Origin of the sequence: Klebsiella pneumoniae (assembly GCF_000742135.1) — a bacterium.
GTDB lineage: Bacteria > Pseudomonadota > Gammaproteobacteria > Enterobacterales > Enterobacteriaceae > Klebsiella > Klebsiella pneumoniae.
The window spans coordinates 4,762,763-4,991,406 of sequence record NZ_KN046818.1; the positions used below are offsets into that span (position 1 = coordinate 4,762,763).

Here is a 228,644-nt window from a genome sequence, read left to right on the forward strand (position 1 = left end):
GATCCTGAAAGTTGAGGTTTTGCGTCCGCGTTTTTTCTTGAAAGCGCTGCAGATCATCATAATGGTTCATTGATAACCTCATGATTTTAAAAATTTCATATTAAGTTTGTTGTTATTTTCTGGGTATATTAAAAATATCGTGACGCTTCTGGGATGGCAGATAACGCGCCGATGGTGACGTACCAATACACACGATTGACAGGGTTATAATAGTTTAGAATTTGATTTTCGGGATGATTCCACGGCAGAAGTATCGCTACACTAACATTTCCCTTGCAGAAGGGTAGCCCCATTTTTTAGGTATGCGTACATCCTTACTTCCCGCAATCACCACGCTTCCCAGTCGTTTTTATATAAAAGTATTAGGTCATGATGAAATCATAGCGTCAGATCAGCGAAAGAATAAACCTGAACCATTTTAATTTCTCTTTAATTCTATAAAAATGGACTGAAAGGCTTATTTTTTCGGATAATCTACGAAGAATGCTCTGAGAGCGTGACATAAACTGCGGCAATATGCGTAAGCGCCAGGTTTTATCCACGGCGGGAGAGAAGCTCCCGGCCATGGGACCGGGAGCGCGCCATCAGGCGTGGGACTTTTGCGGATTCTCATCCTGGTCGACGGCAAAGCAGGCCACCAGCTGGCCGCCGTAATCCTTCAGCTGCGGCTGGAGCTGAGTGCAGGGGCCAAAGCGACGGCGACAGCGCGCGTTAAAGGCGCAGCCCGGTGGCGGATTTAGCGGGCTCGGCAGTTCGCCGGTCAGCTTGATCCGCTCGCGCCGGTCGTCTGGGTTCAGACGCGGCGTCGCCGACAGCAGCGCCTGGGTGTACGGATGACGCGGATTGTTGAAGATCTGGTCTTTGGTGCCCTTCTCCACGCAGCGGCCGAGATACATCACCATCACTTCATCGGCGATGTGCTCGACGACCGACAGGTCGTGGGAGATAAACACGTAGGACAGCCCTAAATCCTGCTGCAAATCCATCATCAGGTTCAGCACCTGGGCGCGTACCGAAACGTCCAGCGCGGAGACCGGCTCATCGGCAATCACCACATCTGGATCCAGCATCAGCCCGCGAGCAATAGCGATACGCTGACGCTGACCGCCGGAGAACATATGCGGGTAGCGATCGTAATGCTCGGTTTTCAGGCCCACTTTCGCCATCATCGCCAGCGCTTTTTCACGCCGCTGCTCTTTGCTCAGGCTGCTGTTAATCAGCAGCGGCTCCTCCAGAATCTGCCCCACTTTTTTACGCGGGTTCAGCGAACCATACGGGTTCTGGAACACAATCTGGATTTTTTGCCGCCGCAGCTTCTGCGCCTGCGGGTCGTGCTTAAGCAGATCCTGCCCCTGATAATAGAGCTCGCCGCCGGTGGGGATCTCAATCATCGTCAGCAGACGACCGAGGGTCGATTTGCCGCAGCCCGACTCCCCCACTACCGCCAGCGTTTTACCGCGCTCAAGGGTAAAGGAGACGCCGTCCAGCGCCTTCACCAGCCGTTCCGGGGCGAATAACCCCTTCTTCACCGGATAGTGTTTTTTCAGATCAATGGCCTGCAACAGTGGTTGTGGCGTGGCGGCCTTTTGCGTACTCATAATCCAGGCCTCCCGGCATCATCGAGTGGGTAGTGACATTTAGACTGGCGGCCGCCGGTCAGATCCGCGAGCGCCGGCTCTTCGCTACGGCATTTATCCGTGGCATAGGGGCAGCGCGGATTAAGCAGGCAGCCGTTGGGACGGTCATATTTCCCCGGCACCACGCCCGGCAGCGAGGCCAGACGCGCTTTATCCTGGGCGAATTCCGGCAGCGCGCGCAGCAGCGCCTGGGTATAAGGATGGCGCGGCGCGCGGAAGATATCTTTCGCGTCACCGGTCTCCACCACCTGACCCGCGTACATAACGATAATTTTATGCGCGGCTTCCGCCACCAGCGCCAGGTCGTGGGTGATCAGCACCAGCGCCATATTCTCCTGCTGCTGCAGATCCAGCAGTAGCTCAATGATTTGCGCCTGAATGGTCACGTCCAGCGCGGTGGTCGGTTCATCGGCAATTAGTAGTTTTGGCCGACAGGCAATCGCCATCGCGATCATCACGCGCTGGCTCATGCCGCCGGAAAGCTGATGCGGATAGACGTCCAGCCGCGAGGCCGGATCGGGAATGCCCACCAGGTTCAGCAGGTCGATGGCCCGCTGGCGGCGGGTTTGCTTATTACCGCCCTGATGGACCTTAATCGCTTCCATAATCTGGTAGCCGACGGTGAAGCACGGGTTGAGGCTGGTCATTGGATCCTGGAAGATCATCGCCACTTCCGCCCCCACCAGCTGGCGCCGCTCTTTTTCAGAGATGCGCTGCAGATCGCGGCCGTTAAATTCCAGTTTGTCCGCCATCACCCGGCCGGGATAGTCAATCAGCCCCATAATCGCCAGCGAGCTGACGGATTTACCGGAGCCGGACTCCCCGACGATACCGACCACTTCACCCTGCTTCACGCTATAGCTGATGCGGTCTACGGCGCGGAACGGCGCGTTTTCATCGCCGAAATGCACCGATAATTTATCTACATTCAATAACGCCATCTCGAACCTCTTACTGCTTCAGTTTGGGATCGAGCGCGTCACGCAGACCGTCACCCATCAGGTTAAATGCCAGCACCGTCAGCAGGATCGCCACGCCCGGGAAGGTGACTACCCACCAGGCGCTTTGCGCGAACTGCAACACGTCGGAAAGCATGGTGCCCCACTCAGGCGTCGGCGGCTGCGCGCCCATGCCGAGGAACCCCAGCGCTGCCATGTCGAGAATGGCGTTGGAAAAGCCCAGCGACGCCTGAACGATCAGCGGCGCGAGACAGTTAGGGAGAATATTAACGAACATCTGGCGCATCGCGCCGGCGCCCGCTACGCGGGAGGCGGTCACGTAGTCACGGTTGACCTCCACCAGCACCGCGGCGCGCGTCAGACGCACATAGTGCGGGAGCGCCACGAAGGTTAGCGCCAGCGAGGCGTTGACGATGGAGGGCCCGAAGATAGCCACCAGCACCAGCGCCAGCAGCAGACTCGGCAGCGCCAGCATAATATCGACGACGCGCATGATGATTGAGTCCACCACTCCGCCGAAATAGCCCGCCACCAGGCCGAGCACCACGCCGAGGATCAGCGACAGAACCACCACCAGGCAGCCCACCAGCAGCGACAGGCGGGCGCCGTACATCAGGCGCGACAGAATATCGCGGCCCACGTCGTCGGTGCCGAGCAGATGCGCCATGCTGCCGCCGTCCTGCCAGAACGGCGGCGCCAGCAGCGAATCACGGAACTGATCCGCCGGGTTATAGGGGGCGAGGAAGTTGGCGAATACCGCGATGACGATCATCACCACCACGTATACCAGCCCGACGACCGCCCCTTTGTTGCGTTTGAAATAGTGCCAGAACTCCTGCAGCGGAGTCATGGGTACCGGCGCAGCGATAACTTTATTTTCAGTAACTTGTGACATGATGGCCCCTTACTTCTTATGCCGGATACGCGGGTTCACCACGCCGTACAGCAGGTCGACCAGCAGGTTGACGAGGATAATCATCGTCGCCACCAGCAGCACCCCGCCCTGCACCACCGGATAATCGCGACGCTGCAGCGCGTCGATCAGCCAGCGACCTAAACCAGGCCATGAGAAAATGGTTTCCGTCAGGATGGCGCCCGCCAGCAGGGTGCCCACCTGCAGACCAATCACCGTGACCACCGGCAGCATCGCGTTACGCAGCGCGTGGATCACGATCACCCGCATCCGGGTCAGGCCTTTGGCGCGCGCGGTACGGATATAGTCTTCGCCAAGCACTTCCAGCATCGACGAACGGGTCATACGCACGATCACCGCCAGCGGGATGGTGCCCAGCACGATAGCGGGCAGGATCATATGCATTAAGGCGTCAATAAAGTCGCCCTGCTCGCCCCAGATGGCGGTGTCGATCAGCATAAAGCCGGTCAGCGGCAGGGTATCGTCAAGGAACACCGTATCGCTGATGCGCCCGGAGACCGGCGTCAGGTTTAGCTGCACCGAAACCAGCATAATCAGCATCATGCCCCACCAGAAGATAGGCATTGAGTAGCCGGTCAGCGCCAGGCCCACCGCGGTGTGGTCAAAGATGGAGCCGCGTTTTACCGCAGCCAGCACGCCCACCGGAATGCCGACGGCGACGGCGAAGATCATCGCGCAGACGCCCAGCTCAAGGGTGGCTTTAAAGCGTGGGACAAACTCCTGCCACACGGGAATGCGGCTTTTCAGCGAGATGCCTAAATCGCCGTGCAGCACGCCCCAGATATAGTGGGCATATTGCTGCCACAGCGGCTTATCAAGGCCCATTTCGGCCAGCAGCTGCGCGTGACGTTCGGGGGAAATACCACGTTCGCCCGCCATAATCATCACCGGATCGCCGGGGATCATATGGACGAAAGCAAAGGTGAGAAGGGTGATACCGATAAATGTCGGGATGACTAATCCCAGACGTCGGAGAATAAACTGCAACATAACCCGGATTCTCTCTAGTGACGCCCCGCCTGGCGACAGGGCGTCTGTATTGCTCACAAAAGCATTCCCCGGAATAGCGGGAATACGCCCCCCGCCTCTCCCACGCGGGGAGAGGGGGTCAGGCATCGTGCTTATTATTCGACAGAGACGTTATCGAAGTGGTGTTTGCCCAGCGGGTCCACCACATAGCCTTTGACTTCTTTACGCACCGGCTCATAGACGGTGGAGTGAGCAATGATCAGCGCCGGAGCCTGGTCATGCATCACTACCTGAGCCTGTTTGTACAGTTCAATACGCTTGTTGTGGTCGTCGGTAGCGCGGGCCGGCTGAATAAGATCTTCAAACGGCTTATAGCACCAGCGCGAGTAGTTGGAGCCGTCTTTCGCCGCGGCGCAGCTGAACAGGGTCGCGAAGAAGTTATCCGGATCCCCGTTGTCGCCGGTCCAGCCCATCATCACGCTCTGGTGCTCGCCCGCTTTCGCCCGCTTCAGATACTCGCCCCACTCGTAGGTGACGATCTTGGCCTGGACGCCAATCTTGGCCCAGTCAGCCTGAATCATCTCCGCCATGCGGCGGGCGTTCGGGTTGTACGGACGCTGTACCGGCATCGCCCACAGATCGATGGTGAAGCCTTTTTCCAGGCCCGCTTCTTTCAGCAGCTGCTTCGCCTTCTCCGGATCGTAGGTGTAGTCCTTAACGTCGTCGTTATAGCCCCACATGGTCGGCGGGATCAGGTTCTTCGCCGCCTGGCCTGCGCCCTGGTAAACCGCTTTGATGATCGCTTCTTTGTTGACCGCGTAGGTCAGCGCCTGACGTACTTTGACGTCGTCCAGCGGTTTCTTCTCGGTGTTAAAGGAGAGATAACCAACGTTCAGACCCGGCTGTTCCAGCAGGGTAATGTTCTTATCTTCCTTCATGCGCGCGATGTCCGCCGGGTTCGGGTACGGCATCACCTGGCACTCATTTTTCTGCAGCTTGGCATAGCGCACGGAAGCGTCCGGGGTGATGGAGAAGACCAGACGATCGATCTTCGGCTTGGTACCCCAGTAGCCTGGGAAGGCTTTATACAGAATGCGGGAATCTTTCTGGTATTGCAGCAGCTGGAATGGGCCGGTACCGATAGGATTGAGATCCACTTTTTCCGGCGTGCCGGCTTTCAGCATGTTGTCAGCATACTCTTTCGAAAGAATGGAGGCGAAGTCCATGGCCAGATCAGCGAGGAACGGCGCTTCCGGACGGGTCAGGACGAACTGGACGGTATTATCGTCCACTTTCTTCACTTCGCTAATCAGGTCCGGTAAGCCCATCCCTTCAAAGTATTCATAGCTGCCGCCAGAAACTTTATGGTACGGGTTATTAGTATTCTTCTGGCGATCGAAGGAGAACACCACGTCATCGGCGTTCAGGTCACGGGTTGGTTTAAAGTCTTTATTATCCTGCCACTTCACACCCTGACGGAGGTGGAAAGTATAGGTTTTGCCATCCGCACTGACTTCCCATTTCTCAGCAAGTCCTGGAATAACTTCCGTCGTACCGGTTTTAAATTCGACCAGGCGGTTATAGATCGGTACGGAGCTGGCATCATAGGTGGTGCCAGAGGTGAAGAGCTGTGGGTTAAATCCTTCCGGCGAGCCTTCAGAACAATAAACCAGGGTTTTCGCTTGCACGCTGGCGGCGACGGTCATGGCGACCAGGCTCAGACCAAGCTTCAGCATCCCTGATTTCTTCAAGGAAATACTCATTATTCTGCTCCAAAATTGTGATGTTGTTTGCATATATCCGCCGGACCTTTATTTATTTTTTACCCGGTCCGGTCGGTGGTGCCCGAAGGCGTAGAGAGAGATGGGGATTCCTTTCGCAAAAACGACTGAGTTGCAGTACGGATTCTCCATGAAATGCCCCTCATGCCCTACAATCTGTCAACAGAATGGGGAAACGTCAATACAGCCAGCCGGGTTTTACATCCAGCGTGAGAAACGGCAGGCAAAGATTAAAAAAACTTCAGGACGCTATTTTCAGCAGAGAAATTTATGCTACTGGCAATTCAGCAGAATAAAGACCTTATTAATTTGCAACACCCAGTGGGAAACAATGCCAGCAAATGAGAAAAATTTCTTGCTGTGTGACCAATATGTGAGCGATTAATAGCGTGAACGTTAAAACGCACAGCGGAAAATGCTGCATTCAGCCATAAGCTTCGCGAAAAAAGATCTGTTCATCGATAAAAAAATGCAATGGAAGATGTCACAAAATAGCGAATAGCCGGCTGAAAACGTGAGTAAAGACGTTTATTGTGATTTTGGTGGTATTTTTGGCCAGTTGTGCACTAATGATGCCCGGCGGCGCTGCGCTTGCGCGGGCCTACGAAACGCGAGTCGAACCTCCTGCCCCCGGAGGTTCTCATCCTCACAGGCCCCAGATGCAAAAAAGCCTGCTCATTGAGCAGGCTTTTCGAATTTGGTCGGTGATAGAGGATGACTCACCACTTCGTGGCTCGCCCTGCGGGCCGTTGCTGACGCAACGTTCTCTCGCTTCGCTCGAGTCGAACCTCCTGCCCCCGGAGGTTCTCATCCTCACTGGCCTCAGATGCAAAAAAGCCTGCTCATTGAGCAGGCTTTTCGAATTTGGTCGGTGATAGAGGATTCGAACCTCCGACCCCTTCGTCCCGAACGAAGTGCGCTACCAGGCTGCGCCAATCACCGAATGCGGGGCGCATCTTACTGCTGGGATGCCTACCCGTCAATGCCTTATTTTCAAAAAATCGCTCAACCGGCGAGAAACTCAGCAGCCTGAGCAGCGAATCGCCGGTTGCTCAACGTTTTTAGCGGCAGTTGACCTCAAACGTTTTGCGATACTCGGATACCTTACATGTCACCGGCTCGCCGAGATAGGTCGCGCCCGCCGGGGTGAATGTAAACTCTCCCAGTAGCATCGTCAGCTCCCCCAGCTCCGGGCAGGATTGCTGATGACGCATAATATCCGGGCGGGTATCGTTATTCACCGCCCGGGCGATGTCGCTGTATGCCAGCTTGTCAGCAAAGGCATTAGCACAAAACTGCAGTTCGCTTTGCGCCATATGCGCGGCCTGCCCCTTCAGCTCGGCATGCTGTGCCAGCAGCAGCTGGCGAACCTCGCCGGCCCGGCTGTAGCCAATCGCCGTATAGCCGGCCTTATTGCTGAGGTTGACGCTGGCGCCAGCCGCAAGCAGCGCCTCGACATTGGCTTTATTATTCATTTTGACCGCCAGCATCAGCGGGCTGAGATCGTTGGCGGAAAGCTGGTCCACCTTTGCGCCGCGCTGCGCCAGCGCCGCGATCACCGCGGGCGCCCCCTGACCCGCCGCCACCTGCAGCGCCGTGAGTCCTTCACGGTTCGGCTTATCCACTTCCACCCCGGAGGCCGACAGCGCCAGCACCAGATCGGGATCATCCCCCGCCGCCGCCAGCATCAGCGGTGTGGTGCCGGATTTATCCGCCAGGCTGGTGTCCGCCCCGGCGTTGGCCAACGTCGTGATGGTTTCCGCCGATCGCGCGTGATCGACAGCGAGGAAAAAGGCCGATTCCCCGGACGCGTTGACGGCCTTCACGTCCGCGCCGTGCTTGAGGAGCAGCGCCACTATCTCGTCGACGTTCTTCTTAAACGCGCCGGGCGCCAGTTGTAACGCCATGTCTTCGGTCATCAGCGCGCGATTGCCCGTCGCCAGCGATTTCGCCGCCGTTGCGCCAACTATCTTGTCCAGCGTACTCTCCTCTTCGACAGGCGCATCGGGCTTTTTCATCGCCAGAATATGCTGATAGTCGTTTCTGACGTCCCCGCCGTCGGAGATGGCGGACATCAATGCCGTACTCTTGTCGATGGAGGTCTGATTCACCGACGCTCCCGCCTGGAGAAGATCGCCGATAATCGCGGTATCGCTGCCACGCGCCGCCGCCAGCATCAGCGCCGTGACGCCCTGGCGCGTCTGGAGGTTCGGCTTCGCCCGACGCTTAAGCAGCAATTCCACCACATCGCGACGATTTTCCGCAGCAGCGACCATCAGGCCGCTTAAGCCGGTTTTATCCTGACCATCCACATCAATGCCGTTATCCAGCATGGCTGCGATCGTCGCTGGCGCATCGTATTTACAGGCCAGCAGGAACTGGCTGGTCTCTTCCTCAGACTGGCAGCCCGCGAGCATCATCAGGCACAGTAGGACCAACCCCTTTATCACCTTCATCCTTTCTCTCCATGAAAAGTTCATGCACAGGGGAAGCGAGGAAACAGGGGTAATCAAAGAAGAAGAGGTCACCTGCCAGACACGTCCACTGTGCGAAAAAAATCCCTCGCGCGGCGTCGGCCGGCGAGGGATTAGCTTATCCTGGGCTCAGGAAAGGAAAACAGACCCGAGAATCTGAAAACTATCGGGCCTTACTTTTTCCACCGGCACCAGTTGTTGTTCTCATTGATCCCGCCATCCGGCGAGGTATAGCCGAGGCAGCCCATAATGGTGTCGTACAGCTCGACGTGACGGCGCGGCACCTTCATCGCAGCCTGCTGCTGCAGATGGGCAAACGCGGCGGCGTGATCGGGATTTTCCAGGTACTTATCCGACATCCACACCATCATCGGCACGCGGAACTGCTCCGGCGGCGCCATCTTGCGCGGCGTACCGTGCAGGTGTTCACGCTCGTTAATCGACTCCCCGTGGTCGGCGGCATAGAACACAATCGCTTTCTTATCCCGCAGCTGGTCGAGGACGCTGACGATAAAGTGATCGACATAGGTCACGCTATTGTCGTAGGAATTGATCAGTTCCGCTTTCGAGCACTTGTTGTCGACGCCGACGCACTCCGGTTTCCACTGGGCGAAGCTGCGCGGGTAGCGTTGGGTGTAGTTAAAGTGGGAGCCTTTGGTGTGGAGAATGATCAGATGCTTACCGGAGGCGTTGCCCTGCGCCATACCGCGCTTCATCTCATCCACCAGCAGCATATCGTCAACGCTCTTACCGCGGTTGCGCGGCTCGGCGCCAATCTGCTCGCGGTAGGCGATATTGTTGGCCATCGTGTTGCTGTAGAACCACATCTCGCTCTGCATGGCGTACAGATTGCCGCTGAAGCCCAGCTGATGCAGCACGGCAAAGACATTCTGCTCTTTGAGCGTCCGCTGGGGGTTATCTTCCGCCCCGCCCTCGCGCACAAACATGCAGCGTAACGACAGTTTGGTAGCGGTATCGCACGAGTAACCGCGGAAGGCGACGAGATTCTTCTCTTTCTCCAGCTCTGGCGTGGTATTGCGGCTATAGCCGAGGATGCCCATATGGTCCCAGCGGGTCGTTTCGCCAATGATAAACACCACGTAGGTATCATCCAGACCTTCCGGCGCGACGTAGGTGAACTTCTTCGCCGGGTTAATCAGCGATTTGTTGTCTGAGGATTCATCCACCTGCGCCCAGGCGTACAGACCCAGCGCCGACAACCAGTTCGACGGCAGGTAAGAGTTGGCGATCACCCCGCCATAGCTCGGCATATCCACTTCCGAATGGCGCTCCACATCATGCTGGCGCAGCTCTAGCAGGCGGATGGGTCCCCAGACAATCAGTCCGGCCAGCACCACGATCAGCACGTTTTTAACCCGCTGGCCCGGGGTGCGCAGCTGGCGCAGCAGCGTATGGCGGCAGCGGTTGCTCCAGATGAACAGCAACGGCGGCGCGCTCACCGCCACCAGCCAGAGGATCAGGTGCCAGCCGATGACCTCTTTCGACAGGTCGATATCGGTGGTCATCACCGAAGCGATAATCCCGTAGCCAATCACCACATTGAGGAACGTCATGTAGTAACTCGCCGCGGCGGAAAACAGGACAATCAGCGTCGCCAGAATGCGCCAGATACGGCGGCCGAACAGCGACAGAAGACGTAACAGGAAGAAGGTGACAAATACCGTGGCAACCAGTTCAACAACACCGGAAAGCCCTTTCCAGAAAGTGAACTCTTGAGCATAACCATCGAAACGCCGGAAAAAAACGGCGACGTTCATAAACCAGCCGATGTACAGCGCCAGCCAAAAACTAAGCTTCTGCTGCGTCATCGTTCTAATATATTTCATGCAAGCAAACCTGGAAAAAGAAGAATAAAACACCGCCTGACGCTGTGGCACGAGTCAGTAGGCTAATAGGGTGCGTTAGGGTTGGTTATCAGAAACCTCTACAAACCGCGATAAGTAGACCACAGGGAACGAGAAAAGTATCAGGAGGGAATGTGATCCAGCCAAACATTTACAAAACATTTGGCTGGATTGGCACTATTTGCTTAGGGAAATAACCAGGGGCACGTTTCACGCTGCAGGTTTCAGGCGTGCGCCTCGTTATATACCGTGCTTTTCGGCTGACGGATGGTGGTGGATAGCGCCAGCGAGAGGATCAGCAGGGCGAAGATCACGCAGAAGGTCACGTAGAAACCGCCGAACAGCGAAGCGATGAGAGAGCCGCAGATGCTGCCGATACCGAAGCCCAGATAAATCACGCCATAGTTTTTCGCCAGATTGTTCAGACCAAAGAACTCACTCACCAGCGACGGGAAGACGGTAATGGTGCCGCCGAAGTTAAAGGCGACGCAGGCGATGGCGGCGAAGAAGGTCAAGGCATTCAGCGGGGCGAACAGCAGCGCGGCCATCCCCACCAGCGACACGACCTGACCGATGGTAATCACGCGAATGCGGGAGATTTTATCAGACAGGATACCTAACACCAGGCGACCGCTGAGGTTCGCAATCGAGATAACCGTTACCGCGTTTGCCGCCGTGGCGACATCCAGGTGGACCATTCCCTGGGCAATATCTTTCGCTACGCCAATTACGTACAGACCGCTCATGCAGGCCGTCAGGAACATCACCGCCAGCATCCAGTACTGCGGTTTACGCATCGATTCGGCGAGGGTGAAGTCGTTTTCCACGACGCCGTTGGCCGCGGTGGCTGCCGGGTGATTTGGCGCATCTTTCATCAGGGTCGCGCCAAAGACGATCATCACCAGCACGATAGCGCCCCAGATAACGAAGGTTTTTTCCAGGCCAACGGTGGCCAGCAGGTGGGAATCAATGAATTTGAACCCCAGGCTGCCGAGACCATAGGAGCCAATGGAGAAGGCGGAGATCAACCCTTTACGCTCCGGGAACCATTTCACGCAGTTCGACAGGGTCAGCAGGTAACCGGCGCCGTCCGCCAGCCCCACCAGCACGCCCGCGCTCAGCCACAGCATCATCAGGCTGCTGGAGTGCGCGGTCAGGAAGAAGCCCAGGCCGAGCAGGATCCCGGAGGCCATGGTGACGCGCTTCACGCCAAAGCGCTCCTGCAGCTTGCCGGCGACCGACGAAGAGAGCGCCAGCCCGAGGCTCAGCAGACCAAAGGAAAAAGCCACCTGACTGACCGGCTCGCCCAGTTTGTCAGACAGCGAACTGTTAAACAGGCTCCAGGTATAAACCGAACCGAGAGCGAATTGGGTGATGATGGTGCCGATCAGTGTCAGCCAGCGGGTCGATTGACGGTTTGCAGCGTTCATAGCAGTTGTCCTGATAAATTAACTGCCGCCACAATAGCGAAGGCCCCTCATCCAGTGGGGGAAAAAGGCATGAACTGCCATCAGCGGGGAATGAAATGCATTAATGTTGGAATGAATGGCATAGCATAACATTCATTCCGTAAATTACAGGCAAAAAGTTAGTGTGCGCTATCTCACAGAAATGCGCCATTGCTGAGATTTAACAATAACCACATCGTTTCAAATGCGTAACAATTCCCGATTAAAAATTGGCGCTGACCCCCATCAAATAGAGCGTATTTTCCCCTGACGGCAGGTTATCCGCCTGCGACAGCGTTGCCCATGCCGCCACGTGGGATCCCAACCGCATATCAGCGCCCAGGGTGACATCGCTCCAGCCTCCCTCCCTGGCACGGGTCATCGGCGCCCAGACATCGCTGGCGAGCGACTGGTTATAGCTCACCTGCGCCCAGGGATGCACGCCCCACAGCGCCTGATAATCCATACGCCAGCCGAGCGTGTTAACGTAGCCCGCCTCGCCTGCGCTTCTCACCGTCGGCGCGGTGACGTCGCTGCGCAGGCTGGCCACCGGCCCGGAGGTTACGCCGTTTGCCAGCGGATAATTCCAGCCAACGCTCAGGCCGCGGCCGCTGTCCGGCGGCGCCAGCCCCTGGTTTAACGCCAGCCCGCCGGGCGTCTCAGAGGACTTCATCCGCTCGGCGAGAATATCTTCATAACGTGGTTGGTGATCGCTATCCCATGTATAGCGTTCCGACGTATTACTTTTTGTATCGATAGCGATATATTCCTGTTGCCAGGCATTCGCTCCAGAGACACATGACACCCAGACGGATACGCTCGCCGGGATCAAGAACCCCCGGAGGCCATTGCATTTCTTTATTATCATTAATGCGACTCCAGAAAAGAGCCGAATCGGCAATATTGCTGTGTTTTTAGTGGGGATACGATTTCCCTGTATTAACTATTATCTTTATCTTTCAGCCGTCAAGGCGGGCGTCCACTTTTTTAGCGCAGAGGGAGAAACAGCTATGCAGCGTTGCGGATGGGTGAGTCAGGATCCGTTATACATCGAGTATCACGATACCGAATGGGGTGTGGCGCAAAAAGAGGGTCGCCAGCTGTTTGAAATGATCTGCCTTGAGGGCCAGCAGGCCGGTTTATCGTGGATCACGGTGTTAAAAAAACGGCAGAACTACCGCCAGGCTTTTCACCAGTTCGATCCGGTGCGCGTGGCGGCGATGGGTGATGACGATATCGAGCGACTCCTGCAGGATACCGGCATCATTCGCCATCGGGGAAAAATCCAGGCCATTATCGGCAACGCCCGCGCCTATCTGGCGATGGAAGAAAATGGCGAGTCGTTCACTGATTTTGTCTGGTCCTTCGTCGACAATGCGCCACAGGTGACCCGCGCTGCGACGCTGGCGGAAATTCCCACCACGACGCCGGCCTCCGATGCGCTGTCGAAGGCATTGAAAAAACGCGGCTTTAAGTTTGTCGGCTCGACAATCTGTTATTCCTTTATGCAGGCCTGTGGGCTGGTCAACGACCATGTCACCGGCTGCTTCTGTCACCCTGGAGGTCAGGATGATCCGCAAGTGGGACACTGAAGATACCGCGCCGCTGCTGGCGCTGTGGCTGGACAGCACGATTCATGCCCATCCTTTTATCAGCGAAAGCTACTGGCGCGACAGCGTCGCGGTAGTACGGGATGTCTATCTTCCCGCCGCCAGCACCTGGGTCTGGGAGCAGGATGGCGAGTTAAAAGGCTTTGTCAGCGTGCTGGACTCCCGTTTCGTCGGCGCGCTGTTTGTCGCGCCGGGCGCCACCCGCCAGGGTATTGGTCGGGCGCTGCTGGATGAAGTCAAACGGCACTACGCCTGGCTGAGCCTTGAGGTTTATCAGAAGAACGAATCGGCGGTCAGTTTCTACCATGCGCAGGGCTTCCGGATTGAAGACTGCGCATGGCAGGACGATACTCAGCACCCGACGTGGATTATGCGTTGGCCGGCGGATCAAATGCCGTAAGCGGCAGCGCCGGGCCGGTATATTTCTCCAGCCACGCCAGGGCGGTGTTCCCGGCACAGCCGTTGCCCAGCCGGGATGTCGGAATATCTTTGGTTAAGACGTTCACCGCCCCGTTTTTGCAGATGCCGACCTGCGGATCCAGGTCGGGCCACGCTCCTTCATGCAGGCAAATCACCCCCGGGCGGATCCCCTCCGTCACCACGGCGCCGGCCAGCACCTGACCGCGGGCGTTCCATACCCGCACCAAATCGCCATCGACAATCCCGCGCGCCTGCGCATCCTGCGGATGAATAGTCACCGGTTCGCGCCCGGCGACGGCATAGCGCTCGCGCAGCGCGGTGTGGTTCAGTTGACTGTGCAGACGGTGGGCCGGATGGGCCGACAGCAGCTGCAGCTGCCCCGCCTCTGCGTTGCCATGCCACTCGTCGGGCTCCAGCCACATCGGATGCGGCGGACAGTCGGCGTAACCAAAAGCGGCGATGGTCGGCGAGTGGATCTCTATTTTACCGCTCGCCGTTTTCAGCGGGTTGGCCTGGGGATCGGCGCGGAAGGCGGCGAAACGCGCAAAACGGGCATTCTCCGACTCCTCCGGCATCTCAATCAGCTGGTTAGCCTGCCAGAATTCGGCAAATGGCGGCAGCGTCACCTGCTGCTGGGCGCCGCGCCGGGCGGCCATCTGATAGAAAGTCTCCAGCCACTGCAAATCACTCTTCCCTTCGGTGAAGCGTTCGCGGCCACCCGCCTCCCAGCGTTCGCTGAGGTCGGCAAAGACCGCGAAATCGTCGCGCGCTTCATCTCGCGGGGCAACCACCTGCTTCATCGGCACCAGATGCTGGTTACTGTAGTCCCCGGTCATGGTCAGATCGTTGCGCTCAAACGAGGTGGTCGCCGGCAAGACGATATCGGCATGGCGCGCGGCGGCGGTCCAGAAGCATTCGGAAATGACGATAAGCTCCGGTTTCTGCCACGCCTGAATCAGTCGGTTGGTGTCCTGATGATGAGTAAAGTTGGCTCCGCCGGCCCACCAGATAAAGCGAATATCGGGAAAGCGCCGCGCCATGCCGTTGTGCTGATACTCCGCCCCCGGATTCTCCAGCGCCTCGACAATTCGTGCGACCGGGATCTTCTCCACCGCGTCCACGCCTCCGGCCACGCTCCCCTGCATCGAGCCCAGCACCGCCGCGCGGCGGGTCGGGTTGCCGCCGTTGGCAAAATGATAGGAAAGACCAAACCCGCCACCGGGGGTACCGATCTGTCCCAGCATGGCGGCCAGAGTGACCAGCATCCAGTGTTTCTGCTCGCCATACTGCTGACGCTGCATGCCCCAGCCGGCCATCAGCATAGTGGTATTTTCGTGGAAAATTTGCGCCAGTTCGCGGATTTTATCTGCTTTAACGCCGCAGAGCGCTGCTGCCCAGTCAGCGGTTTTCGCTACGCCGTCGCTTTCGCCGGTCAGATAGCGGGCAAAAATATCGTAGCCGCTGGTGCAGCGGGTAAGAAACGCATCATCCTGCCAGTCATTTTCCACCAGCGTATGGGCGATCCCCAGCATCAGCGCGACGTCGGTGCCCATATGCGGCGCGATCCACTCCATCGAATCGCCAAAGAAATCGACGGTTTCCGATCGCATCGGATCGATACAGATCAGCCGCTTACCGCTCTGGCGCAGCCGATCAAACCACGGGATCCCTTGCTCGTCGGAGGCATTCCAGGCAATTTTCAGCGTGTTCAGCGGGTTGGCGCTCCACAGCACCACCACTTCGCTGTGCTCGAGCACCAGCGGCCAACTGGTCTGCTGCTGATACACCTCATTGCCGCCAACGACATAAGGCATGATCGCCTGCGCCGCGCCGGTGGAGTAATCGCCAAGATGGCCGGTATAGCCGCCCGCCAGGCTCATATAGCGCTGCAGCAGCGTCGCCGCCTTATGCAATACGCCGTTAGAGCGCCAGCCGTAGGAGCCGGCAAAAATGGAGGCCGGACCGTAGCTGTCGCGGATCCGCCGATGCTGGGCATCGATCAGATCCAGCGCCTGCTCCCAGCTCACCCGCACGAATTCATCCTGACCGCGGACCCCCTGGGGCTTGTCCGGTGAAGCAAGGAAGCCTTTACGCACCATTGGATAGCGCACGCGGGTTTTGCTGTGCACCTGATCGCGCACTGCCGTTTGCAGCGAGTTGGCAAACGGTGTCGCCAGCGCGCCGCGGGAAGAGAGGACGTTTTCCCCGTCCGTTTCCACCAGCATCGGTCCCCAGTGGGCGGCGGTTAAGATGGTTTTGGTTGCAGATGAGGTTGGCAAGGGCGGCTCCTGGTCAGCGAATGCAGGTGTCATGACGGCGTGATGGGCAACCGTTCAATGTTATTTACAAAAAGAGATGGTATCCGGGGAATTTTCTCCGTAATCGCGCGTCATAATCAACCGTCACGTTCGCTGTGACAAAGAATAAAAAGGATTAAGGACATTAAATGAAAAAACGCGTACTTATGATTGCGGCGCTGGTCAGCGGCACTCTGGCCATTTCTGGCTGCACCACCAACCCCTATACCGGTGAACGTGAAGCAGGCAAATCCGGTATTGGCGCAGGTATTGGCTCCTTAGTGGGCGCTGGCGTCGGCGCGCTCTCCTCTTCCAAACATGACCGCGGCAAAGGCGCGCTGATTGGCGCAGCGGCAGGCGCGGCGCTCGGCGGCGGCATTGGTTACTACATGGACGTGCAGGAAGCGAAGCTGCGCGACAAAATGCAGGGAACCGGGGTCAGCGTGACGCGAAATGGCGACAATATCGTGCTGAACATGCCGAATAACGTCACCTTCGACAGCAATAGCGCCAACCTGAAGCCGGCCGGCGCCAACACCCTGACCGGCGTGGCCATGGTGCTGAAAGAGTATGAGAAAACCGCCGTTAACGTGGTCGGCTACACCGACAGCACCGGCAGCAAGGATCTGAATATGCGTCTGTCGCAACAGCGTGCGGACAGCGTCGCCAGCGCGCTCATCACCCAGGGCGTGGCGGCCAATCGCATTCGCACCACCGGCATGGGCCCGGCGAACCCGATCGCCAGCAACAGCACGGCGGAAGGCAAAGCGCAGAACCGTCGCGTAGAAATTACCCTCAGCCCGCTGCAGTAAGCGCAACCTCATGTCGCCCGGCAACCGCTCTGCCGGGCAAAATGCTTGATATCGCTATTTTTCGCGCTAAGGTGTTGGCAGATTTTCAGCAAAGGAAGCCACCATGGCGAAAGCGGCGCGTGCAACTATCAGCGATGTGGCGAAAGCCGCAAAGACCGGCAAAACCAGCATTTCACGTTATCTTAACGGCGAGAAGCATCTGCTTTCCGACGACCTGTTATCACGTATTGAAAAAGCCATTGCCGAACTCGACTACCGCCCCAGCCTGATGGCCCGCGGCCTCAAGCACGGCCGAACCCGCCTCATCGGCCTGATCATCGCCGATATCACCAATCCCTACTCGGTCAACGTCATGAGCGGCATTGAAGCAGCCTGCCGGGAAAAGGGCTTCACCCTGCTGGTGTGTAATACCAATAACGAGCTCGATCAGGAGCTGCACTACCTGGACCTGCTGCGCAGCTACCAGGTGGAAGGCATCGTGGTCAACGCAGTCGGTATGCGGGAGGATGGCCTGAACCGCCTGCAGCAGTCGGCCCTGCCGATGGTGCTGATCGACCGTAAAATCCCCGACTTCGCCTGCGATGTGGTCGGGCTTGATAACGCCCAGGCCGCCACCACCGCCACCGAACATCTGGTGGAAAAAGGATTCGAGGCCATCCTGTTTCTCAGCGAACCGCTGGGCTCGGTGAATACCCGTCGCGAGCGCCTGAGCGCCTTTCGCGCCACGCTTGCCCGCCACCACGGCGTGGTGGCCGAAAACGCCGAGGTGCAGCTTAACGACGGCGCGATGCTGGACAACGTCCTGCGTCAGTTCCATGCCCGCCACCGCGGGATGCGCAAAGCGGTCATCTCCGCCAACGGCGCGCTGACGCTGCAGGTAGCCCGCGCCCTGAAGCGCGTCGGCCTGATCTGGGGGAGCGATATCGGCCTGCTGGGCTTCGACGAACTGGAGTGGGCGGAGCTGGCCGGCGTCGGTATTACCACCCTCAAACAGCCGACGTGGCAGATCGGCTACGCGGCGGTCGAACAGGTTATTCGGCGCATTGCCGGCACTAACGACCCCATCCGCGAACGGGTATTTTCCGGCGAGCTTATCGTCCGCGGATCAACCTCCCGTTAACGATCCTTCGTGATGCCGATCATAAATTAAACATCTCGCCCTTTCTTATGGAACCGATACCATCTAGCGTATTAAGGAGATTAAGCAACAAACGCCGGGAGTAAGAGCGCGATGGCCAGAAAAATTATTGTCGTTACCGCTGCGTATGGTAATGACCATGTTAAATCCTTAGGCGGGCAGGCCGCCGTCCTGCCGTTTATCGCCAACGCCGGCGCGGACGGCGTCGAAATCCGCCGCGAGCTGTGCAGCGCGGAAGAACTCAACGCTCTGCCCTCGCTAGCGGCCACTATTGAGCGCCACGGCCTGCTGGCCTGCTACTCCGCGCCGCAGGCGCTGTTCACCGACAACGGCGAGCTTAACCCGGATCTCCCGACGCTGCTCGCGGAAGCGCAAACCCTGAACGCTCTGTGGCTGAAGCTCTCCCTTGGCCATTTCCTCCACAATCAGCAATTGGATGAGCTGCGCGATATCCTCAGCGACAGCGGCATGGCGTTGGTGGTAGAGAATGACCAGACCGACTGCGGCCAGCTGGCGCCGATGCAGCGCTTCAAAGCCGCCTGCCGAGTCCATCAGCTGCCGATCACCTTAACGTTTGATATGGGCAACTGGCTGTGGGTTGGCGATTCGCCGGAAGAGGCGGCACGTCATCTTGCGCCGGCAGTCAGCTATATTCATGTTAAAGCGGCGGAGCCTCATCATGAGAAATTCCGCGCTGTACCGCCGGATCAGGCCGCCGAACGCTGGCTGGCCCTGCTCGATAATCTTCCCGCCGACGCGCCGCGTGGAATCGAGTTTCCGCTGACTGGCCATGACCTGACGGCCGTGACCCGCCGCTACGTCAACCTGTTACGCGAGGATTAAGTCGTGGAAAATTTAGATGTCATCACCATCGGCGAAGCTATGGCCATGTTTGTCGCCACCGAAACCGGGGATCTGGCCGAGGTGGAGCATTTCATGAAACGTGTCGCCGGCGCCGAGCTGAACGTCGCCACCGGCCTGGCGCGCCTGGGTCTGAAAGTCGGCTGGGTGAGCCGCGTCGGCAACGACAGCTTTGGCCGCTTCGTACTGCAATCGCTGGCGAAAGAGGGGATCGATAGCCACGCTGTGGCCATCGACAACCGCTTCGCTACCGGTTTCCAGATGAAATCGAAAGTCGAAAATGGAACCGATCCCATTGTGGAGTATTTCCGCAAAGGATCCGCAGCCAGCCATCTTTCGCCGGACGATTTTCGCGCCGACTACTTCACCAGCGCCCGCCATCTGCACCTGAGCGGCGTCGCGGCGGCCCTTTCTGAGAGCTCTTACGCGTTGCTGGAGCATGCGGCGAAGGTAATGAAAGCCGAAGGAAAAACCCTCTCTTTCGACCCCAATCTGCGCCCGGTGCTGTGGAAAAGCGAAGCCGAGATGGTGGAGAAACTCAACCGTCTCGCCTTCCAGGCTGACTGGGTTTTGCCAGGCTTAAAAGAGGGCGTGATTCTTACCGGCCAGCAGACCCCGGAAGGGATTGCCGATTTCTATCTCTCCCGCGGCGTCAAGGCGGTAGTCATTAAAACCGGCTGCGACGGCGCCTGGTTCAAGAGCGCCAGCGGCGAACAGGGAACGGTCGATGCCATTAAAGTCGATAACGTCGTCGATACCGTCGGCGCCGGCGACGGCTTTGCCGTCGGGGTGATTAGCGCCCTGCTGGAAGGCAAAACCCTGCTTCAGGCGGTGAACCGCGGCAATAAAATCGGTTCGCTGGCGATTCAGGTCCAGGGCGACAGCGAGGGGCTGCCCACTCGCGACGCGCTGGGCGAGTAACTTTTCTACGCAACGATAACAGCCGTCCTGTACCCTACCTGCAGCGCGGCACAGCAGCGTCCGTTTCGACGGACGTATGTCTCCTCATTGACAGAGGCAAGCCTATGAATAGCTCAACAAATGCAACGAAACGCTGGTGGTACATCATGCCTATCGTGTTTATCACGTATAGCCTGGCGTACCTCGACCGCGCCAACTTCAGCTTCGCCTCCGCGGCAGGCATTACCGAAGACCTGGGCATCACCAAGGGGATCTCCTCCCTGCTGGGGGCGCTGTTCTTCCTCGGCTACTTCTTCTTCCAGATCCCCGGCGCTATCTATGCGGAGCGCCGCAGCGTTCGCAAACTGATCTTTATCTGCCTGATCCTGTGGGGCGGTTGCGCCTCCCTGACCGGTATTGTGCATAATATCCCGGCGCTGGCGGCGATCCGCTTTATCCTCGGCGTCGTCGAAGCCGCGGTGATGCCGGCGATGCTTATCTATATCAGCAACTGGTTCACCAAATCAGAGCGCTCTCGCGCCAACACCTTCCTGATCCTCGGTAACCCGGTGACGGTCCTGTGGATGTCGGTAGTCTCCGGCTACCTGATTCAGGCCTTCGGCTGGCGGGAAATGTTCATCATCGAAGGGGTGCCGGCGGTGATCTGGGCCTTCTGCTGGTGGGTGCTGGTGAAAGATAAGCCGTCGCAGGTGTCCTGGCTGGCGGAGAGTGAAAAAGCGGCGCTGCAGGAACAACTGGATCGTGAACAGCAAGGCATCAAAGCGGTGCGTAACTATGGCGAAGCCTTCCGCTCCCGCAACGTGATCCTGCTCTGCGCGCAGTATTTTGCCTGGAGTATCGGCGTATACGGCTTTGTACTGTGGCTGCCGTCGATTATCCGCAGCGGCGGTGAAAATATGGGGATGGTGGAAGTGGGCTGGCTCTCTTCTGTCCCGTACCTGGCGGCCACCATCGCCATGATCGTCGTCTCCTGGGCCTCGGATAAACTGCAAAACCGTAAGTTGTTCGTCTGGCCGCTGCTGCTGATTGGCGGACTGGCCTTCATCGGTTCCTGGGCGGTCGGCGCCAACCACTTCTGGGTCTCCTACACCCTGCTGGTGGTGGCCGGGGCGGCAATGTATGCGCCATACGGCCCCTTCTTCGCCATTATTCCGGAAATGCTGCCGCGCAACGTCGCCGGGGGCGCCATGGCGCTGATCAACAGCATGGGCGCCCTGGGCTCCTTCTGCGGCTCGTGGTTTGTCGGCTACCTGAACGGCGCCACCGGCAGCCCCGCAGCGTCCTATATTTTTATGGGGGTAGCGCTTTTCGCCTCAGTATGGCTGACTTTGATTGTTAAGCCTGCTAATAATCAAAACCTTCCACTTGGCGCTCATCACGCCTGAACGACTCATACTACGGAGATTCGCATGAAGCCGTCTGTCATTCTCTATAAAACGCTTCCCGACGACCTGCTACAGCGTCTGGAGGAGCACTTTTCCGTCACTCAGGTGAAAAACCTGCGGCCGGAGACCGTTTCGCAGCACGCTGAAGCCTTCGCCCAGGCTGAAGGCCTGCTGGGCTCCAGCGAAAAGGTTGACGCCGCGCTGCTGGAGAAGATGCCGAAGCTGCGTGCGACCTCCACCGTTTCCGTTGGCTATGACAACTTCGACGTCGAGGCGCTGAACGCCCGCCGGGTGCTGCTGATGCATACCCCGACCGTGCTGACCGAGACCGTCGCCGATACGGTCATGGCGCTGGTGCTGAGTACCGCGCGTCGGGTAGTGGAAGTGGCGGAGCGCGTCAAAGCGGGTGAATGGACGAAGAGCATTGGTCCGGACTGGTTCGGCACGGATGTTCACCATAAAACCTTAGGCATCGTCGGCATGGGCCGCATCGGTATGGCGCTGGCGCAGCGCGCCCACTTCGGGTTCGGCATGCCGATCCTGTATAACGCGCGTCGCCAGCATCCGCAGGCGGAAGAACGCTTCAATGCCCGCTATTGCGATCTCGATACCCTGCTGCAGGAGGCTGACTTTGTCTGCCTGATCCTGCCCCTGAGCGAAGAGACTCACCATCTGTTCGGTCAGGCGCAGTTTGCCAAAATGAAATCTTCCGCCATCTTCATTAACGCCGGGCGTGGCCCGGTAGTGGACGAGCAGGCGCTGATCGCCGCCCTGCAGAACGGTGAGATCCACGCTGCCGGTCTCGATGTGTTCGAACACGAACCGCTGGCCAAGGACTCACCGCTGCTGAGCCTGCCGAACGTCGTCGCGCTGCCGCATATCGGCTCCGCCACCCATGAGACGCGCTACAATATGGCGGCCTGTGCGGTGGACAACCTGATCGACGCCCTGAACGGCAACGTAGAGAAAAACTGCGTCAATCCGCAGGTAAAATAAGCCATAAAAAAACCCGGGTAACGGCGGCAACCGCCCTCCCCGGGTTCTTTTTGCATCCTGTCCATCATCCTGCCCGTTCGCCGCAGCCAACGTCAGCCAGATGAAGCATTAACGGGTGGCGTTCACCGCCGCCGTCCATGCCTGATTAAACGCCTGATGCTGCGCCGCCAGCGGCCCAATCAGCGCATTGTACTGGCTGGCCTGCTGGGAGGTCGGGAACTGAATGCCGTTGGCCACAAAGCTCACCTGCGTCCCCTGCTGAGCGACAAAATCCCCCACCTGAACCAGCTGCTGGGTAAAGATCTGCGCGGCCGGGATCAGCGGCTGCAGCGCGTCGGCTGGCGCCGTCACCACCTTGGCGTAAACCTGATCGAAGACCGGCTTGAGATCGTCAGCCTGCTTCAGCGCGCCATGCGCGGCATCGGCCTGCATTTTCGCATTCTGCAGCTGCTGGCTTAGCACGCCCAGCGCGCCGTTCGCCTGACGCAGCGGCTCACGCTGGGTCATATAATCCTGCGGGACGCGGATCGCATTGACGCTGTCCACTACCGGGCGCAGACCAGCGTCCATCGCCTGGCTCACCTGCTGCGAGTAACCGTAGATCACCGCGTAGTCAGAGACAAAAGGCCCAAACTGTTTTTTCTGATCGGCGGTCAGCGTCGGCAGACGTTCACCGCTACGCATCGCCGTATTCTGCAGGAAGTCGATAAACGCTTTGCGCTGATCGCCCTCTTTATCAAAACACCCACTCAGGCTAACCACCATCAATAAGGCCGCCATAGCCGCAAACCAGCGAGAGCAGGACTTTCCTGTCGCCATTTTTTTACTCCTTTCAGCCAAAAAAAGCGCACAACGGCACACACGTGCCAGACGCTGACAAGGATAGTCCAGCTCGGCCTCGCAGGATACCCTTTCCTGCTAATCTTACGCGGGAAAAACACCATTTTGCACGCCATCGTCGCGCTGTAGAACGTCTGTTATGCGCATCACAAATATGGTCTTAAGAACAGGTGGGCCAGAATCTCATAAGCCATTGATATTAATATAAATAAAAAGCCACAACCCGGCACTGCGCCTTAAAGCGGACGATAATCGCACGCTTTGGCACGCGTCTGGATTGCCTGCCTCGCACTTCAATGATTTGATGAATGAGCGATTAACGGCGACATGTTCGATTATCGCACAAATCAAACTCAACGACGCGAAGGCGACGATAATAATAAACCTCTGTCCCTCGCTCAGTCTGCCAGGAAAGCCGTATGACTAAGACAACCATCGACATTCAGGCCTTTATCAACGAGCACCCCTTCACCCGCTACCAGTGGATGATCCTTGCGCTCTGCTTTATCACCGTCGCGATGGACGGGTTCGATACCGCAATTATCGGGTTCATCGCCTCCGACCTGGTGCAAGAGTGGGGCGTGGAAAAATCGGCCCTCGGCCCGGTGATGAGCGCCGCGCTGGTGGGCCTGGCGGTCGGCGCCTTAACCGCAGGGCCGCTGGCTGACCGCATCGGCCGCAAAAAAGTGCTGATCATGTCGATCGTGGTGTTCGGCGGATTCAGCCTGCTCACCGCCTTCGCCACCAGCCTTAATCAGCTGACGCTGCTGCGCTTCCTGACCGGTCTGGGCCTTGGCGCGGCGATGCCGAATGCCGCGACGCTAATGAGTGAATATGCGCCGGAGCGCCGTCGGGCGCTGCTGGTGAACCTGATGTTTGTCGGCTTTCCGATGGGATCTTCGCTGGGCGGCTTTTTATCCGCCTGGATGATCCCGCACTATGGCTGGCAGAGCGTGCTGGTGCTGGGCGGCGTGATGCCCCTCCTGCTGGCGGTGGCATTAATATTCCTGCTGCCAGAGTCCGTCCGCTATCTGGTAGTGAAGCAGCACCCGGCGCAGCGCATTGCTGCTATCCTGCGCCATATCGCGCCGCTGCCGAAGACAGTGGAATTTGTACTACGCGAAGCGGGCCAGGTGAAAGAGAAATCCGCGATCGGCGTCATTTTCTCTCCTCGCTACGCGGTGGGTACCGTGATGCTGTGCCTGACCTACTTTATGGGCCTGCTGATTTTCTATCTGCTGACCAGCTGGCTGCCGCTGCTCATCCGTGAAACCGGCGCCTCGATGAGTCAGGCCTCAATTATCACCGCCCTGTTCCCGCTCGGCGGCGGGATTGGCGTGCTGATCCTCGGCGCCCTGATGGACAAGATCAACCCCAATAAAGTGGTGGCCGTCGGCTGGCTGCTGACCGGCGTTTTTGTCTGCCTGGTGGGCTTCTCCACCAGCAGCCTGGCGCTAATGGGAGTGATGGTCTTTATCGCCGGCAGCATTATGAACGGCGCGCAGTCGTCGATGCCGGCGCTGGCGGCTGGCTTCTATCCGACGCAGGGGCGCGCCACCGGCGTCGCCTGGATGCTGGGTATCGGCCGCTTCGGCGGCATCCTCGGCGCGTTCAGCGGCGCCTTCCTGATGCAGGCTCAGCTCTCCTTTGAGACCATTTTCACCCTGCTGGCCATCCCGGCGTTCCTGTCAGCCATTGCGCTGCTGATCAAGTACCGGGTCAGTCAATCCGTGCCGGCGACGACAGATGAGGCGAGAAGCCTGCAGAAAGCCTAACCCTATAAGCCGGCGCCCCGCGCCGGCTTTGCCGCTTTTTTCTTATCCGTTTACAAAAATTTTCGAAGCCACCTCATCGCGTTAATAATCATTCTTTTAGGCTACGCTGCCGTTTGGCTGTCGGGGCAGATTCGATAGCCTGTTGGCAAATAATCACCGACGTTACCATCCCTTGCGCCATTTTCTGACTATTCTTAATGAGCTATAGAAAAATCTTTTCCGCTGTGTGATAAAAGGAGTTCTCAATGGAATATAAAGATCCCGTGTTTGAACTGCTGAGCAGCCTGGAACACATCGTTTTTAAGGATGATAATCAGAAACTTACCTCAAACCGTAAGTCCACTGTGTTTAGTGAATTTGAGCAACTGCGTAAAGGCACTGGACTTAAGATTGACGACTTTGCCAACGTCATGGGCGTGAGCGTCGCCATGGTAAGAGAGTGGGAGTCGAGACGGGTCAGACCGTCTCCCACCGAGCTGAAATTGATGCGCCTGATTCAGGCCAATCCACAGCTTTCACGACAATTACTCGATTAATCTCGCGCGCAGCGGCAAAGGCCAGTAAGGGAGCTTTTGCCGCTGCACCGTAAAAAAAAGTTTGCTATCAGGTGCTGAACGTGCGTTAATGCTCGCAGGTTTGATGTACAGACCACAGAGCAGTCGAATAGAGCAGTCCTTCTAAGGTTATCCAAAGATACCCCCGTAGTGAACTTTCCCTTTATCGCTTTAAATCTGTAGTCCAGACCCCTACGCCGCAAGGCTCACTTATTTTTTTAAAGGTAATTCACTATGTCCGGTAAAATGACTGGTATCGTAAAATGGTTCAACGCTGACAAAGGCTTCGGCTTCATCACTCCTGACGATGGCTCTAAAGACGTGTTCGTACACTTCTCTGCTATCCAGAACGATGGCTACAAATCCCTGGACGAAGGTCAGAAAGTATCCTTCACCATCGAAAGCGGCGCTAAAGGCCCGGCAGCTGGCAACGTAACTTCTCTGTAAGTTCAAGCCGCTAAGAATCGAGAATCCCTGCCTGATGGCGGGGATTTTTTTTATCTGTCGCCAGTAGCCGCCAGCATAAGATGGCGGCTACTGGGCATTCAGAGCAGGGAAAAGTGCCAGCTCGTCTCCCGCCACGCCAGACTATGGGTCAGCTTCAGACCTTGTAAAAACGCCTCATCATGCGACACCACCAGCATCGCGCCGGGAAAGGCCGCCAGCGCGCTTTCAATAGCCTGCGTCGATGCTAAATCGAGATGGTTGGTTGGCTCATCCAACAAAAGCAGCTGGGCAGGCTCGCGTCGCCAGAGCACGCACGCCAGCGCCGCTTTCAGGCGCTCGCCGCCGCTGAGCGCCGACAGCGGCAGAGTGACCTTATCCGCGCCCAGCTGGAGCTGCGCCAGGCGGGTGCGCAGGAGGCCCTCATCCAGTGGGGTATCTTCCAGGCTCAGGTGCGCCATTACCGACAGGGATAAATCCAGCTGCGTCAGATGTTGATCGAGGTAAGCGGCGCTCACCGAAAGCCGAACATCGCCTGACGCGGCCTGCTCCAGCCCCAACAGCGTTTTCAGCAAAGTGGTTTTGCCACAGCCGTTTGGCCCCTTTAGCGCGATGCGCATCGGACCATCGATACGCCAGTTCAGCGGCGCAGCCGGCGCATGGTCGAGCTGCAATGCTTCCACCACCAGCACCTGCTTGCCGGCGGCCACTTCGCTACCCGGCAGGGTGAACATCACCGGATTGTCGTCTTCTATCCGCTCCCGCGCCTGCTGCACGGCGGCATTCAGACTGCTGTTCTGTTCACGATGCTGACGGCGCAGCGCTCCCGGGCGCTCTTTTGCCGCGCCTTTGTACTTCACGCGTTCGAAGGAGGCGATATTTAGCGTATCAACGGTACGCAGCGTCTGAGCCGAGCGCCGCTGGGCGGCGTCATGCTCCTTTTGCATTCGCGCGCGGGTGCGCCGTCGGTCGGTCACGGCATGCTCCAGCGCCGCGCGCGCGGCCTGCTGCTCCGCCATACGCTGGCGCTGATATTCATCATAGTTGCCGCCGTAGCTGCGCAGCGCCGTCGGCGTCAGCTCAATAATCCTCGGCATCCGCGTCAGCAGCTCGCGGTCGTGGCTGGCGATCAGAGCCCCGCCCTGCCAGCTTTCCAGTTGGTGATAGAGCCACTCCCGCCCCTGGCGGTCCAGATGGTTGGTAGGCTCATCCAGCAGCAGATAATCGGCGCCCGAGACGAAGGCGCCGCACAGCAGAGCCTTCATCCGCTCGCCGCCGCTGAGTGAAAACGCGGGGCGATCGGCAGAGAACGGCGGGAGATCGGCTTCACGGAACGCTAAACTCAGGCGATCGGTGAGATCCCAGTGACCATCTAACAGATCGAAATCGTCGGCCAGCCCTTGGCCCTGTTCAAGGCGAGACAAGGCGGCAAAAACCGACGCATAGCCCAGCAGCGTAGCGAGGGTGGTCTCCGGCGTGAGCGTCGGCTGCTGCGCTACCCAGGCAACGGCGGCGGCGCGCTCAATATGGCCGCCGGCAGGAGAATCAAGGCCCGCCAGCAGACGCAGCAGACGCGTCTTGCCGACGCCGTTCCGGCCGACCAGGCCGCAAAGGGACGGTTCCAGCGAGACGCTGAGCGGACCAAACAGGGTCTGTCCCGTCGCAAACTGACAGGTGACCTGATGTAAAACAAAAGCGGGGATGTGGGCGCAATGAGCCATAAGCACTCCTGAATGAAATCAATACTCCCCTACCCGCAACGTCTGCGAGGTAAGGCGTGAAATTCATCAGTCGTGTTTGTTCATTTGTGGGGCGCGCTCCGGTGAGACGAGGGATTCGTCGGGACATAGGATAGCCACACTCCGGTATGCGTTGCAAGCCTGTTTTATTCAACGATCTTGTAAAAATAAAAAGGCCTCCTGATATCAGGAGGCAAATGATTTATTTGGTGAACAATGAAAGGGTGCATTGAGAATGCCTGACACCGCAAGCATGGTGGGGATAGATCCCCACCAGATGCTCTTACTGTTTAATATCACAGGCTAAGAATGCCACCAGCTCAATATTTCCCTGCCTGCGCTGTAATTCACATAGCGAATCACGAACCATCCAGGTCAATAATAAAATAGTGAAGCAAATCACTACTAAGCCAAACAACAGATACTTTTGCGGCATTCCTCGCCTCCAGTGTTGATTTTCAACAAGTAAGAGGCTACTCTTATGGTGTTCATGCATAGGGGAGCCTCACTTTGATTACTATCAGGTGGGGCTTTTCTCTGTCTGTCTCCCGCTGAATACCTGAGACACACAGTCACAAGCACCCGCCGCCATTCTAGCGTAAATACCTCTCGGAATTATGTTTATATATTCCTAAAACATTTCTCATCGATGAATGCAAATAATGAAGATATCAATGGCAGAATTATTAACGGTTCACCTATTTATATTTCACGTATAAAAAAACCTGCCCTGAGGCAGGTCTTTATTATTACCGATACGCTTACTGCAGCAGAGAAATATCCGCCACCTGCAGGAACAGTTCACGCAGTTTGGACAGCAGCGTCAGACGGTTGATGCGAACATCTTTGTCTTCAGCGTTAACCATCACGTTCTCGAAGAACTCATCCACCGGCTCGCGCAGCGCGGCCAGCTCGATCAGCGCATCCTGATAACGGCCTGCGGCGAAATACGGCTGCAGCTTGTCGCGCAGCACCACCAGATTACCCGCCAGCTTAATTTCCGCCGCTTCTTTCAGCACCGAAGCGTGAACGATGTCGTTCAGCGTCTCATCGGATTTCGCGAGGATGTTAGAGACACGTTTGTTTGCCGCCGCCAGCGCGGAGGACTCTTCCAGAGTACGGAAGTGCGATACCGCCTTCATACGCGCATCGAAATCCGCCGGGCGGGTTGGACGACGCGCCAGTACCGCCTGGATCGTGTCGACGCCGTAGCCTTCGTCCTGATACCAGGCACGGAAGCGGCCCAGCATAAAGTCGATCACATCATCAACCACGTTGGCGTTGGTCAGCTTCTCACCGTACAGACGAACCGCTTCTTCGGTCAGCGTCTGCAGATCGAGATCCAGGTTCTTCTCAACGATGATACGCAGCACGCCCAGCGCGGCGCGACGCAGCGCAAACGGGTCTTTATCGCCTTTCGGATGCTGACCGATACCAAAGATACCCGCCAGGGTGTCCATCTTATCGGCAATCGCTACCGCGCAGGCCACCGGATTAGACGGCAGCGCGTCGCCAGCAAATCGCGGCTGATACTGCTCGTTCAGCGCCACGGCCACGTCTTCCGCTTCGCCGTCATGGCGCGCGTAGTGCATCCCCATCACGCCCTGGGTGTCGGTGAACTCGAAGACCATGTTGGTCATCAGGTCGCACTTGGACAGCAGGCCCGCGCGGGTTGCGTGGTTCACGTCAGCGCCAATCTGTTCGGCAATCCAGCCCGCCAGCGCCTGGATGCGATCGGTCTTGTCGCGCAGGGTGCCCAGCTGCTGCTGGAACAGCACGGTTTCCAGACGCGGCAGGTTATCTTCCAGACGTTTTTTACGGTCGGTATTGAAGAAGAACTCGGCATCGGCCAGACGCGGACGGACCACCTTCTCGTTACCGGAGATGATCTGCTGCGGATCTTTGGACTCGATGTTGGCCACGAAGATAAAGTTCGGCAGCAGTTTGCCGGCGTTGTCGTAGACCGGGAAGTACTTCTGGTCGCCCTTCATGGTGTAAACCAGCGCTTCAGACGGCACCGCGAGGAATTTTTCTTCGAACTTCGCCGTCAGCACCACCGGCCATTCCACCAGCGAGGTGACCTCTTCCAGCAGGCTTTCGCTCAGATCGGCTTGACCGCCAATCTTACGCGCCGCCTCTTGCGCATCAGCTTTGATTTTGGCTTTACGCTGTTCGTAATCGGCGATGACTTTACCGCGCTCCAGCAGGATCTGCGGGTACTGGTCGGCATGGTCGATGGTGAACTCCGGCTCGCCCATAAAGCGATGCCCGCGAATCACGCGATCGGACGGAATACCGAGGATAGTGGCCGGGATCACTTTGTCACCCAGCAGCAAAGTCACCGTGTGTACCGGACGCACGAAGTGGACGTCAGACGCGCCCCAGCGCATCAGTTTCGGGATCGGTAGCTTCGCCAGCGAGCTGGCAATCATGTTCGGCAGCAGCGCTTCGGTGCTTTCACCCTTCACATGGGCGCGATACAGCAGCCACTCGCCTTTGTCCGTGGTCAGACGTTCGGCCTGATCGACGGTGATACCGCAGCCGCGCGCCCAGCCTTCGGCCGCTTTGCTTGGCTTGCCTTCGGCATCGAACGCCTGGGCAACAGCCGGGCCGCGTTTTTCCACTTCGCGATCGGCTTGCGCCGCCGCCAGGTTGGCCACCTTCAGCGCCAGACGACGCGGGGCGGCAAACCATTCCACTTTACCGTGCGCAAGGCCAGCGTTATCCAGCTCCGCGGTCACATTCGCAGCAAAAGATTCCGCCAGGCTGCGCAGCGCTTTTGGTGGCAGCTCTTCAGTGCCGATTTCCACCAGAAAAGTATTCTCAGACATGGCCGCCTCTTATTTATTCTTGTTGCACATCGGGAAGCCGAGCGCTTCACGGGAAGCGTAGTACGCTTCCGCCACTGCTTTAGTCAGGGTGCGAATGCGCAGGATATAGCGCTGACGCTCGGTGACGGAGATGGCTTTACGCGCATCCAGCAGGTTGAAGCTGTGAGCCGCTTTCAGAATACGCTCGTAGGCCGGCAGCGGCAGCGGGGTCTCCAGCGCCAGCAGCTGCTGGGCCTCTTTCTCATACTGTTCGAAGCAGGTGAACAGGAAGTCGACGTCGGCATATTCGAAGTTATAGGTGGACTGCTCCACTTCGTTCTGGTGGAACACGTCGCCGTAGGTGGTTTTCCCCAGCGGGCCATCGCTCCAGACCAGGTCATAGACGCTGTCCACACCCTGGATGTACATCGCCAGACGCTCCAGACCGTAGGTGATCTCGCCGGTCACCGGCTTACACTCGAGGCCGCCGACCTGCTGGAAGTAGGTGAACTGCGTCACTTCCATGCCGTTGAGCCACACTTCCCAGCCCAGACCCCAGGCGCCCAGCGTCGGGTTTTCCCAGTTGTCTTCGACAAAGCGAATGTCGTGGATAGTCGGGTCCATACCCAGCTCTTTCAGCGACCCGAGGTACAGCTCCTGGATGTTGTCCGGAGAGGGTTTAATCACCACCTGGAACTGATAGTAGTGCTGTAAACGGTTCGGGTTTTCGCCATAGCGGCCATCGGTTGGACGACGGGAAGGCTGTACGTAGGCGGTCGCCATCGGCTCCGGTCCTAACGCGCGCAGGCAGGTCATCGGGTGAGAGGTGCCGGCGCCGACTTCCATGTCCAGTGGTTGAACAATGGTGCAGCCCTGACGAGCCCAGTAATCCTGTAAGGTCAGGATCAGGCCCTGGAAGGTCCTGGTATCAAACTTTTGCATATGATTTCGTGCTGGATACGTGTGGATTTAAAGGAAGGAGTCAGTATACCCGCTGGCTGCGAGATATACAGTACGAAACGGCGTTGTTTCAGGAAAACGGACGAAATTTACGCCAGGCGGGGTCGATTCAGCGCATCGAAAGATGCATAAACTGGCCGTCCGGGTCAAAGGAACAGATGAAACGCTCATTCTTGCCGGTACGGCCAGAAAGCTCATAGCTCGCCTGGAATTGTTCAAAGTGGTTCACGTCAACGAGCTGCGTTTGCGTGTTATAGCGGATAGCCGCCTGATCCTTGCAAAGCTGCGCCATATTGAGCGTGGTTTGCGGCGTAATACGAGCGCGCTGCGCTTTTTGCGTCGGCGGGGAGACGGTCTCGCTGCAGCCCGCGAGGAGCAGCACCAGCATGACGGAAACAACACCTTTCACTACGTTCTCCTCCACCGCCTTGTTAGCAAGTTGTTATCTTAAAGATTCAGTATTACAGGTATTTTGCGAATATCATGAAACTGCGACAAGTCTGTGACCGAAAACTCAGACTAATCTATTGCGACACCGGGAAACCGGGCAGGTCATATCTTATTTCGCCAGCAGACATTGAGGGACTGATGCAAGAAAAGATACACTGGATCACCAACCTGCGCGGCATCGCCTGCATGATGGTGGTGATGATCCACAGCACCAGCTGGTATATCACTCACCCCCATGCGATTACCCTGCTGCAATGGGATATCGCCAATCTGCTCAATTCCGCCTCCCGCGTCAGCGTGCCGCTGTTTTTTATGATCTCGGGCTACCTCTTTTTTGGGGAACGCAGCGCCCAGCCGCGCCATTTCTGGCGGATTGGCCTGTGCATTGCGTTCTATAGCGCGCTATCTCTGCTGTATATCACGCTGTTTACCCATATCAACGTCGAGCTGTCGTTAAAGAATTTGCTGCAGAAGCCTGTCTTCTACCACCTGTGGTTTTTCTTTGCTATCGCCGTCATCTACCTGCTCTCGCCGCTGATTCAGGTTAAGTCCACCAGTAGCACAATGCTGCTGGCGCTGATGGCGATCCTCGGCATTCTGGCCAACCCCAATATGGTCAGCGTTAAAGCCGCCGGGATTGAGTGGCTGCCAGTCAACCTCTATATCAACGGCGACACCTTCTACTACGTGCTCTACGGCGTGCTGGGCAGAGCCATTGGCACCCTGGACACCGATAAAAAATGGCTAACACCGCTCTGCGCCGCGCTGTTCATCGCCGCCGTGTGGGTCATTTCCCGCGGCACGCTGCATGAGCTGCGCTGGCGCGGAGACTTCGGCGACACCTGGTATCTCTACTGCGGACCGGCGGTGTTTGTTTGCGCGGTCACCCTGCTGACGCTGGCCAAAAACTGGCTTAACGCGCGTCCCCTGCCCGGTATCGCCTGCATTGCGCGACATTCGCTGGGGATCTACGGCTTTCATGCCCTGATAGTGCATGCGCTGCGCGCCAGCCATCTGGAGCTATCCCGCTGGCCGCTGCTGGATATTGTGTGGATATTTAGCGCCGCCCTGCTCGGCAGCCTGCTGCTGTCAGGCCTGGTGCAGCGGATTGATAGCCGCCGGCTGGTCAGCTAACGGTCCGCCGCCCGGAGGGGCCCGACTTACGTCTCAGGCCCCTCTTCCGTCACGCTGAGAGGTTCCCGTAAGCGCGTCGGGTCCCAGACATCACGCACGTTTTTCTGTACCGCAACAGCGCCAAACAGGCTCAAAAAATACGCCAGCCCATAGAACCCTTTCTCGCTGAGCAGCAGAGTGGCATTCCACAGTCCGATAACCAGCAGACCTACAGCGATAACGAAGACCACCAGACAGGTGGTGTAGTACAGCGCGGTGGTCGGAATGGCTTCATACTTATCGCGCACCGTCTTTTGATAAGATGCCGCGGCAAACAGCCCCAGTACCAGGACGGCAAAATAATAGCCTTTCTCATTCAACTGCATATCGGCATTCCACAGCCCCACCAGATAGGTGACAATGCCGCCGATCAGGGCAATCCAGGAGATCAAATGAAACGCAGGAGAATACGTCGCGTGCTTGTTTTCCATCACTTTTTACCTTTTACGCGCCTCGGGGCGGCGCTTATTCCGTTTTTTGCATCGCGCGGGCGATGCGGGTCCGTTCGGGGGTTGCCGATGCGCCATATAAGCAGACAAACCATGCCGCGATATAGACGGCTTTTTCATGCCAGTCTGCCGGTACATACCAGGCGCCGACCAGCAGCAGGCCGACCGATAGCAGCAGCACCAGCCGGCATAAGGCAATAAAACCGTCGTCCTGTTCCTGCCACTGACTGGCGCGCTGATGGGCGAGAACAGCAAACATCCCCATCACCAGCACGCCGAGAAAATACCCTTTGCCGCTGAACAGCGGGCAGGTCCGCCAGATACCGAGCAGATAAACCAGCGATCCTGTCGCCATCATCCCCCTGGCAATATTGCGTTTTGTGATCATCTCACCTCCCTGGTCGACAGGGGCTGATTATGACCGACTCCCTCGGCGATGCCTCAGATTACGTACGACAAAGCGGAGATTTCGGAATAAATAAATACGCATTTATGGATGGATGTAGCCGGGACATTCAGGAAGGGAATCCGCCCGGCGCTGCCGGACGGACTGAGGCTAAGACATCAGCGGTTTCAGTTGCTGATAAATCTGGCGGAAGGTTTCCCGCTGCGGCGCATAGTGGGCCACACGGCGATCGTCTGGGCGATGGGCTTGTTCAAGCGGCAGCGGCTTCAGCAGCCCGGGGCGGTCTGCCTCGTCGTGAACCGCCAGCTGCGCCAGCCTGGCCGCCCCCAGCGCCGGGCCAACATCGCCCCCGGTACGGTAATCGAGCTGCAGGCCGCTGATATCCGCCAGCATTTGCCGCCAGTAAGCGCTGCGCGCCCCGCCGCCGATAAGCGTGATGCTCTGCGGCTTGATGCCGCAGGCGTGCACCACGTCCATACCATCCGCCAGCGCATAGCCCACCCCTTCCAGCACCGCCCGCGCCAGCTCTGCCGGCCCATGCTGATGCGTCAGGCCAAAAAAGACGCCCTTGGCCTGCGGGTTGTTGTGCGGCGTGCGTTCGCCCGACAGATAGGGCAGGAACCACACCGGACCGGCGCTTTCATCCGCCGTCTGCGCCGCCGCGATCAGCGCCGGCACGCTGGCGAGACCGGTTAATTTTGCCGCCCAGTCCAGACAGGAGGCCGCGCTGAGCATCACCGACATCAAATGCCAGCGGCCCGGCAGGGCATGGCAGAAGCTGTGCACCGCGCTTTCGGGTTTGCTAAGGAACCCTTCACTGACGGCGAAGTAGACGCCTGAGGTGCCCAGCGACAGCATCGCCTGACCGGCATCGGCCATGCCGACCCCGACCGCGCCCGCGGCGTTGTCGCCCCCGCCGCCCACCACCAGCGCCGGCGGCATATTCCACGCCTGCGCCACCTCAGGTCGCAGTTGCCCGGTGACGTCGCTGCCTTCGAACAGCGCTGGCATCGCATCCCGACTGAGATCGCAGGCGGCGAGCATCTCGTCGCTCCAGTCGCGCCGGGCGACGTCCAGCCACATCGTGCCGGCGGCGTCAGACATATCGCTGGCGAGCTCGCCGGTCATGCGCAGGCGCAGATAATCCTTGGGCAGCAGCACTTTATCGACCTGGCTGAACACTGCCGCCTCGTGCCGCTGTACCCATAAGAGCTTCGGCGCCGTAAAGCCCGGCATCATCAGGTTGCCGGTGATCTGCCTGGAAGCGCTGACTTTGTCTTCCAGCAGCTGGCACTCTTCGGCGCAGCGGCCGTCATTCCATAAAATGGCCGGACGCAGCACCTGTAACGATTTATCCAGTAGGGTGGCGCCGTGCATCTGCCCGGCAATGCCCAGCGCCTTCACGTCGCGCAGGCTATGCTGCGCGCCCAGGGCTTTCATCGCCGTGTCCGTCGCCAGCCACCACTGTTCGGGATCTTGCTCCGACCACAGCGGATGCGGACGCGAGACGGTGAGTTTTTCGGTATGCGATGCCACTACCTCACCCTGCTCATTGAGCAGGATGGCTTTGACGCCCGACGTCCCCAGATCGATGCCGATATACATACTCCCTCTCCTTAAACGCGCGCCACGGCTGAGCGTGGCGCGAACAGAGCATCCTGGTTGCGGCGCCGGTCACCCCGGGCGCCGCCGCATGATTACTTGTCAAACAGATAATGGTTGACCAGGTTTTCCAGTTGTTCCTGCTGGCCGCTGCGATGCTGCGGCGCCAGCTGATGCTGAGCGGCATACTGGGCAATATCGCTCAGGGTCATCTGCCCGTTAAGGATCTGCTGCCCCAGCTCACCGTTCCAGCCGGCGTAGCGTCTGGCCACGCGCTTATCCAGTTCGCCGTCCTCGATCATCCGCGCCGCGACCTTCAGCGATAGCGCCATGGTATCCATCGCGCCAATATGACCATAGAACAGATCGTATTTGTCGGTGCTCTGCCGGCGCACTTTCGCATCAAAGTTGAGCCCGCCGGTGGTGAAGCCGCCCGCTTTGAGGATTTCATACATCACCAGCGCGTTCTCTTCGACGCTGTTCGGGAACTGGTCGGTATCCCAGCCCAGCTGCGGATCGCCGCGGTTGGCGTCAACGGAGCCGAACAGCCCCAGCGCAATGGCCGTCGCAATTTCATGATGGAACGAATGGCCGGCGAGCGTGGCATGGTTAGCTTCAATATTCAGTTTAATCTCTTTTTCCAGACCAAACTGTTTGAGGAAGCCGTAAACGGTAGAGGCATCATAGTCATACTGATGCTTGGTCGGCTCCTGCGGTTTGGGCTCAATCAGCAGCGTGCCTTTAAAGCCGATTTTATGCTTATGCTCCACCACCAGCTGCATAAAGCGGCCAATCTGCTCACGCTCCTGGCGCAGGTCGGTATTCAGCAGGGTTTCATAGCCCTCGCGACCGCCCCACAGCACATAGTTTTCACCGCCCAGTTGATGGGTGGCATTCATGGCGGTGACCACCTGGGTGGCCGCCCAGCTAAATACTTCCGGATCCGGGTTGGTGGCCGCGCCGGCGCCGTAGCGCGGGTTGGTAAAGCAGTTTGCGGTCCCCCACAGAAGCTTCACGCCGCTCTGCTGCTGTTTCTCAGCCAGCACCTCGACCATCCGGGCGAAGTTATTGCTGTACTCCTTGAGCGAAGCGCCTTCCGGCGAGACGTCAACGTCGTGGAAGCAGTAGTAAGGCACGTTGAGTTTATGGAAGAATTCGAACGCCACATCGGCTTTGCGTTTGGCCATCTCCAGGGCGTCGCCAGGCTGCTGCCAGGGACGATCAAAGGAGCCCACGCCAAACATATCGGCGCCATTCCAGCAGAAGGTGTGCCAGTAACAGGCCGCAAAACGCAGATGATCTTCCATCCGTTTGCCCAGCACCAGTTCATCCGGGTTGTAATGACGGAAAGCCAGCGGGTTAGTGGATTTCGGGCCTTCGTAACGAACGCGATCGAGTTGATCGAAATAGGTCTGCATAGAGAACTCCATATTCAGAGATGCGGCGAATAACCAATCAGATACCCTAAATAATTCGAGTTGCAGGAAGGCGGCAGGAGCGCGAGTCCCCGGTAACCGGGGGCGGAGCAACGAATGTCACCAACCCACCTACAACTTGAAGTATGACGGGTTTAAGCCAATATAGAATTTCGCTTTCATTTTCCTCAATTACGTTATTTCACACCGCCATTGAGAGAATCCACAAACGTGCGCCAGCTCGCAAAAATAATATCCAGTCACCGTTGCGCCGCTTTGTCAGAGACAGTCCAGTGCAATAATAAGAGCGTGCATGAATAAAATACGATCGCCGTCATAATTTGCACATTAAACGAAATTTCATAACGGCAAAATAAGAACCGGTAATTGCCAGCCCTGCTTTCCGCGTTAAGAATCTGTAACGTATCCGCAACCTCATGTATCAAACATTATTTTCCGTTCGTCTTACCTACCCTTACAAAAAAGGTATCGTTATTATGAAGATAAAGAACCTTTGCCTTACGCTTTGCGCCAGCTCCCTCCTGCTCGCCAGCATGGCGGGGATGGCGAAAGAAGTGAAGATTGGCATGGCCATCGACGATCTGCGTCTGGAGCGCTGGCAGAAAGACCGTGATATTTTCGTCAATAAAGCGGAATCCTTAGGCGCCAAAGTTTTTGTCCAGTCCGCTAATGGCAATGAAGAAACGCAGATGTCGCAAATTGAAAACATGATCAACCGCGGCGTCGATGTGTTAGTCATTATTCCTTATAACGGCCAGGTACTCAGTAACGTTATTAAAGAAGCCAAGCAGGAAGGTATTAAAGTCCTGGCCTATGACCGTATGATTAATAATGCCGACATTGATTTCTATATATCTTTCGATAATGAAAAAGTTGGTGAAATGCAGGCGCAAAGTCTGGTCGACAAAGTGCCGCAGGGTAATTATTTCCTGATGGGCGGTTCGCCGGTGGATAATAACGCTAAACTGTTCCGCGCCGGACAGATGAAGGTTCTCAAGCCGTATGTCGATGATGGCAAAATTAAGATTGTCGGCGATCAGTGGGTTGACGGCTGGCTGCCGGAGAACGCGCTGAAAATAATGGAAAACGCGCTAACGGCGAATAATAACAAGATCGATGCCGTGGTCGCCTCCAATGACGCCACCGCCGGCGGCGCCATCCAGGCCTTAACCGCCCAGGGGCTGGCCGGCAAAGTGGCGATCTCCGGTCAGGATGCCGACCTGGCGGGCGTGAAGCGCATTATTTCCGGTACCCAGACGATGACCGTCTATAAACCGATTACCACCCTGGCCACCAACGCCGCTGAAATCGCCGTTGAGCTGGGTAACGATAAGCAGCCGAAGGCCGATACCACGCTGAATAACGGCTTAAAAGACGTCCCTTCGCGCCTGTTAACGCCAATTGAGGTAAATAAAGAGAATATCGACGCCACGGTGATTAAAGACGGTTTCCATAAAAAGAGTGAACTGTAATGGCTGACGCCCCGCTGCGGGGCGTCATTTTCATCCCGCCGGATATCACTGTTGCGGAGTCTTTATGACCTGGCTACTCGAAATGAAGAACATCACCAAAACCTTCGGCGCTGTTAAAGCCGTGGATAACGTCAGCCTGCGCCTGAACGCAGGCGAGGTGGTCTCGTTATGCGGTGAAAATGGGTCGGGGAAATCGACGCTGATGAAGGTGCTGTGCGGTATCTATCCGCACGGAAGCTATGAGGGCGAGATTATTTTTGCCGGCGAAACGCTGCAGGCAAACCATATTCGCGATACCGAACGCAAAGGCATCGCCATTATTCATCAGGAGCTGGCGCTGGTGAAACATCTCACCGTGCTGGAGAATATTTTCCTCGGCGCCGAGATATCCCGCCATGGTCTGCTGGATTATGAAACCATGACGCTGCGCTGTCAGAAGCTGTTGGCGCAGGTCAATCTGCCCATTTCCCCCGATACCCGCGTCGGCGACCTCGGCCTTGGTCAGCAGCAGTTGGTGGAGATCGCCAAGGCGCTGAATAAACAGGTTCGCCTGCTGATCCTCGACGAACCGACCGCCTCCTTAACCGAACAAGAAACCGCGACGCTGCTGGCGATCGTTCGCGATCTGCAAAACCACGATATCGCCTGCATCTATATCTCGCATAAGCTCAATGAGGTCAAAGCGATCTCCGATACGATCTGCGTGATCCGCGACGGCCAGCACATCGGCACCCGCGATGCCAGCGGCATGAGCGAAGACGATATCATCACCATGATGGTCGGCCGCGAGCTCACCGCGCTCTATCCCAGCGAGCCGCACGCCCACGGCGAGGAGATCCTGCGGGTTGAACATTTAACCGCCTGGCACCCGGTAAACCGCCATATTAAACGGGTCAATGACGTCTCATTTTCCCTGCGTCGCGGAGAAATCCTCGGCATCGCCGGGCTGGTCGGCGCCGGACGTACCGAGGCGGTACAGTGCCTGTTCGGCGTCTGGCCGGGGCGCTGGCAAGGGGAGATCTTTATTGATGGCCAGCCGGTGAGCATCTCTAACTGCCAGCAGGCCATTGCCCACGGCATCGCCATGGTGCCGGAAGACCGCAAAAAAGACGGCATCGTGCCGGTGATGGCGGTGGGCAAAAACATTACCCTCGCGGCGCTCAACCAGTTCACCGGCGCAATGAGTAGCCTGGACGACGCCGCCGAGCAGCACTGCATTCAGCAGTCCATTCAGCGTTTGAAAATTAAAACCTCCTCGCCGGAGTTGGCGATTGGCCGTCTGAGCGGCGGCAACCAGCAAAAGGCGATTCTGGCGCGCTGTCTGCTGCTCAATCCGCGCATTCTGATCCTCGACGAACCCACCCGTGGCATCGATATCGGGGCGAAGTATGAAATTTATAAACTGATTAACCAGCTGGTGCAGCAGGGCATCGCGGTCATTGTCATTTCATCCGAACTGCCCGAGGTGCTCGGTCTCAGCGATCGGGTGCTGGTCATGCACGAAGGCAGACTAAAAGCCAATTTGGTTAATCAACATCTGACCCAGGAACAGGTGATGGAAGCCGCGCTGAGGAGCGAACGCCATGTCGAAGAACACGTCGTCTGAAATCAAACTCACCCCAACCGCCCCCGCGGCCCTGCCGGCGCTGAAGGGGCTGAATCTCCAGGTCTTCGTGATGATCGCCGCCATCGTCGTCATTATGCTGTTTTTCACCTGGGTTACCGATGGCGCCTACCTGAGCGCACGCAATATCTCCAACCTGCTGCGGCAGACGGCCATCACCGGCATCCTCGCCGTCGGCATGGTGTTTGTGATTATTTCGGCAGAAATCGACCTCTCCGTTGGCTCGATGATGGGGCTGCTGGGCGGCGCTGCGGCGATCTTTGACGTCTGGCTCGGCTGGCCGCTGCCGCTCACCATTCTGGTGACGCTGGTGATGGGCCTGCTGCTCGGGGCGTGGAACGGATGGTGGGTAGCCTATCGCAAAGTGCCCTCGTTTATCGTCACCCTTGCCGGGATGCTGGCGTTTCGCGGCATTCTGATCGGCATCACCAACGGGACCACCGTCTCGCCCACCAGTCCGGCGATGTCGCAGATCGGCCAAAGCTACCTGCCAGACGGCATCGGCTTCGGCATCGGCGTTGTCGGCATGGCGGTGTTTATCGTCTGGCAGTGGCGCGGGCGGATGCGCCGGCAGGCGTTAGGTCTGGCGACCTCGTCCTCCACCGCCGCCGTCGGCCGCCAGGCCATTACCGCGGTGATTGTGCTGGGCGCAATCTGGCTGCTCAATGACTATCGCGGCGTACCAACCCCGGTGCTGATCCTCGCCGCCCTGCTGCTGGCGGGCCTGTTTATGGCCACCCGCACCGCCTTTGGTCGCCGCATCTACGCCATCGGCGGCAACCTGGAGGCGGCCCGTCTGTCCGGGATTAACGTCGAGCGTACCAAGCTGGCGGTGTTTGCCATTAACGGCCTGATGGTCGCCATTGCCGGGCTAATCCTCAGCTCACGGCTCGGCGCGGGGTCGCCTTCGGCGGGCAATATCGCCGAACTGGACGCCATCGCCGCCTGCGTCATCGGCGGCACCAGCCTGGCGGGCGGCATCGGCAGCGTCGCCGGGGCGGTAATGGGGGCGTTTATTATGTCGGCCCTGGATAACGGTATGAGCATGATGGACGTCGCCACCTTCTGGCAATATATCGTTAAAGGCGCCATTTTGCTGCTGGCGGTGTGGATGGACTCTGCCACCAAGCGGCGCGCATAAGGAGAGACTCTCTGAAGAATGTCTGAATTCTTTGCGCTACCGCCAAACTTCGCCATAAGGCGCTTGAAATATCTCGGGCATTAGCCGGTAGTGTATACCCAACATCATTCGGGTTGCAGACGGCGCCCCCGGCCGCGTACCGGCGTACGTGGCCGGGATGAGTGGTAAGTCAGGCCATCGGCAACATCTTGAATGAAGGGGTATGACCGGGGTTAGAGCAGGAACATTATCTATGTTTGAAAAGCGTCACCGTATTACGCTGTTATTTAACGCCAACAAAGCTTATGACCGCCAGGTAGTTGAAGGTGTCGGCGAGTATCTGCAGGCCTCCCAGTTGGAATGGGATATCTTTATTGAAGAGGACTTTCGGGCACGCATCGAAAACATCAAAGAGTGGTTGGGCGATGGCGTTATCGCCGACTATGACGATCCCGAAATCGAAAAGCTGCTGGCCGATGTCCACGTGCCCATCGTCGGCGTCGGCGGATCTTATCATCAGCCAGAGCAGTACCCGCCGGTCCACTATATCGCCACCGACAACGCCGCGCTGGTGGAAAGCGCTTTTCTCCATTTGAAGGAAAAAGGGGTGCACCGCTTCGCGTTTTACGGACTCCCCGCCTCCAGCGGTAAACGCTGGGCGGTAGAGCGCGAGTATGCCTTCTGCCAGCTGGTCGCGAAGGAGAAGTATCGCGGCGTGGTCTACCAGGGGCTGGAGACAGCGCCGGAGAACTGGCAGCACGCGCAAAACCGGCTCGCCGACTGGCTGCAAACCCTGCCGCCGCAAACCGGCATCATCGCCGTCACCGACGCCCGTGCCCGCCACGTCCTGCAGGCCTGCGAGCTGCTGCATATCCCGGTGCCAGAGAAACTGTGCGTTATCGGCATCGATAACGAGGAGCTAACCCGCTATCTCTCTCGCGTCGCCCTCTCCTCTGTCGCCCAGGGCACCCGCCAGATGGGTTATCAGGCGGCAAAATTACTCCACCGGCTGTTGAATAACGAGGCCCTCCCGCTGCAACGCCAGCTGATCCCGCCGATGCGCGTCGTTGAGCGACGCTCCACCGACTACCGGTCGTTAAACGATCCCTCCGTGATACAGGCGATGCATTACATTCGCAACAATGCCTGCAAAGGCATCAAGGTGGAACAGGTGCTCGACGCCGTGGGCATCTCTCGCTCTAATCTGGAAAAACGCTTCAAAGAGGAGGTCGGGGAGACCATCCACACGGTGATCCACAGCGAAAAACTGGAAAAGGCGCGCAGCCTGCTGGTGTCCACTAGTCTGTCGATCAATGAGATTTCGCAGATGTGCGGCTATCCGTCGCTGCAATATTTCTATTCGGTGTTTAAGAAGGAGTACGACGTGACGCCGAAGGAGTACCGCGATCGGCACAGCGAGGTGATGCTGTAGGGTAAAAAAATGCCCGGCGACAAGGCCGGGCATCCGGATTACAGATGGGCGGCGATGAGCCGCTGATTGTCCTGATACATCGCGAAGAGATAGTTGTTGTAGCTCGACCCTTTGGTCGAATACCCCTTCAGCTTATGGATCATGGTGCTGGCAGTTACTTCCTGATCCGCCTTGCGCAGCTGCAGGCGCGACTTGCGGAAAGAAGAATAGGCCGGGTGGGTGTTCAGGTTTGTTACGTAAGCCTGCACCGACTGCTCTACCGACTCAAACTGCGAGTAACCTTTCATCGCGCCGCGGCAGCGACCGGCGCCGCACTTCATGCCGAACAGGTTGTTATTCTCGCGCGCCAGCCTGGAGGTACCCCAGCCACTTTCCGCCGCCGCCATGGTCGCCACCATGCTGTTCGGAATAATGTCGACACGCTCAAGCAGCGCGTTCCAGGGCACATGACGCGTATTGCCTGACCACTTCACCTTATAACGGGAAGCGATATCCTTCAGGCGCGCCTTCTCAGTCGGCGACCAGCGAGCATCGTACTGCTTGGAAATAAGCCAGTTACGATCCGCAGTAATCGCCTGATTCTGCTTGGTAATATAAGGCATGACCGTCCGGAGAAACGCTTTTTTCCTTGGTGTTCCGGAAGGGTATTTTCGCAAGTCAGGAAGTGAACTGCTCTTTACACTATTGCGAGAATACTCTTGTTTACTGCTTACCTTAGTACTACTTATCTTCTTTACCGTTGGGGCTTTATGACTCTTTGTCGCTGTGTGCGTTGTCGCCAACACACTACCTGAAAAGATGCAGGTTAGTAACATAAGTATGGCGGCCCCATATCGTCGTATGGGATTCGATATCATCAGGTCTCCTGGTCGGATATATGCATTCCAACACCTTGTTTTTCACAAAAAAACGATAGCTGAATCGCTAATAGTATCAAAAATACGCACTGAGGGCATCAACAGAAATAGTCCAATTCCGAATTGCTGTCATCTGAAATCGGTTTCTGCGGCGCATCGCCAGCGCGAAAATGCTAGCTTCGTCTCATTTTTAGCCTATTTTTTGAGCGGTGTCACTCACCCCTTTTCATCCTCCTGGTAAAACGCGCGTCAGGAGGAGTTCACCCGCGCGGCGACAAGGCACACTAGATAAAAACCGCTCACAGGATCTCGCAATGAAACTCGCTGCGCTTGCCACGTTATTCGTGCCTGGGATGGCCTTTGCCGCCTGGACTACCACCGACTTTCCTGCTTTTACCGAAGAAGGGACCGGCCGATTCATCAGCCAGAAAGTGGTTGAGAAGGGTACACGTCCCCTGCAGCTAAATTTTGACCAGCAGTGCTGGCAGCCTTCCGGCGGCATTAAGCTCAACCAGATGCTGTCCATGGAGCCCTGTCGCGGCACACCGCCGCAATGGCGCATCTTCCGCCAGGGTCTGTATACCCTGGAGGTGGATACCCGTTCCGGCACGCCAACGATGATGATTTCGCTGGAGGAAAAAGAGACCAGCGCCGCGGCGCCGCAGATCCGCCAGTGTCCGAAGTGGGACGGAAAACCGCTGACCATCGACGTCAGCAAAACCTTCGCCGAGGGCAGCAAGGTCCGCGATTTCTACAGCGGCAATGTCGCGACCGTCAGCGGCGGCAAAATCACCCTGCAGCCCGCCTTCGGCAGCAATGGACTGCTGCTGCTTGAGCGCGCCGAGACCGCCGCCCCGGCGCCGTTTGACTGGCACAATGCCACCGTCTACTTCGTCCTGACCGATCGCTTCGTAAACGGTAACCCGGCCAACGACAACAGCTATGGTCGCCATAAAGACGGCATGCAGGAGATCGGCACCTTCCACGGCGGGGACCTGCAGGGATTAACCAGCAAGCTGGATTATCTGCAGCAGATGGGAGTTAACGCCCTGTGGATCAGCTCCCCGCTCGAGCAGATCCACGGCTGGGTCGGCGGCGGCACGAAGGGCGATTTCCCTCACTACGCCTACCACGGCTATTACACCCAGGACTGGTCGAAACTGGACGCCAACATGGGGACCGAAGCGGATCTCCGCCGACTGGTGGATGAAGCGCATAAGCGCGGAATACGTATTCTGTTCGACGTGGTGATGAACCATGCCGGCTACGCCACCCTGGCCGATATGCAGGAGTTCCAGTTCGGCTCCCTGTATCTGCAAGGAGATGAGCTGAAAAAAACTCTCGGCGAGCGCTGGACGGACTGGAAGCCGGGCGCGGGACAGACCTGGCACAGCTTTAACGACTATATCAACTTCAGCGACAAAGCCGGGTGGGAGAAATGGTGGGGTAAGAAGTGGATCCGCACCGATATCGGCGATTACGACAATCCGGGCTATGACGATCTCACCATGTCGCTGGCCTTCCTGCCGGACCTGAAAACCGAATCGAAGGAGGTCTCAGGCCTGCCGAACTTCTATAACCATAAACCAGACACCGCAGCGAAAGCGATCCCGGGCTATACGCCGCGCGACTATCTGACACACTGGCTGAGCCAGTGGGTACGTGACTACGGCATCGATGGCTTCCGCGTCGATACCGCCAAACATGTGGAGATGGACGCCTGGCAGCAGTTAAAAACCCAGGCCACCGCCGCGCTGGCGGAGTGGAAGAAAGCCAATCCGGATAAAGCGCTGGATGCGGCGCCGTTCTGGATGACCGGCGAAGCGTGGGGACATGGAGTGATGCAGAGCGATTATTATCGCCACGGTTTTGATGCGATGATCAATTTCGACTACCAGGACCAGGCGGCGAAAGCGGCGACCTGTATGGCCAATATTGACCTCACCTGGCAGCAAATGGCGGACAAGCTGCAGAGCTTTAACGTCCTGAGCTACCTCTCCTCGCACGATACGCGGCTGTTCCGCGAAGGCGGCACCACCGCGGCGGAGCTACTGCTGCTGGCCCCTGGCGCCGTGCAGATTTTCTATGGCGACGAATCATCGCGCCCGTTCGGCCCCACCGGCTCGGACCCGCTGCAGGGCACCCGCTCGGAGATGAACTGGCAGGATGTCAACGGCAAGGCGGCCCGCAGCGTTACCCACTGGCAGAAGATCGGCCAGTTCCGCGCTCGCCATCCGGCAATCGGCATGGGCAAACAGACAACGCTGTCGATGCCGCGTGGTTACGGGTTCGTGCGTGAGAGCGGTGAAGACAAAGTGATGGTCATCTGGGCCGGGCAGCAGCAGTAATCCACATGTGGCTCTCCGCCCTGCGGGGAGCCACCATTTAGAACAAAATGCTAACAAAATAGCAATATACAGGATAAAGATAAAAACCCGCCTCCTCCCGCCGATTTGCACCACGCCAGCGCTGGCGTTATGGTTAGCCACTTTCCAGAACCACCGATAGACTATTCGCGATGACATTTTCCCTTTTCGGCGACAAATTCACCCGTCATTCAGGCATCACCCGCTTGATGGAAGACCTTAATGACGGTCTGCGCACGCCGGGCGCTATTATGCTGGGCGGCGGCAACCCCGCTCAGATCCCGGAAATGAATGACTACTTCCAGCAGCTGCTGGCCGACATGCTGGATAATGGCAAAGCCCTTGATGCGCTTTGTAATTATGATGGTCCACAGGGCAAAAGCGAGCTGCTGGCTCTGCTGGCGAACATGCTGCGCGACGAGCTGGGCTGGGAGATCGAACCACAGAATATTGCGCTAACAAACGGCAGTCAGAGCGCATTTTTCTACTTATTTAATCTGTTTGCAGGCCGTCGGGCAGATGGCACCACGCGTAAGGTACTGTTCCCACTGACGCCGGAATATATCGGCTACGCCGATGCCGGTCTGGAAGAGGATCTGTTCGTTGCCACCCGGCCGAACATCGAACTGCTGCCGGAAGGCCAGTTTAAGTACCATGTTGATTTTGAGCATCTGCAGGTGACGGAAGAGACCGGGATGATCTGCGTCTCGCGCCCCACCAACCCGACCGGCAACGTCATCACTGATGAAGAGCTGATCAAACTGGATGCGCTGGCGAATCAGCACGGGGTCCCGCTGGTGATTGATAACGCCTACGGCGTGCCGTTCCCGGGCATTATCTTTAGCGACGCCCGACCGCTGTGGAATCCGAACATCGTGCTGTGTATGAGCCTGTCCAAGCTGGGCCTGCCGGGCAGCCGCTGCGGGATTATCATCGCCAACGAAAAAATCATCACCGCCATCAGCAACATGAACGGCATTATCAGCCTCGCCCCTGGCGGCATCGGGCCGGCAATGATGTGCGAAATGATTAAACGACAGGATCTGCTGCGCCTGTCAGAGACGGTGATCAAGCCCTTCTATTACCAGCGGGTGCAGGAAACCATCGCCATTATTCGCCGCTATCTGCCGGAGGAGCGCTGCCTTATTCACAAACCGGAGGGGGCAATCTTCCTCTGGCTGTGGTTTAAGGATCTGCCGATCTCCACCGAGCTGCTGTATCAGCGGCTGAAAAAGCGCGGCGTGCTGATGGTGCCGGGGGATTACTTCTTCCCTGGTCTGGATAAACCGTGGCCGCACACCCACCAGTGTATGCGCATGAACTATGTACCGGACCCGCAAAAAATCGAAGCCGGAGTGAAAATCCTCGCCGAAGAGGTTGAATTTGCCTGGCGCGAACAGGAAGCATAGTCTCGGACGCCGCGGGCGGGTAACGTTCGTCAGCGACCCCATTCACGCCAGCGCCAGCCGCTGGCGTTTTTGCGCGCATAGCGCTTCCAGCTCTGCGGGAACCATCACCCGCAGCGCCTGCGTCGGGCAGGCGGCCACGCAGGCCGGTCCTTCGGCGCGGTGATGGCATAGATCGCATTTCAGCGCCTGCGCCTGCTGGTTCATTACCGTAACGGTCATCGCGCCGTACGGGCAGGCCACCATGCAGCTTTTGCAGCCGATGCAGCGCCGCTGGTCGACCCACCAGACGTCATTGTCGCGCTGAATCGCCCCCTGTGGGCAAACGCTGGCGCAGGGCGCATCCTCGCACTGCCGACAGGCCATCGCCGTCGATATGTCACCGCTTTTCACCACCCGGATACGCGGCGCGAAATGGTTCGTCGACAGGGCGGCGACATCCTGCGCCTGCTGGTGCGCCACCGCGCAGGCCACTTCGCAGGTACGACAGCCGATGCACCGCTGGGCATTGGCAATAAGAAACTGGTTCATCCTCTGCTCCCTGGGGATAAAACCGCAGGGTGCCAGAATATCCCCTGCCCGCGCTTTGATCCTGAATGGAATCAGCGCTGTTTTTTGTCAGATGGCCGGCAGGATGTGGTCATTTGCCTGACGCTTCACGCACCGTGAAACCCAGCTCACGCGAAATTGCTTCGGCGGTCTCACGTAGTGGTTTTAACAAGTTCTTTTCGCCTATCTGCTTGAGGCGCGACGTCGACAGAGAAATAGAAATGGCGTAGGGCACGCGCTGGTGAATATCGAAAACCGGCACCGCCAGACAGGACACCCCCAGCTCATTCTCTTCCCGGTCCATGGCCATGTTCCGTTCACGGATCTGCGCCAGCTCATCATGCATGGCTGGCAAGCCGGTGATGGTGTTGCGGGTCAGCGGCTGAATAATATCCTGGTGAGTGTTCCAGTAATGCTCCACATAGTCAGGATGGCCGAACGCCATGTAAATCTTCCCCATCGCGGAGCAATAGAGCGGCATATGCTGGCCAATATAAGCGCGGGTACGCAGCATGCCGGTGGTCGGCTCAAGCTTGTAAATCAGGATCGCATGATCGTCTTCCCGGCTGGAAAAGTTCACCGTTTCGCCCGTCGCCAGGTTAAGCGCTTCAAGATGGGGAGCCGCCACATGGATGATATTCAGCGAGGAGAGCGCTTTCTGGCCAACGGCGATGAACTTGGTGGTGAGCCGATAGCTACCCGCCGCCGGCGCTGGTGTGACATACCCACAGGACTGCAAACCCTGCAGCAATCGATGGACGGTACTTTTATTGAGCCCCGCCAGCTCTGACAGATGCGCCAGCGGGCAACCGTTTGGATAGTTGCTCAGGATTTCAATCAACATCAGTCCACGGAACAGGCTCTGACTTCCCGCCGGCCTCTCTTTGTCTTGCCCTGTCTCGCTCTCTTTCATCACCATCGCTTCCGCTCCCCTTTCGTTGCGCTCTGATGGTAGCGCAAAGTGTGTGTCAGTTCACGATCTGAGATCAAAAAACATAATTCATTGATTTTTATTGTTTTTAAAAAATAGCCCTCCCGTTGATCTGGCCAATTTAGATCGTTATATTTGAAATCAGATTTCGCATTGTGAAATTTAACGATAAAAAAGCGATCAGAACTCACCAGGAAAACACGTATGAAAGTAACTTTTTCGCAGTTAAAAGAGGCCTTCAATCAGGTACTGCTTAAACGCGGCGTGGCGGCAGAAACCGCCGAGGCCTGCGCGGACATGTTCGCCCGCACCACGGAATCCGGCGTCTATTCACACGGCGTGAACCGCTTTCCCCGCTTTATTCAGCAACTGGACAATGGCGATATCATCCCTGAAGCCAAACCACAGCGGATTACCAGCCTCGGCGCGATTGAGCAGTGGGACGCCCAGCGCTCCATCGGCAATCTGACGGCGAAAAAGATGATGGACCGGGCCATTGAGCTGGCATCCGATCACGGCATTGGGCTGGTGGCGCTGCGTAACGCCAACCACTGGATGCGCGGGGGCAGCTACGGCTGGCAGGCAGCGGAAAAAGGCTACATTGGCATCTGCTGGACCAACTCCATCGCGGTGATGCCGCCGTGGGGCGCCAAAGAGTGCCGCATCGGCACCAACCCGCTGATCGTCGCCATCCCGTCCACGCCGATCACCATGGTGGATATGTCGATGTCGATGTTCTCCTACGGCATGCTGGAGGTGAACCGCCTGGCGGGTCGGCAGCTCCCCGTCGACGGGGGATTCGACGATGAAGGCAATCTGACCAAAGAACCGGGCGTGATTGAGAAAAATCGCCGCATTTTACCTATGGGCTACTGGAAAGGATCCGGCCTGTCGATCGTGCTGGATATGATTGCCACCCTGCTTTCCAATGGATCTTCTGTGGCCGAAGTGACCCAGGAAAACAGCGATGAATATGGTGTTTCGCAGATTTTCGTCGCCATTGAGGTCGATAAGCTCATCGACGGTGCGACCCGCGATGCCAAGCTGCAGCGGATTATGGATTTCATCACCAGCGCCGAACGGGCCGATGAAAACGTGGCCATCCGTTTACCGGGACATGAATTTACCCGCCTGCTGGAAGAGAATCGTCGCAACGGCATCACCGTTGATGACAGCGTCTGGGCGAAAATTCAGGCGCTGTAAGGAGATATATCATGATCTTTGGCCATATCGCGCAGCCCAATCCGTGTCGGTTGCCTGCGGCAATTGAGCGAGCGCTCGACTTCCTGCGCAGCACCGATTTCAGCAAACTGGCCCCCGGCGTAGTGGAGATCGACGGCAAAAACATCTTCGCGCAGATTATCGACTTAACCACTCGCGAAGTTGCCGAAAATCGCCCGGAAGTACATCGCCGCTATCTGGATATTCAGTTTCTGGCCTGGGGTGAGGAGAAAATAGGTTTCGCTATTGATAACGGTAATAACACCATCAGCGAATCGCTATTAGCGCAGCGCGATATTATTTTCTATCACGGATGCGAAAATGAATCTTTTCTTGAAATGATCCCGGGAAGCTATGTCATATTTTTCCCGCAGGATGTTCATCGCCCGGGATGCCATAAATCGGTCGCCACGCCGATCAGGAAAATCGTGGTTAAAGTGGCGATTGACGCTTTATAAAAGCATTATTTTCAGGAGCACATTATGAAAAATAATACCGGTTATATTATCGGTGCGTATCCCTGTGCACCCTCTTTTCACCAAAAAAGTGAAGACGAAGAAAAAGCATTCTGGCGACAACTGGCTGATACCCCGGATATTCGCGGGCTGGAGCAACCCTGCCTTGAACATCTCCATCCACTGGGCGACGAGTGGTTAATGCGCCATACCCCAGCAGACTGGCAGATTGTCGTCACGGCAATTATGGAAACCATGCGCCGCCGCGGGGGTAACGGCGGCTTTGGCCTGGCATCGAGCGATGAGGAACAGCGTAAAGCCTGCGTGGCCTACTACCGCCACCTTTACCAGAAAATTAATGCGATCAATGCGGCAAATGCCGGAAAAATCGTGGCGCTGGAACTCCATGCCGCGCCCTGCGCCAGCAACCCTAACGTCGCCCAGGCTACCGATGCCTTTGCCCGTTCACTGAAGGAGGTGGCCAGCTGGGACTGGTCGTGCAGTCTGGTGCTGGAACATTGCGATGCCATGACCGGCCCCGCGCCGCGCAAAGGATTTCTGCCTTTAGAGAATGTGCTGGAAACGCTTGCCGGTTATGAGATCAGCGTTGCCATAAACTGGGCCCGCTCCGCGATTGAAGGCCAGGACACCACTCTGCCGTTGACCCATACCCGGCAGGCCAGCCAGGCCGGTAAGCTTGGCGCGTTAATGTTTTCCGGCACCACGCTCAATGGCGAATATGGCGAATGGCAGGATTTACACGCGCCCTTCTCTCCGTTCTGTGCGCAAAGTTTAATGACCCACACGCATGTGCGGGAATTATTAGCCTGCGCGGGCAGCGACGCCCTGCAATTTCTGGGTATTAAATTACTGGAAATTAACCCGGATGCGGACGTCAATCACCGCATAGCGATATTACGCGACGGCATCGCTGCCTTAAATAAAGCACAACAATAATAAAAAAAGAACACTTACTCTACGAGACTATAAATATGAATATGACCTCTAGACCAGGACTAAATGAAGTCCCACGTCAGCGTTGGCTGCGAATTATTCCACCCATTCTGATCGCCTGTATTATCTCTTATATGGACCGCGTCAATATTGCTTTTGCAATGCCGGGCGGTATGGATGCTGAACTCGGTATTTCCGCCACCATGGCGGGACTGGCCGGCGGCATTTTCTTTATTGGTTATCTGTTCTTACAGGTTCCCGGCGGCAAGATTGCCGTTCACGGTAGCGGCAAGATGTTTATTGGCTGGTCGCTGGTCGCCTGGGCGGTGATCTCCGTCCTGACGGGATTAATCACCAACCAGTATCAGCTGCTGGTGCTGCGCTTCCTGCTGGGGGTGGCGGAAGGTGGGATGCTCCCGGTAGTGCTAACCATGATCAGCAACTGGTTCCCGGACGCCGAACGCGGGCGCGCTAACGCCATTGTCATTATGTTTGTCCCTATCGCCGGGATCATCACGGCTCCGCTTTCCGGCTGGATCATCACCGTTCTCGACTGGCGCTGGCTGTTTATTATTGAAGGGTTACTCTCGGTGGTTGTCCTGCTGCTGTGGACCTATGCCGTTTATGACCGCCCACAGGAAGCGCGCTGGATCTCCGATGCCGAAAAGAATTATCTGGTGGAAACGCTGGCCGCCGAGCAAAGGGCCATTGCCGGCACCGAGGTGAAAAACGCCTCTCTCGGCGCGGTGCTTTCCGATAAAACCATGTGGCAGCTTATCGCACTGAACTTCTTCTATCAGACCGGGATTTACGGTTACACCCTGTGGCTGCCCACCATCCTCAAAGAACTGACTCACAGCAGCATGGGCCAGGTTGGGGTGCTCGCCATTCTGCCCTACGTTGGCGCCATTGCCGGCATGTTCCTGTTCTCTTCTCTCTCGGATCGTACCGGCAAACGCAAGCTGTTTTTCTGCCTGCCACTGATTGGTTTTGCCCTGTGCATGTTCCTGTCGGTGGCTCTGAAGAGCCAGATCTGGCTGGCCTACGCCGCGCTGGTCGGCTGCGGATTCTTCCTGCAATCGGCGGCGGGCGTGTTCTGGACCATTCCGGCACGGCTGTTCAGCGCCGAAATGGCCGGCGGCGCGCGCGGGGTCATCAACGCCCTCGGCAATCTTGGCGGTTTCTGCGGCCCCTATGCGGTGGGCGTCCTGATCACCCTCTACAGCAAAGACGCGGGGGTGTATTGCCTGGCTATCTCCCTGGCGCTGGCCGCGCTGATGGCCCTGCTGCTGCCGGCGAAATGCGATGCCGGCGCCACGCCCGTCAATACGATGAATCCGCGGAAGCACGCCGCGTAATACCGCGCCTGGCCTGTGGGGCATTCTCCCACAGGCCAGATAAGCGCAGCGCCATCCGGCAACATTGAGAGATGAAAAATGAGTGAGAAAGCACGCTTCTGGCTGGGCATTGATTGCGGCGGAACGTATCTGAAAGCGGGATTATATGACGCGCAAGGCCGTGAACATGGCATTAACCGGCAATCGCTGCAGACGCTATCGCCCTTGCCGGGTTACGCCGAACGCGACATGGACCAGCTCTGGCAACAATGCGCCGCCACCATCGCCGGCCTGTTACAACGTACCGGTATCCACGGCGAACAAATTAAAGGCGTGGGCATCTCCGCGCAGGGTAAGGGGCTGTTCCTGCTAGATAAACAGGATCGCCCGCTGGGCCATGCCATGCTCTCTTCCGACCGTCGGGCGCTGGCGATCGTCCAGCGCTGGCAACAGGACGGGATCCCGGAAAAACTCTATCCCGTCACCCGCCAGACCCTGTGGACCGGTCACCCGGCTTCACTGCTGCGCTGGGTGAAAGAAAATGAACCGCAGCGCTACGCGCAAATTGGCTGCGTGATGATGGGCCATGACTATCTGCGCTGGTGTTTGACCGGCGTGAAAGGGTGCGAAGAGAGCAACATCTCTGAATCCAATCTCTACAACATGACTAGCGGCCAGTACGATCCACGCCTGACGCAATGGCTGGGGATCGGCGAAATTGACAGTGCGCTGCCGCCTGTCGTCGGTTCAGCAGAAAAAGGCGGGGAGATCACCCCTCAGGCAGCCGCCATCACCGGTCTGGCGGCGGGTACCCCCGTCGTCGGCGGCTTGTTTGATGTGGTCTCCACCGCACTCTGCGCCGGTATTGAAGATGAATTCACACTCAACGCGGTGATGGGCACCTGGGCCGTCACCAGCGGGATCACCCATGGCCTGCGCGACCATGAAGCGCACCCTTACGTCTACGGCCGTTACGTTAACGACGGGCAGTACATCGTTCACGAAGCCAGCCCCACCTCGTCGGGCAACCTCGAATGGTTCACTGCCCAGTGGGGTGAACTCTCTTTTGACGAGATCAATCAGGCCGTCGCCAGCCTGCCGAAGGCCGGTAGCGGCCTCTTTTTTCTGCCATTTCTCTACGGCAGCAACGCCGGACTGGAGATGACCTGCGGCTTCTACGGTATGCAGGCGCTCCACACTCGCGCGCACCTGCTGCAGGCGATTTATGAGGGCGTCGTTTTCAGCCACATGACCCACCTCAACCGCATGCGCGAACGCTTTACCCGCGTGCAGGCCCTGCGCGTCACCGGCGGCCCGGCGCACTCTGACGTCTGGATGCAGATGCTGGCGGACGTCAGCGGCCTGCGCGTCGAGCTGCCGCAGGTTGAAGAGACCGGCTGCTTTGGCGCCGCGCTCGCCGCCCGGGTCGGCACTGGCGTCTATTGCGATTTCAACGACGCCTGCCGCCACCTTCAGCATCCGGTGCGCACGCTGCTGCCCGACATGGCCGCCCACGCGCGCTACCAGCACAAATATCACCATTACCAGAATCTGATTGAAGCACTACAGGGCTACCACGCCCGCATTAAGGAGCATGCATTATGAGCCGACCATTACTGCAACTGGCGCTCGACCACACCAGCCTGGAAGCCGCCAGCCGCGATGTCGCCCTGCTACAGGACCACGTCGATATCGTTGAAGCCGGTACCATCCTCTGCTTAACCGAAGGCCTGAGCGCGGTGAAAGCTCTGCGCGCCCAGTGCCCGGATAAACTCATCGTCGCCGACTGGAAGGTTGCCGATGCGGGGGAAACGCTGGCCCAGCAGGCCTTTGCCGCCGGCGCTAACTGGATGACCATCATCTGCGCCGCGCCGCTCGCCACCGTTGAGAAGGGCCACGCCGTCGCGCAGGCCTGCGGCGGCGAAATTCAGATCGAGCTGTTCGGTAACTGGACGCTGGATGACGCCCGCGCCTGGTACCGCACCGGCGTCCGTCAGGCGATTTACCATCGCGGCCGCGACGCTCAGGCCAGCGGACAACAGTGGAGTGACGCCGATCTGGCGCGGATGAAAGCGCTCTCTGATATCGGCCTTCAGCTGTCGATTACCGGCGGCATCACCCCGGCCGATCTGCCCTTGTTCAAAGATATTCAGGTGAAAGCGTTTATTGCCGGACGCGCGCTGGCCGGAGCACCGCAACCGGCGCAGGTCGCTGCGGCTTTCCATGCGCAGATCGATGCTATCTGGGGAGATAAGCATGCGTAACCATCCGTTAGGGATCTATGAGAAGGCGCTGGCGAAAGATCTCAGCTGGCCGGAGCGGCTGGTGCTGGCGAAAAGCTGCGGCTTTGATTTCGTCGAGATGTCGGTGGATGAGACCGACGAGCGGCTGTCGCGTCTCGACTGGAGCCCGGCGCAGCGCGCCTCGCTGGTCACCGCCATGCTGGAAACCGGGGTGGCGATCCCGTCGATGTGCCTCTCTGCCCATCGCCGTTTCCCGTTTGGCAGCCGCGATGCGGCCGTGCGCCAGCGGGCGCGGGAGATCATGAGCAAAGCTATCCATCTGGCGCGCGATCTCGGCATCCGCACCATCCAGCTGGCAGGGTACGACGTCTATTATGAAGCGCATGATGAAGGTACCCAACAGCGCTTCGCCGAAGGGCTGGCATGGGCGGTGGAACAGGCCGCGGCGGCGCAGGTGATGCTGGCGGTGGAGATCATGGATACCGCTTTTATGAACTCCATCAGCAAATGGAAAAAGTGGGATGAGATGCTCGCCTCGCCGTGGTTCTCGGTCTACCCGGACGTGGGCAACCTTAGCGCCTGGGGGAACGACGTCACCGCCGAGCTGAAGCTGGGTATCGATCGCATCGCCGCCATTCATTTAAAAGATACCCAGCCGGTCACCGCGCAAAGCCCAGGTCAGTTCCGCGACGTACCGTTTGGCGAAGGCTGTGTGGATTTTGTCGGCATCTTCAAAACGCTGCATGAGCTGAACTATCGCGGCGCATTCCTGATTGAGATGTGGACGGAAAAAGCCAAAGAGCCGGTACTGGAAATTATCGAGGCCCGACGCTGGATAGAAGCGCGGATGCAGGAAGGAGGATTTGCATGTTAGAACAGTTAAAAGCCGAGGTGCTGGCGGCCAACCTGGCGCTCCCGGCGCACCAGCTGGTGACGTTTACCTGGGGCAACGTCAGCGCGGTTGATGAAACGCGCACGCTGATGGTGATTAAACCTTCCGGCGTGGAATACGACGTGATGACCGCCGAGGATATGGTCGTGGTCGAGATCGCCAGCGGCAAGGTGGTGGCCGGCGGCAAAAAACCGTCATCAGATACCCCGACCCATCTGGCGCTTTACCGCCGCTATCCGCAGATCGGCGGGATCGTGCATACCCACTCCCGCCACGCCACGATCTGGTCGCAGGCGGGTCTCGATCTGCCCGCCTGGGGCACCACCCACGCCGACTACTTCTATGGCGCGATCCCCTGTACCCGCCTGATGACCGAAGAGGAAATTAACGGGGAATATGAGTATCAGACTGGCGAAGTGATTATTCAGACCTTTGAAGAACGGCGCCTCGATCCGGCGCAAATCCCGGCGGTACTTGTCCATTCACACGGTCCGTTCGCCTGGGGAAAAGACGCCGCCGACGCCGTACATAACGCCGTGGTGCTGGAGGAGTGCGCGTATATGGGGCTGTTCTCACGCCAGCTCTCGCCTCAGCTGCCGGAGATGCAGTCGGTATTGCTGGATAAACACTATCTGCGCAAGCACGGCGCCAACGCCTATTACGGACAAGGCTGACATTCTGTTCCCCGGCAGGCCGCCATGCGCTGCCCGCCGGGGAACAGGCGATCATGATTACCGGAACAATGCCTTATCGCGCAGGATATGATCGTTACCGCGACGGCGGGTGAAGCCAATCCGATCGAAATACTCCAGGATCTGGATCGCCAGCTTCCGCCCTACGTTTAAGGTATCGCGGAAATCCGCCGCGCAGGTTGAACCGCGCAGCCGATCCAGCTCGCGCACCCGCTGGGCGAACTGCACAATGCGATCGTTGCGGTAGTAACGATCCTTGACGATCGCGGTAATCATCCCCTGCTGCGCCGCCTGGCGCAGCACCGCGCGCATCAGTGACTCTTCAACATGGACTTCGCGCGCAAGATCGCGCACCCACCACGGATCGTCGCCGAACAGAGTCTCCACCTTATGCCAGACCGCCTGCTGCTCGTCGGTAAACCCGGCTTTATGCTCCGGCAAATGCAGCCAGCCGTGATGGCTGTGGACTAAGCCGCTCTCGCGCATCTGCTCAATCAGCAGCAGCACCAGCGCTTCATCTTCCATCGGCAGCGCGATGCGGCGCAGGCGCTCCCGGCCAGGGCCCGGCTCGTCTCGATGCTGCTCATGGTAGCGCGCAAGGGCATCCAGCAATTTTCGCTGCCAGCGGGCGGCAAGCGGCGCGCTAAGCAGGCGCTGTCCGGCCTGCAGATAGTCCGGTCGCTGGATCAGGGCCGCCATTCCGGCTTCGCTGAGCTGCCGCGCCCAGGCGAAGTGCTCAAGCCGGACGGCATCCCGCTGCAGATGTAACTCCAGCGCCTGCGCATCGTCAGCGCCGACCGCTGCCAGGGCGTGCAGCCACTGCAGATATTCCGGTTTACGTTTGCCGCGACGCGGAGGATCCAGCGTCACCACCCGTGCGCCCGCCAGCGTCAAGCGAGCAGAGATATCGCGGAGCACCAGCCGGTCGTTATCCGCCAGCCACAGCGGAGTATCCAGCACCAGCTCCGCCAGGTTGCCCTCAAGAAGCGACACCCGGCCGGTAATGTGGCTGGCAGCATGGTGAATATGCAGCGGCTGCCACTGGCTGAGCGGCGTATGGCACTGCAGCTCGACAATCACCCGTTCTGCTGGCTCCGGCGGTGGTGAGGAGAGCAGCCAGTCGCCGCGGTGCACTGCCTCTTTTTGCGCATCGCCGACAATATTCAGCGCAATGCGCTGCCCGGCGTGCGCCTGCTCAACCGCTTGATTCTGGGCATGCAGGCCGCGGACGCGCATCGGCGTGTTGACGCCGGTAAGCCATAGGGTATCCCCGACCCGTACTTCGCCGGAGAGCGCCGTCCCGGTGACCACCAGCCCCGCGCCTTTGACGGTAAAAGCGCGATCCAGCGCCAGGCGAAACCGCTGCTGCTGCGGGCGGGGGCGCTCCGCAAGCTGCAGCAGATGGCTGCGCAGTTCCGCAATACCGATGTTTTCCGCCGCCGCGGTGGGAAAGAAAGCGACGGCGTCAAAGCCCAGCTCGCCCAGGGTCTGCTCGACCTCAGCCTGAACCTCCGCCACCCTGGCGGCCGCCACGCGGTCCGTTTTGGTCAGCGCCACGGTCAGCGTCGGCTTTCCGGTCAACTGCAGGATCGCCAGGTGTTCGCGGGTTTGCGCCATCACCCCGTCATCGCAGGCCACCACCAGCAGCGCATGGTCAATACCCCCCACCCCCGCCAGCATGTTGGACAAAAACTTTTCGTGCCCGGGAACGTCAATAAATCCCAGCACCCGCCCGTCCGGCTGCGGCCAGTAGGCATAGCCGAGATCGATCGTCATTCCCCGCGCTTTCTCTTCCGGCAAACGATCGGCATTCACGCCGGTTATCGCCTGCAGCAGCGTCGTTTTGCCGTGGTCAACATGTCCAGCGGTGGCAATAATCATCGTAACAACATCTCCATAAAGCGGGTTTCATCTTCCAGACAGCGCAGGTCCAGCCAGAGCCGACCGTCATAAATGCGGCCAATCACCGGACACGGCAGCGCGCGCCAGCGGGCCGCCAGCGCCTCCAGCCGGCTACCGCGGCCGTCATGCGGGGTAAAGGTCAACGCCGCGCTGGGCAGGCGGTCGACGGGTAACGAGCCGCTGCCAATCTGCGACTGGCAGGCTGCCACGCTGACGGCAAAATCAGCATAGTGTGCCGCCAGGTCAGGCTGCAGGCGTTCAGCCAGCCGGCGGATCTCCTCCGCCGGACGGGTGAGCAGGCGCAGCGTCGGCAATTTCTCCCTCAGCGCCTCCGGGTGCTGATAGAGGCGCAGCGTAGCCTCCAGCGCCGCGAGGGTCATTTTATCGGCGCGCAGGGCCCGCTTCAGCGGATGGCTTTGCAGCTGGGCAATCAGCGCGCGTTTGCCGACGATAATCCCGGCCTGCGGGCCACCGAGCAGCTTGTCGCCGGAGAAACTGACCAGGCTCACCCCGGCGGCGATCATCTCCTGCGGCATCGGCTCCTTCGGCAGGCCATACTGGCTGAGATCCACCAGCGACCCGCTGCCCAGGTCGGCCACCACCGGGACGTCCAGTTCGCGGCCAATGGCCGCCAGCTCCGCTTCGTCGACGGCTTTGGTAAAGCCTTCAATGCTGTAGTTGCTGGTGTGAACCTTCATCAGCAGCGCGGTATTGTCATTCACCGCCTGGCGATAATCTTTGGCATGGGTGCGGTTGGTGGTACCCACTTCGTGCAGCTGGCAACCCGCCTGGCGCATCACGTCGGGGATGCGAAATGCCCCGCCGATCTCCACCAGTTCGCCGCGAGAGACCACCACTTCGCGACCGCTGGCGGTGGCCGCCAGCATCAGCAGAACGGCCGCCGCGTTGTTGTTCACGATACAGGCGTCTTCCGCGCCGGTGATCTGGCACAGCAGATCGGCAATGGCGCGATCGCGATGGCCGCGCCCGGCGTCGTCGAGATCATATTCGAGCGTCACCGGCGCGCGCATCGCGCTGGCGACCGCCTCCACGGCCGACTCCGCCTGAATGGCGCGCCCCAGATTGGTATGCAATACCGTACCGGTGAGATTAAACACCGGACGCAGGGCGCTCCGCTGGCCGGCGGTGAGCCGCTGCTCACAGGCGTGCTGCCAGTCATGGCTCCAGTCAGGGAGCGTCTGCCGTTGGCTAATCTGTTCCCGCGCCTCATCCAGCATCTGGCGCAGCTGCGCCACCACCTGCGAATGGCCGTGCTGCGCCAGCAGGGGAGAAAAAGCGGGGTCGCGTAGTAAGCGGTCAATGGCCGGAAGCCGGGTATAAAGCGCACGAATTTCGGTAGTCATGAATGGGCCTGGCGGTAAGTTATTTTCCCCCCTCCCGACGGGAGAGGGAGTCAACAATCAGCGGCGATTGTAACGCCTCCTTGCGCAAACTGTTACCTGCCTGGGTCAAGTCCGCGGCGGTTCAGTGCGCGCAAAGCTGGCGCGCTGGAACAACGCATCCACCAGCTTCACCAGCTGCGGCCGGGTGGCGCACCAGCCCGGCGCTACGCGGCGAAAGTTCAGATAAGCAATGGCGCAGGCCGTGGAAATGGTCGCCAGATTAACCTCGTCGCCGCGCAGCGTTCCGTCTGCCGCGCAGGCTTCCAGCCTGTCGAGACCGCGAGCCACTTTCTCCCGCTGGCGGAGCAGTTCGTGTTCTGACTGTTGCGCGCCCGGGCGAGCCTTTTCACGCACCAGCGACTGGGCGGCCTCCATCACGCCATCCGCCAGCGCCTCTAGCTGGCGCATCCTGAGAGCGGCTCTGGGGTCGGCGGGGATCATCGGCGGCGCTACGCCCAGCAGCTCCAGATACTGGGCGATGACCGGGGAGTCAAACCAGCACTCACCGTCGTCCGTCACCAGCGCCGGTACCTTGCCCAGCGGGTTATAGCGCGCCACACCGTTGCTTTCGCTGTAGGGGGATTCGTTGACAAACTCAAAAGGGATGCGCTTTTCCAGCAGGATCACGGAGATTTTGCGCACAAAGGGACTGGTGTAGCTGCCGATCAGTTTCATAGCCTGCTCCTTATCGCCAACAAATTATCGCCAACAAAGATATGAGTATGGCTCAGGGCAGGACAAAAGGCAGGTGAGCGTCCGGCTCAACCTGCCGCCGATCGCATTAATGATCGAGATAGAGGTAGTGCATCCAGCTGGTCATCCGCAGCAGCACTTTACGCATCACCGAGACGTGGGTGAAATGGTCGGAGTAGAGCGCCACCTGCGCGTAGATACCATCGGGTAATGCTGATAGCCCTTGTTCAAGCGATCGCGTTCCGTCGACACGCGGGTGGTATTGGCCTGGCCTCAGAGAGCTGCGGCTTGGGGACGTTAATACAGTACAGCGTCGTTACCAGGTTGGCCTGCAGGCGGTCGACTCGCGCCTGATAGGGCGCCGGGTCAATCGTAAATAGCGCCTCGCCTTTCTCGACGCGCTGAGTGGCTCTATCGGTTCGGCTTTACGGGAATTATTTATCTGATTTTATTCACAATATACTGATATTCGCCCCGCTATTTTGAGGATAATTCACGCCTTTCATTTATGCCATCCGGCGTAAAAAAGTTATTCGGCAATTAAGGTTGCTTAGTTACAGGGTCATCCCGGCGTGGAAGCAAAACCGGGCCGAGATCACAGCGGCGTAAACCCCTCGCGAAATTCTTTGTGATCAAAATCACAAACAAACAACAAAAACACGAAACAAAAATGTGACAAATATCACACAAAAAGGCAGATCAGCGGCTAAAAAGGCGCTGTGTTGTTTTTTTACACAGTAATTTTGTGATCATCATCACTACAAAACCCTCTTAGCCCCCTATATTCATGTGATCCAAATCACATAAAAGGGCGCTGGCTGGACAGCTAAACGATTCAGTGCCAGATTTCGCACTATCAATCAGGGCCCGGCTACCTCTGCCGCCACATTAACAACAAACCTCGGGCTTTAAGCCTGCGCGCTACGCAAAACAGAAGAAGGGGTGTTTTATGTCATCCGATATCAAGATCAAAGTGCAAAGCTTTGGTCGTTTCCTCAGCAATATGGTGATGCCGAATATCGGCGCGTTTATCGCGTGGGGTATCATCACCGCGCTTTTCATTCCGACAGGGTGGTTGCCAAACGAAACGCTGGCGAAGCTGGTCGGTCCGATGATCACCTACCTGCTGCCGCTGCTGATCGGTTACACCGGCGGTAAATTAGTCGGCGGCGAACGTGGCGGCGTGGTCGGGGCGATCACCACCATGGGCGTTATCGTCGGCGCGGATATGCCGATGTTCCTCGGCTCCATGATTGCCGGCCCGCTGGGCGGCTACTGCATCAAGAAATTCGATAACTGGGTAGACGGTAAGATCAAATCCGGTTTTGAAATGCTGGTGAATAACTTCTCCGCCGGCATCATCGGGATGATCCTCGCCATTCTGGCCTTCCTCGGCATCGGCCCGGCGGTCGAAGTTCTGTCGAAAATTCTGGCGGCTGGCGTTAACTTTATGGTGGCGCACGACATGCTGCCGCTGGCGTCTATCTTCGTCGAACCGGCAAAAATCCTGTTCCTTAACAACGCCATCAACCACGGTATCTTCTCGCCGCTGGGTATTCAGCAGTCCCACGAGCTGGGTAAATCCATCTTCTTCCTGATTGAAGCTAACCCGGGTCCAGGGATGGGCGTTCTGCTGGCGTACATGTTCTTTGGCCGCGGCAGCGCAAAACAGTCTGCAGGCGGGGCGGCTATCATCCACTTCCTGGGTGGTATCCATGAAATCTACTTCCCGTACGTGCTGATGAACCCGCGCCTGATCCTGGCCGTTATCCTCGGCGGGATGACCGGTGTCTTCACCCTGACTATCCTTAATGGCGGTCTGGTTTCCCCGGCTTCCCCAGGCTCTATCCTGGCGGTACTGGCGATGACGCCGAAAGGCGCCTACTTCGCTAACATCGCCGCGATTATCGCAGCGATGGCGGTCTCCTTCGTGGTCTCTGCGGTTCTGCTCAAGACCAGCAAAGTCAAAGAAGAAGACGATATCGAAGCCGCAACGCGTCGTATGCATGACATGAAAGCGGAATCCAAAGGCGCCAGCCCGCTGGCGGCCGGCAATGTCACCAACGACCTGAGCCATGTGCGTAAAATCATCGTCGCCTGCGACGCCGGGATGGGTTCCAGCGCCATGGGCGCCGGGGTACTGCGCAAGAAAGTGCAGGATGCCGGGCTGAGCAACATCTCGGTCACCAACAGCGCAATCAATAACCTGCCGCCGGATGTTGACCTGGTCATCACCCACCGCGACCTTACCGAGCGCGCCATGCGCCAAGTACCGCAGGCGCAGCATATTTCGCTGACCAACTTCCTCGACAGCGGTCTGTACACCAGCCTGACCGAGCGCCTGGTCGCGGCCCAGCGCCACATCGACAACGAAGTCAAAGTCACCGATAGCCTGAAAGACAGCTTTGACGATACTAACAACAACCTGTTCCAGCTGGGCGCGGATAACATCTTCCTCGGTCGCAAAGCAGCCACCAAAGAAGAAGCCATTCGCTTCGCCGGTGAGCAGCTGGTGAAAGGCGGCTACGTCGAGCCGGAATATGTGCAGGCGATGCTGGATCGCGAAAAACTGACCTCGACCTATCTCGGCGAGTCCATCGCGGTACCGCACGGCACCATCGAAGCGAAGGACCGCGTGCTGAAAACCGGCGTCGTCTTCTGCCAGTACCCGGAAGGCGTGCGCTTCGGTGAAGAAGAAGATGAAGTCGCGCGTCTGGTCATCGGCATCGCCGCTCGTAATAACGAGCACATTCAGGTTATCACCAGTCTGACTAACGCCCTGGATGACGAAACCGTGATTGAGCGCCTGGCGAAAACCACCAGCGTCGACGAAGTTCTGGCACTGTTAAATAAATAATCAGCGCTATCCAACCCTCTCCTTTGGGAGAGGGTTGGGGTGAGGGGAAAGGCCTCACCCCAGCCCTCTCAGGTGAAAACATTAATTGAAGGTTAATACTATGAAAGCATTACATTTTGGCGCAGGTAATATCGGACGTGGCTTTATCGGTAAATTGCTGGCCGACGCGGGCATCGAACTGACGTTTGCCGATGTCAATCAGACCGTACTTGATGCCCTGAATGCCCGTCATAGCTATCAGGTTCACGTCGTCGGTGAGAATGAGCAGGTGGACACCGTCTCCGGCGTCAATGCCGTCAGCAGCATCGGCGATGAGGTTGTGGACCTGATCGCTGGGGTGGATCTGGTCACCACCGCCGTCGGTCCCGTCGTGCTCGAGCGCATCGCGCCAGCGATCGCCAAAGGGCTGGCGCAGCGCAAAGCGCAGGGCACCGAACGCCCCCTGAACATCATCGCCTGCGAAAATATGGTGCGCGGCACCACGCAGTTAAAAGGCCACGTGTTTAACGCGCTGGCGGAAGAAGATAAAGCGTGGGTGGAAGCGCATATCGGCTTTGTCGACTCTGCCGTAGACCGTATTGTTCCGCCATCGGCTTCCGCCACTCATGACCCGCTGGAAGTCACCGTGGAAACCTTTAGCGAATGGATTGTCGATAAGACTCAGTTCAAGGGCGCGCTGCCGACTATCCCGGGAATGGAATTAACTGATAACCTGATGGCATTTGTCGAACGCAAGCTCTTCACCTTGAACACCGGGCATGCTATAACCGCCTACCTCGGAAAACTGGCGGGCCATCAGACGATTCGCGACGCGATCCTCGACGAGAAAATTCGTGCCGTCGTGCAGGGCGCGATGGAAGAGAGCGGCGCGGTGCTGATCAAACGTTACGCCTTTGACCCGCAGAAGCACGCGGCTTATATCCAGAAAATACTTGGCCGTTTCGAGAACCCGTACCTGAAAGACGATGTTGAGCGCGTTGGCCGTCAGCCGCTGCGCAAACTGAGCGCTGGAGACCGTTTAATTAAGCCGCTGCTGGGTACACTGGAATACGGGCTGCCGCACCGCAACCTGGTGAAAGGGATTGCGGCGGCGATGCATTTCCGTAGCGAAGACGATCCGCAGGCGCAGGAGCTAGCGGCACTGATCGCCGACAAGGGGCCGCAGGCCGCGCTGGCGCAGATTTCCGGCCTGGATGCCGCAAGTGATGTCGTCGCGGAGGCCGTTAACGACTACAACGCGGAAAAATGATGCACAACCTGGCGCGGCCGACGTCGCGCCCATTACGACTCCTGTCAGATATGCAGGCAATGATGGAAGAAACACAAGCATTTGAAAACCGTGTGCTTGAGCGTCTGAATGCTGGCAAAACCGTACGAAGCTTCCTGATCGCCACCGTCGAGCTGTTAACGGAAGCGGTCAATATTCTGGTGCTTCAGGTGTTCCGTAAAGACGACTACGCGGTGAAATACGCCGTCGAGCCCTTGCTGGAGGGCAGCGGGCCGCTCGGCGATCTCTCTGTACGCCTGAAGCTGATTTATGGCCTTGGGGTGATAAGTCGTGCCGAATATGAAGACGCCGAGCTGCTGATGGCCCTGCGCGAAGAGCTTAACCACGACGGCAATGAGTACAGCTTTACCGACGACGAAATTATCGGTCCGTTCGGCGAGCTGCACTGCGTCGCCGCCCTGCCGCCAACGCCACAATTTGATGACAGCGATGCCGAACTGCTGGCAATGCAGAAACTGCGTTACCAGCAGATGGTGCGCTCAACGATGGTGCTGTCCCTGACTGAGCTGATTTCACGAATCAGCTTAAAAAAAGCCTTTCAGAAATCAACGCTCTGATTCCGGTTCCGTCTGGTCGCAGGTCGGCCGGTAAAGCTGACGATAATATTCCAGACGCTGCAGGAACAACGCTTCCTTATCCTGAGGAATGTCTCGCGGTACATGCTGCAGACGCGGAGACTTTTTCAAATACTCCATAAACGCCTGACTGGAAGCCATAAAATCAACCGCTTTGTCGATTAAACGTGGTACGCCGTCGCCGATCTTTGCCATCACGTCCTCCTTTTGGGAATAATCTGATTAAGCATTAGCCAATTCACCAGCGTGGGTTAAGGAAAACGTGCTTATCTGCCGACAGGCTTCACAGAAATGAAATTAGAACGGGTATTAGGCGGAATATTAATAAAATTCAAATTATTAGCGATAAATGATATTGCATTCCGCGGGCGACAAACGGCGAATTTTTGATAAATAGCTATCAACAATAGCGGTCACGGCACATACTATAGGCGAATGAAGCCCCTTTATTAACAGATCAAATCACCATGAAAGAAGTCGAAAAGAATGAAATCAAGCGTCTGAGCGATCGTCTCGACGCCATCCGCCACCAGCAGGCCGAGCTGTCGCTGGTGGAAGCCGCCGATAAATACGCTGAACTGGAAAAAGAAAAAGCCACTCTGGAAACGGAGATTGAACGTCTGCGTTCCGTCCAGAGCCAGAAGCTGAGCAAAGAGGCGCAGAAGCTGATGAGCCTGCCGTTCCGCCGCGCGATTACCAAAAAAGAGCAGGCCGATATGGGCAAGCTGAAGAAAAGCGTTCGCGGCCTGGTGGTTGTCCATCCGATGACCGCCCTGGGCCGGGAAATGGGTCTGAAAGAGATGACCGGTTTCGCCCGCAGCGAATTTTGATCCCCAGCCCTCTCCGTACGGAGAGGGCTATTCTGTCTTCACTTCCCCACATTTTTACCTTCAGCCGAGTCGATTGGTCCAACCAATAATTTCATCCACCCCCTGGTAGTTCACAAATCCATCAAATCCCATCACAAACACGTTGCTTAAGAGCAACATCTGATTAACCATTCGTTGTCATCAACCCTGATACCCTTAATTGGCCGGGCCAATTTTACCTTCGGTGGGATCGGCAATGAGCGCAGACTCAGCCCTCCCCTCCTGGCGGCCCGATGGAGACCCTGCATGAATCTCTGGCAACAAAACTACGATCCCGCCGGTAATATCTGGTTATCCAGTCTTATCGCATCGCTACCGATTCTGTTTTTCTTTTTTGCGCTGATTAAGCTCAAACTGAAAGGCTACATCGCTGCCACCTGGACCGTCGCAATCGCGCTGGTCGTTGCCTTGCTGTTCTATAAAATGCCGGTGGACCGCGCCTTAGCCTCGGTGGTCTACGGCTTCTTCTACGGCCTGTGGCCTATCGCGTGGATTATTATCGCCGCGGTCTTCGTCTATAAAATCTCGGTGAAGACCGGACAGTTCGACATCATCCGCTCATCGATTCTGTCGATTACGCCGGACCAGCGCCTGCAGATGCTGATCGTCGGCTTCTCGTTCGGCGCCTTTCTCGAAGGGGCGGCGGGTTTCGGCGCACCGGTCGCGATTACCGCCGCGCTGCTGGTTGGTCTCGGGTTTAACCCGCTGTATGCGGCTGGCCTGTGCCTGATCGTCAACACCGCGCCGGTGGCCTTCGGCGCGATGGGCATCCCGATTCTGGTCGCCGGCCAGGTGACCGGTATCGATAGCTTCGCCATCGGCCAGATGGTGGGCCGCCAGCTGCCGTTCCTGACCATTATCGTGCTGTTCTGGATCATGGCGATTATGGACGGCTGGCGCGGCATTAAAGAGACCTGGCCGGCGGTGATAGTCGCAGGCGGTTCGTTCGCTATTGCCCAGTACCTCAGCTCGAACTTCCTTGGCCCGGAGCTGCCGGATATCATCTCGTCGCTGGTCTCCCTGGTCTGTCTGACCCTGTTCCTCAAACGCTGGCAGCCGGTACGCATCTTCCGCTTCGGCGATCTCGGCGCCTCGCAGGTGGATATGACGCTGGCCCGCACACGCTACACGGCGGGACAAGTGATCCGCGCCTGGTCGCCGTTCCTGTTCCTGACAGCCACCGTGACCCTGTGGAGCGTGCCGCCATTCAAAGCGCTGTTCGCTCCTGGCGGCGCGATGTATGACTTCGTTATCAATATTTCGGTACCGTTCCTCGACAAAATGGTTGCCCGTATGCCGCCGGTGGTTAGCGCCGCGACGCCCTACGCCGCGGTGTATAAATTCGACTGGCTGTCGGCAACCGGCACCGCCATTCTGTTCGCCGCCCTGCTGTCCATCGTCTGGCTGCGCATGAAGCCGAAAGATGCGCTGACCACCTTCGCCGGGACGCTGAAGGATCTGGCGCTGCCGATCTACTCTATCGGCATGGTGCTGGCGTTCGCCTTTATCTCTAACTATTCCGGGCTGTCGTCGACCCTGGCCCTGGCGCTGGCCCATACCGGCCACGCGTTTACCTTCTTCTCGCCGTTCCTTGGCTGGCTGGGGGTATTCCTGACCGGTTCGGACACCTCGTCTAACGCCCTGTTCGCCGCGCTGCAGGCAACGGCGGCGCAGCAGATTGGCGTCTCCGATATTCTGCTGGTCGCGGCTAATACCACCGGCGGCGTTACCGGCAAGATGATTTCCCCGCAGTCGATCGCCATCGCCTGCGCCGCGGTAGGCCTGGTGGGCAAAGAGTCGGATCTGTTCCGCTTTACCGTCAAACATAGCCTGATCTTCACCTGCATGGTGGGGCTGATCACCACGCTGCAGGCCTACGTTTTAACCTGGATGATCCCGTGATAGTGATGCCTAAACGCCTGGCCGACGACGTGGCGCGTCGCGTCCGGGCGCTGATTGAAGAACAACAGCTGGAGGCGGGCATGCGACTGCCCGCCGAGCGCCAGCTCGCCGCCCAGCTCGGCGTCTCACGCAATTCCCTACGCGAAGCGCTGGCGATGCTGGTCAATGAAGGGGTGCTGTTGAGCCGTCGCGGCGGCGGCACCTTCGTCCGCTTTCAGCATGAGCCGTGGTCAGAGCAAAACATCGTCCAGCCGCTGAAGACGCTGCTGGCCGATGACCCGGACTACAGCTTCGATATCCTCGAAGCTCGCCACGCCATCGAAGCCAGCACCGCGTGGCACGCGGCGATGCGCGCCACCGACGCCGATAAAGAAATAATTCGTCTGTGCTTTGAAGCGACCCAGAGTGAAGACCCGGATATCGCCTCGCAGGCGGATGTCCGCTTTCACCTGGCGATCGCCGAAGCCTCGCATAACGTGGTGCTCCTGCAAACCATGCGCGGCTTTTTCGACCTGCTGCACTCCTCCGTTAAGCAGAGCCGCCAGCGCATGTATCAGGTGCCGCCGGTGTTTGCCCGCCTGACCGAACAGCACCAGGCCGTCATGGAGGCGATTGTCGCCGGCGACGCCGAGGCGGCGCGCCAGGCGATGATGGGCCACTTAGGCTTTGTCCACGCCACCATCAAACGTTTTGATGAAGACCAGGCCCGCCAGGCGCGAATTACCCGCCTGCCCGGTGACCACAATGAAAATTCCAGGGAGAACTCGTGATGATTATTTCCGCCGCCAGCGACTATCGCGCCGCCGCACAGCGTATCCTGCCGCCGTTTCTGTTCCACTATATTGACGGCGGCGCCTACGCCGAACATACCCTGCGCCGCAACGTCGAGGACCTTTCCGATGTAGCCTTGCGCCAGCGTATTTTGCGCAATATGTCGGACCTGAGTCTGGAAACGACATTATTCAACGAGAAGCTGGCGATGCCGACGGCGTTGGCGCCGGTCGGGCTGTGCGGGATGTACGCCCGCCGCGGCGAAGTGCAGGCCGCCGGCGCGGCGGACGACAAAGGCATTCCGTTCACCCTCTCTACCGTTTCCGTCTGCCCGATCGAAGAGGTCGCCCCGACCATCAAGCGCCCGATGTGGTTCCAGCTGTATGTCCTGCGCGACCGCGGCTTTATGCGCAATGCGCTGGAGCGCGCCAAAGCCGCCGGCTGCTCGACGCTGGTCTTTACCGTCGATATGCCGACTCCCGGCGCCCGCTACCGCGACGCCCATTCAGGCATGAGCGGCCCGAACGCCGCCCTGCGCCGCTACTGGCAGGCCGTCACCCATCCGCAGTGGGCGTGGGACGTCGGCCTTAACGGTCGCCCGCACGATCTGGGCAATATCTCCGCCTATCTCGGCAAACCGACCGGGCTTGAGGATTACATTGGCTGGCTGGCGAATAACTTCGATCCGTCGATTTCATGGAAAGACCTGGAGTGGATCCGCGATTTCTGGGACGGTCCGATGGTGATCAAAGGGATCCTCGATCCGGAGGACGCCCGCGACGCGGTGCGTTTCGGCGCTGACGGCATTGTCGTCTCCAACCACGGCGGCCGCCAGCTCGATGGCGTGCTCTCCTCGGCCCGCGCCCTGCCGGCAATTGCCGACGCGGTGAAAGGCGACATCACTATTCTCGCAGACAGCGGCATCCGCAACGGGCTCGACGTGGTGCGGATGATCGCCCTGGGCGCCGACAGCGTGCTACTGGGCCGCGCTTACCTGTACGCCCTGGCGACCCACGGTAAGCAGGGCGTGGCGAATCTGCTGAACCTCATCGAGAAAGAGATGAAAGTGGCGATGACCCTCACCGGGGCGAAAAGCATCCGTGAAATCAGCCGTGATTCGCTGGTGCAGAACGCGGAAGCGCTGCAGACCTTCGATGCGCTGAAGCAGAATAACGCCGCGTAATTCTCCACGTTTTCCCTTACGCCGCCCCTCTCCCTCAGGGTGAGGGTTCGCCAAATATCTGCTATTCTGCCCCCCGCAATTAAGGGGGCAGTATGCTGAACATCGTGTTATTCGAACCAGAGATCCCGCCGAACACCGGGAATATTATCCGCCTGTGCGCCAACACGGGCTTCAGTCTGCATATCATTGAGCCGATGGGCTTCACCTGGGACGATAAACGCCTGAGACGCGCCGGACTGGACTATCACGAGTTCACTGCCGTGCAGCGCCATGCGGATTACGCGGCGTTTGTCGCCAGCGCGCAGCCGCAGCGTCTGTTCGCCCTGACCACCAAAGGCACGCCTGCGCACAGCGCAGTGAGCTATCAGGACGGCGATTTCTTGATGTTTGGCCCGGAAACCCGCGGTCTGCCGGCCAGCATCCTCGATGCCCTGCCGCCGGAGCAGAAAATCCGTATTCCGATGATGCCGGACAGCCGCAGTATGAACCTGTCAAACGCGGTGTCGGTGGTGGTGTATGAAGCCTGGCGCCAGCTGGGGTATCCTGGCGCGGTCTTGCGCAGCTAACCTGAGCGGTTCCCGGATTACGGCGCGTTGCGCCTTATCCGGGCTACATTTCTGTGCTTAGCAGCGGCAAATGGCAATACATCAAATCCCGTCGCCGTACTCGAAGGTGTGGTGGATGCCGTTGAAATGCTGATCCATATCCATCGCCGGCTTGTCGCTCTCCGGCTTGCCGACGATACGCGCCGGTACGCCCGCCGCGGTGGTGTGCGGCGGAACCGGCTGCAATACCACCGAACCGGCGCCAATCTTCGCGCCACGCCCGACTTCAATATTGCCGAGGATCTTCGCCCCGGCGCCAATCATTACGCCTTCGCGAATTTTCGGATGACGGTCGCCGCTGGTTTTACCGGTCCCGCCGAGGGTGACCGACTGCAGAATAGAGACGTCATCTTCAATCACCGCCGTTTCGCCGACCACAATGCCGGTGGCATGGTCCAGCATGATCCCGCGGCCGATTTTCGCCGCCGGGTGGATATCCACCTGGAAAGAGACGGAGACCTGATTTTGCAGGAAAATCGCCAGCGCGCGTCGCCCCTGAGTCCACAGCCAGTGGCCGATACGATAGGCCTGCAGGGCATGGAAACCCTTCAGATAGAGCAACGGCGTGGAGTATTTATCCACCGCCGGGTCGCGCGTGCGCACCGCCTGAATATCGCAGGCGGCGGAGGCGATCATTTCCGGATCGGCGGCGTAGGCCTCTTCCACCACTTCGCGAATGGCGATCGCCGGCATAATCGGGGAAGCCAGCTTGTTGGCCAGCATATAGCTCAGCGCGCTGCCGAGATTTTCATGCTTGAGTAGCGTTGCGTGGTAAAAACTGGCGAGCATCGGCTCACAGTCAGCCAAAGCCCGGGCTTCGGCTTTAATATTATTCCAGACGATATCCAGTTCTTCACACGGCATTGCATACTCCAGGCGATATAGTAATGACCTGCCAGTTCTGCGCTGGCAGGGTCATTCAGGTGACAAAGGAAAGCTAATTGCTGCTGCGCTCGTCCTTGCGGGCGCGACCCAATAAGGTCAATGCTGCCTCGCGCGCAATTTTTCCGCAATACAATACCTGATAAATTTCCTCGGTTATTGGCATTTCGACACCTAAACGCTGTGCCAGAACGCGAACTTCCTTGGTATTGCGGTAGCCTTCAACCACCTGGCCAATCTTGTCCTGGGCGCTCTGCACGTCCATACCCTGGCCGAGCATCATGCCGAAGCGACGGTTACGGGACTGGTTGTCGGTGCAGGTGAGCACCAGGTCACCGAGGCCGGCCATGCCCATAAAGGTTTCCGGATCGGCGCCCAGCGCCGCGCCGAGGCGGGACATTTCCACCAGCCCACGGGTAATCAGCGCCGTACGCGCATTGGCGCCGAAGCCGATGCCATCCGACATACCTGCCCCGATGGCAATGACGTTTTTCACCGCGCCGCCGAGCTGCACGCCGATAAAGTCCGGGTTGATGTAGACGCGGAAGCTTTTGCCGCAGTGCAGTAGACGCTGAAGGTCTTCCGCAAACTGCGGATCCGTGGCCGCCAGCGAAATCGCCGTCGGCAGGCCGGCGGCCAGCTCTTTGGCGAAGGTTGGCCCCGAGATCACCGCCAGCGGAATATCATCGCCCAGCGCTTCACGCGCCACGTCCTGCAGCAGACGGCCGGTTTCGGCCTCCAGGCCTTTGGTGGCCCACACCAGCCGCGCGTCGGAACGCATCAACGGTTTAATCTGGCGTAACACCTGACCGAATACATGGCTCGGCACCACGACAAGGATGTCGCGGCTGGCGGCCAGCGCGGTGGCCAGGTCGCTCTCAAGATGCAGCGTATCCGGGAAAGGCACATCGGGAAGGAACGCGGCGTTGCAGCGATCGTGTTGCAGCGTCGCGATATGTTTCGGGTCATGGCCCCACAGCACAACGTGGTGGCCATTTCTTGCCAGGGTGATGGCAAGAGCGGTGCCGTAAGAGCCGGCACCGATCACAGTCATTGCAGCATTAAGTGCGTTCATCAGGCATCCTGATGTTGTTCAGCACCTTCGCCAGCCTGCTGCTGCAGATAGTTCATGAACAGCGCGTCGAAGTTCACTGGCGCAAGGTTAAGTTGCGGGAAGGTACCGCGGGAAACCAGGCTGGTGATGCACTCGCGCGCGTACGGGAACAGAATGTTCGGGCAGTATGCGCCGAGGCAGTGCGCCATCTGGGTGCCTTCGATGCCGTCGATGGAGAAAATACCGCCCTGCTGTACTTCACAGAGGAACGCGGTTTCTTCGCCCAGCGCAGCGGTCACGGTCACACGCAGCACCACTTCATAAACGCCTTCAGCCAGCTGGGTGGAGGCGGTATCCAGATCAAGTTTAACTTCCGGCTGCCAGTCTTTCTGGAAAACTTGCGGCGCGTTCGGCGCTTCAAAAGAGATATCTTTGGTATAGATACGCTGGATCTGGAAGGTCATTTCGGTGCTGTTTTGTTCTGACATAGTAAAACCCTTTCGTGTTGTCCTTAAATACGCGCTTCCGCCAGGGAAAGCGCGCAAAAATTAGCGCAAGAGGGGATCAAGTCCACCACGTGAATCAAGCGCATACAAGTCGTCACAGCCGCCAATGTGCTGCGCATCAATAAAAATCTGCGGAACCGTCGTCCGTCCGCTGCGCTGGATCATCTCCTCACGCTTCGCGGCATCGCCATCGATCGGCAACTCATGGAACGTTACGCCTTTACTGTTCAGCAGCGCTTTCGCGCGGATGCAGAACGGGCAGGTCGCTTTGGTGTAGATCTCAATATTGGCCATGACTTCACTCCTGTTGTTACCCTGAGGGTTTTACGCCGCAGCCTGTGTTCCCTTCACGTCAGGCGTGAAGGAGAAAACGCGGCGGCATCACCACGCGAGGTAAGTTATTTGCCGCGTACCAGAGGGAGGTTTTCGCCGCTCCAGCCAGCAATGCCCTCTTTCAGTACAAAGACTTTTTCAAACCCGGCTTTGTTCAGCGCGCTGGCGGGCTCTTGCGCCTGCATGCCGGAACCGTCTACCACAATAATGGGTTGCGATTTGTGTTTTTCCAACTCGCCGACGTTATTGGCTTTGATATCGCTGGGCAGCAGGTTAATAGCGCCGGCAATATGGCCTTTACGGAAATCGTCACGCTGACGCAGGTCGACCACCACCGCATCTTCTTTATTGATAAGACGCGTCGCTTCACCACGGGTGATGACTTTAACTTTCGACATCAGCCCCTTGAAGGTGGTGAACACTACCGCACCCAGCAGCGCGATCCACGCGATGCTCAGGACCGGATGACGGCCGATGAATTGCATAATTTCTTGCATGGGGGGTTACAACTCCCGACTAAGTGAGAAAAAAACCAGGAAAGGAGTATACCTGTGCCTTGCGGCAATTACAGCCAGTGAGCGCGATGTAATGTATTTTCTGCGGGCGGTGGCGAAAAAAAGCCGCTCTCGCTGACCCGGCGCGGCCCGGCCGCTCCCTTTCTTTGATCTTTCACGGGGATTTAAACGATTCAGCTGTAGTAAAATTACGCAAAATTTCTGTCTTTGAGCATGAGGTTGTCGCAATGTCGGTTTCTAAAAAACCTATGGTACTGGTGATTCTGGATGGCTACGGCTATCGCGAAGACCAACAGGATAACGCCATTTATAGCGCTAAAACGCCGGTAATGGACGCGCTGTGGGCCAAACGTCCACATACCCTGATCGATGCATCCGGCCTCGAAGTCGGCCTGCCGGACCGTCAGATGGGGAACTCCGAAGTAGGCCACGTCAACCTGGGCGCCGGTCGTATCGTCTATCAGGACCTGACCCGTCTCGATGTGGAAATTAAAGAACGCACCTTCTTCGCCAACCCGGTACTGACCGCCGCGGTCGATAAAGCGGTTGCCGCCGGCAAAGCAGTACATATCATGGGCCTGATGTCGCCAGGCGGCGTCCACAGCCACGAAGATCACATCATGGCGATGGTGGAGCTGGCGGCAGAGCGCGGCGCTGAGAAGATCTACCTGCACGCCTTCCTCGATGGCCGTGATACGCCGCCGCGCAGTGCGGAAAAAACGCTGGCGACATTCGAAGCCAAATTTGCCGCGCTGGGCAAAGGTCGCATCGCATCGCTCATCGGCCGCTATTACGCCATGGACCGCGACAACCGCTGGGATCGCGTAGAACAAGCTTATGATCTGCTGACCCTGGCCAAAGGCGAATTCCAGGCCGATACCGCCGTCGCGGGTCTGCAGGCCGCCTACGCCCGTGACGAAAACGACGAATTCGTGAAAGCGACCGTTATCCGCGCCGCCGGCCAGGCCGATGCCGCAATGGAAGACGGCGACGCGCTGATCTTCATGAACTTCCGTGCCGACCGCGCGCGTGAAATCACCCGCGCCTTCGTCAACGCCGACTTCGACGGCTTTGCGCGTAAGAAAGTGGTTAATCTCGATTTCGTGATGCTCACCGAATACGCCGCCGACATCAAAATCGCCTGCGCCTATCCGCCCGCCTCGCTGGCCAATACCTTCGGCGAGTGGATGGCGAAGCACGATAAAACCCAGCTGCGCATCTCCGAAACTGAAAAATACGCTCACGTCACCTTCTTCTTCAACGGCGGCGTAGAAGAGCCGTTTAAAGGCGAAGAGCGGATCCTGATTAACTCGCCGAAAGTGGCGACCTACGATCTGCAGCCGGAAATGAGCTCCGCCGAGCTGACCGAGAAACTGGTCGCCGCCATCAAAGGCGGAAAATACGATACCATCATCTGTAACTACCCGAACGGCGATATGGTTGGCCATACCGGGGTGATGGAAGCAGCCGTAAAAGCGGTTGAAGCGCTGGATCGCTGCATCGACCAGGTGGCTCAGGCGGTGGAATCCGTTGGCGGCCAGCTGCTGATCACCGCCGACCACGGCAACGCCGAGCAGATGCGCGACCCGGCCACCGGCCAGGCGCACACCGCCCATACCAATCTGCCGGTTCCGCTGATCTACGTCGGTAATAAAGCGGTCAAAGCGGTCAACGGCGGCAAACTTTCCGACATCGCCCCGACCATGCTGTCGCTGATGGGAATGGAAATCCCGCAAGAGATGACTGGCAAGCCGCTGTTCATCGTGGAATAATCCTTCCCCATGAGGGGAAAGGCGATGTATTCAACTACATGGATCGCAGCGGCAGTTCGATCCGTCCTTTACGCCAGCGCGCTCAGCGCTGGCGTATTGCTGTGCGCGTCATCTGCGCATGCCGACGATCGCGATCAGCTAAAGTCCATCCAGGCCGACATCGCCGCCAGACAGCGGGCGATTAAGCAACAGCAGCAGCAGCGCGCAAGCCTGCTCGCCCAGCTCAAAGCGCAGGAAGAGGCGATCGCCGCCGCGGCCCGCAAACTGCGCGAAACCCAGGATAGCCTGAACCAGCTCAATAAGCAGATTGACGAGATGAACGCCGCTCTCGCGAAGCTGGAGCGCCAGCGCGCGTCTCAGGAGCGGAACCTCGCCGCGCAGCTCGATGCCGCTTTCCGCCAGGGGCCGCATACCGGCATCCAGATGGTGCTCAGCGGTGAAGAGGGCCAGCGCAATCAGCGGATGCAGGTCTATTTCAGCTATTTCAACCAGGCCCGCCAGGAGACTATCGCGGAGTTGAAGAAAACGCGCGAAGAGATGGCGGTGCAAAAGTCGATGCTCGAAGAAAAACAGAGCCAGCAGCAAACGCTGGTCTACGAGCAAAAGGCCCAGCAGGCGAAGCTGGAGCAGGCGCGTAACGAACGGAAAAAGACCCTTTCCGGCCTGGAGTCTTCCATTCAGCAGGGTCAGCAACAATTAAGTGAATTACGGGCTAACGAATCGCGCCTACGCGGTCGTATCGCCCAGGCGGAAGCTGCCGCCAAAGCCCGCGCCGATCGGGAAGCACGCGACGCGCAGGCGGTGCGCGACCGCCAGCAGGAAGCATCGCGCAAAGGCACCACCTATAAACCAACGGAAAGTGAGCGTTCGCTGATGTCACGCACCGGCGGGCTGGGCTCGCCGCGCGGTCAGGCGTTCTGGCCGGTTCGCGGTCCGCTCCTTCATCGATATGGCGAACAGCTGCAAGGTGAACTACGTTGGAAAGGGATGGTTATCGCCGCGTCTGAAGGCACCGAAGTCAGAGCCATTGCCGATGGTCGGGTCATTCTGGCCGACTGGCTGCAGGGCTATGGTCTGGTGGTGGTGGTCGAACATGGCAAAGGCGACATGAGCCTGTATGGCTATAACCAAAGCGCGCTGGTCAGCGTTGGTACCCAGGTGCGTGCCGGCCAGCCTATCGCGCTCGTAGGCAGCAGCGGCGGTCAGGGCCGTCCGTCGCTCTATTTCGAAATTCGCCGCCAGGGTCAGGCGGTCAATCCACAGCCGTGGTTGGGAAGATAAGTTTTGCTTCAATTTCGCGCAATTGCTCTTGCCGTAGCCGGTTCGCTGGCTCTGGCGGCGCCAGCGTTCGCTGGCAAACTCTCCATCGTTATTGACGATTTTGGCTACCGCCCGCAGACCGAGAATCAGGTGCTGGCGCTGCCGGCAACTATCTCCGTCGCCGTGCTGCCGAACGCGCCGCACGCCCGGGAAATGGCCACTAAAGCGCATAATCAGGGCCATGAAGTGCTCATCCACCTGCCAATGGCGCCGCTCAGCAAACAGCCGCTGGAAAAAGACACCCTGCGTCCCGAAATGAGCAGCGAGGAGATCGAGCGCATTATTCGCGAGGCTTACGGCAAAGTCCCTTACGCCGTCGGGCTGAATAACCATATGGGCAGCGCGATGACCTCCAACCTGTTTGGCATGCAGAAGGTGATGCAGGCCCTGGAGCGCTACAATCTCTATTTTCTCGACAGCGTCACCATCGGCAACACCCAGGCCATGCGCGCCGCGCAGGGTACCGGCGTGAAGGTGATTAAGCGCAAAGTGTTTCTCGACGATACGCAGAATGAAGCCGATATCCGCAACCAGTTCAATCGCGCCATCGCCCTGGCGCGGCGCAACGGTTCGGCGATAGCCATTGGCCATCCGCATCCGACGACGGTGCGGGTGCTGCAGCAGATGGTCTATAATCTGCCGCCGGATATCACGCTGGTGCGCCCGAGCAGCCTGCTCAACGAGCCGCAGGTCGACAATTCGACGCCAAACTACGCTCAGCCGCCCGCGCAACAAACGGCGCCGCAGCAGCAGAAGCCGCGTAATCCGTTCCACGGCGTGAAGTATTGCAAGCCGAAGCGCCCGCTGGAGCCTGTGAACGCCAGCCGCTTCTTCACTATCCTCAGCGATAGCATCAGCCAGAGCGCGCTGGTCCAGTACTATCGCCTCAAATGGCAGGGCTGGGACAATCCCGGCAACTAGACCACTCAGGGGTCCGTTCGCTTTTGCGCGACGGGCGCCTGGTTATCTTCGTGGGCGTACCACGCCTTAAAATATTTCAGAAAGCTGTAAAACGTCGCGTACAGGCCGGTCACCACGCCGACCTTGCCATAGCGCCACGCCCCGCTAAACAGATACCACTTAAAGAAAGCGCCAATGGCGCTGACGATCCCCCGCGTCAGCGAAGGTTTGATCTGCTGGTACTTCACCAGCCGGGTGGTATAGCTGTTCAGCTTATTAAACACTTCATGCAGCGAATAAAAGGTATCGTGGCGAACGAAGCCCGGCAGCCTAACGGAGCTCGCGTGTCCGACCACCTGGTCATCCACCGGCCGATCGTTAAACCGCGCCTGCTGGCGGTTAAAGAGGCGCACCGGATAATCCGGTGAGGAAATGGGGTAGATAGTCCGTACCTGTTTGCCTAGCACAAACCAGTAGCGCGGCAGACGCCAGGCGCAGGTCGGCTCAGGCTCCTCCCCCGCTTTTAGCGCCTGAATGGCCGCCACCACGTCATTATCAAGAATTTCGTCGCTGTCCATGCACAGCACCCAGTCATGGCTGGCCAGTCCGATGGCATAGTTCATCTGCGCGCCGTGGGCTTTATAGGCATGGTGATGGACGGTGAGACCAAACTGCTGGCAAATAGCGACGGTTTCGTCGGTACTGCCGGAGTCGACGACGATACATTCATCGGCCACCTTCAGCAGAGGCGGCAGCACCTCCATCAGCAGGCGCGCAGAGTTACAGGTCAGTAAGCATACGGAGAGTTTAAGCATGATAGTTACAAAGTTAAACTGCGACTAAACACACTGTATAAGCGAATAACCGTAAAATCGATGTAGAAATTGTGCGCTTAATATTAAGCAGGCTAAAAATGTTATCCAAATCTAAATTAAGGCGCCCGCAGGCGCCTTTTTTGCTGATTTTTACGCCAGCATGGGGGATTAGTCCCAGCTCAAAACCACTTTACCGGACTGGCCGGAGCGCATCGCGTCAAAACCTTTCTGGAAGTCATCAATGCCGAAGCGGTGGGTGATGATCGGTGAGAGATCCAGACCAGACTGGATCAGCGCCGCCATCTTGTACCAGGTTTCGAACATTTCGCGACCATAGATACCTTTGATAAACAGCCCTTTGAAGATGACCTTGGTCCAGTCGATGGACATATCCGACGGCGGGATACCCAGCATCGCGATACGGCCGCCGTGGTTCATGGTATCCAGCATGCTGCGAAACGCCGGCGGCGCGCCGGACATCTCCAGACCCACATCGAAACCTTCGGTCATCCCCAGCTCGGCCATCACGTCATTAAGGTTCTCTTTGGCCACGTTCACCGCGCGGGTAACGCCCATTTTGCGCGCCAGCTCAAGACGGTACTCGTTGACGTCGGTGATCACCACGTTACGCGCGCCGACGTGTTTCGCTACCGCCGCCGCCATCACGCCGATCGGACCGGCGCCGGAAACCAGCACGTCTTCCCCGACCAGATCGAAGGAGAGCGCGGTGTGCACCGCGTTGCCGAACGGGTCGAAGATAGACGCCAGGTCATCAGAGATATTGTCGGGGATTTTAAAGGCGTTAAAGGCCGGGATCACCAGATACTCAGCAAAGCAGCCCGGGCGGTTGACGCCCACGCCGATGGTGTTGCGGCACAGATGGGTGCGGCCCGCGCGGCAGTTACGGCAGTGGCCGCAGGTGATATGCCCCTCGCCGGAGACGCGGTCGCCAATCTTAAAGCCGCGCACTTCCTGACCAATCCCCACCACTTCGCCGACATATTCGTGACCGACCACCATCGGCACCGGAATGGTCTTCTGCGACCACTCATCCCAGTTGTAGATGTGCACGTCGGTCCCGCAAATGGCGGTCTTGCGGATTTTAATCAGCAGATCGTTATGGCCGACTTCCGGTTCCGGTACGTCGGTCATCCAGATGCCTTCTTCCGCTTTCAGTTTGGATAACGCTTTCATCTCATACCCTTATTAGGCGATGACGCCCAGTTGTTTGCCGATGCGGGTAAAGGCTTCCACCGCACGCTCAATTTGTTCAGGGGTATGCGCCGCCGACATCTGGGTGCGAATACGCGCCTGGCCTTTCGGTACCACCGGATAGAAGAAGCCGGTGACATAGATCCCTTCTTTCTGCAGCTCGCGGGCAAAGTTCTGCGCCACCACCGCCTCGCCCAGCATCACCGGAATGATGGCGTGGTCGGCGCCGGCCAGCGTGAAGCCTGCCGCGGTCATTTTTTCGCGGAACAGACGCGCGTTAGCCCACAGGCGATCGCGCAGGTCTGCCCCCTCTTCAACCATCTCCAGCACTTTGATGGAGGCGGCCACGATGGCCGGCGCCAGAGAGTTGGAGAACAGATACGGACGGGAGCGCTGGCGCAGCCACTCAACCACCTCTTTGCGCGCGGCGGTGTAGCCGCCGGAGGCGCCGCCCAGCGCTTTACCCAGCGTGCCGGTGATGATATCGACGCGCCCCATCACATCACAGTATTCGTGGGAGCCGCGGCCGTTTTCGCCGACGAAGCCGACGGCGTGGGAGTCATCGACCATCACCAGCGCATCGTATTTATCCGCCAGGTCGCAAACGCCTTGCAGGTTGGCGATCACGCCATCCATCGAGAACACGCCGTCGGTGGCGATCAGCACGTGACGCGCGCCGGCCTCGCGAGCTTCTTTCAGACGCGCCTCCAGCTCTTGCATATCGTTGTTGGCATAGCGGAAGCGCTTCGCTTTACACAGACGCACGCCGTCGATGATCGAGGCATGGTTCAGGGCGTCGGAGATAATGGCGTCTTCCGGGCCGAGCAGCGTTTCAAACAGGCCGCCGTTGGCGTCGAAACAGGAGGAGTAGAGGATCGCGTCTTCCATACCGAGGAAATCGGCCAGCTTCTTCTCCAGCTGCTTATGCGTATCCTGGGTGCCGCAGATGAAGCGTACCGAGGCCATCCCGAAACCGTGGCTGTCCATGCCGGATTTCGCCGCGGCAATCAGTTCCGGGTGGTTCGCCAGACCCAGATAGTTATTGGCGCAGAAGTTAATCACGTGGCTGTCGCCGACGGTAATGTCCGCCTGCTGCGCCGAGGTGATGATGCGCTCTTCTTTGAACAACCCTTCGGCCCGAGCGGTCTCCAGATTGCTAGTTAACTGTTTGTAGAAATCACCACGCATTGCAACTCTCCAGATTCGGCAAAATTTGGCACATATTACCCAAAGCTATACGCTGATACGAGATGATGCAGGCCTGAATGAATTATTTGCAGCATAAATCACGTCAGCCCAGCACCTTATTCTGCGAATGGCTGTAGGCTTGCTCATGTGGTGATATGATAAGAGCATTCATGTCCGGATTGTCTCCGGGCTCTCAACTTCAAAGGTACAGTTATGATCATCGTTACCGGCGGCGCAGGCTTTATCGGCAGCAACATCGTTAAAGCGCTGAATGACAAAGGCATCACCGACATTCTGGTTGTCGACAATCTGAAAGACGGCACCAAGTTTGTAAACCTGGTTGACCTGAACATCGCTGACTACATGGATAAAGAAGACTTTCTGATCCAGATTATGGCGGGTGAAGAGTTCGGTGAAATCGAAGCAATCTTCCACGAAGGCGCGTGCTCTTCCACTACCGAGTGGGATGGTAAGTACATGATGGACAACAACTATCAGTACTCCAAAGAGCTGCTGCACTACTGCCTGGAGCGCGAAATCCCGTTCCTGTACGCCTCCTCCGCGGCCACCTATGGCGGACGCACCAGCGACTTCATCGAGTCCCGCGAGTACGAACAGCCGCTGAACGTTTACGGCTACTCCAAATTCCTGTTCGACGAATACGTCCGCCAGATCCTGCCGGAAGCCAATTCGCAGATCGTCGGCTTCCGCTACTTCAACGTCTACGGGCCGCGCGAAGGCCACAAAGGCAGCATGGCAAGCGTCGCTTTCCACCTCAATACCCAGCTGAATAATGGCGAAAGCCCGAAACTGTTCGAAGGCAGCGACGGCTTCAAGCGCGACTTCGTCTACGTGGGCGACGTGGCTGACGTCAACCTGTGGTTCTGGGAAAACGGCGTTTCCGGCATCTTTAACCTCGGCACCGGCCGTGCGGAATCCTTCCAGGCCGTCGCCGATGCGACCCTGGCATACCACAAAAAAGGCAGCATCGAGTACATCCCGTTCCCGGACAAACTGAAAGGCCGCTACCAGGCGTTCACTCAGGCGGATCTGACTAACCTGCGCAAAGCGGGCTATGACAAACCGTTCAAAACCGTTGCCGAAGGCGTAACGGAATATATGGCCTGGCTAAACCGCGACGCGTAAGAAACAAGCATGAAAATATTGGTGGTAGGCCCGTCTTGGGTGGGCGACATGATGATGTCGCAAAGTCTTTATCGTACGCTCAGGGCGCGCTATCCCCAGGCGATTATCGACGTGATGGCGCCAGCCTGGTGCCGTCCGTTGCTTTCGCGCATGCCGGAAGTGAACGAAGCGATCCCGATGCCGCTGGGTCACGGCGCGCTGGCTATCGGCGAACGCCGTAAGCTCGGCCACAGCCTGCGCGAACGTCGCTACGATCGCGCTTACGTGCAGCCGAACTCGTTTAAATCGGCATTAGTCCCTTTCTTTGCCAATATCCCGCTGCGCACCGGCTGGCGCGGCGAGATGCGCTACGGACTGCTCAACGACGCCCGGGTGCTGGACAAAGACGCCTGGCCGCTGATGGTGGAACGCTACGTGGCGCTGGCCTACGACAACGGCGTGATGCGCTGCGCCAAAGATCTGCCGCAGCCGCTGCTGTGGCCGCAGCTGCAGGTCAACGAAGGGGAAAAGTCGCAGGCCTGCAGCGCTTTTAACCTGTCCTACGATCGGCCGATCGTCGGCTTCTGCCCCGGCGCGGAGTTCGGCCCGGCCAAACGCTGGCCGCACTATCACTATGCTGCGCTGGCGAAAAAGCTTATCGACGATGGCTATCAGATTGCGCTTTTCGGCTCGGCGAAAGATAACGAGGCCGGCAAAGAGATCATCGCCGCCCTCAGCAGCGAGCAGCAGGCCTGGTGCCGTAATCTGGCGGGTGAAACCCAGCTGGAGCAGGCGGTCATTCTGATCGCCGCCTGTAAAGCTGTAGTGACTAACGATTCGGGGCTGATGCACGTCGCCGCAGCGCTGGACCGCCCGCTGGTGGCGCTGTATGGCCCGAGCAGTCCGGACTTTACCCCGCCGCTGTCGCATAAAGCGCGGGTTATCCGTCTGATTACCGGCTACCACAAGGTGCGCAAAGGCGATGCCGCCGAAGGCTATCATCAGAGCCTGATCGACATCACCCCAGAACGCGTCCTGCAAGAGCTGAACGAACTATTAGCGGAAAAAACCGAGCACGAGGAAGCGTAACGGATGCGGGTATTGATCGTTAAAACCTCCTCCATGGGCGACGTGCTGCACACGCTGCCCGCGCTAACCGACGCCGCGCAGGCTATCCCCGGCATCCGCTTCGACTGGGTGGTTGAAGAGGGTTTCGCGCAGATCCCCTCTTGGCATGAAAGCGTCGAGCGGGTGATCCCGGTGGCGATCCGCCGCTGGCGCAAAGCCTGGTTTTCCGCGCCGATCAAAGCCGAGCGTCAAGCCTTTCGCGAGGCCGTTCAGGCGGTAAAGTATGACGCCATCATCGACGCCCAAGGGCTGGTAAAAAGCGCCGCGCTGGTTACTCGCCTGGCGCACGGCGTCAAGCACGGTATGGACTGGCAAACGGCCCGCGAGCCGCTGGCGAGCCTGTTTTACAACCGCCGCCACCATATCGCGAAACAGCAGCACGCGGTGGAGCGTACCCGTGAGCTGTTCGCCAAAAGCCTTGGCTACGCGAAACCCCAGACCCAGGGGGATTACTCCATTGCGCGCCATTTCCTGCAGCACGAGGCTAGCGCTGCCGCGCCCTATCTGGTGTTTCTGCACGCCACCACCCGCGACGATAAGCACTGGCCGGAAACCCGCTGGCAGGAGCTTCTCGATCTGCTGGCCGACAGCGGCGTCCACATTAAGCTGCCGTGGGGGGCCCCGCACGAAGAGGCGCGGGCGAAGCGGCTGGCGGAAGGCCGGGAGTATGTCGAAGTGCTGCCGCGCATGAGCCTTGAGCAGGTGGCGCAGGTTCTGGCCGGCGCCCGGGCCGTCGTCTCGGTCGATACCGGGCTGAGCCATCTGACCGCCGCGCTGGATAAACCGAACTTTACGCTCTACGGCCCGACCGACCCGGGGCTGATTGGCGGATACGGTAAAAACCAGCATATCGTGCGGCCGGAAAACAGCGCCAGCACCGGCGATATTGCGGCCAGCCGGATTCATCTTCTCCTGCAAAATCAGGGGCTGCTCTGATGGGATCCCTGTTTAAGCAGATCTACCGCTATACGCGCCCTCGCGCGTATCGCCACAATGAAAATCTGTGGCCTTTTACCCGTATTACGCGCGCGCCAAGCGGCGAAATCAGCGCGTTACGCTATAAAGGGAAAACGGTGCCGCTGGTCAGCCTGAGCGCGCTGAAAAACAGTATGCAGGGCGAAGTCCTGCTGACCGCCACCGGCCCCTCAACCCGCAATATCGATTTTTCTCTGTTGTCGAAAACGATCCCGGTGATGGGCGTCAATGGCGCCTGGCATCTTGCCGACCGGCTGCACTTTTCACTCTATACCATCGTCGACATGGAATTTTTCGATAAGAAGCCGGACATTATCCGCGCCATTGTCAGCCAGCCGGATATTTTGCTGTTCACCACCATGCACGGGATCGCCAAAATCGTCGATCGCTATGGGGACGCGCTGCGCTGCCGTTTGGCGTTGATTGAGGACGGTTGCTATAAGATTTACCAGCCGAAAGTCGCCAGCGAAGCGATAAAGCGCACTTACCAGCAGAATGCGGCGATGTGCTTTCATCCTCAGCGCCCGGATATCTGTTTTAGCACCGATATTCGCCAGGGCATCTTTGATGCCGGCACGGTGGTCTACTGGGCGCTGCAAATTCTCGCCTGGCTGGGCTTCAATACTATCCTGGTGAGCGGCCTGGATATGACCAACTTTAACCAGCCGCGATTCTACGAAACACAACAAGAAAAATTGCCTTCTTACCTGGCAACAAAAGTGGATACCCTCGTCATGCCCTCCTTTGCGCATGCCGCGCAGGTACTGCAGCAACGCCAGATTCGGGTGATTAATTTTTCCCCAGAAAGCGCTGTGCCGGATACTATCTTCGAAAAGGTTGCGTTTAATGAGTACTTTAAAAGTGAGTAACTTCGCCAGACAGGGTTACTCGATTGTCTTTCCTTTGTTTTTATTTTTCAGCGCGATTTTTTGCATGTCCACCCGGACCAATAATCTGCTGCATTTATCGATCCTGCTGCTATTGCTGTCGCTGGTACGCCAGGAAAACCGCCAGGCGCTGGCCGGGGTGTTACGCGAGCAGTGGCAGACCTGGACGCTGCTGGCGGCTTTCTTTATCTATTACGCCCTCAGTAATGTGTGGGGCCATACGCCGCAGCATATTGACTCGCCGATCACCCACGGCGTGTATCTGACCGGGTATCTGTTGCTGATGACGATGCTGCTCAGGGACGGACGAACCCGCCGACTGGCGATGCTGGCGGTGGTCGGCGGGATCACCGTGCTCTCCCTGTGGACGCTGATTATCGACCATACGCTGGTTCTCACCGAACGAGCGGTCTCCCCCGAGAACCCCGGACCAACGAACGTTATCGACCTTGCCGGTTACTGCGGCATCGGCATTTTAATCTGCGGCATGCTACTGAAAGAAAAAGCCAGCCACTGGCTCTATCTGCCGGTGGTCATCATGCTGGTGATGCTGCTGCTCACCCAAAGCCGCGGGCCGATCATCGCCCTGGTGCTGGCGGTCGGCTGTACGCTGCACCTGCACGTCTTCACCCGCCGCAACCTGCTGATCGCCGCGGCGCTGGCCGTGCTGGTAGCGCTGCTTTTGGTCATGACGCCGGTGGGCGACATGCTGCTCGCCCGTTTCGAGGAGCTGGGCACCCAAAGCGGGCTGCGCCTGAGCATCTGGCACCATACGCTGTCGGAGATGGCCAGCCAGCCGTGGCTGGGGCGCGGTTTCAGCTATGAACTGGATTTCATCAACTACAGCGGCGAGCACATCACCACCACCCACAGTGTGTATATGGGCGCCCTGCTGAAAGGCGGCATCGTGGGGTTACTGCTGCTGTTGGCGATCATTGCCTGCGGGCTATGGCAGGCGTGGCGCAAGCGCCATACCGACAGCCGCTACAGTCTGGCGATCCTGTTTTACGCGCTGGTGTTTATGGCCTCGCAGGGGATGTTTATCATCAGCAATCCCCGGGAAACCTGGGTGCTGTTCTGGCTGCCGCTGGGCATTGCGCTCAGCAAAGGGTTGGCGGAAAAACGCTAACAAAAAGGGCCGTCAGCGGCCCTTTTTATATTAACTTTTTAAATCAACTGCGGGCGGCGACCAGCCGGTCGGCCTGCTCTTTAATCACGGGCCACACCGACTCAATCGCCACATCGGCGACATTCGCTTCTTCACAGACTATCTGCTTCGCCTTGTCATAGCCCGGCGCCCAGATGTGATAGCCGGGCAGCCCAGTATTCTTGAGTTTGCGTTTGTTATAGACCGCCACCATCGGCTTATCGAAAGCCCGGGCAATATGCACGATCGAGGTGTCCGGCGTAATGACTAAATCACAGCTGCGGATCACTTCTACGGCGGAGTTGATGGTGCTGTCGGCGATGTACAGCGCCATATCCAGCCCCAGCTGGCGGATTTTTTCACTGCGCCCCACCATCACGATACAGACCCGGTAAGGCAGAGCATGTAGCCGCTCGACCAGGGTCGCCACCTGGTGACGACAGAAGTCTTTATCCTCGGAGGCGGTAAAAGGGTTAATGGCGATACGCAGTTCGACCTCTCCGGCCTGAGAAAGCAAGCGGGCCACTTTCTCCCGCTCATGGCGGCAGCCGGGGAGATGATAGTGATACGGGCGGTCGTCAACGATGCCAAACAGCTTCACCACCTGCTTATAGCGCAGGGAAATATGGCTGTTGCCGTCAAAAAAAGCGATTGAGTGATCGTAAAGTTTATAGGGCTCTTTATTAAAACCAATCACGCTGGTCGCCCGTAAATCGGCGAGTAATTTAAAGCGTTCATAGCTGGTCACGTCATCAAAATCGATAACCGCATCAAAACCCGCCGCCCGCAACGTATTTAAGGACATGCGGGGCCGATATAAATATACTTGCTGAATGAATTCTGAGCCTGCTAATATTTCGCTGCATATTGGTCCGGTTAACACCGAAACCTGATATCCCCGTTCGGCCAGTATTCTGGCGCAACCGGTCGTGACCACCATATCACCGACTTTATCATCCAGACGCAATAGCAGTACGCGGCGCACAGCCGCTGGGTCGAAGGCTTTACGCGCCGGCTTATTTCTGTATCGATAGTTAATTAAATTAAATTTAATGCCGCGGAAAAAGGCATTCTTTTTCCGCGTTAATTGTTTAAGGATACGCATACGGTACCTTGAGCTGTGTTAGCGCTGTGTAATTTTCCGCTGGTAATATTCTGCCAACGTCATGCCCTTCACCTGCGGCGCCAGCCAGCTAAAAAAGGCTTCGAGGTCAGCGTATAAACGCTCAATATCCCGTTCATTCTGGAACGTGGGGCTGCCGCCGGGCATATACTCTGAAGAGTGGAGCATATATTCCACGTAGTCATTGCCCTGCGTCAACGTTTGTTCGACGACTTTTTTCATCGTTTCCACATTGCCGCCCATCGGTCGCAGCCAGTGTACGGAGGGGGATCGCACTTTGCCGCGCAGGCGGTCGTAGCCCTGCTTCACGCTGTTCATCCACGCTGAGTGCTTGTACTGGATGCTCATCGGCACTTCCAGCAGCGGCGAGTGGCCCTCGCGGCTGATGTCATTTTCATCGAGGAAATAGGCATGCTGCGGAAAGCGGCGATAATCGGTCCCGCCATCGCCCTGCGGCGCCCCCTTGGCGGTCTTCCAGTTCACCCGCGGGGTCACCGAGCAATCCACCTGATACCCGTACTCCACCAGCAGACGCGCATAGCGCTCGTCAAAAGCCCAGCGCCCGGCGCGATGGCTAACCATTTTGGTCTGGAAGGTATCCTCCAGCAGACGCGTCATATAGTCGACCTTCTCACGCATCATAGCGTCGCTGTATTCAATAAGATAAGGCTTATGGCGCCAGTCATCTGCGGTCAGCGGCTCGGTCGGCGGGCTGTTCCACGCATGCAGATGCATGCCGACTTCCGCGGTGCCGCGGGCAATCACGTCTCTGGCGAATTCGATATAAAAGGGGTCGATGGCCATTTCATAGTTGGTCAAATAGACCGGTTTAAAGCCATACTTTTCACAAAGCTGCTGAAAACGCGGAAGATAACGCGCATTCTCGGTGGTGATGCTGTCATGTTTTTGCCAGAGGTTATCGCCCTCTGTATCAATCGTGATGAGAAATGCGGGATTGTGCACGAAAACGTCCTCAGGCCATACGTATCGGGTCATGGTAGAGCAATACAACGCTTCTCTCAATCTGTCTGATCCCCTAGAATCGGAACCCTTATCCTGGATGAAGAACAGAGTATGACGCCTGAAACCCTCTCCCGCGGCCCGTTGAACCCGGCGCGGATCCTGGTCATTAAGCTGCGCCATCATGGCGACATGCTGCTGATCACCCCGCTTATTCACGCGCTGAAACAGCAGTACCCCGCCGCCAGCGTGGATGTCCTGTTGTATGAAGAGACCCGGGATATGCTCGCAGCCAACCCCGATATCCACCATATTTATGGTCTCGATCGCCGCTGGAAAAAGCAGGGAAAAAGGTATCAGCTGAAGATGCAATGGCAGCTCATTCAGACGCTGCGCCAGCAGCGGTACGATATGGTGCTTAACCTGGCCGACCAGTGGCCGAGCGCGGTTATCAGCAAACTGACCGGCGCCGCGACGCGGATTGGTTTTGATTTTCCGAAGCGCCGCCACCCGGTCTGGCGCTATTGCCACACCGCGCTGGCCTCCACCCAACAGCACAACCAGCTGCATACGGTACAGCAGAATCTCTCTATTCTCGCTCCGCTCGGTCTCCAGTTGAACGATGCGCCGGCGCGGATGGGCTACAGCGAAGCAGACTGGGCCGCCAGCCGCGCCCTGCTGCCAGAGGAGTTCCGGGAAAACTACATCGTCATCCAGCCGACATCGCGCTGGTTCTTTAAATGCTGGCGCGAAGATCGGATGAGCGCCCTGATCAACGCGCTGTCCGCCGAAGGATACGCGGTGGTGCTCACCTCCGGCCCCGATGCTAGAGAGAAGAAGATGGTGGATACCATCATCGCCGGCTGCCCGCAGGCGCGACTACACTCTTTAGCCGGCCAGTTAACGCTGCGCCAGCTGGCGGCGGTGATCGATCATGCCCGGTTGTTTATCGGCGTCGACTCGGTGCCGATGCATATGGCTGCGGCTCTTGGCACTCCGCTGGTCGCCCTGTTCGGCCCCTCGAAGCTGACCTTCTGGCGTCCGTGGCAGGCGAAAGGCGAGGTGATCTGGGCCGGCGACTTCGGTCCGCTGCCCGATCCGGACGCTATCAACACCAACACCGACGAACGTTATCTTGATTTAATTCCTACCGACGCCGTGATCGCGGCGGCGAAAAAGGTACTGGCATGAGTAAATTCAGGCTGGCTCTGGTGCGGCAGAAGTACCGCCCGGACGGCGGCGCAGAACGGTTTGTCTCCCGCGCGCTGGAAGCCCTCGACAGCAGTCATCTGCAGCTGAACGTCATCACCCGCGAATGGCAGGGGCCGGTGAAACCGGACTGGCAGATCCATATCTGTAACCCCCGCAAATGGGGGCGCATCAGCCGCGAGCGCGGCTTTGCCAACGCCGCGCGCGCGCTCTGGCAGCGCGAGTCCTTCGACCTGGTGCAGAGCCATGAACGTATTCCCGGCTGCGATCTCTACCGCGCTGGCGATGGCGTTCATCGCCGCTGGCTGCAGCAGCGCTCGCGCATTTTACCGGCCTGGAAAAGCCGCCTGCTGTTCGCCGACCGTTACCACCGCTACGTCATGCAGGCGGAGCGCGAGATGTATGAAGACTCACACCTGCGCGGGGTGATCTGCAACGCCGAGATGATCAAGCGCGAGATTATCGAAGACTTTGGCCTGCCGGCGGAGAAGATCCACGTTATTTACAACGCCATTGACAACCAGCGCTTCCTGCCGCCAGACGAAGAGACCTTTGCCGCCTTACGCGCCAAATGGCAGCTGCCGCTGCAGGCGACCTGCCTGATCTACGTCGGCTCCGGCTTTGAACGTAAAGGGCTGGCGGCGGCGATCCGCGCCATCGCCCCTACCGCTCGCTACCTGCTGGTGGTCGGCAAAGATAAGGATCAGCCTCGCTATCAGGCGCTGGCGAAGAGCCTGAACTGTGAAGCGCGGGTGCGCTTCTTCGGCATGCAGTCGGAGACATTGCCCTTCTATCAAATGGCCGATGGTCTGCTGCTGCCGACCCTCTACGATCCGTTCCCCAACGTCATCCTCGAGGCAATGGCCTGCGGTCTGCCGGTGATCACCACTACCGGCTGCGGCGGGGCGGAGTTTATCGTCGACGGCCACAATGGTTACGTCTGCGACGCTCTGGATATCCCGGCGCTACAGCAGGCGGTAATGGCCCTGCCCGCGCGCGCGCTGGGCTCCGCGGAAGGCGGTCACGCCCGCGAGCGCATTATGGCCTGCACCAGCGAGCGACTCTCAACCCAGCTGCTTTCTCTTTATCAGGATCTGGTGAAATAACGATGCGCATCTTATTTGTGATTGACGGTTTACCCGGCGGCGGCGCGGAAAAAGTGGTCCTGACCCTGGCGGCACAGTTCCTGCGCGACGGCGATCGGGTGTCGCTCATTTCGCTGCGCGATGTCTGCGAGTACCCATTGCCCGAGGGGCTCGACTACCAGGTAGTTGCCGATCGCTGCCGTAAACCGTGGCGCAAGCTGACCGAGCTGTCCCGCCGCGCCCGCCAGCTGGATGCCGCAGTCGTGCGGGCCGAACAGCAGGGGCAATTTGACCTTGTGCTCTCCAACCTGCACAAAACCGACCGCATCGTCGCCCGCAGCCGGGCGCTGCGCGAGCGTAACGTCTGGTTCTGTCTGCACGGCGTATTCTCTGCCTCCTATCTCGGGCACCGCACCGGCTTTGACCGCTGGATGAAGCAGCAGAAAATTAAGCGAATTTATCAGGGTCGCAACGTGGTGACGGTTTCCGACGCGGTGGGGCGAGATCTGGTGGAAGAGTTTGCCCTGCGCCCGGCACAGCTGAAAACCATCTACAATCCCTTCGATATCACTGCCCTGCGCGCCGAGGCGGAAGCCGATAGCGAGCGCCCGGACGGTGACTACCTGATTCACGTCGGTCGCTTCCATCCGGGCAAACGCCATGACCGCCTGCTTGAAGCCTATGCGCAGAGCGGCATCGACGCACCGCTGGTGCTGCTAGGCCAGGGAAAACCGGAGCAAGAGCAGCGCCTGCGCCAGCTGGCAAAAACGCTGCACATTGACGATCGGGTGTGGTTCAAAGGTTTTCAGAAAAATCCCTTACCGTGGATCAAAGGCGCACGGATGCTGGTTTTGAGCTCCGATAGCGAAGGATTCGGCAATGTGGTGGTGGAGGCGCTGCTGTTACATACCCCTGTCGCCAGCACCCGCTGCCCCGGCGGCGTCACCGAGATCCTCACCGGCGAACTTGCCCGCGGTCTGGCGGATCTGACCAGTCCGGCGCTGGCTCAGACGATGCAAAGCATTTACCATAACCCGCCGGCCATCGACGATGCCGCGCTGGAAAAATTCAGCGTCATATCCATTTGTCAGCAGTACCGTCAGCTGCAGCGCACCTGACGCCGTTAGTTAACCAGGATCGAAGATTTATGAGTCAAACGCCTTTATTGAGCATCGTGGCTGCCGTCTACAACGGTGAGAAATTTCTAGCGCAATTCTTTGAGTGCATTGAACAGCAGCAGCTGGACAGCTATGAACTGATCCTGGTGAACGATGGTTCGACAGACAACAGCCTGGCGGTGATCGCCGAATGGCAGGAGCGGCTGCAGAACGTCCAGGTGCTGGAGCAGGAAAACCAGGGCGTCTCGGTCGCGCGCAATACCGGCCTCGCCGCCGCCAGCGGCAAATATCTCGCGTTTCCGGATATCGACGACAAACTCTATCCGGGCATGTATCGCACGCTGCTGGAGATGGCCGAGAAAGAACATCTCGATATCGCTACCTGCAACGGCACCTATGTGTACGAAAAGCGCCGCGAGAGCCACCCGATCTTCCCACTGGATCGCCTGCCCTCGACGGATGTGCTGCCGGGCCATGTCTGGCTTAAGCAGGCCCTGGACTCGCGGAAGTTTCTGCACGTCACCTGGCTTAATATTTATCGTCACGACTTTATCCGCCAGCATCACTTCCATTTCGAGCCTGGCCTGCGCCATCAGGATATCCCATGGACCACAGAAGCCCTGCTGGCCGCGGAGCGCGTGCAGTACACCAGTCAGCAGTTCTATGATTACTACATTCACTCTGAGTCGGTGTCGCATAAGCCGGACAACGACGACACGCTGATGCGTTCGGCGCGCCACTATATGAAGATTCTGGAGATGCTGGAGGCGATTAACCAGCGCTACCCGGATAAAGTACGCCATATCGCCGCCTGTCGCTGGCAGATCGCCAAAGAAGGCCTGGGGATCATCCATACCTTCGATAGCATGAAAGATGAGTCCAAAAAGCATGTTATTATTAACGAATTCTTCGACCGCGGTATCTGGCGGTTAATCTGGAAAAACGCCTGTACTTTCCGTTTACGCTGGCGCCTGGGACGCCGTTATCTGCGTATTAAGCGTTATCGCCACGCGGGATAGACCAAAAACCCGCTGTTTCCGCCAAAGAGATAGCTTTACGCGGGCTAAATGCTTAGAATTTGCCCGCCAAAACAGAGAACGGATAAATAGTTTGGAATTGCTTTATACCACCCTACTTTACCTTATTCAGCCGCTGGTGTGGCTGCGGCTGCTGCTGCGCAGTCGTAAGGCTCCTGCCTATCGCAAACGCTGGGCGGAACGCTATGGCTTCTGTCAGAACAAGGTAGAGCCGGATGGCATTCTGCTGCACTCCGTTTCCGTCGGCGAGACCTTAGCCGCCATTCCGCTGGTCCGCGCCCTGCGCCACCGCTACCCTTCTCTGCCGATCACTGTCACCACCATGACGCCGACCGGCTCCGAGCGCGCCATGTCGGCGTTTGGCAAAGATGTTCATCACGTCTATCTGCCCTACGATCTGCCCGGCGCCATGAACCGCTTCCTGAACACCGTTCAGCCGAAGCTGGTGATCGTTATGGAGACCGAGCTGTGGCCGAATATGGTGGCCGCGCTGCATAAGCGTAAGATCCCGCTGGTGATCGCCAACGCGCGCCTGTCCGAACGTTCCGCCAAAGGCTATGCCAAACTGGGCGGCTTTATGCGCCGCCTGTTGAGCCGCATTACGCTTATCGCCGCGCAGAATGAAGAAGATGGTAACCGCTTCCTCTCTCTGGGGCTGAAGCGCAACCAGCTGGCGGTCACCGGCAGCCTGAAATTCGATATCTCCGTAACGCCAGAGCTGGCGGCCCGGGCGGTGACGCTGCGTCGGCAATGGGCACCGCACCGCAAGGTCTGGATTGCCACCAGCACCCACGACGGTGAAGAACAAATCATCCTCCAGGCGCATAAAAAACTGCTGGAGACTTTCCCGAACCTGCTGCTGATCCTTGTTCCCCGCCATCCGGAGCGCTTCCCTGACGCCCGTGAGATGGTACAAAAGGCTGGGATGAGCTTTACTCTGCGCAGCACCGGCGAGATCCCCTCCTCCAGTACCCAGGTAGTCATTGGCGATACCATGGGCGAGCTGATGCTGCTCTACGGCATTGCCGACCTCGCCTTCGTCGGCGGCAGCCTGGTGGAGCGCGGCGGCCATAACCCGCTAGAGCCGGCGGCGCACGCCATTCCGGTGCTGATGGGTCCGCATACCTTCAACTTCAAAGATATCTGCGCCAAGCTGCAGCAGGACGATGGCCTGATCACCGTTACCGATGCCGATTCGCTGGTCAGGGAGGTGTCCACGCTCCTGACCGATGAAGATTACCGTCTGTGGTATGGCCGTCACGCGGTGGAAGTGCTGCATCAGAACCAGGGCGCGCTGTCGCGTCTGCTACAGTTACTGCAACCTTACCTGCCGCAGCGGAGTCATTAATGTCGAACCGGCTTTCCGTGGTGATGATCGCTAAAAACGCCGCCGACCTGCTGCCGGATTGTCTGGGCTCCGTTAGCTGGGCGGATGAAATTATCGTCCTCGACTCCGGCAGCACCGACAACACCGTTGAGCTGGCCCGCGGCCTCGGCGCCCAGGTCTATACCCATACCGACTGGCGAGGCTATGGCATTCAGCGCCAGCGCGCGCAGGATTACGCCACCGGCGACTGGGTGTTGATGATCGATACCGATGAGCGCGTCACGCCAGAACTCAGGCAGGCTATTCTTAAGGTACTGGACGCCCCCCAGCGCGGCGCCATCTACAGTATCGCCCGCCGTAACTATTTTCTCGGACGCTTTATGCGCCACAGCGGTTGGTATCCCGATCGCGTCCTGCGCCTGTACGAACGCGCCCGTTACCGCTATAACGATAATCTGGTCCATGAATCGCTGGATAGCCTGGGCGCCGAGGTTATTCCGCTGACCGGCGATCTCCTGCACCTGACCTGCCGCGACTTCGCTGGCTTCCAGCAAAAACAGCTGGCGTATGCCGCCGCATGGGCGCTTGAGCGTCACCAGAAAGGCAAGAAGACCTCGATGGCAGGGATTTTCAGCCATACGCTGGGCGCGTTCCTCAAGACGTTGCTATTGCGCGGTGGGGTGCTGGACGGTAAACAGGGATGGTTACTGGCGATGGTCAACGCGCAGTATACGTTTACGAAATATACCGAGCTGTGGGCGCTGAGCCACGGCTACTCGGAGAAAGAGTCATCATGAGCACAAAAGCGATCTATCCGGGTACCTTCGACCCCATCACCAACGGTCATATCGATATTGTCACCCGCGCGGCAAGTATGTTCGATAAAGTGGTGCTGGCTATCGCCGCCAGCCCGAGTAAAAAGCCGATGTTCAGCCTTGATGAGCGCATTGCGCTGGCAGAGCAGGCGACGGCCCACCTGGTGAACGTGGAGGTTATCGGCTTCAGTGATTTGATGGCCAATTTCGCGCGCGCGCAGCAGGCCAATATCCTGATCCGCGGCCTGCGGGCGGTGGCGGATTTCGAGTATGAGATGCAGCTGGCTCATATGAACCGCCACCTGATGCCCACCCTTGAGAGCGTGTTTCTGATGCCGTGCAAAGAGTGGTCGTTTATCTCTTCCTCACTGGTGAAGGAAGTGGCGCGCCACCAGGGCGACGTTTCTCACTTTCTGCCAGCTAATGTGCATCAGGCGCTGTTGAATAAGCTGAAGTAACGCATCTGCCGGGACATGAGCCATATTGGCTGGCGCAGCACTGCGCCGCTGGGTCATTCACACCGGCTCTGTCCCGGTCTTTGTGCCAGATGGCGCTACGCTGACCTAGACTACAAACGCCCCCGGCCCACCAGATGCGCACCCGCAGGCCCGCTGACCTGGCCGACAAACATTCCTGTTCCTGAGAACTACTTCTGGCACTGACGGCAATAAAAGGTCGCCCGCTGGGCATGTTTGGTCCCGACGACCGGCATGCCGCAGATCCGGCAGGGTTCGCCCTTGCGGCCATAGACCTGTAGCTCCTGGGCGAAGTAGCCCGGCTTGCCATCGCTTTGCAGGAAATCCTTTAACGTGGTGCCGCCCTGCTCTATCGAACGCAGCAGGGCCAGCTTAATCACCTTCACCAGCTGCTCACACTCTTCCCGCGACAGCGAGGACGCCAGCCGGTCAGGATGGATCCCGGCGGAGAACAGCGATTCACTGGCGTAGATATTCCCCACGCCCACCACCAGCTTGTTATCCATCAGCCAGGGTTTGATCGCGGTTTTCTTCTTCGCGCATTTTTGCTGGAGATAGTCGGCGTTGAACGCGTCGCTGAGCGGCTCCGGGCCAAGATGCGCCAGTACCGGATGGCCTTCCAGCGTTCTGGTCCACAACCAGGCGCCAAAGCGGCGTGGATCGGTGTAGCGCAACACCTTGCCGTTACTCATGACCAGGTCAACGTGATCGTGTTTTTCAGCAGGCAGCTCTTCGCTCAGGATGCGCAGGCTCCCCGACATCCCAAGATGGACGATGATCCAGCCGTCCGGCAGCTCCAGAAGCAGGTATTTGGCGCGGCGACGCACGCTGAGAACCGGAACGTCGCTCAGGCGATAGATCTCTTCGGAAACCGGCCAGCGCAGCCGTCCGTTGCGCACGACGGCGTGCAGAATGGTTGCGCCAACCAGGTGCGGCTCGATGCCGCGACGGCTGGTTTCAACCTCTGGTAATTCAGGCATGATTTTCCTCCGTTTACCCGACGTATTGTGCTTCACGGACAGGTGACTGAAAAGGGAGTATGTGAAAGCAATATGGGGGAGTTTTAAAAACAAAAAACCCCGCCGAAGCGGGGTTTTTATACAAGGAGGCTAAAATTATTTAATTTTAGCTTCTTTGTAGATAACGTGCTGACGTACAACCGGATCGTACTTTTTCAGTTCCATTTTTTCCGGTTTGGTACGTTTGTTCTTCGTGGTGGTGTAGAAGTGACCAGTACCAGCGGAAGAAACCAGCTTGATTTTCTCACGAATACCTTTAGCCATGATTTATTTCCTCTAAGTACTTAGTACTTTTCGCCACGGGCACGCAGTTCAGCCAGAACTGTATCGATGCCTTTCTTATCGATTACACGCATACCTTTAGCAGATACGCGCAGGGTGACAAAACGCTTCTCGCTCTCAACCCAGAAACGGTGAGAGTGCAGGTTCGGCAGGAAACGGCGTTTAGTCGCGTTCAGTGCGTGGGAACGGTTGTTACCGGTCACCGGACGCTTGCCAGTAACTTGGCAGACTCGGGACATGTCTATTCTCCAAAAATCAAATTAGCTCGAGCTTCGTATGGGGTATTGGCGCCTCGTCAGGCTTTACAGCCTGGTCATCGCAGTTCAATGTGAACTCTCGACTGCCAGGCCCAAATGCCAAACCCGAGATTCTCAAAGGTGGCGTAGTATACGCTGACTCGGCGATGTGCTCAAGTCCCGAACAGACAAAGATCCCGAAGGATCGCCAGTTCGGGGCTAAATCCAGCCACGTTCGGCAAAAGATACATACGCACCGCGGCCGATAACCAGATGATCAAGCACGCGTATCTCCATGAATCTACAACATTTTATCACCCTTTCGGTAATCAGTCTGTCGGCCTGACTTGGCTCCGGGCTACCGGAGGGATGATTATGCGCAAGGATCACGGCGGCGGCGTTCACTTTGATGGCTTCGCGTACAATTTCTCGCGGATGCACCTCAACGTGGCTAAGAGTACCAGAAAAAAGACGACTATGTTTCAACACCCGGTTCTGATTATCTAAAAAGATCACCATAAAGATCTCGCGCTCCTCTTCCGTCAGCTGGCTTTGTAAAAACTCGCGCGTCATCGAGGGGGTGACCAGCGCGGCCTCCTCGACCAGCTGCGAGCTAAAATAGCGTCGCGCCAGCTCGGCAATGCCCTTCAGTTGCGCATATTTCGCCAGCCCCAGTCCGTCCACAGCAATCAGTTGCGCTTTATCAGCGGAAAGCAGAGCGTAGAGTGAGCCAAAACGCTGTAGTAACGCCTGGGCATAGCTGAGCACATCCTGACGACGCGTGCCGACGCGCAGAAAAAGCGCCAGCAGCTCAACATCCGTTAGCGTTTCGATGCCGTATTGCAGCATCTTCTCCCGTGGCATCAGATTTTCCATTCCGTCCATGCGCCCTCCTGGGTGAATCAGCCTATCCTGGCACAGCCTGACGGCGCTGCCGACCCGTCGATTTTCACCCTGCGTAGCCGCTCGCAAAGTGAATGCCCGGCAGAGACACGACGGCGGCAGGATTGTGATAAGATGCGCGGATTCTGGTCTACGGCAACAGGAAGACATCATGATGACTCTGGCGGGTAAAAAAATCGTCCTGGGCGTCAGCGGCGGCATCGCGGCGTATAAAACCCCGGAACTGGTGCGCCGGCTGCGTGAACGCGGCGCGGAAGTGCGTGTCGCGATGACGGAGGCGGCAAAAGCGTTTATCACCCCACTCAGCCTGCAGGCGGTATCCGGCTATCCGGTTTCCGACAGCCTGCTCGATCCGGCGGCGGAAGCGGCAATGGGCCATATTGAGCTCGGTAAATGGGCCGACCTGGTGATCCTCGCCCCAGCGACCGCCGATTTAATCGCTCGCGTGGCGGCCGGCATGGCCAACGATCTGGTGTCGACGATCTGTCTTGCCACCCCATCCCCGGTTGCCGTGGTGCCCGCCATGAACCAGCAGATGTATCGCGCGCAGGCCACCCAGCATAATCTGCAGACGCTCGCTACCCGCGGGCTGCTGCTATGGGGACCAGACAGCGGTAGCCAGGCCTGCGGCGACGTCGGCCCGGGGAGAATGCTCGATCCGTTAACTATCGTAGACATGGCCGCGCAGCATTTCGCCTCCCCTGTCAAAGATTTGCAACATCTCAACCTCATGATTACCGCGGGCCCGACCCGTGAGCCATTGGATCCGGTGCGTTATATCACCAACCACAGCTCTGGCAAGATGGGCTTCGCGATTGCCGCCGCCGCAGCGCAGCGGGGCGCGAACGTGACCTTGATCAGCGGGCCGGTATCGCTACCGACCCCGCCGTTTGTGCAGCGCATTGATGTCACTACCGCGCTGGAGATGGAAGCGGCCGTCCAGGCTGGCGCCCAGCAGCAGCACATTTTTATTGGCTGCGCCGCAGTAGCGGATTACCGCGCCGCCGTCATCGCCGAAGATAAAATAAAAAAACAAGGTGATGAATTAACAATAAAAATGGTTAAAAACCCGGATATCGTGGCCGGGGTCGCGGCGCTAAAATCACATCGCCCCTACGTCGTTGGGTTTGCCGCCGAAACGAATAATGTGGAAGAATATGCGCGGCAAAAACGTGCCCGCAAGAACCTCGACCTGATTTGCGCCAACGATGTTTCCCAGCCTAATCAGGGCTTTAACAGCGACAGCAACGCACTACACCTTTTCTGGCAGGATGGGGAAAAGCGCTTACCACTTGAGCGCAAGGAACTCCTGGGCCAATTATTACTCGACGAGATCGTGACCCGTTATGATGAAAAAAATCGACGTTAAGATTCTGGACCCGCGTGTCGGCCAGCAATTTCCGCTGCCGACCTATGCCACCTCCGGCTCCGCCGGACTTGACCTGCGAGCCTGTCTCGACGACGCCGTAGAGCTGGCGCCGGGCGCAACCACGCTGTTGCCGACCGGCCTTGCGATTCATATCGCCGATCCCTCTCTGGCGGCGGTGATCCTGCCGCGCTCCGGCCTGGGTCATAAGCATGGCGTAGTCCTGGGCAACCTGGTGGGCCTTATCGACTCCGATTACCAGGGGCAGCTGATGGTGTCCGTCTGGAACCGCGGTCAGCAGAGCTTTATTATCGAGCCGGGCGAACGTATCGCACAGATGGTCTTTGTGCCGGTCGTTCAGGCGGAATTTAACCTGGTGGAATCCTTCGATGCCACCGACCGCGGCGAAGGCGGCTTCGGTCACTCAGGGCGTAAATAAGCCCAGCAACACGGAATCTGCATCCCAACGCGCATAACGCAATAACATTACCGCAAGCCCTGGTTTGCGGTCGCGTTGTGGATGTCTGCCTGACAAGTGCTTATTTTCAGGGGTATTTTAAAACATGGCAGAAAAGCAAACTGCGAAACGGAATCGTCGCGAAGAAATACTTCAATCTCTGGCGCTGATGCTGGAATCCAGCGATGGTAGTCAGCGTATTACCACCGCGAAACTGGCGGCTTCCGTCGGCGTCTCTGAAGCCGCGCTGTATCGCCATTTTCCCAGCAAAACCCGCATGTTTGACAGCCTGATCGAGTTCATTGAAGACAGTCTGATTACGCGCATCAATTTGATTTTGAAAGATGAAAAGGACACCACCGCGCGCCTGCGCCTGATCGTTCTGTTGATTCTTGGCTTTGGCGAGCGTAATCCTGGGCTGACGCGTATCCTCACCGGGCACGCGCTGATGTTCGAACAGGACCGGCTTCAGGGTCGCATCAACCAGCTTTTTGAGCGCATCGAAGCGCAGCTACGCCAGGTGATGCGCGAGAAAAAAATGCGCGAAGGCGAAGGCTACACCCTCGACGAAACCCTGCTGGCCAGCCAGCTGCTGGCTTTCTGCGAGGGCATGCTGTCGCGCTTTGTGCGCAGCGAGTTCAAATATCGTCCGACGGATGATTTCGACGCCCGCTGGCCGCTGGTCGCCGCACAGCTGCAGTAAATCCTCACATGCAGCCGCCAGGCTGCATGATTCTCCTCGCAATCTGCGTGAGTTTGTCGCAAATCCCAGGGCCATTGGTTGAATTGCCCAATGCGCGTTTCCGCTTTCCTTTCCTACTATCCAGCTTGCTGAACATTTCACCCTCCCCCAACACCACCCGACAAGGAGAGATTTGATGGCGACGTCACGGCGGGATTTACTGAAGATAGGCGGGTTGGCAACCGCATCGCTACTGGTCAGTCAAAAAAGCTTCGCAGCATGGGCCCCCTCTGAACGCTATCCAGACCCACGCATCGTGGCCGTCGATGATAGCTTTCGTCGCTATATGCTTGCCAGCGCAAAGGTCGAACGCATCGCCAGCGGCTTCCGCTGGGCGGAAGGCCCGGTCTGGTTCGGCGACATGCGAATGCTGCTGTGGAGCGACATTCCGAATAACGCCATCATGCGCTGGGATGAAGTCAGCGGAGAAACCAGCGTCTTTCGCTACCCGGCCAATTATAGCAATGGTCACGCCCGCGACAGACAGGGGCGCTTAATCAGTTGCGAGCACGACACCCGCCGCATTACGCGTACCGAATACGATGGGTCTGTTACCGTACTGGCCGATAGCTACCAGGGTCATCGCCTCAATTCTCCAAACGATATCGTTGTGAAGTCAGACGGCACCATCTGGTTTACCGATCCGCCATTTGGCATCAGTGGTTTTTACGAAGGCCACAAAGCAACATCAGAATTGCCGCAAAACGTCTATTGTCTGGAGCCGGAAAGCCGCAAACTGAGCGTGGTACTGGGCGACGTAAAAGGGCCAAATGGTTTGTGTTTCTCGCCGGACGAAAAGACCTTATACGTGGTGGAAAGCCGGGCGACACCGAACCGCTTAATTCTGGCGTGGGATGTGGAAGGCAATACGCTGAAAAATAAACGGGTATATCTCGACTGTGGGAACGGTACCGCCGATGGGATCGCCTGCGACGCAGACGGCAATCTGTGGTGCGGATGGGGAAGCGGAAACGAAGAACTCGACGGCGTGCGGATCTTCAACCCACAGGGTAAGCATATCGGCACCATTAAACTGCCAGAGCGCTGCGCGAACTTGTGCTTTGGCGGCGAACAGCGCAATCGTCTGTTTATGGCGTCCAGCACGTCAATCTATTCGCTGTACGTCAATGCGCAGGGCGCTAAGCTGATATAGCGGAAATCCGGCAGCCGAGGCTGCCGGGCGCATCATCAGACGCCGTAGGCTTCACGATAGGCGCGAACTGACGCCAGGTGTTCCGCCATCTCCGGCTTTTCTTCCAGGTAAGCGATCAGCTCTTTCAGAGTGATGATTGAGATAACCTGGCAGCCGTAATCCCGCTCCACTTCCTGAATGGCGGAGATCTCGCCGCGGCCGCGTTCCTGACGATCCAGGGAGATCAGAACGCCCGCCAGCTGCGCGCCCTGGGCCTGGATAATCTCCATGGATTCGCGAATCGCCGTACCGGCGGTGATCACGTCATCCACCAGCATTACCCGGCCCTGCAGCGGGCTACCGACCAGATTGCCGCCTTCGCCATGGGTTTTTGCCTCTTTGCGGTTAAAGCAGTAAGGCAGATCGCGGTCATGATGCTCGGCTAACGCCACCGCGGTGGTGGTGGCGATTGGGATTCCTTTGTAGGCCGGGCCAAACAGCAGGTCAAACTCAATTCCGGAATCCACCAGCGCCTCGGCATAAAAACGGCCTAGCAGAGCCAGATCGCGCCCGGTGTTAAACAGGCCGGCGTTGAAGAAATAGGGGCTCTTGCGCCCGGATTTCAGCGTGAATTCGCCAAACTTAAGAACCTGCTTGCTAAGCGCAAACTCAATAAACTGGCGCTGATACGGCTTCATGGATTCGCTCCTTTGGTACTTTTCATCATTGTCAGACTGCGCGCTCCCCTTCGCAGGTGTGATGAAGGATAAAGCGCAAAAAAAAGGCGACTTCTCAGTCGCCTTAATCATTAATTTTCTAACGCCGCCTTCTGCGTCGTGATAATGGACTCGATCCCCCCTCGGGCTAACGCCAGGAGAGTGAGGAGTTCTTCATGGGTAAACGGCTCACCTTCCGCAGTGCCCTGCACCTCAATAATACGGCCATCTTCGGTCATCACCACGTTCATGTCGGTCTCCGCGGCGGAGTCTTCGATGTACTCCAGATCGCAGATGGCTTCGCCATTTACGATACCGACGGAGACCGCGGCCACCATCCCTTTCATCGGATTGGTTTTCAGCTTGCCGGCGGCGACCAGCTTATTCAGCGCATCGGCCAGCGCCACGCAGGCACCGGTAATGGAGGCAGTGCGGGTGCCGCCGTCGGCCTGCAGTACATCGCAGTCGAGAGTAATCGTGAATTCGCCCAGCGCTTTCAGGTCAACCGCTGCGCGCAGCGCACGGGCAATCAGGCGCTGAATTTCCATCGTCCGGCCGCCCTGCTTGCCTTTTGCCGCTTCACGCGCGTTACGCGTGTGCGTAGAACGCGGCAGCATGCCGTATTCAGCGGTGATCCAGCCCTGGCCCTGGCCTTTCAGGAAACGCGGAACGCCTTCGTCAATAGAGGCAGTGCACAGCACTTTGGTATCACCGAATTCGACCAGCACGGAGCCTTCAGCGTGTTTTGTGTAATTACGGGTCAGGGTGACGGGACGCACCTGATTAGCGCTACGGCCTGCTGGACGCATGATAGAAATCTCCGGCTTGAAACGAATGTGAGGGCGCATTATACGAATTTCATGGCAAAAAGCCTATGCCCACTCCAGCCGGACGCGCCGATAATGTCAGTCCAGCGTTTTACGATAAGATTTCAACCCCACGCCAATGACAATCACCGCCAGGCCTATCAGCGGCAAGAGGTCAGGCAACAATGCCGTTGCTGAATAGCCTTTCAGCATAATGCCCTTAACCAGGCGGATGAAGTAGGTCAGCGGTAAACAGGAGCCAATGGCTTTCGCCCAGTCAGGCATACTAATAAAGGGGCTAATAAAGCCGGACAGCATAATGGAAGGGATAAAGTAAAAAGAGGACATTTGCAGCGCCTGCAGCTGGTTTTGTGCTAAGCCAGAAATACCGATACCAATTGACAGACAAAGAAAGACATAAATTAACAGCACAAAAAATAGTAGGAAGACGCTACCGTGAAGGGGGATATCGAACAACAAAACGGCGGCAATCAGGATTAACGTCGCCTGAAACAGACCAATGATAACAAAAGGCGTTATTTTCCCAATAATGACCTCAAGCCCGGACAACGGAGAGACCAGTAAATTTTCTAACGCCCCGTTTTCTCGCTCGCGGGTAATTGACAGGGCGGTCATCAGGATTAACGTTGTACTGAGTATAGACCCCATAATACCGGGAATAGTATTAAACTGGGTTATCCCCTCAGGGTTAAACATGCGATGAATGATAAGCTCGAAATCATCCTCTTTTTGCACCACACGCATGTCGCCCGGCAAATCGTGCTGAAACATCGACTTCGCCACCTGCACAAGGGCGCTGAGCGCATTCCCCGTGGTGATCGGATCGATGGCATCCCCCTGAATTAATAGTTGTGGCTTTTCTCCACGCAGTAACTTGCGCGTAAACCCTTCAGGGATCGTCACGATAAAAGTGACATCCCCCCGCACAAAGGCTTTCTGCGCCGCCTCTTCTGAATCGACAGGAATCATCGAAAAATACCCGGTATTTTGCGCTTCCGTCACAAAGATTTGACTCATGCGTTCGGTATCATAATTTAGTAAGGCGGTCGGAAGATTATGCGGATCCATATTGATGGCATAGCCAAGAATGATCAGCTGAAAAAGAGGTGTCAGGAGCACCATACTGATGCTGACTTTATCACGGCGTAGCTCGTGAATTTCCTTAATAACCACGCCAATCCACCGCGTAACGGAGAAGCTAAAATTAATTTTTTTCACAATTATTTTTCATCAAGTAGGTAAATGCATCTTCCAGATTGGTATCCACCTTACAGAACTCATAACCCTGTTGCGTAAAGGCAAAAAGCGCGGATTTTAACTTCGCTTCATCTCTGGATGTAATATAAAGCTGATTGCCAAAAATGACCGTTTGCTCAATATCCGGCAAGCGCTGTAGCTGGCTTTCAAGCAGCGTCAGACCGGCGCCGCTGGTTCGCATGGTAATCAAATTCTGGGAGGCGATAATCGACGCAATAGTGCCATTCGCCAGCAGCCGACCATAAGAGAGATAGGCAACCTTATGGCAGCGCTCAGCCTCATCCATATAATGCGTGCTCACCAGTATCGAGATCCCCCGGTCAGAAAGCTGGTGCAGCATTTGCCAGAACTCTCGCCGCGCCTTGGGATCCACGCCAGCAGTCGGCTCATCCAGAAATAGCAAAACAGGTTCATGCAACATACAGGCGGCGAGGGCCATTCTTTGCTTCCAGCCCCCAGAAAGCTCCTTAGCCAGCTGGTGCTGTCGGGCAGTGAGGCCTAACTCAGAAAGCGCACGTTCAACCCGATCTCTACGCTGATCGAGGCTATATAACCGCGCAATAAAAAGTAAGTTTTCCCGAATAGTTAAATTTCCCCACATTGAGAAATACTGGGTCATGTAGCCTATCTTTTTTTTTATTTTTTCCCGCTTCGTAAAGATATCCATACCCAGACAAGTACCTTCACCGGAATCCGGCGTAATCAAACCACACATCATTCGAATCGATGTCGTTTTTCCGCTACCGTTCGGACCGAGAAAACCATAGATCTCGCCTTTTGCTACCTGTAAAGAGAAATCCTTTACGACGTGATGCTCGCCAAAATGTTTATTGAGATTTTTTACATCAATACAAAGATTATTCATCGCCAATAATCTCCACATCAAACGGTTGGCCGATTTTCATCCGCCCTGCCTGCTGCAGCGCAGGGATAGCCTCCGCCATAAAAATGAGCTTCTCACGACGTTTCGTACTATAAATAACTGGAGGCGTAAACTCGGCCTCAGGGCTGATATAGTTAATAACGCCAGCAATGGGCTCAGCGCAACCATCGCATATAAGTTTTACCTTAGATCCGATTTTAAATTTACCGAGCTTCGCTTCGGGTATAAAGAAGCGTACTTTTATATTCTCAGGAGGTAACAGACTGATTATTGGTTTACCAGCAGAAGGGCGCTCCCCGGCACGATAAATAATATCGAAGACTTTAGCATTGACCGGAGAAACAATCGTCGTTTGCTGGACATCCCACAGCGCCTTATCCCGTTCGAGTTTTGCCGCGGCCACCATTGAGCGCTGCTTGCTAATCTCATCCTGCCGGGCAGGGAGTTGCCGTGCTTTGAGTTGATTAATTAACTCTTCAACCTGTGCGCCTTTTTGAGTTAATTCATCCCGGATATCCTCCCATTCCGCAAGCGATATGGCATGATTGGCGTAAAGATTACGATATCGCCCAAGCTGCCGCTTTACCTGGGATTCTGCCGATTGTGCTTTTTTAATCTGCGAACGTATAATATCCAGCTCTTCAGGCCGTTCGCCAGATTCCAGATTTCGTAATAGAGCGCTCTCTGCTGATAGCTTTTCCTCAGCGCGCAGGAAAATATTTTGCGCATCGAAGGACTCAATCTTCACTAACTCCTGTCCTGCGGCGACGTTATCTCCTTTACTGATCAAGATCCGTTCTATTTTTTCATTACCAGAATATGAAAGGTATACAAATTCTCCATGTGAATAACCGGATAACATGTTATCTGGTTTGTTATCACACCCGGTGTGTATCAGCACCGATATCAATATAATAAATACATTTATTGGCTTTCGCATTAAAACGCATCCATACGCATATCATTTCCCTTATCACTACGGTCTGGATTGAGGCACGCTCGCTCCAGGACCGGACAATCATCGTCAGTTTAATCTCTTAAATAATGCTTAACGTAGCTTTCATTCAATTTATCTATAGAGCTCAGATTTAACCCAGCTATCGAATTAAAAGAATCATCTTTTGTGAATGCAAGAATCGACGATCCGCCCGGGGAGAACCATTTAGCACTCTGTTTAAAAGGCCAGGGAAGTTCATAACCTTCTTCTCTCAGCAGGTGATTAAGCATGCTCCAGTCTGCTCTAAAATCTTCGCCACAAAATGGAGTATCATCCTGTACATTTTCGGCAGTGAACAATGCTATCGGCGTACAAAAATCAGCTGTCGAGGGAAAATATATATTATAGAAACTGATGATGAGTTTCTGTACTTTTTCAGGAAAAGCTCCAGGAATGGTCAGCACACCCAGCAAGTATTTATAGTCCGGATATCTTTTTATAAAGTCAAATATCCCTTGCCATAAATAATCAAGCACCTTACTTTTTTGATAAGGTTTCTGAATAAAACCGCGGCCAATTTCCACACACTTCTCTAAACAGGAATAGGCATTATCATGGTATTTAAACAAGCTGTTGCTATAGAGGCCTGTTACACCATGTTGGGCCAGCTGCTCGCCAACGGGCATAACACGATATGCTCCCAGGATTTCCACATCAGAAGGATCCCACAAAATGATATGATAATAACTTTCATCAAAAACATCGTTATCTCGGTCGTTACCAGTTCCGGCACCAATATCGCGATAACAGCGTTCGCGTAAGCGCCCTAACTCATCAATAATGGGTGAGGTTCGGTTAGTATTACAGCGATATATCACTAGTTTTCTACCGTCTTCAAACTGCCTTAATATTTCGCACTCCTCTATTGCGCTAATTAGCTCCTCTTTACCTGGTTCTAATTCTTGCGGCGCAATCGTATCTAACAGAGCCGGGCCATTCTTCGCTATACTCTGGAGGTGCGTCAAACATACATTTGCCGCGGCAGAAAGATCTTTATTGTATTCTTTAAACGAGGATAAGGCTATTTGCTGTCCTATATTGATTTTCATGGTCTTGCCATGATGGCGGAGAGCTTCACGAATAACCATCATGTTCGACAGTTGCCGCCAGAATGTTGCAGTAAGATAATAAATCTTACTGTTTGCTCCCGTAATATGAATTGGTACCAATGCTGCATTATTTCTCATAGCAAGCTGTAAAAAACCGGGGTTCCACTTATGCTCCTGTAACCCGGAAAGAGACCAGTTAGCTAGCTTACCCGCAGGACATATAATCAATACGCCTCCTTTTCGCAGGTGATCGTTCATCTCGCGGAATTTTTTATGGCTCATCTTACCGGCCATATTCTCAATTCCAATGGTAAGTTCCGATACCTGGGGGAATATAATTGGCAAAACGTGATTAGCTATTATTTTTATATCACTCCTGACTCGGGAGACCGTATGTATTAAGCTAAGTCCATCGATAACCGTCGGATGATTTGAAATAACAACCGTAGCCCCATGCTCAGGTATGTTGTTAAATTGGTGGCGTTCGCTTTCACATTTCAACTCAAGGAGTTCAACAACTGCATTAACCCACTCGACCCCATTTTTATTAACGAGTCGCTCGTTATATATTAAGCGAGAAAATACCTTATTGCCAAATGCCGTCCTGAACAGCCATTTTTTCCAAAAAGGTATGGTTGTATTTGGAAAAAATTCCCTTACGACTCTGTCAAAGATAGCGTCCATATTAAAATCCTTTTTATAGAACTCATCTTAAACGACTATACTAGCGTTCTTTCAGTCGGACAATACCGCATAAAACTTAAAAAGGCCAAAACAAAACAATTAGATATAATTAATACAACAGTATTCTCACCATAAATACAATCACCAAAGTTTTAATAAATTTATAGTAATCAATGCAAAAAAAACATACATAATGCTTAAAGGTAATACCCTATCTCATTTCTGGTGGTTATACTTCCTAAAACTCACAGAATAGCTTGTCTGGTGGTATATGCATTTGTACAAAGGCATCCGAATTCCATGCCCGTATCTAATATCAGAAAATATTAACTACGGATTCCCATAATATATAACCCCACCTACAGCCCCTGGTGAAAATAACTTTGCGGCGATATCCCTTAAAACAATCGTCCTTGAAGTATTTCATCACTATTCCTGTTAAGTCACCGCCCGCACGGCTATAATCCTTGCATTCATTATTACGAAAACAGGAACGCCTATGATCCGCAGTATGACCGCCTATGCCCGCCGTGAAATCAAGGGTGACTGGGGTAGCGCCGCATGGGAGCTGCGCTCGGTAAACCAGCGCTATCTGGAAACGTACTTCCGCCTGCCGGAGCAGTTCCGTAGTCTGGAGCCCGTGGTACGCGAGCGCATTCGCGCCCGCCTGACTCGCGGTAAAGTCGAATGCACCTTGCGTTTTGAACAAGATCCCAGCGCTCAGGGTGAACTCATCCTCAACGAAAAGCTGGCTAAACAGCTGGTAAACGCTGCCAACTGGGTGAAAATGCAGAGCGATGAAGGGGAAATCAACCCGGTTGATATCCTGCGCTGGCCGGGCGTGATGGCCGCCAAAGAGCAGGATCTCGACGCCATCGCCGCCGACATTCTGGCCGCTCTTGACGGCGCGCTGGACGACTTCATCGTCGCCCGCGAAACGGAAGGCCAGGCCCTGAAAGCGCTTATCGAGCAGCGGCTTGAAGGCGTGAGCGGCGAAGTGGCGAAAGTTCGCGCTCATATGCCGGAAATTCTCCAGTGGCAGCGCGAGCGTCTGGTCGCCAAGCTGGAAGATGCGGAAGTGCAGCTGGAAAATAACCGCCTTGAGCAAGAGCTGGTGCTGATGGCGCAGCGTATCGACGTTGCCGAAGAACTGGACCGTCTCGAAGCGCACGTTAAAGAGACCTATAACATTCTGAAGAAGAAAGAAGCTGTGGGTCGCCGTCTCGACTTTATGATGCAGGAGTTCAACCGTGAATCGAACACCCTGGCGTCAAAATCGATTAACGCCGAGGTGACCAACTCCGCGATTGAGCTGAAGGTACTCATCGAGCAAATGCGCGAGCAAATCCAGAATATCGAGTAACGCTTTCTCGTTTGTTAATGTATTTCGGTATCCAGGGCCATGATAAATCATGGCCTTTTTATTTATCTCTCTCACGGGCGAATGATAAGAATCTACTTATAAAAAATAGTCGTCCAGTTTTCGGTTGTGGCAAATAAGCACAACGCGGCACAGTCAGGAAAACACTACCGCGAGAGAAAAGAATGGACTTTAATGCGCTTCACCAGCAACACCAACCTTTGTTGCTTGCCAATGTCTGGGATGCCAGCAGCGCTCAGGCTGCTCAGCAGGCTGGTTATCAGGCGCTGGGATCCTCCAGCGCTGCTATCGCCGCAATGTTAGGGTATGAAGATGGCGAAGAGATGAGTTTTGACGAGCTGTTTTATGTCGCCTCACGCATCAAAACCGTTAGCGAACTGCCGTTAAGCGTCGATTTAGAGGCGGGCTACGGCGCGACAACCAGCCACATCATTGATAATATCCGGCGTCTGGCGCATCTCGGCGTGAGTGGAATAAATCTCGAGGATAGCCATGTGGTGGATGGTACGCGTCGTCTTGACGATGCGGAGCGCTTTGCCGTCAAACTGCAGGAAATCACCCGCGCCTGTCCCGGTCTGTTTGTTAATGTCCGCACCGATACCTTTCTTCTCAACGTACAAGATGCGCTGGTTCAGACGCTCTATCGCGGTCAACTCTACGCCAAACACGGCGCATGCGGTTTTTTTGTGCCTTGCGTCACCCGCGCGGAGGATATTACCGCCATCGTTCACCACGTGCCTTTACCCTTAAACGTAATGTGTATGCCTGAGCTGGCTGACTTCAGCACCTTATCGACACTGGGCGTAAAACGAATTTCGATGGGCAATTTTATTTATGCTGCGACGCAGGCCAGACTGAAAGACTTATTATGTCAGGTGCAAACCCAACACTCTTTCTCAGGTGTTTTTTGACCATGAAAATTACCGACAGCATGCAGTGCGATATCTGGTATCAGGCGCTGCTTGAACACGCGGTGGAATTCACCGGCGTTTTTTTCGTCGGCGTGAAAACCACCGGCGTATTTTGTATCTCGGTCTGTCGGGCGCGAAAACCCCGGCGGGAAAACGTCGAATTTTATAATGACTTTAAATCCGCGCTGGATGCCGGCTTCCGGCCATGCAAAGTCTGTCGCCCGACGGAGAATGCCCGGACGGCCCCCGCCTTTGTTGAACAAGCGCTCCGCCTGCTGCGAGAAGCTCCAAAGGTCCGCCTCAGCGATAGCGAGCTACGTCAGCACGATATTAGCCCGGAACGCGTTCGCCGCTGGTTCCTGCAAAACCACGGGATCACCTTTCAGGCTTTTCAACGGATGCAGCGTTTGAATATGGCGCTTCAGGAATTAAAAGCAGGCCGCTCAACTACCGATGTCGCTTTCGATAGCGGTTACGAGTCCTTAAGCGGCTTCGGCTATACCTGCAAAAAATTGACCGGTTTCGCACCCAGCGCGCAACGCCAGGTTGTTTTAATTCATCGTTTTACCACCCCGTTAGGGCCAATGTTTGTTTGTGCAACGCAACGGGGAATTTGTCTGCTGGAGTTTGTCGACAGACGAGCGCTGGAGTCAGAATTCAGCGACCTGCAGCGGCGGTTCAACGCCAGCATCATCGCAGGTGAAAATGCCCACACCAGGCAGGCGCAACAGGAAATAACGGAGTATTTCGCCGGACAGCGTCAATCGTTCGAGGTGGCGCTTGATACCCCAGGCAGCGAATTCCAGCGAGCGGTCTGGCGCCGTTTACAGCACGTTAGCTTCGGTGAGACGACGCATTATCAATCGATTGCGATGGAGATAGGTAAACCAACGGCCACGCGCGCGGTGGCTGCTGCAAACGGCGCTAACCGCGTCGCGATTATCATCCCGTGCCATCGAATTATCGGCAAAGATGGTTCGATGACCGGTTACGGCGGCGGCATTGCACGAAAAATATGGCTTATTAACCATGAGGCAACCATCAGGGAAAAACGCGGCTGATTTTACTTTCAGGATCAACGGCCCCCTCCCTGACTTTCACCGCGGCTCGGTAAGCCTATTTTTTATCCAGCACCCGGCAGGTTAAAAACGCCCCTGCCGCGCACAGCAGCGCTGGAGCCAGATAGCTGTGATCCATGTGGGTAAACTCCATCACCAGCGCCACTGCGGTCAGCGGCATCTGCATGGAGGCGGCGAGAAACGCGGCCGCCCCCACCACAGCGAAGCTGCTTTTATCACCGCCAGGGAAGCCGAGCTGCCAGAGCGCGCAGAGCAGCAGGCTGACCAATCCGCCCACCGCCAGCCCTGGGGTTAACAATCCACCCTCCGCGCCGCCGCGCAGCACCGCCAGAATCACCACCATCTTCAATACTAACAGGACAGCGACCATGGAAAGAGGCAGCCCGTCGCTGAGCGCCAGCTGCATTGGACCCTTGCCATTGCCCGGAAGCTCGGGGAAATAAAGACTCAGGATGGCAAGAAGAGAAAACCCCAGCAGACAGAACACCGGCATCTGCCAGTTACTTCGCGCGCGTGAACGCGCCGCGCTGGTCGCTTTGCGAAAGAGCCAGGCGCCGGTGCCAAGAATCGGGCCCGCCAGAATCGCCCACCAGAGAAAGGTGTGCGGAAGTGCGCTGGAAACAAAATGGTATTGCGATTCATCCCCTAACCCCAGGGTGGCCGTCCAGGCGGCAATCGCCGAGGTCATTATCGCCGCCAGTGTTTTTTCCCAGCTAAACGACAGCAGCATGACCTCAAGGCTGAACAACGCCCCGGCCAGCGGGACGTTATAGACCGCCGCCAGACCTGCGCCCGCCCCACAGGCAATCAGCGTGCGGGTTTCATCTTCCAGCAGGCGCAGCTTACGCGCCACCATCCCCGCCCCCAGCGCGCCCATTTCCCGGGGCGCCACCTCGCGGCCAAGCGGGGAGCCCAGCGCTACGGTGACGATCTGCAGCAGCGCGTGGATCGTCGTGGTGCCCGCGGGCATGGGTACGCAGGGGTTGGCCACCGCCGCCGCAATGGAAACCCGCCTCTGCCCATAGCGACCAAGCAGCCACCAGCCAAATCCGGCGACGGCGCCGCCGGCCACGATTGCCACGATGCGGCGTGGCCAGGACGACTCCGTGACGCCCTGTAAAAATGACACCGAACCGACGATCTGCCCGTAACTGTAACCAAAAGCCAGGTGCTGAATCGCGTGTAAAATTAGTGCCAAAACCATGCCGGACAGACCGGCCAGAATCCCGGTTAATACCACGGCTATCAGGCGGATCAGATGATTTTTATTCCCGGCGGCGACGCTCATTTTCTCAGGCCTTGAAAAGGAAAAATAAAAGAATAAAGGACGAGACTTAAACATTGCGTAATCAAAGTGTTTTCGATAGTGATACCCATCGCTTCACTTAGCATTACTTTTTCTAATCAATAAAAATCCCTAAAAAACCAATAAACCTTTAAATCAAGCCATCACAGATACTATTTCCATTAATTTTTCCTGGCGTAAATGATTCGCTTTAGAAAATCTCAATCGTGATCCTGCGCACAAATCGTTAACCTGCCCGCCATTACCTGGGGGGATCTATGCTGCTTCATGTTCTGTATTTAATCGGTATCACCGCGGAAGCCATGACCGGCGCACTGGCTGCCGGGCGCCGGCGGATGGATACGTTTGGCGTCATTATTATCGCCACAGCGACCGCGCTGGGCGGGGGTTCCGTTCGCGATATCCTGCTGGGGCACTATCCTCTTGGTTGGGTGAAGCATCCCGAATATGTCATCATTGTCGCCGTCGCCGCCGTTCTCACGACCATTGCCGCTCCGGTGATGCCGCACCTTCGTCGGCTGTTTCTGGTGCTGGACGCGCTGGGGCTGATCGTGTTTTCCATCATCGGCGCGCAGATCGCCCTGGACATGGGCGAAGGCCCGGTTATCGCCTCTATTGCCGCCGTGATCACCGGTGTCTTCGGCGGCGTACTGCGCGATATGTTCTGCAAACGCATTCCGCTGGTCTTCCAGAAAGAGCTGTATGCCGGGATCTCCTTTGCCGCAGCCGTACTCTATATTGCTCTGCAACATTACGTCAGCAGCCACGATGTGGTGGTGCTGGCTACACTGCTGTTCGGCTTTACCGCCCGCATGCTGGCGCTGCGCTGGAAACTGGGGCTACCGGTCTTCCACTACACCCATGACGCCCACTAACCGCCTTAAAATCCGGGGATGCGCTGCCCGCTAAGCCATTGCGCCAGCGCCACCACGTCCGGATGGTGCAGGAAAGCCACCAGCTGGCGGGCTCTGATCTCCCCCACGCCAGGCAGCGTGCGCCATTGCGCTTCACTTTTTGCCGCCAGCAGATGCCAGTTCTCGCTTTCGAGCTGCGCCAGCGCCCCCTGCGGCACCGGGATCCCCATCGCCAGCACCCAGCGGATAAAAGGTCGTTTGCGAACGAGATCAAACTGATGCCAGAGGTGCTGCCCGCGGGCGGCGGAAATCCCTGGCACCGCCTGCAGCTGCTCAACGGTAAGCGCCAGCCAGGAAAAGATATGCGTCATCGGGTTTTGCTGTTGAATGACGCGCCATAAATTTTCCCCCACGCCATCGACATTCAGGGCGGACTTTGATGACAACCAGATCAGCCTGGAAAGAAACTGTTCGCTGCACTCAGGGGTGGCGAAATAGCAGGTTAGCGCATTAAATTTCGCCGGCGGCGGCGTCGGTTTATGGCGCTCGGCCGTCCGCCAGACGACGGCGTCGACCCGAGGAATACCCTGCCCTGCCAGACTGATCTGCAGCTGATCGCCAACCCCAATATCCAGCATCTGCCAGCGGGACACAGAGCCAACGTTAACCCGCTGCACGCGTTTATCATCCAGCCGCTGGGGCTCAAGCTCGGCCACCACGTTGAGTCTGCCGCTGCGGCCGGTACTGAAACGGATCGCCCGTACCTGCATCACCCGCGATGCCGGAGGATATTTCCAGGCTGCCAGCCACTCGCCCTTTCCGGGCGACCAGACTCGCCCCGGCGGCTCGCGTCCTTCGCGCACAATCACACCGTCGCTGACGAAGGGCAGCGGCGAGCGATACCAGCGCTGGCGCCACTGCGCCACCTGCTCGATGCGCGACACCGGATGGGTATATTGTCCGCTGTACTTAAACCCCGCCTGCGCCAGCAGCTTCTGACGACGGCGCATATCCGACGGGCCGTCTGGCCAGGCCCAGATAAAAACGTCCAGTTGACTGAGCGCAGCCGCCGCGTCGGCTCGCATCATCAACCCGGCGACTTTCGCCCGCGCATTCATCCCCCCGGCCTGCTGCTGGACATGGCCGTCCCGGCGCAGAAACAGTTCCCCCTGCAGTACGCTGTCGGCCAGTTCACCGGTCATCACTTTCGCCAGCGCCGGGATCTGCCGCGCTCGGGCGGTCCATGCCTCACCGCGTAGACCATCGCCGCGGCTAATGGCCTGAACCAGACGCCCCTGGCGATAAACGAGAGTCACCGCCACGCCGTCCACTTTAGGCTGTATCCACAGGTCGGATTTATTTTTCATCCAGCGGGCAACGCTGTCCTCATCCGCCAGCTTGCGCACGCCGGTATGGGCCACCGGATGACGCGCATCGCCGGTGGGCGGAGGCAGATCGTCATCCTCAGGCGTCGCGCCCGGAAAGCATTGTCGCCACTGCGCCAGGCGCAGAGTGAGCTGGTCGTAAACGTCATCGCTCACTCCGCTGGCGCCCTGCCGCCAGTAAGCCTCTTTCCAGGCGACAATTTGCTGATGAAGGCGTGATGTCTCCTGCCTTCCTCTGGCCGGCGGCCAGTCCGGACACGTCGCCAGCGCGCTGGCAGAGAACATCCCTAACGCCAGCCACCACCCTCCTTTACGCATTGCAGTCCCCTCCTCCATCACCTCGCGGAGAGTCTGCTGCAGAATGCCGCGAGCCGCGACGGAAGCTTTTTCGCCTTGCGAAGCGCCTTCCAGGATTTACGCCTCATTGCAGCAACGGCTGGCGAATTCAGGAAAACGGCAGGCAAAATGAAAGAAACAGCGGCAAAAAGTGTGACAATGACTGCGTCACGCCGCGGCGACGTGTATAATAGGCTCGTATGTAGGACCTCTTTCGATAACCACATACAAAAGACACTCATGGCTCAAGGCACGCTTTATATTGTTTCCGCCCCTAGCGGCGCGGGTAAATCCAGCCTGATTCAGGCTTTATTAAAAACCCAACCGTTGTATGACACCCAGGTATCGGTCTCCCATACCACGCGGGCGCCGCGTCCGGGTGAAGTGCACGGCGAACACTATTTCTTCGTGAATCACGACGAATTCCGCTCGATGATTGGCGAAAACGCGTTTCTGGAACATGCAGAGGTCTTTGGCAACTATTACGGCACGTCGCGTAAAGCGATCGAGCAGGTGCTGGCGACCGGCGTCGATGTCTTCCTCGATATCGACTGGCAAGGCGCGCAGCAGATCCGTAAAAGCATGCCCGGCGCGCGCAGTATTTTTATTCTGCCGCCGTCAAAAGATGAACTGGACCGTCGCCTGCGCGGCCGCGGCCAGGACAGCGAAGAGGTGATCGCGAAACGGATGGCCCAGGCCGTTGCGGAAATGAGCCATTACGCGGAATATGATTACCTGATTGTGAACGATGATTTTGACACCGCCCTGAGCGACCTGAAAAATATCATCCGCGCTGAACGTCTGCGCATGAGCCGCCAAAAGCAGCGACATGGCGCTTTAATCACCAAACTATTGGCAGACTGAACCCACATTCAGTATCATGCCCAGTCATTTCTTCACCTGTGGAGCATTTTAAGTATGGCACGCGTAACTGTTCAGGACGCTGTAGAGAAAATTGGTAACCGTTTTGACCTGGTACTGGTCGCCGCGCGTCGCGCTCGTCAGATGCAGGTTGGCGGAAAGGATCCGCTGGTACCGGAAGAAAACGATAAAACCACCGTTATCGCACTGCGCGAAATCGAAGAAGGTCTGATCAACAACCAGATCCTCGACGTACGTGAGCGCCAGGAACAGCAAGAGCAGGAAGCCGCTGAATTACAAGCCGTTACCGCGATTGCTGAAGGTCGTCGTTAATCACACAGCGGGTCGCCCTTGTATCTGTTTGAAAGCCTGAATCAGCTGATTCAAAACTACCTGCCGGAAGACCAGATTAAGCGTCTGCGGCAGGCGTATCTCGTTGCACGTGACGCTCACGAGGGTCAGACACGTTCAAGCGGTGAACCCTATATCACGCACCCGGTCGCGGTAGCCTGCATTCTGGCCGAGATGAAGCTCGACTATGAAACGCTGATGGCCGCGCTGCTGCATGATGTGATTGAAGATACCCCCGCCACCTACCAGGACATGGAACAGCTTTTTGGTAAAAGCGTCGCCGAGCTGGTAGAGGGGGTGTCGAAACTTGATAAGCTCAAGTTCCGCGATAAGAAAGAGGCGCAGGCCGAAAACTTTCGCAAAATGATCATGGCGATGGTGCAGGACATCCGCGTCATCCTCATCAAGCTTGCCGACCGCACCCACAACATGCGTACTCTGGGCTCGCTGCGCCCGGATAAACGCCGACGCATCGCCCGCGAAACCCTGGAAATTTACAGCCCGCTGGCGCACCGTTTAGGCATCCATCACATCAAAACCGAGCTCGAAGAGCTGGGCTTTGAAGCGCTGTACCCTAATCGCTACCGCGTCATTAAAGAGGTGGTCAAAGCGGCGCGCGGCAACCGTAAGGAGATGATTCAAAAGATCCTCTCCGAAATCGAAGGGCGTTTGCAGGAAGCGGGGATCCCCTGCCGCGTCAGCGGTCGCGAGAAGCATCTATACTCCATCTACTGTAAAATGGTGCTCAAAGAGCAACGTTTTCACTCGATCATGGATATCTACGCCTTCCGCGTTATCGTCCATGATGCCGATATCTGCTATCGCGTGCTCGGCCAGATGCACAGCCTCTACAAACCGCGTCCGGGTCGTTTTAAAGACTACATCGCCATTCCGAAAGCTAACGGCTATCAGTCTTTGCACACCTCGATGATCGGCCCCCACGGCGTCCCGGTCGAGGTACAAATTCGTACCGAAGACATGGACCAGATGGCGGAGATGGGGGTAGCGGCGCACTGGGCTTATAAAGAGCACGGCGGCGAAAGCAGCACCACCGCGCAAATCCGCGCTCAGCGCTGGATGCAAAGCCTGCTGGAGCTGCAGCAGAGCGCCGGTAGCTCGTTTGAATTTATCGAGAGCGTAAAATCCGATCTGTTCCCCGATGAGATTTACGTTTTCACCCCGGAAGGGCGCATTGTCGAACTGCCTGCCGGCGCCACGCCGGTGGACTTCGCCTACGCGGTGCATACCGATATCGGTCATGCCTGCGTCGGCGCGCGCGTCGACCGTCAGCCCTATCCGCTGTCGCAGCCGCTCTCCAGCGGTCAGACTGTCGAAATTATCACCGCGCCGGGCGCTCGCCCGAACGCCGCCTGGCTGAACTTTGTCGTCAGCTCGAAAGCGCGCGCCAAGATCCGTCAGCTGCTGAAAAACCTTAAGCGCGACGATTCGGTCAGCCTTGGCCGTCGTCTGCTCAATCACGCGCTGGGCGGAAGCCGCAAACTCGCCGAGATCCCACCGGAGAATATCCAGCGCGAACTCGATCGCATGAAGCTGGCCTCGCTTGACGATCTGCTGGCGGAAATCGGTCTGGGCAACGCCATGAGCGTCGTGGTGGCAAAAAACCTGCAGCAGGGCGAAGCCGCTGCGGCGCCGGTGCCGGCCAACGCGTCGAACCACGGTCATCTGCCAATCAAAGGCGCCGATGGCGTGTTGATCACCTTCGCCAAGTGCTGTCGTCCAATTCCAGGTGACCCGATTATCGCCCACGTCAGCCCGGGTAAAGGGTTGGTTATCCACCATGAATCCTGTCGTAACATTCGCGGCTACCAGAAAGAGCCGGAGAAATTTATGGCGGTTGAGTGGGATAAAGAGACCGCTCAGGAGTTCATCACCGAAATCAAGGTGGACATGTTTAACCACCAGGGCGCGCTGGCTAACCTGACGGCGGCGATCAACACCGCGTCTTCCAATATCCAGAGCCTGAATACGGAAGAGAAAGATGGCCGCGTATACAGCGCCTTTATCCGCCTGACCGCGCGCGACCGCGTGCATCTGGCGAATATCATGCGCAAAATCCGCGTCATGCCGGACGTGATTAAAGTCACCCGTAACCGAAACTAGCTTTATGAACTCAAAGCGCTACGAGCGTATCTGCGAGATGCTCGCCAGGCGTCAGCCTGACCTGACGGTCTGCATGGAGCAGGTCCATAAGCCTCATAACGTCTCTGCGGTCATCCGGACCGCAGATGCCGTTGGCGTACACGAAGTGCATGCCGTCTGGCCGAGCAGCCGGATGCGTACCATGGCCTCCGCCGCCGCGGGCAGCAACAGCTGGGTGCAGGTTAAAACCCACCGCACTATCGCAGATGCCGTCGGCCACCTGAAAGGCCAGGGCATGCAAATTCTCGCCACTCACCTTTCCGACAAAGCCATCGATTTTCGTGAAATCGACTATACGCGTCCAACCTGCATCCTGATGGGTCAGGAAAAAACCGGCATCACCCAGGAAGCGCTGGCGCTGGCCGATCAGGACATCATTATCCCGATGATCGGCATGGTGCAGTCGCTGAACGTCTCCGTCGCCTCGGCGCTGATCCTCTACGAGGCGCAGCGCCAGCGGCAGAATGCCGGGATGTACCAACGCGCCAACAGCATGCTGCCGCCGCAAGAGCAGCAGCGCCTGCTGTTCGAAGGCGGCTATCCGGTGCTGGCCCGCGTCGCCCGACAAAAAGGTCTGCCTTACCCCCACGTTAACGAGCAGGGCGAAGTGGAAGCCGATGCCGCGTGGTGGGCTACCATGCAGGCTGCGAGGTAAACCCAATGTCAGGCCGCCTGTTAGATGCCGTTCCGCTCAGTTCACTCACCGGTGTGGGCGCTGCGCAGAGCAGCAAACTGGCGAAGATTGGCCTGCATACGGTACAGGATCTGCTGCTGCACCTGCCTTTACGCTACGAAGATCGCACCCATCTTTACCCGATAGCCGAGCTACTTCCCGGAGTTTATGCCACCGTGGAAGGTGAAGTGCTCAACAGCAATATCACCTTCGGCGGCCGGCGGATGATGACCTGCCAGATCAGCGATGGCACCGGCATCCTCACCATGCGCTTTTTCAACTTCAACGCGGCGATGAAAAACAGCCTCGCGACCGGTCGTCGGGTGCTGGCCTACGGTGAAGCCAAACGCGGTAAGTACGGCGCCGAGATGATCCACCCGGAATATCGCGTCCAGGGCGATATGAGTACTCCGGAGCTGCAGGAAACGTTAACCCCAGTCTATCCGACCACCGAAGGCATCAAGCAGGCGACCCTGCGCAAGCTCACCGATCAGGCGCTTGAGCTCCTGGAAACCTGCGCGATTAGCGAACTCCTGCCGCCGGAGCTGGCGCAGGGGATGATGAGCCTGCCGGAGGCGCTGCGTACGCTGCACCGCCCGCCTCCCTCCTTGCAACTTAGCGAGCTGGAAAGCGGCAAGCACCCGGCGCAGCAGCGTCTGATTCTGGAAGAGCTGCTGGCGCATAACCTCAGCATGCTGGCGCTACGGGCAGGCGCCCAGCGCTATCACGCCCTGCCGCTCGGCGCCAACGATACCCTGAAAAACCAACTGCTGGCCTCCCTGCCCTTTAAGCCCACCGGCGCGCAGGCGCGGGTTACCGCCGAGATTGAACACGATATGGCGCTGGACGTGCCGATGATGCGCCTGGTGCAGGGCGACGTTGGCTCCGGTAAAACGCTGGTCGCTGCCCTGGCCGCCTTGCGCGCTATCGTCCACGGCAAACAGGTGGCGCTGATGGCGCCCACCGAACTGCTTGCCGAGCAGCATGCCAATAACTTCCGCAGCTGGTTCGAACCGCTGGGTATTGAAGTCGGCTGGCTGGCGGGCAAACAGAAAGGCAAAGCCCGTCAGGCGCAGCAGGAGGCTATCGCCAGCGGCGAAGTGCAGATGATTGTCGGCACCCACGCCATCTTCCAGGAGCAGGTGCAGTTTAACGGCCTGGCGCTGGTGATTATTGACGAACAGCACCGCTTCGGCGTGCATCAGCGGCTGGCGCTGTGGGAGAAAGGTCAGCAGCAGGGATTCCACCCGCATCAGCTGATCATGACCGCCACCCCGATCCCCCGCACCCTGGCGATGACCGCCTACGCCGATCTGGACACCTCGATTATCGACGAGCTGCCGCCAGGCCGAACTCCGGTGACCACTGTCGCCATCCCCGACACCCGGCGCAGCGATATTATCGACCGCGTGCGCAACGCCTGTACCCATGAAGGTCGCCAGGCCTATTGGGTCTGTACGCTGATTGAAGAGTCCGATCTGCTGGAAGCCCAGGCGGCGGAAGCCACCTGGGAAGAGCTCAAACTGGCGCTGCCGGAGCTCAATATCGGCCTCGTCCACGGGCGGATGAAACCGGCGGAGAAGCAGGCGGTGATGCAGGCCTTCAAGCAGGGCGAGATGCATCTGCTGGTAGCCACCACGGTGATTGAAGTCGGCGTCGACGTGCCTAACTCAAGCCTGATGATTATCGAAAACCCGGAACGTCTGGGTCTGGCGCAGCTGCACCAGCTCAGAGGGCGCGTTGGTCGCGGCGCGGTCGCTTCCCACTGCGTGCTACTCTATAAATCGCCGCTCTCCAAAACGGCGCAGAAACGTCTGCAGGTCCTGCGCGACAGCAACGATGGTTTCGTCATTGCCCAGAAAGACCTCGAAATTCGCGGTCCCGGCGAGCTGCTCGGCACCCGCCAGACCGGCAACGCCGAATTTAAAGTGGCGGACTTACTGCGCGATCAGGCGATGATCCCCGATGTTCAACGCATTGCTCGCCACATTCATGAACGCTATCCGCTGCAGGCCCAGGCGCTTATCGAGCGCTGGATGCCGGAAACCGAACGCTATTCCAACGCGTAGCGCGCTTTTGCCGCGCTGCGGGCAATTTTTCTACACAACGAGTGGATTATGAAACGAGAACTGGCCATCGAATTTTCGCGTGTCACCGAAGCCGCCGCGCTGGCGGGCTATAAATGGCTGGGCCGCGGCGATAAGAATACCGCCGACGGCGCAGCGGTTAACGCCATGCGCATTATGCTTAACCTCGTCAATATCGACGGCACCATCGTCATCGGCGAGGGCGAAATCGATGAAGCGCCGATGCTCTATATCGGCGAAAAAGTGGGTACCGGCAAGGGCGATGCGGTAGATATCGCCGTCGATCCCATCGAAGGCACCCGCATGACGGCGATGGGCCAGGCCAACGCCCTGGCGGTGATGGCGGTCGGCGATAAGGGCTGCTTCCTCAACGCGCCGGATATGTATATGGAAAAGCTGATCGTCGGCCCGGGCGCTAAAGGCGCTATCGACCTTAATCTGCCGCTGGAAGAGAACCTGCACAATATCGCCCGCGCCCTGAACAAGCCGCTGGGCGAGCTGACCGTCACCGTGCTGGCGAAACCGCGCCACGACGCGGTCATTGCCCAGCTGCAGCAGCTGGGCGTGCGCGTGTTCGCTATTCCCGATGGCGACGTCGCGGCCTCTATTCTCACCTGCATGCCGGATAGCGAAGTCGACGTACTGTACGGCATCGGCGGCGCGCCGGAAGGGGTGGTTTCCGCCGCGGTGATCCGCGCCCTCGACGGGGATATGCAGGGGCGCCTGCTGGCTCGCCACCACGTGAAGGGCGATAACGAAGAGAACCGCCGCATCGGTGAAAATGAGCTGGCGCGCTGCAAAACCATGGGCATTGAAGCGGGCAAAGTGCTGCGTCTGGATGAAATGGCGCGCAGCGATAACGTCGTCTTCTCCGCCACCGGGATCACCAAAGGCGATCTGCTGGACGGCATCACCCGCAAGGGCAATATGGCCACCACCGAGACGCTGCTGATCCGCGGCAAGTCGCGCACTATCCGTCGTATCCAGTCGATTCATTACCTCGACCGTAAAGATCCGGACATTCAGCAGCACATCCTGTAATACCGCTTTTTCTCTCCCAGGCAACCGTCCGCAGGCGGTTGCCCTGTTCTTCGTTTATATTTGATCAATAGAGCTTTCTTGCGCCTTCGGGGTGGAAATCTGGCTCGTCTGGACCGAAGATAAGGCATCGCTTGGCAACAGGAGAAGACGATGGCGGACTGGGTTAGCGGCAAAGTGACAAAAGTGGAGTACTGGACGGACGCCTTGTTCAGTTTATACGTGCGGGCGCCTGTTCATCCGTTTACCGCCGGGCAATTTACCAAGCTCGGGCTGGAAATCGACGGCGAACGCGTGCAGCGCGCCTACTCCTACGTCAACGCCCCCGGCAATCCCGACCTCGAGTTCTATTTGGTCACCGTCCCGGAAGGCAAGCTGAGCCCGCGTCTGGCGGCGCTGAAGCCGGGCGATGAAGTCCTGGTGGTGAGTGAAGCGGCAGGTTTCTTCGTCCTCGAGGAAGTACCGGATTGCGATACCCTGTGGATGCTGGCGACCGGCACTGCGCTGGGGCCGTACCTGTCAATTTTGCAGGAAGGCAAGGACCTTGAGCGCTTTAATAACCTGGTGCTGGTCCACGCCGTCCGCTACGCCGCGGACCTGAGCTATCTGCCGCTAATGCGCGAACTGGAGCAGCGCTACGCCGGTAAATTACGCATCCAGACGGTGGTCAGCCGCGAAACCGTGGAAGGCTCGCTGACCGGCCGGGTGCCGTTTCTGATTGAAACCGGCGCGCTGGAAGAGGCCGTCGGCCTGCCGATGACCACTGACACCAGCCATGTGATGCTGTGCGGCAACCCGCAAATGGTGCGCGATACCCAACAGCTGTTAAAAGAGACCCGGCAGATGACCAAACATCTGCGTCGCCGGCCAGGCCACATGACGGCTGAGCACTACTGGTAATCAGGCGTCCGCTTTCCAGCGCACGTCCTGGGTCTCCTTGCCGAACTTATTCTCGCCCTGGGTGCCGACAAACGCCCCCAGGTCGATCAACATCATGACGATAATCAACGTCGGCACAAAGCGCCCGACGCCCCACTGCCAGACCTGCGGCAACATCGCCCAGTTCCCCGCCAGCAGCATCCACGCCAGAATCATCAGCAGCGCCCAAAGTCCGGATTTGCCGCGATCGTGCAGCCGCTTGACCACCACCGCCGCCGTCGGCCACAGCAGGCAGACGATAATAAACGCCGCCGTCTGCAGGTTGAGCAGATTGCTGCCTGCCAGGGTAAACAGGGCGCTCATGGTCACCAGCCAGATGGCAATCCAGATCCAGAAATCGCGGCGGCCAATGCGCCCTTTAATTGAGAATAACCACTGCTGTAGGGTCATGCGTTTTTCCTTATCATCATCGTCTGCGTAGTTTACCCTGGCGTCGTGACTTTTTGACAAGCGCCGCGCTTCCCGATTTAATCGTCAGCAGGCAAAAAAAGGAACGACGGGCATGAAGAAGTGGACAATTTTGTGGTTAAGTGGGCTGATGGGCCTTGCCGTCGGCCCGCACGCGTTGTCCGCAGAGAGCGAATCGACGACCGCGGCAGCGCCCTACCTGCTCGCCGGCGCGCCGAGCTTTGACCAGTCGATCAGTCAGTTCCGCGAGAAATTCAACGCCGATAACCCAAAGCTGCCTCTGAACGAATTCCGTTCCATCGCCACCAGTCGCGATCGGGCTAACCTGACCCGCGCCGCCAGCAAAATTAACGAAAATCTCTATGCCTCCACCGCGCTGGAGCGCGGCACGCTGAAGATCAAATCCATGCAGATCACCTGGCTGCCGATCCAGGGGCCGGAGCAAAAGGCGGCCAGGACCAAAGCGCTGGAGTATATGAGCGCCATGATCCGCGCCTTCGTGCCGACTTTTAGCCAGGCGCAAAGCCAGCAAAAACTGCAGAAACTGCTGGCCGCCGGCAAGGGCAAGCGCTACTTCGCCGATACCGAAGGCGCCGTGCGCTATGTGGTGGCAGATCATGGGGAAAAGGGCCTGACCTTCGCCATTGAACCGATTAAGCTGGCGCTATCTGAAACGCTGGAAGGTAACAATAAATGACAAAAAGCAAAGCCTTTCCAGTGACGAGTCTCTATACTGTTTCACAGACCATGCTGCCCTCTGGGGCGGCTATATTCCTTAATTCGCTTAAGTAGCGTGGAGAATTAAAATGCGACATCCTTTAGTGATGGGTAACTGGAAACTGAACGGCAGCCGCCACATGGTAAACGAACTGGTTGCGAACCTGCGTACCGAGCTGGCTGGCGTAAGCGGCTGTGCAGTTGCCATCGCCCCGCCGGAAATGTATCTGGACCTGGCTAAGCGCGCGGCAGAAGGCAGCCACATTCACCTGGGCGCGCAGAACGTTGACGTGAACCTGTCCGGCGCATTCACCGGTGAAACCTCCGCCGAAATGCTGAAAGATATCGGCGCGCAGTACATCATCATCGGCCACTCCGAGCGTCGTACCTACCACAAAGAATCCGACGAGCTGATCGCGAAGAAATTCGCGGTGCTGAAAGAGCAGGGTCTGACCCCGGTTCTGTGCATCGGTGAAACCGAAGCCGAAAACGAAGCGGGCAAAACGGAAGAAGTTTGCGCGCGTCAGATCGACGCAGTGCTGAAAACCCAGGGCGCTGCCGCTTTCGAAGGCGTGGTTATCGCTTACGAACCAGTATGGGCTATCGGTACCGGCAAATCAGCGACCCCGGCTCAGGCGCAGGCGGTGCACAAATTCATCCGTGACCACATTGCTAAAGCTGACGCCAAAATCGCTGAGCAAGTGATCATCCAGTACGGCGGTTCCGTTAACGCTGGCAACGCCGCAGAGCTGTTCACCCAGCCGGACATCGACGGCGCGCTGGTTGGCGGCGCCTCCCTGAAAGCTGACGCTTTCGCGGAGATCGTTAAAGCAGCAGAAGCAGCGAAAAAAGCGTAATTCGCTTTTCCCGGTGGCGACACGCGACCGGGTTGACTGACAAAACGTGGGAGCCCGGCCTAGCACAGCGCAAGCCGGGCTTTCTTTTGCCGTTACAGTTTCCCCAACAGCTGATACCAGGCGTAGTCCAGCGGCAGTAAAACCAGATAACTCACCGCCGCCAGCGCCAGACACAGTTGCATCCCCGCCCTCGCCGGGACCTTGCCTAACCCCATCGCCACCACGATCGGCGACGCCTGATAGGGCAGCAGCGGCGTGGAATAGCCCAGCACCTGAATCATAATCACGCTTAGCAGCGGGAAGCCGGTGGCGTCGGCAAAGCTCTGGGCAAAGGTGGTGTAGAGCGCCGGCACGCCGTTGGCGGTCATAATAAAGTTCAGCGCGCTGGTTATCCCGGTCAGGGCGAGAAAGCTGGTGAAAGGATTGTCTTTATCCAGGGGCATCACCTGCAGCAGCGCATTGCCCACCGCGCCGCCAATCCCGGTTTGGGTGACGGCGATCGCTAGCCCCAGAATCCCGGCGACGTAAATGCAGGTGCGCATATTCACCCCGCTGGCAAACTCCTCGCCGTTGATAAAGCCCACCCGCGGCAGCAGCGTGATCACAGCCGCCGCCAGGCCGGTCCACGCCGGGCCGACGCCGTGCCAGCTCTCGGTCACCCATAGCGAGAGGACCACCGCCAGCAGCCACGCCAGACGTTTCTCGTCGCGGCTCATCGGCGGCAGCGGCGTCAGGTCGCGCGGTGGATGCGGCTTGCCGGGAAACAGCCAGCAAATCAGCGCCACCAGCACCGCCCCTTTCAGCCAGCCAAGCACCGGCGTATGCAGCAGTAAATAGGGAACATAATTCAGATGGATACCGTACGAGCCTTCCGCCGCGCCACTCATCACCAGATTCGGCACGTTGGCGGGCAAAATCGTCGCCGACAGCTGAAAGGTGCCGAACCCCACCGCCAGCGCCAGGCCGAACCAGCCGCGGCTACCGTCGGCAATGCCCGCGCGGCGGGCCATCGCCGCCACGATCGGCATCAGCAGCGCGATGCGCCCCATGTTGGAGGGCATCACGAACGCCAGGGCGTAGCTCAGGAGTACCACGCTGGCGACCATCCGCGGCCAGGAGTCGGTGAGCCTGGCCGACAGCGCCTGCGCCGCCCGGTCCGCCAGTCCGGTTTTACGGATGGCGATGCCGAGCACAAAGCCGCTGAACACCAGCCAGAACGCCGAAGAGGCAAAGCCGCCGAAGATCACCTCCGGCGGAGCGATTTTCGCCATCATTGCCGCTGCGAAGAACAGCAGCGCGGTGATAAATTCCGGCAGCAGCGACGTCGCCCAGAGCACGATGGTGACGCCGACAATCAATGAAGGAAGGAACAGCGGGTGGGTAAGCCAGAGCGACATGCCTGTCTCCTGTCGTTTTTTTCAGCAAGAATACGACGACAGGTAAGACAGGTAAACGCCAGAACTAGTGGTTTGCGTTAAGGATGGCGCAGCGATGATCCTGAATTTCTTCCGCTGAAGCCCGGTTCAGGGTCAGCAGGTTACGCTCCGTCGCCAGCAGCACCAGCGAGCCGTCGCTCTGTTGCGCCATTGCCAGCGCGAAGCGTCCCATATGTTCACGCGCCTCCGGCACCTCTTCCGCCAGCATCAGGAACGGGCTACGCTGGGCCAGCTCCGCCTCCGTCACCCGGCGCGCCAGGTATTCGTGGCCCTGAAGCCCGCCCGGTAGCGGCAGCCAGCGGCTGCTGATCGCTGCGGCATCCTTATCTAACTGCGCGCGCACATCGGGGCGCAGGCAGGAGATATGAATATGGAAATGGTTTTGCGTACGTCCACTGCGCGAGTTGATCGCCAGCGATACCGCGTTATCAGGAACCGGCGCGCCGTGGCGCTGGCTCATGATTTCACGCCCCTGCCAGGCCTGCCAGAAAAAGTTCGGCGTCAACGGATCCAGCAGCAGCGGGCTTTCGGTGCCGTTGATGCGGTAGGTCGGCATCAGCAAATATTGCAGCGGGCCGTTACGGTCTTTAAACAGCACATAGCCGCCCTTGAGGTTCACTTCCGCGCACGGCGACGGGTTTTGCTGCTGTTGCTGATGGGGTACGCACTGCTGCAGGACAATCTTGCGTAATGCGTCCGGGTTGCCAGAGTGCAGCCAGTAGTAGCCGCCCGCCAGCGCCGCGAGGATCGCCACCAGCAGCGCCAGCAAAAAGTATCTTACTCTTCTCATTTTCATTCCCTGTTAAGCCTGAAGCGGAAGAGTAGCGTAATTTGATGACTAAATGAAAACAGATGGTGGACGGGGCGTTATCCCGGGTAGCGGCTGACGCCTTACCCGGGCTACGCACCGCGCAAAACTGTAGCCCTGCTAAGCGTAGCGCAAGCAGGGACAAGAGAATTAACGCTGGCTAATCTGGTCGAAGGTGCCGCCGTTGGAGAAGTGCTCTTTCTGCGCTTTCGTCCAGCCGCCGAACTCCTGATCGATGGTAAACAGCTTCAGTTTCGGGAATTCGTTAGCATATTTCTTCGCCACATTCGGATCGCGCGGGCGGTAGAAGTTCTTCGCCGCAATCTCCTGGCCTTCCGGCGAGTAGAGATACTTCAGGTACGCTTCCGCCACCTGACGCGTGCCTTTCTTATCCACCACTTTGTCGACCACCGAGACGGTCGGCTCAGCCAGAATCGACTCACTCGGGGTCACGATTTCAAACTTGTCTTTGCCCAGTTCGTTGGTCGCCAGCAGCGCTTCATTTTCCCAGGCGATCAGCACATCGCCGATGCCGCGTTCTACGAAGGTATTGGTCGAACCGCGCGCGCCGGAGTCCAGCACTTCCACGTTTTTATACAGCGCCTTGACGAATTCCTGGGCTTTCGCCTGGTCGCCGTGATTCTGATGCAGAGCATAGCCCCAGGCCGCCAGGTAGTTCCAGCGGGCGCCGCCGGAGCTTTTCGGGTTCGGGGTAATGACCGACACACCCGGTTTGATCAGATCGTTCCAGTCATGGATCTGTTTCGGATTGCCCTTGCGGACGAGGAACACGATGGTGGAGGTATACGGCGCGGAGTTATCCGGCAGGCGTTTCAGCCAGTTTTTATCGATGCGGCCGCGTTCGGCAATAGCGTCGACATCGTAGGCCAGCGCCAGCGTGACCACATCCGCTTCAATACCGTTAATCACCGAGGTCGCCTGTTTGCCAGAGCCACCATGCGACTGGCGGATCACCACGTTGTCGCTGGTCTCCTGCTTCCAGTGTGCGCTAAACGCTTTGTTGTACTGTTCGTACAGCTCGCGCGTTGGATCATAAGATACGTTTAATAGCTGAATGTCTTTTGCCAGAACGCTGGCGGATGCCAGCAACAGAGTTAACCCTACGCCCCACTTATTCATCGCACCGCTCTCTTTATGTGTGTTGTGATGGGTTAAGCGTGCCAGAAAGCGATTCAATGATTAAAGAATAAAAAAAGATTGGCTATAACTTGCGGATATAAAGACGCGAGTAAGGATGACCCCCTCCCGGGCGGGAGAGGGCGCGAAGCGATTAGACTTCTTCCATGCGACCCAGCAGCGCCTGCAGACGTTCCTGCCAGCCCTGCTGCTGCTCTTTCAGCTGGCTGTTTTCGCGCTCCAGCTCTTCACGACCATGCTGCGCGCTCTGAACTTCCTGCACCAGGGTGTTGTTCTTTTCTTTCAGCTCTTCGATTTCCATCTGCAACAGAGTGATGGTATCAATCGCCTGCTGAACCTTAGATTCTAATTTCTCAAACACTTCTAATGACATCGTCATACCTCTCCTGAACTTGCAAGGCGTTGATAGAAACTCGTGTTTCGTATACGCGGTCCCGCCTTAACGAAAATTAGCGCACATAGCGGTGTTATCGTCGATTGTATGAATCCCCGCCGCCCCTGTCCAGCGGCAAGCCGCGTAGATTGCGGTTTGCAACACTTTTCAGTCTTTACCTGGTGCTTTCAGCGCAGTTCGCTCGTAGTTCATGGGTCAATGTTAATTTTATGGTTAACAAAATGCGTGGTGAAACGCTCCGGCAGCGCACTCGATGCGCGCAAATGGCGCGAAAACGCTCATTTTCTTGACGAGGCACACACATTTGAAGTTCGATATTTCTCGTTTTTGCTCGTTAACGATAAATTAACACTATGCCTACATGGCAATATGGTCGTCTGTGACCACCCTACATACAATAATCATCACCACGCTTCAGGATTCGATTATGAGCCAAACATCAACCTTAAAAGGCCAGTGCATCGCAGAGTTCCTCGGTACCGGGTTGTTGATCTTTTTCGGCGTTGGGTGCGTGGCTGCGCTCAAGGTCGCGGGAGCCAGCTTCGGACAATGGGAAATCAGCATCATCTGGGGTCTGGGCGTCGCCATGGCGATCTACCTGACCGCCGGGGTCTCCGGTGCGCACCTTAACCCAGCGGTGACTATCGCGCTGTGGCTGTTCGCCTGCTTCGAAGGCCGCAAAGTGGTTCCTTTTATTATTTCGCAATTCGCTGGCGCCTTTTGCGCTGCGGCATTAGTTTACGGGCTTTACTACAATCTTTTCCTCGATTATGAAACCACCCACCATATGATTCGCGGCAGCGTGGAAAGCCTCGATCTGGCCGGCATTTTCTCCACTTACCCGAACCCGCACATCAATTTTGTGCAGGCCTTCGCGGTAGAGATGGTGATTACCGCTATCCTGATGGGCGTCATCCTGGCGCTGACCGACGATGGCAACGGCATACCGCGCGGCCCGCTGGCCCCTCTGCTGATTGGCCTGCTGATTGCGGTGATTGGCGCCTCCATGGGACCGCTGACCGGCTTCGCCATGAACCCGGCGCGTGACATCGGCCCGAAAGCCTTCGCCTGGCTGGCGGGGTGGGGTGACGTCGCCTTCACCGGCGGCAAAGATATTCCTTATTTCCTGGTGCCGCTGTGCGCACCGGTGGTCGGCGCGGCGCTGGGCGCATTCAGCTATCGTAAGCTGATTGGCCGTCACCTGCCTTGCGACACCTGCGTGGAGGAAGAGCAACAGAGCCCCTCCTCTTCCACCGCTCAACATAAAGCTTCGCTGTAATCTGACTACGGGACACCGACTATGACCGACAAAAAATATATCGTTGCGCTTGACCAGGGCACTACCAGCTCCCGGGCCGTTGTGATGGATCATGATGCCAATATCGTCAGCGTCTCCCAGCGAGAATTTGAACAAATTTATCCTAAGCCAGGCTGGGTCGAACACGACCCGATGGAAATCTGGGCTTCCCAAAGCTCGACGCTGGTCGAAGCGCTGGCCAAAGCGGATATCAACTCCGATCAGATCGCGGCCATCGGCATCACCAATCAGCGTGAGACCGTGGTGGTGTGGGAGCGAGAGACCGGTAAACCCATCTACAACGCTATCGTCTGGCAGTGCCGCCGTACCGCGGAGATCTGCGAGCAGCTCAAGCGTGACGGGATGGAAGAGTATATCCGCAAGGCCACAGGCCTGGTGGTGGACCCGTACTTCTCCGGCACCAAGGTGAAATGGATCCTCGACCATGTCGAAGGTTCCCGTGAGCGTGCGAAGCGCGGCGAGCTGCTGTTCGGCACCGTTGACACCTGGCTTATCTGGAAGATGACCCAGGGCCGCGTGCACGTCACCGACTACACCAACGCCTCACGTACCATGCTGTTCAACATTCACGACCTCGACTGGGACGACAAGATGCTCGACGCGCTGGACATTCCGCGCGCCATGCTGCCGGAAGTGCGCAAGTCTTCCGAAGTGTACGGCCAGACCAACATCGGTGGTAAAGGCGGGACCCGTATTCCTATCGCCGGGATCGCCGGTGACCAGCAGGCGGCCCTGTTCGGCCAGCTGTGCGTCAAGGAAGGGATGGCGAAAAACACCTACGGCACCGGCTGCTTTATGCTGATGAATACCGGCGAAAAAGCGGTCACCTCCACCCACGGTCTGCTGACCACCATCGCCTGCGGCCCGCGCGGCGAGGTGAACTACGCTCTGGAAGGGGCGGTGTTTATGGCCGGCGCGTCTATTCAGTGGCTGCGCGACGAGATGAAGCTCATCAGCGATGCCTTCGACTCCGAGTATTTCGCCACCAAAGTGAAGGATACCAACGGCGTATACGTGGTACCCGCGTTCACCGGTCTTGGCGCACCGTACTGGGACCCGTATGCCCGCGGCGCGATTTTCGGCCTCACCCGCGGCGTGAACTCCAACCACATTATCCGTGCGACGCTGGAGTCCATCGCCTTTCAGACCCGCGACGTGCTGGAAGCGATGCAGGCTGACTCCGGCATTCGTCTGCACGCCCTGCGCGTAGACGGCGGCGCGGTGGCTAACAACTTCCTGATGCAGTTCCAGTCCGATATCCTCGGCACCCGTGTCGAGCGTCCGGAAGTACGCGAAGTGACGGCGCTGGGCGCGGCCTATCTGGCCGGTCTGGCGGTCGGTTTCTGGCAGAATCTGGATGAACTGCAGGAGAAAGCGGTGATTGAGCGCGAATTCCGCCCGGGTATTGAAACTACTGAGCGTAACTATCGTTACAGCGGCTGGAAGAAAGCGGTGAAACGCGCGTTAGCGTGGGAAGAGCACGACGAAGCGTAAGATTGTGAAGTTATTCCCGGCTTGCGGCGTAAACGCCTTAGCCGGGCTACAAAACCCCAAACAGCACGATCTTGTAGCCCGGACAGGTGCGCAGCACCGCCTCCGGGTTTTTTATCAGCCAAATATCGGCAGCAGCAGGTACAGCTTAATCACCAGCGCGTTGACGATATCGATAAAGAACGCCCCCACCATCGGCACGACCAGGAAGGCCATATGCGATGGCCCGAAACGGTCGGTAATCGCCTGCATATTGGCGATCGCCGTCGGCGTTGCCCCCAGGCCAAACCCGCAATGCCCGGCTGCCAGCACCGCGGCATCGTAGTTTTTGCCCATCATCCGATAGGTGACGAACACCGCATACAGCGCCATCGCCAGCGCCTGCACCGCCAGGATAATAATCATCGGCAGCGCCAGCGAGGCCAACTCCCACAGCTTGAGGCTCATCAGCGCCATGGCGAGGAACAGCGACAGGCTGACGTTGCCCAACACCGATACCGCGCGATCGAACACCCGATACAACCCCGCCAGCGCCAGGCTGTTGCTGAGGATCACGCCGATAAACAGCACGCAGACGAAGATCGGCAGCTCGAAGACGCTCCCCGCCAGCAGTTGCGCAACCACCTTGCCCAGCGTCAGACAGATGGCGATCAGGGCGATACTTTCGATCAGCACCAGCGAGGTGATCACCCGCCCCACGTCTGGCTTTTCAAAGGCGGTTGGCGCCACCTGATCGTCCGGTGTCCCGTCCGGTGAGGAAGAGTGCTTCACCAGATAACGCGCCACCGGGCCGCCGATCAGGCCGCCCAGCACCAGGCCGAAAGTCGCGCAGGCCATCGCCACCTCGGTGGCGTTGGCAAAACCGTAGCGCTCAACGAACAGCTTACTCCACGCCGCCCCGGTGCCGTGGCCGCCGGATAAGGTAATCGACCCGGCCAGCAGACCCATTAGCGGATCCAGCCCCAGCAGCGTCGCCATGCCGATACCGAGGGCGTTCTGCAGCAGCAGCAGGCCAACCACCACGATCAGGAAAGTGCCCAAGCACCTTGCCGCCGGCCCGCAGGCTGGCGAGGTTGGCGTTAAGACCGATGGTGGCGAAGAACGCCAGCATCAGCGGATCTTTCAGACTCATATCGAAATCAATTTCGATATCCATGCTTTTTTTCAGCGCCAGCAGCGCCAGCGCCACCAGCAGACCGCCGGCAACGGGTTCAGGAATAGTGTATTTCTTAAGGAAGGGAACGGTTTGTACGAGTTTTCTGCCGAGTAACAGCACGAGCGTTGCGGCAACGAGCGTCGATAAGGTATCGAGATGAAACATAAAAAGCTCCTTATGGGCGCATGATCCATTCACACGCGACGATATTCCTGGTGTCTTTAGCTTCTCATCATGAGGAGTCAGAGGGGGATTTTACGCAGAACGGCGGAAAAATTGACAGAAAAAGATATTTTGTATCCTTAATGATGCGATTTAGCATACAAAATGTTAATTACCTCGTTGCGCATATTCACGGTATAAATTTTTATGAGCAAACGCTGGCAAACGTTTGCTTTTGGTCTACAGTCCGATAAAATTCCCGCTTTGCCACCTTGGGATTGCTTGTGATGTCCGTTAACACCGCAGAGTCAGAAAATGCGCAACCGGTTGCGCATAAACCAGCCAGCGAATTAATCTACCGCCTCGAAGATCGCCCGCCGCTACCGCAAACCCTGTTCGCCGCCTTCCAGCACCTGCTGGCGATGTTTGTCGCGGTGATCACCCCGGCGCTGTTAATCTGCCAGGCTCTCGGTCTCCCGGCGCAAGATACCCAACATATCATCAGCATGTCGCTGTTCGCCTCCGGCGTCGCCTCTATTATTCAGATCAAAGCCTGGGGCCCGGTCGGCTCCGGACTGCTCTCCATCCAGGGCACCAGCTTCAACTTTGTCGCCCCGCTGATCATGGGCGGTACCGCCTTGAAAACCGGCGGCGCCGACGTCCCCACCATGATGGCCGCCCTCTTCGGCACCCTGATGCTGGCCAGCTGCACCGAAATGGTCCTCTCCCGGGTCCTGCACCTGGCGCGCCGTATCATTACCCCGCTGGTTTCCGGCGTGGTGGTGATGATTATCGGCCTGTCGCTGATTCAGGTCGGACTGACTTCCATCGGCGGCGGCTACGCGGCGATGGCCGACCACACCTTTGGTGCGCCGAAAAATCTGCTGCTGGCGGGTATCGTGCTGGCGCTGATTATTATCCTCAACCGCCAGCGCAACCCGTACCTGCGCATCGCCTCGCTAGTGATTGCCATGGCTGCCGGTTATCTGGCGGCGTGGTTCCTCGATATGCTGCCAGCCAACACCGCCCCGACCAACAGCAGCCTCATCACCGTCCCGACGCCGCTCTATTATGGCCTCGGCATCGACTGGAGTCTGCTGCTGCCCCTGATGCTGGTGTTTATGATCACCTCCCTGGAAACCATCGGCGATATCACCGCCACCTCCGACGTCTCCGAACAGCCGGTCTCGGGTCCGCTGTATATGAAGCGCCTGAAAGGCGGCGTGCTGGCTAACGGCCTGAACTCCTTCGTTTCCGCGGTCTTCAACACCTTCCCGAACTCCTGCTTCGGCCAGAACAACGGCGTGATCCAGCTGACCGGGGTCGCCAGCCGCTACGTCGGCTTTGTGGTTGCCCTGATGCTGATCGTCCTCGGCCTGTTCCCGGCGGTGAGCGGCTTTGTCCAGCATATCCCTGAGCCAGTGCTCGGCGGCGCCACGCTGGTGATGTTCGGCACCATCGCCGCGTCCGGCGTGCGCATCGTCTCCCGTGAACCGCTGAACCGTCGGGCGATCCTGATTATCGCTCTGTCGCTGGCGGTAGGCCTCGGCGTGTCGCAGCAGCCGCTGATCCTGCAGTTCGCCCCGGACTGGCTGAAAAACCTGCTTTCCTCCGGGATTGCCGCCGGCGGTATCACGGCGATTGTTCTGAATTTAATTTTCCCGCCAGAAAAGGCGTGATCTCATGCGTTCCCGGTCGCGCATCGGCCGGGACGTCCTCCAACCACCTGCCCCATCACGGAAATAAACCACGCCTGCCTTGAGAAGTGCGCCTAAATCGGGCATAACACGGTGATGTGCATCTCACAGAATGGAAGACCATGAAATTTCTTGGAAAGCTGATTCTCTGGCTGCTAGTCGCTCTGCTGCTCGTCATTATTGGCGCGTGGTTCCTGCTGCAAACCCACTGGGGCGCCCGCCAGGCCAGCGCCTGGCTCAGCAATGGCACCGGCTGGCAGGTCTCCTTCGATGAGATGGAGCACGATTTCTCCTCCCCCCTTCATGTGCAGTTGCGAAACGTCACCTTTGGTCGGGAAGGCAAGCCTGCCACTTTGGTGGCAAAAACGGTCGATATTGGCTTCAGCACCCGCCAGTTTAGCGATCCGCTGCATGCGGATGAGATAGTCCTTAACGACGGCACTCTGAATCTGTCACCCCACTCTGCAGACCTGCCGTTCGCTGCCGACCGGCTGATGTTGCGCAATATGGCTTTCAACAGCCCGGAAACCGGCTGGGCGCTCAGCGCGCAGCGCGTCACCGGCGGCGTCAGCCCATGGACGCCGGAGGCGGGCAATGTGCTGGGGAAAACGGCGCAGATCCAGATGAGCGCGGGCTCGATGACGCTCAATGGCGTCGAAGCCAGCAACGTTCTGATTCAGGGTAAGATTGATCAGGGCGAGGTCACCCTCTCCACCCTCGGCGCCGATGTCGCCCGCGGCACCTTAACCGGCAATGCCAAACGCAGCGCCGATGGCAGCTGGCGGGTGGATAACCTCCAGCTCAACGAGATTCGACTGCAGAGCCCCGCCTCGCTGGCCGAGTTTTTCGCGCCGTTAACCACGGTCCCCTCTCTGCAGATTGGCCGCCTGGACATCACCGACGCCCGCCTGCAGGGACCGGACTGGGCGGTAACCGACCTCGACCTGAGCCTGCGCAACCTGACCCTTAGCCACGGCGGCTGGCAGAGCGAGGACGGCACGCTGTCGATGAACGCCAGCGAATTTATCTACGGTTCGCTGCACTTCTTCGACCCGATCCTCAATGCTGAATTCTCTCCCCAGGGCATTGCGCTGCGCCAGTTCACTTCGCGCTGGGAGGGCGGCATGGTGCGCACCTCCGGCAACTGGCTGCGCGCCGGGAACGCCCTGGTGCTCGACGACACCGCTTTCGCCGGACTGGAGTACACGCTGCCGGCGAACTGGAAACAGCTGTGGATGACGCCGCTGCCAGCCTGGCTGCAAAGCCTGACGCTGAAAAAATTCAGCGCCAGCCGCAATCTGATCATCGATGTGGACCCTGCTTTCCCGTGGCAAATTACCGCCCTCGATGGCTATGGCGGCGAGCTACAGCTGGTGAAAAACGGCAGCTGGGGAGTATGGAACGGCAGCGCGACGCTGAACGCCGCGGCGGCGACTTTCAACCGGATCGACGTGCGCCGCCCATCACTCAAACTGAACGCCACAGCCTCGACGGTCAATATCACTGAGCTTAGCGCCTTCACCGAGCGCGGCATTTTGCAGGCCACCGCCGCGGTATCCCAGCTGCCGCAGCGCCAGGTCAATCTGAGCTTCAGCGGCCGCGGCGTGCCGCTGAATATTCTGCAGGCCTGGGGCTGGCCGTCGCTACCTATAAGCGGGGATGGCAATCTCCAGCTGACCGCCAGCGGCAGCGTGCAGGCCGATGCCCCGCTCAAACCGACGGTCAACGGGCAGCTCAGCGCCGTGAATATGGAGAAACAGCAGGTGGCGCAAATCATGCGCAACGGCGAGGTCAGCCCCGCCCCCGCCGCGCCAGCGCCCACTCCCGTCACCCCATAGCGATGCCCATTCCCTCTCCTCTATGGGGAGAGGGATTGCTTCCCGGCAAAACTCCACTCTGACAACTCTCTCCCTTTCAGGGAGAGAGTTGGGGTGCGAGTCCTGAAACCTGTGTGCAATACGCGGCTATCTGTACCTATTTAGCGCAACAGGTTCCTTTCAAATATCAGAGTTGCTATAACCAAATCACTGGAAGTCGATAAAAAACCGCTCCCTGTACCTACAAAAATATAAAAGGATCAATCATGCCTGAAATACGTCAGCGTATTCTGGAGAATATGCAAAAATTCTCCCGGGCCATGATCGGCGCCGTATTGTTCTTGCCGGTCATTGGCTTAATTCTGGCCCTCAGTTCAGTATTAACTAATCCGACATTAATTGCTGAAACCAGTTTCTTACATCAGCTTGGGCAAATGCTCGGCGACACCTTTTGGCCTTTATTTGGCAACCTCGGCTTATTATTTTGCGTCGGCATCAGCTATGGCCTGGCAAAGGATAAAAAAACCGAAGTCGCACTGGTTTCAGTGATGTGCTTTATTATGTTTCTTGGCGCCAACCACTCCTGGCTGGAACACACCCATGGACTCGCCGAAAAAATTAACGGTGAATATTATGGCACCGGGCAAACCCAGCTGCTGGGCTTTGTGGTGGTGGATATGGGCGTTTTCCTGGGCATTATTCTCGGCTGCACGATTGCGTGGGTGCACAATAAAGTCTCTGCCATTGAGCTGCCTGGCGCGCTGTCGATGTACGGCGGCGCCAAGCTGACGCTGGTGGCGATGACGCCGGTGGTTATCTTCTACGCCATCGCCTTTACCTGGATTTGGCCCTTTATGACCCACGGCATCTCCGCCCTCACCGGTTTTATGAAAAATGCCGGGGTCGCCGGGGTCTTCGTCTATGGTTTCTTTGAAAAATTCCTTATCCCCACCGGCCTGCACCATTTCGTCTGGTCCCCCTTCCAGCTCACCCAGATTGGCGGCACGCTGAACGTGGATGGTCAGGTGGTCTCCGGCACCCAGGCCATTTTCCTCGCCTATATGCGCCATCCCGACCTGACGCCGGTCATGAACGACGCATTACGTTTTTCGCAGCAAGGGATGACCACTATCTTTGGCCTGGCGGGCGCCTCGCTGGCGTTCTACCACACCGCGAAACCGGAGAAGAAAGCGATGGCGAAGGCGATTCTGCTGCCGGCGATTATCACCTCGATGCTGACCGGCATCACCGAGCCGATTGAGTTCACCTTCTTATTTGTCTCACCGCTGCTGTGGGTGATCCACGCGACGTTAACCGCCGCCTCGCAGGCCATTTGCGACATCTTCACCGTACGTCCCTGGGGAGCATCGGGCCTGATCGAGTTTCTGATCTATAACCTGCCGCTGCCGGTCTCCTTAACGCGCTGGCCGGGCTATGTCCTTATCGGTATCGGCCAGTTCGCCGTCTACTACGTGATTTTCCGCACCCTGGTGGTGAAGCTGAACCTGAAAACGCCGGGCCGGGAAGATGACGAGAACGTGAAGCTTTACAGCAAAGCAGAGTACCGCCAGAAAGTCGCGCAACCGCAGTCGGTCACCGATGACATTATCCGCGGCCTCGGGGGCAAGGAGAATATTCTCTCCGTCGATAATTGTTTTACTCGCCTGCGCGTGGCCGTGCGCGATATGGCGCGGGTTGATGACACGCAATTAAAAAATACCGGCGCCAACGGCGTCGTACGCAATCGAAATGAAGTTCAGGTTATTTATGGCGTCAAAGTGGGACAGGTACGTTCCCGGGTTGATAACTGGTTAGCAGAAAATTAATGAGGAGTATTTATGAAATTAACCGTATTAGGCGGGGGCGGCGTTCGCTCTGCATTTTTAGCGAAATCTCTGGCCTATAACGCTCACCGCATTGGTTTAACAGAAGTCGTTTTTCTCGATAACTCTGCTGATAATCTGGCGATATTTGGCGAAATTGCCCGCTATGTATTTAATACCATTCGCCCGGATATTCAGTTTAGTACCACCACCGACCCGGTCGCAGCGCTGCAGGACGCCAACTATATCATTACCACCCTGCGGGTTGGCGGCGATGAAAGCCGCATTCGCGACGAACGTATTGCGCTTGAGCATAACACTCTCGGCCAGGAGACCACCGGCGCCGGCGGTTTCGCGATGGCCATGCGCTCGATCCCGGCGATCCTTCGCTATTGCCGGCTGATCGAAGAACATGCCGCCGAAGACGCCATTCTGTTTAACTTTACCAACCCGTCAGGTCTGGTGACGGAAGCGATTATTAAGTCCGGCTTTAAGCGCCGGGTCTATGGGATCTGCGATGCCCCCTCCGAGCTGATTCGTGAACTGCCGGCGATCCTTGGCTGTGAGGAGCGCGACCTCAGCGTGGAATGCTATGGGCTGAACCATTTCTCCTGGTTTACCCACTTCACCGTCCGTGGGGAAGAGGTGACCGAACGGCTGATCGCCAGCCCGGAACTGTACCAGAAGACGGCGATGCAGTACTTCTCCCCGGAGCTGGTACGGCTTTGTGATAATCAGCTCCTCAATGAATATCTCTATTATTACTACTATCGCGACGAGGCGCTGAAGGCGATTCAGGGGGCCGGCGAGACGCGCGGAGAGCAGATCGCCCGCATCAATCAGGAGATGCGCGAGGCACTGCGCACCGTGGATGCCAGAACGCAACCGGAGGCCGCCTTCACCATCTGGATGCAGCATTACCTACGCCGGGAAAACAGCTATATGCAGAACGAATCCCGGCAGGAGAAATTCCACACCCGCGAACCGCTGACGCTGCGCCAGTTTATCGAAGAGCCGGACACCGGCGGCTATGCCGGAGTGGCGCTGGATATCCTGGAAGCGGTGAACAGCACCACCACCAAGCGGATCGTGGTGTCGATCCAGAATAATGGCACGCTCGATTTTTTACGCCCGGACGACGTGATCGAGATCAGCTGCGACCTGAGCCGGGATGGCCTCAAGCCGGTGACGCCGGTGAAGGTGCCGACAGCGCAGAAGAATATGATTGCCTGCGTGAAGGAGTATGAGCGGCTGGCGGTGGCGGCGATCCTGCAGCAGGATAAATCGCTGGCGGTGCGGGCGCTGATGGCGCACCCGCTGATCGGTTCCTATTCGCTGGCGAAAACCCTGGTCGAAGCCTACCTCGACGATGAGCAGTTCGCCGCCTGGCGGTAATCCGCTGCCGATGGGATTCCCCCGCTCGCACCGCGCTTAGCGGGGGCTAACTATTGCTACGTAGACTGGTAAACCACATCTTCAATAGTCGCTCAAAGCCTAAGATGCAGTAGCCGAAAAACGGGTTGCTCCAGTAAATATCATCATCGAACTTCTGCGGGTCGTGAATAATAAACGCCGTATCCGCGGCCTGCGCCAGCGGGCTTTGGTAGTCGCCGGTAAAGCAGACCAGATTAATCTCCTTCCCCTCCAGGGCCTTAACCCAGTTGAGCGCCGAGCTGCTGCGCCCGGATTTAGAAATGATCCAGATGGAGTCGAAGCAGGCGGCGTTTTTCTGTTCGAGGATTTCGTAATCGGGCCACAGCGCCAGGCTGGCATTCACGCCGGTGACGAGAAACTTGTTGTAAATATACTGGGCGATCAGCTGTGAAAAGCCGCTGCCGTGGATCAGGATGCGCTGCTGTTTAAGGCTTGCCAGCAGCGGCGTCAGCGCTTCTTCCGGCTGAACGCTCATGTAGTCGATATCGTTGGTGACATCGAGCTTCGGCATGGTGATATTGAACTTGATGAAATAGACCAGCTCCAGCCAGCCGCTGAACTTCAGTTTCTTTGCCAGCCGGACCAGGGAAGAGGGGTTGCTGTAGCACTGTTCGGCCACAGCGCGAACTCCCTGGCGGATACACTGCTCCGGGTCGTTCTGAATAAAGCGCAGCACGGTCATTTCCGTTTTGCTTAGCTTCACGTCACGAAAGATATTTTCTACGTCCATGGCGGGCTCCTCTCAGCGGCAGAATACGCTAACACCGTTCGACAACCGCGTCTGCGGCCTGAGTCACCACTATGAAATGAACGTTACTTTTTGTACAAAAATGGAATAAAAAAACCCTCTCCGCCTGGCGAAGAGGGCTGCTGCTGTTAACCTATTTACAACGTAATCGTCAGCGTATTGCCCTCGGCGCTCACCACCACCCCCCATTCGCTACCGGTCTGCGTACCGCCCTGCACGCCCGCGACCTGCGGGATATTGCGCAGGCACAGCGTCCAGCCGCGGGCCTCGCCTTCGCCGCTCACAGCGATGGCGTTGCCCTGGCGCCTGGCCTTCAGGGTGAAGATCGTCGAGCCGTCTGCCGCCGGAACGTCACAGCGTGCCTCGCGTCCATCCTCAAGGTGGAACAGCTGGAAGGCGGTGCCCTCATGCCAGGCGTAATCCGGCTTCTGGTCATTGTTGCCCAGCGCCAGCAGGGTGTTGTCGCGAACGTAGACCGGCAGGCTCAGCGCATCGTGATGCTGCTTATGCCAGCGGCTACCCGGCAATTCATCGTTATGCCACAGATGCGTCCAGTGCCCTTCCGGCAGATAAAACTGCACTTCGCCGGCCTCGGAGAACACCGGCGCCACCAGGACCGAATCGCCCAGCATATACTGGCGGTCGAGATAGTCGCAGGCCGGATCGTCCGGAAACTCGAGCATCATCGCGCGCAGCATTGGCGTGCCGCACTCGTTGGCCAGCGCCGCCTGACGATAGAGATACGGCATCATGCGGCATTTCAGCTGCGTGAAGTGGCGCACCACGTCGCAGGACTCGTCATCGTAGGCCCATGGCACCCGATAGGATTTGCTGCCGTGCAGCCGGCTGTGGCTGGAGAGCAGGCCGAAGGCGCACCAGCGCTTGTAGACGTGGGCCGGTGCGGTGTTTTCGAAACCGCCGATATCGTGACTCCAGAAACCAAAGCCGGACATGCCGATCGACAGCCCGCCGCGCAGGCTTTCCGCCATCGATTCGTAGTTGGCGTAGCAGTCGCCGCCCCAGTGCACCGGGAACTGCTGCGCGCCCACCGAGGCGGAGCGGGCGAACAGCACCGCCTCCTGCTCGCCGACGGTCTCTTTCAGCACCTTCCACACCAGCTCGTTATAGATGAAGGCGTAGTGGTTGTGCATTTTCTGCGGATCGGAACCATCAAACCACTGGACGTCGGTCGGGATACGCTCGCCAAAGTCGGTCTTGAAGCAATCGACCCCCATCGCCACCAGGCCTTTTAGTTTGTCAGCGTACCACTGGCGGGCTTCCGGATTGGTGAAGTCATAAATCGCCAGCCCCGGCTGCCACTTATCCCACTGCCACAGCGAACCGTCCGGACGCTTCAGCAGATAACCCTTCTCTTTCAGCTCTTTGAACACCGGCGAGCGCTGACCGATGTACGGGTTGATCCACACGCAGACCTTCAGCCCTTTCGCCTTCAGGCGCTTGATCATCCCTTCCGGGTCCGGGAAAGTTAGCGGATCCCATTCAAAATCGCACCACTGGAAGGCCTTCATCCAGAAGCAGTCGAAGTGGAAGACGTGCAGCGGCAGATGGCGCTCAGCCATGCCGTCGATAAAGCTATTCACCGTCGCTTCGTCATAGTTAGTGGTGAACGAGGTCGTCAGCCACAGACCAAACGACCATGCCGGCGGCAGCGCCGGGCGGCCGGTGAACTGCGTATAGCGGTTAAGCACCGCTTTCGGCGTCGGGCCGTCGATGACGAAGTACTCGAGGTATTCGCCTTCAACGCTGAACTGGACTTTAGAGACTTTCTCCGAGCCCACCTCGAAGGAGACGCGCTGCGGATGGTTGACCAGCACGCCGTAGCCGCGGTTGGTCAGATAGAACGGGATATTTTTGTAGGATTGCTCGGTGCTGGTGCCGCCGTCCTCGTTCCAGGTTTCTACCGTCTGGCCGTTGCGCACCAGGGCGGTAAAGCGCTCGCCGAGGCCGTAGACGGTTTCGCCGACGCCGAGGTCGAGGCGCTCAAACATGTAGTTGCGCTGGGTCTTACTATCCTGCACGTAGCCGTTGTTTTTTAGCTGGCTACCGGTGATACGCAGGCCGTCGCGCAGAAAATCCAGCCCCCAGAATTCGCCTTTAGTCACCCGCACGCTGAGGCTGCCGCTTTTCAGCTCGGCGAACCCGGCCGTATTTTCTATTTCGACATGGACGTCTTTCTGCACGTTCAGCGGATAGTGCGGGCCGTTATCCAGCGCGCCCTGGAAGTGCTCCATACGCACGCCGATTATCCCTTCCTGCGGCGAGAAAAAGCGCAGGGTGAACAATGGCGTATCCAGCTGCCAGGCGCGTTCGCGGACATCGCGCGGCGCGGCATAGACCACCATTTCACTCCCCTGCTGCTCCACCTCGTAAACCTGTACGGGTTGGATCAGGTTGAGCCCTGGTTGAATGAGCCAGTTTCCATCACTGATTTTCATTAAAACGTCCTCTTAGTTTTGCCATTCTTTGTCGATCGGGGCGGCGGTGAAATCTTGTTCGTTGCGACGCGCGCCCTCGGCCAGCTCGGCCATCATTTTTTTCAGGAACGGCGTTTTCAGCGTGTAGTAGCGTTTGGCGATCACCGCGCTCAGCAGGTAGCACACCGCCGGAACGAGGGTGAACAAGGCGATAATGATGGTGAGGGTGGCGCTGTTCTGGGTTTTAGCGGCGGCGTCATAGCCGCCGCCGGCCAGCATCCAGCCGATCAGCGCGCCGCCCAGCGCCAGCCCTAACTTGAGCACAAACAGGGTACCGGCGAAGCTGATGCCGGTCAGGCGTTTGCCGTTACACCATTCGCCGTAGTCGACGGTGTCGGACATCATTACCCACTGGATTGGCGTCACCAGCTGGTGCAGTACGCCAATGATGAAGATAAAGACAAACATGGTGATTTCGGCGTCCATCGGTACGAAGAACATCGCCACGCTGAGCACCGCCAGGAGGGCGTTGGTCCACCAGAAGACGCTGACTTTGCATTTCCAGTCGGTCAGCGGTTTCGCCAGCGCCGAGCCAATCAGGTTGCCGACGCAGTAGGTCGTGAGGAAGGCGGTGAACAGCGCCGCCGAGCCCATGATCCAGGTGGTGTAATACATCATCGCGCCGCCGCGAACGCAGACCGCGAGGATATTGAGGATGGTGAGCACGCCGACCACCCGCCACTGGTCATTGCGCCAGATATCGCGCAGGTCTTCACGCATCGAGGTACTGCTCGGCGGCGCTTCAACACGCTCTTTGGTGGTAAAGAAGCAGAAGGCCAGCATCAGGAAGGCGATCACCGACAGCACCGCGATGCCCCCCTGGAAGCCGAGCGCTTTGTCTTCGCCGCCGATAAAGTTGACCAGCGGCATCATCAGCACGGTGGAGAGCATGCCCCCCGCCGTCGCCAGCACGAAGCGCCAGGACTGCAGCGAAATGCGCTGCGTCGGGTTGTCGGTGATCACGCCGCCCAGCGCGCAGTAAGGGATATTCACCACGGTGTAGAGCAGGGTCAGCAGCGTGTAGGTCACGGCGGCGTAGATCAGCTTGCCGTTGTGGCTTAAATCCGGCGAGCTGTAGGCCAGCACGCAGACGAGGCCGAACGGGATAGCGCCGAAGAGGATCCATGGGCGGAACTTACCCCAGCGGCTGCGGGTACGGTCGGCAAGCAGACCCATACACGGGTCGGAAATCGCGTCCAGCGCGCGCGCCAGCAGGAACATGGTGCCGACAAAGCCGGCGGGGATACCAAAAATATCGGTGTAAAAAAACATCATGTACAACATGACGTTATCAAAAATAATGTGGCTGGCGGCATCACCCATGCCATAACCAATTTTCTCTTTGACGGACAAAATGTGATCTTTCATATGCGCACTATTCCCTTAGCGGCACCGAGGGTTGGTACCGGTTACGGTTTTTGTAAACCTTTGCCGCACTAAGATGAATTGCGATATCTCGTTATCAGATTACGTTTCTTGTTTTCTGTGATCGTGGTAGGGAATCAGGGAGTGAAAAAGTGTAACTCACGGATTTTGTGAGGATTTGTCCAGGACTGTTCTGTAAAGTCCAGTTTTAACAGTAAAAAAGTGCGTTTAGGTATGTGGTAAACGGCTGAAAGTAGCTATAATGCGCCCCGCCTCCATGTAGCAATCGAGGCGCGGAAGATCGTCATCTCCGGTGAGGTGGCTGGACTTCAAATCCAGTTGGGGCCGCCAGCGGTCCCGGGCAGGTTCAACTCCTGTGATCTTCCGCCAGTTTGCCCCTGCTCCCCCACAGCCACTCCCTACCAACCTGAGCCCCCCAAACTCATCATCCCAGCCAATCATTTTCATCCAAACCCTGCGTTATTTTGTCTCTCGCAAACCCGTTACACTGGCGCGGTGGCCGCGTGCCGTTACCAACCGAAACAGGAGAGCCATAATGACCCCCGAACTCAGACACTGTTTTTCCATTACCATCCAGGTTGATAAACCGATAATCGTCTCCCGCAGCCCGCAGACCGGTAAGCGCCAGCTGATCCCGATTGTCGGCGGCAGCGTCTCGGGTCAACTTCGCGGTCACGTATTACCCGGCGGCGTCGACAGCCAGATAATCGAACCCGACGGCACCTGCAGGCTGTCCGCCCGCTATGCCCTGCAGGTGGCGGAAGGCACGGTCTATGTGGAAAACAATGGCATCCGCCGGGTGCCGGCCCAGTATCATGACCAGCTTTTCGCCGACGATATGCGCTTTTTTAGCGATATTCCGCCTGAAGCCATCTATTTTCGCACCGTGCCCACCTTTGAGGTGGATGCTCCCGCGCTCAGCTGGCTAACCACCTCGCTGTTTATCTGCGCCGGTGGCCGGACCCAGGATGGGGTGATGCTCGACTTCTATCAGGTGGGCTGATTTTCACTTTCTGCATATAACTGTTATTGCCGTTAGCCCGTTTTTCCCCTCCCGGCAGCGGTCTACGATGGCTCCATCTTTTCATTCACCCGAATCACAGACCGGAGCAGTTATGAAAGCTATCGCCATTACTCAAGCCGCCGCTGACGGCAACAACATCCCTTCTTTAACCGAGATCGACCTGCCGATCCCCACCGCCCACGGGCGTGATCTGCTGGTCGCTGTGAAGGCTATCTCGGTCAATCCGGTAGACACCAAAGTGCGCGCCGGCTTTCAGGGCGACACGCCGCGGGTGCTGGGCTGGGACGCCGTTGGCGTGGTGCAGTCCGTCGGTGAGGAAGTGACGCTGTTCGCGCCCGGGGACGAGGTCTGGTACGCCGGCGCGCTGGGCCGGGCCGGCAGCAACAGTGAATATCAGCTGGTGGATGAGCGCCTGGTGGCGCACAAACCGCGCACCCTCGATAATGCCTCCGCCGCCGCGCTGCCGCTGACGGCGATCACCGCCTGGGAGCTGCTGTTTCACCGTCTCGGCGTTGAGGAAGGCGGCAATGCGGGCGACACGCTGCTAATCGTCGGCGCGGCGGGCGGCGTGGGGTCTATCCTGACCCAGCTGGCCAGTAAACTGACCGCCATGACGGTGATCGGCACCGCCTCGCGTCCCGAGAGCCAGCAGTGGGTCCGCGAGGCGGGCGCGCACCATGTGATCGATCACAGCAAGCCGCTCGCCGACGAGCTGGCGCGCATTGGTATCACGTCGGTAACCCATGTCGCCAGCCTGACCAATACCGAGCAGCACTTCAACGCGCTGATCGACGCCCTCGCCCCGCAGGGCAAGCTGGCGCTGATTGATGACCCGGAGACCCTGGACGTGGTGCCGCTGAAGGCCAAAAGCCTGTCCCTGCACTGGGAATTTATGTTCACCCGTTCAATGTTTGAGACGGATGATATGATCGCCCAGCATCAGCTGCTCACCCGCGTGGCGGCGCTGATCGACAACCACACTATCAAAACCACCCTTGGCGAACACTACGGCGCCATCACCGCCGCCAATCTGCAGAAAGCGCATCGCCAGCTGGAAACCGGACGCGCCGTCGGCAAGATCGTGCTGGAGGGGTTTTAAGATGATATCGCTTATCGCCGTGCTCAAGGCGAAACCGGGCCAAACGGACGCCCTGCGTCAGGCCCTGCAGGCGCTGCTCCTGCCGACGAGACAGGAGCCGGGCAACCTCGACTATGCCCTGTTTCAGCTGCGCGACGCGCCGGACACCTTCTATATGCGCGAGGCGTGGCAGGGACAGGACGCCCTCGATGCCCATGTCGCGATGCCCTATTTTCAGGCGTTTATGACGCAGATGGAGTCTCTGCTGGCTGAGCCGCTGCGGCTGGACTTTCTGACGCCGGTTGAGCCTTAGCCCACCGGCTGACGAGGGGTGGGAAAATCACGCCCCTCCGCCGCGCGGGTTTAAAAGTGGGCGGGAAGCGTGCGGGTTATCTTTTCCAGCACCCCGCGATGGACCGTAATGTAACCACCTTTGCGCAGCTCTGCCAGAATCGACATAACACGGCTGCGCGACAGGTTGGTGCGGCGCTGTATGGCGCTGTATAAAGCTTAACGCATTAATTTGGCGACGATACTCCTCCGGGTAGTCCGCCAGCTCTGTTAGCAGGGTTCGCACCATCAGATAAGAATCCACCCCCATCATCTCCTGCGAACGCATGCTCAACACCATCAGCCGCTGCGCCAGAACATGGGCCATCTCCTGCCACAGGTTTTGCGCATTGAGGATCTCGACCGCGGCCTGGTGTCCTATCCAGCGTCCGCGCAAATCTGTCTCAGCAAACAGAGAGCAGTGGTGTTTTTCCGGAATACCGTTAAAGACGCCGTAACCATCGATTAATCCCAATAGCGAAGGGGCAAATATCGTTGATATCACCATGTTGTTTTCCGCATGGCATAGCGAGGCAATCCCCTCTTCGAGCAGAATTAATCCGGATTCAGCCTGGGTCGGCGGAAAACGATAATAGGTCGATCGCGGCAGCGCAAAGGGTGAGCTGGCGGGCAGGAACGCAGATAACAGGGATTCCACCGCGAATAACGGCTTTGTCTGTCTTCCGTAGTAAAAAGACGGTAACGCCTGGTCAGTAGAGAGGCTGGCTGCAGGGATCGACATGGTTTTTATGCCATCAGGTCAGGTTGAAAAAGTGATTCGTTGAGAATAATAGTATCAACAGGTGAAATAACGAATAAAAGACAAGACGTTACGGGGATAAAAAGAGTGTAAGCATCATTATCTGCAATAACTATTTATCTCTATTCTACAGGAATAAATAATACTATATGCCGTAAATACCTATAAGGCTTAGCGGCGATAAAGATAAGGCCATCTTATTATTTACTGCGCTGGTTAAGGCCGCGCCTGAGGGTTTCTCTACCGCTTTCCCCCTCGCATCTCGGCCAGTCCAGGCTACGCTTATCGATGCCACTGACCACCCGCATTCCCCTCCCGTTCTATTGAGTCCATTCATCAAGAAGAGGTTTCGCTATGCTGATCAACGCTATTGGTACCTACTCCGCCAGCCAGCCGCTGGAATCAATGGCCATCACCCGCCGCGACCCGGGGCCGCAGGATGTACAGATCGCCATCGCTTACTGCGGCGTCTGCCACTCCGATCTCCACCAGGCGCGATCGGAATGGGCGGGAACGCTGTATCCCTGCGTGCCGGGGCATGAAATTGTGGGTCGGGTGACCGCGGTCGGCAACGCCGTCTCGCGCTACGCCGTCGGCGATCTGGTGGGCGTCGGCTGTATGGTCGATAGCTGTCAACAGTGCGAAGAGTGCGCTGAGGGACTGGAGAACTACTGCGACCATATGGTGCTGACCTATAACGGCCCGACCCAGGACGCGCCGGGACACACGCTTGGCGGTTATTCACAGCAGATCGTGGTCAATGAACGCTACGTGCTGCGGATAACCCATCCCGAAGAGCAGCTGGCCGCCGTCGCGCCGCTGCTGTGCGCCGGGATCACGACATACTCGCCGCTGCGCCACTGGCACGTCGGGCCGGGTAAAAAAGTCGGCGTGGTCGGCATCGGCGGCCTCGGGCATATGGGGATCAAGTTGGCCCACGCCATGGGGGCCCACGTGGTGGCCTTTACCACCTCCGAATCCAAGCGTAATGCGGCCAGAGCGCTGGGCGCCGATGACGTAGTGGTGTCGCGCAATGAAGACGAAATGGCGGCCCACGTCAAAAGCTTCGATTTCATCCTCAACACCGTGGCGGCGCCGCACAATCTCGATGCCTTCACCACGCTGCTGAAACGTGATGGCACCATGACGCTGGTTGGCGCCCCGGCCACGCCGCATCCGTCGCCGGAAGTGTTCAATCTGATCTTCCGCCGCCGGTCGATTGCCGGCTCGATGATCGGCGGTATTCCGGAAACTCAGGAGATGCTCGACTTCTGCGCCGAACACGGCATCGTCGCCGATATCGAACTGATCCGCGGCGATGAGATCAACGAAGCCTGGGAAAGAATGGTCAAGGGTGACGTGAAATACCGCTTCGTGATCGACAGTGCGACCCTCGCCGGCTAAGCGCCGCGACGAAAGGTACGCCGCCATTCCGTCGGGCTGACGCCAAAGCGCGCTTTAAACTGCTGGCGCCAGGTGACCGCTGAAAGATAGCCCACCGCCTCCGCCACCTGCTCGACCGGCAGATCGCCCGCCTCAAGCAGAGTCTGGCTGCGGCGCAGACGTTCGGCGGTCAGCCAGTCGGTAATGCTCATCCCGGTTGCCCGGGCGAAGTGGCGGGTCAGGGTACGGCGGCTCATCGCCACCACCCGGGCCAGCGAATCGAGACTGTGCGGCTCGGCAATATGCTGCTGCAGATAATCCAGCAGGCAGTTGATTCGCGCATCGCGGGTGTTTTTCGGCACCGGCTGGGCGATAAACTGCGCCTGGCCGCCCTCGCGGTGCGGCGAAACAATCATCCGCCGGGCGATCTGGTTGGCCGCGAGGCTGCCGAAACGCTGGCGGATGATGTAGAGGCAACAGTCCAGCGCCGCCGCGGTGCCCGCCGAAGTAATGATCCGCTGGTCGTCGACGTACAGGGCGTTGATATCCAGCTGCACCTGCGGAAACCGGCGCTGGAAATCCTGCTCGAACTCCCAGTGAGTCGCCGCTCGCCTGCCGTCCAGCAGCCCGGCGTAGCCGAGGACGAACGCGCCGAGGCACAGGCCGACAATCTCCGCGCCGTTATCCCGGGCCCGCACCAGGCTATCAAGCAGCGCCTGCGGCGGACGTCGATCGACCTCGCCCCAGTAAGGCACCACCACGATATCCGCCTGTTCCAGCGCGGCATAATCGCCGGTGGCGTACAGCGCAAAACCATCGCGGGCGCGCAGCAGCCCCGGCCGCTCGGCGCAAATGTGCAGATTAAAGCGTTTGATTTCCGAAACCGAATCGCCAAACAGCATGCAGGGGACGGCGTAGTGAAACGGGCTAAAGCCCTCTACAGCGACAATCGCCACGTCGGTGAGTTTCATCGTCCCTTCCCCTTACGCATGTTAATAAACGACGGTTTCTCCATCCTGCGGGATAGAAACCACATCGGCAATCTGATTATCCAGCGCATACTGGCGCATCTCTTCCCGGCTCACCAGGCAGTGGTTGACCGCCTCGAGGTGGATAGCCATGATTTTTGCTTCCGGCAGGGTGAAGTGCACGTTCAGGAGATCTTCCTTGCCCATGATAATCGGGCCAAAGCCGATGACGTGGGCGTAGCCGGCGTTGAGGACCACCACGTCCGGGCGCAGCGTCAGCAGGTCGGCTGCAATGTCATCGCGCCAGATAGTATCCCCCACCAGCCACAGCGTCTTCTCCTGCGGATGGCGAAACACCACGCCGCAGGCCTCGCCCAGGCGTTCAGCCATCGCCGGCACCGCGTAGGTCCGGTCGCTGCCGTGTTGGCCGGAGGTGGTTTTCTGCAGGCGCACGCCGGCAAATTCGCTGTCTGCCGACAGCAGGCGCAGATCCTGAAATCCCTGGCTGCGCAGCAGCGCGGCGTCGGCCTCATGCTGGACGAACACCGGCAGGGTTTTCGGGATCGCGGCGATCGCTGCCGCGTCCCAGTGATCGTCATGGGTATGGGTGACGATCACCGCATCAACGTCGATAATTTTATCGCGGGAAAACGGCAGCTCAACCAGCGGATTGCGCAATTCGCTGCGCGCGGTGCCCGGAAAACCCGGCCAGGCGCCTTTGTCCGCCAGCATCGGATCGATGAGAAATCTTTTCCCGGCGTAGTGAATAATCTGGGTCGCATTACGGATGTGGGTGATGTTCATGTTGGCGTTCCTCTGGGGTCATCTGACGAACATCGTACTGAGTCCCCGCCTGGCTCAACAGGGGCGTTTGGGCAATGATCGATGAAATCGGGCCAACCTGCGGCGGTTGCCATCCGCCTCCGGCTATGTTGTTCTTAAGGCTCAATTTTTGACAGGAGTGGCAGGATGAAAAAGAAACTGACCGCCGCCGATATGCACGACCCGCAGGTCATCGCCGAGACGCCGTGGTTCAGCATGCGTAAGGTGGGTATTGATGTCGCCCCCGGCGAGCGCCGCGACTTTTATTCCATTCATTACCCGCGCCCGGCGGTGGGGATTGTGGCCATCCAGGATGAGAAAGTGCTGCTGATTCGCCACTACCGCTATCTGATCGATAAGGTGGTGTGGGCGATCCCCTCTGGCGGCGTCGATGAAGGGGAAGACCCGGCGGTCGCCGCGCTGCGCGAGCTGCGGGAAGAGACCGGCTGGCAGGCGCAACGCGTTGAGGAGATCATTCGCTTTAACCCCTCCTACGGCAGCAGCGATCAGCTGTTTATCACCTGGCTGGCCACCGGTTTACGCTGGGTGGGGATGGATGCAGATCAGGATGAGGTGATGGAGACCGGCTGGTTTACCTTCGACGAGATAAACCAGCTGATCGCCCGCGGCGAGATGCCGGACGGGCTGTCGCTGGTGCCGCTGCTGCAGCTGATGGCGCAGCGGCGAAGCGGCTCGCTTACGGCTTAAGCATCCGCCAGCGGAACCACAGCTGGGCCACGAGGATCAGCACGCCGCCGATAATCTTCTGCAGCGGCAGCTGTTCGCCGTACCACAGCGCGGCGGCAATGACCGTCAGCAGCGGTTCGAGCACCATGATGATCGCCGCGCTGGCCACCGCCGCGTACTTCTGCCCCTTCATCTGCAGACCGAAGCGCAGGCTGGTAGCGATGACAATGCTGGCCACCAACCAGCCGAGAGTCGGCAGGGTCATCGGCTGGTCCCAGCGTTCAACGGCAGCGGAGATGGTCAACCCGACGATACCGGTGATCGCCAGCTGCACGGTGGTCAGGGGGATCAGCGGTACTTCACGCGCGCAGCGGCTGGTGTAACAGAACCAGATCGACTGCACCAGCGCCGTCAGCAAAAACCAGCCCTGGCTGGGGTGGAAGGCTATCGGCATATGCAGACTGAGCAGCCCCAGGCCAACCACCGCGATCGGCAGGCACTCCCACCAGGCGCGCGGCGGGCGCACCTTCATCATCACCCATGCGGTCAGCGGGACGAACATCATCGACAGGCTCATGATAAACGCCCCTTCGCCGAGCGACGCCGTCGTGGAGACCGAATAGATCCACAGGCAGAGGTTGAGCGCAAACCAGAGTCCGCTGAAGATGAGTTTTGGCCAGTGCTGCTTTTGCGGGCGAAAACCGCGGCAGAACGGCAGCAGAAGCAGCGCGGCGAAGAAAAAACGCAGCCCAAGAAACGCGAACACCGGCATGCCGGCGATCGCCTCGCGGGAAAATATCCAGCCGCAGGCGGCAATCACCGTCGCGGCAATCAGCAGCAGGTCAGCCTGCCGTTGGCGTACCATACGCACCTCTCCCTGTGTGTTGGCTTACCAGCCAGGCACCGCGCCGCCGTTGAAGATAGTCTCTGCCGCCTTCGCCACCTCCGGCGACTGGTACGACTGCATAAACTCCTTCACGTTTTGCGCGTCTTTATTGTCTTCCCGGGTCACGATGATGTTCACGTAGGGCGAGTTTTTATCTTCGATAAAGATGCCGTCACGAACCGGCGACAGCCCGGTTTGCTGCAGGTAGGTGGTGCTGATGATAGCCACGTCGACTTTGGGATCGTCGAGTACGCGCGGCAGTTGCGCCCCTTCCAGCTCCATGATCTTCAGGTTATGCGGGTTGTCGGTGATATCCACCGCCGTCGGCAGCAGGCCGGTCCCGGCTTTGAGGGTAATCAGCTTCTCTTTTTGCAGCAGCAGTAGCGCCCGCCCGAGGTTGGTCGGATCGTTGGGGATAGCGATCGTCGCGCCGTCTTTCAGTTCGGCGACTGACTTGATCTTGCGCGAATAGCCGGCCATCGGGAAGACGAAGGTATTCCCGACCGCCACCAGATGATAATTATGCGCTTTGTTGTCCTGCTCAAGGAAAGGCCGATGCTGGAAGACGTTGGCGTCCAGATCCCCGGCGTTGGTCGACTCGTTGGGCAGCAGTGAGCCGCTGAACCCCACCAGCTCGACCTCCAGACCGTACTTCTCTTTGGCCACCTTCTTCGCCACTTCCGCCACATCCTGCTCGGCGCCGTTAATCACACCGACCTTAATGTGCTTCGCTTCATTACCCTTTTGGTCGCAGCCGACCAGCGCCAGACCCGCCAGCATCACTGCGGCGGCGGCCCGTAAACGTAATCTCATCCTCTTCACCCTGTCTGTCCTGACTGTCATTGTTTTTTTCGTGCAAAACTATAGCGACTTTCGGGTCGGGTAATAAACAGCAAACCACGCAACTGGAAATAAAATCATCTTCGCGAAACGCGAGGCGCTAGCCCCGTCGCCACTCGCCCGGCGTCACGCCATAGCGCATTTTGAAGCGCTTCGAGAAGGACGCCAGCGACTGAAAGCCGCAGCGTTCGGCAATGACCTCGAGGTTGGTCTGACGCTCCAGGCGCAGCAGCCGGGCGGCCAGCGCCATTCGCAACTGCGACAGCCACGCCTGCGGCGTCAGGTGATAGACGCGGGCAAAATGACGGGCAAAGGTGGCCCGTGATAAAAACGCGCGGGCGGCCATACTCTCCAGCGTCCACGGCTGCTCCGGGGTCGCCATCACCGCCAGCACCGCCGGCATCAGGCGTTCATCGCTCATCAGGCGCAGCAGCCCGCCGGGCGGCTGCTGCTCGCCAAGCAGCATGCGCAGCAGGAGCACCAGCAGCGTATCGCCGAGGCTGCGCACGATAGCGCTGCCGCCGGGACGCTGCGCCAGGCTCTCGCGCACCAGTATATTAAGCAGCGCGTCAAGCTCCGGGCAGTCTTCACGCGCATCGGTATGGAGATGGATCAGCGTCGATGCTTCACTGAACAGCCAGCTGACGTGCGGACCAAAATAGAATTCGCCGCACAGCATCTCCAGCGCCCCCTCCGCCGGGCCGGCGCGCATTTCCGTCACCGTGCCGTTAAACCGGTGCGCCACCGGCAGCACCTGGCCCCACTCCACCAGACTCTCCATCAGATGCGGCGAACCGTGCGGCAGGAGGACGACATCTCCCGCGCGCAGGTGATGAGTCTGGCCGCCGACGTTGAGCCGCCCCTCGCCGCGCAGCACCACGTGCCAGGGCACCACGCCGCTGCGCATTTGCTGGTGCCCGGCCTGCCAGCGGCCGCCGAAGCGACAGTGCAGGTTCACTTCGCAGCGCGGCGCCAGCAGCGCCAGCAGATGACTGAGACTGTCCATGCTTCTCCTGAGACGATAAGACAAAAAGGTGAGACGAAGACCGCCAGTCTAGCATGCGGCAAGCGCCTAAGATGACCCCATTGCCAACACACCCTCGATAACAACAGGAGTTAACCATGAGCCGTTTAGCAGATATCCGTGAACAAGACGCCACCGGCAAAGCCGCCGATATTTTCGCCGGGATCAAAAAAGCGATGGGCAAAGTGCCGAACGCCTACCTGACCATCGGCGGCCACTCGCCGGCGGCGCTGCAGCAGGCGCTGGCGCACAATGCGATGCTCCATAAAGGCAGCCTCAGCGCCCAGCAGCTGGAAGCGATTAATCTGTCGGTCAGCGAAGCCACCGGCTGTGACTACTGCCTGGCCGCGCACACCCTGATGGCGAAAAAAGCCGGCTTCAGCAGCGAGCAGATCCACGCCCTGCGCCGCGGGGAGTATGCGGAAGAGATGCAGCTTGATGCGCTGGTGAAATTCGCGCAGACCTTGGTGACCACCACCGGTACGCTGCCGGAAGCCGACGTCGCCGCGCTGCGCAACGCCGGTTTTAGCGACCAGCAGGTGATTGAGATTATCAGCGCCATCAGCGCCATCCTGTTCACCAACATGGTGAACCGGGTTAACGACACGGTGGTCGACTTCCCGAAAGCCGATTAATCCGTCGCGCAGCGCCGGTTTTACAGCCCCAGATCGCTGAGCCCCGGATGATCGTCCGGGCGGCGCCCCTGCGGCCAGTGGAACAGGCGCTCGCTTTCGCTAATTGGCAGATCGTTGATGCAGGCGTAGCGCGTCTGCATCAGTCCATGCTTATCAAACTCCCAGTTCTCATTGCCATACGAGCGAAACCAGTTGCCGCTGTCGTCGCACCACTCATAGGCGAAGCGCACGGCAATGCGATTCTCCTGCCATGCCCACAGCTCCTTAATCAGCCGGTATTGCTGCTCCTTGCGCCATTTTCGCTGCAGGAACTCAACAATTTGCCCCCGACCGTGGACAAATTCGCTGCGGTTACGCCATTCGCTATCCACGGTGTAGGCCAGGGCGACTTTTTCCGCATCGCGGCTGTTCCAGCCATCTTCCGCGGCGCGGACCTTCTGGATAGCGCTGTCGCGGGTAAACGGCGGTAACGGGGAACGTTGTTCGGTCATGCTTACTCTCCTCTGCGGGCTAATTGCTGCTGCAGGCGCTGATTCTCCTGCTCCAGGTCATGAATACGTTGCTGCAGGTTCTGGCTGTACTCCGCCACCTGCTGCGCGCTGTAGCGCGGCGTAATGTGCTGCGGGCAGTTCCAGTCAAACGCCTGCAAATGAAAAAGAAACAGACGTTCAATGCGGGCGCGATAGTTGGCCGGCGCCACCTGCGCCAGCAGCTGCGGGTGGTCCTCTGCCGCCAGGACCTCGACGGTGGCGTAGATTTTCAGCCTGGCACGGCGCGGATAATCCATCAAAAACAGGCAGGCCCGGTCGCTGCCGCGCAGATTGCCGGTAGTAATGTATTGGCGGTTACCGCCGAAATCGGCCATCGCCAGGGTGGTGTCATCCAGCAGATGCAGAAACCCCGGCGGGCCGCCGCGATGCTGAATGTAGGGCCAGCCGCTCTGCGACACCGTCGCCAGATAAAAGCTGTCGCGGGTGGCGATCATCCCCGCTTCGCTGTCGCCGAAGCGGTCGGCCTGGCGGCGACTGCGCGGCGTTTGCCACAGCGAGTCGCTGCCCATTTCATGCTGCACATCCATCACGTCCGGGGTGATAGCGATATCGAGAAAGGTTGCTGCCATAGCGCCTCCTGTTGTCTGGCGCCATCATGGACTGTACTGTGAAGAATGATAATACGGGTAAAGTGGCAATCATCTTTCCGCAAAACGGGAGAATAATGGATCGATTAAGCGCGATGGCGCTGCTGGTGAAAGTGACCGAGCTGGGGAGCATGTCGGCGGCAGCGCGGGCGCTGAATATGCCGTTGACCACCGTCAGCCGCCATATTGGCGAACTGGAGAGCGCGCTGGGCGTACGCCTGCTGGCGCGAACCACCCGCAAACTGACGCTCACCGACGCCGGGGTCGATTATGTTGCCGCCGCGCGGCGGATCCTTGAGGAGGTGGAAAACGCCGAACGCCAGGCGACGGGCGAATATCAGGAACCGAAGGGCGAGCTGGTGATCTCCGCGCCGACGATGTTTGGACGCCAGCACGTTCTTCCGGTAATCAGTGAATTTATCGCCCGCTACCCGCTAATTCGCGTCCGTTTGCTGCTCAGCGATCGCAATGCCGACCTGGTGAGCGACCATGTCGATCTGGCGGTGCGGATTGGCGACCTGGCGGACAGCAGCATGGTGGCCACCCGCCTCGGCACCATGCGGATTGTGGCCTGCGCCCATCCGGCGCTGCTGGCGAAATACGGCGAGCCGCAGCGGCCGCGCGATCTGGCGGCGCTGCCGATCATCCGCATTGAATCGCCGATGCCCTATCGCGGCTGGCGCTTTCGCGCCGCTGAGCGCGAGGACCAGCTGATTAACCTGCCGCCGGTGCTATCCGTTACCACGCCGGAGAGCGCCGCCGATGCCGCGCGGCTGGGGGTGGGGGTGGCCCGCTTACTGCATTATCAGGCGCTGGATGGCCTGCGCCACGGGGAGCTCCGTCTGCTGCTGGAAAACGTCGAGCCGGATCCGGCGCCGGTCCATTTGCTGTATACCGCTCGGGATCTGGCGCCGCTTAAGCTGCGCAAATTTATCGATTTTGCCGCACCGGCGCTGCGTCAGGCACTGCTGCGCATCGCCGGGGCCGCTTAATGCGTCGCGGTCTTCAGCGGCGCCTCCTTTAACAGCCATGAGAGGACAAACGCCACCGCCATAATGCCGGCCGCCATCAGAAACGCCGCGTGGATCGCCGCGCCGAAGGCGTCGAGGTAGTCGAGGCGGATATCCGCGGGCAGGTGCTGGACCGCCACCGGATTCATTCCCGGCGGCAGCACCGCGCCTTCCGGCAGCAGTTGTTGCAGGTTGCTCTGCAGCACGTGCGTGAACACCGCGCCAAACAGCGCCACGCCGATGGAGCCGCCAATCGAGCGGAACAGGGTCACGCCGGAGGTGGCGACGCCGTACATCTGCGCCGGCATCGCATTCTGCACCGCCAGGACCAGCACCTGCATCACCAGCCCCAGACCCGCTCCCAGCACGCCGGTAAACAGGTACAGCTGCCACAGCGGCGAGTGAATGGTGATGCGGGTCAGCAGTACCATGCCGGTCACGCCGAGCAGGGTGCCGAGGATCGGAAACAGGCGATATTTACCGGTACGGCTGATAATCCGCCCGCTGATAATCGAGGTCAGCAGCAGGCCTCCCATCAGCGGGATTAACTGTAACCCGGCCTCGGTGGGCGTCGCCTCCTTCACCACCTGCAGATAGAGCGGCAGGAAGGTGACTGACCCGAACAGCGACATGCCGATGACGAAGCCGATCAGGCTGCACAGCAGGAAGCTGCGGTTGCGGAACAGCGCCAGCGGAATAATCGGCTCGGCGGCCATCCGTTCTTCGTAAATAAAGCCGATGATCCCCACGATGCCGAAGGCCAGAATGCACCACAGCTGCGGGTCATTCCACGCATGGACGCTGCCCCCTTCCGAGGTAAACAGGATGATGCACAGCAGCGCCATGCTGAGATAAATCGCCCCCAGCCAGTCAATCTGATGCTGGCTGCGTTTATTGCTGCTGTGGAATACCGCGCCGATCACCAGCAGCGCGAACAGGCCGAGCGGCAGGTTGATATAGAAGATCCAGCGCCAGGAGGCGTGCTGCACCAGAAAACCGCCGATCAGCGGGCCGATCACCGTCGCCAGGCCGAAAACGCCGCCGAACAGCCCCTGATAGCGGCCGCGGTTGGCGGGCGGGATGACGTCGGCGACCGCCGCCATGCTGATCACCATCAGGCCGCCGCCGCCGAGCCCCTGCAGGCCGCGCATCAGCACCAGTTGGGTCATATTCTGCGCCAGCCCGCAGAGCGCGGAGCCGACGAGAAACAGCCCAATCGCCACCTGCAGCACAATTTTGCGGCCGAACAGATCGCCAAATTTACCGTACAGCGGCACCGCGATGGTGGAGCTGAGGATATAGGCGGTGACCACCCAGGAAAGCTTGTCCAGCCCGCCCAGTTCGCCGACAATCGTCGGCAGCGCGGTGGAGACAATGGTCTGATCCAGCGCTGAAAGCAGCATCACCAGCAGCAATGCGCTGAACAGCAGGCGTATCGACTGCACCGGTGGGTTAGCGACTTGAGAAGTCATTACAACGCTCGCTTGAAATTAATTAAATGCATAATTAATATTTAGTGAAAGAATGAGTCGGGTCAAGAGATCGCCATATCATGACAGCACAAAAGGATCAGGATGCTCCCCGCCGCCCGGGTCGGCCGCGCGGTAAAAAACCGGGTACCGCCAACCGCGAACAGTTGATGGACATCGCCCTGACGCTGTTTGCCCGCGACGGGGCGGGCCGCGTATCGTTGAACGCCATCGCCAAAGAGGCCGGGGTGACGCCGGCGATGCTGCATTACTACTTCAGCTCGCGGGATGCGCTGGTGACTCAGCTGATTGAGGAGCGCTTTATGCCGCTGCGCAATCACATCAGCCGCATCTTTGTCGATCATCCACAGGACCCGGTACTGGCGCTGACGATGATGGTCGAGACGCTAGCGCATATGGCGGAGAAAAACGCCTGGTTCGCGCCGCTGTGGATGCAGGAGATCATCGGCGAAATGCCGATTCTGCGCCAGCATATGGATGCCCGCTTCGGCGAGGAGCGTTTTCAGGTGATGCTGGGGACGGTGCGTCGCTGGCAGCAGGAAGGCAAGATCAATCCGGCGCTGGCGCCGGAGCTGCTGTTTACCACGGTAATTAGCCTGGTGCTGGTGCCATTTTCACGCATCCACAGCGATCCGCGTTTACAGGCGGTCAACCGTCAGACCATCGTCAGCCACGCGCTGGCGTTAATGGGCCACGGCGTTGGAGGTTAAGGCGTGGTTTTGACGCTTTTGTAGTCCGGATAAGACACCACGCGCCGCCATCCGGGATTTTCCCTGCTCGCGCTACGCTTAGCAGGGCTACAACTTCTATGTTAATTCCCGGCAGATTGCGCTCCCGGTTGATCTTCTGCGTTATGTCTCTTATGCCGCAGGGAGCGCACAGCACGAACCGTAGGCCGGGTAAGGCGACAGCCGCCACCCGGCAAGAATACAGGTGCCGTGCCTGATATCCTGCCCGGCGGCGCTGCGCTTGCCGGTCCTGGGTGGGGCGAAACTACGGGAGGACTGTGTAGGCCGGATAAGGCCTTTATGCCGCCATCCGGCACAACCACAGGTACGGTACCTGACCGCCCGGGGATACCAGGATCGTTACAGCGCCTTCGACAAATAGTGGCGCTGCATGCCTGCGTGCGGGAAGTCGGGCAGCGACATCTGCAGCTGATAGCCTAATTTCTGATAAAACGGCAGCGCCTGGAAGCTAAAGGTATCCACCAGCAGATGGCTGCAGCCTTGCGCCTGCGCCTGCTGTTCCGCCTCCTGCATCAGCTCGCTCCCCAGCCCGCGCCCGCGCGTCGTCTCGCTAACCCACAGATACTCAATGCACAGCCAGTTGCCCTTGCGTTTAGCAATCAGCCCGCCCTGCATTACCCCTTGCGCATCGCGCGAGTAAATCCCCAGATCGCCAAACTGCGCCGCATCGAGATACTGCTGATTATACTGCCGCAGACCGGCAAACAGTTCTTGTTGATCGTCGGGATTAATGCTTTTTGTAATGATTAGTGTCATTAACTATCTCCAGTATCGCGCTGCCGAATGGTTATTTTCCCTCTCCACTTTCACAAAATATTCTTATTTTCTCCATGATTATTTGCCTTAATTTTTTGCGTTCTAAAAGTAAGCAAAAAAACCTTTCCATTATCGCGACGGATCGTATAATGGGGAAAAATGAGAATGATCATTCTCACCACAAAACCAGAGGAGATGCGCTTTTCACCTCCTGAAGACCGAAGAGGTTGGCTTCAGCGGAGACACAATAACAATCACGTTCAGGAACATCTGTGTTCCTTTTTTGTCATTTTCGCTCACCCGAAAATGCCTCAGCGCCCAACCTATTCCCTCGTTTTTAAATAAACGGGGCGGACGTCTTATATCTTGAGAAAATATAATGAAATACATCATAGCTCCCATCGCGACAGCATTATTTCTCCTTAGCGGATGCGATAATGCGCAGACATCTGCTCCGCAGCAACCCACGCCGGAAGTGGGCGTGGTCACCCTGCAAAGCCAGCCGGTGCCGGTAGTCAGCCAGCTCACCGGCCGCACCACCGCCTCGCTCAGCGCCGAAGTTCGCCCGCAGGTGGGCGGCATCATCCAGAAACGCCTGTTTACCGAAGGCGATATGGTGAAGGCCGGGCAGGCCCTTTACCAGATCGATCCCTCCAGCTATCGCGCGACCTGGAACGAAGCGGCGGCGGCGCTGAAACAGGCCCAGGCGCTGGTGGTCTCCGATTGCCAGAAGGCCCAGCGCTACGCGTCGCTGGTCAGGGATAACGGCGTTTCCCGCCAGGATGCTGACGACGCCGCCTCCACCTGCGCCCAGGACAAAGCCAGCGTGGAATCGAAGAAAGCGGCGCTGGAGAGCGCGCGCATTAACCTGAACTGGACCACCGTCACCGCGCCGATTGCCGGGCGCATCGGCATCTCGTCGGTTACGCCGGGGGCGCTGGTCTCCGCCGATCAGGATACCGCGCTGGCGACGATCCGCGGGCTCGACACCATGTATGTTGATCTGACGCGATCCAGCGTCGATCTCCTGCGTTTACGCAAGCAAAGCCTGGCCAGCAACAGCGACACCCTCAGCGTGACGTTAACCCTGGAAGATGGCAGTACCTATCCCGAAAAAGGGCGTCTGGCGCTCACCGAAGTCGCCGTCGATGAATCTACCGGCTCGGTAACCCTGCGCGCTATCTTCCCCAACCCGCAGCACGTCCTGCTGCCGGGGATGTTCGTCCGCGCGCGCATCGATGAAGGCATCATGAACGACGCGATCCTCGCCCCACAGCAGGGGATCACCCGCGATGCCAAAGGCGACGCCACGGCGCTGGTGGTCGATGCCGCCAACAAAGTTGAGCAGCGTACCGTGGAAACCGGCGACACCTACGGCGATAAATGGCTGGTGCTGAGCGGCCTGAAAGCGGGCGACAAGCTGATTGTCGAAGGCACCGGTAAAGTGGCCCCCGGACAGACAGTGAAGGCCGTCGCCGTCAACAATAACGGAGGCAACGCCTGATGTTCTCCCGTTTCTTCGTGCGTCGCCCGGTCTTTGCCTGGGTGATCGCCATTCTGATTATGCTCGCCGGGGTGCTGGCGATCCGCACGCTGCCGGTAGGCCAGTACCCGGATGTCGCCCCGCCGGCGGTGAAAATCTCCGCCACCTATACCGGGGCGTCCGCCGAAACCCTGGAGAACAGCGTCACCCAGGTGATCGAGCAGCAGCTCACCGGCCTCGACCATCTGCTCTACTTCAGCTCCACCAGCAGCTCCGACGGCTCGGTCAGCATCACCGTCACCTTTGAGCAGGGGACCGACCCGGACACCGCCCAGGTGCAGGTGCAAAACAAAGTGCAGCAGGCGGAATCGCGGCTGCCGAGCGAAGTCCAGCAGTCCGGCGTAACGGTGGAAAAATCGCAGAGCAGCTTTCTGCTGATCCTTGCGGTGTATGACAAAACCAACCGCGCCACCAGCTCCGATATCTCCGACTGGCTGGTCAGCAATATGCAGGACCCGCTGGCGCGCGTGGAGGGCGTCGGCAGCCTGCAGGTATTCGGCGCCGAATACGCGATGCGCGTCTGGATGGACCCGACCAAACTCGCCTCCTACTCGCTGATGCCTTCCGACGTCCAGTCGGCGATTGAGGCGCAGAACGTGCAGGTTTCCGCCGGTAAAATCGGCGCGCTACCGTCGTCCAATGCCCAGCAATTAACCGCCACCGTGCGCGCGCAGTCCCGGCTGCAAACCCCTGACCAGTTCAAAGCGATCATCGTGAAAAGCCAGGCCGACGGCTCGGTAGTACGCCTGAGCGATGTCGCGCGGGTGGAGATGGGTAGCGAGGATTACACCGCCACCGCCAATCTGAACGGCCACCCGGCCGCCGGGATCGCGGTGATGATGGCCCCCGGCGCCAACGCGCTGGACACCGCGACGCTGGTGAAAAGCAAAATCGCCGAATTCCAGCGTCAGATGCCGCAGGGTTACGATATTGCCTATCCGAAGGACAGCACCGAGTTCATCAAAATCTCGGTCGAGGACGTGATTCAGACCCTGTTCGAAGCGATTATCCTCGTAGTCTGCGTGATGTATCTGTTCCTGCAGAACTTCCGCGCGACGCTCATTCCGGCGGTGGCGGTGCCGGTGGTGCTGCTTGGCACCTTCGGGATGCTGGCCCTGTTCGGCTACTCGATTAACACCCTGACGCTGTTCGCCATGGTGCTGGCGATCGGCCTGCTGGTGGATGACGCCATCGTGGTGGTGGAGAACGTGGAGCGCATTATGCGCGACGAAGGGCTCCCCGCTCGCGAAGCCACCGAAAAATCGATGGGCGAAATCTCCGGCGCGCTGGTGGCGATTGCCCTGGTGCTGTCGGCGGTGTTCCTGCCGATGGCCTTCTTCGGCGGTTCGACTGGGGTCATCTATCGCCAGTTCTCGGTAACCATTATCTCGGCGATGATGCTGTCGGTAGTGGTAGCGCTGACCCTCACCCCGGCGCTGTGCGGCGCGCTGCTCAGCCACTCCAAACCGCACACCAAAGGGTTCTTCGGCGCCTTTAACCGCCTGTGGGGACGTACGGAGGCGGGCTACCAGCGCCGGGTGCTCGGCGGCCTGCGCCGGGGCGCAGTGATGATGGGCGCTTACGCGCTGATTTGCGGGGCGATGGCGCTGGCGATGTGGAAGCTGCCGGGCAGCTTCCTGCCGGTGGAGGACCAGGGGGAGATCATGGTCCAGTACACCCTGCCCGCCGGGGCGACGGCGGTGCGTACCGCCGAGGTGCGCCGCCAGGTCACCGACTGGTTCCTCACCAAAGAGAAAGCCAATACCGACGTCATTTTCACCGTCGACGGCTTCAGCTTTAGCGGCAGCGGGCAGAACGCCGGGATGGCCTTCGTGTCGCTGAAAAACTGGTCGCAGCGCAAAGGGGACGACAACACCGCCCAGGCCATCGCCCTGCGCGCCACCAAAGAGCTGGGGACGATCCGCGACGCCACCCTCTTCGCCATGACCCCGCCGTCGGTAGACGGTCTCGGGCAGAGCAACGGCTTCACCTTCGAACTGATGGCCAGCGGCGGTACCGACCGTGACAGCCTGATGAAGCTGCGCAGCCAGCTGCTGGCGGCGGCCAACCAGAGCAGCGAACTGCAGTCGGTGCGCGCTAACGATCTGCCGCAGATGCCGCAGCTGCAGGTGGATATCGACAACAACAAAGCCGTCTCGCTGGGGCTGTCGCTGAGCGACGTGACCGATACGCTCTCCAGCGCCTGGGGCGGTACCTACGTGAATGACTTTATCGATCGCGGCCGGGTGAAAAAGGTCTATATCCAGGGCGAAAGCGACGCGCGCGCGGTGCCGTCGGACCTTGGCAAATGGTTCGTTCGCGGCAGCGATAACAGCATGACGCCGTTCTCCGCCTTCGCCACCACCCACTGGCAATACGGCCCGGAAAGCCTGGTGCGCTACAACGGCTCCGCCGCCTTTGAGATCCAGGGCGAAAACGCCGCCGGCTTCAGCTCCGGCGCGGCGATGGACAAGATGGAAAAGCTGGCCGACAGCCTGCCGGCGGGCTCCACCTGGGCGTGGAGCGGCATTTCGCTGCAGGAAAAGCTGGCCAGCGGCCAGGCGATGAGCCTGTACGCCATCTCGATTCTGGTGGTGTTCCTGTGCCTGGCGGCGCTGTATGAGAGCTGGTCGGTGCCGTTCTCGGTGATCATGGTCATCCCGCTCGGCCTGCTTGGCGCGGCGCTGGCGGCGACGCTGCGCGGCTTAAGCAACGACGTCTACTTCCAGGTGGCGCTGCTGACCACCATCGGCCTGTCGTCGAAAAACGCCATCCTGATCGTGGAGTTCGCTGAATCCGCCGTGGATGAGGGGTATTCGCTCTCCCGGGCGGCGATCCGCGCCGCGCAGACTCGCCTGCGCCCGATTGTCATGACCTCGCTGGCGTTTATCGCCGGGGTGCTGCCGCTGGCCATCGCCACCGGCGCCGGAGCCAACAGCCGCGTGGCGATCGGCACCGGGATTATCGGCGGCACCCTGACGGCCACCCTGCTGGCGGTGTTCTTCGTACCGCTGTTCTTCGTGCTGGTGAAGCGTCTCTTCACCCGCCAACGTCCTTCTCAGGAGTAAGGTATGTTTCGTTTAAGTTTTATGTTTATCGCGCTCCTGACCGCGGGCTGCGTCTCGCTTGACCCGCATTATGATCGCCCGGCCGCGCCGGTGCCGGCCACCCTGCCCGGGGCGCACGGCGAATCGACGGCGGTGGTCGGCGACTGGCAGAAAGTGGTCAATGACGCGCGGCTGAAAAAAGTGGTCAGCATCGCGCTGAACAGCAACCGCGATGTGCAAAAGGCGCTGGCCGATATCGAGGCCGCGCGCGCCCAGTATGGCGAAACGCGGGCATCGCTGTTTCCCACCGTTGATGCCGAACTGAGCCACACCCGCAGCAAAACGGTGGCCAGCGGCCTGAGCTCCGCTTCACAGGCCGACGGCGCGGTCTCCAGCTTCGAACTGGACTTGTTCGGCAAGAACCAGAGCCTGTCGCGCGCGGCGCGCGAAACCTGGCTTGCCAGCGAATTCACCGCGCAGAATACCCGGCTGACGATGATTGCCGATTTGACCACCGCCTGGGTGACGCTGGCGACGGATAACAGCAATCTGGCGCTGGCGCAGCAGACCATGGACAGCGCGGCAAACTCGCGCAACATCGTCGCCCGCCAGATGGCGGTTGGCACCGCCTCAGCCGGCGATGTAAGCTCGGCGGAAAGCGTCTATCAGCAGGCGCGCGCCAGCGTCGCCAGCTATCGCACGCTGGTGGCGCAGGATAAAAACGCCATTAACCTGCTGGCGGGGGAAACCGTGCCGGAGAGCCTGCTGCCCGGCACTCTCGAGAGTCTCGGGGATAACAGCATCGCGCTGGTGCCGGCGGGCGTGTCGTCGTCGGTGCTGCTGCGTCGGCCGGACATTCAGGAAGCGGAGCACAATCTGAAGAGCGCCAATGCCGATATCGGCGCGGCGCGGGCGAACTTCTTCCCGTCGATTTCCCTGACCGCCAGCGCCGGGGTCGGCAGCGACTCGCTGTCGTCGCTGTTCAGCCACGGGATGCAGGTGTGGTCGTTCGCCCCCTCCATCAGCCTGCCGCTGTTCACCGGCGGCAGCAACCTGTCGCAGCTGCGCTATGCGGAAGCGGAGAAAAAGGGGCTGATCGCCACCTACGAGAAATCGATTCAGAGCGCGTTTAAGGACGTTGCCGATGCGCTGGCGCGCCGGGAAACGCTGAGCGAAGAGCTTGATGCTCAGCGGCAGTATGTCGCCGCCGAGCAGACATCGCTGGATATCGCCATGAAGAGCTATCAGGCCGGGGTCGGCGATTATCTGTCGGTGCTCACCGCTCAGCGCACGCTGTGGTCGGCGAAAACGACGCTGCTGTCCCTGCAGCAGACCGACCTCAATAACCGGATCACCCTCTGGCAGTCGCTGGGCGGCGGCGCCAGTTAAACTTACCCGCCGGGCGACCGAGCCCGGCCTCTACAAGGAATCGTTATGGCACGTGTTTCCCTCTCCTGGGCGCTGATCCTCGGCCTGCTGTCGGGTATCGGCCCGCTGTGCACGGATTTTTATCTACCGGCGCTGCCAGAGATCACTCAGCAGCTGCAGGCCACCAGCACCCAGACCCAGCTGTCGTTGACCGCCGCGCTGATTGGTCTCGGCCTGGGTCAGCTGTTTTTCGGCCCGCTGAGCGACCGCATTGGCCGCCTGAAACCGCTGGCGCTGTCCCTGCTGCTGTTTATCTTCTCTTCGGCGATGTGCGCCCAGACCCGCGATATCAACATGCTGATTGTCTGGCGCTTTTTACAAGGCTTCGCCGGCGCCGGCGGCTCGGTGCTGTCGCGATCCATTGCCCGCGATAAATACCAGGGCACCCTGCTGACCCAGTTTTTCGCCCTGCTGATGACCGTGAACGGCATTGCGCCGGTGCTGTCCCCGGTGCTGGGCGGCTACGTCATCACCGCCTTCGACTGGCGAATTCTCTTCTGGACGATGGCCGCCATTGGCGGCGTGCTGCTGGTGATGAGCCTGGCGATCCTGCGGGAAACGCGGCCGGCCACAGCGGCGCATGCCGCCCGCCAGCAACGCGGCCAGCCGGTGCTGAAAAATCGCCGCTTTCTGCGCTTCTGCCTGATTCAGGCCTTTATGATGGCCGGGCTGTTCTCCTACATCGGCTCTTCTTCCTTCGTGATGCAGAGCGAATACGGCATGAGCGCCATGCAGTTCAGTCTGCTGTTCGGTCTGAACGGTATCGGGCTGATCATCGCCGCGATGATCTTTTCCCGTCTGGCGCGCCGCTTTAGCGCCGAAAGCCTGCTGCGCGGCGGCCTGACGCTGGCCGTGAGCTGTGCGGCGATCATGCTGCTGTTTGCCTGGCTGCATCTGCCGGTGCTGGCGCTGGTCGGCCTGTTCTTTACCGTGTCGCTGATGAGCGGCATCAGCACCGTCGCCGGCGCGGAGGCGATGAGCGCCGTCGACGCCGCGCAGTCCGGGACCGCGTCCGCGCTGATGGGCACCCTGATGTTTGTCTTCGGCGGCATCGCCGCGCCGCTGGCGGGTCTCGGCGGCGAAACGATGCTGAAAATGAGCCTCGCGATGGCCATCTCCTACCTGCTGGCGCTGCTGCTGGGCCTCAGCAAACCGCGCGACGCACGCTAATCTCCTGCTGCGGTAATAAAATATTCCAGATTTATTACCGCACTATTTCCCGCCATATCTGCCATTCTCGTATTATTCTCCACGTACTAATCGTGATACTCTTCACATGAAAGGAATAAATAATTCCTTATACTGCGCGCCACTGAGAATAACGAGGTTTCTATGAGTATCGACCTGAGCAAACTGCTGACCGAGCGACGTAACGCCAACAGCGCCAACATTGACACCCTCTCCACCCTCGAGATGCTGACGGTGATAAACCAGGAAGACCAGCAGGTAGCCCAGGCGATAACGCCCTATCTGCCGCAGATTGCCGAGGTGGTGGATAAGGTCGCGGCGGCGCTGCAGGCCGGTGGCCGCTTGATTTACATTGGCGCGGGTACCTCAGGGCGTCTGGGGATCCTCGATGCCAGCGAATGCCCGCCAACCTTCGGCACCCGCCCGGAGCAGGTGGTGGGGATCATCGCCGGCGGACATAAAGCGATTCTCAGCGCCGTGGAAAACGTGGAAGACAACAAAGCGCAGGGGGCGATGGATCTGCAGAACCTGAACTTCAGCAACCGCGATGTGCTGGTGGGGCTGGCGGCCAGCGGACGCACGCCGTACGTCATTGGCGCCATGGAATACGCCCATAGTCAGAATGCCTTTGTCGCCATCGTCAGCTGTAACCCGCATGGCGAAATGGCCCAGCTGGCGGACGTGGCGATCACCCCGGTAGTCGGCCCGGAAGTGGTCACTGGCTCTACCCGCCTGAAAGCCGGCACCGCGCAGAAGCTGGTGCTGAACATGATCTCCACCGGGGCGATGATCCGCGTCGGCAAGGTGTACAGCAACCTGATGGTCGACGTTGAAGCGACCAACGCCAAGCTGATTGAGCGCCAGGTCTCTATCGTGATGGAGGCTACCGACTGCGATCGCGCCACCGCCCAGAAGGCGCTGGAGGCCTGCGGCCGCCACTGTAAAACGGCGATCGTGATGGTGCTGGCGGACTTAAGCGCCACAGAGGCGCAGTCGCTGCTGGCGAAAAACAACGGCTATATCCGCAAGGCGCTCAGCAACACCTGAGCGCCGACAGACAGGTAACGGGCAATGGCAAAAATAACGAAAGAGATGATAGCGCGGATCCTCGCCCACGTGGGCGGCGCCGCAAACGTCGCGCAGGCGGGCAACTGCATGACGCGCCTGCGCTTGACCCTGCGCGATGAAAGTCTGGCCGACAGCGCCGCCATCCGCCAGATTGACGGTGTGATGGGGGTGATCGTCAGCGACGAGCAGTTCCAGGTGGTGCTCGGCCCCGGCAAGGCGCAAACCGCCGCCGAAATGATGAACGGCCTGCTGGAGGCGGCGCCCGCCGCCGCGCCGACGCTGGCCGACGTCGCGGCGGAGAAAAAGCAGGCGCTGAAGGGCAGGCAGACCAGCGCGGTGCAGAAGTTTCTCGCCAAATTCGCCACCATCTTTACGCCGCTGATCCCCGGCTTTATCGCCGTCGGGCTGCTGCTGGGCTTCGCCACCCTGGCGGAACAGGTTTTCGTACTGGAGAACGCCCATCCGAACGCCAGCCTGGTGGCGCTGATTGGCTATATGAAGGTCTTCAGCAAAGGGATGTTCACCTTTCTGAGTATCCTGATTGGCTATAACGCGCAGAAGGCGTTCGGCGGCTCCGGCGTGAACGGCGCGATTATCGCCTCGCTGTTCGTGCTGGGCTACAACCCGGAGGCAACTAGCGGCTTCTACGCCGGCATTTCCACCTTCTTCGGCCATGGCATCGATCCGCGCGGCAATATCATCGGCGTACTGATCGCCGCTATCCTTGGCGCGTGGGTTGAACGCCAGGTGCGGCGGGTGATGCCGGCCAACCTCGATATGATCCTCACTTCGGCGGTGACGCTGCTGATCATGGGCGCGGTGACCTTTACGGTGATCATGCCGATTGGCGGCTGGTTGTTTACCGGCATGTCGTGGCTGTTCTTGCATCTTAACGGCAACCCGTTTGGCTCGGCGGTGCTGGCCGGCCTGTTCCTGCTGGCGGTGATGTTCGGCGTCCATCAGGGGTTTGTCCCGGTCTATTTTGCGCTGGTGGACGCCCAGGGCTTTAACTCGCTGTTCCCGATCCTGGCGATGGCCGGGGCCGGGCAGGTGGGGGCGGCGCTGGCGCTGTTCTGGCGGGCGAAGCGCGATTCGCTGCTGCGAACCCAGATTAAAGGGGCGATTATTCCGGGCTTCCTCGGGATTGGCGAGCCGCTGATCTACGGCGTCACCCTGCCGCGGATGAAGCCGTTTGTCACCGCCTGCCTCGGCGGCGCCTGCGGCGGGTTCTTCGTCGGACTGATCGCCTGGCTGGGGCTGCCGGTCGGCCTGAACACGGTGTTCGGCCCGTCCGGTCTGGTGGCGCTGCCGCTGATGACCTCCGGCAGCGGAATTTACGCCGGGATGGCGGTCTACGCCGGTGGGCTGGCGGTCTCCTACCTGTGCGGCTTTGTCCTCACCTGGCTGTTCGGCAGTAAAAATGTCGATTTAAGCTAGAACGCGACTATCGGTTAATGCCCGGCGGCGGCTTCGCCTTACCGGGCCTGCAAAATAGTTACGCCGCCGCGCCCGACTACCATTTCCTGCCCCGCCGCCCGGGCGCGCGCATGCTATGATTCCCCTTTATCATATTTCGCTTGAGGAAAAGATGGGCTCCAGCAAAAAAGGGATGCTGAACGTACTGATTGCCGCCGTGCTGTGGGGCAGTTCCGGGGTGTGTGCGCAATTTATTATGCAGGAAAGCCAGATGTCGTCGCCGTTTCTGACCATGACGCGTCTGCTGTTCGCCGGGCTGATCCTGCTGATGCTCGGCTTTGTTCACGGCGACCGCATTTTCCGCGTGCTGCAAAACCGCCGCGACGCCCTAAGCCTGCTGTTTTTCTCGCTGTTTGGCGCGCTAACCGTGCAGTTCACCTTTCTGATGACCATTGAAAAATCCAATGCCGCCACGGCCACGGTGCTGCAGTTTCTGTCGCCGACGATCATCGTCGCCTGGTTCGCCCTCGCCCGCAAAGCGCGTCCCACACCGCTGGTGCTGGGAGCTATCTGCACCTCGCTGGCGGGCACCTTTCTGCTGGTGACCCACGGCAACCCAACGACGCTGTCGATTTCGCCGGCGGCGCTGTTCTGGGGGATCGCCTCGGCGTTTGCCGCCGCCTTTTATACCACCTATCCTTCAACGCTGATTGCCCGCTACGGGACGCTGCCCATCGTCGGCTGGAGCATGCTGTTCGGCGGCGCGATGCTATTGCCGTTTTACGGCGGCCAGGGCACCGATTTTGTGGTTAACGGCAGCCTGCTGTTAGCTTTTTTCTACCTGGTGGTGATCGGTACTTCGCTGACCTTCAGCCTCTATCTCAACGGCGCGCAGAAGATTGGCGGCGCAAAGGCCGGGATCCTCAGCTGCGCCGAACCGCTGAGCAGCGCCCTGCTGTCGCTCCTGCTGCTGGGGATCACCTTCACGCTGCCGGACTGGCTGGGCACTCTGCTGATCCTCGCGTCGGTGGTGCTGATCGCCATCGACTCGCGGCGGCGGGTGAGAGCCGCCTGAGCAGGCGAGAAAAAGCGCATTTTCAATAAGTTAAACTGACCACTATTTGCGTGTTTTCCCGCCTGCGCATATAGTTGACGGAAGCGATTACGGAAGGAGAAGCCTGATGAAAGCATGTTGGATGGTATGCCTGGTCACCGCCCTGAGCGCCACGTCGGTGTGGGCCGAATCACCGCTGCAAAGCCTGCAGTTCGAGCAGCAAAAACAGCAGGTGCTCAAAGCGGTGAAGGAAAAATGCGCGCCAGCAAGCCACCTCAGCGACAACGATTTTGCCAATAAAGTGCTGGCGACCGACGGTAACAAGAACGCGGTCCGCGAAGCAACGCTGGCGAAGGAGCGCAATAACCAGAAAAGCTACCAGGCCGCAATCGACAAAATCGTCTGTCCGGCCAAATAGCGGTTATTTCAGGCTCGCGACCAGCGTTTTCCAGTCAAACGGCGTAAGCTGCCTGTAGCTCAGGCTACGGGCGGCCATCTGCTCCGGCAGCTGGCGCTGGCTTTTCGCGATCGCCTCGCTCATTATCCCGGCGCTCCCCACGTCACGCAGGGTTTTCACCACCTCTTCCATCTCTTCGCTGCGCCGAATGCCATGTTCCGCCACCCGGCTGATCAGATAGTCGGGGAACGCGCCTGTCCAGCCCAGAGAGGGAAAACTATGATGCAAGGAGCTAAGCACCTCCTCCTCAACGCCGTATTCACGAGCCGCGAACAGGCATTCTGTGGTAAGCGCTTCAAGACCTTTGATCATCACGCTACGGCACATTTTTATCGCCGACACCTGGCCCACCGTACTGGCGCCATAGCGGGCATTCAGCCCCAGCCCCTGCAGACGCGGCGCGATCGCCTCCGCCTGCGGCCCACCGATCAATAACGGTGTCTGCAATCGGGCCGGCGGTACCGGCGCCATCACCGCGACATCAATGTAGGCGCCCGGCAGAAAATGTTCAGCCGCCTGCCGTTTCGTCTCCGGCGCCACGGAGTTGAGATCGAGGAAATATTGTCCCGGCTGCAGCAGCGCGGCCGCCTGCTGCGCCACCTTTAGCGCCTCACCGGCGGTCACAGTAGAAAAAACCAGCGTGGCCCCCTCCAGCGCCTGCGCCAGCGAATTTCCCACCTGAACGCGCGAATCACGGGCTTTTTTGCCCATCGCCTCTCGCTCCGGGCCATTGAGCTTGCAATCCCAAATGGTCACCGCATGCTCACGGGCCAGATCCGCCGCCAGAATGCCACCCGCCTCGCCAAAACCAATAAACGCGATTGTCATCATCACTCCTCACGCGGCCAGACGCGGGCCGGAATAAAAACCTCGCCAGCAAACAGCAGTCGCGCCGTGCGTAACAGGCCGCAGCCAGCCAGGGCGCCGTCAGCATCAAGCTGAAGCGTCACGCTAAATTCGCCTGTCGGATGCTCGACGCTGAGCAGCGGCGTATCGCCTGGCGCTACCTGCGCCAGGCCCTGCGCGACAGAGCCGGGGAGCAGACAAGCGCTGGCCACGCTCACCGCGCCAAATACGCCGATCGACGCGTGGCAGCGGTGGGGGATAAAGGTGCGGCTGCTGATGGCGCCGCCGTGTCGCGGCTCGGCGATCAGGGTCATCTTGGGCACCGTGCGCTGGCTGACGTCGCCAAGCTGCATCAGCGGCCCGGCCTGCAGGCGAATCGACTCCAGGCGACGTTTAAGCGCGTCGTCATTATCCAGCTGTTCGCGCGTCTCATAGCCGGTGCAACCGAGGTCGCACGCGCGCAGCAGGATCACCGGCATTCCGTTATCGATGCAGGTCACCTCGACGCCGTCAAAACGGTCACGAACCCGGCCGGTCGGCAGCAGCGCCCCGCAGCTGGAGCCCGCCACATCAAGAAAATGGAGCAGGATCGGGCTGGCGCTGCCCGGCACGCCATCAATACGACTCTCGCCGGCGTAGTCGACCCCGTCGGCATCGCAGGGGATCTCTGCCACCGCCAGTTGCCCCGTGTTCTCCATATAAATACGCACCCGAGTGAGCGGCGCATCGTGGCGAACCAGACCACGCTCGATGGCGAAAGGGCCAACGGCGGCAAGAATATTGCCGCAGTTTTGGCCGTAATCCACGGTGGCCGCCGCCACGTTCACCTGGGCAAACAGATAGTCCACATCGGCGTCAGGCCGTGCGGAGCGGCGGATAATCGCCACTTTGCTGGTCAGCGGATCGGCGCCGCCGATCCCGTCAATTTGCCGGGGATCAGGCGAGCCCATCACCGCCAGCAGCACCGCATCACGTCGCACCGGATCGGCAGGCAGATCGTCGGCCAGAAAACAGGCCGCTTTAGAGGTGCCGCCGCGCATCCATAGACAGGGGATTCCGCGTTGCGCCATTTATTCCTCCACCTCGTCTGCGCGGTCGTAATACCGCAGGCCCTTTTCCGCCAGACGCGGACGCATAGCGTAAATATCCAGCCCCAGCTCGCCATTGCGCATCCGCTCACGCTTCGCAAGCTCATTGCTCATGCGGGCTTCCGCTTTATGGAGCACATCACGGACCCGGGCGTGAGGCAGCACCACGACGCCATCGTCGTCGGCCACTACGACATCGCCCGGCTGTACAAGCTGACCTGCGCATATCACCGGGACGTTAACCGAACCGAGGCTCTCTTTCACCGTCCCCTGGGCATAAACCTGACGGGACCAGACGGCGAATCCCATTTCCCGCAACGTTTGCGAATCACGAATGCCGATATCGCCCACCAGCCCGACCACGCCGCGCGATTGGAGAGACGTCGCCAGTAGATCGCCGAAGAAGCCATCGCCGCACGGCGAGGTCGGGGCCACCACCAGAATATCGCCGGCGCGGCACTGCTCGACCGCCACATGAAACATCCAGTTGTCGCCAGGCGTCACCAGCACGGTTACCGCGTTGCCCGCCCGGCTGACGCCCTGCTGAATCGGACGGATTGCCGGCCCCATCAGCCCCTGACGATCCCAGGCTTCATGGAGCGTCGCCACCCCGGCCGCCTCACAGCGGCGCAAAACCGCCTCGTCATGACGCGGCAGATGGCGGATCACAAGGCCTTTTTTATTTATCAGGTTCATGCCAGGTTCTCCGTTACGCGGGGGAAGATGCTCTGGAAGGCTTCGCCGTGAACGATATCGCGCGCGGCCGTGATGCCGATATTGCGCTTGGCCTGCACCCCGCGCTGCAGCGCCACGCGGGTGTAGTATTCCCACAGATGCTCCTGACCCTGCATGCACTGAATGGCCTGATACTTTTTCTCCCAGACGGCGGTGATGTCCAGTAACACATCGGGTTTCCAGTTGCACTGCTCCGGCTGGTGCGGTTCGAAACAGTAAACCGGGGGAGCAGCGACAATTTTCTCACCGGGGCGATAGCCCTCTGCCTGGGCGATAATCCGTGCTTCCTGCGCCAGATGGGAGGCCAGCGGATGATCGTAGTTATAGGGATCGTGCAGGGAGTGCGTCAGGACAAAGTGGGGCTGGATACGGCGATACACATCCGCCAGACGAAATAGCGTCTCTTTATCGGCGCGCAGCGGATAGTCACCGATATCAAAGAATTCGACGCTGGCGCCCAGGATCGCGGCGGCGGCCTGCGCCTCTTCGCGACGCACCTGCTTCACCGCCTCCTCGGTCATGTTGCCTTTACGCCACAGTTTGGCGGACTCGCCGCGCTCGCCAAAGGATAAACAGACCACATGGACCTGATAGCCCTGCAGGGCATGCAGCGCTATCGCACCGCCCGCGCGCCAGACGAAATCGGCCGAGTGGGCGCTGACGACAAGGGCACTTTTTTCGCTAACCGGATGAGACATGATAGCTTCCTCTGTTGTTTTTTTCAGCTTGTCATGTCCCGTCGTGGGGAGGTAATTCGTTAACTTGCGAAGGCTATGATTTTTATTTATGTTGTCGTCTCACTCACTTTTTCAGGCCTGACGAACAATGCTAAAGAGAAAGCACGATAAAATTATAAATATCATGCAGCTGCGCTTTTTCTGTCAGGTCGCGCTGCGCGGTAGCGTCTCACGCGCGGCCGATGACTTATTCCGCACGCAGTCAGCGATAACCCGGGCTATTCGCGATCTTGAAGCCGCGTTGAACGTCACGCTGTTCGAACGCCATTACAGCGGCATGGTGCCCACCGAGTATGGCAAGTGCATCCTGCCGCGCGCCCGGCGGGCGATTGACGACCTACAGGCCATCCCGGCGCTGCTGCAGAAGCACCATACCCGCAGCAGCGGCCCGCTGGCGGACGCCGGCTGGCTGTTCAATACCCGCCGCTTAGCCATTTTTATTCAGCTCTATCACGTCAACCATACCCAAACCGTCGCGCAACAGTTGGGGATCACTCAGCCGGCGGTCAGTGCCGCGCTGAAGGTCCTGGAAAAAGGAGCGGATTCGGCGCTATTTCGCCGGACGCCAGAGGGGGTGCGTCCCACGCCTGCCGCGGAGCTACTCTATCCCCCGGTGAGCAGAGCGCTCAACGAGCTGGAAAACATCTGGAGCGATCTCGCTGCCCGTCGCGGGGTGCTGGAGGGCACCGTGCGCATTGGCGCCCTGCCGCTGAGCCGGACCCGGCTACTGCCCTCCGCCATCGCCGCCTTTCTGGCCCAGCACCCGGGCATCACCCTCATGACCAATGAAAGCCCGTATGAGTCGCTGGTCGCCGATATGCGGGCAGGTAATATCGATTTTATTATCGGCGCCCTGCGCCAGGATGAAGATCTCCCGGACCTCTGTAGCGAAGCGTTATTCGAAGAGGATATGTTGATTTTACTGCGTAATAACCACCCGCTGCTTCGCCATCCGGACCCGCGCAGCCAGCTGGCGACAGCGCAATGGGTGCTGCCGCGCGCCAACGCGCCGGCGCGCAATTTGCTGGATAAGGCGTTTGTCACCCTGGGGCTGCCGCTGCCCCAGCCGACGGTGGAGACCGGGGATGCGGCGATGGTGCGAGGATTGCTGCAGGGCTCCGACATGCTGGCGGCGGTCTCCGCCAGCCAGATGCGTTTTGAAACTGACAATGGGCTGCTCAGCGTGTTGCCGGTTCCCCTGCCCGATACCACCCGGCGTATCGGGCTGACGTTTCGCGCCGGCAGCCTGCCCTCCCCGGCGACGCAGGCGCTGTTGCGTTTTATTTATCAGCAGGTTCAGGACGGGGCCGTTTAACGTTTACCCGCCACCGAATAGGTTACCTGCTGGTTGCGCGTTTGCTGAAACGCCTCCAGCGTCTGCCCGCGCATCGCGGCGTAAATATGCAGGTTGGATACGCCGACCACCGCGCCCATTTTCTCCAGCAGGAAGAAGCTGGCGCCATATTGAATTAATCCCCGCCAGTCGCGCGCGTTGAGCAACAGCTGTTCCTCCTCACTCAGTCCGGCTTCGGCATAAAGCGACTGAGGCGACTGCAGAAAACGTTCGCGCCAGGCAGGCTCAATCAGCCGATGCAGGAAACGGTTAAGCCGCAAGCCATTCAGGCTGCGCTCGTGGGTAAAAGGATAGGTTCCCGGCAGTTTCTCCACCCCGGCCAGCTGCTGCGCCATATGCTGGCGATGGCGCGTCAGGGTATCGACGGGGGGCAGGCGCGCATTGTTCTCAAGGATCAGCGTGGCGATACCGGTCATCGACGGCAGGTAATAGTCGCGCCAGGTTTCGGTGACATTGGCTGATAGCGCGCCGCGCATCACCAGCCACATGATCACTTCGGACCCCTCCATCCCCCCCAGCTCGGCATATTCGCCAAGGGTCATTTCGGTAAGCTTTTCCGGGTCATTAACCAGCATATCAACAAACTGGGCATCCCAGTCGGGATTATTAAATCCGCAGCGCTCGCCATGAACCTGATGCGAGAGCCCGCCGGTCGCGACAATCGCCACATTGATATCTTCCGGGAAGCTTTCAATCGCCCGGCGCAGCGCCTGGCCGAGTTTGTAACAACGGCGCGCGCTTGGTACCGGAAATTGCAGCACGCCGATCTGTAACGGGATCACCGCCGTCGGCCACCCCTGCGCTTCATCCCAGGGCAACAGCGCCGAAAGCGGCGAGAAAAGGCCGTGGTCGAGCTTTTTATCCATAAAGAACGACATATCAAACTCGTCGGCCATCAGGCTGGCGCCAATGTGCCTTGAGAGCGCCGCGTTGCCCTGGACCGGCGGCAGGCAGCGCGGTCCGCCGCCCTCATCGGCAACGTCATATTGACTATCGATTCCCAGCGTAAAAGTCGAATAGTGATCGAAGAAAAAGGCGGTCACATGGTCATTAAAGATGTACACCAGCGCATCCGGTTTTTTCTCCTCCAGCCAGCGCTGCAGCGGTTCGAAGCTCTGGAAGATCGGCGCCCACGCCGGATCCTGCTGTTTATGATGATCGACCGCGAAGCCGATAGTCGGGGTATGAGAGACGGCGATACCGCCGAGAATGTTAGCCATCAGATAACTCCACTTATCGGTGTTCGAGGGGGGATGACAAAGCGTCAAGTTCTGCCTCTGTGAGTCGAGGCTTAGCGTGATTCATACGGTGCAACAAAATACAGATCCCCGCCAGACAGGCCGGCAGCGCAAGCACCAAAAAGATCGACGAGTGTCCCGGCACTGCCAGCATCAGCATCCCGCCCAGCGTGGAGCTGAGGATAGCCCCGGTACGGCCGATACCATGCATCCAGCTGACGCCGGTAGCGCGGATCTCGGTTTGATAATAGGCGGGCGAATAGGCCTGCAGACCGTTCTGCGCGCCGTTAATGCACATCCCGCTGATAAAAATCAGCACCGACAGCGCCGCCGAACCGAAATCCATCACCCCCTGGGACAACAGGCACAAACAGCCGAGGAAATAGGTTGCCGCAATCACGGCTTTCGCCGAAGCGCGATCCATCAGCATACCGACAAGGATCCCGCCCAGCGGGCCGCCGAGCTGGAACAAGCCGGTCATCATCGCCGCCTGCTGCAGCGACAGCCCGCCGGAGCGGAGAATGGTTGGCAGCCAGCCGTTCAGCAGGTAAATCACGAACAGCCCCATAAAATAGGTTAACCACAGCGCTATTGTGCCGCGGGCATAGCCATGCCGGAACAGCTGCGCCACTTTGCTGCTCCGCGTGATGGGCGGCGCATTCAGCTGGAAAACGGTTTCAGCCGTAAACTGGCCCCCAAGCCGGTTAAGCGCCCTGGCGATCTGCTCGCCCGGTAGTCGGCGCGCCACCATGTTCATCGCCGACTCTGGCAACATCACGATCATAAAGGGGAGCACCACGAGCGGCAGCACGCCGCCAAAAACCAGCGCCGAGTGCCAGCTGTAATGCGATAACAAACCGGCGGCGATAAAGCCGCCGAGGCCGGAACCCACGTTAAAACCGCTGTACATCAGGGTGATCATCACCCCTTTACGCCGCTCCGGCATATATTCCGCCACCAGCGTGACGCAGTTGGGCATTACGGCGCCAAGGCCAAGGCCGGTGAGAAAACGCATCAGCGCCAACTGCGTCGGGCTTTGCGCCACGGCGCCGGCCAGGCTGAACAGCGCAAACAGCGCCACCGACCAGAGTAAAATTCGCTTTCGGCCGTAGCGGTCAGAAAGCGGACCCGCTACCAGGGCGCCAATGGCGACGCCGAACATGGCCGCCCCAAGAATCGGCCCCATTTCGGCCCGGCTGATGCCCCAGTCTTCGATGAGCGCCGGGGCGACAAAGCCCATCACCGCGGCGTCATACCCATCCAGCATAATGATGATGAAACAGAGCAGCAGCACGTTCCATTGAAAGCGCGAGACCGGGCGGGTATCTATCCACGCTTTCACATCGACAACGTTCGTGTGATTCATAGGGTGACTTCCTCAAGCAGGCGGTACGAATGTTCTGGTTAGTGTTTTTTGAGTGGAACTTTCGTACTCAACTTAAGGCAGGTCACGCAGGCTGTCCGGTTCGAAAATCCGGCGTCAGATATGAGTTTTATTTATAATGTGAGGGATACGACAAAAACCAGCCAGCAAAAAACCCGCAGCCAACGGCGGCGGGTCAGGGCAAGAGCAGCGTTTAGTGCTTCGGAATAATTAAATCGCCGCGCAGCGGGCTGCCGCCCGGGTTGTCCGTTTTCTCGGTCAGCCAGTTGACGATCCGCGACGCCATCGCGTCCATGGAATATTCAATCGCCGGGATAGTCGGGATACCGGGCAGCTGTAACGATCCGGCGAGGCTAAACACCATGACATTTTGCGGAACGGCGCGGTTAAACGCCTGCAGCTGCGGCACCACGCGCTGCGCCTGCTGTTCATCGCTCACCAGCAGCGCGTTAAAGTTCAGCGTAGTGGCGTTATTGACCAGCTCCTGCACCGCCACCGACGGCGAGGTGTTATCCAGAAATACCAGGTTGCGATTAAACGGCAAAAAGTTTTTTTCCAGCGCGTGCTTGTAGCCCAGCAGCACCTGGTCGGCAAAGCCGCTGCTCTGCGGATGAATCAGCGCAATCTGCCGTCTCCCCTGGCTAATCAGATAGTGACAGGCGGTTTCGGCGGCGAAAGCATGATCGAACTGAATACTGTTGTCGCCTTCGCTATCGAGGCAGTCCACCAGCACCACGTCCGGGCGGTTAATATTCAGAGGAAAACGCGCGCCGATGATCAGCACGTTATCGCACAGCCCGCAGGTCAACTCCTCCAGAGAGTTCATCACGCCGTGGCTGGTGTTGGCGAAGCGCAGCAGCAGGTGTTTCTGGTGCTGGCTGAGCTGTTTTTCCAGGGCGTAGAGATAGCTGGTGGTTTGGTTGATGTTGTCCTGGGCGCAGATGACGCCGATGCAGCCGGTGGACTGGCTGAGCAACGACTGGGCTATCATGTTTGGCCGGTAATTGAGCGCTTCCGCCGCCTGCAGCACCGCCTGACGACTGGCTTCCTTCACGCCACGTGAGCCGCTCAACACTCGCGACACCGTGGCTTTGGAAACCCCGGCAAGTCGTGAAACATCATTGATTGTCGACATCATTTTCCCCTGCGCGGGCGCCGCGTCCCGCCAAAATCCTGTAAACCTGAATCGCTTCAATTGTGACCAGCGCAGTATATCCATTTCGCCATTTGTTTGGAAACCGATTTTCCATTTCAGCGCAAAACATCGCCAAATCGACAGAATAATGTGAGCGAAATCCAATAAATCCGCCCTATAAGCAGGAGATCTTGACCACTATCACAGTTCTGCTTTTTATGAATGGAAACCGGTTTCCGTCTGATATCAAATCACCCACGCAATAACTTTTTACATTTTGAGGATGGTCGTCGATGTACAAGATTATGCTGTGCTGCTCTGCCGGGATGTCCACCAGTCTGCTGGTCAGAAAGATGGTTGAGGCGGCGAATGAACGTGACCTGCCGGTGCAGATTGACGCCTATGGCGTTTCCGAATTTGACATGCAGTTTCCGCAGTATCAGGTGGTGTTGCTTGGCCCCCAGGTGAAATACATGTTGAAAACCCTGTCTGACAAAGCGGCTTCCCTGAACATTCCCGTTCAGCCCATCGATACGATGGACTACGGTATGCAGCGGGGAGACAACGTCCTGAATTATGCTCTGTCGCTGATCCCAGCGGCGCACTGAGAGGTGTTGAAATGAGTTCTCTGTATCAGTCCATGATTGCCGTGATCGAGCAATCTATTACTCCGCTGGCAGGACGCCTTGGGCAGCAGAAATACGTTATCGCTATCCGCGATGGCTTCACTGCCGCCTTGCCGTTTATGATCATCGGCTCTTTCATGCTGGTATTTATCTTTCCGCCGTTTTCACCCGATACCACCAACGGCTTTGCCCGCGGCTGGCTTGATTTCTCCCAGCACTACCGCGAACAGCTGATGCTGCCGTTTAACCTCAGCATGGGCGTGATGACCTTCTTTATCTCGGTCGGCATTGGCGCCAGCCTCGGTCGTCAGTTTCAGCTCGATCCGGTGATGTCCGGTCTGCTGGCGTTTATGGCTTTCCTGCTGGTCGCCGCGCCCTATGCCGATGGCAAAATTTCCACTCAGTATCTGTCCGGTCAGGGCATTTTCACCGCGCTGATCACCGCCATCTACTCCACCCGCGTTTACGCGTGGCTGAAGCAAAACAACATTACGATTCGTCTGCCGAAAGAGGTCCCCACCGGCGTCGCCCGTTCGTTTGAAATCCTGATCCCGGTGCTGGTGGTTATTGCGACTCTGCATCCGCTGAATCTGTTTATCGAAGCGCAGACCGGGATGATCCTGCCGCAGGCGATCATGCATCTGCTGGAGCCGCTGGTTTCCGCCTCCGACTCGCTGCCGGCGATTTTGCTCTCTGTTCTGATGTGCCAGATTTTCTGGTTCGCCGGTATCCACGGCTCGCTGATTGTTACCGGCATTATGAACCCGTTCTGGATGGCCAACCTGTCGGCAAACCAGGCGGCGCTGGCGGCTGGCACGGTACTGCCGCACGTCTACCTGCAGGGCTTCTGGGATCACTATCTGCTGATTGGCGGCGTCGGTTCTACCCTGCCGCTGGCCTTCCTGCTGCTGCGTAGCCGGGCCACCCATCTGCGCACCATCGGCAAGATGGGCATCGTGCCGAGCTTCTTTAATATCAACGAGCCGATTCTCTTCGGAGCGCCGATCATCATGAACCCGATGATGTTTATCCCCTTCGTCTGCGTACCGATGGTCAACGCGGTGCTGGCTTACGGCGCGACGCGTCTTGGCTGGCTGAGCCAGGTGGTGTCGCTGACGCCGTGGACTACGCCGGCCCCAATTGGCGCGTCGTGGGCGGCTAACTGGACCCTGAGCCCGGTGGTGATGTGTCTCATCTGCATGGTGATGTCGGCGGTCATTTACCTGCCGTTCCTGCGCGCTTATGAACGTTCCTTAATGAAAACCGAAGTTGAGAAAGCCAAAAATAGCGTTCCGGTAGCAGAAACCGTTAGCTAATCCCTCTCCTTCCGGAGAGATAATAAGATGACAGCGTAATAATGCAGAAAATGGACTTTCACTGCATTATTAAATAATAAATACCTCAGGAATACACATGATTGAATTAGAAGATGCGGTAATGGAAATTATCGTTAATGCGGGACAGTCACGCTCATTATGTTTTGAAGCGCTGCATGCGGCCCGAACCGGAAATATCGACGAAGCGCGCTTACTCTTAAACGAGGCCGACGGCTACGCCCGCCGGGCGCATCAGATGCAAACCCAGCTCATCGGGCAGGATGCCGGTGAAGCGCGTCAGCCCATGACGCTGATTATGGTACATGCCCAGGATCATTTGATGAATTCGCTGCTGGCCCGCGAGTTCTCAGAAGAATTAATCCATCTGTACCAGCGTTAATTAATATGGAATAACGTTAGCGAGAATATTATTCTCCGGCGTCGCTGTACCCTAAAAAAAATCAGCTTATTTTGGCTATTTATTCTAGCCAGAATGGGATGGTTATTATCTGAAATATATTAATTATTAAAGCGAGATAACCATGAATACTGTAAAAAAACTGCCTTTAGCCATGGCAGTGGTCGCCGCGCTGTGCCCAATTTCTGTCATGGCGCAAGAATTTACGCAGGAACAGATCGACGCCATCGTCGCCAAAGCCGTTGATAAAGCGCTGGCCGACCGCCAGGCAAAAATCGACGCCGCGGCCAACAAAAAGGTCGACGTGATTACTAACCCGGAAACCACCGCCGCCTCGCCGGATATGGCCATTCCGTTCGGCCTCAAGTTCAGCGGCTACGCCCGCTATGGCGCCCACTTCCAGACCGGCGACCAGAAATATGTCGGCGTCGACGGCTCCTATAACGGCGCCTCGGCGATCGGCCGTCTGGGCAACGAAAGCAACGGCGGCGAATTCCAGATCAGCAAGGCCTTCAAAAGCGCGCAGGGGGCTATCTGGGATCTTAACGTGATGTTCGACCACTGGAGCGACGAAGTTAACCTGAAGAAGGCCTACGTCGGCGTCACCAACGTGCTGGAATCCAACCCCAACGCCTATATCTGGGCCGGCCGCGACTTCCACCAGCGTCCGCAACAGGGGATCAACGACTACTTCTGGATGAACCACGACGGCCAGGGCGCCGGGGTGAAGAACTTTGATATCGGCGGCGTGCAGTTCGACGTGGCGGCGGTCTCGCAGGTGAAATCCTGTAGTCCGGAAGTGATGGCCGACGAGACCAACCCGTCGCGCATCACCTGTACCGGCAGCTCCGACACCGGCGACAACGGCCACTACGCGCTGACCACCAAAACCCACAACATCAAGGCCGGGCCGATCGACGTCGAGGTGTACGCCAACTACGGCTTTGATTCGAAGGCGGTGGACAGCGACGCGCGTCTCGAAGCCTGGCAGGGCGGCCTGGTGCTGAGCCACACCAACGACAGCGGGGTAAACAAGGTGATCCTGCGCTACTCCGACAACTCGGATAACAGCGTCTACAACAAAACCGACGACCTGACCACGGTCTACGCCAGCTTCGAGGGCAGCCATAAGTTCACCCAGCAGGCGCAGATCGAATACCTGCTGGCTTTCCATGACTACGACAACGGCAAAGATAATACCGACAACCGCAAAAACTACGGCGCCATCGTCCGGCCGATGTACTTCTGGAACGACGTGCACTCCACCTGGCTGGAAGCGGGCTACCAGCGCGTGGATTACGACCAGGGCGGGGATAACCACGGCTGGAAGCTGACGCTGTCGCAGAACATCGCCATCGGCATGGGGCCGGAGTTCCGTCCGATGCTGCGCTTCTACGTCACCGGCGGCCAGGTGGACAATGAGCATACCGCGAAGGTGAACGGCACCCAGGACCAGCAGCTGGATTCGCTGAACGTCGGCGGGATGTTTGAGGCGTGGTTCTGATGCGATAGCGTTGCCGAAGGAGCGTTCCCGGCTGGCGCTACGCTTAGCCGGGCTACAACGGGTGCGATCCATTTATGCCGGATGGCGGCATCAATGCCTTATCCGGCCTACGTTCCTTCCTGCGGGCTCCCCCCCCCAGGACCGGCAAGCGCAGCGCCGCCGGGCGGTCGGGCGCCGTACCTGCGTGGCGTCATCAATTCTTTATCTCTGGCTTAATCGGCGGGCGATGCGCTCAAGCTTCATCATCAACAGCAGCGTGACGCCCACCAGCACAATGGTCAGCGCCGAGCCATCGGCGATATTGCCGCGATCGGTGAGGCTGAAAATGGTCACCGGCAGCGTCGTCCAGCCCGGCGGATAGATCATCACCGTCGCCCCTAGCTCTCCCATCGACAACGACAGGCTCAGCGCCAGCGCCGAGATCATCCACGGCGTCATCAGCGGCAGCGTCACATGGCGCAGGCGATACCACGGCGAAGCGCCCAGGCTGGAGGCGACGTTTTCAATATCAGCGGAAATACGCGCCAGCCCGGTCGTTACGTTGCTGAAGGTAAAGGCGGAGATCAGCACGAAGTGCGCCGCCAGAACGATAAAGAAGGTGCCGTTCATCTGCAGCGGCCCCTGGCTAAACGCCACCAGAATGCCCAGTCCGACGGAAACCGAGGGGATAGCGCTGGGCAGATAAAACGCCAGGCCAAGATATTTCTGTAGCGTCGCGCCATACTGGCGCAGCGCCAGCGCCGCCCACATCCCGCACAGCAGCGCCAGCAGGCTGGCGCAGAAGCCCACCATCAGGCTCGAAAACAGCGAATCCCACGCCGCGCCGCGAAAGGCGTTAACAAAGTGGGCAAAGGTAAAGCCGGTGGGCAGCAGGCCGTTCCATTGTTTACTCAGGCTGGAGAGTAAAATCACCGCCAGCGGCAGCAGGAAAACGCCGGCAAAAAGCGTCACCGCCAGCGCGCCCGCCGCCGCGCGGCCTTTACGCGACCAAATCAACATCGTTAACTCCTTACGCCAGTGCGCGCCGCCGCCAGCCGATAGAGCATAAACAGCCCCAGCGACAGCAGAATATTGATCAGCGCAATCATGCAGGCCACGCTGTAATCCGACTCCAGAATCGCCTTGCTGTAGACCATCATCGGCAGGGTATTGACCCCTTTGGCGCCAATAAACAGCACGATCCCGAACTCGTTAGTGGTCAATAGCAGGCACAGGCTGCCGCCCGCCATCAGCGCCGGGAGCGCCGCCGGGAAGATAACCTGAGTAATCACCCGTAACGGATGAGCGCCGAGAATACTCGCCGCTTCCAGCTGGCTCTTATCTATCTGCCGCAGTCCCGCCATCAACGGACGCATCACCAGCGGCGTAAAGACGGTAATCTCCGCCAGAATCACGCCGTTAATCGAATAGAGGAAGTCTACCGGCGGCAGTTCAAAAGCAAACAGCGCCATCAGGGTGCCGTTGAGCAGCCCCGCCGAGCCGTAAATAAAGGTGAACGCGAGAGTGATAAGAAAGGTCGGCAGCGCAATAAAAGTATCAATGACCCGGCCCACCAGTTGGCTGCCGGGGAACGGAATAAACACCAGAATCAGCGCCAGGACGCTGCCGAGCACCAGGCAGCCAAGGGTAGCGAACACCGCAATCTGTAAGGTATTGAGCAGCGCGCCAATAAAGCGCTTAGAGTCGATCACCTGCCAGAAGGTCTCGAGGCTCAGGTTGCCGCTGGCGTCGCGCAGCGCCTGTTCGGCGATCAGCAGTAGCGGATAGAAAAACAGCGTCGCCAGCACCAGCAGCGGCAATGCCAGCCACAGGTAAGGCCGTAAGTTTCGCGCCGGACGCGCAAGCGTGAGGGTTTGCGCCATCATTGCACCTCGATCAGAACCGCATCGCCAGGTTCGAAGTAGAGCGCCAGCTTGTCCCCCGCGCGCGGCAGCGGGTTCACGTGGGTCATCACAATCCGCACCGCTTCGCCGGCAACATCGCACAGCAGATGCGTCAGATCGCCCTGCCAGTGTACCGAGGTCAGGGTAGCATTGAGACGATTACTGGTTGCCGATCGCGGCGCCAGGCTCATGTGCTGCGGGCGAATGCATAACAGCTTGTTGTTGCCATGCAGGCCGCCCCGGCTGAAGGCGTTAATCAGGCCGCCGCCACAGCTCACGCTAACCAGCCCCGGCTCGGGGCTGTCTTTCAGCGCCGTCGCCTGCAGGATATTGGCGCGGCCGAGGAATTCGGCGCTAAAGCGGTTCGGCGGATAGTGATAGAGCTCGTGCGTTTCGCCGTGGGCGATTAGCGACCCGTCTTTCATAATGCCGATTTTGTCCGCCAGGGTCAGCGCTTCGGTCTGATCGTGGGTGACGTAGAGAATGGTCAGTTCCGGCAGTTCGCGATGCAGACGGGCAATCTCTTCCACCATGTTATGACGAATTTGCGCATCCAGCGCCGACAGCGGTTCATCAAGCAACAGCACCCGAGGACGCACGGCAATCGCGCGGGCTATCGCCACGCGCTGCTGCTGGCCGCCGGAAAGCTGATGCGGGTAGCGGGTGGCGTAATCCGCCATGCCGACGATTTTTAAGGCTTCGGTCACCCGTTCGGCGATAAGCCCCCTGGGCTGCTTCTGCGCCCGCAGGCCGAAAGCAACGTTATCTTCCACCTTCATATGCGGGAACAGCGCGTAGTTCTGCACCACCATCGCCAGCCCGCGTTTGTACGGCGGCAACTGGGTGACGTCAGTATCGCCGATCAGGATCCGACCGCCAGCCGGTTGCACAAAACCGGCAATCGCCCGCAGCACCGTGGTTTTCCCGGAACCGGAAGGGCCTATCAGCGCCAGCACCTCACCGGGTTCAATGGTCAATGACAGCGGTTTTAAGACCACGTTGCCGTGGTATGAAACGCGCAGCGAGTCCAGGGTGATCCCGGACGTCCCCGCCAGCGACGGGGAAGAAGTGACGGTGGTTTTCATCAACATCAGGCTTACTCGCTATCGGTCACTTTATGCCAGCGGGCAATGTCAGCCGACAGCGATACCGCGACATCATCCCAGTTCGGCTCCCAGCTCTTCACGCCGTCGAGCGCCGCTTTCGCCGCCTTAAAGTTAGCGTCATCCGGCGCTACATCGCTGCGTACCGGCAGGCCCCAGGAGCGCGCGCTGACGCTGGATTGCGCTGGTTTATCCAGCAGGAAATTGATCAGCTTCTTGCCGTTTTCGCTGTTCGGTCCGTTCTGTACCAACCCGATGGTGTAGGGCAGCGCCAGCGCGCTGCGCTCGCCTTTATCATCCGCCGGCCAGAAAATTTTAACGTTCGGGTTACGCGCCATCTGCGACAGGTTCATCTGCAGATCGCCGTTGGCGACGTACAGCTCGCCTTTATTGACCAGCGCCGTCAGCTTACCGGTCGAGGCCGATGGGCCAACGTTATTGGCCTGCAGCTTACCCAGATACGCAAAACCGGCGTCTTTACCGCCGAGGCTATGGAACGCCTGCAGCATCACCGCGGTACCGTCGCCCGCCTGACCCGGCGTGGAGTACTGCAACTTGTTCTTGTAGCGGCTATCCAGCAGATCCTGCCAGCTGGCCGGCGCGGTTTTCAGCAACTGGCTGTTATAGATGAAGGTCAGATAGTTGTTCACCAGCGGCGCGTAACGGTCGTTAGCGCCGGGGATCTGCGCGCTTCCCTGCGGAGTAAAAGTTGCCAGCAATTGCTCTTTCGCGGCGCGCTGGATAAACGGCGGCACCGTGACCAGCACATCAGCCTGCGGATTGGTGCGCTCCTTGGCCAGACGCTCGACGATCGCGCCGGAGCCGCCTTCCACATACTGCACTTTGATGCCCGTCGCTTTGGTGAAGGCAGCGAACTGGCTCTGATACCAGCTGTTATCGCCGTCATGCAGGCCGTCGGCGGAGTAAACCGTGACGACGCCGTCCGCCCAAACCGGAGAGCTGGTCAGCGCGAACAGGGACAGCAGAGCAAGTCGGGAGAGTTTCATCGTGTAAGCCTCATCGGATAGTCAGTTATTCTGGTGTAGACCAGATTTAGCTTCACGCTACCGGGGGTTTATGACAAAACGATGAAAGAAGTGTGTCGAAGGAGTTAAAACGAGCGGGATGCGTAGCCCCGGCACGCGCTAGCGCCACCGGGGAGATCAAAAAATTTAACTAATAAAATCAATGGGTATCGACTTCGATCCGCAGGCTATCATGCCGCCAGTATTCAATATCGTAATCGAGAATACGCCCGTGCTGATCGTAATTCAGCCTGCGCAACAGCAGCGCCGGGCGCCCCTCCATCACCCCCAGCGCCTCGGCGGCCTGCGGCGGCATTGAGGTGGGATAAAACGACAGATGCATACTGGTATAGATCAGTTCGTAGTGAGTTTGATAAATCTCGGTCAGACTGCCGTTGAGATCGTGGCGCAGCAGCTCAGGCACCCGCGCGGGCAGACAGTGGTTTTCGCAGTAGCATACCGGCCGCCCGTCGGCATAGCGCAGCCGGGTCAGCAGGTAGACCTGATCGAAGGGCTGCAGCGCCAGCGGCGCCATCACATCCAGAGGCACGGCAGCCAGGCGGCCATCAAGCAGCACCGTTTTCGGTTCGCGCCCCTGTTCGAGACACAGCTTGTGGAAGTTGGTATTTTGCGTCGGATCCAGCCATAGACGCTCCGGCGTCACAAACCAGCCGCGGCGGTCGGCGCGGTAAATCACGCCGCTGGCCTCCAGCTGCGCCAGGCTCTCACGCACCGTAATCCGCGTCGTGTTGAACAGCGCGCACAGCTCGCGCTCGGAAGGCAGCTTGTCGCCGCTTTTGAGGGCGCCGTTTTGAATACGCGCCTGCAGCTGCGCCTTAATCATCAGGTATTGCGGCATCTCGCCAGAGGGTGATTTCATGTTTACTCACTGCCACTTTTCGTGCGCTCATTATACATAGCCAGATGAATTTTTTGTTGCAGCGCCACATTTCCTTTGACCCTGTCCCGGCTTTGTCTCCATGATAACTATAAATCTGGTATAGACCAAATGGTGAGACAAATGACTTCACGAAATTACCTGCTGCTGACCCCCGGCCCGTTAACCACCACCCGTACGGTGAAAGAGGCAATGTTGTTCGATAGCTGCACCTGGGATGATGATTACAATCTCGGCGTGGTACAGACCATTCGCCAGCAGCTGGTGCAGTTGGCTACCCCGGCCGACGGTTATACCGCAGTGCTGCTGCAGGGTAGCGGCAGCTACGCGGTCGAAGCGGTGCTCGGCAGCGTCATCGGCGAACAGGGCAAAGTGTTGATCGTCAGCAATGGCGCCTATGGCGCGCGTATGATTGAGATGGCGCAGCTGATGGGCATCGCCTGCCACCCTTACGACTGTGGCGAAGTCTCCCGTCCGGACGCGGCGGCGATCGAACAGATCCTGCAGAACGACCCGGCGATCACCCATATCGCGATGGTACACAGCGAAACCACCACCGGCATGCTGAATCCGATCGAAGAGGTGGCCGAACTGGCGAAACGGTACGATAAACGCTATATCGTCGATGCGATGAGCAGCTTCGGCGGCATTCCACTGAATATCGCCGCGCTGAATATTGATTACCTGATAAGCTCCGCCAATAAATGCATTCAGGGCGTGCCGGGCTTTGCCTTCGTGATTGCCCGTGAAGCGGAGCTGGCCGCCTGCAAAGGCCGTTCGCGCTCGCTGTCGCTGGATCTGTACGCCCAGTGGCGCTGCATGGAGGACAACCACGGTAAGTGGCGCTTCACCTCGCCGACGCATACCGTGCTGGCCTTCGCCCAGGCGCTGAAAGAGCTGGCGCAGGAGGGCGGCGTCAGCGCTCGCCATCAGCGCTACCGCAACAATCAGCGCCGTCTGGTGGCAGGGATGCGCGCGCTCGGCTTCCGGCCGCTGCTCGACGATAGCCTGCACTCGCCGATCATTACCGCCTTTTATTCACCGGATGCGCCGCAGTATCGCTTTCACACCTTCTACCAGAAGCTGAAAGATCAGGGCTTCGTTATCTATCCGGGCAAAGTATCGCAAAGCGACTGCTTCCGCATCGGCAACATTGGCGAAGTCTACGACGCCGATATCACCGCCCTGCTGGCGGCTATCGACAACGCCATGTACTGGAAACAATAAGGAACCGCCATGAACCGTATTAGCGCACTGATCCTTGACTGGGCAGGCACCACCGTAGACTTCGGCTCTTTCGCCCCGACGCAAATCTTCGTCGAGGCCTTCCGCCAGGCCTTCGATATTGAGATAACCCTTGAAGAGGCCCGCGTGCCGATGGGGCTTGGCAAATGGCAGCACATTGAGGCGCTGGGCAAACTCCCTTCTGTCGACAGCCGCTGGCAGGCCAAATTCGGCCGCGCGATGACGGCCGCCGATATCGATGCGATCTACGCCGCGTTTATGCCGCTGCAAATCGCTAAGGTTGTCGATTTTTCCGCACCAATAGCCGGCGTGGTCGACACCATCGCCACGTTTCGCGCCGAGGGCCTGAAGATCGGCTCCTGCTCGGGTTATCCGCGCCCGGTGATGGAAAAGCTGGTACCGGCCGCCGCCGCCCAGGGCTACGCCCCGGACCACTGGGTCGCCACCGATGATCTTGCCGCCGGCGGTCGTCCGGGCCCGTGGATGGCGCTGCAGAACGTGATTACCCTGGGCATAGACGATGTGGCCCACTGCGTGAAGGTCGACGACGCCGCGCCGGGCATCAGCGAAGGGTTACATGCCGGGATGTGGAGCGTCGGGCTGGCGGTGTCCGGTAACGAATTCGGCGCAACCTGGGAGGAGTACCAGGCGATGTCGAAAGCGGAAATCGCCACCCGCCGCGAGCGGGCGGCAGGCAAACTGTATGCCGCCGGGGCGCATTATGTGGTTGATACCCTGGCGGACCTGCCGGAAGTGATTGCCGACATCAATGCCCGGCTGGCAAAAGGCGAGCGGCCTTAAGCGGGTGAATTCACCTTCACTTTGGCCGCCACCAGCAGGCCGGTAAACAGCATCAATATCCCTGACAACACCAGCGGCGACAGCAGCCCTAAGTGGTCAAGCGCAATGCCGCCGACCGCGGCGCCGCAGGTGTTGGCCAGCTGGATCACCGCCACCTGAATCGACCCGGCTTTTTCCGCCTGATCGGAGAGGGAACGGGTGATCCATGTTGACCACCCTACCGGGATCAGCGCAAACGCGAAGCCCCAGATAATCGCCACCGTCGAGGCGATGATTTTGCTCTCTCCCCACAGCACCAGCGCCACCGCGCAGGCGGTCAGCACCAGCGGCGCGATCGCCAGCGCCGCTTTTACCGAACGCTTGAGCAGCACCGAGGAGAGCGAGGTGCCGATAAAGCTGGCGATACCAAAGCTCAGCAGCACCAGCGTCAGGCCGTCGACATCAAACCCGGCGAGGGTCATGTAAACCGGGCGAATATAGGTAAAGAAGGCAAACTGTCCGGCAAAGGCCATGAAAATGGCGCACATTCCGGCCATCACCCCCGGACGCTTCAGCAGACCAAACATATTTTGCTGCTGAGAAGCCGATTCCCCGGGCAGCGACGGCAGCGCTTTCAGCACCCAGAGCGTACACAGCACGCCCATTACCGCCGCGCCGTTAAAGACGTTGCGCCAGCCGATAAACCCGCCAAGGAAACTGCCCAACGGGGCGGCGATCACCAGCGCGATTGATACCGCGCCGAAGATAATCGATAGCGCTTTCGGCACCACGCGCATCGGCACCAGCCGCATGGTCAGCGAGGCCGACATCGCCCAGAAACCGCCGAGCGCCAGGCCCAGACAGGCGCGCCCCAGTAGTAGCAGGGTGAAGCTATCAGCGAAAGATACCAGCAGGCAGGAAAGGGTCAGCAGCAGCGAAAACAGGATAACCACGTAGCGGCGATCGGTTTTACCTATCACCGTGGTGATAAACAGGCTGGAAAACATCGCGACGAATGCCGTCGTCGTCACCGACTGCCCGGCCATCCCTTCGGAGATGCCTAAATCCAGCGCCATCGGCGTCAACAGACTGACCGGTAGAAATTCGACGGTAATCAGGCAGGCAACGCAGAAAGCAACCGCGAAGACCGCCGACCAGTTTGGTCGCGCCAGCTCGCGTGCATGGGGTTTGGTTTCATTTGAATGACTCATGAGTGACCTGCGAAGAAAGTGGCGGAAAGCTGCGCAGTGTAACATTTTGTTTGTGACGCATTTAACGTTTTCGCAACTATTCTCGCTTTTCATAAGAGGATGCGTAGCTGCTCGCATGTTTAAAAAAACGATGCTTGCTATCGCTTTAACAAATCTCAGGAGAATTTAATATAGCACCATGTGCTATACTTTTAACGACAGGATGTCAGCAATGCGTATCTTTAAAACCAAATGGTTCGCCAGAGAGGCTAGCTCTCATGGCATTTCCGACGACGAGCTCTATCAGGCAATTCAATCTGCGCTTCAGGGCAAGGTGGTTGATTTAGGAGGAGGGGTTTATAAAAAGCGACTCAACAAGAATCGCGATCGCGCAATCATACTTACCAAAAGCGCAGGGTATTGGTTTTATACCTTTCTATATGCCAAACAGGATATGGCCAATATCAACCATCGCGAGTTAATGGGTTTTCGTGAGTTAGCAAAACACTATGCCAATCTCTCTGAAGAGAAAACGACGGTCTTAGTTAAAAGTAAAGAACTGGTGGAGATTTGCGATGACAGCAAAAAATAAATACAAAAGCCCGGCTTTCGAAGCGATCCATAGCGCTGCGTCGGGGCTATTCAGCGTTGGCGCAATCCCACAGGAAACAATGCGCCATTTTGATGAATCATGTCTCGGTAGCGTAGCCGCACTTCAACCCATTGAAATTAAAGCGCTACGTGAACAACTCAATGTTAGCCAACCCGTGTTCGCTCGTTATCTGAATACCAGCGTGTCTACCGTGCAAAAATGGGAGACTGGCGCTAAGCGACCAAGCGGAATGTCATTAAAATTGCTTAGCGTCGTACAAAAACACGGCCTGAAAATCCTACTGTAGTTATCCTGCCGGATGGCGCTTACGCTTATCCGGCCTGCAAGTGACGAGTGCGGAAACCGTAGGCCGGATAAGGCGCAGCCGCCATCCGGCACAAAAAGCGATGAACCCCAGGCCGAATAACTATGAGATCAGTGCAGCCAGTGCACGCCGTCTTCCGGGAGAAACAGGTCGTTATAGCGCTGCTGAAGGTTATGCAAATCGCTCATATCCGGATCCAGCTCGCGCAGAAACCCTTGCGCCAGGCGGATCTGCGCCTCGGTGATCGGCGCCGCTAAACGCGCTTTTTGCATCAGGCGATACCAGTAATGCAGGTTTTTTTCGCTGGCGTCGACAATCGCGACCTGCCAGATCAGCAGCACCTGGGCGGCGTTCTGCAGATGTGCTTCATTCGGCCGCTCCAGGTAACGCAAATACTCATTACCGGCGGTTTTTCCCAGCTGATCGATCATCGATTCCAGCGGGACAGGCGTGATGCCGAGGCGTTCGCTCAGGCGGCGGATCGCGCGGCGTGAATCAGAGGTAAGCACCCGAAATCCCACAACAAACACCACTACCAGGGTGGCCAGTCCTATCCAGATCATGCATCCTCTCATCCAATCGCAGCCTGACTATCATAATGGGAATTTGCCTGCTGTCGACTGTCGGACCTGGCATAATGCGCAAGAAATAAAAAAGCCCGGCGCGAAGGCCGGGCAAGGTTACCAAATACCTGGTGAATCAGGCGGTCTGCAAAATACGGTTCTTTTTCTCGCGGCGAATTTTACGCTCTTCAAAGATAGCCACGATGGCCATCAGGCAGATACAGCCGACGGCGGCGGCGTCCAGCGCCGCAAAGGTGCCGGCCCAGCCGGTCAGGCCGAAGACCGGGGTGCCGTCGGCGATCATCCCAAGACCCAGTTTGGCGAAGCTATCGCCGATCAGATAGGCGAAGGTGCCCTTGATTCCATCGGCGGCGCCGATCGCTTTTTTCGGTACGAAACCGACGGCGGCGACGCCGATCAACAGCTGCGGACCAAACACCAGGAAGCCCAGCGCAAATAAAGAGGCCAGATAGACGTACTGGTTGCTGGCATGTTGGTAAACCCCGAGGGTGGCGATAATCAGCGCCAGCGCGATGCAGGCCACCAGCGCGCGGCGGCCGTTGGCCAGATCCGACAACCAGCCCCACAGCAGCGTGCCAACCAGCGCGCCGACTTCAAACAGGGTAAAGCCCTGAATCGCCACCTCTTTAGACAGCTTCAGCTCCTGGAAGGCATACACGGTGGACCACTGATCGATACCGATACGCACCACGTAGAGGAAGATGTTGGAGAAGCACAGCAGCCAGATCACTTTGTTTTTCAGCACGTACTCAACAAAGATCTGCCACTTGGTCATCGCATTTTCTTCGGTCTCTTTGTCCTCTTCGCTGATCGCTTCGCCAAACAGCTCTTCCGCCGTGCCGAGGCCGTAGGATTCCGGAGAGTCGCTACCGTAGCGCAGGCCGATAAAGCCAACGATCAGCGCAATAATCGACGGGAAGATAAACATGCCGATCACATGGCCGTCGAACAGATAGTTGGCGCCAAACAGCGCCACGCCCGCCGCGCCCGCGCCGCCGAGGTTGTGGGAGATATTCCAGAAGCCGAGGAAAGTGCCGCGTTTGCGTCTGGGCGTCCACTTGGTGATGGTGGAATAGCTGCACGAGCCGCCGGTGCTCTGGAAGAAACCGCTCAGCGCATAGAAGGCGATCATCAGGAACAGGCTGGTAGAACCCGCCCCCATGCTGGCGCTAAAGCCCAGCATACAGATGGCGGAGAGGATCAGCATAAACGGCAGGAACTGCTTGGTGTTTTTGCCGTCGGCATAATAAGAGACCAGCGTCTTGCCCACGCCGTAGGTGATGGAGAAGCCCAGGCCAATCATCCCCAGCTGCGTCATGCTCAACCCGTAGGTGGAGATCATGTCGTTCTGCGCGATGTTAAAGTTCTTGCGGATCAAGTACATGGTCAGGTAGCCGATGAAAACCACCAGATAGGACTGCATGAAAGGTTTGAACCACATTTTGCGCCGCACATCGAGCGGCAGATCCAGGGTCGGCTTGCGCACCTGATTCAGAAAGGCCAGCATGGGTATCTCCTGAGCTGATTTTTTATGCCTGCGTAATAACCAGGCATTGTAAAAACCAGCGCGCCGTCTGGCCTGAGACGGCGTCCAGGTAAAACCGGGAAAATTTCTTAGTTTTGTCCCGTTCGCGGCGAAAGGGTGAGCTACATCACGCTTCGCTGGCGGTACGCGGCGCCTGCGCGTTTAAAAACGGCAGCAGCAGCAGCGCGGAAATGCCGGCGGCAATCGCAATCACCACGAAGAATCCGGTCCAGTGCCAGATATCCATCACCTGCGCCAGCGGCCAGCCGGAAAGCGAGGCGCCAAGATAAGCGAACAGGCCGACAAACCCGGTTGCCGCCCCGGCGGCTTCTTTATGCGAACATTCCGCCGCCGCCATGCCGATCAGCATCTGCGGGCCGAAAACGAAGAAACCGGTAGTGAAGAAGCAGGCCGCCTGCATGACATAGCTGGCGAACGGCATCAGCCACAGGCCGCCAACCGACAGCAAAATTCCGGCGGCGAAAATCAGGTTCATCGGCCCACGGTTGCCGTTAAACAGCTTATCCGAGCCCCACCCCGCCACCAGCGCGCCGATAAAACCGCCCAGCTCAAACATGGTCACCGCCGAGTTAGCGGTCACCAGATCGACGCCTAGCGTCTCCGACATATACAGATTGCCCCAGTCGTTAATCGCCGCCCGCACCACGTACACCAGCACATAGCACAACGACAGCAGCCAGATGTAGGGATTGGCCAGCACGTAGCGGGTCAGGATCGCTTTACGAGACATCCCAGCGCCTTCCTGCTGCTGGGCGATTTCCAGCGCATCGTGACGCCAGTCGCCCACGGCGGGTAACCCCACCGCCTGCGGGCGATCGCGCAGCCGCCAGCACAGATACAGTCCGGCGAGGATCGCCAGACAGCCGGCGATGGTCATCCCGGCACGCCAGCCGTAGTGCAGCGCCGCCGCTCCCACCACCATCGGGATCAGCGCGCCGCCGACGTTATGCGCCGTATTCCATAGCGCCCACCAGCCGCCGCGCTCGGTCCGCGAATACCAGGCCGTCAGCAGTCGGGCGCACACCGGCGAGCCCCAGCCCTGGAAGAAGGCATTCAGCGCCCACAGCAGCGCGAAAGCCCATAGTGAGGAAGAAAAACCGAACAGAATATTCACCACCCCGGTGGCGATAAGCCCCAGCCCCATAAAATAGCGGGCGTCGGAGCGGTCGCTGACGATACCGGAGAAAAATTTCGACAGTCCGTAGGTGATATAGAACAGCGTGGCCAGCAGGCCGATATCGCTGCGGGTCAGGACGTTGCTGGCGAGAATTTCCGGGACCGCGGCGTTAAAGCTTTTGCGGGTGAAATAGAACAGCGCGTAGCCCAGCCAGATGGTCAACAGGATATGGCGACGCCAGTAGCGATAACGCGCATCAAGCTCGCGTTTATCGCTAATCGGCGCAGCGTCCGGCGGGGCTTTTAAAAAGGCGAACATCGGCGATCCTCTCAGGCGTAACGCAGCGGTAGATTGACGCACACCCGGGTACCGTGGGTGCAGGAGATCGTCAGTGTGCCGCCCAGGGCGGTCACGCGCTCGCGCATGCCGGTCAGGCCGAACCCCTGCAGATTCGACCCCGGCGGCAGGCCGCAACCGTCATCTTCCAGCACCAGCATTAGTCGCTCATCCTGCTGCCAGCCCTGCAGAGTGACAGCGCTGGCGCTGGCGTGCTTGACGATATTATTCAGCCCCTCCTGGCAAACGCGAAACAGCGTCACGCGCTGGTTCTCGCTCAGTCCCGCCTCGTTAATCCGCCAGTCGAGATGGCTGACAATGCCGCGGTCCTCCAGCTCCATCTCGCGCATCAACGAACGTACCGCCTGCTCCAGCGGCAGGTCGTCGAGCTGACGCGGACGCAGACGGCCTAGCAGTCTACGCACCGAGTCGTAAACTCCCAGCGACAGCTGTTCTATCAGCTGACCGCTCTGGCGCACGCTGGCGTTGTCCGGCGCCAGCCGCTGTACGATCCCGGCCTGGGTGCGGATCGCGGTGATGGTCTGGCCGATATCATCATGGAGCTCGCGGGCGACGTCTCGCCGCACGCTCTCTTCGGTCTCCAGCAGGCGTTCCGCCAGCCGACGATTACGCGCCAGCTCGCTTTGTAATGACTGGTTCAGCTCGCGTAGCCGCTGGATCCCCGCCCCCAACAGCAGCCCGGTGAGGCTCTGTGCCAGCAGGGAAAGCAATAAATCGACCGGGTGATCGTGCCAGGTCTGGCTGGCAATCAAGGCGATAGCGTTCATCAAGGTGGCGATCAGCGCGCCCTGCCAGCCGTAGTGCCAGGCGAGGGCGATAATCGGCAGCGCCAGACAAAACGGGGTAAAGCGGGAGAGCTCGGCGGGCAGGCCAAGCTGCAGCCACAGGCTAATGGTGAATAACAGCAGATACCAGATCAGATGCCGCCCGCGCCAGTTAACCGGCTGCGCCACCAGCGCCGGCCCCAGCGGCCGCCAGACGGTGCTGGTAAGATAGTGCCAGAAAACCAGGCAGGTCGGCGCCAGCGTCAGGCCGCCGGTCAGCGTCAACAGCAGGGCGTTAAGCCCCTCGTCCCCCTCCGCCAGCCACGGCAGCGATTGCAGCAGCGCGGCGGCCATTAACGCCCCGCCCTGACGCAACAGCGTCAGCCAGTCGCGCTGCTGCCGGTAGCGCGAGATCAACGCCACCGGCAGCAGAGTCAGCAGGCTTCCGGTCATCAAAATTATCGGGTGCGCCAGCGCCACCTCCTGCGCCAGCCAGAGGATAAGCAGCCACTCGGTTCCCAGCAGCACTGGCCAGTAGCCGCGGGGGCATTGCAGCATTAACCCCAGCCGCAGGCCAAAGGGAAACAGCAGCACCGCTAAATCCGCGCGTTCCACCAGATGCAGACTGATGCTCCACAGGCAGAACCAGGCGGCCGCGAAGATAAAGGCGCAGCCGATGACCGACAGCAATCGTGAGACGACGGCCTTCATTGCCAGCTATCGAACATGCGGCGCGCCAGCTCAACGTCGTTGCTGACGCCCAGCTTTTCCAGCAGGTTGGCGCGGTGTACGTGGACGGTTTTCGGCGACAGACCGAGCTCGGCGGCAATCTCTTTCACCGCCATGCCCTGCGCCAGCTTTTCCGCCACCTGACGCTCGCGTTTGGTGAGCGGATCCTGGCGCCCGGCGGCCAGCTTCATGGCGATATCCGGCGTGAGATAGCAACCGCCCGCCGCCACCGTGCGTACCGCGGCGATAAGTTCATCGGGGCTGCAGCGTTTCGACAGGAAGCCGCGCGCGCCGGCATTCAACGCTTGCTCGATCAGCGCCGGGCTATCGTGTACCGACAGCATGATGGTCGCCATCCCCTTCGGCAGCTGGCTGAGCAGCTCCAGCCCGGAAATATCCGGCATTGAGATATCGCAGATACAGACCTGCACGCCGCGCCCCGGTAGCCCCGTCAGCGCCTCGCGGCCGCTACCAAATTCGGCGACAACCTGAAAATCAGCTTCCAGCCCCAGCAGCTGAGCAAAGCCGGAGCGGACAATCAAATGATCGTCAATAAGGGCGATGGTGGTCATGGTGTGTCCTGGTGCCTGAAAACGCCGGATGGCGGCGTAAACGCCTTATCCGGCCTACGGATTCACTGCCTGTAGGCCGGATAAGCGCAGCGTCATCCGGTAAAGGCGCTTACCTTAGCGATAAGCACGTGGCTGTTCAAGCCTTGAGCGCTATTCGAAGAACACCGCAATTTTGTTAAACATGGTGGGATCGGACTGGTTACGCGCCACTTTGGTGACATCTTCCAGCTTTTCAATCTGGCTAATCATCTGCCCCAGTCGCTGGTCATCATTTACCAAGAGCCAGATGCGGCTGTGTTCGCTGCCCTGAATTGGCAGACAGAGAATGCCTTCGACGTTAAACGCGCGACGGGCAAAAAGCCCGCACACGTGGGTCATGACGCCGGGATGGTTGCGGACGGTGAGTTCCAGAATGACGTTGTCACATTGTTTTTGCATGGCTTATTCCCCCACCATTTCAGTATTGGCCGCACCCGGCGGTACCATCGGATACACTTTCTGCTGTGCGTCGATGCGCACGTGGATCAGCGCCGGCCCCGGACGGTCGATGATCGCCTGCAGCGCCGCCTGCGGATCGACTTCATTATTTAAATCACAGGTTTGCAGGCCAAAACCGGCGGCAATCTGCATAAAGTTAATCATCCCCGGATAGGTGGCGGCAAAAACGCCCTGCTGATAGAACAGGCTCTGCTGCTGATGCACCAGCCCCAGCGCTTCGTTGTTCAGCAGGATAATTTTTACATCCAGCTGATTTTCGGCGGCGGTGGCCATCTCCTGAATATTCATCATCAGGCTGCCGTCGCCGGAGAAGCAGATAACCTTGCGCTGCGGATTCGCCAGCGCCGCGCCGATCGCCGCCGGAGGTCAGCCACTGGCGCGGACGATTGAGCGGGTAGGCCTGCGCCGTCCACATCTGGTGCTGGCCAACGTCGGTAGTGATGATCGCTTCATCATCCACGCAGGCGGCCACGGCGTTAATCAGGCCGTAATGGGAGAGCGGGTCGCTTTCCTGCGGGATGGCGCAGGGGAATTCGCGCTGCAAGTCGGCCACCAGCTGGCGCCATTCCTCGCGCGGCTGCGCCTCAATCTGCGGGTTCAGCTGGGCTAAGACTTCCGCCACATCGCCCTGAATCGCCACGTGCGGTTGCTTAATTTTGCCCAGTTCGGCGCGGTCGATATCGACGTGGATAATCTTCGCGTTCGGGCAGAACTGCTCGGTCTTGCCAATCGCCCGGTCATCAAAACGGGCGCCTAAAACAATCAGTAAATCCGCCTCCTGCAGAATGAAGTTGGTGCTGCGCGCGCCGTGCATCCCCAGCATCCCCAGCGACAGCGGGTGCGCCTTCGGCAGCATGCCCAGCGCCATTAAGGTCATGGTGGTCGGCAGGTTGGCTTTTTCCGCCAGCTCACGGATCGCCTGCGGCGCGTTAATCACCCCGCCGCCCAGATACAGTACCGGGCGTTTCGCCGCGTTGATCATTGCCGCCGCTTCACGCACGCTTTCAGGCGCGAATGCCGGTGCCGGGGCGCGCTCGCCAGGCTCAGGCAGCGCTTCCAGCTCAATGGTCGCCGACTGCACGTCCTTAGGAATGTCTATCCACACCGGCCCGGGACGCCCGGACTGGGCAATACGGAAGGCGTCGCTGATCACCTGCGGCAGCTCGGCAATGTCGCGCACCAGATAGTTATGTTTGGTGATGGGGATAGAGATGCCGTAGGTGTCCACTTCCTGGAAGGCGTCGGTACCGATCATCGAGGCCGGTACCTGGCCGGTGATGCAGACCAGCGGAATCGAATCCAGGCGGGCATCGGCGATCGCCGTCACCAGGTTCGTCGCCCCCGGGCCGCTGCAGGCCATACAGACCGCCGGCTTGCCTTCGGTACGCGCCATCCCCTGGGCGATAAAGCCCGCGCCCTGCTCGTGGCGCGCCAGGATGTGGCGGATCTGCGTGCTCTGGCTTAAGGCATCGTAGATAGGCAGGATGGAGCCGCCCGGAATGCCGCTGACCATAGTGATACCCTGGCGCTCCAGTAAATGAACAACCAGCTGCGCGCCGGTAAAGCGCATTGTGTTTGATGTGGTGCCCGAACTTGCCATGCTCCAGTCCTTTTCTTCTGGGCCGACTTTACCGGGGGGCTCGCCAACAAAAAACCCCGCTCGGTTTGCGCCGGCGGGGTTTGGAATTCGTGTTGTTCCGGACCCTACGGCGCATTGCCGACGACGACCACCACAGACACGACGACCACCGCGGCTGGCGCGGTTTTTAGTAGGGTCGAAGCGATCAGGGTTGCGTTCATTAGGGACCTGTTGTGTCGAAAAATAAGCTGAATTTATACAAACACAGGTTTTACGTTTTCACAATGGATTTATTTTCATCCACGAAAATTTGCGCGAAAGATCACAGTTCGGCGCAAAAGGACAGAAAACAAAAAACCCCGCCGGAGCGAGGTTTTTATCAGCATGGTTACAGGTGGTAGCCGCAAGCACACTGTATTACGTCAACGCCAAAAGTATACGCGATCGCTGCAGTTCGCGCAATTTAAGGTCGGTTTTTCTCTGTCATAGAGTATGGATAAGAGGGGCGGATTTGTCCAAAAAATACTGTTCATCCATACAGTATTTATCTATACTGGGTGTGTTCACTTTGTGCCATTCGGGGGCCGCAAGTTTGACCGGCGCAACGAAGTCCTGGCTGAAACGGGTGGTGCCGTCAGTGCCTTAACCCCGAGAGAGCACACTGTGTTACGTCAACAACGTGCAGTCACTGGCCCGCGCGGCAACGCGTGGCTCAGCGCTGCGCACCCCTGTCGTTGCAGGCGGCGGGCCGGGAAGCCGTTCATGGAAAGGACGAACTATCGGCCAGGGCAGACGCCGCCGGCGACAGGCAGGGATAAGCTGGCAACGGGCAGCGGAAAGGTACGTCAGCTTATTGTGCTCCTTAACCACAGGAGACGCGCGTATGGGCGGAATGGATATTATTATTTTGATCCTGAAACTCATGGTTGCTGTGTTGCAACTACTTGATGCAGTCCTGAAACAGCTCCGCTGATTCAGGTTCAAGTCGCACCTGAGGGGGGCGGGAAACCGCCCCCCTGCAGGCGCCCGCCGGGCGTCCCGGGATGACTTGATGGAGGATGCTATGCCACCCCTGTTAATTGCTGCCACGACGCCGGATGCCCCGGGGTTCGCGGCGCTACGAATTGAAAGCCTTGAACAGCATTTCAATATGCTGCGCCGCCTGGCGGAAAACTGGCAGAGCGGCAAAAACCGCTTTAACGCGCCGGGCGAAACGCTGCTGGGCGCCTTCGTCAACCACCAGCTGGTAGGGGTATGCGGCATCAATAGCGATCCCTTCAGTCCGCAGCCGCGGGCCGGGCGCATTCGCCACCTCTACATCAGCGAACGCTATCGTCGCCGGGGCATCGGCCAGCAGCTGCTGGTCTCGGTTATCACCCACTCCAGCGCCTGGTTCGACTTTCTCAACACCCATGCCCCGGCGCAGGCCTGGCCCTTTTATGAAAGGCTTGGTTTTCGCCCGGTGTACGATGAACCGCGGGTGACGCATCGCCTGTTTTGTTCGCTTTAACCCCCCGCTGGCAGGCAGCGCGGGCGCGTGTTACATTCCGGTGACCTTCACTGTTGAACCTGTCTGCGATGACCCTCACCGTATTCTGCATTTTGCTGTTCGCCGCCCTGCTGCACGCCAGCTGGAACGCTATCGTCAAAGCCAGCGGCGATAAAATGTACGCGGCGATCGGCGTCAGCGGCTCGGCCGCGCTGATCGCCCTGGTGATGCTGCCCTTTGCCCCGCAGCCCGCGCTGGTCAGCGCCCCCTATCTGCTGGCGTCGTGCGCGTTACAGGTGGTGTATACGGTGCTGGTGGCGAAGACCTACCAGGTATCGGATATGAGCCAGACCTATCCGCTGATGCGCGGCACTGCGCCGCTGCTGGTGGCAGCGATAAGCGTGCTGTTCCTCGGCGATCGTCTGTCGCCGCTGGCCTGGCTGGGCATCGGCGTCATCTGCCTGGCGATTCTGGCGATGGCCTTTAACGGCCGCGCCAGCTCGCGCAAAGGCATCGTGCTGGCGCTGATCAACGCCTGCTTTATCGCCGGTTATACGCTGGTGGACGGCACCGGCGTCCGGCTGGCGGGCTCGGCGCTGGGCTACACCCTGTGGACCTTTTTTATGAACGGCTTCTGCCTGCTGTGCTGGGCGATGGTGGCGCGACGGCGTGAGGCCAGTCGTTATTTACGTCAGCACTGGAAAAAAGGCATCCTCGGCGGGATCGGCACCATGGGCTCCTACGGCCTGGCGCTATGGGCGATGACCCAGGCCCCGCTGGCGGTGGTCGCCGCGCTGCGTGAAACCTCCATTCTCTTCGGCGCGCTGATCGCCTTTATCGTCCTGAAAGAGCAACTGATGCCGCTGCGCATCGTGGCCGCCTGCGGGATTGCCGCCGGGGCGATCCTCCTGCGCCTGGCGTAGCCTGAGATGGCAACATTAGTTGCCGTTCCTGTTTACATAATCTGCCTGGAATTCCCTCAACAATCGGCACTTTGCAGTTGTTCTGTCATTTTAATATGGTAGATTCCTCCATCGTTTACGGGATGTGCCAGTCACATATTCTTCATTTCTCTTTACTCACAAAGTATTCATCGACATGAAACGGCATAAGAACTTCAATTTGTTGTTGATGCTGGTACTGCTGGTGGCCGTCGGCCAGATGGCGCAGACCATTTATATTCCGGCCATCGCCGACATGGCGGTCGCGCTGAACGTCCGCGAAGGGGCGGTACAAAGCGTGATGGCGGCCTACCTGCTGACCTACGGTATTTCACAGCTATTCTACGGCCCGCTCTCTGACCGCGTCGGTCGCCGCCCGGTGATCCTCGTCGGGATGTCGATTTTTATGCTGGCGACGCTGGTAGCTATTACCACCCATAGCCTGCCGGTGCTGATCGCCGCCAGCGCCATGCAGGGGATGGGCACCGGGGTCGGCGGCGTGATGGCGCGTACCCTGCCCCGCGACCTGTACGAAGGCGCTCAGCTGCGTCATGCCAATAGCCTGTTAAATATGGGTATTCTGGTCAGCCCGCTGATTGCGCCGCTGCTCGGCGGCATCCTTGACACCCTGTGGAGCTGGCGCGCCTGCTACGCTTTCCTGCTGCTCCTGTGCGCCGGGGTGACCTTCAGCATGGCGAAGTGGATGCCGGAAACGCGCCCGGAAGGGGCGCCGCGCACCAAACTTCTGGCCAGCTACAAAACGCTGTTCGGCACCGGCGCCTTTAACTGCTATCTGCTGATGCTGATCGGCGGCCTGGCGGGGATTGCGGTATTCGAAGCCTGCTCCGGGGTGCTGATGGGCGCGGTGCTCGGCCTGAGCAGCATGGCGGTGAGTATTCTGTTTATTCTGCCGATCCCGGCGGCGTTCTTCGGGGCGTGGTTTGCCGGCCGGCCGAACAAGCGTTTCCCGACCCTGATGTGGCAGTCGGTGATCTGCTGCCTGCTGGCGGGTCTGATGATGTGGATCCCAGGGCTGCTGGGCATCATGACCGTCTGGACCCTGCTGGTGCCTGCGGCGCTGTTCTTCTTCGGCGCCGGGATGTTGTTCCCGCTGGCCACCAGCGGCGCGATGGAGCCGTTCCCGTTCCTCGCCGGAACCGCCGGGGCGCTGGTGGGCGGCTTGCAGAATATCGGCTCCGGCGTGCTGGCCTGGCTGTCGGCGATGTTGCCGCAAACCGGTCAGGGCAGCCTCGGCCTGCTGATGATGCTGATGGGCCTGTTGATTCTGCTGTGCTGGCTGCCGCTGGCCTCGCGCTTCACCCACCATCAGCAGCCGGTATAAGCGCGGCGGCCGTTCCCCGGATGGCGGCTGACGCCTTATCCGGGCTACCGGACTGGTCGTCTGCCGGCCCGCGCAAGCGCAGTGCCGTCATTTTGCCGGGTGGCGGCGCACGCCTTACCCGGCCTCCCTAACAACTCCGAGGGATAGCCCGGCTCTTTTTCAGGTCAGGCTATGCAGCCACTCGATAAAGGCGTCGATTTTCGGCCACTGGCGGCCCGGCAGGGTGGTCACGTAATAATGCTGATGGCATTTCAGCGTCATATCGCCGAACGGCGCGATAAGCTCGCCGCTCTCTAACCGCTTCTGCACCAGCCGTTTACGCCCCATCGCTACCCCGACATGATTCATCGCCGCAATCACCGCTAAATCAGAACGATCGAAGCCAATGCCCGACGATTGCGGCAGTTCAATCCCAAATTGTTGTGCCCAACTGAACCATTCATCGGTGCCGGAATCATTGCTCCATGCCTGGCGATCGTGAAGCAGCGTACAGTGGCGCAGACTGGCAGGATTTGACGTTAACTGCAGCTGGCGGGCGTAATACGGCGTACATACCGGCACGATCGCCTCATCCATCAGAAAATGGTGGCTTAGCTGCGACGACGGCGCGTCATCAAAATAGATTGCCAGATCGATACCCGCCCGCTGCAGGTTGACGTTATCGTTGCCGGTCAGCACGGTCAGCGAGATGGCCGGGTAGCGGCGACTGAAATCCCCCAGCGCCGGCACCAGCCAGCACTGGGCGATAGAGGGCCGCGAGTAGACCGTCAGACTGCCGGAGAGCTCCTGGTTTTTGATGTCCAGAATCTCCTGATTGAGACCATCCAGCGACGCCTTCAGCGCCCAGTAAACGCGCTTCCCTTCACGCGTCAGCTCCACTTTGCGGTGCGAGCGGACAAAGAGCTGGATCCCCAGCTCCTCTTCCAACTGATTAATCCGGTGACTGACGGCGCTTGGGGTGAGCGCCAGCTCGTCGGCGGCAAGGGCGAACGACTCGTGCCGCGCCGCCACCTCAAACGTCGACAGCCTGGAGAGTTGCCAGCCGTTCAGCAACCGGGTACCTAAGGTTTTTAGCACATCCATTATGCGCTCCTGGCGATAATAGGGAGTCTGGATGATAAAAAAATAATGCCGGAACTTCCGCTAAAGGATGAGTTAATTTGACCCATAGCATATTTAGAGGTCACTTTTAGAGCTAAATCACCTTTTTGATTCAATTTGGCTCATCTGAAAGGTCATTTATATCGTTTGTCAGCCCATGCCGAGTTTCTGTTCAATAACCACACGTTACTTACGGCGAGGTGGGGTATGGAATCGCAAATTTGGGTTGTGAGCACATTGCTGATTAGCATCGTGTTAATTGTATTAACCATCGTCAAACTGAAGTTTCATCCGTTTCTGGCGCTGCTGCTGGCGAGCTTTTTCGTCGGTGCGATGATGGGAATGGGCCCGCTGGAGATGGTCAACGCCATTGAGAGCGGGATCGGCGGTACGCTGGGCTTCCTGGCGGCGGTGATCGGTCTCGGCACCATTCTCGGCAAGATGATGGAGGTCTCCGGCGCGGCGGAGCGCATCGGCCTGACGCTCCAGCGCTGCCGCTGGCTGTCGGCGGATGTGATTATGGTGCTGGTCGGCCTGATCTGCGGCATTACCCTGTTTGTCGAAGTCGGGGTGGTGCTGCTGATCCCGCTGGCATTCTCCATCGCCAAAAAAACCAATACTTCGCTGCTGAAGCTGGCTATTCCGCTGTGTACCGCGCTGATGGCGGTGCACTGCGTGGTACCGCCGCATCCGGCCGCGCTGTTCGTGGCGAATAAACTGGGGGCTGATATCGGGACGGTTATCGTCTATGGCCTGCTGGTCGGTCTGATCGCCTCGCTGGTCGGCGGCCCGCTGTTCCTCAGGCTGCTCGGCAACCGCCTGCCGTTTAAACCAGTGCCAGCCGAGTTTTCCAACCTCGACGTTCGCGAAGAATCGACGCTGCCGTCGCTCGGCGCTACGCTGTTTACCGTGCTGTTACCGATTGGCCTGATGCTGGTGAAAACCGTCGCTGAACTGAATATGGCGAAAGGCGGCACGCTGTATACAGTGCTGGAATTTATCGGCAACCCCATCACCGCGATGTTTATCGCCGTCTTTGTCGCCTATTACATGCTCGGCATCCGTCGGCAAATGGGGATGGGCGTTCTGCTGACTCATACCGAAAACGGCTTTGGGTCCATCGCCAACATCCTGCTGATTATCGGCGCCGGCGGCGCATTCAACGCGATTTTGAAATCCAGCGGCCTGGCCGATAGCCTCGCGGTGATCCTGTCGAACCTTGATATGCACCCGATTTTGCTGGCCTGGCTGGTGGCGCTTATCCTGCACGCCGCCGTTGGCTCCGCCACCGTGGCGATGATGGGCGCTACCGCCATCGTTGCCCCGATGCTGCCGCTTTATCCCGGCGTAAGCCCGGAGATCATCGCCATTGCCATCGGTTCCGGCGCCATTGGCTGCACGATCGTCACCGATTCCCTGTTCTGGCTGGTAAAACAGTACTGCGGCGCCAGCCTCAGTGAAACGTTCAAGTACTACACGACAGCGACATTTATCGCGTCGCTACTTGCACTGGCCGCCACCTTCCTGCTTTCTTTCATCATCTAAGCGAACGAGACGTAATATGAAAAACGCTGACCTGACCACCTTAACCGCGACCTTCCCGCTTGTGCAGGATCTGATCGCCCTGAAAGAAACTACCTGGTTTAACCCGGCAACCACCACCCTGGCGGAGGGGTTGCCTTACGTCGGTCTGACCGCCGACGATGTGCAAGACGCCCATGCCCGCCTTCAGCGCTTCGCGCCCTATCTGGCGGCAGCCTTCCCGGAAACCGCCGCGAGCTGCGGGATTATCGAATCAGAAGTGGTTGCCATTCCGGCAATGAAACGCAGCCTTGAGCAAAAATTCGGCCAGCCAATTAGCGGCGAACTGCTGCTGAAAAAAGACAGCCATCTGCCAATCTCCGGCTCAATCAAAGCGCGCGGTGGGATTTATGAAGTGCTGACCCATGCGGAAAAGCTGGCGCTGGAAGCCGGGCTGCTGACGACCGCAGACGATTATCGCAAATTGCTGACGCCGGAGTTTAAACAGTTCTTTAGCCAGTTCAGCATCGCCGTCGGCTCCACCGGCAACCTTGGGATGTCGATCGGCATCATGAGCGCGCGCATTGGTTTTCAAGTCACGGTGCATATGTCCGCCGATGCCAGGGCGTGGAAAAAAGCCAAACTGCGCAGCCACGGCGTAACGGTGGTTGAGTATGAAGAGGACTATGGCGTGGCGGTCGAACAGGGGCGCAAGGCAGCGGAATCCGATCCGAACTGCTTTTTCATTGATGATGAAAACTCACGCACGCTGTTCCTCGGCTATGCCGTAGCCGGCGAGCGCCTGAAGGCGCAGTTTGCCAAAGCAGGGCGCGTGGTCGATGCCGATCACCCGCTGTTCGTCTATCTGCCGTGCGGCGTCGGCGGCGGCCCCGGCGGCGTGGTATTTGGCCTGAAGCTGGCCTTCGGCGACCACGTTCACTGCCTGTTCGCCGAACCGACCCATTCGCCATGCATGCTGCTCGGCGTCTATACCGGGCTCCACGACCAGATAGCGGTGCAGGATTTAGGTATTGATAACCTGACCGCGGCCGACGGTCTGGCGGTCGGCAGGGCGTCCGGGTTCGTTGGCCGGGCAATGGAGCGCCTGCTCGACGGGTTCTATACCCTTGACGACCAGACGATGTATGACATGCTGGGCTGGCTGGCGGCAGCGGAAAATATCCGCCTTGAACCCTCCGCGCTGGCCGGGATGGCCGGAGCGCAGCGGGTCTGCGCCAGCAAAGCGTACCATCAGCTGCAGGGGCTGAGTGAGCAACAGCTGCAGCAGGCCACCCACCTGGTGTGGGCCACCGGCGGCGGCATGGTGCCGGAAGAGGAGATGGCGCAGTACCTGGCGAAGGGGCGCTAATCTTTAGCGCAGCAGCGGCATCAGCGCCTCTGGCGGCCGCTGCTGTCGTCGCAGGTCCCGCATCACTCGCATATAGGGCCCGCTAAAATCGTAGAACTGCCGGTAACCCGCGCACAGCGGGTCTTCCTGTTCGCCACAGCGGCACAGGCGCAGCCACGGGCAGCCGTAGCAGGCGCTGTTGGCCGCCGGCGCGCCTGGCTGGGTCAGCGTCTCCCCACACCAGGCGCTCAGCGTCTCGCTAAACAGTAAAATATTGATGCGCCCAATATCTTCCCGCACCCAGCGGTGAAAGACTGCGCAGAGAAACTCTCCCCAAAGCGCGGCGTCGCCGGCCGCCAGCTGCGGAATAAAATGGATAGCGGTGAGCCCCTGTTGACGAAGCTGTGCATAGAACGCCTGCGGTTGATGGCAATGATGCGCCTCCACCACGACAGCCTGAAAGGGAGTGTCATGTTGCTGGCCGGGGGCATGAGTGAGAGGCAAATTCGCCGGACATCCTGTCATGACATATCCCTAATGAATAAAACGATCGGTTGAAGGTGAGTAACAGCAAACAGGAATGCCAGAGAAAGTACTGCGAGTGCGATCAAAAATTTGTCACGAACCGCCCGCGGCTGTAAAAAATCGCTATCGTCGACATCCATCAGATGACGACGGCGGGTATAGCCCCAGAGGATCACCGCCACAATCGCCAGCACGCCGATCGACAGCCAGAACGGCAGGCCGGCGCGGTGCCAGCTGTGCTTAATCGCCAGCGCCATCAGCGCGCCGTAGCCCAACAGGGTGCGAAACCAGGCCAGCGAGGTGCGCTCTGGCTGAAGACCGGGATCGCTTTCCCGCCGCGCCCGGCGTTTATCCGCCATACACCACCAGCAGCATCACCGCGGCCACCACCGCCAGCAGCAGAATGCTAATCACCAGCAGCGTGCGGGTATAGGGAAGGTCCTGCTTGAGACGCATCGCCTTCTCGTTATTCAGCCAGCGCAGATAGCCATAGATGGCCATGCCGCCGGCAAAGAGACACAGCAGCAGGGCGAGAATTTCACGGATCAGCGGCGTGGCAAAGTCCGGCGCTAACTGGTCAAGGCCGACGCCGGCGGCGAGAAAACCGAGCGCCGTGCGGATCCATGCCAGAAAGGTGCGTTCGTTAGCCAGCGAAAAGCGGTAATCCGGCGCTTCGCCGAGGCGGGAGATTTTCATTACAGTTCCTTGTTCATCGCGCTGCAGGCTTCAGCATAGCGTAAATCAGGAACCGGGGAGAAGAACCGGCGCCCCGCAGGGCGCCGGTAGTACAACGGGGATTAATGCAGCTCAGGCCAATAATCTTTGTTGGCGGCAATGAGGTCGTCGAGGATCGCTTTCGCCACCGAGGCGCTCGGCACGGTTTTCGACAGGGTAATCGCCTGCCACAGCTTGTGGTAAGAGCGCTGTTCCCAGGCATCGACCACCAGTTTTTCCACTGCCACCTGCTGGCTCATCAGCCCTTTCTGGAAATGCGGGATGTCGCCTACCGTCAGCGGCTCCGGTCCGTTGTGGCCTACCAGACAAGGGATCTCCACCATCGCGTCGGCGTCAAAGTTATGGATCGCGCCATTGTTCGGCACAATCAGCAGCATCCTTTCCTGCGTGTTAAAGGCGATAGCCGTCGCCAGATCGACGATATAGGAGGCATGCTCGTCAATCTCCAGATCGCCGGCGGTGGATTTCCCGGCGGCGATGATCGCCCGGCAGGCGCTGAAGACGTTTTTCTCCCGATGATCCATCACCTCATTGGCGCGGGTGCGTTCCGGGTTGGAGTGGGCTACCACATAGTCCGGGAACAGATAATATTTCAGGTAGGTGTTCGGCATGGTCTGCGGATCCAGCGCCTGCACATCTTTCGCTTTGGCAAAGGTGTCGTTCCAGCTGGCCTCGGTGTGCGGATCGTTCGAGGGCGGCACATAGCCGTATTTCGCCACATATTCGCGCAGTTTCGGCATCAAATCATTGCCGTCGAGGTCCTCAATCGAGGTCCACCAGCCGAAGTGGTTGAGGCCGTAGTAGCGCACGCGCATCTGTTTACGGTCTTTGAGGCCGACAATCTGCGCCATCCGCCCTTCAATGCCGATCGGCATATCGCAGATGTTGAGGATTTTGGCGTTCGGCCGCAGACGACGAGTGGCTTCCGCCACAATCGCCGCCGGGTTGGAGTAGTTAAGCATCCAGGCGTTCGGCGAATATTTTTCCATATAATCCACCAGCTCCAGCACGCCGCCGATAGAGCGCATACCGTAGGCGATCCCGCCCGGTCCGCAGGTCTCCTGGCCCAGCACGCCGTGGCGTAGCGGGATTTTCTCATCCTGTTCACGCATCGGATATTTCCCGACGCGGATATGCGCCATGACAAAATCAACATCGGTAAACGCCGCCTGCGGATCGGTGGTATAGCTGAATTCAATCTCCGGCGCCTGCTCTTTGAGGATCACTTTGCACGCCTCGGCGATGGTCTCCTGGCGCGCGCCGTCGTTGTCGTAAAATTTCAGCGACCGCAGCGGAAAACGATCCTGGTTTGCCAGCAGCATCAGGACAATGCCCGGGGTGAAGGTGCTGCCGCCGCCTGCGATAACAACTGAGAATTTTTTCATGATACTGCCTCCGTCATGGTGGTATGTTCGGTCGAAAGAGAATCTTTCATCAGGTTTTCCAGCTGGTCGCGCACCTGGGGAACGTGCAGGCCGACGATGACCTGAATCCCGTTGCCGCGGCGTACTACCCCGTGGGCGCCCAGCGCTTTAAAGACGTCGTCACTTTGCGTTTTCGCCATATCGACCAGCGCGATGCGCAGTCGGGTGGCGCAGTTGTTGATGCTTTCAATGTTGTCGGCGCCGCCGAGGGCCTGCAGGAAGCCAGCGGCCTGACCCAGCCGGGTCTCTGGCGCGGCGGCGGCCGTGGTTTTACCTCGTGCCGCCTGGTAATCGGCCTTGCTGTAGAGCTTGATTTCGCTCTCTTCCCGGCCAGGCGTCTTCAGGTTCAGACGCAGGATCAGGGTGCGGAAGACTACGAAGTAGAGGGCGGTGAAACAGAGGCCGATGCCTATCTGAATGAACATCATCGAAGCGTGGTGATGGAACATTGGGATCCAGTTTTGCGGCAAGAATTGATCGAGCAGGCCGCCGCCGAAGTTGCCTACCACCCCGCAGATGTACATCACCGTCGCCATAGTCGCCGCCAGCACCGCGTGAACGGCGAACAGCAGCGGCGAGATGAAGAGGAAGGTGAACTCCAGCGGCTCGGTGATCCCGACCAGCATCGCGGTCAGGGTGGCAGGGATCAGCAGACCGGCGACCTTGACGCGGTTTTCCGGCGCGGCAGTGAAGTAGAGCGCCAGCGCAATCCCCACCGAACCAAACACTTTCGAGTTACCGTGCAGGGCAAAGCCGCCCTCCGGGAACAGCGTCTTCAGCGGTTCCGTACTCTGACTGAACGCCTGCAGATGCTCTGCCCAGTAGACCTGCAGTCCGCCCTCCACCACCGCCGGGCCAAAGATGAACGGGCCATAGACGAAGTGGTGCAGGCCGGTGGGGATCAGGATGCGCTCAAGGAAGATGTAAACCCACACCCCAAGCGCCCCGGCTGAGCGCAGAAAGGCCTGCAGCGATTCAATACCCAGCTGGACCTTTGGCCAGCCGAGCAGGGTCAGCCAGGCGCAAGGGATCATCGCGAGGAAGGCGACAATGACCACAAACGATGAACCCTGAAAGATGCCGAGGAATACCGGCAGGGGTTTATCGAAATAGCGATTGTGCAGGGCCGTCACCAGACCGGAGATGACGATGGCGCCGATAATGCTGGTGTCGAGGGTTTTAATCCCGGCAATCATCGTCAGGCCGCTGCCGGCCGTGGGTTCAGCGGAAAAATCGACGCCGAAGAAGTGGCCCCAGGTCATCCCCATGGCGTTGATAAAGTAGTTCCAGGTGAGAAAGCTCACCAGCACCGCCAGACAGGCCCGGCCCTGGGCCTGTTTCGCCAGGCCGATCGGCAGACCGACGGCGAAAATCAGCGGCATATTACGAAAGACGGTCCAGCCGCCCTCCTCAATGATGTGAACGATCTGGGCAAACAGGCTGTCGGGTGCGGTCAGCGCTTCGCCGACGAACATCGGGTTGCGCAGCATGATGGCGATACCGACCACGATCCCGGCAAAAGGAAACAACAAAACCGGGGTAAACATGGCGCCGCCAAAGCGTTGTATTTGACTGAGCATTGGGAAATCCTCATGTAACAACTCGTAGGGTGAGTGGCCTTCTTTTTCTTGATTACCGGCCTGACTGGAGAATAAAAATTTGCCCGTCCGACAACATGCCGCGCCGTTGCGATTCGTGATCCCATTCATGGTTTTAATTTGGCCAAAGTTGTCTACTTCGGTAACAAAAGTTAGACATCGATAAGTCAGGCAGCGAAATTAACTAAATGAATGTGTCTTAATTGATTGTAATTAATATATTTTTTTAGAAAAAAGAGCACAAAGCGACATCCCCTTTTCCTGCACAAGAGGACTACTGGTGATCTACAAATCCATTGCTGACCGCCTGCGGCTGCGGCTGAATTCCGCCGACTTCGCCATCGGCAGCCCGCTACCAGGAGAGAAAAAACTGGCCGAGGAGTTCGGAGTGGCGCGCATGACTATTCGCAAAGCCATCGATCTGCTGGTGGACTGGGGATTGGTTGTGCGTCGCCACGGCTCGGGAACTTACGTGGCGCGTAAAGACGTCCATCATGAAACCAGCAATCTGACCGGCCTGGCGGAAGTGCTGCGCAAGCAGGGTAAAGAGGTGGTGAGTCAGGTGCAGGCCTTCGAGGTGATGCCCGCCCCGCCGGCCATCGCCAGTCTGCTGCGGATTAAAATTGATGAACGGATCTACTTCTCACGGCGGGTGCGCTACGTCGACGGCAAGCCGCTGATGCTGGAGGATAGCTATATGCCGGTGAAGCTGTTCCGCAACCTGTCGCTGAGTCATCTGGAAGGGTCGAAATTTGATTATATTGAGAAAGAGTGCGGGATCATCATCAGCGGGAACTATGAAACGCTGACGCCGGTGCTGGCGGACAAGCAGCTGGCGCGCTCAATGAACGTCCCGGAGCAGACGCCGCTGCTGCGTATTACCTCCCTTTCCTACAGCGACAGCGGCGAGTTTCTTAACTATTCGGTCATGTTCCGCAACGCCAGCGAGTATCAGGTGGACTATCACCTGCGCCGCGTCCAGGCGCAAAGCCCGCTAGCTTAGCCCCCAGAACAGCACGGCGAGTAGCTGCGGGGTGATAATGCGCAGGAACATCACCAGCGGATAGACGGTGGCGTAAGAGAGCGCCGCTGCGCCGCTGGTGGCGTGCAGGTTGTTGGCGAAGGCCAGCGCCGGCGGGTCGGTCATGGAGCCGGCCAGCATGCCGCACAGCGTCAGATAGTTCATTTTCGCCAGCATGCGCGCGAGGACGCCCACCGTCAGCAGCGGGATGGCGGTGATGAAAATACCGTAAGCGATCCAGCTCAGACCATCGCCCTGGGTCAGGGTGGCGACAAAGTCACCCCCCGATTTTAGCCCGACCACCGCCAGAAACAGCACGATCCCCAGCTCGCGCAGCGCCAGGTTGGCGCTCGGCGGCATAAACCAGTACAGCTTGCCGATACTGCCGATACGCCCAAGGATCAGCGCCATAATCAGCGGCCCACCGGCCAGTCCCAGCTTCAATGCTGCAGGGAAGCCGGGAATAAACAACGGGATAGATCCCAGCAGTACCCCGAGTCCGATGCCGATAAACACCGGCAGCATCTGGACCTGCTGCAGCTTCTGCTGAGCGTTACCCAGTTCGGCGGCCACGGCGTCAATTGCCTCCGGACGGCCGACCAGGTTGAGGATGTCACCAAACTGCAGGCTGGCGCTGCTGCTGGCTACCAGCTCGACGCCTGCCCGGTTAAGCCGGGAGATCACTACGTCATAGCGCTGTTTGACGTGCAGATCGCGTATTTTCTTTCCCAGCACTTTTTCGTTAGTGACCACCACCCGCTCCACTTTCAGATCGGTGCCGCGCGTCGACAGCGAGGTCGCCACCTCCTGGCCTATCACCAGCTGCGCATTGTGCAAATCCTCAGGTCGCCCCACCAGGTGCAGCAGGTCGCCAGCCTGGATAAGGGTGCCCGGCGCAGGCACCATCAACAGCTCACCGCGTTTCAGCCGCGAACAGACGATGTTGTCGTTGTTGAGCATCGGCACATCCTGAATCGCCATCTGGTTGAGGTTGGGGTTTTCCACCCGCACGTTGATGGTGTGTAAATGGGCGTGGCCGTTACCGCTGCTCTCCTCAAACCGCTGGGCCTCTTTCTCGACATTGATGCGAAAGAACAGACGCACCAGCCACATGGTCAGCAGAATGCCGCAGATGCCGAACGGATACGCCATCGCGTAGCTCATCCCCATTTGATCGACCACCTCGAACGGTACGCCGAGATCGCGCAGAATTTGCTGCCCGGCCCCCAGCGCTGGCGTGTTGGTCACCGCACCGGAGAAGATACCGAGCACCACCGGGAGAGGAATATTGAACAGCTTATGCAGCACCGCGGTCACCAGGCCGCCGAGGATAACGATAAGAATAGCGAACAGATTGAGCCGCAGGCCAGAGACCCGCAGCGAGGCGAAAAAGCCCGGCCCCACCTGAATACCGATGGTGTAGACAAACAGGATCAAGCCGAATTCCTGAATAAAATGCAGCATCGGGCTGCTGAGGGCGACGCCCGCCTGATCGACAAAGTGGCCGACGATAATGCCGCCAAATAACACGCCGCCAATACCAAAGCCAACGCCGCGGATTTTGACATTGCCGATCCACAACCCAACCACCGCCACCAGCGCCAGCACGCTGACCGTCAATGCTATCTCACTCATGGTACCGTCCCTGTGAATAACATTATTATTAACAGGGATTATGACCGCGGCCAGGCGGATTGTATGCTGCCTGGCGCACAATAATCATGGAGTAAGATACGCTACTCAGGCGCGTTCTTATTTTTCGCTGCGATAGTGAGTTGCTGAATACTTTTCTCCGGGGAAGGAAGTGCTTCAGGCATAGTGCCACCCAGGTCTTTAATAGTCTGGCGTACTTTTTGCCCTACGTCATAATGCGTTTTGTTGGCGAGTTGCTTCGAATCAACCGCGTCCCGACGTAGTTTTTCTTCCGTTTGGGTAGCACGAAACAGGTTGGCCGCGAGCTCAGTCGATCCCATATAGTCGAGTATTTTTTGGCTTTTCTTTAGGCCCTTACGCTCATGGATTGCTTTTTGGTCAAGACCACCATAGAGACCTTTATAACCATGGTTTTGAAAGACAGCAAAATCAAGAGTCGTCTCAACACCAGCACGTTGGGCCGTTTCAACCAGATGTTTATTATGCTCTTTGAGCTCATTGCGCAGGAACAGTCGCTTTTCATCCTCTCGTAGAGACTTAAATATTTGATCATCTTGCAATTCCTGGCGCCGGGTTTGCAAGGCAAAGTACGTTTGCCCCGCAGCAATCACCGGTTTCGACGGATCGCCATTTTGCACTACCAGATAGCAGGCGTAGCGTGAGAGGTGGAAATCTTCAAGATTCCTGCTGGCGCCAGAACCTAATTCGACCATTTTGTTGGTTTCAACAAAATGGTCTGCCGAGGGATGACCACTCGCCTCACATGAAATTATCGCTTTTGCAATGACCTTATAAAAATTCCGCCACTCTTTATAGTCAAGCAGGGAACCAAGGTTGCGGGCAGACCAATACTCCCGCCCCGCCTCATCGCTCTTTCTAATCGCTTCAAATGGCTGCTGTTCGTTCATAACGTATCCTTGTTTGAGTGAGTCCCAAAGTATGATTGTTTTTTAAACTGAAACACCCGTTGCAGCAAGGAAGTTTATTGTGCTCTCGCACACAAAAAAGCCCCGAAAATCGGGGCCTTATAAGTTATTCGCTTAATTAACTATTTAATGCCGGTCGTTCGCTGATGGCGATACGCTGCGGGGCGATCTGCTCAGGCTCATTGCGGGTCAGATCGATATGCAGCAGGCCATTGGTGAAGGTCGCGCCTGAGACCTCCATGTTGTCGGCGAGGGTGAAGCTCAGGCTGAAGGCCTGGCTCACCAACCCCTGGTGCAGCCATGTGGTCTCTTTTTCCGGCTGCTGCGGCGTGCCTTTCACCACCAGACGGGTGCCTTCCAGTTGAATATCCAGATCTTCCTGACGGAAACCGGCCAGCGCAAGGGTAATGCGGTAGTGGTTATCGTCGCTTTTTTCGATGTTATAGGGCGGGAAGCTTTGGCTTTCACCGGCGGTTTGCAGGGCGCTGGCCAGTTTGTCAAAACCGATCCATTGACGCAGCAGGGGGGATAAATCGTAGTTACGCATACTGTTTTCTCCTTCTAAGAAGCGAGTGAATACCTGCGAATTCTGTAAATTCGCATCTGCTCCCTGACGGCGAGCAGGTTGTTACATCAGGCCGCCACGCGGCCTGAAACGGACAATTAGTTGATTTCGATGCGGCGCGGCTTGTTCGCTTCCGGGATCACCCGTTCCAGATCGATATACAGCAGGCCGTTCACCAGATTGGCGCCGCGGACGTGAATGTTTTCCGCCAGCTGGAATTTGCGCTCGAAGTTGCGCTCGGCGATCCCCTGATACAGGTAGGTCCGCTCTTTCTGCTCGGCGGCGTGGGCGCCTTTGACGATCAGCAGATTGTCCTGGGCAGTGATCTCCAGCTCGCTTTCAGCAAAGCCAGCCACCGCGATAGCGATGCGATAGTGGTTTTCGTCTACCAGCTCGACGTTATACGGAGGGTAGCCGCCGTTGCTCTGGCTTTGATTGTTTTCCAGCAGGTTGAACAGGCGGTCGAAACCAATGGCTGAACGATATAGCGGGGAAAGATCGAAGTTACGCATAGTAAATAGCTCCTGAAAATCAGCGAGAATCAAATGACCTTCCATCGTGGACAGGCCGCGGTAATCCGGAATACCCCTCAGGCGTATTCTCAGTGGGTTACACCTATAAAATGGGTTTCTCCCCGTGCTTTTCAAGGGATTGAGGGCAATTTTTTTTGCAGTTTATCGATGATTGCTTAGACTGGGTGGAGGAGCACAAAAAGCAAAGTGCGATGCCCGCCACAGTGCGGCGCAATAACACTATGCATTCACGGGATGGCCCGATATAACCGCTGAAAGGTTATCTCAACGCCCGAAACGACAATGGAAGAACAATGAAAAGCAGACGACTGTTAAAGCTGGTCCTGTTCAGCGGGATAATAAGCCTGAGCGGTTGCTCCAGCGTAATGTCACATACCGGTGGCAAAGAGGGAACCTATCCGGGCACGCGATCCAGTGCGCAAACGCTGGGGGACAGCGATACCAACTGGGGTGTGAAATCGCTGGTGGCGCTGGACATGCCGTTCACCGCCGTCATGGATACCCTGCTGCTGCCGTGGGATATGTTCCGCACCGACAGCTCAATCAAATCTCGGGTCGAAAAGAGCGAGAAGGCTACGCTGGCGACCAACTCGGTGATCCCGCCAGCGCCGATGCCTGCCCAGTAAGTTATCGTCCGGTCTGCGTAACCCACAGCTGACGATAACCGTCCACCTCCTCCATCCAGGCAATCTGTTTACCGTCTGGCGAAAAGACGATCGCGTCCGCCGAGGGCGCATGCGCATGCGTATCGGTTAAAAAGGTGATATCTCCCGTACCGGCATGGCAGCAGGCAATCCGATCCTCCAGCGCAAAACCCAGCCACTCTCCCGACGGATGCCAGTTAAACGCCGACTGGATACCCGACGCGTGATGCGTCAACTGCCGCGGCTCGCCCCCCTGCGGGGAAATAAGCCACAGCTGCACTACGCCGGCGTCGTCGCGCATCAGAAAGGCTATCGCCGTCGCCTGGGGATTGGCGCGCACCCAGTGGCGCGGGACGTTCACCAGTCCCGGGTAGCGGCGATGGTGGGTGAAGGTCAAACGACGCTGGCTGACGCCCGCCGGCGGCGCCGGCATTGTGGTTGCGGTACCGGCCAGCGGCGCCCCGCCAGGCTGCTTCCAGCCGGCTTCATCCTGCGGCAGATCGACAATAAACAGCTCAGGCACTTTATCGCCATTTTCCGCCAGCGTATCGCCAATAAACGCCAGAGTATGGTTCCCGACCCAGCCCTCCTCATAGGCGCGATTAATCTCATCGCTGCCCGGCGCGGGTGCCGGCGTCGTGCGGCTTACCAGCACGCACCAGTGGCTGCCGCCATATTCGCGCGGATGCTGTCCCTGCGGCGTCACCGGTCCATAGGGCGCCGCCACGCCGACGTTGCGCAGATCCAGCGCCGGATCGCGCTCGTGCAGCACGTGATCGTTGTAGGTAAAACTGACAAACTGACCGTTGGGGCTATAGACATGGACGTGGCTGCCGCCGCGCAGTGCGCCGGGCGTGTAGGGGGGGGTAATGTCCATGGCGTCCAGATTCTCGACAGCCCCCTGAAAGGCCACCACCCCGCGGCGATGATGAAAATCATACTGCCACTGCGCATCCGGCCGCTCGGGGCCATGAATAAACACATAGCGCTCCTGGGTTGGATGCACGGTTACCACGCCCACGTGCGCGCCCTGCGTGGCACGATAAATGGTCTCCACAGTACCGCTGTTTACGTTCACTCGCTCAATGGTTTCGCCGGTAAACGATGCGCCGGACGGACGAACGTCGAATACCAGCCACTGGCTGTCGGGAGTCCAGGTATTAATATTGGTAAGCTGGTGATGACGGGGAGCAAAAGTGACTTGTTTCATGACGATACCCTGATGCGAGACTTACGCATCAGGGTAGCGTATCGCAAAAAATTAGCCTACACGTTTCACATCGCCGACCAGCAGGATATAAGACAGCGCGCCTATCAACGCCACCACGGAGATATAAACCAGCGCCGGGCCAAAGCCGTAATCCTGCGCCAGATAGCCAATCACCAGCGGAACGGTGATACCGCCCAGGCCGCCAACAAAGTTAAACACCCCGCCGGTCAGGCCTATCAGGCGCATCGGCGCCAGGGAGGAGACCAGCGACCAGGTGATAGACGCAAAACCGTTACCGAAGAACGCCAGCGCCATCAGCGCCATGATCCAGATGGGGTCGTTGGTGTAGTTTGCCCCCATGATGCAGGTGGAGATCAACAGTCCACAGATGATCGGCGTTTTGCGCGCCACGCCCAGCGAGTAGCCTTTTTTCACCAGCTTATCCGCCAGCCAACCAGACAGCAGGACGCCAAAAAACGCGGCGAGGAAGGGCACCGTGGTCATAAAGCCGGCCTTCAGCGCGGTGATGCCTTTTTCCTGGGTTAAGTAGTTCGGAAACCAGGTCAGGAAGAACCACAGCGTCGAGGTTACCGCGAACTGTCCAAGGTAAACGCCAACCAGCTTGCGGTGAAAAACCAGCTTCCAGTCCGCTTTCGATAACGGTTGACGCGCCTCTTTCTTCACCGGCGCATCGCCATCCACCAGGCCGCCGCCGTCGCGGATATAGTCGAGTTCGGCTTTACTGATGCTTTTAGTCAGGCGCGGCGGTTGATAAACCTTGAACCAGATCAGCGACCAGATAATGCCGATACCGCCGGTAACGATAAACACCCAGTGCCAGCTCAATAGCTCCTGGATCCAGATCAGCAGCGGCGTGAGGAAAGCCAGGCCAACAAATTGCCCCGAGGTATAAAACCCGACGGCGGAAGCGCGCTCGTGCTCCGGGAACCAGCTGGTCACCATGCGGTTGTTGGTCGGGAAGGCTGGCGCTTCGAAGATGCCGGTAATGGCGCGTAAACCGATAAGCGACATTAAGCCGGTGGCGAAGCCTTGTAGCAACGTCGCCACCGACCAGCCAAATATAGCGATAAAGTAGGTAAGCCTGGATCCCACGCGGTCAAGGAACCAACCGCCAGGGATCTGGCAGAGGGTATACAGCCAGGCAAAGGCGGAAAATACGTAGCCCATTTCCGCTTTGCTAATACCAAACTCCTCCTGAATATGCGCCGAGGCGACGGCGAGGTTGGCACGGTCTACATAACAAATAACCACGGTAATAAAGATCATGATGAGCGTCAGATAACGGCGACGCCCGGTTTTTACAGCGGTAACTGAAATATCCATCGCAATCTGTCTCCAGATTTTGGGCATAGCGAAGCCGCTCACCATGCCCGGTAATTTACAGAGGGTGTTTTTGTTTTTTATTAATAACTATGTTGCGATGCGCTAAATAATTCGTGCTGGGGAAAGGCGGCAAATTTTCGCATCCCTGGAAGCATACAATAGTATGTGACCAGGGTAAGAAAATGCAGCCAACGCATCACCAGTGCGAAGTATGACGCGCATTTACCATTCGGCGACAGATCCATCCTCATACCGCCACAACGGATTTCGCCAGTCCGGCGCGTTTTTACTTAACTCAATCACGCGGGCCTCATCAATTTCCACGCCCAGCCCCGGCTTCATCAGAGGTTTAAAGAAGCCGCCTTCCATATTGAAATCTTCTTTGTTTTTCACAAAATCAAGCAGTTCGGCGCCTTTGTTGTAATGGATCCCCATGCTCTGCTCCTGGAAGACCGCGTTATGCGAAACGAAATCAACGTGCAGACAGGCTGCCAGCGCGATCGGCCCCAGCGGACAGTGCGGCGCCAGCCCAACGTCATAGGCTTCCGCCATGCCGGCAATTTTATAGCATTCGGTAATACCGCCTGCGTGCGACAGATCGGGTTGTAAAATAGCCACCCCGCCCGCTTCCAGGACCCGTTTAAATTCAAAGCGCGAAAACATACGTTCGCCGGCGGCAATGGGAATATGGGTTTGCGCCGCCAGCCGCGGATAATATTCCGCCTGCTCGGCTAATACCGGCTCCTCAATAAATAATGGGCGATATGGCTCCAGCTCTTTAATTAATACCTTAGCCATCGGCGCGCTAACGCGGCCGTGAAAATCGAGACCAAACTCAATTTCATTGCCAAACGCTTCGCGGATTTGCGCCACGGTATTCACCGCGGCATCAACCGCGCGGGAATTATCAATGATACCCATCTCTTCGCAGCCGTTTAATTTAAAGGTGTCAAAACCAATGCCGCGCAGCTTCTTAATCCCGTCAATCACTTCGGCGGGGCGGTCGCCGCCCACCCAGCTGTAGGCTTTAATTTTGTCGCGCACCAGCCCGCCCATCAGTTGCCACACTGGGGCATTCAGGACCTTACCTTTAATATCCCATAGCGCCTGATCAATACCGGCGATGGCGCTCATCATAATCGGGCCGCCGCGATAAAAGCCGCCGCGGTACATTACCTGCCACAGGTCATTAATCCGCGCCGGATCCTGACCAATCAGGTAATCGCCAAATTCATGAACGGCTGCCTCCACCGTACGGGCGCGCCCTTCAATCACCGGTTCGCCCCAGCCGACGATGCCTTCATCGGTTTCAATCTTCAGGAACATCCAACGCGGAGGTAAACGGTACGTGGTGATATTGGTTATTTTCATTTCACTGCCTCTCGATACGCTTTTACGAATGCGGCTGCCTGCTGCGCGGTACGTTCAACCGGCTGGCCGGCACGATAGAGATCGCTACCCAATCCTGCCCCAACACAGCCGGCATTAATCCACTGCGCCAGGTTTTCCGGCGTCACGCCGCCAACGGCAAAGACCGGAACCTCGGGCGGAAGCACGGCTTTCAACGCTTTGATGTAATCCGGGCCAAAAGCCGATGACGGGAAGATTTTCAGAGCCTGCGCGCCGGCATCGAGCGCGCTAAAGGCTTCGCTGGCGGTGGCGCAGCCTGGACACACGGTCATGCCGTAACCCACCGCTCGCCGGATCACTTCCGGTTGAATGTTTGGCGTCACAATCAGCCGACAGCCCATGGCCGCCAGCCTGTCGACCTGCTCCGGTTGCAGCACCGTGCCCGCGCCGATAAGCGCCTGCTCGCCGTAAGCGTCGACGACCTGCGGAATACTTTTCTCCCACTGCGGCGAGTTCAGCGGGATTTCGACCGCGTCGAAACCGGCGTCGATAACGGCGCCAACGTGAGCCAGCGCCTCGTCTGGCGTAATACCGCGCAGGATAGCGATAAGTGGAAGGTTAGTTTGCCACTGCATAAGCGATGCTCCTTATTCCTGTCTGAAATGCCGTATCGCCCGCAACCGCGCTGACTTCGCGGCCAATGGCGGCGAATGCCTGCTGATAGCGGGATGTTAACGATGACCCAGCGACGAGACTGATCGCCTGCTGTCCGGCGAATGTGTCGCTGAGGGTGGCAACTTCAGCGCCAATCAGCAGGCCGGAAAGAAATTCGCTAACCTGCTCGCGAGGCAGCGCGCCCAGCACGTGCGAAGCGCGAACTTCAAACAGCTGCGGCAGGACGGCGGGGTTGTTGATACCGCGCTGCAGACCTGCCGCGAATGCGGCAGCGGACGTTTCCTGCGGCGGTAAGCCGGCGCCCACCAGCGAGTGCTGAAGCAACAGATGATGCAATTCACCGGTCAAAACGGTACGAAAATCGTGAATTTGCCGGCGATCGGCCAGTACCCACTTGCAGTGGGTTCCCGGCATCACGTAGACAGACGAAGGGGCTAAGGCGCGAGCGCCCAGCAGCTGCGTTTCTTCCCCACGCATGACGTTATGGTTATCGTCACGGGAAACGCAAAGGCCGGGAATTATCCAGATATTGTCGCCAACGGCAGTTAACTGCTGGCCAATATCCGAGAAAGCGGCAGGAAGCGGCAAATAAGGGGCGATTTTCCAGCCCACGTTGCTGCCGACCATCCCTGCCATCACCACCGGTGTGGCGCCATCGCGCCAGTGCTGTGTGATTTCCGCTAACACCGCAGCGGGAGAGCGACCATTCAGGCGCGTTACGCCTGCTTCAGATTGCCTGCTTTCCAGGCATTCTTCGCCCTGATAAAGCCAGGCGCGTAAATTCGTCGATCCCCAATCTATTGCGATGTAGCGAGCCGTCATGTGATTTCCTTAAGCCTTCGTGTCGAGCTGGCGATCATCGTCAACGCCGCCTGCTCCGCCGCGTCGCTATCCTGATGCCGAATGGCGTCAAATAGCGCTTTATGTTCCTGGAGGGTTTTCGGCATGTTGCCTTCATCGCCCATCCAGGTCCGTTCAAATACCGCCCGCTGCAGCGAACTGATCGCCACGCTAAGCTGCTGCAAAACCGGGTTATGTACTGACTGCAGCACCGCCTCGTGGTAGCGAATATCCGCTTCGTTAAAGGCATCCCGGTTTTGGTTGTTGGCGATCATGTCATTGAGCGCCGACTCGATTTCCGCCAGATCGCTTGAGGTGGCGCGTTCCGCCGCCCAACGGGCAATGGCGGGTTCAACCAGGTTGCGCACTTCACTCATCGCGCTGATAAGACGCGGGTCATAGTCATTTTCCAGTACCCACTGCAGCACCTCGGTGTCGAGGTAGTTCCACTGGTTTCTGGGAGCGACAAACGCGCCGCGATAGCGCTTCATTTCAATCAGCCGCTTCGCCATCAGGGAACGAAACACTTCACGAATGATGTTGCGCGAGGTTTCAAACTCCTCACAGAGTTCCGCTTCGGCCGGAAGCGCCGAACCCGGGACGTATTTACCGCTGACGATCTGTTTGCCCAGCGAGATCACAATGCGATCGGTCTTATTGAGAGTCATGGAGAGTCCTTGTGCTCTATGTGTACTGCTCTACTTTACCGTCGCTGCTGAATTTCGCCTCATGTTTGTACTACTAACGTGATGCTGTACGTTATCAACATGAGCGTAATGTAGTACAACATTATTGTGTTGTACTACAATTTGGATCACAAAAAGAACAATTCATGAAAATTAAAGCGCAGCGGCCCTGGCAAGAGGCGATAAGAGAGAAAATTAAGGGGAGGAGGCGTTAAAACGCTTCGCCGACCTGGAAGTAAAAGCCGCTGCTGCCTTTGCCGATACCGTAGTCGAGGCGAACATTAACGCGAGGTTTGAATTCAAAGCGGTAGCCAACGCCCGCCGAAGGCAGCCAGCGGCCATTATTCAGCGACGACAGTGAGGGCCCCATGGTTCCCGCCCCGGCCCAGGCGACAATCCCGTGCCGCCAGGTGAGCTGCCGGCGATATTCCAGCTGACCGCTGACGACGTTTTTATCCCGGTAGCGCCCCTGGTAGTAGCCGCGCATCCGTTCATCGCTGCCGAGCAGCGGCATCATGCTCCACGGTACCTCGCCCTAGGTGAAGGCGCCATCGGCCTCCCAGGCGAGCACGCTTTTCTCGCTCAGGGCATGATAATGGCTATAGTGCAGCTGAAATTCCTCAAAGCGGGTATCGCTACCTAATCCGGGCGCATAGTGGGTATAGCGGAGGTTGGCATACTGACCCCGGCGCGGGTTAGGGACAAAGTCGCGATCGTCCCAGTTAATATCGATGCTGGCGCCGGAGCTGAATACCGACGGCCCCTGCGGAGTGTTTTCTATCTTCGGCCGATCGTCATGGTCCATCTCATCGGCATTCTGCGCCGCCAGCGACCATCCCGCCCCGAGATAAACATGATCGATAAGCTGCCGATAAAGGGTGGGTCGCAGGGTCAGTACCTGGGCGGTATACTTCTCTTTTTCATTGTCTTTATCTCCGGCATGAAAACCCTGCCCCCAATAATAAGTGGGCGTATTGGCTATCGACCCTTCGACAAAAACGCGCCACAGATCACGATCGAAAAAGGTGTAGTTTTTCACGTTGAGGCCAAAGGCGCCGGTAGAGCTGGCGTAGCCGCTGAGCGTCAGGGTCGAGTTCTGGCTGGTGGTATCCTGCGGGTCGGGACGATACAGGCCGACGACAGCGGTGCCAATGCCCAACCCTAGTTCCGGCGTATAGAACGGACCGGGCATCACGCCCCAGTCGATGCCTTTGCTGGCGTCGAACTTATCGCTGGCGCCGAGATGCTGCAGCCAGCCGTCGATTTTCTCGCGGCTGAGCGCCTCGGCCTGGCTGCCTGTCGGGCAGGCCATCAGCAGCAGAAAAGTGATAAACAGTCGGCTCAAAAGCGATACTCGCCGGCAATAAAAAAACTGTTACGTTCGGCAAAGCCAAACTCGGTAGTAATATTAAAATTCTGCGTCAGCTCGTATTGCGCGCCCACCAGAACGTTCCATGGCGACTGAAGATGCTGCTTCACATCGAAGCGACCGTTATTGTCCTGGTTGGCCAGATTAACCATATTCTGCAGCATCGGCGACGGCATCGAGAGATCGCTGAGGCTGCCTTTAAACTCCTGCTGCACATCCTGATACATGCTGCCAACCCACAGATTTAGCTTTCCGGCGGGGAGATGCAGCGCATCGACCGATGGCGTACTGAAACGATAGCCAACGCGCGGCGAAAAGGTAAGCGCATCGATGCTGCCGTCGAGGATATCAAAGCGCGTTTGCGTGTAGTTGGCGTCCAGCACGGTAAACCAATTGCCGACGCCGCCCACCAGGGTGGTGCCCATCCCGTAGGTAGTACCTTTAAAATCGAGACGAAAGTCGAGATCCTGCATCCCCGGCAGGGGCACCACTTTACCGTTCGGTCCCTTCAGGCCGACAGCTATCTGCGAAATTGAATGCCCTTCGGTGTGCCCCACCAGGCCATAAACGTTCATAAACGGCAGCAGCCAGGCATCCAGCTTGAGCGTCTCGGTTTTGCTGCTTTCCCGCGTATGACCAACGCCAATCTGGAAAGCGTTATCCAGCGAGACCGGCCCATTTGCGAAAATGTTATTCACGGCGTGCTTGCAGACAGGATCCTTACCGCAATCGATATTGCGGCCATCCAGCGACAGCCCGGTGAAGTTTATGCTGTCGACATTAATATTCTGCCGCATATCCATATAGTTAATGCTGACGCCAAACGGCAGCGGCAGGACGTAGCCGCGCTTTCTGGCCTCATCGCCTAGCAAAGGGAGTAGCGAGGACGATGCTGCGACCGCAGGCTGGCGACTTTCTGGCACCGGCAGATCCGCGGGCTCTGCGCCGTGATAGGCATACGCCGGTTCGAGCGGCGCCGTTGGTTCCGCGGCCGCGCAAATCTGAACAGAGGCGAATGGCAGCGTAACCAACATCAAACGGTGGTATATATTCATGAAAAGTATGATGTTAGTTCTGAGTTGCTAAAAAGAGGGCGGGTAGCTTATAGAATCCCCTGCAAGGATTGAGGGATTTAAATGCGGATTAACATCTGTTCATGAAAAAAGAGAAGACAGACCCGGCGAACGCCGGGCCGGAAAGAAGTTTACGCTAAAACGTATTTTTCAATGGCGAAGGCAACGCCATCTTCAAGGTTCGATTTGGTGATGAAGTTCGCCGCTTCTTTGACCGCAGGAATGGCGTTATCCATTGCCACGCCGACGCCGGCAAATTCAATCATCGCGATATCATTTTCCTGATCGCCAATCGCCATAATCTCTTCCGGCTTGATGCCCAGCGCATCGGCCAGCGACTTCACGCCAGTGCCTTTATTGACGCGTTTATCCAGTATTTCGAGGAAGTAAGGCGCACTTTTCAGCACGGTGTACTTCTCTTTCACTTCCGCCGGAATACGGGCGATGGCCTGGTCGAGGATTGCCGGCTCATCAATCATCATCACTTTCAGCAGCTGGATCTCAGGATCCATTTTCTCCGCTTCGCAGAACACCAGCGGAATGGTTGCCACATAGGATTCGTGGACGGTGTAGTAGCTGATATCGCGGTTCGCGGTATACAGCGTATTGCGATCCAGCGCATGGAAGTGGGAGCCAACCTCGCGGGAGAGCTGCTCAAGGAAGCGATAGTCGTCATAGCTCAGCGCGGTTTGCGCGACGGTGCTTCCGTCACCAGCCTTCTGCACCAGCGCGCCATTGTAGGTAATGCAGTAATCACCCGGCTGCTCCATATGCAGCTCTTTCAAATAGCTGTGGACGCCAGCGTAAGGGCGACCGGTGGTCAGCACCACGTTAACACCGCGCTCGCGCGCCGCGGCGATGGCGGCTTTCACCGCTGGAGAGATGGTATGGTCGGGCAGCAGCAGCGTGCCGTCCATATCGATTGCAATCAGTTTAATAGCCATAGGGTCCCCGGGTAAGATGAGTCTCCCCTCATGCTAACGCGATTCCGCTCAAAAAACAGTAAAAGTGTCGGCCAGAAAGGGGGATGGAACCGCAGCAGCGGATTCCTCTTTTAGCGGCAAAAGAAAAGCCCGATCGCGCGATGCGACCGGGCTTATACATCCTGTTGCCCCGGTAAAACTCGTTACCGGGAAACATGCGGCTTAAATATCGATATTCGCCGCTTTCAGGGCATTCTCTTCGATAAACGCGCGACGCGGCTCAACGGCATCGCCCATCAGGGTGGTGAACAGCTGATCGGCAGCGATGGCATCCTTGACGGTCACGCGCAGCATGCGACGGCTGTCCGGATCCATGGTGGTTTCCCACAGCTGATCCGGGTTCATCTCGCCCAGACCTTTATAGCGCTGGATGGAGAGACCGCGACGGGACTCTTTCACCAGCCAGTCCAGGGCCTGCTCGAAGCTGGCTACCGGCTGACGACGTTCGCCGCGCTCGATGTAAGCATCTTCTTCCATCAGGCCGCGCAGTTTCTCGCCCAGGGCACAAATACGACGATATTCCGGCCCCATAATGAACTCGTTATCCAGCGGATAGTCGGTATCCACGCCGTGGGTACGTACGCGAATAACCGGCTCAAAATGCTGCAGTTCTTTGTTCTCGTGGAGATCGAATTTCCACTGGCTGCCGTGCTGTTCTTTCTCGTTCAGCTCTGAGACCAGGGTGTTCACCCAGCGGGTCACCTTCTGCTCGTCCGCCAGGTCGGCCTCGGTCAGGGTCGGCTGATAGATAAGCTCTTTCAGCAGCGCTTTCGGGAAGCGGCGCTCCATGCGGCCAATCATTTTCTGGGTGGCATTGAACTCGGCAACCAGTTTTTCCAGCGGTTCGCCCGCCAGCGCCGGCGCATTGGCGTTGGTGTGCAGGGTCGCACCGTCGAGCGCGATGGAGATCTGATACTGATCCATCGCTTC

General features: G+C 58.2%; 215 protein-coding genes, 2 tRNA genes, 1 other RNA gene, 6 pseudogenes and 1 other annotated feature (2 of these 225 running past the window's edge). Of the genes and pseudogenes, 108 read left to right on the plus strand and 116 right to left on the minus strand.

Features of this window, described 5'->3' with window-relative positions; genetic code table 11:
- From bcsO to DR88_RS03410, 12 genes are all read right to left on the minus strand, one after another.
- On the minus strand, positions 1-70 hold the start of the coding sequence (gene bcsO, locus DR88_RS03460; RefSeq protein ID WP_004186070.1) for a cellulose biosynthesis protein BcsO. The gene continues 470 nt to the left of window position 1, outside the view; only the first 70 of its 540 coding nucleotides appear in the window; its start codon is at positions 68-70; its stop codon lies off the left edge, out of view.
- A gap of 514 nt (positions 71-584) precedes the next feature.
- On the minus strand, positions 585-1,598 hold the full coding sequence (gene dppF / locus DR88_RS03455; protein WP_002921784.1) for a dipeptide ABC transporter ATP-binding subunit DppF: 1,014 nt from the start codon (positions 1,596-1,598) through the stop codon (positions 585-587).
- Entirely contained in the window at positions 1,595-2,578 is a 984-nt protein-coding gene (gene dppD, locus DR88_RS03450) for a dipeptide ABC transporter ATP-binding protein (RefSeq protein WP_002921785.1), read from the minus strand. Before dppD ends, dppF begins: the two co-directional genes overlap by 4 nt.
- Positions 2,579-2,588: 10 nt before the next feature.
- On the minus strand, positions 2,589-3,491 hold the full coding sequence (gene dppC, locus DR88_RS03445) for a dipeptide ABC transporter permease DppC (protein ID WP_004145207.1): 903 nt from the start codon (positions 3,489-3,491) through the stop codon (positions 2,589-2,591).
- 9 nt (positions 3,492-3,500) lie between these two features.
- Positions 3,501-4,520, minus strand: a complete 1,020-nt coding sequence (gene dppB, locus DR88_RS03440; protein WP_002921786.1) for a dipeptide ABC transporter permease DppB — start codon at positions 4,518-4,520, stop codon at positions 3,501-3,503.
- Between the two features lie 134 nt (positions 4,521-4,654).
- The gene (gene dppA / locus DR88_RS03435) at positions 4,655-6,262 is read right to left on the minus strand and encodes a dipeptide ABC transporter periplasmic-binding protein DppA (protein WP_002921789.1); all 1,608 of its coding nucleotides are present in this window, start codon (positions 6,260-6,262) and stop codon (positions 4,655-4,657) included.
- 716 nt (positions 6,263-6,978) lie between these two features.
- Positions 6,979-7,112, minus strand: a non-coding RNA gene (locus tag DR88_RS27435) — RtT sRNA.
- A gap of 33 nt (positions 7,113-7,145) precedes the next feature.
- Positions 7,146-7,222: transfer RNA gene (locus tag DR88_RS03430), tRNA-Pro, on the minus strand.
- Between the two features lie 119 nt (positions 7,223-7,341).
- A complete protein-coding gene (locus DR88_RS03425) occupies positions 7,342-8,736 on the minus strand; it encodes an ankyrin repeat domain-containing protein (protein WP_004214574.1) in 1,395 nt (464 codons plus the stop codon).
- Between the two features lie 191 nt (positions 8,737-8,927).
- Complete coding sequence (eptB, locus tag DR88_RS03420; protein ID WP_004152427.1) at positions 8,928-10,601, minus strand: kdo(2)-lipid A phosphoethanolamine 7''-transferase; 1,674 nt, start codon at positions 10,599-10,601, stop codon at positions 8,928-8,930.
- A 242-nt stretch (positions 10,602-10,843) separates the two neighbouring features.
- Positions 10,844-12,049, minus strand: a complete 1,206-nt coding sequence (locus DR88_RS03415; protein ID WP_002921907.1) for an L-lactate MFS transporter — start codon at positions 12,047-12,049, stop codon at positions 10,844-10,846.
- Between the two features lie 241 nt (positions 12,050-12,290).
- Positions 12,291-12,872, minus strand: coding sequence for a hypothetical protein (locus DR88_RS03410; protein WP_020803959.1), 582 nt, complete (start codon positions 12,870-12,872; stop codon positions 12,291-12,293).
- 205 nt (positions 12,873-13,077) lie between these two features.
- Here DR88_RS03410 and tag point away from each other — a divergent pair, with 205 nt between their 5' ends.
- Together tag and DR88_RS03400 are read left to right on the plus strand one after the other, a co-directional pair.
- A complete protein-coding gene (gene tag / locus DR88_RS03405) occupies positions 13,078-13,659 on the plus strand; it encodes a DNA-3-methyladenine glycosylase I (protein WP_002921914.1) in 582 nt (193 codons plus the stop codon).
- Positions 13,637-14,077, plus strand: a complete 441-nt coding sequence (locus DR88_RS03400; RefSeq protein WP_004181509.1) for an N-acetyltransferase — start codon at positions 13,637-13,639, stop codon at positions 14,075-14,077. The genes tag and DR88_RS03400 overlap by 23 nt, the downstream gene beginning before the upstream one ends.
- On the opposite strand, the gene DR88_RS03395 is transcribed toward DR88_RS03400, so the two are convergent.
- Positions 14,046-16,376 (minus strand): molybdopterin guanine dinucleotide-containing S/N-oxide reductase, encoded by a 2,331-nt coding sequence (locus DR88_RS03395; protein WP_032443995.1) that lies wholly within the window; start codon positions 16,374-16,376, stop codon positions 14,046-14,048. The two genes, DR88_RS03400 and DR88_RS03395, sit on opposite strands and share 32 nt — an antisense overlap.
- Positions 16,377-16,543: 167 nt before the next feature.
- On the opposite strand from DR88_RS03395, the gene DR88_RS03390 reads away from it, so the two are divergent.
- From DR88_RS03390 to ghrB, 6 genes are all read left to right on the plus strand, one after another.
- Positions 16,544-17,206 (plus strand): OmpA family lipoprotein, encoded by a 663-nt coding sequence (locus tag DR88_RS03390; RefSeq protein WP_002921917.1) that lies wholly within the window; start codon positions 16,544-16,546, stop codon positions 17,204-17,206.
- A gap of 103 nt (positions 17,207-17,309) precedes the next feature.
- A complete protein-coding gene (locus DR88_RS03385) occupies positions 17,310-18,326 on the plus strand; it encodes a LacI family DNA-binding transcriptional regulator (protein WP_002921918.1) in 1,017 nt (338 codons plus the stop codon).
- A gap of 111 nt (positions 18,327-18,437) precedes the next feature.
- A complete protein-coding gene (locus DR88_RS03380; protein WP_002921919.1) occupies positions 18,438-19,187 on the plus strand; it encodes a sugar phosphate isomerase/epimerase family protein in 750 nt (249 codons plus the stop codon).
- Between the two features lie 3 nt (positions 19,188-19,190).
- Positions 19,191-20,126: a sugar kinase gene (locus tag DR88_RS03375; RefSeq protein WP_002921921.1), complete on the plus strand. Its 936-nt coding sequence runs from the start codon at positions 19,191-19,193 to the stop codon at positions 20,124-20,126.
- 104 nt (positions 20,127-20,230) lie between these two features.
- Entirely contained in the window at positions 20,231-21,511 is a 1,281-nt protein-coding gene (locus DR88_RS03370) for an MFS transporter (RefSeq protein WP_002921927.1), read from the plus strand.
- Positions 21,512-21,535: 24 nt separating this feature from the next.
- Positions 21,536-22,507 (plus strand): glyoxylate/hydroxypyruvate reductase GhrB, encoded by a 972-nt coding sequence (ghrB, locus tag DR88_RS03365; protein WP_004145219.1) that lies wholly within the window; start codon positions 21,536-21,538, stop codon positions 22,505-22,507.
- A gap of 108 nt (positions 22,508-22,615) precedes the next feature.
- On the opposite strand, the gene DR88_RS03360 is transcribed toward ghrB, so the two are convergent.
- Positions 22,616-23,326: a DUF3053 domain-containing protein gene (locus DR88_RS03360; protein ID WP_002921929.1), complete on the minus strand. Its 711-nt coding sequence runs from the start codon at positions 23,324-23,326 to the stop codon at positions 22,616-22,618.
- A gap of 440 nt (positions 23,327-23,766) precedes the next feature.
- Between DR88_RS03360 and DR88_RS03355 the strand changes: the two genes are divergently transcribed.
- The 3 genes from DR88_RS03355 (at position 23,767) to cspE (ending at position 26,123) form a co-directional block, all read left to right on the plus strand.
- A complete protein-coding gene (locus DR88_RS03355) occupies positions 23,767-25,122 on the plus strand; it encodes an MFS transporter (RefSeq protein WP_004150147.1) in 1,356 nt (451 codons plus the stop codon).
- Positions 25,123-25,367: 245 nt separating this feature from the next.
- The gene (locus DR88_RS03350; RefSeq protein WP_002921931.1) at positions 25,368-25,658 is read left to right on the plus strand and encodes an HTH-type transcriptional regulator; all 291 of its coding nucleotides are present in this window, start codon (positions 25,368-25,370) and stop codon (positions 25,656-25,658) included.
- A 252-nt stretch (positions 25,659-25,910) separates the two neighbouring features.
- Entirely contained in the window at positions 25,911-26,123 is a 213-nt protein-coding gene (gene cspE, locus DR88_RS03345; protein ID WP_000014594.1) for a transcription antiterminator/RNA stability regulator CspE, read from the plus strand.
- Between the two features lie 98 nt (positions 26,124-26,221).
- On the opposite strand, the gene DR88_RS03340 is transcribed toward cspE, so the two are convergent.
- From DR88_RS03340 to DR88_RS03325, 5 genes are all read right to left on the minus strand, one after another.
- On the minus strand, positions 26,222-27,841 hold the full coding sequence (locus tag DR88_RS03340) for an ATP-binding cassette domain-containing protein (protein WP_004150151.1): 1,620 nt from the start codon (positions 27,839-27,841) through the stop codon (positions 26,222-26,224).
- A gap of 301 nt (positions 27,842-28,142) precedes the next feature.
- Positions 28,143-28,295 (minus strand): type I toxin-antitoxin system toxin HokA, encoded by a 153-nt coding sequence (gene hokA, locus DR88_RS0126705; protein WP_002922102.1) that lies wholly within the window; start codon positions 28,293-28,295, stop codon positions 28,143-28,145.
- Between the two features lie 325 nt (positions 28,296-28,620).
- Positions 28,621-30,690, minus strand: coding sequence for a glycine--tRNA ligase subunit beta (gene glyS / locus DR88_RS03335; protein WP_004150153.1), 2,070 nt, complete (start codon positions 30,688-30,690; stop codon positions 28,621-28,623).
- 9 nt (positions 30,691-30,699) lie between these two features.
- Positions 30,700-31,611, minus strand: coding sequence for a glycine--tRNA ligase subunit alpha (gene glyQ / locus DR88_RS03330; protein WP_002922128.1), 912 nt, complete (start codon positions 31,609-31,611; stop codon positions 30,700-30,702).
- Positions 31,612-31,738: 127 nt separating this feature from the next.
- Entirely contained in the window at positions 31,739-32,038 is a 300-nt protein-coding gene (locus tag DR88_RS03325; RefSeq protein WP_002922129.1) for a YsaB family lipoprotein, read from the minus strand.
- A 179-nt stretch (positions 32,039-32,217) separates the two neighbouring features.
- Between DR88_RS03325 and DR88_RS03320 the strand changes: the two genes are divergently transcribed.
- A complete protein-coding gene (locus DR88_RS03320) occupies positions 32,218-33,213 on the plus strand; it encodes an acyltransferase (protein WP_004145225.1) in 996 nt (331 codons plus the stop codon).
- A 26-nt stretch (positions 33,214-33,239) separates the two neighbouring features.
- On the opposite strand, the gene yiaA is transcribed toward DR88_RS03320, so the two are convergent.
- The 4 genes from yiaA to xylA form a co-directional block, all read right to left on the minus strand.
- Entirely contained in the window at positions 33,240-33,686 is a 447-nt protein-coding gene (gene yiaA, locus DR88_RS03315; RefSeq protein ID WP_004188180.1) for an inner membrane protein YiaA, read from the minus strand.
- A 31-nt stretch (positions 33,687-33,717) separates the two neighbouring features.
- Entirely contained in the window at positions 33,718-34,089 is a 372-nt protein-coding gene (gene yiaB, locus DR88_RS03310) for an inner membrane protein YiaB (protein ID WP_002922133.1), read from the minus strand.
- A 168-nt stretch (positions 34,090-34,257) separates the two neighbouring features.
- Complete coding sequence (xylB, locus tag DR88_RS03305; RefSeq protein ID WP_004150156.1) at positions 34,258-35,712, minus strand: xylulokinase; 1,455 nt, start codon at positions 35,710-35,712, stop codon at positions 34,258-34,260.
- 92 nt (positions 35,713-35,804) lie between these two features.
- Positions 35,805-37,127, minus strand: a complete 1,323-nt coding sequence (xylA, locus tag DR88_RS03300) for a xylose isomerase (RefSeq protein WP_002922139.1) — start codon at positions 37,125-37,127, stop codon at positions 35,805-35,807.
- A gap of 494 nt (positions 37,128-37,621) precedes the next feature.
- Between xylA and xylF the strand changes: the two genes are divergently transcribed.
- From xylF to xylR, 4 genes are all read left to right on the plus strand, one after another.
- The gene (gene xylF, locus DR88_RS03295) at positions 37,622-38,617 is read left to right on the plus strand and encodes a D-xylose ABC transporter substrate-binding protein (protein ID WP_004152040.1); all 996 of its coding nucleotides are present in this window, start codon (positions 37,622-37,624) and stop codon (positions 38,615-38,617) included.
- Between the two features lie 64 nt (positions 38,618-38,681).
- Positions 38,682-40,223 carry a xylose ABC transporter ATP-binding protein gene (locus DR88_RS03290; RefSeq protein WP_002922346.1) on the plus strand — a complete coding sequence of 514 codons (1,542 nt, stop codon included), beginning with the start codon at positions 38,682-38,684 and terminating at the stop codon, positions 40,221-40,223.
- Positions 40,201-41,382: a xylose ABC transporter permease XylH gene (xylH, locus tag DR88_RS03285; protein WP_002922349.1), complete on the plus strand. Its 1,182-nt coding sequence runs from the start codon at positions 40,201-40,203 to the stop codon at positions 41,380-41,382. The genes DR88_RS03290 and xylH overlap by 23 nt, the downstream gene beginning before the upstream one ends.
- 232 nt (positions 41,383-41,614) lie before the next feature.
- Positions 41,615-42,793: a D-xylose utilization transcriptional activator XylR gene (gene xylR, locus DR88_RS03280; protein WP_002922351.1), complete on the plus strand. Its 1,179-nt coding sequence runs from the start codon at positions 41,615-41,617 to the stop codon at positions 42,791-42,793.
- A gap of 38 nt (positions 42,794-42,831) precedes the next feature.
- Here xylR and DR88_RS03275 read toward each other — a convergent pair whose 3' ends face one another.
- On the minus strand, positions 42,832-43,650 hold the full coding sequence (locus DR88_RS03275) for a protein bax (RefSeq protein WP_004188166.1): 819 nt from the start codon (positions 43,648-43,650) through the stop codon (positions 42,832-42,834).
- A gap of 314 nt (positions 43,651-43,964) precedes the next feature.
- On the opposite strand from DR88_RS03275, the gene DR88_RS03270 reads away from it, so the two are divergent.
- Together DR88_RS03270 and avtA are read left to right on the plus strand one after the other, a co-directional pair.
- Positions 43,965-45,998: an alpha-amylase gene (locus DR88_RS03270; protein WP_004145234.1), complete on the plus strand. Its 2,034-nt coding sequence runs from the start codon at positions 43,965-43,967 to the stop codon at positions 45,996-45,998.
- A gap of 170 nt (positions 45,999-46,168) precedes the next feature.
- Positions 46,169-47,425: a valine--pyruvate transaminase gene (gene avtA, locus DR88_RS03265; protein ID WP_002922359.1), complete on the plus strand. Its 1,257-nt coding sequence runs from the start codon at positions 46,169-46,171 to the stop codon at positions 47,423-47,425.
- Positions 47,426-47,467: 42 nt separating this feature from the next.
- Here avtA and DR88_RS03260 read toward each other — a convergent pair whose 3' ends face one another.
- Positions 47,468-47,953: a 4Fe-4S dicluster domain-containing protein gene (locus DR88_RS03260; protein ID WP_002922360.1), complete on the minus strand. Its 486-nt coding sequence runs from the start codon at positions 47,951-47,953 to the stop codon at positions 47,468-47,470.
- A 109-nt stretch (positions 47,954-48,062) separates the two neighbouring features.
- Positions 48,063-48,890, minus strand: coding sequence for an IclR family transcriptional regulator YiaJ (gene yiaJ / locus DR88_RS03255; protein ID WP_021440873.1), 828 nt, complete (start codon positions 48,888-48,890; stop codon positions 48,063-48,065).
- Positions 48,891-49,106: 216 nt separating this feature from the next.
- Between yiaJ and yiaK the strand changes: the two genes are divergently transcribed.
- The 8 genes from yiaK to araD all read left to right on the plus strand — a co-directional run bounded on the left by yiaK (position 49,107) and on the right by araD (position 56,678).
- Positions 49,107-50,105 carry a 3-dehydro-L-gulonate 2-dehydrogenase gene (gene yiaK / locus DR88_RS03250; protein WP_004150165.1) on the plus strand — a complete coding sequence of 333 codons (999 nt, stop codon included), beginning with the start codon at positions 49,107-49,109 and terminating at the stop codon, positions 50,103-50,105.
- An 11-nt stretch (positions 50,106-50,116) separates the two neighbouring features.
- On the plus strand, positions 50,117-50,581 hold the full coding sequence (locus tag DR88_RS03245; protein ID WP_004889290.1) for a YhcH/YjgK/YiaL family protein: 465 nt from the start codon (positions 50,117-50,119) through the stop codon (positions 50,579-50,581).
- 24 nt (positions 50,582-50,605) lie between these two features.
- Complete coding sequence (locus tag DR88_RS03240; RefSeq protein WP_004150167.1) at positions 50,606-51,535, plus strand: DUF4862 family protein; 930 nt, start codon at positions 50,606-50,608, stop codon at positions 51,533-51,535.
- Between the two features lie 35 nt (positions 51,536-51,570).
- A complete protein-coding gene (locus DR88_RS03235; protein ID WP_004150168.1) occupies positions 51,571-52,890 on the plus strand; it encodes an MFS transporter in 1,320 nt (439 codons plus the stop codon).
- Positions 52,891-52,968: 78 nt separating this feature from the next.
- Positions 52,969-54,474: an FGGY-family carbohydrate kinase gene (locus DR88_RS03230; RefSeq protein WP_004150169.1), complete on the plus strand. Its 1,506-nt coding sequence runs from the start codon at positions 52,969-52,971 to the stop codon at positions 54,472-54,474.
- On the plus strand, positions 54,471-55,133 hold the full coding sequence (gene ulaD, locus DR88_RS03225) for a 3-keto-L-gulonate-6-phosphate decarboxylase UlaD (protein ID WP_004889285.1): 663 nt from the start codon (positions 54,471-54,473) through the stop codon (positions 55,131-55,133). The genes DR88_RS03230 and ulaD overlap by 4 nt, the downstream gene beginning before the upstream one ends.
- Positions 55,126-55,986 carry an L-ribulose-5-phosphate 3-epimerase gene (locus DR88_RS03220; RefSeq protein WP_004889283.1) on the plus strand — a complete coding sequence of 287 codons (861 nt, stop codon included), beginning with the start codon at positions 55,126-55,128 and terminating at the stop codon, positions 55,984-55,986. Before ulaD ends, DR88_RS03220 begins: the two co-directional genes overlap by 8 nt.
- Entirely contained in the window at positions 55,980-56,678 is a 699-nt protein-coding gene (araD, locus tag DR88_RS03215; RefSeq protein WP_021440878.1) for an L-ribulose-5-phosphate 4-epimerase, read from the plus strand. The genes DR88_RS03220 and araD overlap by 7 nt, the downstream gene beginning before the upstream one ends.
- 57 nt (positions 56,679-56,735) lie before the next feature.
- On the opposite strand, the gene selB is transcribed toward araD, so the two are convergent.
- From selB to DR88_RS31540, 5 genes and pseudogenes are all read right to left on the minus strand, one after another.
- Complete coding sequence (gene selB, locus DR88_RS03210; RefSeq protein ID WP_002922367.1) at positions 56,736-58,577, minus strand: selenocysteine-specific translation elongation factor; 1,842 nt, start codon at positions 58,575-58,577, stop codon at positions 56,736-56,738.
- Positions 58,574-59,962, minus strand: a complete 1,389-nt coding sequence (gene selA / locus DR88_RS03205) for an L-seryl-tRNA(Sec) selenium transferase (protein WP_004186109.1) — start codon at positions 59,960-59,962, stop codon at positions 58,574-58,576. The genes selB and selA overlap by 4 nt, the downstream gene beginning before the upstream one ends.
- Positions 59,963-60,067: 105 nt before the next feature.
- A complete protein-coding gene (locus DR88_RS03200; RefSeq protein WP_025860775.1) occupies positions 60,068-60,676 on the minus strand; it encodes a glutathione S-transferase in 609 nt (202 codons plus the stop codon).
- 106 nt (positions 60,677-60,782) lie between these two features.
- A pseudogene (locus tag DR88_RS31535) lies at positions 60,783-60,914 on the minus strand (hypothetical protein); the annotation flags it as partial.
- A pseudogene (locus tag DR88_RS31540) lies at positions 60,902-61,119 on the minus strand (hypothetical protein); the annotation flags it as partial. The pseudogenes DR88_RS31540 and DR88_RS31535, both read right to left, overlap by 13 nt.
- Positions 61,120-61,643: 524 nt before the next feature.
- On the opposite strand from DR88_RS31540, the gene mtlA reads away from it, so the two are divergent.
- From mtlA to mtlR, 3 genes are all read left to right on the plus strand, one after another.
- Entirely contained in the window at positions 61,644-63,551 is a 1,908-nt protein-coding gene (gene mtlA / locus DR88_RS03195; protein WP_002922397.1) for a PTS mannitol transporter subunit IICBA, read from the plus strand.
- Positions 63,552-63,651: 100 nt separating this feature from the next.
- On the plus strand, positions 63,652-64,800 hold the full coding sequence (gene mtlD / locus DR88_RS03190) for a mannitol-1-phosphate 5-dehydrogenase (RefSeq protein ID WP_004150175.1): 1,149 nt from the start codon (positions 63,652-63,654) through the stop codon (positions 64,798-64,800).
- The gene (gene mtlR / locus DR88_RS03185) at positions 64,800-65,396 is read left to right on the plus strand and encodes a mannitol operon repressor MtlR (RefSeq protein WP_002922401.1); all 597 of its coding nucleotides are present in this window, start codon (positions 64,800-64,802) and stop codon (positions 65,394-65,396) included. The genes mtlD and mtlR overlap by 1 nt, the downstream gene beginning before the upstream one ends.
- Here the strand turns inward: mtlR and DR88_RS03180 are convergent.
- Positions 65,385-65,609 (minus strand): hypothetical protein, encoded by a 225-nt coding sequence (locus DR88_RS03180; protein ID WP_002922402.1) that lies wholly within the window; start codon positions 65,607-65,609, stop codon positions 65,385-65,387. The genes mtlR and DR88_RS03180 overlap by 12 nt on opposite strands.
- 272 nt (positions 65,610-65,881) lie before the next feature.
- Between DR88_RS03180 and DR88_RS03175 the strand changes: the two genes are divergently transcribed.
- From DR88_RS03175 to trmL, 5 genes are all read left to right on the plus strand, one after another.
- The gene (locus DR88_RS03175) at positions 65,882-66,244 is read left to right on the plus strand and encodes a YibL family ribosome-associated protein (protein ID WP_002922410.1); all 363 of its coding nucleotides are present in this window, start codon (positions 65,882-65,884) and stop codon (positions 66,242-66,244) included.
- 285 nt (positions 66,245-66,529) lie between these two features.
- On the plus strand, positions 66,530-68,185 hold the full coding sequence (lldP, locus tag DR88_RS03170) for an L-lactate permease (RefSeq protein ID WP_002922413.1): 1,656 nt from the start codon (positions 66,530-66,532) through the stop codon (positions 68,183-68,185).
- On the plus strand, positions 68,182-68,955 hold the full coding sequence (gene lldR, locus DR88_RS03165; RefSeq protein ID WP_032443996.1) for a transcriptional regulator LldR: 774 nt from the start codon (positions 68,182-68,184) through the stop codon (positions 68,953-68,955). Before lldP ends, lldR begins: the two co-directional genes overlap by 4 nt.
- A complete protein-coding gene (lldD, locus tag DR88_RS03160) occupies positions 68,955-70,139 on the plus strand; it encodes an FMN-dependent L-lactate dehydrogenase LldD (RefSeq protein WP_002922420.1) in 1,185 nt (394 codons plus the stop codon). The genes lldR and lldD overlap by 1 nt, the downstream gene beginning before the upstream one ends.
- A 92-nt stretch (positions 70,140-70,231) precedes the next feature.
- Positions 70,232-70,705, plus strand: a complete 474-nt coding sequence (gene trmL, locus DR88_RS03155) for a tRNA (uridine(34)/cytosine(34)/5-carboxymethylaminomethyluridine(34)-2'-O)-methyltransferase TrmL (RefSeq protein WP_002922423.1) — start codon at positions 70,232-70,234, stop codon at positions 70,703-70,705.
- An 81-nt stretch (positions 70,706-70,786) separates the two neighbouring features.
- On the opposite strand, the gene cysE is transcribed toward trmL, so the two are convergent.
- The 5 genes from cysE to DR88_RS03130 all read right to left on the minus strand — a co-directional run bounded on the left by cysE (position 70,787) and on the right by DR88_RS03130 (position 74,016).
- Positions 70,787-71,608, minus strand: coding sequence for a serine O-acetyltransferase (cysE, locus tag DR88_RS03150; RefSeq protein WP_002922426.1), 822 nt, complete (start codon positions 71,606-71,608; stop codon positions 70,787-70,789).
- A gap of 73 nt (positions 71,609-71,681) precedes the next feature.
- Positions 71,682-72,701 (minus strand): NAD(P)H-dependent glycerol-3-phosphate dehydrogenase, encoded by a 1,020-nt coding sequence (gpsA, locus tag DR88_RS03145; protein ID WP_002922427.1) that lies wholly within the window; start codon positions 72,699-72,701, stop codon positions 71,682-71,684.
- Positions 72,701-73,168, minus strand: a complete 468-nt coding sequence (gene secB / locus DR88_RS03140; protein ID WP_002922428.1) for a protein-export chaperone SecB — start codon at positions 73,166-73,168, stop codon at positions 72,701-72,703. The genes gpsA and secB overlap by 1 nt, the downstream gene beginning before the upstream one ends.
- Before the next feature lie 60 nt (positions 73,169-73,228).
- A complete protein-coding gene (gene grxC / locus DR88_RS03135; protein WP_002922429.1) occupies positions 73,229-73,480 on the minus strand; it encodes a glutaredoxin 3 in 252 nt (83 codons plus the stop codon).
- 104 nt (positions 73,481-73,584) lie between these two features.
- The gene (locus DR88_RS03130) at positions 73,585-74,016 is read right to left on the minus strand and encodes a rhodanese-like domain-containing protein (protein WP_002922436.1); all 432 of its coding nucleotides are present in this window, start codon (positions 74,014-74,016) and stop codon (positions 73,585-73,587) included.
- A gap of 245 nt (positions 74,017-74,261) precedes the next feature.
- Between DR88_RS03130 and gpmM the strand changes: the two genes are divergently transcribed.
- The 3 genes from gpmM to DR88_RS03115 are packed head-to-tail and all read left to right on the plus strand — an operon-like array spanning position 74,262 to position 78,047.
- Complete coding sequence (gene gpmM, locus DR88_RS03125) at positions 74,262-75,806, plus strand: 2,3-bisphosphoglycerate-independent phosphoglycerate mutase (protein ID WP_025860772.1); 1,545 nt, start codon at positions 74,262-74,264, stop codon at positions 75,804-75,806.
- Between the two features lie 9 nt (positions 75,807-75,815).
- A complete protein-coding gene (gene envC, locus DR88_RS03120; protein ID WP_002922458.1) occupies positions 75,816-77,087 on the plus strand; it encodes a murein hydrolase activator EnvC in 1,272 nt (423 codons plus the stop codon).
- Positions 77,088-77,090: 3 nt separating this feature from the next.
- Complete coding sequence (locus tag DR88_RS03115) at positions 77,091-78,047, plus strand: divergent polysaccharide deacetylase family protein (RefSeq protein ID WP_004150183.1); 957 nt, start codon at positions 77,091-77,093, stop codon at positions 78,045-78,047.
- A 5-nt stretch (positions 78,048-78,052) separates the two neighbouring features.
- On the opposite strand, the gene DR88_RS03110 is transcribed toward DR88_RS03115, so the two are convergent.
- The 3 genes from DR88_RS03110 to kbl form a co-directional block, all read right to left on the minus strand.
- Positions 78,053-78,841, minus strand: coding sequence for a glycosyltransferase family 2 protein (locus DR88_RS03110; protein ID WP_004186125.1), 789 nt, complete (start codon positions 78,839-78,841; stop codon positions 78,053-78,055).
- Positions 78,842-79,009: 168 nt separating this feature from the next.
- On the minus strand, positions 79,010-80,035 hold the full coding sequence (tdh, locus tag DR88_RS03105; RefSeq protein ID WP_002922461.1) for an L-threonine 3-dehydrogenase: 1,026 nt from the start codon (positions 80,033-80,035) through the stop codon (positions 79,010-79,012).
- A 12-nt stretch (positions 80,036-80,047) separates the two neighbouring features.
- Entirely contained in the window at positions 80,048-81,241 is a 1,194-nt protein-coding gene (kbl, locus tag DR88_RS03100; protein WP_002922462.1) for a glycine C-acetyltransferase, read from the minus strand.
- Positions 81,242-81,454: 213 nt separating this feature from the next.
- Between kbl and rfaD the strand changes: the two genes are divergently transcribed.
- From rfaD to DR88_RS03075, 5 genes are read left to right on the plus strand one after another with little or no spacing between them, the layout of a single operon-like run.
- A complete protein-coding gene (gene rfaD, locus DR88_RS03095) occupies positions 81,455-82,387 on the plus strand; it encodes an ADP-glyceromanno-heptose 6-epimerase (RefSeq protein ID WP_002922463.1) in 933 nt (310 codons plus the stop codon).
- Positions 82,388-82,396: 9 nt separating this feature from the next.
- A complete protein-coding gene (gene rfaF / locus DR88_RS03090) occupies positions 82,397-83,455 on the plus strand; it encodes an ADP-heptose--LPS heptosyltransferase RfaF (protein WP_004150189.1) in 1,059 nt (352 codons plus the stop codon).
- Positions 83,456-83,458: 3 nt separating this feature from the next.
- The gene (rfaC, locus tag DR88_RS03085; RefSeq protein ID WP_004150190.1) at positions 83,459-84,430 is read left to right on the plus strand and encodes a lipopolysaccharide heptosyltransferase RfaC; all 972 of its coding nucleotides are present in this window, start codon (positions 83,459-83,461) and stop codon (positions 84,428-84,430) included.
- A complete protein-coding gene (locus tag DR88_RS03080; protein WP_002922468.1) occupies positions 84,430-85,338 on the plus strand; it encodes a WaaZ-like lipopolysaccharide core biosynthesis protein in 909 nt (302 codons plus the stop codon). The genes rfaC and DR88_RS03080 overlap by 1 nt, the downstream gene beginning before the upstream one ends.
- A complete protein-coding gene (locus DR88_RS03075) occupies positions 85,316-86,485 on the plus strand; it encodes an O-antigen ligase family protein (RefSeq protein WP_004164973.1) in 1,170 nt (389 codons plus the stop codon). Before DR88_RS03080 ends, DR88_RS03075 begins: the two co-directional genes overlap by 23 nt.
- Positions 86,486-86,528: 43 nt before the next feature.
- Here the strand turns inward: DR88_RS03075 and DR88_RS03070 are convergent, their stop codons facing one another.
- Together DR88_RS03070 and DR88_RS03065 are read right to left on the minus strand one after the other, a co-directional pair.
- Positions 86,529-87,608: a glycosyltransferase family 9 protein gene (locus tag DR88_RS03070; protein ID WP_002922472.1), complete on the minus strand. Its 1,080-nt coding sequence runs from the start codon at positions 87,606-87,608 to the stop codon at positions 86,529-86,531.
- Between the two features lie 18 nt (positions 87,609-87,626).
- A complete protein-coding gene (locus tag DR88_RS03065) occupies positions 87,627-88,589 on the minus strand; it encodes a polysaccharide deacetylase family protein (RefSeq protein WP_002922494.1) in 963 nt (320 codons plus the stop codon).
- A gap of 111 nt (positions 88,590-88,700) precedes the next feature.
- Here DR88_RS03065 and rfaQ point away from each other — a divergent pair, with 111 nt between their 5' ends.
- The 7 genes from rfaQ (at position 88,701) to coaD (ending at position 95,635) form a co-directional block, all read left to right on the plus strand.
- Positions 88,701-89,777 (plus strand): putative lipopolysaccharide heptosyltransferase III, encoded by a 1,077-nt coding sequence (gene rfaQ, locus DR88_RS03060; RefSeq protein WP_025860766.1) that lies wholly within the window; start codon positions 88,701-88,703, stop codon positions 89,775-89,777.
- On the plus strand, positions 89,774-90,901 hold the full coding sequence (locus tag DR88_RS03055; protein WP_004150193.1) for a glycosyltransferase family 4 protein: 1,128 nt from the start codon (positions 89,774-89,776) through the stop codon (positions 90,899-90,901). Before rfaQ ends, DR88_RS03055 begins: the two co-directional genes overlap by 4 nt.
- A gap of 2 nt (positions 90,902-90,903) precedes the next feature.
- Positions 90,904-91,998, plus strand: a complete 1,095-nt coding sequence (locus tag DR88_RS03050) for a glycosyltransferase (protein WP_004150194.1) — start codon at positions 90,904-90,906, stop codon at positions 91,996-91,998.
- 29 nt (positions 91,999-92,027) lie between these two features.
- Positions 92,028-93,017: a glycosyltransferase gene (locus tag DR88_RS03045; RefSeq protein ID WP_004173909.1), complete on the plus strand. Its 990-nt coding sequence runs from the start codon at positions 92,028-92,030 to the stop codon at positions 93,015-93,017.
- A 91-nt stretch (positions 93,018-93,108) separates the two neighbouring features.
- Positions 93,109-94,383 (plus strand): lipid IV(A) 3-deoxy-D-manno-octulosonic acid transferase, encoded by a 1,275-nt coding sequence (waaA, locus tag DR88_RS03040; RefSeq protein WP_004145263.1) that lies wholly within the window; start codon positions 93,109-93,111, stop codon positions 94,381-94,383.
- The gene (locus DR88_RS03035; protein ID WP_002922500.1) at positions 94,383-95,159 is read left to right on the plus strand and encodes a glycosyltransferase family 2 protein; all 777 of its coding nucleotides are present in this window, start codon (positions 94,383-94,385) and stop codon (positions 95,157-95,159) included. The genes waaA and DR88_RS03035 overlap by 1 nt, the downstream gene beginning before the upstream one ends.
- The gene (gene coaD / locus DR88_RS03030; protein ID WP_002922501.1) at positions 95,156-95,635 is read left to right on the plus strand and encodes a pantetheine-phosphate adenylyltransferase; all 480 of its coding nucleotides are present in this window, start codon (positions 95,156-95,158) and stop codon (positions 95,633-95,635) included. Before DR88_RS03035 ends, coaD begins: the two co-directional genes overlap by 4 nt.
- A gap of 188 nt (positions 95,636-95,823) precedes the next feature.
- Here coaD and mutM read toward each other — a convergent pair whose 3' ends face one another.
- The 4 genes from mutM to radC form a co-directional block, all read right to left on the minus strand.
- Entirely contained in the window at positions 95,824-96,633 is an 810-nt protein-coding gene (gene mutM, locus DR88_RS03025) for a bifunctional DNA-formamidopyrimidine glycosylase/DNA-(apurinic or apyrimidinic site) lyase (RefSeq protein WP_025860763.1), read from the minus strand.
- 135 nt (positions 96,634-96,768) lie between these two features.
- Entirely contained in the window at positions 96,769-96,936 is a 168-nt protein-coding gene (gene rpmG, locus DR88_RS03020; RefSeq protein ID WP_002922510.1) for a 50S ribosomal protein L33, read from the minus strand.
- Positions 96,937-96,956: 20 nt separating this feature from the next.
- Entirely contained in the window at positions 96,957-97,193 is a 237-nt protein-coding gene (rpmB, locus tag DR88_RS03015; protein ID WP_000091955.1) for a 50S ribosomal protein L28, read from the minus strand.
- Positions 97,194-97,409: 216 nt separating this feature from the next.
- Positions 97,410-98,075: a RadC family protein gene (radC, locus tag DR88_RS03010; RefSeq protein WP_002922589.1), complete on the minus strand. Its 666-nt coding sequence runs from the start codon at positions 98,073-98,075 to the stop codon at positions 97,410-97,412.
- 172 nt (positions 98,076-98,247) lie between these two features.
- Between radC and coaBC the strand changes: the two genes are divergently transcribed.
- The 4 genes from coaBC (at position 98,248) to DR88_RS02990 (ending at position 101,811) form a co-directional block, all read left to right on the plus strand.
- Complete coding sequence (gene coaBC / locus DR88_RS03005) at positions 98,248-99,462, plus strand: bifunctional phosphopantothenoylcysteine decarboxylase/phosphopantothenate--cysteine ligase CoaBC (protein WP_004188117.1); 1,215 nt, start codon at positions 98,248-98,250, stop codon at positions 99,460-99,462.
- On the plus strand, positions 99,440-99,898 hold the full coding sequence (gene dut, locus DR88_RS03000) for a dUTP diphosphatase (protein ID WP_004145270.1): 459 nt from the start codon (positions 99,440-99,442) through the stop codon (positions 99,896-99,898). The genes coaBC and dut overlap by 23 nt, the downstream gene beginning before the upstream one ends.
- A 124-nt stretch (positions 99,899-100,022) precedes the next feature.
- Positions 100,023-100,619, plus strand: a complete 597-nt coding sequence (slmA, locus tag DR88_RS02995) for a nucleoid occlusion factor SlmA (RefSeq protein ID WP_002922598.1) — start codon at positions 100,023-100,025, stop codon at positions 100,617-100,619.
- Between the two features lie 175 nt (positions 100,620-100,794).
- Positions 100,795-101,811: an SMP-30/gluconolactonase/LRE family protein gene (locus DR88_RS02990; RefSeq protein WP_004150200.1), complete on the plus strand. Its 1,017-nt coding sequence runs from the start codon at positions 100,795-100,797 to the stop codon at positions 101,809-101,811.
- A 35-nt stretch (positions 101,812-101,846) separates the two neighbouring features.
- Here DR88_RS02990 and pyrE read toward each other — a convergent pair whose 3' ends face one another.
- From pyrE to DR88_RS02965, 5 genes are all read right to left on the minus strand, one after another.
- Entirely contained in the window at positions 101,847-102,488 is a 642-nt protein-coding gene (gene pyrE / locus DR88_RS02985; protein WP_004173904.1) for an orotate phosphoribosyltransferase, read from the minus strand.
- Between the two features lie 110 nt (positions 102,489-102,598).
- Complete coding sequence (gene rph / locus DR88_RS02980; RefSeq protein ID WP_002922602.1) at positions 102,599-103,315, minus strand: ribonuclease PH; 717 nt, start codon at positions 103,313-103,315, stop codon at positions 102,599-102,601.
- Between the two features lie 96 nt (positions 103,316-103,411).
- Positions 103,412-104,551 carry an ABC transporter permease gene (locus tag DR88_RS02975; RefSeq protein ID WP_002922603.1) on the minus strand — a complete coding sequence of 380 codons (1,140 nt, stop codon included), beginning with the start codon at positions 104,549-104,551 and terminating at the stop codon, positions 103,412-103,414.
- On the minus strand, positions 104,538-105,455 hold the full coding sequence (locus DR88_RS02970) for an ABC transporter ATP-binding protein (protein WP_025860759.1): 918 nt from the start codon (positions 105,453-105,455) through the stop codon (positions 104,538-104,540). Before DR88_RS02970 ends, DR88_RS02975 begins: the two co-directional genes overlap by 14 nt.
- Entirely contained in the window at positions 105,448-106,374 is a 927-nt protein-coding gene (locus DR88_RS02965; protein ID WP_274789616.1) for an HlyD family secretion protein, read from the minus strand. Before DR88_RS02965 ends, DR88_RS02970 begins: the two co-directional genes overlap by 8 nt.
- On the opposite strand from DR88_RS02965, the gene DR88_RS31110 reads away from it, so the two are divergent.
- Positions 106,334-106,465 carry a hypothetical protein gene (locus tag DR88_RS31110; RefSeq protein ID WP_004150204.1) on the plus strand — a complete coding sequence of 44 codons (132 nt, stop codon included), beginning with the start codon at positions 106,334-106,336 and terminating at the stop codon, positions 106,463-106,465. The two genes, DR88_RS02965 and DR88_RS31110, sit on opposite strands and share 41 nt — an antisense overlap.
- A gap of 37 nt (positions 106,466-106,502) precedes the next feature.
- Here the strand turns inward: DR88_RS31110 and DR88_RS02960 are convergent, their stop codons facing one another.
- Positions 106,503-108,203: a bifunctional lysophospholipid acyltransferase family protein/GNAT family N-acetyltransferase gene (locus DR88_RS02960; protein ID WP_004150206.1), complete on the minus strand. Its 1,701-nt coding sequence runs from the start codon at positions 108,201-108,203 to the stop codon at positions 106,503-106,505.
- A gap of 499 nt (positions 108,204-108,702) precedes the next feature.
- On the opposite strand from DR88_RS02960, the gene DR88_RS02955 reads away from it, so the two are divergent.
- The 3 genes from DR88_RS02955 (at position 108,703) to DR88_RS02945 (ending at position 111,556) form a co-directional block, all read left to right on the plus strand.
- Positions 108,703-109,566 (plus strand): YicC/YloC family endoribonuclease, encoded by an 864-nt coding sequence (locus tag DR88_RS02955; RefSeq protein ID WP_002922636.1) that lies wholly within the window; start codon positions 108,703-108,705, stop codon positions 109,564-109,566.
- A 182-nt stretch (positions 109,567-109,748) separates the two neighbouring features.
- On the plus strand, positions 109,749-110,495 hold the full coding sequence (locus DR88_RS02950; protein WP_025860756.1) for an isocitrate lyase/PEP mutase family protein: 747 nt from the start codon (positions 109,749-109,751) through the stop codon (positions 110,493-110,495).
- Between the two features lie 2 nt (positions 110,496-110,497).
- The gene (locus tag DR88_RS02945; protein ID WP_032443998.1) at positions 110,498-111,556 is read left to right on the plus strand and encodes a bifunctional transcriptional activator/DNA repair enzyme AdaA; all 1,059 of its coding nucleotides are present in this window, start codon (positions 110,498-110,500) and stop codon (positions 111,554-111,556) included.
- Positions 111,557-111,611: 55 nt separating this feature from the next.
- Here DR88_RS02945 and DR88_RS02940 read toward each other — a convergent pair whose 3' ends face one another.
- On the minus strand, positions 111,612-112,862 hold the full coding sequence (locus DR88_RS02940; protein WP_009308789.1) for a chloride channel protein: 1,251 nt from the start codon (positions 112,860-112,862) through the stop codon (positions 111,612-111,614).
- 275 nt (positions 112,863-113,137) lie between these two features.
- Here DR88_RS02940 and DR88_RS02935 point away from each other — a divergent pair, with 275 nt between their 5' ends.
- Positions 113,138-113,755, plus strand: a complete 618-nt coding sequence (locus DR88_RS02935; protein WP_002922654.1) for a trimeric intracellular cation channel family protein — start codon at positions 113,138-113,140, stop codon at positions 113,753-113,755.
- 5 nt (positions 113,756-113,760) lie between these two features.
- Here the strand turns inward: DR88_RS02935 and ligB are convergent, their stop codons facing one another.
- Entirely contained in the window at positions 113,761-115,437 is a 1,677-nt protein-coding gene (gene ligB / locus DR88_RS02930; RefSeq protein ID WP_025860754.1) for an NAD-dependent DNA ligase LigB, read from the minus strand.
- 258 nt (positions 115,438-115,695) lie between these two features.
- Between ligB and gmk the strand changes: the two genes are divergently transcribed.
- The 7 genes from gmk to fpr all read left to right on the plus strand — a co-directional run bounded on the left by gmk (position 115,696) and on the right by fpr (position 123,525).
- Positions 115,696-116,319: a guanylate kinase gene (gene gmk / locus DR88_RS02925; RefSeq protein WP_002922664.1), complete on the plus strand. Its 624-nt coding sequence runs from the start codon at positions 115,696-115,698 to the stop codon at positions 116,317-116,319.
- Positions 116,320-116,373: 54 nt separating this feature from the next.
- A complete protein-coding gene (gene rpoZ, locus DR88_RS02920; protein WP_000135058.1) occupies positions 116,374-116,649 on the plus strand; it encodes a DNA-directed RNA polymerase subunit omega in 276 nt (91 codons plus the stop codon).
- Between the two features lie 18 nt (positions 116,650-116,667).
- The gene (gene spoT, locus DR88_RS02915) at positions 116,668-118,788 is read left to right on the plus strand and encodes a bifunctional GTP diphosphokinase/guanosine-3',5'-bis pyrophosphate 3'-pyrophosphohydrolase (RefSeq protein ID WP_004150214.1); all 2,121 of its coding nucleotides are present in this window, start codon (positions 116,668-116,670) and stop codon (positions 118,786-118,788) included.
- A 4-nt stretch (positions 118,789-118,792) separates the two neighbouring features.
- Positions 118,793-119,482 carry a tRNA (guanosine(18)-2'-O)-methyltransferase TrmH gene (gene trmH, locus DR88_RS02910; RefSeq protein ID WP_004181538.1) on the plus strand — a complete coding sequence of 230 codons (690 nt, stop codon included), beginning with the start codon at positions 118,793-118,795 and terminating at the stop codon, positions 119,480-119,482.
- 5 nt (positions 119,483-119,487) lie between these two features.
- Positions 119,488-121,569 (plus strand): ATP-dependent DNA helicase RecG, encoded by a 2,082-nt coding sequence (gene recG / locus DR88_RS02905; RefSeq protein WP_004889209.1) that lies wholly within the window; start codon positions 119,488-119,490, stop codon positions 121,567-121,569.
- 48 nt (positions 121,570-121,617) lie between these two features.
- Positions 121,618-122,628, plus strand: a complete 1,011-nt coding sequence (gene glpX / locus DR88_RS02900) for a class II fructose-bisphosphatase (RefSeq protein ID WP_002922903.1) — start codon at positions 121,618-121,620, stop codon at positions 122,626-122,628.
- Positions 122,629-122,778: 150 nt separating this feature from the next.
- Positions 122,779-123,525 carry a ferredoxin--NADP(+) reductase gene (gene fpr, locus DR88_RS02895; protein WP_004173895.1) on the plus strand — a complete coding sequence of 249 codons (747 nt, stop codon included), beginning with the start codon at positions 122,779-122,781 and terminating at the stop codon, positions 123,523-123,525.
- Here fpr and DR88_RS02890 read toward each other — a convergent pair whose 3' ends face one another.
- Positions 123,526-123,954 (minus strand): DUF805 domain-containing protein, encoded by a 429-nt coding sequence (locus DR88_RS02890; protein ID WP_004173894.1) that lies wholly within the window; start codon positions 123,952-123,954, stop codon positions 123,526-123,528.
- Between the two features lie 112 nt (positions 123,955-124,066).
- Here DR88_RS02890 and DR88_RS02885 point away from each other — a divergent pair, with 112 nt between their 5' ends.
- Together DR88_RS02885 and tpiA are read left to right on the plus strand one after the other, a co-directional pair.
- Positions 124,067-124,669, plus strand: a complete 603-nt coding sequence (locus DR88_RS02885; RefSeq protein WP_002922908.1) for a YiiQ family protein — start codon at positions 124,067-124,069, stop codon at positions 124,667-124,669.
- A 109-nt stretch (positions 124,670-124,778) separates the two neighbouring features.
- Positions 124,779-125,546: a triose-phosphate isomerase gene (gene tpiA / locus DR88_RS02880; protein WP_025860750.1), complete on the plus strand. Its 768-nt coding sequence runs from the start codon at positions 124,779-124,781 to the stop codon at positions 125,544-125,546.
- Positions 125,547-125,638: 92 nt separating this feature from the next.
- Here the strand turns inward: tpiA and DR88_RS02875 are convergent, their stop codons facing one another.
- The 4 genes from DR88_RS02875 to zapB form a co-directional block, all read right to left on the minus strand.
- Positions 125,639-126,943: an SLC13 family permease gene (locus DR88_RS02875; RefSeq protein ID WP_004150220.1), complete on the minus strand. Its 1,305-nt coding sequence runs from the start codon at positions 126,941-126,943 to the stop codon at positions 125,639-125,641.
- Between the two features lie 64 nt (positions 126,944-127,007).
- Positions 127,008-127,772, minus strand: coding sequence for a CDP-diacylglycerol diphosphatase (locus tag DR88_RS02870; protein WP_004173892.1), 765 nt, complete (start codon positions 127,770-127,772; stop codon positions 127,008-127,010).
- 168 nt (positions 127,773-127,940) lie between these two features.
- Positions 127,941-128,930, minus strand: coding sequence for a sulfate ABC transporter substrate-binding protein (locus DR88_RS02865; protein WP_004150221.1), 990 nt, complete (start codon positions 128,928-128,930; stop codon positions 127,941-127,943).
- Positions 128,931-129,081: 151 nt separating this feature from the next.
- A complete protein-coding gene (gene zapB, locus DR88_RS02860) occupies positions 129,082-129,327 on the minus strand; it encodes a septal ring assembly protein ZapB (RefSeq protein WP_004150222.1) in 246 nt (81 codons plus the stop codon).
- Positions 129,328-129,769: 442 nt separating this feature from the next.
- Between zapB and DR88_RS02855 the strand changes: the two genes are divergently transcribed.
- Positions 129,770-130,621, plus strand: a complete 852-nt coding sequence (locus DR88_RS02855; RefSeq protein WP_002922941.1) for an MIP/aquaporin family protein — start codon at positions 129,770-129,772, stop codon at positions 130,619-130,621.
- Positions 130,622-130,642: 21 nt separating this feature from the next.
- On the plus strand, positions 130,643-132,154 hold the full coding sequence (gene glpK / locus DR88_RS02850) for a glycerol kinase GlpK (RefSeq protein WP_002922944.1): 1,512 nt from the start codon (positions 130,643-130,645) through the stop codon (positions 132,152-132,154).
- Positions 132,155-132,268: 114 nt separating this feature from the next.
- On the opposite strand, the pseudogene gltS reads toward glpK, so the two are convergent.
- Positions 132,269-133,472, minus strand: a pseudogene (gene gltS / locus DR88_RS0126720) (sodium/glutamate symporter).
- A 284-nt stretch (positions 133,473-133,756) separates the two neighbouring features.
- Between gltS and DR88_RS02845 the strand changes: the two are divergent.
- The 4 genes from DR88_RS02845 to DR88_RS02830 all read left to right on the plus strand — a co-directional run bounded on the left by DR88_RS02845 (position 133,757) and on the right by DR88_RS02830 (position 140,201).
- Complete coding sequence (locus DR88_RS02845) at positions 133,757-135,148, plus strand: nucleobase:cation symporter-2 family protein (RefSeq protein ID WP_004150226.1); 1,392 nt, start codon at positions 133,757-133,759, stop codon at positions 135,146-135,148.
- A gap of 140 nt (positions 135,149-135,288) precedes the next feature.
- Positions 135,289-137,004, plus strand: coding sequence for an AsmA family protein (locus DR88_RS02840; RefSeq protein WP_029602560.1), 1,716 nt, complete (start codon positions 135,289-135,291; stop codon positions 137,002-137,004).
- Between the two features lie 245 nt (positions 137,005-137,249).
- Complete coding sequence (locus tag DR88_RS02835; protein WP_002922953.1) at positions 137,250-138,809, plus strand: PTS transporter subunit EIIC; 1,560 nt, start codon at positions 137,250-137,252, stop codon at positions 138,807-138,809.
- A gap of 12 nt (positions 138,810-138,821) precedes the next feature.
- Complete coding sequence (locus tag DR88_RS02830) at positions 138,822-140,201, plus strand: family 4 glycosyl hydrolase (RefSeq protein WP_004150228.1); 1,380 nt, start codon at positions 138,822-138,824, stop codon at positions 140,199-140,201.
- Positions 140,202-140,247: 46 nt separating this feature from the next.
- Here DR88_RS02830 and DR88_RS02825 read toward each other — a convergent pair whose 3' ends face one another.
- From DR88_RS02825 to DR88_RS02815, 3 genes are all read right to left on the minus strand, one after another.
- Positions 140,248-140,970: a MurR/RpiR family transcriptional regulator gene (locus DR88_RS02825; RefSeq protein ID WP_004173889.1), complete on the minus strand. Its 723-nt coding sequence runs from the start codon at positions 140,968-140,970 to the stop codon at positions 140,248-140,250.
- 155 nt (positions 140,971-141,125) lie between these two features.
- On the minus strand, positions 141,126-143,444 hold the full coding sequence (yicI, locus tag DR88_RS02820; protein ID WP_004150229.1) for an alpha-xylosidase: 2,319 nt from the start codon (positions 143,442-143,444) through the stop codon (positions 141,126-141,128).
- Between the two features lie 12 nt (positions 143,445-143,456).
- Complete coding sequence (locus DR88_RS02815) at positions 143,457-144,851, minus strand: glycoside-pentoside-hexuronide family transporter (protein WP_004150230.1); 1,395 nt, start codon at positions 144,849-144,851, stop codon at positions 143,457-143,459.
- Between the two features lie 292 nt (positions 144,852-145,143).
- On the opposite strand from DR88_RS02815, the gene DR88_RS02810 reads away from it, so the two are divergent.
- From DR88_RS02810 to DR88_RS02795, 4 genes are all read left to right on the plus strand, one after another.
- Positions 145,144-145,238 (plus strand) — tRNA-Sec (locus tag DR88_RS02810).
- Positions 145,239-145,404: 166 nt separating this feature from the next.
- Entirely contained in the window at positions 145,405-145,872 is a 468-nt protein-coding gene (locus DR88_RS02805) for a DUF3237 domain-containing protein (protein WP_002922963.1), read from the plus strand.
- Positions 145,873-145,984: 112 nt separating this feature from the next.
- Entirely contained in the window at positions 145,985-146,992 is a 1,008-nt protein-coding gene (locus tag DR88_RS02800) for a zinc-binding alcohol dehydrogenase family protein (RefSeq protein ID WP_002922964.1), read from the plus strand.
- Between the two features lies 1 nt (position 146,993).
- The gene (locus DR88_RS02795) at positions 146,994-147,284 is read left to right on the plus strand and encodes a putative quinol monooxygenase (RefSeq protein WP_002922965.1); all 291 of its coding nucleotides are present in this window, start codon (positions 146,994-146,996) and stop codon (positions 147,282-147,284) included.
- Positions 147,285-147,334: 50 nt separating this feature from the next.
- Here the strand turns inward: DR88_RS02795 and DR88_RS0126730 are convergent.
- Positions 147,335-148,043 (minus strand): annotated as a pseudogene (locus DR88_RS0126730) (winged helix-turn-helix transcriptional regulator).
- Between the two features lie 372 nt (positions 148,044-148,415).
- Between DR88_RS0126730 and DR88_RS02790 the strand changes: the two are divergent.
- Positions 148,416-149,465, plus strand: coding sequence for an NAD(P)-dependent alcohol dehydrogenase (locus tag DR88_RS02790; protein ID WP_004150232.1), 1,050 nt, complete (start codon positions 148,416-148,418; stop codon positions 149,463-149,465).
- Here the strand turns inward: DR88_RS02790 and DR88_RS02785 are convergent.
- Both DR88_RS02785 and DR88_RS02780 read right to left on the minus strand, forming a co-directional pair.
- Positions 149,462-150,415: a GlxA family transcriptional regulator gene (locus DR88_RS02785; RefSeq protein WP_004145010.1), complete on the minus strand. Its 954-nt coding sequence runs from the start codon at positions 150,413-150,415 to the stop codon at positions 149,462-149,464. The two genes, DR88_RS02790 and DR88_RS02785, sit on opposite strands and share 4 nt — an antisense overlap.
- 21 nt (positions 150,416-150,436) lie before the next feature.
- Positions 150,437-151,216, minus strand: coding sequence for an MBL fold metallo-hydrolase (locus DR88_RS02780; RefSeq protein ID WP_025862126.1), 780 nt, complete (start codon positions 151,214-151,216; stop codon positions 150,437-150,439).
- Between the two features lie 165 nt (positions 151,217-151,381).
- On the opposite strand from DR88_RS02780, the gene DR88_RS02775 reads away from it, so the two are divergent.
- On the plus strand, positions 151,382-151,942 hold the full coding sequence (locus tag DR88_RS02775) for an NUDIX domain-containing protein (protein ID WP_009308807.1): 561 nt from the start codon (positions 151,382-151,384) through the stop codon (positions 151,940-151,942).
- On the opposite strand, the gene DR88_RS02770 is transcribed toward DR88_RS02775, so the two are convergent.
- The 3 genes from DR88_RS02770 to DR88_RS02760 form a co-directional block, all read right to left on the minus strand.
- A complete protein-coding gene (locus DR88_RS02770) occupies positions 151,932-152,786 on the minus strand; it encodes a DMT family transporter (protein WP_025862125.1) in 855 nt (284 codons plus the stop codon). The two genes, DR88_RS02775 and DR88_RS02770, sit on opposite strands and share 11 nt — an antisense overlap.
- A gap of 24 nt (positions 152,787-152,810) precedes the next feature.
- Positions 152,811-153,620, minus strand: a complete 810-nt coding sequence (nlpA, locus tag DR88_RS02765; RefSeq protein ID WP_004173884.1) for a lipoprotein NlpA — start codon at positions 153,618-153,620, stop codon at positions 152,811-152,813.
- A gap of 127 nt (positions 153,621-153,747) precedes the next feature.
- Positions 153,748-154,653: an AraC family transcriptional regulator gene (locus tag DR88_RS02760; protein WP_004150236.1), complete on the minus strand. Its 906-nt coding sequence runs from the start codon at positions 154,651-154,653 to the stop codon at positions 153,748-153,750.
- A 116-nt stretch (positions 154,654-154,769) separates the two neighbouring features.
- Here DR88_RS02760 and DR88_RS02755 point away from each other — a divergent pair, with 116 nt between their 5' ends.
- Positions 154,770-155,306, plus strand: coding sequence for a carboxymuconolactone decarboxylase family protein (locus tag DR88_RS02755; protein WP_004188074.1), 537 nt, complete (start codon positions 154,770-154,772; stop codon positions 155,304-155,306).
- Between the two features lie 20 nt (positions 155,307-155,326).
- On the opposite strand, the gene DR88_RS02750 is transcribed toward DR88_RS02755, so the two are convergent.
- Together DR88_RS02750 and DR88_RS02745 are read right to left on the minus strand one after the other, a co-directional pair.
- Complete coding sequence (locus DR88_RS02750; protein ID WP_020801593.1) at positions 155,327-155,797, minus strand: nuclear transport factor 2 family protein; 471 nt, start codon at positions 155,795-155,797, stop codon at positions 155,327-155,329.
- A gap of 2 nt (positions 155,798-155,799) precedes the next feature.
- Positions 155,800-156,426 carry a pyridoxamine 5'-phosphate oxidase family protein gene (locus tag DR88_RS02745; RefSeq protein WP_002923018.1) on the minus strand — a complete coding sequence of 209 codons (627 nt, stop codon included), beginning with the start codon at positions 156,424-156,426 and terminating at the stop codon, positions 155,800-155,802.
- 38 nt (positions 156,427-156,464) lie between these two features.
- Between DR88_RS02745 and DR88_RS02740 the strand changes: the two genes are divergently transcribed.
- Positions 156,465-157,436: a LysR family transcriptional regulator gene (locus DR88_RS02740; RefSeq protein WP_014343450.1), complete on the plus strand. Its 972-nt coding sequence runs from the start codon at positions 156,465-156,467 to the stop codon at positions 157,434-157,436.
- Here DR88_RS02740 and DR88_RS02735 read toward each other — a convergent pair.
- Positions 157,433-158,926 carry an MDR family MFS transporter gene (locus DR88_RS02735; RefSeq protein ID WP_004145022.1) on the minus strand — a complete coding sequence of 498 codons (1,494 nt, stop codon included), beginning with the start codon at positions 158,924-158,926 and terminating at the stop codon, positions 157,433-157,435. The genes DR88_RS02740 and DR88_RS02735 overlap by 4 nt on opposite strands.
- Before the next feature lie 80 nt (positions 158,927-159,006).
- Here DR88_RS02735 and DR88_RS02730 point away from each other — a divergent pair, with 80 nt between their 5' ends.
- Entirely contained in the window at positions 159,007-159,654 is a 648-nt protein-coding gene (locus DR88_RS02730; protein WP_004181564.1) for a TetR/AcrR family transcriptional regulator, read from the plus strand.
- A 378-nt stretch (positions 159,655-160,032) separates the two neighbouring features.
- Here DR88_RS02730 and DR88_RS02725 read toward each other — a convergent pair whose 3' ends face one another.
- A complete protein-coding gene (locus DR88_RS02725; RefSeq protein WP_004173879.1) occupies positions 160,033-160,449 on the minus strand; it encodes a GNAT family N-acetyltransferase in 417 nt (138 codons plus the stop codon).
- On the opposite strand from DR88_RS02725, the gene DR88_RS31125 reads away from it, so the two are divergent.
- A complete protein-coding gene (locus DR88_RS31125) occupies positions 160,424-160,540 on the plus strand; it encodes a hypothetical protein (RefSeq protein ID WP_014343452.1) in 117 nt (38 codons plus the stop codon). The two genes, DR88_RS02725 and DR88_RS31125, sit on opposite strands and share 26 nt — an antisense overlap.
- Here DR88_RS31125 and DR88_RS31130 read toward each other — a convergent pair.
- On the minus strand, positions 160,500-160,622 hold the full coding sequence (locus DR88_RS31130; RefSeq protein ID WP_004150240.1) for a hypothetical protein: 123 nt from the start codon (positions 160,620-160,622) through the stop codon (positions 160,500-160,502). The genes DR88_RS31125 and DR88_RS31130 overlap by 41 nt on opposite strands.
- A 206-nt stretch (positions 160,623-160,828) precedes the next feature.
- Here DR88_RS31130 and eefA point away from each other — a divergent pair, with 206 nt between their 5' ends.
- The 8 genes from eefA to DR88_RS02685 all read left to right on the plus strand — a co-directional run bounded on the left by eefA (position 160,829) and on the right by DR88_RS02685 (position 171,611).
- Positions 160,829-161,953 carry a multidrug efflux RND transporter periplasmic adaptor subunit EefA gene (gene eefA / locus DR88_RS02720; RefSeq protein WP_004150241.1) on the plus strand — a complete coding sequence of 375 codons (1,125 nt, stop codon included), beginning with the start codon at positions 160,829-160,831 and terminating at the stop codon, positions 161,951-161,953.
- Positions 161,953-165,060: a multidrug efflux RND transporter permease subunit EefB gene (gene eefB / locus DR88_RS02715; RefSeq protein ID WP_004150242.1), complete on the plus strand. Its 3,108-nt coding sequence runs from the start codon at positions 161,953-161,955 to the stop codon at positions 165,058-165,060. Before eefA ends, eefB begins: the two co-directional genes overlap by 1 nt.
- Before the next feature lie 3 nt (positions 165,061-165,063).
- Positions 165,064-166,428 carry a multidrug efflux RND transporter outer membrane subunit EefC gene (gene eefC / locus DR88_RS02710; RefSeq protein WP_004145029.1) on the plus strand — a complete coding sequence of 455 codons (1,365 nt, stop codon included), beginning with the start codon at positions 165,064-165,066 and terminating at the stop codon, positions 166,426-166,428.
- A 45-nt stretch (positions 166,429-166,473) separates the two neighbouring features.
- A complete protein-coding gene (locus DR88_RS02705; RefSeq protein ID WP_004150243.1) occupies positions 166,474-167,637 on the plus strand; it encodes a multidrug effflux MFS transporter in 1,164 nt (387 codons plus the stop codon).
- A 162-nt stretch (positions 167,638-167,799) separates the two neighbouring features.
- A complete protein-coding gene (murQ, locus tag DR88_RS02700) occupies positions 167,800-168,702 on the plus strand; it encodes an N-acetylmuramic acid 6-phosphate etherase (protein ID WP_004150244.1) in 903 nt (300 codons plus the stop codon).
- Between the two features lie 24 nt (positions 168,703-168,726).
- A complete protein-coding gene (gene murP / locus DR88_RS02695; protein WP_004150245.1) occupies positions 168,727-170,160 on the plus strand; it encodes a PTS N-acetylmuramic acid transporter subunit IIBC in 1,434 nt (477 codons plus the stop codon).
- 151 nt (positions 170,161-170,311) lie between these two features.
- Entirely contained in the window at positions 170,312-171,214 is a 903-nt protein-coding gene (locus DR88_RS02690; protein ID WP_002923118.1) for a DMT family transporter, read from the plus strand.
- Positions 171,215-171,320: 106 nt separating this feature from the next.
- Complete coding sequence (locus tag DR88_RS02685) at positions 171,321-171,611, plus strand: YicS family protein (RefSeq protein WP_023288085.1); 291 nt, start codon at positions 171,321-171,323, stop codon at positions 171,609-171,611.
- A 3-nt stretch (positions 171,612-171,614) separates the two neighbouring features.
- On the opposite strand, the gene DR88_RS02680 is transcribed toward DR88_RS02685, so the two are convergent.
- The 4 genes from DR88_RS02680 to galB are packed head-to-tail and all read right to left on the minus strand — an operon-like array spanning position 171,615 to position 175,017.
- Positions 171,615-172,478, minus strand: a complete 864-nt coding sequence (locus DR88_RS02680) for an NAD(P)-dependent oxidoreductase (protein WP_025862152.1) — start codon at positions 172,476-172,478, stop codon at positions 171,615-171,617.
- Between the two features lie 2 nt (positions 172,479-172,480).
- Entirely contained in the window at positions 172,481-173,566 is a 1,086-nt protein-coding gene (locus tag DR88_RS02675) for a 4-oxalomesaconate tautomerase (RefSeq protein ID WP_032433285.1), read from the minus strand.
- Positions 173,567-174,280 (minus strand): 4-carboxy-4-hydroxy-2-oxoadipate aldolase/oxaloacetate decarboxylase, encoded by a 714-nt coding sequence (locus DR88_RS02670; RefSeq protein WP_002923144.1) that lies wholly within the window; start codon positions 174,278-174,280, stop codon positions 173,567-173,569.
- The gene (gene galB / locus DR88_RS02665) at positions 174,277-175,017 is read right to left on the minus strand and encodes a 4-oxalmesaconate hydratase (RefSeq protein ID WP_002923146.1); all 741 of its coding nucleotides are present in this window, start codon (positions 175,015-175,017) and stop codon (positions 174,277-174,279) included. Before galB ends, DR88_RS02670 begins: the two co-directional genes overlap by 4 nt.
- A gap of 127 nt (positions 175,018-175,144) precedes the next feature.
- On the opposite strand from galB, the gene DR88_RS02660 reads away from it, so the two are divergent.
- The gene (locus DR88_RS02660; protein WP_002923147.1) at positions 175,145-176,371 is read left to right on the plus strand and encodes a LysR family transcriptional regulator; all 1,227 of its coding nucleotides are present in this window, start codon (positions 175,145-175,147) and stop codon (positions 176,369-176,371) included.
- Here DR88_RS02660 and DR88_RS02655 read toward each other — a convergent pair.
- The 3 genes from DR88_RS02655 to DR88_RS02645 form a co-directional block, all read right to left on the minus strand.
- Positions 176,368-177,630: a gallate dioxygenase gene (locus DR88_RS02655; protein WP_004150251.1), complete on the minus strand. Its 1,263-nt coding sequence runs from the start codon at positions 177,628-177,630 to the stop codon at positions 176,368-176,370. The two genes, DR88_RS02660 and DR88_RS02655, sit on opposite strands and share 4 nt — an antisense overlap.
- Before the next feature lie 13 nt (positions 177,631-177,643).
- Positions 177,644-179,014, minus strand: coding sequence for an MFS transporter (locus DR88_RS02650; protein ID WP_002923153.1), 1,371 nt, complete (start codon positions 179,012-179,014; stop codon positions 177,644-177,646).
- Positions 179,015-179,225: 211 nt separating this feature from the next.
- Positions 179,226-180,167, minus strand: coding sequence for a LacI family DNA-binding transcriptional regulator (locus DR88_RS02645; protein ID WP_002923154.1), 942 nt, complete (start codon positions 180,165-180,167; stop codon positions 179,226-179,228).
- A gap of 293 nt (positions 180,168-180,460) precedes the next feature.
- Between DR88_RS02645 and DR88_RS02640 the strand changes: the two genes are divergently transcribed.
- From DR88_RS02640 to DR88_RS02625, 4 genes are all read left to right on the plus strand, one after another.
- Positions 180,461-180,775 carry a PTS sugar transporter subunit IIB gene (locus DR88_RS02640; protein WP_004145041.1) on the plus strand — a complete coding sequence of 105 codons (315 nt, stop codon included), beginning with the start codon at positions 180,461-180,463 and terminating at the stop codon, positions 180,773-180,775.
- Positions 180,776-180,786: 11 nt separating this feature from the next.
- Positions 180,787-182,109 (plus strand): PTS cellobiose transporter subunit IIC, encoded by a 1,323-nt coding sequence (locus DR88_RS02635; protein ID WP_002923156.1) that lies wholly within the window; start codon positions 180,787-180,789, stop codon positions 182,107-182,109.
- Positions 182,110-182,206: 97 nt separating this feature from the next.
- Entirely contained in the window at positions 182,207-182,509 is a 303-nt protein-coding gene (locus tag DR88_RS02630; protein ID WP_002923158.1) for a PTS lactose/cellobiose transporter subunit IIA, read from the plus strand.
- A 142-nt stretch (positions 182,510-182,651) separates the two neighbouring features.
- Positions 182,652-184,031: a carbohydrate porin gene (locus tag DR88_RS02625; RefSeq protein WP_032422633.1), complete on the plus strand. Its 1,380-nt coding sequence runs from the start codon at positions 182,652-182,654 to the stop codon at positions 184,029-184,031.
- A 201-nt stretch (positions 184,032-184,232) separates the two neighbouring features.
- Here DR88_RS02625 and phnV read toward each other — a convergent pair whose 3' ends face one another.
- The 5 genes from phnV to phnR form a co-directional block, all read right to left on the minus strand.
- Positions 184,233-185,030: a 2-aminoethylphosphonate ABC transport system, membrane component PhnV gene (gene phnV, locus DR88_RS02620; RefSeq protein ID WP_004145044.1), complete on the minus strand. Its 798-nt coding sequence runs from the start codon at positions 185,028-185,030 to the stop codon at positions 184,233-184,235.
- A gap of 2 nt (positions 185,031-185,032) precedes the next feature.
- Positions 185,033-185,893, minus strand: a complete 861-nt coding sequence (gene phnU, locus DR88_RS02615) for a 2-aminoethylphosphonate ABC transporter permease subunit (RefSeq protein WP_004150257.1) — start codon at positions 185,891-185,893, stop codon at positions 185,033-185,035.
- The gene (gene phnT, locus DR88_RS02610) at positions 185,893-187,005 is read right to left on the minus strand and encodes a 2-aminoethylphosphonate ABC transport system ATP-binding subunit PhnT (RefSeq protein ID WP_004150258.1); all 1,113 of its coding nucleotides are present in this window, start codon (positions 187,003-187,005) and stop codon (positions 185,893-185,895) included. The genes phnU and phnT overlap by 1 nt, the downstream gene beginning before the upstream one ends.
- 5 nt (positions 187,006-187,010) lie before the next feature.
- Positions 187,011-188,024: a 2-aminoethylphosphonate ABC transporter substrate-binding protein gene (phnS, locus tag DR88_RS02605; RefSeq protein ID WP_023317386.1), complete on the minus strand. Its 1,014-nt coding sequence runs from the start codon at positions 188,022-188,024 to the stop codon at positions 187,011-187,013.
- 178 nt (positions 188,025-188,202) lie between these two features.
- The gene (phnR, locus tag DR88_RS02600) at positions 188,203-188,922 is read right to left on the minus strand and encodes a phosphonate utilization transcriptional regulator PhnR (RefSeq protein WP_002923196.1); all 720 of its coding nucleotides are present in this window, start codon (positions 188,920-188,922) and stop codon (positions 188,203-188,205) included.
- 141 nt (positions 188,923-189,063) lie between these two features.
- Between phnR and phnW the strand changes: the two genes are divergently transcribed.
- Both phnW and phnX read left to right on the plus strand, forming a co-directional pair.
- Complete coding sequence (phnW, locus tag DR88_RS02595; protein ID WP_032443999.1) at positions 189,064-190,167, plus strand: 2-aminoethylphosphonate--pyruvate transaminase; 1,104 nt, start codon at positions 189,064-189,066, stop codon at positions 190,165-190,167.
- A 9-nt stretch (positions 190,168-190,176) separates the two neighbouring features.
- Positions 190,177-190,986: a phosphonoacetaldehyde hydrolase gene (phnX, locus tag DR88_RS02590; protein WP_002923203.1), complete on the plus strand. Its 810-nt coding sequence runs from the start codon at positions 190,177-190,179 to the stop codon at positions 190,984-190,986.
- Here the strand turns inward: phnX and nepI are convergent.
- A complete protein-coding gene (gene nepI / locus DR88_RS02585; RefSeq protein WP_025861319.1) occupies positions 190,983-192,176 on the minus strand; it encodes a purine ribonucleoside efflux pump NepI in 1,194 nt (397 codons plus the stop codon). The two genes, phnX and nepI, sit on opposite strands and share 4 nt — an antisense overlap.
- A 211-nt stretch (positions 192,177-192,387) precedes the next feature.
- Between nepI and DR88_RS02580 the strand changes: the two genes are divergently transcribed.
- Positions 192,388-192,747 carry a type II toxin-antitoxin system RelE/ParE family toxin gene (locus tag DR88_RS02580; RefSeq protein ID WP_004173863.1) on the plus strand — a complete coding sequence of 120 codons (360 nt, stop codon included), beginning with the start codon at positions 192,388-192,390 and terminating at the stop codon, positions 192,745-192,747.
- Positions 192,731-193,054 (plus strand): helix-turn-helix domain-containing protein, encoded by a 324-nt coding sequence (locus DR88_RS02575; protein WP_004173862.1) that lies wholly within the window; start codon positions 192,731-192,733, stop codon positions 193,052-193,054. Before DR88_RS02580 ends, DR88_RS02575 begins: the two co-directional genes overlap by 17 nt.
- Before the next feature lie 128 nt (positions 193,055-193,182).
- Here DR88_RS02575 and DR88_RS02570 read toward each other — a convergent pair whose 3' ends face one another.
- The 8 genes and pseudogenes from DR88_RS02570 to ivbL all read right to left on the minus strand — a co-directional run bounded on the left by DR88_RS02570 (position 193,183) and on the right by ivbL (position 201,039).
- Positions 193,183-193,635 (minus strand): DUF1198 domain-containing protein, encoded by a 453-nt coding sequence (locus tag DR88_RS02570; RefSeq protein WP_004181583.1) that lies wholly within the window; start codon positions 193,633-193,635, stop codon positions 193,183-193,185.
- 136 nt (positions 193,636-193,771) lie between these two features.
- Complete coding sequence (gene uhpT, locus DR88_RS02565) at positions 193,772-195,163, minus strand: hexose-6-phosphate:phosphate antiporter UhpT (protein WP_002923280.1); 1,392 nt, start codon at positions 195,161-195,163, stop codon at positions 193,772-193,774.
- 145 nt (positions 195,164-195,308) lie between these two features.
- Positions 195,309-196,637 carry an MFS transporter gene (locus tag DR88_RS02560; protein WP_004145056.1) on the minus strand — a complete coding sequence of 443 codons (1,329 nt, stop codon included), beginning with the start codon at positions 196,635-196,637 and terminating at the stop codon, positions 195,309-195,311.
- An 11-nt stretch (positions 196,638-196,648) separates the two neighbouring features.
- Positions 196,649-198,130, minus strand: coding sequence for a signal transduction histidine-protein kinase/phosphatase UhpB (uhpB, locus tag DR88_RS02555; protein ID WP_004151519.1), 1,482 nt, complete (start codon positions 198,128-198,130; stop codon positions 196,649-196,651).
- A 17-nt stretch (positions 198,131-198,147) separates the two neighbouring features.
- Positions 198,148-198,741, minus strand: a complete 594-nt coding sequence (uhpA, locus tag DR88_RS02550) for a response regulator transcription factor UhpA (protein WP_002923282.1) — start codon at positions 198,739-198,741, stop codon at positions 198,148-198,150.
- A gap of 150 nt (positions 198,742-198,891) precedes the next feature.
- Entirely contained in the window at positions 198,892-199,179 is a 288-nt protein-coding gene (gene ilvN / locus DR88_RS02545) for an acetolactate synthase small subunit (RefSeq protein ID WP_002923283.1), read from the minus strand.
- A 3-nt stretch (positions 199,180-199,182) separates the two neighbouring features.
- A pseudogene (gene ilvB, locus DR88_RS02540) lies at positions 199,183-200,839 on the minus strand (acetolactate synthase large subunit).
- Between the two features lie 104 nt (positions 200,840-200,943).
- Positions 200,944-201,039, minus strand: coding sequence for an ilvB operon leader peptide IvbL (gene ivbL / locus DR88_RS28660; RefSeq protein WP_002923286.1), 96 nt, complete (start codon positions 201,037-201,039; stop codon positions 200,944-200,946).
- Positions 201,040-201,671: 632 nt separating this feature from the next.
- Here ivbL and tisB point away from each other — a divergent pair.
- From tisB to emrD, 4 genes are all read left to right on the plus strand, one after another.
- Complete coding sequence (gene tisB / locus DR88_RS02535) at positions 201,672-201,791, plus strand: type I toxin-antitoxin system toxin TisB (protein ID WP_073901707.1); 120 nt, start codon at positions 201,672-201,674, stop codon at positions 201,789-201,791.
- Positions 201,792-201,881: 90 nt separating this feature from the next.
- Positions 201,882-202,328, plus strand: coding sequence for a GNAT family N-acetyltransferase (locus DR88_RS02530; protein WP_002923294.1), 447 nt, complete (start codon positions 201,882-201,884; stop codon positions 202,326-202,328).
- 68 nt (positions 202,329-202,396) lie between these two features.
- The gene (locus DR88_RS02525) at positions 202,397-203,230 is read left to right on the plus strand and encodes an EamA family transporter (protein WP_002923296.1); all 834 of its coding nucleotides are present in this window, start codon (positions 202,397-202,399) and stop codon (positions 203,228-203,230) included.
- A 175-nt stretch (positions 203,231-203,405) separates the two neighbouring features.
- The gene (gene emrD / locus DR88_RS02520) at positions 203,406-204,590 is read left to right on the plus strand and encodes a multidrug efflux MFS transporter EmrD (RefSeq protein ID WP_025861323.1); all 1,185 of its coding nucleotides are present in this window, start codon (positions 203,406-203,408) and stop codon (positions 204,588-204,590) included.
- Between the two features lie 159 nt (positions 204,591-204,749).
- Here emrD and dsdC read toward each other — a convergent pair whose 3' ends face one another.
- Positions 204,750-205,673 (minus strand): DNA-binding transcriptional regulator DsdC, encoded by a 924-nt coding sequence (dsdC, locus tag DR88_RS02515; protein ID WP_004150274.1) that lies wholly within the window; start codon positions 205,671-205,673, stop codon positions 204,750-204,752.
- Positions 205,673-205,807 (minus strand): hypothetical protein, encoded by a 135-nt coding sequence (locus tag DR88_RS31140; protein WP_004150275.1) that lies wholly within the window; start codon positions 205,805-205,807, stop codon positions 205,673-205,675. The genes dsdC and DR88_RS31140 overlap by 1 nt, the downstream gene beginning before the upstream one ends.
- A gap of 91 nt (positions 205,808-205,898) precedes the next feature.
- Between DR88_RS31140 and dsdX the strand changes: the two genes are divergently transcribed.
- Together dsdX and dsdA are read left to right on the plus strand one after the other, a co-directional pair.
- Positions 205,899-207,236, plus strand: coding sequence for a D-serine transporter DsdX (gene dsdX / locus DR88_RS02510; protein ID WP_004173855.1), 1,338 nt, complete (start codon positions 205,899-205,901; stop codon positions 207,234-207,236).
- A gap of 16 nt (positions 207,237-207,252) precedes the next feature.
- Positions 207,253-208,581: a D-serine ammonia-lyase gene (gene dsdA, locus DR88_RS02505; protein ID WP_032444000.1), complete on the plus strand. Its 1,329-nt coding sequence runs from the start codon at positions 207,253-207,255 to the stop codon at positions 208,579-208,581.
- A 3-nt stretch (positions 208,582-208,584) separates the two neighbouring features.
- Here dsdA and DR88_RS02500 read toward each other — a convergent pair whose 3' ends face one another.
- The 5 genes from DR88_RS02500 to DR88_RS02480 form a co-directional block, all read right to left on the minus strand.
- Positions 208,585-209,007 carry a radical SAM protein gene (locus tag DR88_RS02500; RefSeq protein WP_004889115.1) on the minus strand — a complete coding sequence of 141 codons (423 nt, stop codon included), beginning with the start codon at positions 209,005-209,007 and terminating at the stop codon, positions 208,585-208,587.
- A 74-nt stretch (positions 209,008-209,081) separates the two neighbouring features.
- On the minus strand, positions 209,082-209,444 hold the full coding sequence (locus DR88_RS02495; protein ID WP_002923304.1) for a DUF202 domain-containing protein: 363 nt from the start codon (positions 209,442-209,444) through the stop codon (positions 209,082-209,084).
- Positions 209,434-209,781 (minus strand): YidH family protein, encoded by a 348-nt coding sequence (locus DR88_RS02490; protein ID WP_002923305.1) that lies wholly within the window; start codon positions 209,779-209,781, stop codon positions 209,434-209,436. The genes DR88_RS02495 and DR88_RS02490 overlap by 11 nt, the downstream gene beginning before the upstream one ends.
- A 101-nt stretch (positions 209,782-209,882) precedes the next feature.
- Entirely contained in the window at positions 209,883-211,205 is a 1,323-nt protein-coding gene (locus tag DR88_RS02485) for a 6-phospho-alpha-glucosidase (protein ID WP_002923306.1), read from the minus strand.
- Positions 211,202-212,824, minus strand: a complete 1,623-nt coding sequence (locus DR88_RS02480; RefSeq protein WP_002923307.1) for an alpha-glucoside-specific PTS transporter subunit IIBC — start codon at positions 212,822-212,824, stop codon at positions 211,202-211,204. The genes DR88_RS02485 and DR88_RS02480 overlap by 4 nt, the downstream gene beginning before the upstream one ends.
- A gap of 298 nt (positions 212,825-213,122) precedes the next feature.
- Between DR88_RS02480 and DR88_RS02475 the strand changes: the two genes are divergently transcribed.
- Positions 213,123-213,845: a GntR family transcriptional regulator gene (locus DR88_RS02475; protein ID WP_025861328.1), complete on the plus strand. Its 723-nt coding sequence runs from the start codon at positions 213,123-213,125 to the stop codon at positions 213,843-213,845.
- Here DR88_RS02475 and DR88_RS02470 read toward each other — a convergent pair.
- From DR88_RS02470 to ibpA, 4 genes are all read right to left on the minus strand, one after another.
- Positions 213,837-215,498 (minus strand): putative transporter, encoded by a 1,662-nt coding sequence (locus tag DR88_RS02470; protein ID WP_015959172.1) that lies wholly within the window; start codon positions 215,496-215,498, stop codon positions 213,837-213,839. The two genes, DR88_RS02475 and DR88_RS02470, sit on opposite strands and share 9 nt — an antisense overlap.
- A gap of 101 nt (positions 215,499-215,599) precedes the next feature.
- Complete coding sequence (dinD, locus tag DR88_RS02465; protein WP_025861329.1) at positions 215,600-216,424, minus strand: DNA damage-inducible protein D; 825 nt, start codon at positions 216,422-216,424, stop codon at positions 215,600-215,602.
- Positions 216,425-216,560: 136 nt separating this feature from the next.
- Positions 216,561-216,989: a small heat shock chaperone IbpB gene (gene ibpB / locus DR88_RS02460; protein ID WP_004145074.1), complete on the minus strand. Its 429-nt coding sequence runs from the start codon at positions 216,987-216,989 to the stop codon at positions 216,561-216,563.
- A 116-nt stretch (positions 216,990-217,105) separates the two neighbouring features.
- A complete protein-coding gene (ibpA, locus tag DR88_RS02455; protein ID WP_004151523.1) occupies positions 217,106-217,519 on the minus strand; it encodes a small heat shock chaperone IbpA in 414 nt (137 codons plus the stop codon).
- Positions 217,513-217,588, minus strand: a sequence feature (ROSE (Repression Of Heat Shock gene Expression) occurs in the 5'-region of heat shock genes and acts as an RNA thermometer to modulate expression.). Its footprint overlaps the gene before it by 7 nt.
- A 245-nt stretch (positions 217,589-217,833) precedes the next feature.
- On the opposite strand from ibpA, the gene DR88_RS02450 reads away from it, so the two are divergent.
- Positions 217,834-218,166: a YceK/YidQ family lipoprotein gene (locus DR88_RS02450; RefSeq protein ID WP_004151524.1), complete on the plus strand. Its 333-nt coding sequence runs from the start codon at positions 217,834-217,836 to the stop codon at positions 218,164-218,166.
- Position 218,167: 1 nt separating this feature from the next.
- Here the strand turns inward: DR88_RS02450 and DR88_RS02445 are convergent, their stop codons facing one another.
- The 10 genes and pseudogenes from DR88_RS02445 to gyrB form a co-directional block, all read right to left on the minus strand.
- Positions 218,168-219,394 (minus strand): YidR family protein, encoded by a 1,227-nt coding sequence (locus DR88_RS02445; RefSeq protein ID WP_004150284.1) that lies wholly within the window; start codon positions 219,392-219,394, stop codon positions 218,168-218,170.
- Between the two features lie 51 nt (positions 219,395-219,445).
- Positions 219,446-220,783: an MFS transporter gene (locus DR88_RS02440; RefSeq protein WP_004150285.1), complete on the minus strand. Its 1,338-nt coding sequence runs from the start codon at positions 220,781-220,783 to the stop codon at positions 219,446-219,448.
- A 177-nt stretch (positions 220,784-220,960) separates the two neighbouring features.
- Positions 220,961-222,109, minus strand: a complete 1,149-nt coding sequence (gene dgoD / locus DR88_RS02435; RefSeq protein WP_004150286.1) for a galactonate dehydratase — start codon at positions 222,107-222,109, stop codon at positions 220,961-220,963.
- Positions 222,106-222,723 carry a 2-dehydro-3-deoxy-6-phosphogalactonate aldolase gene (locus DR88_RS02430; protein ID WP_004181595.1) on the minus strand — a complete coding sequence of 206 codons (618 nt, stop codon included), beginning with the start codon at positions 222,721-222,723 and terminating at the stop codon, positions 222,106-222,108. Before DR88_RS02430 ends, dgoD begins: the two co-directional genes overlap by 4 nt.
- Positions 222,707-223,585, minus strand: coding sequence for a 2-dehydro-3-deoxygalactonokinase (locus DR88_RS02425; protein ID WP_004145083.1), 879 nt, complete (start codon positions 223,583-223,585; stop codon positions 222,707-222,709). Before DR88_RS02425 ends, DR88_RS02430 begins: the two co-directional genes overlap by 17 nt.
- Positions 223,582-224,271, minus strand: coding sequence for a D-galactonate utilization transcriptional regulator DgoR (gene dgoR, locus DR88_RS02420; protein ID WP_004145084.1), 690 nt, complete (start codon positions 224,269-224,271; stop codon positions 223,582-223,584). The genes DR88_RS02425 and dgoR overlap by 4 nt, the downstream gene beginning before the upstream one ends.
- Before the next feature lie 229 nt (positions 224,272-224,500).
- Positions 224,501-225,634: pseudogene (locus tag DR88_RS0126755) on the minus strand (BamA/TamA family outer membrane protein).
- A complete protein-coding gene (locus DR88_RS02415; protein ID WP_004150289.1) occupies positions 225,631-226,713 on the minus strand; it encodes a porin family protein in 1,083 nt (360 codons plus the stop codon). The pseudogene DR88_RS0126755 and the gene DR88_RS02415 overlap by 4 nt, the downstream one beginning before the upstream one ends.
- A 149-nt stretch (positions 226,714-226,862) precedes the next feature.
- Positions 226,863-227,675 carry a sugar-phosphatase gene (gene yidA, locus DR88_RS02410; protein ID WP_004151530.1) on the minus strand — a complete coding sequence of 271 codons (813 nt, stop codon included), beginning with the start codon at positions 227,673-227,675 and terminating at the stop codon, positions 226,863-226,865.
- A gap of 201 nt (positions 227,676-227,876) precedes the next feature.
- Positions 227,877-228,644, minus strand: the 3' portion of a protein-coding gene (gene gyrB / locus DR88_RS02405) for a DNA topoisomerase (ATP-hydrolyzing) subunit B (protein ID WP_004173845.1). Its footprint extends 1,647 nt past the window's final position; the window shows 768 of its 2,415 coding nt (coding positions 1,648-2,415); the start codon falls outside the window, past its right edge; the stop codon is at positions 227,877-227,879.

Coding starts and splice junctions, on each gene's coding strand:
- DR88_RS03415 (WP_002921907.1), bottom strand. CDS start 12,049: ATGAACGCTGCAAACCGTCAATCGACCCGCTGGCTGACACTGATCGGC.
- DR88_RS02755 (WP_004188074.1), top strand. CDS start 154,770: ATGAGCCGTTTAGCAGATATCCGTGAACAAGACGCCACCGGCAAAGCC.
- tag (WP_002921914.1), top strand. CDS start 13,078: ATGCAGCGTTGCGGATGGGTGAGTCAGGATCCGTTATACATCGAGTAT.
- coaBC (WP_004188117.1), top strand. CDS start 98,248: ATGACTCTGGCGGGTAAAAAAATCGTCCTGGGCGTCAGCGGCGGCATC.
- DR88_RS03230 (WP_004150169.1), top strand. CDS start 52,969: ATGAGTGAGAAAGCACGCTTCTGGCTGGGCATTGATTGCGGCGGAACG.
- nlpA (WP_004173884.1), bottom strand. CDS start 153,620: ATGAGATTACGTTTACGGGCCGCCGCCGCAGTGATGCTGGCGGGTCTG.
- rpoZ (WP_000135058.1), top strand. CDS start 116,374: ATGGCACGCGTAACTGTTCAGGACGCTGTAGAGAAAATTGGTAACCGT.
- radC (WP_002922589.1), bottom strand. CDS start 98,075: ATGGACGGAATGGAAAATCTGATGCCACGGGAGAAGATGCTGCAATAC.
- rfaF (WP_004150189.1), top strand. CDS start 82,397: ATGAAAATATTGGTGGTAGGCCCGTCTTGGGTGGGCGACATGATGATG.
- grxC (WP_002922429.1), bottom strand. CDS start 73,480: ATGGCCAATATTGAGATCTACACCAAAGCGACCTGCCCGTTCTGCATC.
- xylH (WP_002922349.1), top strand. CDS start 40,201: ATGTCGAAGAACACGTCGTCTGAAATCAAACTCACCCCAACCGCCCCC.
- yidA (WP_004151530.1), bottom strand. CDS start 227,675: ATGGCTATTAAACTGATTGCAATCGATATGGACGGCACGCTGCTGCTG.
- hokA (WP_002922102.1), bottom strand. CDS start 28,295: ATGCCGCAAAAGTATCTGTTGTTTGGCTTAGTAGTGATTTGCTTCACT.
- DR88_RS02625 (WP_032422633.1), top strand. CDS start 182,652: ATGAATACTGTAAAAAAACTGCCTTTAGCCATGGCAGTGGTCGCCGCG.
- DR88_RS03175 (WP_002922410.1), top strand. CDS start 65,882: ATGAAAGAAGTCGAAAAGAATGAAATCAAGCGTCTGAGCGATCGTCTC.
- DR88_RS02480 (WP_002923307.1), bottom strand. CDS start 212,824: ATGCTCAGTCAAATACAACGCTTTGGCGGCGCCATGTTTACCCCGGTT.
- DR88_RS03320 (WP_004145225.1), top strand. CDS start 32,218: ATGCAAGAAAAGATACACTGGATCACCAACCTGCGCGGCATCGCCTGC.
- gpsA (WP_002922427.1), bottom strand. CDS start 72,701: ATGAACGCACTTAATGCTGCAATGACTGTGATCGGTGCCGGCTCTTAC.
- DR88_RS02825 (WP_004173889.1), bottom strand. CDS start 140,970: ATGGACGTAGAAAATATCTTTCGTGACGTGAAGCTAAGCAAAACGGAA.
- DR88_RS03130 (WP_002922436.1), bottom strand. CDS start 74,016: ATGCAAGAAATTATGCAATTCATCGGCCGTCATCCGGTCCTGAGCATC.
- yiaJ (WP_021440873.1), bottom strand. CDS start 48,890: ATGGTGATGAAAGAGAGCGAGACAGGGCAAGACAAAGAGAGGCCGGCG.
- eptB (WP_004152427.1), bottom strand. CDS start 10,601: ATGAAATATATTAGAACGATGACGCAGCAGAAGCTTAGTTTTTGGCTG.
- DR88_RS02415 (WP_004150289.1), bottom strand. CDS start 226,713: ATGAATATATACCACCGTTTGATGTTGGTTACGCTGCCATTCGCCTCT.
- phnT (WP_004150258.1), bottom strand. CDS start 187,005: ATGTTGATGAAAACCACCGTCACTTCTTCCCCGTCGCTGGCGGGGACG.
- DR88_RS02575 (WP_004173862.1), top strand. CDS start 192,731: ATGACAGCAAAAAATAAATACAAAAGCCCGGCTTTCGAAGCGATCCAT.
- dsdA (WP_032444000.1), top strand. CDS start 207,253: ATGAAAAACGCTGACCTGACCACCTTAACCGCGACCTTCCCGCTTGTG.
- DR88_RS02670 (WP_002923144.1), bottom strand. CDS start 174,280: ATGAACCTGATAAATAAAAAAGGCCTTGTGATCCGCCATCTGCCGCGT.
- rph (WP_002922602.1), bottom strand. CDS start 103,315: ATGCGTCCAGCAGGCCGTAGCGCTAATCAGGTGCGTCCCGTCACCCTG.
- cspE (WP_000014594.1), top strand. CDS start 25,911: ATGTCCGGTAAAATGACTGGTATCGTAAAATGGTTCAACGCTGACAAA.
- xylR (WP_002922351.1), top strand. CDS start 41,615: ATGTTTGAAAAGCGTCACCGTATTACGCTGTTATTTAACGCCAACAAA.
- zapB (WP_004150222.1), bottom strand. CDS start 129,327: ATGACGATGTCATTAGAAGTGTTTGAGAAATTAGAATCTAAGGTTCAG.
- coaD (WP_002922501.1), top strand. CDS start 95,156: ATGAGCACAAAAGCGATCTATCCGGGTACCTTCGACCCCATCACCAAC.
- murP (WP_004150245.1), top strand. CDS start 168,727: ATGGCAAAAATAACGAAAGAGATGATAGCGCGGATCCTCGCCCACGTG.
- eefA (WP_004150241.1), top strand. CDS start 160,829: ATGAAATACATCATAGCTCCCATCGCGACAGCATTATTTCTCCTTAGC.
- DR88_RS02645 (WP_002923154.1), bottom strand. CDS start 180,167: ATGTCGACAATCAATGATGTTTCACGACTTGCCGGGGTTTCCAAAGCC.
- lldP (WP_002922413.1), top strand. CDS start 66,530: ATGAATCTCTGGCAACAAAACTACGATCCCGCCGGTAATATCTGGTTA.
- DR88_RS02970 (WP_025860759.1), bottom strand. CDS start 105,455: ATGAATAATCTTTGTATTGATGTAAAAAATCTCAATAAACATTTTGGC.
- DR88_RS02770 (WP_025862125.1), bottom strand. CDS start 152,786: ATGGTACGCCAACGGCAGGCTGACCTGCTGCTGATTGCCGCGACGGTG.
- DR88_RS02650 (WP_002923153.1), bottom strand. CDS start 179,014: ATGAATCACACGAACGTTGTCGATGTGAAAGCGTGGATAGATACCCGC.
- DR88_RS02750 (WP_020801593.1), bottom strand. CDS start 155,797: ATGACCGAACAACGTTCCCCGTTACCGCCGTTTACCCGCGACAGCGCT.
- dppF (WP_002921784.1), bottom strand. CDS start 1,598: ATGAGTACGCAAAAGGCCGCCACGCCACAACCACTGTTGCAGGCCATT.
- tdh (WP_002922461.1), bottom strand. CDS start 80,035: ATGAAAGCGTTATCCAAACTGAAAGCGGAAGAAGGCATCTGGATGACC.
- DR88_RS02830 (WP_004150228.1), top strand. CDS start 138,822: ATGAAATTAACCGTATTAGGCGGGGGCGGCGTTCGCTCTGCATTTTTA.
- araD (WP_021440878.1), top strand. CDS start 55,980: ATGTTAGAACAGTTAAAAGCCGAGGTGCTGGCGGCCAACCTGGCGCTC.
- ibpA (WP_004151523.1), bottom strand. CDS start 217,519: ATGCGTAACTTCGATCTTTCCCCGCTATATCGTTCAGCCATTGGTTTC.
- DR88_RS02705 (WP_004150243.1), top strand. CDS start 166,474: ATGGCACGTGTTTCCCTCTCCTGGGCGCTGATCCTCGGCCTGCTGTCG.
- DR88_RS03235 (WP_004150168.1), top strand. CDS start 51,571: ATGAATATGACCTCTAGACCAGGACTAAATGAAGTCCCACGTCAGCGT.
- DR88_RS02890 (WP_004173894.1), bottom strand. CDS start 123,954: ATGACCCTACAGCAGTGGTTATTCTCAATTAAAGGGCGCATTGGCCGC.
- DR88_RS02865 (WP_004150221.1), bottom strand. CDS start 128,930: ATGAATAAGTGGGGCGTAGGGTTAACTCTGTTGCTGGCATCCGCCAGC.
- DR88_RS02960 (WP_004150206.1), bottom strand. CDS start 108,203: ATGGACGCTATCTTTGACAGAGTCGTAAGGGAATTTTTTCCAAATACA.
- DR88_RS02675 (WP_032433285.1), bottom strand. CDS start 173,566: ATGGCGCAACGCGGAATCCCCTGTCTATGGATGCGCGGCGGCACCTCT.
- yiaB (WP_002922133.1), bottom strand. CDS start 34,089: ATGATCACAAAACGCAATATTGCCAGGGGGATGATGGCGACAGGATCG.
- DR88_RS03350 (WP_002921931.1), top strand. CDS start 25,368: ATGGAATATAAAGATCCCGTGTTTGAACTGCTGAGCAGCCTGGAACAC.
- rpmG (WP_002922510.1), bottom strand. CDS start 96,936: ATGGCTAAAGGTATTCGTGAGAAAATCAAGCTGGTTTCTTCCGCTGGT.
- DR88_RS03360 (WP_002921929.1), bottom strand. CDS start 23,326: ATGGCGACAGGAAAGTCCTGCTCTCGCTGGTTTGCGGCTATGGCGGCC.
- DR88_RS02780 (WP_025862126.1), bottom strand. CDS start 151,216: ATGAACATCACCCACATCCGTAATGCGACCCAGATTATTCACTACGCC.
- xylB (WP_004150156.1), bottom strand. CDS start 35,712: ATGTATATCGGCATCGATCTGGGGACGTCGGGCGTCAAAGCCATCCTG.
- kbl (WP_002922462.1), bottom strand. CDS start 81,241: ATGCGTGGTGATTTCTACAAACAGTTAACTAGCAATCTGGAGACCGCT.
- dsdC (WP_004150274.1), bottom strand. CDS start 205,673: ATGGATGTGCTAAAAACCTTAGGTACCCGGTTGCTGAACGGCTGGCAA.
- DR88_RS02635 (WP_002923156.1), top strand. CDS start 180,787: ATGAGTTCTCTGTATCAGTCCATGATTGCCGTGATCGAGCAATCTATT.
- ulaD (WP_004889285.1), top strand. CDS start 54,471: ATGAGCCGACCATTACTGCAACTGGCGCTCGACCACACCAGCCTGGAA.
- tpiA (WP_025860750.1), top strand. CDS start 124,779: ATGCGACATCCTTTAGTGATGGGTAACTGGAAACTGAACGGCAGCCGC.
- DR88_RS02485 (WP_002923306.1), bottom strand. CDS start 211,205: ATGAAAAAATTCTCAGTTGTTATCGCAGGCGGCGGCAGCACCTTCACC.
- secB (WP_002922428.1), bottom strand. CDS start 73,168: ATGTCAGAACAAAACAGCACCGAAATGACCTTCCAGATCCAGCGTATC.
- gmk (WP_002922664.1), top strand. CDS start 115,696: ATGGCTCAAGGCACGCTTTATATTGTTTCCGCCCCTAGCGGCGCGGGT.
- DR88_RS03075 (WP_004164973.1), top strand. CDS start 85,316: ATGAGTACTTTAAAAGTGAGTAACTTCGCCAGACAGGGTTACTCGATT.
- DR88_RS02885 (WP_002922908.1), top strand. CDS start 124,067: ATGAAGAAGTGGACAATTTTGTGGTTAAGTGGGCTGATGGGCCTTGCC.
- ivbL (WP_002923286.1), bottom strand. CDS start 201,039: ATGAACGCAACCCTGATCGCTTCGACCCTACTAAAAACCGCGCCAGCC.
- DR88_RS02785 (WP_004145010.1), bottom strand. CDS start 150,415: ATGAAACTCACCGACGTGGCGATTGTCGCTGTAGAGGGCTTTAGCCCG.
- DR88_RS03400 (WP_004181509.1), top strand. CDS start 13,637: ATGATCCGCAAGTGGGACACTGAAGATACCGCGCCGCTGCTGGCGCTG.
- DR88_RS02870 (WP_004173892.1), bottom strand. CDS start 127,772: ATGAGAAGAGTAAGATACTTTTTGCTGGCGCTGCTGGTGGCGATCCTC.
- yiaK (WP_004150165.1), top strand. CDS start 49,107: ATGAAAGTAACTTTTTCGCAGTTAAAAGAGGCCTTCAATCAGGTACTG.
- xylF (WP_004152040.1), top strand. CDS start 37,622: ATGAAGATAAAGAACCTTTGCCTTACGCTTTGCGCCAGCTCCCTCCTG.
- DR88_RS02940 (WP_009308789.1), bottom strand. CDS start 112,862: ATGAGCGTCGCCGCCGGGAATAAAAATCATCTGATCCGCCTGATAGCC.
- DR88_RS02805 (WP_002922963.1), top strand. CDS start 145,405: ATGACCCCCGAACTCAGACACTGTTTTTCCATTACCATCCAGGTTGAT.
- DR88_RS03180 (WP_002922402.1), bottom strand. CDS start 65,609: ATGGCAAAGATCGGCGACGGCGTACCACGTTTAATCGACAAAGCGGTT.
- DR88_RS03260 (WP_002922360.1), bottom strand. CDS start 47,953: ATGAACCAGTTTCTTATTGCCAATGCCCAGCGGTGCATCGGCTGTCGT.
- selA (WP_004186109.1), bottom strand. CDS start 59,962: ATGACTACCGAAATTCGTGCGCTTTATACCCGGCTTCCGGCCATTGAC.
- DR88_RS02735 (WP_004145022.1), bottom strand. CDS start 158,926: ATGACTTCTCAAGTCGCTAACCCACCGGTGCAGTCGATACGCCTGCTG.
- DR88_RS02815 (WP_004150230.1), bottom strand. CDS start 144,851: ATGAAAGATCACATTTTGTCCGTCAAAGAGAAAATTGGTTATGGCATG.
- nepI (WP_025861319.1), bottom strand. CDS start 192,176: ATGAGTCATTCAAATGAAACCAAACCCCATGCACGCGAGCTGGCGCGA.
- DR88_RS31130 (WP_004150240.1), bottom strand. CDS start 160,622: ATGATCATTCTCATTTTTCCCCATTATACGATCCGTCGCGATAATGGA.
- DR88_RS02530 (WP_002923294.1), top strand. CDS start 201,882: ATGCCACCCCTGTTAATTGCTGCCACGACGCCGGATGCCCCGGGGTTC.
- DR88_RS02840 (WP_029602560.1), top strand. CDS start 135,289: ATGAAATTTCTTGGAAAGCTGATTCTCTGGCTGCTAGTCGCTCTGCTG.
- DR88_RS02875 (WP_004150220.1), bottom strand. CDS start 126,943: ATGTCGCTCTGGCTTACCCACCCGCTGTTCCTTCCTTCATTGATTGTC.
- DR88_RS03245 (WP_004889290.1), top strand. CDS start 50,117: ATGATCTTTGGCCATATCGCGCAGCCCAATCCGTGTCGGTTGCCTGCG.
- DR88_RS03045 (WP_004173909.1), top strand. CDS start 92,028: ATGAGTCAAACGCCTTTATTGAGCATCGTGGCTGCCGTCTACAACGGT.
- DR88_RS02490 (WP_002923305.1), bottom strand. CDS start 209,781: ATGAAAATCTCCCGCCTCGGCGAAGCGCCGGATTACCGCTTTTCGCTG.
- DR88_RS02630 (WP_002923158.1), top strand. CDS start 182,207: ATGATTGAATTAGAAGATGCGGTAATGGAAATTATCGTTAATGCGGGA.
- DR88_RS03200 (WP_025860775.1), bottom strand. CDS start 60,676: ATGAAACTGATCGGCAGCTACACCAGTCCCTTTGTGCGCAAAATCTCC.
- dppB (WP_002921786.1), bottom strand. CDS start 4,520: ATGTTGCAGTTTATTCTCCGACGTCTGGGATTAGTCATCCCGACATTT.
- DR88_RS03390 (WP_002921917.1), top strand. CDS start 16,544: ATGAAAAAACGCGTACTTATGATTGCGGCGCTGGTCAGCGGCACTCTG.
- DR88_RS03220 (WP_004889283.1), top strand. CDS start 55,126: ATGCGTAACCATCCGTTAGGGATCTATGAGAAGGCGCTGGCGAAAGAT.
- DR88_RS02945 (WP_032443998.1), top strand. CDS start 110,498: ATGAAAATTACCGACAGCATGCAGTGCGATATCTGGTATCAGGCGCTG.
- phnW (WP_032443999.1), top strand. CDS start 189,064: ATGACTTCACGAAATTACCTGCTGCTGACCCCCGGCCCGTTAACCACC.
- dppD (WP_002921785.1), bottom strand. CDS start 2,578: ATGGCGTTATTGAATGTAGATAAATTATCGGTGCATTTCGGCGATGAA.
- DR88_RS03355 (WP_004150147.1), top strand. CDS start 23,767: ATGACTAAGACAACCATCGACATTCAGGCCTTTATCAACGAGCACCCC.
- DR88_RS02730 (WP_004181564.1), top strand. CDS start 159,007: ATGACAGCACAAAAGGATCAGGATGCTCCCCGCCGCCCGGGTCGGCCG.
- DR88_RS02835 (WP_002922953.1), top strand. CDS start 137,250: ATGCCTGAAATACGTCAGCGTATTCTGGAGAATATGCAAAAATTCTCC.
- glyS (WP_004150153.1), bottom strand. CDS start 30,690: ATGTCTGAGAATACTTTTCTGGTGGAAATCGGCACTGAAGAGCTGCCA.
- lldD (WP_002922420.1), top strand. CDS start 68,955: ATGATTATTTCCGCCGCCAGCGACTATCGCGCCGCCGCACAGCGTATC.
- DR88_RS02680 (WP_025862152.1), bottom strand. CDS start 172,478: ATGACAATCGCGTTTATTGGTTTTGGCGAGGCGGGTGGCATTCTGGCG.
- xylA (WP_002922139.1), bottom strand. CDS start 37,127: ATGCAGACCTATTTCGATCAACTCGATCGCGTTCGTTACGAAGGCCCG.
- murQ (WP_004150244.1), top strand. CDS start 167,800: ATGAGTATCGACCTGAGCAAACTGCTGACCGAGCGACGTAACGCCAAC.
- DR88_RS02745 (WP_002923018.1), bottom strand. CDS start 156,426: ATGGCAGCAACCTTTCTCGATATCGCTATCACCCCGGACGTGATGGAT.
- phnX (WP_002923203.1), top strand. CDS start 190,177: ATGAACCGTATTAGCGCACTGATCCTTGACTGGGCAGGCACCACCGTA.
- DR88_RS03425 (WP_004214574.1), bottom strand. CDS start 8,736: ATGAAGGTGATAAAGGGGTTGGTCCTACTGTGCCTGATGATGCTCGCG.
- DR88_RS03050 (WP_004150194.1), top strand. CDS start 90,904: ATGCGCATCTTATTTGTGATTGACGGTTTACCCGGCGGCGGCGCGGAA.
- DR88_RS02560 (WP_004145056.1), bottom strand. CDS start 196,637: ATGTTCGCCTTTTTAAAAGCCCCGCCGGACGCTGCGCCGATTAGCGAT.
- rpmB (WP_000091955.1), bottom strand. CDS start 97,193: ATGTCCCGAGTCTGCCAAGTTACTGGCAAGCGTCCGGTGACCGGTAAC.
- gpmM (WP_025860772.1), top strand. CDS start 74,262: ATGTCGGTTTCTAAAAAACCTATGGTACTGGTGATTCTGGATGGCTAC.
- DR88_RS02685 (WP_023288085.1), top strand. CDS start 171,321: ATGAAAGCATGTTGGATGGTATGCCTGGTCACCGCCCTGAGCGCCACG.
- DR88_RS02655 (WP_004150251.1), bottom strand. CDS start 177,630: ATGGCTAACATTCTCGGCGGTATCGCCGTCTCTCATACCCCGACTATC.
- DR88_RS02425 (WP_004145083.1), bottom strand. CDS start 223,585: ATGACGGCTCGCTACATCGCAATAGATTGGGGATCGACGAATTTACGC.
- DR88_RS02440 (WP_004150285.1), bottom strand. CDS start 220,783: ATGGTGAGCGGCTTCGCTATGCCCAAAATCTGGAGACAGATTGCGATG.
- DR88_RS02935 (WP_002922654.1), top strand. CDS start 113,138: ATGCTGCTTCATGTTCTGTATTTAATCGGTATCACCGCGGAAGCCATG.
- DR88_RS03290 (WP_002922346.1), top strand. CDS start 38,682: ATGACCTGGCTACTCGAAATGAAGAACATCACCAAAACCTTCGGCGCT.
- dsdX (WP_004173855.1), top strand. CDS start 205,899: ATGGAATCGCAAATTTGGGTTGTGAGCACATTGCTGATTAGCATCGTG.
- DR88_RS02470 (WP_015959172.1), bottom strand. CDS start 215,498: ATGAGTGAGATAGCATTGACGGTCAGCGTGCTGGCGCTGGTGGCGGTG.
- DR88_RS02845 (WP_004150226.1), top strand. CDS start 133,757: ATGTCCGTTAACACCGCAGAGTCAGAAAATGCGCAACCGGTTGCGCAT.
- DR88_RS02450 (WP_004151524.1), top strand. CDS start 217,834: ATGAAAAGCAGACGACTGTTAAAGCTGGTCCTGTTCAGCGGGATAATA.
- DR88_RS02790 (WP_004150232.1), top strand. CDS start 148,416: ATGCTGATCAACGCTATTGGTACCTACTCCGCCAGCCAGCCGCTGGAA.
- dgoR (WP_004145084.1), bottom strand. CDS start 224,271: ATGACTCTCAATAAGACCGATCGCATTGTGATCTCGCTGGGCAAACAG.
- DR88_RS02775 (WP_009308807.1), top strand. CDS start 151,382: ATGAAAAAGAAACTGACCGCCGCCGATATGCACGACCCGCAGGTCATC.
- yicI (WP_004150229.1), bottom strand. CDS start 143,444: ATGAAAATCAGTGATGGAAACTGGCTCATTCAACCAGGGCTCAACCTG.
- fpr (WP_004173895.1), top strand. CDS start 122,779: ATGGCGGACTGGGTTAGCGGCAAAGTGACAAAAGTGGAGTACTGGACG.
- phnV (WP_004145044.1), bottom strand. CDS start 185,030: ATGTTGATTTGGTCGCGTAAAGGCCGCGCGGCGGCGGGCGCGCTGGCG.
- DR88_RS03370 (WP_002921927.1), top strand. CDS start 20,231: ATGAATAGCTCAACAAATGCAACGAAACGCTGGTGGTACATCATGCCT.
- trmH (WP_004181538.1), top strand. CDS start 118,793: ATGAACTCAAAGCGCTACGAGCGTATCTGCGAGATGCTCGCCAGGCGT.
- mutM (WP_025860763.1), bottom strand. CDS start 96,633: ATGCCTGAATTACCAGAGGTTGAAACCAGCCGTCGCGGCATCGAGCCG.
- DR88_RS03275 (WP_004188166.1), bottom strand. CDS start 43,650: ATGATATCGAATCCCATACGACGATATGGGGCCGCCATACTTATGTTA.
- DR88_RS03380 (WP_002921919.1), top strand. CDS start 18,438: ATGGCCAGAAAAATTATTGTCGTTACCGCTGCGTATGGTAATGACCAT.
- DR88_RS02570 (WP_004181583.1), bottom strand. CDS start 193,635: ATGATCTGGATAGGACTGGCCACCCTGGTAGTGGTGTTTGTTGTGGGA.
- DR88_RS31110 (WP_004150204.1), top strand. CDS start 106,334: ATGTTATCTGGTTTGTTATCACACCCGGTGTGTATCAGCACCGATATC.
- rfaD (WP_002922463.1), top strand. CDS start 81,455: ATGATCATCGTTACCGGCGGCGCAGGCTTTATCGGCAGCAACATCGTT.
- trmL (WP_002922423.1), top strand. CDS start 70,232: ATGCTGAACATCGTGTTATTCGAACCAGAGATCCCGCCGAACACCGGG.
- DR88_RS02430 (WP_004181595.1), bottom strand. CDS start 222,723: ATGCAGTGGCAAACTAACCTTCCACTTATCGCTATCCTGCGCGGTATT.
- DR88_RS02990 (WP_004150200.1), top strand. CDS start 100,795: ATGGCGACGTCACGGCGGGATTTACTGAAGATAGGCGGGTTGGCAACC.
- DR88_RS03035 (WP_002922500.1), top strand. CDS start 94,383: ATGTCGAACCGGCTTTCCGTGGTGATGATCGCTAAAAACGCCGCCGAC.
- ligB (WP_025860754.1), bottom strand. CDS start 115,437: ATGCGTAAAGGAGGGTGGTGGCTGGCGTTAGGGATGTTCTCTGCCAGC.
- rfaQ (WP_025860766.1), top strand. CDS start 88,701: ATGACGCCTGAAACCCTCTCCCGCGGCCCGTTGAACCCGGCGCGGATC.
- ibpB (WP_004145074.1), bottom strand. CDS start 216,989: ATGCGTAACTACGATTTATCCCCCCTGCTGCGTCAATGGATCGGTTTT.
- DR88_RS02640 (WP_004145041.1), top strand. CDS start 180,461: ATGTACAAGATTATGCTGTGCTGCTCTGCCGGGATGTCCACCAGTCTG.
- DR88_RS02760 (WP_004150236.1), bottom strand. CDS start 154,653: ATGGACAGTCTCAGTCATCTGCTGGCGCTGCTGGCGCCGCGCTGCGAA.
- dut (WP_004145270.1), top strand. CDS start 99,440: ATGATGAAAAAAATCGACGTTAAGATTCTGGACCCGCGTGTCGGCCAG.
- DR88_RS03055 (WP_004150193.1), top strand. CDS start 89,774: ATGAGTAAATTCAGGCTGGCTCTGGTGCGGCAGAAGTACCGCCCGGAC.
- DR88_RS31125 (WP_014343452.1), top strand. CDS start 160,424: ATGCTTTTTGTAATGATTAGTGTCATTAACTATCTCCAGTATCGCGCT.
- DR88_RS02495 (WP_002923304.1), bottom strand. CDS start 209,444: ATGGCGGATAAACGCCGGGCGCGGCGGGAAAGCGATCCCGGTCTTCAG.
- dppA (WP_002921789.1), bottom strand. CDS start 6,262: ATGAGTATTTCCTTGAAGAAATCAGGGATGCTGAAGCTTGGTCTGAGC.
- DR88_RS02800 (WP_002922964.1), top strand. CDS start 145,985: ATGAAAGCTATCGCCATTACTCAAGCCGCCGCTGACGGCAACAACATC.
- eefB (WP_004150242.1), top strand. CDS start 161,953: ATGTTCTCCCGTTTCTTCGTGCGTCGCCCGGTCTTTGCCTGGGTGATC.
- dppC (WP_004145207.1), bottom strand. CDS start 3,491: ATGTCACAAGTTACTGAAAATAAAGTTATCGCTGCGCCGGTACCCATG.
- DR88_RS03385 (WP_002921918.1), top strand. CDS start 17,310: ATGGCGAAAGCGGCGCGTGCAACTATCAGCGATGTGGCGAAAGCCGCA.
- selB (WP_002922367.1), bottom strand. CDS start 58,577: ATGATTATTGCCACCGCTGGACATGTTGACCACGGCAAAACGACGCTG.
- uhpA (WP_002923282.1), bottom strand. CDS start 198,741: ATGACCACCATCGCCCTTATTGACGATCATTTGATTGTCCGCTCCGGC.
- eefC (WP_004145029.1), top strand. CDS start 165,064: ATGTTTCGTTTAAGTTTTATGTTTATCGCGCTCCTGACCGCGGGCTGC.
- uhpT (WP_002923280.1), bottom strand. CDS start 195,163: ATGCTGGCCTTTCTGAATCAGGTGCGCAAGCCGACCCTGGATCTGCCG.
- dinD (WP_025861329.1), bottom strand. CDS start 216,424: ATGAACGAACAGCAGCCATTTGAAGCGATTAGAAAGAGCGATGAGGCG.
- DR88_RS02660 (WP_002923147.1), top strand. CDS start 175,145: ATGCTAAAGAGAAAGCACGATAAAATTATAAATATCATGCAGCTGCGC.
- recG (WP_004889209.1), top strand. CDS start 119,488: ATGTCAGGCCGCCTGTTAGATGCCGTTCCGCTCAGTTCACTCACCGGT.
- phnS (WP_023317386.1), bottom strand. CDS start 188,024: ATGAAACTCTCCCGACTTGCTCTGCTGTCCCTGTTCGCGCTGACCAGC.
- DR88_RS02955 (WP_002922636.1), top strand. CDS start 108,703: ATGATCCGCAGTATGACCGCCTATGCCCGCCGTGAAATCAAGGGTGAC.
- DR88_RS02580 (WP_004173863.1), top strand. CDS start 192,388: ATGCGTATCTTTAAAACCAAATGGTTCGCCAGAGAGGCTAGCTCTCAT.
- galB (WP_002923146.1), bottom strand. CDS start 175,017: ATGTCTCATCCGGTTAGCGAAAAAAGTGCCCTTGTCGTCAGCGCCCAC.
- DR88_RS03070 (WP_002922472.1), bottom strand. CDS start 87,608: ATGCGTATCCTTAAACAATTAACGCGGAAAAAGAATGCCTTTTTCCGC.
- DR88_RS03080 (WP_002922468.1), top strand. CDS start 84,430: ATGGGATCCCTGTTTAAGCAGATCTACCGCTATACGCGCCCTCGCGCG.
- mtlR (WP_002922401.1), top strand. CDS start 64,800: ATGCACAACCTGGCGCGGCCGACGTCGCGCCCATTACGACTCCTGTCA.
- dgoD (WP_004150286.1), bottom strand. CDS start 222,109: ATGAAAATAACCAATATCACCACGTACCGTTTACCTCCGCGTTGGATG.
- cysE (WP_002922426.1), bottom strand. CDS start 71,608: ATGCCGTGTGAAGAACTGGATATCGTCTGGAATAATATTAAAGCCGAA.
- slmA (WP_002922598.1), top strand. CDS start 100,023: ATGGCAGAAAAGCAAACTGCGAAACGGAATCGTCGCGAAGAAATACTT.
- DR88_RS02690 (WP_002923118.1), top strand. CDS start 170,312: ATGGGCTCCAGCAAAAAAGGGATGCTGAACGTACTGATTGCCGCCGTG.
- DR88_RS02525 (WP_002923296.1), top strand. CDS start 202,397: ATGACCCTCACCGTATTCTGCATTTTGCTGTTCGCCGCCCTGCTGCAC.
- ilvN (WP_002923283.1), bottom strand. CDS start 199,179: ATGCAAAAACAATGTGACAACGTCATTCTGGAACTCACCGTCCGCAAC.
- envC (WP_002922458.1), top strand. CDS start 75,816: ATGAGGGGAAAGGCGATGTATTCAACTACATGGATCGCAGCGGCAGTT.
- emrD (WP_025861323.1), top strand. CDS start 203,406: ATGAAACGGCATAAGAACTTCAATTTGTTGTTGATGCTGGTACTGCTG.
- mtlA (WP_002922397.1), top strand. CDS start 61,644: ATGTCATCCGATATCAAGATCAAAGTGCAAAGCTTTGGTCGTTTCCTC.
- DR88_RS02795 (WP_002922965.1), top strand. CDS start 146,994: ATGATATCGCTTATCGCCGTGCTCAAGGCGAAACCGGGCCAAACGGAC.
- DR88_RS02445 (WP_004150284.1), bottom strand. CDS start 219,394: ATGAAACAAGTCACTTTTGCTCCCCGTCATCACCAGCTTACCAATATT.
- avtA (WP_002922359.1), top strand. CDS start 46,169: ATGACATTTTCCCTTTTCGGCGACAAATTCACCCGTCATTCAGGCATC.
- glpK (WP_002922944.1), top strand. CDS start 130,643: ATGACCGACAAAAAATATATCGTTGCGCTTGACCAGGGCACTACCAGC.
- DR88_RS02855 (WP_002922941.1), top strand. CDS start 129,770: ATGAGCCAAACATCAACCTTAAAAGGCCAGTGCATCGCAGAGTTCCTC.
- phnU (WP_004150257.1), bottom strand. CDS start 185,893: ATGGCGCAAACCCTCACGCTTGCGCGTCCGGCGCGAAACTTACGGCCT.
- DR88_RS03110 (WP_004186125.1), bottom strand. CDS start 78,841: ATGCTTAAACTCTCCGTATGCTTACTGACCTGTAACTCTGCGCGCCTG.
- DR88_RS02725 (WP_004173879.1), bottom strand. CDS start 160,449: ATGACACTAATCATTACAAAAAGCATTAATCCCGACGATCAACAAGAA.
- ghrB (WP_004145219.1), top strand. CDS start 21,536: ATGAAGCCGTCTGTCATTCTCTATAAAACGCTTCCCGACGACCTGCTA.
- glyQ (WP_002922128.1), bottom strand. CDS start 31,611: ATGCAAAAGTTTGATACCAGGACCTTCCAGGGCCTGATCCTGACCTTA.
- rfaC (WP_004150190.1), top strand. CDS start 83,459: ATGCGGGTATTGATCGTTAAAACCTCCTCCATGGGCGACGTGCTGCAC.
- mtlD (WP_004150175.1), top strand. CDS start 63,652: ATGAAAGCATTACATTTTGGCGCAGGTAATATCGGACGTGGCTTTATC.
- DR88_RS03240 (WP_004150167.1), top strand. CDS start 50,606: ATGAAAAATAATACCGGTTATATTATCGGTGCGTATCCCTGTGCACCC.
- pyrE (WP_004173904.1), bottom strand. CDS start 102,488: ATGAAGCCGTATCAGCGCCAGTTTATTGAGTTTGCGCTTAGCAAGCAG.
- DR88_RS02950 (WP_025860756.1), top strand. CDS start 109,749: ATGGACTTTAATGCGCTTCACCAGCAACACCAACCTTTGTTGCTTGCC.
- DR88_RS03270 (WP_004145234.1), top strand. CDS start 43,965: ATGAAACTCGCTGCGCTTGCCACGTTATTCGTGCCTGGGATGGCCTTT.
- DR88_RS03340 (WP_004150151.1), bottom strand. CDS start 27,841: ATGGCTCATTGCGCCCACATCCCCGCTTTTGTTTTACATCAGGTCACC.
- phnR (WP_002923196.1), bottom strand. CDS start 188,922: ATGAAATCACCCTCTGGCGAGATGCCGCAATACCTGATGATTAAGGCG.
- glpX (WP_002922903.1), top strand. CDS start 121,618: ATGAAACGAGAACTGGCCATCGAATTTTCGCGTGTCACCGAAGCCGCC.